Genomic DNA, 223830 nt, shown 5'->3' on the forward strand with positions numbered 1-223830 from the left:
CGAAGGCTAAGTACTCCTTACTGACCGATAGTGAACCAGTACCGTGAGGGAAAGGTGAAAAGCACCCCGACGAGGGGAGTGAAACAGTTCCTGAAACCGAACGCCTACAAGCAGTCGGAGGCTCCTTGCGAGCTGACGGCGTACCTTTTGTATAATGGGTCATCGACTTGGTCTCACGAGCAAGCTTAAGCCGTTAGGTGTAGGCGCAGCGAAAGCGAGTCTTAATAGGGCGTTGAGTTCGTGGGATCAGACCCGAAACCGAGTGATCTAGGCATGTCCAGGATGAAGGTAAGGTAACACTTACTGGAGGTCCGAACCCACACCTGTTGAAAAAGGTCGGGATGAGGTGTGCCTAGGGGTGAAAGGCCAATCAAACTCGGAGATAGCTGGTTCTCCGCGAAATCTATTTAGGTAGAGCGTCGAGCGAATACCACGGGGGGTAGAGCACTGAATGGGTAATGGGGGCCCACAGCCTTACTGATCCTAATCAAACTCCGAATACCCGTGAGTACTACTCGGCAGACACACAGTGGATGCTAACGTCCATTGTGGAGAGGGAAACAACCCTGACCTCCAGCTAAGGCCCCTAATTCATGGCTAAGTGGGAAAGCAGGTGGGACGACCAAAACAACCAGGAGGTTGGCTTAGAAGCAGCCATCCTTTAAAGATAGCGTAACAGCTCACTGGTCTAAATAAGTTGTCCTGCGGCGAAGATGTATCGGGGCTCAAGCCATGAGCCGAAGCTGAGGATGCACATAGTGCATGGTAGCGGAGCGTAGTGTGACTAAACCAATCTCTCTTCATCACCTTCGGGTGGTTCGGAGAGAAGGGTTTTTCTGTGAAGCCGGGGCGTGAGCCATCCGGTGGAGAGATCACTAGTGAGAATGATGACATGAGTAGCGACAAACAGGGTGAGAGACCCTGTCGCCGAAAGTCCAAGGGTTCCTGCTTAAAGTTAATCTGAGCAGGGTAAGCCGACCCCTAAGGCGAGGCCGAAAGGCGTAGTCGATGGGAACCAGGTTAATATTCCTGGGCCAGCCAGTAGTGACGGTTCGTGAAGATTGTTCACCCTTATCGGATTGGGTGGGCCGTTAATCGGATCCTGGAAATAGCTCTGGCATAAGATCGTACCCTAAACCGACACAGGTGGACTGGTAGAGAATACCAAGGCGCTTGAGAGAACGATGTTGAAGGAACTCGGCAAAATACCTCCGTAAGTTCGCGAGAAGGAGGCCCAGTTTCTACGCAAGTATTGACTGGGGGCACAAACCAGGGGGTGGCGACTGTTTACTAAAAACACAGGGCTCTGCGAAGTCGCAAGACGACGTATAGGGTCTGACGCCTGCCCGGTGCCTGAAGGTTAAAAGGAGGAGTGCAAGCTCCGAATTGAAGCCCAGGTAAACGGCGGCCGTAACTATAACGGTCCTAAGGTAGCGAAATTCCTTGTCGGGTAAGTTCCGACCTGCACGAATGGCGTAACGACTTCCCCGCTGTCTCCAACATCGACTCAGCGAAATTGAATTGCCTGTCAAGATGCAGGCTTCCCGCGGTTAGACGGAAAGACCCCGTGCACCTTTACTACAGCTTCAGACTGGTAACAGGACTGGGATGTGCAGGATAGGTGGTAGGCTTTGAAGCAGGAACGCTAGTTTCTGTGGAGCCATCCTTGAGATACCACCCTTCGCATTCTTGTTATCTAACCGCGGTCCGTTATCCGGATCCGGGACCCTCTGTGGCGGGTAGTTTGACTGGGGCGGTCGCCTCCTAAAGAGTAACGGAGGCGCGCGAAGGTTGGCTCAGAGCGGTCGGAAATCGCTCGTTGAGTGCAATGGCAGAAGCCAGCCTGACTGCGAGACTGACAAGTCGAGCAGAGTCGAAAGACGGCCATAGTGATCCGGTGGTCCCGAGTGGAAGGGCCATCGCTCAACGGATAAAAGGTACGCCGGGGATAACAGGCTGATGGTGCCCAAGAGTCCATATCGACGGCACCGTTTGGCACCTCGATGTCGGCTCATCTCATCCTGGGGCTGGAGCAGGTCCCAAGGGTACGGCTGTTCGCCGTTTAAAGAGGTACGTGAGCTGGGTTTAGAACGTCGTGAGACAGTTCGGTCCCTATCTGCCGTGGGTGTAGGATACTTGAGAGGAGTTGCCCCTAGTACGAGAGGACCGGGGTGAACGATCCACTGGTGTACCAGTTGTTCCGCCAGGAGCAGTGCTGGGTAGCTATGATCGGAAAGGATAACCGCTGAAGGCATCTAAGCGGGAAGCCCCCCTCAAAACAAGGTATCCCTGAGAACCGAGGTAGACCACCTCGTCGATAGGCCAGAGATGTAAGCGTGGTAACACGCTCAGTTGACTGGTACTAATTGTTCGATAGGCTTGATTTGATCCAGTGAAAGGCAGTTTTGCCCGAACCGGACACCAAGCATCACCAACACCATACAGTGTTAAAATCTGGATATTGCTCGCGCATCTTTGATGCGCAGGACTGATCGTTTGTTTCTTTCTTGGTTTGGTGGTCATAGCACGAGCAAAACACCCGGCTCCATTCCGAACCCGGCCGTTAAGTGCCGTTGCGCCGATGGTACTGCATCTTAAGGTGTGGGAGAGTAGGTCACCGCCAAACCTAGTAAGAAACAAACATATCTCTCTAACGATGATCACCAGTTCCTAGATCAAATGAAGCACCCCACGGGGTGTTTTTTGCGTTTCATGGCTTGGACGCGGCGCTGGCATGAGCGCCGTGCAAACGGATGCGTCCCCAACCGCGCTTATCGACGCCGCTTCCCCCCCCAAAAGTCCCCCCGAAAACACCTGTACCTCCAGGCATTCCCACCTCCTGCGCAGAAAGATTGCAATTCTGTGACACACCCCCTTGCGACTCGGGGGGAGGGGTTATACCTCACCCCTATTGGCGCGGGATGGAGCAGCCCGGTAGCTCGTCAGGCTCATAACCTGAAGGTCGTAGGTTCAAATCCTACTCCCGCAACCAATAACACCGATCGCAAGACGCAGTTCAAAGCCTCCCCTCGGGGAGGCTTTTGCTTTTGTGCTCTCCGGCCCCCCATCCCAAACCCTTGAACGCCGAAGGTCGCGCTCTCGGCGCGCCGCTTGCACTGACAGGTTTAATCGTGCACGCTTTAAACAGTGGTTTTTATTGGTGCAATTTGATCAAACGGTTTGAAGGCCTTTCCCAGACGGCCCTGCAAGGCCGTCGACAAGAAGCGTAATTCTGTAGTTTTCCCTGATCACGCGCCGCTTATTTCATTCGGGTTTTCGTCCTCGAAAACTCGGCTGAGCGTTTATTGATACCGGCTATTGGAGAATGCATCGCTCCAAAAATACGAATTTGCGAGAAAGGCATCCCCCATGCACAACAAGTTCACGATCGTCGCATCTCTGCTGCCCGGTCATCAGGCGGCGGTGCAGGAGATCCTGAAGCCGTTTGGCACGGTTTGCCCCGACACCGAGAACGACAGTTTTGGCTTTGCGCAAATCACGACGCTTCACTTCGCCAGCCTCTGCGTTTTCGACGACATCGAAGAAGGGTGGTCGCTGCTGTTCGAGCACAACATCGACGGCCCGATTGAGGCGCATATCGATAACCTCCTGTCGGTGGCCGAGGCGTTGGATGGCGGGGCGTTTCTGCTCGGGCTCTACGGCCATTGCGCGGGGTTCAAGACCCAAACACTGCCAGGCCTGCGGGCGTATCTGCTGGAGCGGGTGATCAAGCCACAAGCCGGGTTCATTTCAGCGGTCGGGATGAGCCGCGATCAGATCCGCCTTGATGCGCGTGTCTATCAGGTTGTCGATGAAGCCCTCGGCGCCGCAGGTCAACCTTTGCCACCGGCCGAGGCGCAGACGCAGGTTCTGGCGGCCCTTGATGCAGATCCGTCCCTCCAGGATTGGCGCACGTTCGAGGATCCGGGCACCAAGCTTGCTCTGTTGCCCAAGATCTGGGCCGTCCTGTGCCTGATCGTCAGCGCCATCGGGTTCCTGATCCTCGCCGTCGTCAACTTGCCGCGCGAACGCGCCGCCGACGAAAACCGGGCCCGCCCCGATCCTGACCTGGAGCTATCGTTCGCCCGGAACGAGGATCTGATCCCGACCAACCACATGCTCAGCGTCGTCTACGTCCACACCGACTTTGGGCGCCAACTGGCCAAACGCGCCGCGTTCGGGTTGCTTGGCAATCTCGTCACGCTGTTTTTTCGCAAGGGCTTCCTGGGTGAGATCAACACAATCCATTTCGCCCATTGGTCGTTTTGCAGCAAAAGCCGCAGGTTGATTTTCGTCAGTAACTACGACGGCAGTTGGCGCAGTTATCTGGACGATTTCACGTTGAAAGCCAGCAACGGGTTGAATTTGGCCTGGGCGCATTCTGTCGGCTATCCCAAGACCTGGGCGATGCTGGCCGGGGGCGCCTCCAACGGTCCGCAATTCATCGATTACGCCCGCCGGTCCATGTTTCCCACACTGGTCTGGTATTCCGCCTACCCCGCGGTCAGCGTCACCAACATTGACCGGAACCGGCAATTGCGCGCCGCGCTGATCAAGGCGCAGGGCGGCAGCACAGATACATCCTGGTTGGAGCTTGTTTGAACATGGCAGAGACTGATCTTACCGCCAGCCCGGACATTCAGGGCATCTTTTTCCGAGGCTACGTGAAGCTGGACAAGGCCGCCTACGGCTTTTTCCGCGTCACCGACCGCGCCGCGTTTCAGCGCTGGCTGGGGCAGATGTTGTCCGAGGACAAGATCACGACCGCCAAGGACCGCCAGCCCGCCGAGGGCGTGCACAACCGCATGAACATCGCCTTCACCGCCGAAGGGATGCAGGCGCTTTTGCAGGCGGGGTATATTCCCGACAGCTACGATCATGCCTTCGCGGCGGGCATCACCAGCCCCCAGCGCAATCGCATCCTGGGCGATGTGGACAGCAATGACCCCAAGCACTGGGACTGGGGCGGGCGCGAAGCCGTCCACGGCGTGCTCATGTCGTTTGCTCCCACGACCGAGACCGCAAAGGACTGCCTGCTCGCGGCCCTCTGCGCCGACAACGGCGCGGATTGCACCCACACGACCTATGGCCACCTGGAGCCCGACCAGCGCGAACCCTTCGGGTTCAAGGACGGCGTCTCGCAACCCGTGATTGACGGAACGAAACGGGCCGAGGCCCTGAAAAAGAGCAACCCCAAGGAAGCCAAGGTCAGCATCGTGCCCGCGGGTGAGTTGTTGATGGGCTATAAGGATGGCACCGACACCCTACCGCGCACGCCGGCCACCAGTGCCGGGCTTGACCCCGACGGCTTGCTCGACCCGCATCCAGAGTGGCACGACCGGCGCGACCTGGGGAAGAACGGCACCTATCTGGTTTTCCGCCAGCTTCAGCAGCACACCAAGGAATTCTGGGACTACGTCGAGGGTGCCGCCACCGGTGAGGGCGACGATACGCCCAAGAAGCTGGCCGAAAAGATGATCGGGCGTGGGATTGATGGCGAAGGCCTGGCGCCGGGCAAGCATGACACCTACGAGACCAACAACGATTTTGATTTCACCGATGACCGCGACGGGCATCATTGCCCCATCGGCAGCCACGTGCGGCGCGGCAATAACCGGGCGGTGAACATCCAGAGTGCGACGAAATCGCTCGACGTGACACTGCGCCACCGGATCTTGCGCCGCGCGCGCATCTTCAAGGACGAGGATGGCGCGACGGGCCTGCAGTTCATCTGCTTCAACGCCTCGATCGAGCGGCAGTTCGAGTTCGTGCAATCCGCCTGGTGCAACAACTCGTTCTTCCAGGGCCTGCAGAGAGAGGTTGACCCGATCATCGGCACGCCCCGCGCGGCCCGTTTGGGCGTCGAGAAGGTGGATCGTTTCACCATCCAACGCTCTCCCTACCGGCGGGTGTTGGAGAATCTGCCACAATTCGTGACCGTGCGCGGCGGCGGGTATTTTTTCATGCCGGGCATGCAGGCGCTGCGGTTCATGGCGCAAACCTGTCAGGCAGAAGCCACGCTACAAAGCGATTTCGTAACTTTGGCAAGCGACGCGGCACCTGGCGCGTGATGCGCCAAACCCCACATTCGGGCCCCGTTCCCGGTAATTCATTTCTGTCTACGACACTTGGAAAGGCTCCCTTATGACATCTGCATTCAATGACACGCCCGTGCCCGGCTGGGTGGGCGGTTTCGCGCAATCCAATCCGGCCTTTGCCTATCCCAGCCCGGACCTCTCCAGCCTGCCTTTGCTCGACAATCTGGACAACATTGACAAGCTTGACCGGCAGCAGGATGTGCTCTGGCCCGAGTTCAGCTGGCTCACCATTCCCGGCGACGAAAGCTCTCGCTGCTTCCAGATGTTTGCGCCTGATATCTCGCGCCTTGGCTACACGAACGAGGGCCGCGTCTACTCCATCATCTGCCCGCAGCAAGGCACCGCGTCGCCGACCTTTGGCGCGATCAATGTGGAGGTGACAGTCACCGGCCAGCGCGGGTGGGTCGATGAAGAGACAAAATCCATCGCCGCCGAGCTGACCGTTGAAGGCAAGATCTGGTTCAGCCCCGGGGCGGATCAAAACGGCCTCGTGCGCCTCGCGTGGGAGCTTTTTGCAAATAGCGAGCATCCGTTCCCGTCCTCAAAAGAGAACGCGATCCGGGTCCGCACCCATTTGCCGGGCGACCCCAATCAGCCGGTTTTCCCGCTGCGCGACGGCGCGTCGCCCCTGTTCCAAAGCCCCAAGTTCGCCACCCATGCGGATCAGGCCTGGTCCATGGGCCATATCGACGTCGAGATCGGCGAAGTTCACAAGGTCGGCGATGAGATGGTCGACGATTTCAACGCCATGATCCTGGAGGTCTTCAACCTGGCCAAGGGCAACATCCTGGCGGATGGGACCATCCTGTCGTGGAATGTCTGGTTCACGGCACCGGAACATGTGAACCGCGCCGAATGGCGCAACCACGCCGAGGTCTGGCGCCACTCCATCGATGCGGATCACGGAAGCCCCGATGGCCCCGGCACCGATCCGGTCTATTTCGACGGCTCGCCCCTCAACATCGTGCAGGGGCAGATCGACCACGAGATTGCGCTGATCAAGGCGTGGTTGAAAAAGCACCTGTTCGACTGATCGCGGCCCTAGCCACGGCGGCCTCTGCGTTGATCCAACACGACGTGGAGGCCGAGCGAGACGACGGCACAGGCGACAACCGGGGCCAGCACCAGTCGCGGCTCGGTGAACAGAAAGATGCGATATTCATAGATCATCGCGCCCCATTCCGGGCGGCCGGTGTCGGCGGACAATCCGATGAACCCAAGCGAGGCAACCACGATCACGGCGCGCCCGGCGTCGGCGCCCGCCAATGCGCCGATGGCGGGCCAGGCGTTGGGCAGCATGTGGCGGCGGACGGCAGATGAAAGCGTCACGCCCAGGGCCTCGCTCGCCTGCCAATAGGCCTCGCCCCGGATGCGGTCAAAAAGGGCCGCAATGGTCAGCGCATAGGGCGCCCAGGACGTGACCAGCAGAGCCATGGCCACCGTCCAGATGCTTGCGCCGAACGCGGCAGACAGAACCAGAGCCGTCACAAGGGTAGGCAGCGCCAGGGCGGTTTCGGCCAACCAACTCAAGGCGTACCTTGTGTTGGTAGGACCCAGGGCGATCAGCCCGCCCGCCAGCACGCCCAGGCCGATCCCCCCTGCCAGGACAATCGCGATGGCCACGAGCGAGGGTACCGCGCCCCAGATGACGCGTGTCGCAAGGTTCCGGCCCAGATGATCGGTGCCAAGCGGATGCGCGGTTGAGGGGCCCGCAAGGCGATTGGTCAAGTCGACGGCGTGGGGATCGCCGGGGCCACCCATCAGCGCGAAAAGGGTCCCGATGGCAATTGCCACAAGGGCGGCGATGACAAAGACGCGGCTCATGTCAGGCGGGGGTCCAGGCCGTGGCGCAGCAGCCGGGCGGCCTGCAACACCAGCGCCACCCAAAGCGCGACCAGCGCGATGTAGGGCTGCAAGACGGCGTAATCGCGGTGGTTCACGGCCTGCACCACCCGTTCCGAGAGGCCGGGCACGCCAAAGACGATCTCGGCCACCGCCGTGCCCCCCACGATCCAGGCCAATTCCGGTGCCAGTCCGGCGCAAAGCGTCAAGGCGCCTGCCGCGCGTCCGTGGTGCCACAAGGCACCGGTGGTGGAGTGTCCTTTGGCCAGCGCGGTGCGGAAGTAGGGGCTTTCCTTGACGTCCATGAACCCCGCGCGTGTCAGCCGCGCGATGGATCCCAGAGAGAAAGCGGCAACCAGCAGCATCGGCAGAAGCACACGCTCCACCGGGCCGCCGCCAAAGGCGCTGATCCAGCGCAGCTGCACCCCGAACACCCAAAGCATGACCAGCCCGACGGCAAAGGCGGGCAAGGCCTGGCCCGCAATGGCAAGCCCGCGTGAGGCCATGTCGGCCCATCCCCCCGGGGTCAAAGCGGCGCCGAACCCCAAGGCGTAGCCGCCCAGGATGGCCAGCGTCATGCCGCCAAAGCCGATGGCGGCGGAATAGGGCAGGCGCGCCGCGAAATCCTCTGCCACGGGACGCCCGGTCTCAAACGACACGCCCCAATCGAACAGCATGAAGCCTGAAAGCCAGCGGGCGAATTGCGAGATGAGCGAGCCGTCGAGGCCCCACTGCGCGCGGTACTCGGCCACGATACCGGGACCCGAGCGGATGTTGACGTGGTCAAGGAAGATCTCGACCGGGTCGCCGGGCATCAGGCGCAGCAGGAAAAAGGCGGCGGCGACGACAGCCAACCATGACAGCACAAGCCGCAGACAGGTTTGTGCCGCCGCCGGTGTCATTCTGCTGCGACGAGGTCGGGTCGGATCACGTAGTAGTCCGAGCCCCAGGGCTCATACCCGGCCAGGGCGGGCGACAGGCCGACGTGCCATTCAGGCGTGACCAGGAAGGACACCGGCGCGCCCTCGGCGATTATCTCCTGGGCTTGCAGCGCCAGGTCGATGCGGGCCTGGGGACCACCCTCGGCGCGCAGGTCGGCAATCAGCGAGTCATAGTCGGGGTTCGACCATCCGGCATAGTTTCGGGCCGCGTCCGTCTCGAAGAACAGCGACAAGAACAGGCCCGGATCACCCGCAGGAGCCGTATGTTGTGCCCAAAGGAACAGGTCATAGGCGCCGCTGCCCGCCACGTCGCCGGGGCTTTCGGTGATTTGCGTGGTGACGGTGATGCCCAGATCGGCCAGAGCCGCGCGGATGATCGGCTGGAAAGTCACTAGATCGGGGCGCTGGGGGTAGGCGTAAAGCACCAGCTCCAGCGCCGTGCCATCGCGCATACGCCTGCCGCCCTCTCCCAGAGTCCAGCCTGCGTCATCCAGAAGGGCAGCAGCGGCAGCAGGGTCGTAGGGCAGGGCACCTGTAGCGGCGAAGGGATAGCTTCCCGCGAAAGCCCCGGTGGCGGGCACGCCGGCCTGGGCGCCCGTGACCAGGTCATCGCGGCTGATCGCCATGTCGATGGCCTGGCGCACACGGGCATCCGATAGCGCGGGCGTGCGCGTGTTCATCCACATCATGTATTGGTAGGCGACGGGGAAAGAGACGGTGTCGCCCTCGGCCGCGTCCAGCATCGGCAGGGTTTCCACCGGCAGGTTGAAGGCCATGTCCAATTCGCCCGACGCGAAGGCCAGCGCCAGGGACTGGCCATCGGCGATGCGGCGCAGGGTGATGTTGGGGCGATCTTCCGCGCCTGCGTAGAAGGCGTTGGGGACCATCTCGATGGAGCCGCCGGATTCAAAGCTTTCGACCGCAAAGGGGCCGGTGAACACCACCGTGTCGCCCTCCAAACGGTAGACCGGGAAGGCCCATTCCGCGAGGATCGAGGGCAGGATCGTGGTGGGCTGCTCGGTTTCGACGTTCAGCGTGGTGTCGTCGACCACCGTGAAGACCAGCCGCCCCGCCGTCGCGCGGGCCGAGGGGTTGGCCTCACCCGTGCGGTTCAGCGCCTCGGCCACGGCGGCTGCCGTCACGGGGGTGCCGTCCGAGAAGAAGCGATCCGCGGCCAGCTCTATCGTCCAGGTGCCATCGTCGTTGGCGCGGGCCGAGGCCGCGAGGTTCGGCACGACCTCGCCCTCGCGCGAGACTGTGAACAATTGCTCGCCGATGCCGTGGCTGACCACGGCCCACCCGTTAGAGCCCTCGGACGGGTCGAGGCCCGAGGCGAGGAACGTCTGGCCAATGGTGATGTCCTGGGCGGGGGCGGCCAGTGGCATAAGCGCCAGAAGTGCTGTTGCGGCCAGGGCCTTGGGCAAAAAGGTTGGGGTCATTGCGGTTCAGTCTCCAGTATTGGGGTGTGTGTCGTGTCCAGCGATTCGACAAGGTCGCCGCTGAAACAATGGGGTGGAATGCGGCCAAGGATGCCGGCCTGTAGAACTTCGGGTCGGGCGGGGCGGGGCAGAAAGCCCGTGTCGGTGCGCGCGTAGGCTGCGGCAACCTCCAGAACCTCGGCGGCGTGCCGCTTTGGGTCGAGATCACCGAAAAGGTAGGTAAACCGCGCCGCACCCGACAGCGCGATGGCGCAGGGGCGTTTGCATTGGCTCATGCAGTTCACGCCGCGCAGTCGCACGCCAAGCCGTGCCGCATCTCTGGCGCAGAAACCAGCCGCAACGGCGCGCGCCAATCGCCGCCCACCGCGCTGATCCAGATCGGTATCCCGCGTCTCGCGCCCGTCGCGGCAGCGCAGGCAAATTGAAAGGGTTACGTCCGTCTTCGCCACCGTCCCCATCCCTCCGAAAGACGGAGGCAGGTCGGCCCAGACGGCGCAAGCGCCGCACGAATGCGGAAAGGATTAGTCGCCCGTTTGGCGTCACGCATAGGTCCACTCCCACCAGACACCCCGCCTGGTTGATCGTTGTCTCTCAGCAGGCAGGTCTCCTGACTCGCGGGGTAAACTGACGCCGACCTTCCCAACCGCCGATGCGGTCAGTGGCATATTTGGCGTCAACAATCCGCTTACAGTTGCGGGGGCAGTCAAGGCATTGGGTGGATCACCCGCACCTCGTTCCCTCTTAGCGCCACCGGGAAGTGGCGACCGTGCTGACGCGGAAACCAAACGCATTCACACCGGCAATGTCAATCGCCAGCGACACGCGCGCTGTCACTTTTGTCGGACGGCTCGGCAGCCCGCATCCCCGCCCGGGGCGTAGCGCGCGTGCATCACCTGGGCCGCAACCGGGGCCGGATCGCCCGTTGAAGGCCCAATCGCCGCCGCCGGTCTTGATTAGCGCGCCCCGGACGCCGCATACTTGGGGCGAGCAGAAGAACAAAACAGCATGGGCACCCCTATGGGCATCACGGCACAGTCGCATTCCTGCCCTGAAAGGCAGGACCCGCCCTGGGATTCCGGGCGCGGGGTCCCTGCCGCGCCAAGCCCCCTGCACAACAAAAAACACAGTGAGTAGCGTGATATGACAAACCCATCGGGCGTTCTAATGGTCGCCATCATGAAGGACGAAGCGCCCTATATCCTGGAATGGGTTGCCCACCACAAAGCCCTGGGTGTCGAGGATTTCATCGTCTTCTCCGCCGATTGCGACGACGGCACCGACCACATGCTGGAGCGTCTTGACCGTCTGGGCTACCTGCGCCACGCGCCGAACCCAAAGCGCATCTTCCGTCAGATCCCGTCGTGGCAGGTGGGCGCGCTGCGCTATGCCACGAAGTTCGCGCGCTATGAAGACGCCCAGTGGATCATCACGGTCGATGCCGATGAATTCGTGGACGTCACGGTCGGGCGGCACCGGCTGAAGGATCTGTTTGAAGCCACGGAGCCGTTTGATCTGATGAGCTTCACGGTCCTCGGCCACAACTCCAACCGGGTGCGCGGGATCGGGGACGGCAAGGTGCAGGGCGTGTTCACGCGCCCGGGCGCTGAGTTCTCAGCCTTCGACAACGACGCGCCGCCCAAGGTCGCCTCGGTCAAGACGCTGATGCGCGCGCCGCAACCCACGGCCATGTTCCGCAACCACAGGCCCAAGTTCAAGGACTTCCCCAGCACCAACCAAAGGTGGGTGGACGGCAGCGGGCGCGAGATGTCGGACCATTTCACCAACAACAAGGTCAATTCCTTGGAGTGTAACGGCAGCTTGGATCTGGGGCGGGTCAACCATTACTCCATCCGCTCGATGGACAGCTTCCTGGTGAAGGTGAACCGGGGCAATCCGTTGACCGGCGGATCGGGCCTGAAGCTGGATCAGAAGGCGATCAACGTCTTCACCGACTATTGGACGCGGCGCAACGTGGGCCTGGATAACACCCCGATCAAGCATCACGTCCCCTATGGCTACAAAGCCCTGCACAAAACGCTGATGGACGATCCGATCCTGTCGGACCTTCACGAGGGGGCGATATCGATTCATAAGCAGACGGTGGAGCTTGTGTTGAACTCCGACAGCGGTCGAATTATCGCCGAGGCCATGGGATACTTCGAGACCGAAGCGGCAGAATAAAAGCAGAATAAAAAACGAGCGAGGCGAGACAGGATGAAAGTTGTAATTCTTTGCGGCGGCTACGGCACCCGCATCCGCGGCGTTGCCGACGATGTCCCCAAGCCGATGGTCGAAATCGGCGGGCGTCCGATGCTGTGGCACATCATGAAATACTTCGCCAGCTACGGGCATACCGACTTTGTGCTCTGCACGGGTTACAAGAGCTACGTGATCAAGGATTACTTTCTCAACTACGACCATCAGTTCAGCAATATCTCCCTGACGATCGGCGATGGTCAGGCCCCGAAAATCGACTACCTCCATGATGAGGCCGGGTGGAACCTGCAGATCATCGACACAGGCACCGAGACGATGACCGGCGGGCGCATCGCGCGGATCAAGCAGTTCGTCGCGGGGGAGGAGAGCTTCTTTCTGACCTACGGCGATGGCCTCAGCGATGTGGACCTCGACAGCCTGCGCGATTTCCACGCCAGCCATGGCAAGGCCCTGACCGTCACCGGCGTGTCGCCTCCGGGCCGCTTCGGCGAAATCGTCTCGACCGAGGGGGGCCGCGTGACGGGCTTTAATGAGAAGCCGCAGGTCAGCGGCGGGCGCATCTCGGGCGGGTTCTTTGTCGCCTCGCAGGCGATGTTCGACCACCTCAGCGGCGAAGACGACGAAGTGTTCGAGGATCAGCCGATGGATCGTCTGGTGCAGGCCGAAGAGCTGGTGATGTACGATCACGCGGGCTTCTGGCAGTGCATGGACACCTACCGCGACTGGAAGCTGATGCAGGGTCTGATCGATAGCGACAAGGCCGCGTGGAAACGATGGTGACGCCTCTGGAAAGTGCGTTTGCGGGCAAGCGGGTTCTGCTGACGGGGGACACCGGGTTCAAGGGCGCCTGGCTGGCCCTTTGGCTGCAACGCATGGGGGCCGAGGTCCATGGCCTCGCCCTGCCCGAAACCGGCCCCGAGACGCTGTTCGCCCGGCTGGGCCTGCGCGATATCATTCAACACACTGACGGTGACATCCGCGACGCAGCCGCCGTCGACGCGGCCTTTGAACAGGCCCGCCCCGAGGTGGTGCTGCACCTGGCCGCGCAAGCGCTGGTGCGCCAAAGCTACCGCGACCCGGTCGAAAGCTTCTCGACCAATGTCATGGGCTCGATCAACGTCTGGGAGGCCACGCGCCGCCATGCGGAAACGTTGCGCGCGTTGATCAGCGTGTCGTCCGACAAATGCTACCAGAATAACGAATGGGTCTGGGGCTACCGCGAGACTGACCGCTTGGGCGGCAAGGACCCCTACAGCGCCTCCAAGGCGGCCATGGAAGTGGCGTTCGAGGCCTGGGTTCAGTCGTTCTTCTCGGAAATCCCGACGCTCGGCTATGCCTCGGTCCGGGCGGGCAATGTGATTGGCGGCGGCGATTACTCGGAAGATCGCATCACGCCGGATATCGTGCGCGCCCTCTCCGCCGGGCAGCCGGTGCCCATGCGCAACCCCAATGCCACAAGGCCCTGGCAGCATGTGCTGGAGCCGCTGGGCGGCTACCTGACCCTCGCAGCCAAGCTGTTGGACGACCCGCTGACCTGTCGCGGGGCGTGGAACTTCGGCCCCGATGTCTCCGCCAACCAATCGGTTGCGGCCTTCGTCGAGACGGCCATCGAGGCCTGGGGCAGCGGCACCGCCGAAGCCCGCCCCGACCCCAACGCCCCGCGCGAGGCGGGGCTTTTGTCGCTCAACTCCGACAAGGCCTACAAGTTGCTGGGCTGGCACACCGCCTGGGATTTTGAAAGCAGCGTGACCAACACAATCGATTGGTATCGCGCGGTGGAAGGCGGCGGCGACGCCACCCAGATCACCGCCGCCCAGATCGAGCAATACGAGAAGGACCAGAAATGGCGAGTATGATTGAAGGCGTGAAGATCGAGCCGCGCCGCCAGATTGTGGATGAGCGTGGCAAGATCATGCATATGCTCAAATCCACGGACGACGTGTTCCAGGATTTCGGCGAGATCTATTTTTCGGTCGTCAATCCCGGCGTCATCAAGGCCTGGCACATCCACAAGAAGATGATCCTGAACTACGCGGTGCCCTACGGGGCGATCAAGTTTGTCCTTTACGATGACCGCGACGACAGCCCGACCAAAGGCGTGCTGCAAGAGGTCTTCCTTGGCCCCGACAGCTACAACCTTGTTACCGTGCCGCCGATGGTCTGGAACGGGTTCAAAGGCATCAGCTCGACGCCCGCCATCGTTGCGAATTGCTCCTCGATCCCCCATGACCCGGACGAGATCATGCGCTGCGATCCGTTTGACAATGACATCGGCTACGACTGGGCCTTGAAGCACCAATGACCCGCGTCCTCGTCACCGGCGGCACCGGCTATGTCGGCGCCCGCCTCGCCGCTTATCTTGCGGGCGAGGGGGCAGAGGTTGTCGTCTCGACCCGCCAGCCGGTTCATGCGCTGCCCTATCTGCCGGGGGCCGCAGTGGCGCAGGTCGATTTCAGCGACAAGGCCAGCCTGCGCGCTGCCATGGAAGGCGTGGATATTGTCTATCACCTCGCCGGCGCCAATGAGATCGTGGCAGGCCAAGACCCGCAGCGCGCGGTGACGGACACGATCACCGCCTCCCTCAATGCGCTGGATGCCGCCGTGGACGCCGAGGTGAGGCGGTTCGTGAACTTCTCTACCGCCCATATCTACGGCCCGCTTGTGGGGCGGATCACGGAAGCCAGCCCCACCAAGCCCACGCATCCCTATGCCATCACCAATCTGGCGGTCGAACATTTCGTCCAGCGCTGTGACGCCATGGGCAGGATCGAGGCGGTGAATATCCGCCTCTCCAACGCTGTCGGCGCGCCCCTGCACGCTCACGTTGACCGCTGGACGCTGGTCGCCACGGACCTCTGCCGTATGGCGGTCGAACGGGGTGAGCTGCGGCTGCAGTCGGACGGCACGCAGGCGCGCGATTTCGTGCCCCTTTCAGACGTCGTGCGTATCGCCGCCGCGCTGGGGCAAAGGCCGCGCGCGGACCTGGGCGAGGGGGCGTTCAACCTCGGCAACGGCCGGACCGAGACCGTCGGCACCATCGCGCAGATGATCCAGGCGGCCTACCAGGCCCGCACCGGCCAGGACATCGCCATTCACTACGGCCCAGCGCCCGCAACGGTAAGCAACGCCGCGCCGCTGGAGTTCAGCATCGACAGGCTGCGGGCGCTGGATCTGGTGCCGGAAACCTCGCTTGAGGCCGAACTGGCCCAGACGCTCGACGCCTGTTTCACCTTCTTCGGGTCAGACTAAGCCGCGCGGGCGCTTGTGATCCTGGCGCGCGGGCGGCTACGCTTGGGGGCGACGGATAACAAAGGCCAAACCCATGACGCGCTTTTTCTCGGACAAGACCCGGCCCGTTCATATGGGCCGCTACCCGTCCGAGCGGTTGGCCCGAACCGCGCAAGCGCCGGATCTGGCCCAGGTGCCCGCCGCGCCGCACCTCTCTTTCGCCCGCCGCGACGCGCCCCATTCGATCCTGAACGCCATGCGCGAACATCAGGCGATGCTCGACGCGATCCGCGATGGCCTGGTGAACCGCGCCTTGGCCGAGACCCCGAAGGACCCGCAGGAGCGGGCCGATCACCTCAAAGCCTTCGGGTATTTCCAGGACGCCGCGCTGGTGGGCGTCTGCAAACTGCCCGATGCGGCCTTGCTGGAAACGCCCCATGTCAACCCGGACGTCGAACGCCTCGCCCATGACCTGAAGACCCGCCAGACCAAGACCCTGGCGGCGGGCATCGACTTGATCATGTCGGACCTCAAGGAAAGCATGGAGGCGCCGCCGACGGGCATCGACGGGCACACCCATGCGCTCGTATTCTTGTATGAGAACCCGCGCATGCCGCGCGCGGATGAACCCGGCGCGGGCTGGATCGCGGACGCCCAGGCCCACCGCGCCGGGCTTCTGGCGGCAGAGGCGGCGGTGATCCTGGCCAATTACCTGCGCGTTCTGGGCCACGATGCGCGTGGCCATACGGTCTCCAGCGCTGACGTGGACCTTAACAAGCTGGCCGTCGCGGCGGGGCTGGCCACGGTGGAAGACGGCGCGCTCCACCATCCCTACATCGGTACGCGGTTCGGGTTGTCAGCGGTCACCACGACGTTCGAGATTGCGCCGGACCTGCCCCTCGTCCCGCTGGACCAACAACCGAAATCGGCCTTCGGTCTGGGCTGGAAGCTGGGCACCGCCTCGGCCAAGAACGCGCTCAACGCGGAACCCTACGCCAAGCGCCGTTTCGTTGACGGCGCCCATCCGTTCGAAACGCTGACCCGCGTTGACACGCCCACCACCTACATCGACGAGCCGAATGTCGCCCGCGTCCCCAAACGCACCGACATGTTCGCGCGCGCGCAATTCGGCGACATGGGCAAGAAGATGCAAGAGGGCGCGAAGGGCGGGCACTACGTGCGCAAAGCCGCTCCGTCCTCGGCCCAACGCCGCGCCTTGGGGGCGTTCGTGTTGCTGCAAGATGGTGAAGCTGCTCCCGAGAAGATCCGGATCGACCCGCAAGAGGCGGCAGACCTGATCAAGGCCACCAGCTATTGGCTCGGCGCCGATGCCGTCGGCATCTCGCGCTGCCCTGACTGGGCGTGGTACAGCCATGACGCGCGCGGCGATGTCATTGATCCACCCCACGACCAAGCCATCAACATGATCATCGATCAGGGCTATGAGACGATGGAGGGGTCATCAGGCGACGACTGGATCGCCGTGGCACAATCGATGCGCGCCTACCTGCGGTTTTCGCTGATCGGCGGGGTCATCGCCAAGCAGATCCGCAACCTCGGCTACAAGGCCAAGGCGCACACCGTGATGGACGGCGAGGTCTTGCAGCCGCCGCTTCTGCTGCTCAGCGGCCTCGGAGAGGTCTCCCGGATCGGTGAAGTCATCCTCAACCCCTTCCTCGGCCCCCGCCTCAAGTCCGGCACCGTCACGACGGACCTGCCGCTGGCCCACGACAAACCCATCGATTTTGGCCTGCAGCGTTTCTGCGAAAGCTGCAACAAATGTGCCCGCGAATGCCCCTCGGGCGCGATCACCGCCGGGCCGAAGCTGATGTTCAACGGCTACGAGATCTGGAAAAGCGACAGCCAGAAATGCGCCACCTACCGCGTCACGACACCGGGTGGGGCGATGTGCGGGCGTTGCATGAAGACCTGCCCCTGGAACCTCGAAGGTCTGTTCAAAGAGCGCCCCTTCCGCTGGGCCGCGATGAACGTGCCGCAACTGGCGCCCGCCCTGGCGAAGCTGGATGACGTGGTGGAAAACGGCACGCTGAACCCGGTCAAGAAGTGGTGGTGGGATCTGGAGGTTTGCGACGACGGCGCCTATCGCCCGACGCAGCAGCCGGTCAACAAACGCGCGCTGCAAAAGGACCTCGACCTGAAGTACGAGGACCAGACGCTCGCCGTCTACCCCGCCCCCCTCGCGCCGCATCCCTACCCCTATCCCTTCCCGATGGACCGAGAGGCCGGCATCGCCGCCTATCAGGCGATGGTCACGGCAGACGAATACAAGGCCCTGCTGGAACGTGACGAGACCGGGCATCTGCACATCTACACGGCGGAGGGCGAAAGCCCGGTGATCCAGGTCGAAATCACCCGCGCCGAGGGCAGCGCAAAGGGGATCAGCGTCTACGAGTTCCAGCCCGTGGACGGCGGCCTGCTGCCGGAATGGCAAGCGGGCGCGCATCTGGATATCGTCGTAGCGCCCGAGTTCCTGCGCCAATACTCCATGTCCGGTGACCCGGCGGACCGCTCGAAATATCAGATCTCGGTTCTGCTAGAAGAAGAGGGGCGCGGCGGCTCCAAGCTGTTGCAGCGGATCTTCAACAAGGGGCGGCGGGTGTTCATTTCGCGGCCGATCAACCACTTCCCGCTCGACCCCACGGCGACCCACAGCCTGCTGATGGGCGGCGGCATCGGGATCACCCCGATGATCGCCATGGCCCATGAGCTGCACGCCCAAAACCGCCCCTTCACCATGCACTACTCTGGCCGGTCCCGCGCGACGATGGCGCTTCTCGATGAGATCGCGAGCTTCCCCTGGGCTGACCGCGTGCAATTGCACATCACCGATGAGGGCACGCGCGCCGATCTGGCGCCGATCATGGCCGGCTACCGCGACGGCTGGCACGTCTACACCTGCGGCGCAGATCGCTACATGGCCGCCGTGATGGAGGCCGCAGAGGCCGCAGGCTTCCCCGAGGCCGCGCGGCATCTGGAGTATTTCTCGGTCCCCGAGGTGCCGGACTACGTGAACCATCCGTTCACCCTGAAACTGGCGACCTCCGGCAAGGAAATACACATTCCCGCCGACAAATCCGCCACCGACGTGCTGGCCGAGAATGACATCCACGTCGACGTCAAATGCTCTGACGGGATCTGCGGCGTGTGCAAATGCACGCTGGTCTCGGGCGCGGTGGAACACCGGGATTTCGTGCTGTCGAAGGCGCAGCGGGAAACCGGCGTGATCCTGTGCCAATCCCGCGCCGCCGAGAAAGACGGCGTGATTGAGGTGGACCTTTGAGGTGCGGCGTGTAAGCAAGCCTAACAAGATTGACCGTATCGCGCCGCCCGACTGAAAGCCCCCCTTGACCATTCGCCTCCTCCGCACCCTCGTCGCCGTGGCCGACGCTAAGACGTTTTCCGCCGCAGCCGAGGTGGTGCATGTGACCCATGCCGCCGTCAGCCAGCAGATGCAGACGCTGGAGGCAGACCTTGGCGTCACGCTCTTCAATCGCAGCACCCGCACGCCGGAACTCACGCCCATCGCCCATCAGATCGTCGCCAAAGCCCGCGTGTTGCTGGCCGATTACGACGGCCTCGTCGCCTCCGTCCTCGATGAAGATGGCCTGAGCGGAGATCTGCGCCTCGGCGCGCTCGGCACCACGCTGACCGGCCTCACCCCCCAGGCGATGGCGATCCTGAAGGATCGCTTTCCCGGCATCGGCCTGCACATTCGCCCCGGCCTGACCGGAGAGCTTTTGGCCGACATCGAGCGGGGCACGCTCGACGCGGCCATCGTCACAAAACCCCACCTCTTGCCGCCGCGCATCCAGTTCCGCCCCCTCGCGCAGGAACCGCTGCAACTCATCGCGCCCCAGGATGAGCCAAGCGATGATCCCTTCGCGCTGCTGCGCACCCGGCCCTTCATTCGCTTCAACCGCAACGCCGTTCTGGGTACGCTGATCGAGAACTGGATCCTCGCCAAGCGAGTGCAGGTGTCGGAGGCGATGGAACTCAACAGTGCCGAGGCGATCTCAAGCATGGTCCAGGCGGGCCTTGGGGTCTCCATCGTGCCCGATCTTGCGGTCAAACCGCAGGACGGCGTGCGGGTCAAACGGCTTGCGCTGGGCCGCGATGCCCCGGCGCGCATCCTTGGCCTTGCCTGCCACAAGGATCAGGTCAAACCGCGCGTCATCGACGCCGTGTTTGACGCGCTCATCAGCGTCATCCCCCCGGCCCATCGGGCGATCTCGTGACGCCGGAACTGATCACTTTCCTGCTGTTGGGTGCTGTCGCGGGTGGTTTCATCAACGGCCTCTCGGGCACGGGCACGGCGCTTTTCGCACTGGGGTTCTACCTGGTTGTCCTGGACCCGGTGACAGCCGTGGCCATCGTGTCGCTGATGTCAGTGCTGGCCGGAGTGCAGGGCGTCTGGGTCGTGCGCAGCGCCATCTTCGACAACCCCAAACGCCTGCTGCGGTTCGTCATCCCCGGCCTTGTCGGGGTGCCCCTCGGCGTGTGGCTGCTCGCGGGCCTCGACGCGACGGTCCTGCGCTACGGCGTCGCCACGCTGCTGATCGTCTACGGCGCCTATTTCACTTTCCGCGCCGCCCTTCCGGCGTTCGAGCGTCCGACCCCGGTGCTCGACAGTTGCGTCGGCGGGCTGGGCGGGATCCTCGGCGGCGCCGCGGGGATGTCCGGCGCTTTGCCGTCCATCTGGATGTCCCTGCGCCCCTGGACAAAGTTCGAGACACGTGCCGTCCTGCAGCCCTTCAACATGACGATGCTTCTGACCACGGTCGGCCTGCTTTTCGCCCAGGGCGCCTATGATGCCGAGGCCCGTTGGGCGCTTCTCGTCACCATCCCCGCCGGGTTGCTGGCCGCTCAGATCGGCATCGCGGTGTTCAAACGCCTCAGCAACACCGGCTTTCGCCGCCTCTTGATCGCGTTGAACCTGATCATGGGGCTCGGGATCCTGATCTCGGAACTGAACTAGGTCACCTCACCCTGAGGCGGAAGCCTCAAATGACCTCACCCTGAGGCGGACGCCTCAAATCACCTCATCCGTGCGGTCGTCACTCTCGCCATACCGCTTCAGCGTCGCAGGCCGCGTCCCCTCATACACCCGCGCCACATTCTCCGCGATCTTGGCATTCTCCCGCTCAAACAGGCAGTCGCCGTTGAGGTCCGAGGCGACGATGAACGGCCCCATCTTGTTGCACTTCAACACCCACATCGCCTGGGCGAGGCCAAGCTCCTCATTCCAGTGCACGGCCTCGACGTTTTCGACACCCCGCCCGAGCAGCGCGCCCGTGCCGTAACCCACGGTCGAAAGATACACCGCCCCATTAGGCACGAAGTACTCCTTGTAATCCTTCGACGTCATCCCCCCCTTGCCGACAATAAGCTTCGCCCCGGTCTTGGCCATCCACTCCGGCAACCACTTGGCAAAGCGAAACGACGCGGTGGCGGTCACCGCCCCCATATCAAACGACCCGTCCGGGTTAATCCGCGCGGCGGGCGAGCAATGGAAGTTGGCCGCCGACTGCGCAGGCAGTTCCATCGGGATATTCGCGCGCTCTTCCAACGAACGCATGTAGACGCCCTCCCGCGCCGTATACATCAGGCCGCTCAGGTAGACGACGTCCCCCAGCCGCAGCTTGGCGATGTCGTCGTGGGAGGGCGTCGTGGAGAGGATGATTTCACGGGGGCTCATGAGATACCTCTCAGTTTACGATACAGGCCGTGAGAATGGTCTGGGTCAAACGGCAGGGAAAAGCGCTTGCCGTTGAAGGTGTGGGTGCAACACGAACAATTCGGCCGCATGTCGTGTTCCGTCAGTTGCGGCGCAACGCGTTGCAGGCGGTTATCTGCATCGATCCAAAGGCCGGAATAGTAGCTACTTTCACCGATGCGAACGACATCCCGCGCGTCGGATGGTTGCAACGCCACAAGCCAGTAAACTGGATCTTCGCGGTCGAGACGAGACACAGCTTCAGAATGGACCATGTCCCAGTCTTCGCCGACTTTCGAAAGAAGGAACCGAAACAGCGGCGTGTAGTCTAACCCGTGGTGATGCTTTGGGCCCATCCCGGCGGTCAAAACATCCGACGCTTTCTCATCCTTGGTGTTTCGTTGCCAGCGATACTCGCCACCGTGCCCACAGGGTGCGAACCGCGCCGTTCTGTTGACCCGCCGGTAGAGCGGCTTCTTTTCGAACCGTCTTTGCGCCATTACTCCGCCGCCTTCCTCGCAGGCTCCCATTCCACCGTCTCACGGCGCTGGTAGTCGGTGAACCAGTCCGGGTCGGTGCGATGCTCCACCCGCCCATCCGCATGGATTCGCGCCACCGCACGCCGCGACGACAGGCAGAAGGCATGCACGGACATCGGCATACCGCCGGTGTGGCAGTACCCCACCTCGATGTTGCAATCGATCACCATGTTCTTGCCAACAAACCCCATGGCCCCCATGCCGATGGAGTTGCCGAGCTCCTTGAACTCATCCTCCATCTCCGCAATCCGTGGGTCCGAATTCCGAGAGCCCACGACCCGCAGCGTCGAGGCCCGCTTACCCAACGTCATGCAAATATCCTTCGAGCCCCCCAACCCGATCCCAATGATCGCAGGCTGACACGCCAGCCCCCGCTTGCCGAACGCCATCAGGCTATCGAGGTAGAACCGCTTGATCCCCTGTATCCCGTCGCTCGGGAACAGCATCCGGTAATCGGTCCCAAACAGCCCTCCCTTATGGACGGTGATCAAATCGATCCATTCGCCCCCAGGCTCAAACCCATACTCAATCTCCGGCGCGCCGATGCCAACGTTATTGTCATGGTCCGTCCGCCACAAAGGATGTACCCGGTTCGGCCTCAGCGGCACTCCGTTCGTTGCATTCGCCGTCGCCCGCCGCAACGCCGCCTCCAGCGCGATCATCCCCCCTTCAACACTTGCCTCATTGCCCATCTTCACAAACCACCGCGGCACGCCGGTGTCGCCACACATCGCGCGACGGTCCTCCTTGGCGGCCTCGTAATTGTCGAGCATCGCCTTGAGCACGAACGACGACAGATCCCCATCCTCCGTCCGCGCAGCCTCCTGCAATCCGTCTAGGTAATCCTGCGGGATCTCGATGGCGGCCTTGTCCATCAAGCCCTCCGCCACCTCTTGGATAAGCGCGATCGGTATCATTCTGCTGCTCCTTCATCTTGCCCAAAAAACTCCGGGGAGCGCGAGGGGCAGCGCCCCTCGCATTGGGCGACCGGGCCTGCCGTCAGGCAGGGCAGGGCGCACTCCCTCCGGCTCACTGCGCCGCCACCAGGGTCTCGGGCGCATCCTCTGGTAACACCGTCTCGCCGGGCCGCACGATGGTGAACTGCACCGGCTCCCGAGTGACGTTCACGCCATCCCCGTCGCGCACGGCCACGGTAAACTCACTATCCTCCATCGCGCCGGGCTCCGGGAAATCCTCCCTGAAATGCGCCCCGCGAGAGTTCTCTCGCGCCAAGCCCGCCTTCGCAATCACCTCCGAGATGTCACACAGCGACCGCAGGTTCAGCCAGTCATGCCACGTCAGGTTGAACGCCAGATTCGACCCATCCACACCCACGTCCATCAGCGCGTCCGACACCTCCGCGATGCCCGCAAGCCCGCGCTTCATCCCGGCCTCCGTCCGCATCACGCCGACCTCTTCCCACATCAGATCCTGCAACTGCTTGCGCAGAGGCAGCACCAGATCGGGCTTTTTTGCCAGCGGGTACACGGCCCGCTCAAACTCGGCCGCCAGCACATCCTCATCGGGCTCGCGCAGGGCCATGCCGCCCACATCGCGCCCCATCGTGTCGCCCGCGATCCCGCCATAGACCGTCGAGTTCGCCACGCCATTCCCGCCCAAGCGGTTCGACCCATGGGCGCCGCCCGCGTCCTCGCCGGCCACATAAAGCCCCTCCATCGCCGTGCGCGTGTCCACGTCGACGACCACGCCGCCCATGAAATAATGCGCCGTCGGCACGACCTCCACCTTGCCGGCGGCCAGGTCAAACCCGCTGTCGGCGCAGCGCTGAACCATGCCTTTGAACTTCTTCCGCACAAAATCCGGCCCAAGGTGGCTCATCGAGATGAACACACCCTCCTGCTCCGGGTTATTGTTCTTGCGCATCTCCGCGTAGATCCCGCGCGAGACGACGTCGCGCGTCGCGCGCTCCCCCTTTCCGTCATAGTCAAACATGAACCGCGCGCCGGAATGGCTGATCAACTGCCCGCCCGCCCCGCGCAAACCCTCCTCCAAGACTGTGCCGGTCATCCGCGTGTGATCGCCCGCCAGAAGCCCCGTGGGGTGGAACTGCACCATCTCCATATCGCGCAAGGAAAGCCCCGCGCGCAGGGCCATGGCGAGGCCGTCCATCGTCTTGTCACCGCTGGGCGTGTGGTACTTGTACATCGTCGGCCCGCCGCCGGTGCCCATCATCACGGTCTTGGCGCGGACCAGGCGAAAGCGCCCGGTCCGCATGTCGATCATCAAAACGCCCGCCAAGGCGCTGCCGTCTTTCGTCGGGATCAACCCCACGGCGCGGTGCTCTTGCAGTTTCTCGACGCCGCTCGCCAGGACCTTCTCCATCAGACGGTTGATGATCTCGATCCCCGTCAGGTCGCCCTTGTGCACCGTCCGATCCGCCGTCTGCCCCGCAAACGCCTTCTGGTGCAGGCTCCCATCCTTGTTGCGGTCAAAGAAGCACCCGACCTCATTCTCCAACTCACGAATGCGCACGACGGCCTGCTCACAGAGCCGCCAGGCCATGTCCTGATTGGGCAACCACTTGCCCCCGTTGATCGTATCCATGAAGTGCCGCTCAACCGTGTCACCGCCGCCCAAAGCCACGTTGTAGCCCCCTTGCACCATCCGCGTGCAGCCGCATTTGCCGATCAGGCCTTTCACGGCAATGGTGATCTTGGTCCCCTCCGGCGCCGTCTGCTGCGCGTGCAACGCGGCAAACAACCCCGCGCCCCCGGTGCCGAGGATCAGGATATCGGTGTCGTGGCGTTCAATATCGGAAATGCGCATCAGATCGCCTGCATGAAAAAGAGGGTTGCGATAAGGAACGAGGCCGCCGTGGCCCCGGCGGCCAGCGTCTTCTGCGACCCGCTCCAGGGCAGCCATTCCATCGCCATCAGGCGCAGACCGCCGAACATATGGACGGCGAGCAGGAACACGAGGCCGAACTCCGCCAGCTTCACCACGCTGATCTCGGTGATCGCGATGAAGCCATCGAAGCGTGCTGGCTCGGTCATCGCCATGGCGAGGATCCAGAAGTGAAGCGGCAGGAACAGCGCCAGCAGCAGGCCCGAGATCCGGTGCAGGATATAGGCCAGCCACAGGGGATGGGCGCGGTTTGCGTAGGCTTTCATGGCGCGCCTCCGAAGGTCACGGCCCAAACGGCGCGGGCACCCAGGGCAAAGAGGCCCAGGCCGATGATCCACATCACAGCCTCCAACGCCACGCCCCGCAGCCCGCCCCACTCGTGCAGGATCGTGCGCAGCCCGATGGCGCCGTGGATGGCGACGGCCACCGTGAAGGTGCCGTAGAACAGGAACCACAGGACAGAGCCCTGGGTCCGCCCCAGAATTTCCGCTGCCGACAACCCGCCCTGGATCGCGTAGATCATCACCGCGATGTGGCCGATCACGAACGGCGCCATCAACAGCGCCGTGATCCGTTGCAGCATGTAAAGGCGCAGTGTCAGCATCAGCGCGTCCCCCGCCACCAGGACTTCGCGGTTTCCCGCTTCAGCCCCGCGATGGCGTTCATCGGGTCCAGATCGTTGGGGCAATAGGCCGTGCAGGACCCCATCGAATGGCAATTGTGGCACCCGCCCGAGCCGCTGACCGCATCCAGAATTGCCGCGCGCCCCTCGTCCTTGCTGTCGTTCAGCAGGGTCCAGGCCCGCTGCAACGCGGCGGGGCCGAGGTAGTCCGTGTTGCCCGCCACCGTGTCGCAGGCGGCATAACAGACCGAGCAGTTGATGCACTCGATCCCCGCATTCGCCTCCACCCGCGCGGCGCTGTCCTCGTCCACCGGCGCGATGGGGTCATCGCGGGTCAGGGCGCCATGGTGGACGCCTTCTGCCGCAACCCATTTGTCGAAGAACGGGTCCATGTCGACCGCCAGGTCCTTGATCACCGGCAGGTTGCGCAGCGGGGCGATGGTGACCTCGTTGCCGTCCAGCACCTTGCTAATATGGGTCCGGCAGGTCCAGCGCGGTACGCCGTTGACCATCATCGCGCAGGACCCGCACATGCCCACGCGGCAGGCGAAGCGGTAGCTGAGCGTCGGGTCCGCGTTCTGCTGCACCCAGGACACGACGTCGAGCACCGTCTGGCTGTCGTAGGCCGGGACCTCGAACACATCCGGGCCCGCGTCCCGCTCGATCGTCACTTTCAGAACGTCCTTGGTCATCGCTCGCCGGTGCTTCCCATGTCGGTTGGCTTCCCATTCCTGCTGGCTTCGTGGCAAGGTATATCAGACAGCGCAGCTTTATAAATGCGATAAATTCTTTATCTATTTGTAAGGTATGCTAACGAAAAGGATGGCCCCATGTCGCAAGACGCCCTCTCTGCCCGGTACAGCGATGCGCCTGAGATCGTTGCGGATGATCTGCTGACGTCGATGGCAGCGCGCGGGTCTTGCCGGGCGTTCCAGGACCGGCCCGTGGACGACGGGCTTCTGCAAACCCTTTGCGCCGTGGCGCTGGCCTCTCCGACCAAGAGCGATCTGCAGCAGCGCGACATCATTCTGCTGAAATCGCCCGAGATCCGGGCCGAGCTGTCGCGCCTTGTCGGCGGGCAGGCCTGGGTCGCCGATGCCCCGATGCTCGCCGTTTTCTGCGGCAACAACCGCCGCCAGCGGATGTTGCACGACTGGCGGGGCGTCCCTTTCGCCAACGACCATCTCGATGCGCTGGTCAACGCCACCGCCGATGCCGCCATCGCCCTGGGCGCGTTCGTGACGGCGGCCGAAGCCCTGGGCCTGGGCTGCTGCCCGATCAGCGCCGTCCGCAATGAGGCGCGCGCCGTCGCGGACCTGTTGCATCTGCCCAATCACGTCTTCCCCTTCGCAGGCCTCGCCATCGGCTACCCGTTGTCGCCCCCGCCAATCACCCCGCGCCTGCCGCTGAGAACAACAGTCCACACCGACCGCTACGTCGAAGAGGACCTGCGCGGCACGGTCGAGGCCTACGACAAGACCCGCGCCTACGCGACGCAGCGCTTCCCCGACATCTTCGGACACTCCGACAGCTACGGCTGGTCCGAGGACAAAATCCGCCAATACAGCCAACCGGAGCGGGCAGATTTCGGCGCCTACATCCGCGCCATCGGCTTTGATCTGACGTGAAGCCCGCACGCTTTGGAGAAGCTCTTTGCCCGGCTGCAAGCCGGGCAGCCCCCGACCGCCCCCCCGGGCGGGGGCTGCCCTACGTAACTAGGGAGCCAACGCTGCAGACTTGCGTCTCCCGCGACTACCCCAAGAAATCCGTAATCACCGCCGTCCCCGGCGACGTCGGCCCGCCCATCGCGCGCAGCTCGGCGCTGGCGTCGGACAACCCAACTTCCCGCGCGACCATCGGCGAAATATCCACATCGCCCCGCTCGATCATCCCCAACAGCGACGGGTACTTCCACGACGGCATCCCCCGCGTCCCGTAGAACGCCAATTGCTTGGCGTAGATCGCGCGCATGTTCACCGTCATCATGCCGTCGCCCGAAGGCATCCCCACATGCACATGCCGCCCCAGGGTCGCCAGACACTCCACCGACGCATTCGTCGTCGCCGCAATCCCCAGCGCCTCGACCGAGACCTGGGCACCGCCGCCGGTGATCTCCCGAATGGCCTCGGCCGCATCGACCCTCATAGCGTTCACCGTCGCATCGGCGCCGTGGGCCACCGCATGCTCCAGCTTCTCGTCGACGATATCGACCACCACAACCCGCGCGCCCAACATCTTGGCCAAAAGCAGCACCGAAAGCCCGATCCCGCCCGTCCCATGCACCGCCACCCACTCGCCCGCGCGCACATCTGCGCGGTCGGTCAACGCGTGCCAGGCCGTCGTCACCCGACAGCCCAGTCCCGCCGCCAAGGCGGGCGACAGGCTGTCCGGCAGAGGCACCAGGTTGTGGTCAAAAGGCACCGCCACATATTGCGCATAGGCTCCCGGCGCGCCGAAACCCGGCACGATCTGATCCGCGCAGGTGTTGGACGCGCCCGTCTGGCAGGCGGGGCAGGCGCCGCAACCCAGGATGAACGGCGCAATCAACCGATCCCCGACGCGGTGGCGCGCCTGCGCCCCGGCTTCCACCACCGTGCCGCAATACTCGTGCCCCATGATGGAGCCGCCCACCACCTTCGGATGCCCGCCGACCCAGCCGTGATAATCAGACCGGCACACACCACAGGCCGCCACCTCCAGCACCACGCCATTGTCGGGGCAGTCCGGGTCCGGCACCTCCTCCAGGGACAGATCCGCGTTGAATTCCCTGACAACCGCTGCCCGCATCAGGCCTCTCCCCTCAATCCGCCGATCTTCTCTTTCGCGATGTGACGCGCCACGAACAGCGCCATGATGGCCCCCGTCGCCGCCGCCGTGGACGTGCCGAACCACACGCCGATCACCGGCATCCCAAAGAAGCCCACATAGAGCCAGACGAAGAACGCCACCCCGAAGGCCTGGCGGTAAAGGCTGATCCACAGCGACCAGATTGGGCGCTTGGCCGCTTGCAGGAACGACGTGATGGAGAAGTGCAACAGATAGACGTAAAGCATGAAGGACCCGACCCGCAGATAGTCCCGCGCCACGTCGATGACCGCTGCATCCTCGGTGAAGATGCGCACGAAGTAGGGCGCGCCGACCCACAGGATCGGTCCCGCGATCAGGGCCACGACCGCGCCCGCCTTCCAGCAATAGAAGATCACCTCGCGCACCCGGTCAGGGTTCCCCGCGCCCAGGTTCTGCGCGGCAATGGGCAGAAGCGCGCTGGACATGCCGATGAGCGGCAGGATCACCAGTTGCTCCAACCGGATACCGATGCCGAAACCCGCCACGGCAGGCTCGCCAAAATCCTTCAGCGCGAACTGCACCACGACGCCGGCCATGATCATGATCAGGAAGGCAAAGCCGGAGGGGATCACCTGTTCGGTGATCTCTTTCCAGCGCGGCAGATCGGGGGCGAAATGGCGCGGTTCCGTCGCCTCCATCGTGTCGAGGCGGGTGACCTGCCGGATCAGGTAGATCATCACGCCGGTCTGGCTGATGAACGTCGATACAGCGAGGCCCGCGAAGCCGAAGCCGCCCCAGACGCCCGGGATGCCGAACATCAAAACCGGGTTGAGGCAAAGGTTGGCAAAAAACGCCACCACCAGCGCGCGGCGCATGGATTTGCCGTCGCCATGGGCTTGCAGGATACCGTTGGCGCCTGCGGCCACGATGAAGCCGGGCAGGGCGAGGGTCAGCAGGCGGTAGTAGGTGATTGCGGTGTTTTGGTAGTCTGCGTCGGCCGAGACGAAGCGGATCAGCGGCGGGCCATAGAACTGCCCGGCAATCGCCAGCAAAACGGCCCCCAGAAACCCGTAGCTGATCCCCTGCGCGCAGTAACGCCGCGCCAGCCGTCGGTCGCCCTCGCCCATCGCGTTGCCGACCAGCGCGCCCATCGCCGCCCCAAGTCCGACGCCCAAAGCCATGCTCAGCGCCAGGATCTGGAACCCCAGCGACAAGCCCGCCTGCGCCGCCGTGCTCGCGAGGCCCGCGAAGTACACATCCACAACGTTGTAAAGCGTGTTGAACAGCATCCCCACGGCGGCGGGGACGGCCAGCGCCCAGAAGTGCTTCGGAATGGGACCTTTCGTCAGGTCCTGATCAATAACAGCGGCCATTCAGGTCTCGGCGTAGTAGCCGACGACATCGCCGTCGGTGGTGACGCCAAGCCCGTTGAGCAGGCGATTGACGTAACAGAAATAGCCGACGATCTGGTTGATCTCCAGGATCTCGCCGTCGGTCCACCCGGCGCGTTTCAGCGCCTCCACATCCGCCTTCTCCATCTGGCCGGGCGTCGCCGTCAGCTTGCGCGCGTGGATCAGCGCCTCCAGGTGCTTGCCCTCAAAGGCCTCGGACAGATTGCCCTTCAACGCGGCCTCAATCGCATCGGCCCGCGCGTCGTCACCAATCAGATAGCGGGCGTTGGCCCAGTGGTTGGCGTAGGAATAGGGGCAATCGTTCAGCACCGACACCTGCGAGGCGATGACCTCTTGGAACCACTCGGGGATCGTGTTGCCGTCGTCATGCAGGCAGGCCCGATACAGCGTGACATGGCCGTCCATCGTGGAGGGGCGCAGCGAATGCACGCGCATCACGTTGTCCACCGTCCCATGCGGCGTGCGCGCGCGGTCCAGCGCCGCTTTCAGGCGCGCATCCGCGTCTTCATCGGAAATCATCTTGATCCATGCCGACATGGCTTAGCCCCCGCAACGATTGATAAAATCGCCCCCCGGACAGGCGCAGAAAGCCTGCGTTCCAATCCTTGGGCGAAACTGGTTGCGCGGACAACAACACTACTCGCGAAGGAAATAAACCCTAGATTGTTCGGCTCAAAGGTCCCACGCTGGGGTGACGACCGGGGGTGCAGGCGCAATGAATGACCAGCCAGCTATCATCGAGGCCACGCACCTCGATAAGTTCTACGGCGATTTCCACGCGCTCAAGGACATCGATCTGACTGTCCATCAGGGCGAGAAGATGGTGGTCTGCGGCCCCTCGGGCTCGGGCAAATCCACCCTGATCCGCTGTTTCAACGGGTTGGAGTTCCACAACTCCGGCACCCTGGTGATCGACGGGATCGAGGTGCATGAGAACGCCAAAGAGATCCGCCAGCTGCGCCAGGACGTCGGCATGGTGTTCCAGCAGTTCAACCTGTTCCCGCATCTCACAGCGCTGGAGAACTTGACCATCGGCCCGATGAAAGTCCGTGGCCTCTCGCAAGCCGACGCCGAGGCCACCGCGCGCAAGTATCTCGACCGCGTGCACATCCCCGAGCAGGCCGAGAAATACCCCTCCGCGCTCTCGGGCGGGCAACAGCAACGTGTCGCCATCGCCCGTTCCTTGTGCATGGAGACCAAGATCATGCTCTTTGATGAGCCGACCTCGGCGCTCGATCCCGAGATGATCAACGAAGTCTTGGATGTCATGGCCGAGCTGGTGGACACTGGCATGACCATGGTTGTTGTCACCCACGAGATGGGCTTTGCCCGCAAAGTCGCCGATACCATGGTGTTTATGGAGGAAGGCCGCATCATCGAGGTCTCCCCGCCCGAGCAGTTCTTCACCAACCCCAAGTCCGAGCGCTGCCGCCTGTTCCTAGATCAGATCCTGGCCCACTAAGGTGACGGCCATCGACCATAGCGTCCCCCGGGGCGCGGCCCTCCCGCAACCCAGCGCCGTGCAACGCATCTTCGGCTCCGTCGCCATGTCGGTGGCGATCTACCTGGGTGTCATGGCGGCCATCGTCTATGGCAGCTACGCCGGCGCCCAGAACATGGGCTACAACTGGCAATGGTCCCGCGTGCCGCAGTTCCTGTGGGAATTCACCGACGACGGCTTTCAACTGGGCGAGATCTTCGCGGGCCTCTGGGTCACCATCCACCTCTCGGCCATCGCCTTCGCGCTGGCCACCGTGCTGGGCCTCCTGATCGCGCTCCTCCGCCTCTCGGACCTCGTGATCGGCTCCGCCGTCGCCGTGGCCTTCCTGGAGTTCAACCGCAACATCCCGCTGCTGGTCCTGCTCTACCTGTTCTACTACGTCCTCGGTCCCATCTTCGGCTTCGACCGCTACTGGGCCTCGGTCCTGACCCTCGCCGTCTTCCACTCCGTCCTGATCTCGGAAATCCTGCGCGCGGGCATCAACGCGGTCGCCACCGGCCAATGGGAAGCCGCGAAATCCATCGGCATGACCAAGGGCCAGACCTACCGCTACATCATCCTGCCCCAATCCGTGCGCTTCATGCTGCCGCCGATGTTCGGCGAGGTCGTCCACCTGATCAAATCTTCGGCCATCGTCTCGGTCATCGCCGTGGCAGAGCTGACCACGATTGGCCGCAACATCATCTCGGACACGTTCCTCAGCTTCGAGATCTGGTTCACCGTGGCCCTGGTCTACATGGCCGTCACCCTCGCCCTTTCCATCTGCGTATCGTTCGTCGAACGGCGCTACGCGCAAGATTAACCAACAAGTTTAACCAAGAAGACTGCAACAAGGAGAAGATTTATGACCCTATCCCGTAGATTATTCGGCGCCGCCCTGGGCGCCGCAGCCGCGATGACGGCCCTGCCCGCAACGGCCCAAACCGGCCAGGCCCTGGCCGCCGAAAGCGTGCTGACGACGATCCAAGAAGAAGGCGTGATCCGCGTCGGCCTGTCGATCTTCACGCCCTGGTCCATGCGCGACGTGAATGGTGAGCTGATCGGATTTGAACTCGACGTCGCCCGCGCCCTTGCCGAAGACATGGGCGTTGAGGTTGAATTCGTGCCCACCGCCTGGGACGGCATCATCCCCGCCCTTCTGGCGGGCAATTTCGATGTCATCATCTCGGGCATGTCGATCACGCCGCAGCGCAACCTGACGGTGAACTTCACCGATCCCTACGCCTCCTCCGGCATGGCCATCCTCGCCAATATCGAGATGACCGAAGGCATGGATATGGCCGATTACAACTCGCCCGACATCACCTTCGCCGCCCGTCGCGGGGCCACGCCCGCCACGGTGATCGCCGAGATGTTCCCCGAGGCCGAGCTGCTGCTCTTCGACGAAGACGGCGCTTCCACCCAAGAGGTGCTGAACGGCAACGCCCACGCCACCATGTCCTCCCAGCCCACGCCGGACCGTGAAACGCGCCTCAACCCCGAGACGCTCTACGTGCCCTTTGATGAGCTGATCAACCCCACAGGCGAAGCCTTCGCCCTGCGCAAAGGCGACCCGGACGCGCTCAACTTCTTCAACAACTGGATCGCCGCGCGCACGCGGTCGGGCTGGCTGGAAGAGCGTCACGACTACTGGTTCGTCGGCAACGAATGGGCAGACCAGGTTCCTGAATAATTGACCATTGGGAGGGCTCTCGGGCCCTCCCCCACCGGTGCCGCCTGAATGACCAAGTTCCTCAAACGCCTCCGCTGGCCGGACTACCTGATCGTCGCGCTCATCGTGGCGTTCTTCGGGTACATCGCCTATGCCATCGAAGGCTCGTTGAACTACAACTGGCGCTGGCACCTGATCCCCAATTACATCGTCGGCTGGCATACGAGCCGCGAGGAATGGTTCGCCAACCTCCTCCTCCAAGGCCTCGCCGCCACGATCCGCATCTCCATCTACGCCAGCATCCTGGCGCTGATCCTCGGCACGATCCTGGGTATCGCGCGCTGCTCGGCCAACCTCACCGTGCGCATGTTGGCCCGCACGTACCTAGAGCTGCTCCGCAACATCCCGCCCGTCGTGGTGGTATTCATCTTCTTCTTTTTCCTCAGCCAACAGCTGATCGATTTCCTCAACCTAGAGCGATGGGCGAGGGGCATCGCCCGACAAGACGACATCTGGCTGTGGGAGTTCTTCTTCGGCGACATGCGCCGCTTCCCGTCGCTCATCTCGGGCGTCATCGTGCTCGCCCTGTTCGAGAGCGCGTTCGTGGGCGAAATCGTCCGCGCCGGCATCCAATCCGTCCCCAAAGGCCAACGGGAGGCCGCGAAATCCATCGGCATGAGCCGCTGGCAGGAAACCCGCTACATCGTCCTGCCCCAAGCCTTCCGCAAGATCATGCCGCCGATGGCCAACCAGTTCATCACGCTGATCAAGGACAGCTCCATCATCTCGCTGATCTCGGTGCAGGAGCTAACGTACAAAACCGTCGAACTCGTCGCCTCCACGAGGATGATTTTCGAGGCCTGGCTCACCACGGCGGCCTTCTATTTCATCATCTGCTTCGGCCTAAGCCGCCTGTTTGCACGGTTGGAGAAGGGGCGAAAACGCTAGTCAAACGCCCCGCCCGGCCCCGGGCCGGGCATCGCCCGACCTCCCCCCGGAGGGCGATTTTGCAACGTTACAAGCAGAAAGATTGTCAGCGGCCTTGGCACTCGCTCCGAACCAAACCTCCGGCTCAAACGCCCTCCAGGTCGGGCGATGCCCTCCGCGCTATCCGTCCGGCTCCCACCCAAAGGCATCCTCCACGCCCACGCCAAACACGCGGGCAATGCGGAAGGCGCGCTCCAGGCTGGGGGAGTAGTGGCCCTGTTCGATCGCGATGATCGTCTGGCGGCTGACCCCGATGGCCTTCGCCAGGTCGGCCTGGCTCATCGCGCCGTGGGCCTCTCGCAACGCGCTGACCCGGTTGGTGATCGGTGGCCGCGCCTTCATCTAGACGACGGCCCGCCGATGGAGCGCCAAAACGAAAAGCAGTTTGACCAGTTCTGTCACGGTCACCACCGCCAGCAACCCGTTGACGAATTGCATCGGGCTAAGCGGCGCAAAGGCGAACCAGGCCAGGATCAGGAGGCCAATGTAGATCGTCATCACACCCGCCGCTTCCGACAGGCGCTCGATCTTCTCCTCCCGCTCATCGGGCAGCAGCGGGGCTTGCAGTTTTGTCTGCAGGGTCAGCGCCGTCGCAAACAACACCGCGATGGTCACACCGATAATCAGGCCGAGGCGGATAAACATCTCCGCCTGGTTGCTCGGCGCTGTGCCAAAGAGGCCGAACACGGTGCCGAAGTGCCAGGCCATGGCGATGAGAAATCCGATGGTGACGGCGTTCGACGTCTTCAGATAGGCGGTCATGGGAAGGCTCCTGAGGCTGGGTAACTTGGGCTACAGGTAGTTAAAGATTTTTGACATGTCAAATATTTTTAACATGTGCGGGGTAAGCGCCGGAGGCACAGCCGCACCCTCCCAGCCCGCTCCTGCACGTTAAACACACTCTGTGGTGGGGTCGCCGAGCCCTCTTGGGAGCGTAGTCTCACGCGTCTTGAGGGGTGCCAGGTGAAAGGATTAACAAAAGGTTAAGAATTCTTCGTTTATCACATTAAAACAACGGGATAACCCCTGTGCTCAAGCTTGAGCATCCCGCATCTGGCGCGGCATCAGACGAACACCTGCACCATCCCGCCCTCGACCCGCGCCGGATAGGTCAGCATGTTTCGCACCGCAGGCGCCCCCACCGCGCGGCCCGTGCGGACGTCGAACGCGCCCTGATGCAGGGGGCATTCGATCATATGGCCGTGGAAGTATCCGTCACACAAATCCGCCCCGCCGTGATTACAAAGCGCCGCCGAGACGTAGATCCCGCTCGGCGTGTCATAGACGGCCAAAAGCCGCGCGCCCAAGGATACGCGGGTCACCCATTTGTCTTCCAGCGCAGCCCGCTCGATCAGGTCGACCCAGGCCTTCTCACGCGGCATTATTGGCCCGGATCTGCCGCCAGATCTCACGATGCGCGCCGATGTAGCCATCTGGCTCCACGTGGATGTGGTCCTTTAAGACATCATGCAGACGCGGCAGCGCGTGGAATGGGACGGAGGCCACGTAGTGATGCTCGGCGTGGTAGTTCATGTTCCAGCACAGAAACCGCATCGGCGCGCTGACCAGATTAGTCCGCGTGTTGTCGCTCATCTGCGCCACGGTCGGGCGGCCGACGTGTTCAGTCATGCGGATGAAGCGCATGACGGGCTCGCCCAGGATCAGCGGGATGAACCAGCACCACACGAGGCCCCACCAGCCCGTCACAGCCATCCCCGCGATCACCAGCGCGTAGAGCCCCAGCATCAGCCGCGCGTCGCGGGCGACGGCGGCGTGTTCTTCTTTCGGGATGAAGCCGCGCTCGGCCTCGGACAACCCTCCGCTCGCATGGCGGAAGACCTCGGTGAACTTGGTTTTCCAATAGGGCAGGGCGGTCAGATACAGGAAGTATTCGCCAAAATTGCGCGGCAGCGGGATCTGCTCCGGATCCTCCCCCGTCACCTGCGTGTAGGTATGGTGATCGCAATGCTCATAGCGAAAGAACCGGTGCGGCAGCAGGATCGTGTAGCCGCAGATCTGCCCCACCAAATCGTTCAGCCAGCGCGTGCGAAACACCGTGTAATGCACGCATTCGTGCTGGAGCGAGAAGTGATGCACCAGGATCACGCCTTGGATGAACATCGCGGGCCAGATCAGCCACGAATCCCACGCCAGCGCGATCAACGTCGTGGAGCAGGCCAGCATCCCAAGCCATATCGCGATCCGCCGCAGCCCCGGCCCATCGCTGCGCTGCATGAAGTCCTTGAGCTGCGCGCGGGTCAGTTTGCCCTCGGCCAGGGCTTGGGTCAGGGGGGTGATGATCGCTTGCGCCATGGGGTTTCGCCTGTCTGTGCTCGCTGCGAACTATAGGCCCACACCCATGGCGTTCAAGGCGGGCACGCCCACGCCAATCGCCCGATCCGGGCGCGCGACCATGGCGGCGATGTCGGGGTAGGCGGCCAGGATGTCCGCGCCGCCGGGCAGCAGATCCGCATGGAACGTGCCGTCCTGCCAGACCGGTACGCCGTCGAGCGTGATCGTCGGGTCGATGACGTTCCAGCTGATCTCTCCCGGTGCCTCCGCGCCGCAGGTATGGAAATGCGCGATGCGCGGGTTTCCGAAGGCGGTGCCACCCCAGCGTTCGGGGTGGTCGGCCATCTCCCAAGGGAAGCCGCACCCGGGGTGGATGCCCGCGTGCCAGGAATGCACCGCGTTGCGATCCAGCCCGTATCGCTTGGCCACCCGGTCATAGTGGGCGTCGGCCTGGGCCACGTCGCGCGCGGCCCCCTCAAACCCGGTCAACCGCCCGTCTTTCAGATGCGCAAACAGCGGCCCGTCAAGGTCGATGTGATAAGGCGCATAGTAGCGCGAGCCGGTGCCGGTCAGGAACCCGGCCATCGCGACGCGGCCACTGAAACCGCCCGCAGGGATCGGCGCAAAGACCGACAGGGGGAATCGCGTAACGCTGGTCTCAACCCCGTCCATCTGGGGCATGCCGCGCACGTCGGTGCCGTTCGGGCAGGTCAGACGCACCTCGTGCGCACGGGTCAGGGCCTGATCCACGGCCTCTTTGATCGCCTTCATGCCCCGGTGATCGCCGGTCCCGAAACCCGATCCCAATTGCTCGATGGTCGCAGCAAAACAGGTGATGATGGTCTTGCCAGCAGGCATCTCGCAGAACCGCAGCTGGTCCCCCAGGCGGGCGAAAAACACCACGATATCGGCAAGTTGCATCTGTTCCAGCAAGGCTTTGGTCAGCCGCGGCGCCTCGGGCTCAAAACCCACGTCCACGCGGCGCACGTGCAGGCCCAATTCTCTCGCCTCTTGGGCCACGCAATCCACCACCGCAGCGTCGAAATATCCAAGCGAGGCGGGCTCGACCGCGAGCAGAAGGCTCTGGCCGACCCGAGCTTTCGCGCAGGTATGAAGCAAATTGCGAGCGCCAGCGGCAGGCGACATGGGCGGGGTCCTTTGGCAGAGAGGCCACGGTTTCAACCTATGGGGGAGTTTTCTATCGTTCCATTTGAAATGATTAATGATCTCTATTAGTTTGGCTTATATGATTTTGAACCTCCCCTATGCTTCCCTGCGCGCGTTCGAGGCCGTGGTCCGCCTGGGCAGCTTCTCGGCGGCAGCCGGTGAGTTGGGCGTCAGCCAAAGCGCCGTCAGCCAGCACGTGAAGTCGCTGGAGGAATGGCTGGGGCAAGACCTTCTGGTGCGCGGCGCGCGCGCGTCCAAGGCGACCCAGCACGGCGCGCTTCTGGCGCGCGAAATTGATCGCGGCCTCGGCGGGATATCCGAGGTGTGTACCCAGATCCGCACCGCTACCCATACTGACACAACGGTCGTGATTTCCTGCCTTCCGGGTTTTGCGTTCACCTGGCTTTTCCCACGGCTTCTGCGCTTCGATCTGGCCCATCCTGACCTGTCGATTTCCATCGCCACCGACACCGGTGGCCGCCCGTTCAACCCCGCTGACGCGGATATCGGCATCCGCTATGGCCACGGCGAATTTCCCAACCTGGCCGTCGATCACCTAATGTCTGAGCGGTTGTTCCCCGTCTGCGCGCCGCAGATTGCCGCGACCCTCACGGACGTGGCGTCGCTGGCAGATCACACGCTGCTGCAGGACGAGGTCCTGAACTACGGGTCGGCCAATCCGTCGTGGGAATATTGGGCCACGGCCTGCGGCGTCCACCTGCCATCCCAGGCGCGCACGCGCCGGTTTGGGCAGTCCAATCTGGTGCTGCAAGCCGCGATTGAGGGGTTGGGCGTGGCCCTGGGGCGCGAGCCGCTGGTCCTGGACGCGCTGCACGACGGTCGCCTGGTGCGACCCTTCACCGAGATCACCAAATCGCCGCTCTCGTACTGGGTGGTGCGGCGCAAACAGGCCGACGACAGCCCCAAAGTGCAGGAGTTTCTCAAGTGGATTAAAAAAGAGGCGGAATCCCAGCTCGAAATTCCGGATCCGCTCAATAAGTTCGCCTAATGTGAAGCATTAACGATATCGGATGGATTGCCGGGCGAAGGGCGCGCATATTCAACCCAAACGAAAGGGCTGCCCATGTTCCTGAGAAATTGCTGGTACGTCGCCGCATGGAGCCATGACATCGACCGCACCCTGCGGGCCGAGACGTTCCTGGGCGAAAACATCGTCCTTTACCGCAAGCAAGACGGCACGCCTGTCGCGCTGGAAGATGCCTGTCCGCACCGTAAACTGCCGCTCTCGGACGGGGCGCTGAAAGGCGATACCGTGGAATGCGGCTACCATGGCCTGACCTTCGACGGCAAAGGCAGCTGCGTTGCCGCGCCCACCCAAGCCGACGCGATCCCAAAGCGCGCGGGCGTCAAATCCTACCCCGTCGTTGACCGCTACCGTTTCACCTGGATCTGGATGGGCGATCCCGAAAAGGCCGACCCGGACCTGATTTTCAACATTCCCAATTTCGAGGATCCCACCTGGGGCAAGACCGATGGCGGCGTCTTGGATATCGACTGCAACTACCTTTGGGTCGTGGACAATCTGTTGGACCCGTCCCACGTCGCCTGGGTCCATGTGACCAGCTTTGCGGGCGGCGGCACCGACGGCGCGCCCTTGCAGGTGGAGAAAACCGATGAAGGCGTCCAGGTTACCCGCTGGATTTTTGGAGAGCCGCCCTCGCCCTACTACGAGAAGCTGCTGGCGTTCCAAGGCCCCTGCGACCGCCTGCAACACTATGAGATGACGCGCCCGGCCATGGCGACGAACATGTCGATCTACACGCCGCCCGGCACCGGCGGCTACGGCAGCACGCCAGTGGCGGACACGTTCATCAACATCTCCTACAACTTCATGACCCCGATCACCGAGGATAAGACCCGCTATTTCTGGTTCCAACACCGCAATTCCGAGCCCGACAATACTGAGATGTCCGAGACGATGAACGCCGGCGCCGTGATGGCGTTCCACGAGGACAAGGTGATCCTGGAGAAGGTCCACCAAGGCATGAAACATGCGGTGACCCCGCATATCGACCTGGGGCTTGATGCCGGGGCGAAGACGTTTCGTCTTGGGCTGCATAAGGCCATCGAGGCGGAGGGGGCCTGACGGCTCTGGCTATAGTATAGGCTGTGGGGCGGGGCCGCGCCCGTTGGCCTTAGGTCGTTCACGAAAGTCTCAAAAATCAAGCAAACGCTCTGCCAGAAGGCTCAATACCTCTTGGCTGCGCAATCCACCCCATCTGGCCCTATAGAATCCGCTTGACGCAAAGAAACACAGACGCCTAGCTTCCGCACGCGGAGCCGGGGTTCCGTGGAATGAATGGGCGGGGCGACCAAACGCTGAATCTGTATACATGTGGACACAGCGCCGCGACCGCAGAAACAACAAGACTATCCCGACAGGAGAGACCCAATGAAAAAGACAATCGCATCGTTGCTTGCGGGCACCGCAATGCTGGCCTCTGGCCAGGCGGCGCTCGCCGATGGCCACATCGAAGAAATCACCGTCGCCTACTTCCTGGAATGGCCGATGCCGTTCCAGTTCGCCAAGGTCAACGGCATGTATGAAGAGGCCATGGGCGTCTCGATCAACTGGGTCGCCTTCGACACCGGTGTTGCCATGTCCGCCGCCATGGCGTCCGGCGACGTACACCTGTCCGTCAGCCAGGGCCTGCCGCCCTTCATCGTCGCAACTTCCGCCGGTCAGGATCTGGAGCTGCTCGACGTGGCCGTGTCCTACGCCGACAACGACAACTGCGTTGTCGCTGAGGCCCTGGAAATCGACGCCTCCAACGCCGGTGACCTCGCAGGTCTGACCGTTGGCGTGCCGCTCGGCACCGCCGCGCACTACGGCTTCCTGGCGCAGATGAACCACTTCGGTGTGGACGTCGCCTCCATGAACGTCGTCGACATGGCGCCGCCCGATGGCGCGGCTGCCTTCGCCCAGGGCGAGCTGGACATGGTTTGCGGCTGGGGTGGCGCACTGCGCCGCATGCTGGAGAACGGCAACGTTCTGCTGACCGGCGCAGAAAAGACCGAGCTTGGCATCCTGGTGTTCGACGTCACTTCTGCGCCCGCGTCCTTCGTGGCCGAGAACCCTGAACTGGTCGAGCAATTCCTCGCCGTAACCGCCGAGGCAAACGCCATGTGGGCTGCCGGTGACATGCGCGACGAGATGCTGGAAGTCATCGCCAACGACGCTGGTATGGATCTGGACGCCACCGCTCAGACCATCGACACCTTCGTCTTCCCCTCCGCGGAAGAGCAGCTGTCTGAAGCATGGCTCGGCGGCAACGTGGGTGAGTTCATGTCCGGTGTGGCCACCGTCTTCGCGGACGCAGGCTCCATCGACGGCACGCTGGATGACTACAGCGCGCTGGTGAACATCGCCCCGCTGCAGGCAGCCGCCCAGTAAGCGATCCTCTGTGAACATTGGCCCGCCGCGTTTGTAACTACGCGGCGGGCCTTCTCATTTCCGCCGGGCCCAAAAGCGGCCCCCATGCGCCGGAGTACGCCCGCCCATGACGGACCTTCTGATCAACAATATATCCATGCGCTTCGAGCTGCCCGACGGCGGCGCGGTGCAAGCGTTGGAAGACGTCTCGCTCAACCTCAAACAAGGGGAGCTGATGTCCGTTCTTGGCCCGTCGGGCTGCGGCAAGACCACTCTCTTGAACATCGTGGCGGGCTTTCTCGCCCCCACCGAAGGCGGCATCGAGATCAACGGCCATGAAGTCACCGGCCCCGCACCCGAGCGTGGCATGGTGTTCCAGAAAGGCGCGCTGTTCGAATGGATGTCAGTGCGCAAGAACGTCAACTTCGGCCCGCGCATGAAGAACATGCCGGCCGCCGAAGCCGCCGAGATCACCGACCATTTGCTGGATGCGGTGGGTTTGCAGGAATTCAAGGACAAGGCGATTTATGAGCTGTCGGGCGGTATGCAGCAGCGTGTGGCGCTGGCCCGGTGCCTCGCCAATGACCCCGACGTCATCTTGATGGACGAACCGCTTGGCGCGTTGGACGCGCTGACGCGCGAAAAGATGCAAGGTCTGGTCCTGAAGCTTTGGAAAGAGACGGGCAAAACCATCATCCTGATCACCCACTCGGTGGAAGAGGCGCTGCTTCTGGGCCAGCGATTGGTCGTGATGGCGCCGCGTCCCGGGCGCATCCACTCTGAATATCACTTGCCGTTTGCCGAAGAAGGCGTGGGCAAGGACCTGCGCGAGGTGAAGCTCCACCCCGAGTTCAACCCCAAGCGCGAAGAAATCCTCTCTCTCATCTGGGAGATGGAAGAAGAAATTATGGGCCGGAAGGAGGGCTGATCGATGATCGTTTTGGTATTCTACATCGCACTCTTCGTGGGCTGCTTTTTTGTCGTGAAGCTTGTCCGGTCCCGCATGGATGCGGCCAAGGACTTCCGCTCCCTCAAGACCGTGACCTTCGGCGACGAAAGCGCCGTGGTGCCGGACCGGATTGCCTCTGTGCTGTCGGTCCTGTGTCTGTTCTTCATCTGGGGCGCGTTCACCAACTCGTCCCTGGTGCCGCTTCATGTGCCCGGGCCCTATTCCGGCGACGCGCAATTCACCTATTCGGCGCGCAATGCTGCCGGTGATGTGGATGACGCCACCGTCTTCATCCGCGTCTACGGCCGCGACGAGGAAGAGGGCGATCCACCCGAGATCGAGCCCGGTGACGGCTTTGCCCTGAACGATGCAGGCGCCACCGGTGCCTGGGGGTCCGTGCTGGTGCGCATCTCGCGCAACGATCCCGGCGCGGAAGAGGACGGGTTTGAGGTCTTCGCCGTGAACGGTGAAGAAATCGCGCCCAACGTCGCCACAGCGGTGGAGGGCGGCACCGTCACTCTCACGCCGCGCGGGTCGTTCAACTATGCCCCGAGCGGCGGCTTGCAGATGCAGCCCATCTGGCTTCCCGCGCCCGAGGCGATTGTGACGCGCCTGGTCGAGATCTGGAACGACGGCTACCAGAACTCCACCCTGCTGGAACACCTTTGGGCGTCGCTTTACCGCGTGTTGGGGGGCTTCTTCTTCGGCGCCCTCGTCGGTATCCCGCTGGGTTACGCCATGGGTCTGTCGGGCTGGTTCCGGGGGTGGTTTGACCCCATCGTGGAATTCATGCGCCCGGTGCCGCCGTTGGCGCTGATCCCGCTGGTGATCATCTGGTTCGGCATCTTCGAGACGGGCAAGATCGTGCTCCTTTTCCTTGCCGCGCTCTGGATCATGACCATCGCGGCCAGGGCCGGTGTGGCGGGGGTGAACATCTCGAAAATCCACGCGGCCTATTCTCTGGGGGCGTCCAAGGCGCAGATCCTCAGGCACGTCATTGTGCCCAACTCCCTGCCCGAGATCTTCACGGGCGCGCGGGTTGCGATGGGCGTGTGCTGGGGCACAGTTGTGGCCGCCGAACTTGTGGCGGCGACCCAGGGCGCGGGCATGATGATCATCGCCGCGTCGCGCTTCCAGCTGACGGACATCGTGATCCTCGGCATCATCCTGATCGGCATCATCGGCTTCGGCATCGATATCCTGATGCGGATGGCCGAGAACTGGCTGGTGCCTTGGAAGGGGAAGAGCTAACCGCGCTTGCCCTCTCCGAAGGGCGGTAGCGCATAAAACCCGTCCTAGATTAGCCCAAAGGGCGCTAGGACGTTAATAAAACCTCTGGCGTTGGCCCCCATCGGGCCAGCGCTTTTTTTCGGTCACGCCAGATGCGCGTCTGTGCGGTCGGCGCGGAACACGAAGCAATCGGTGCCCCAATCATAGGGCCCTTCGGTCGGCGCGGGCTTTGCGACTTCGGGCACGTGCGTCAGGTCAATCGGCGCGAAAATCGTTTGCAGGGCTTTCGGGTCAGTAATCGTTGTCATCTTGGGCCTCCTAAGCATTTGAGTCGGTCGGTTTGCACGACCTTGACCCTGTTATTGCCCTCGCCGGTGGCGCAAAGCGGCGCTAAGGCGTGACCAAAGTGTGAATGGATTTGCAAAGAATGCGACTTTCCGAGAAGAGTTTGTTAAATTGCGACGGACCGTCCGGGGTGCCGATCTCGCCTTTGAACAGACCGCCTGCCAGGCCTTTCCCATGACCCAGCCGCCGTTTCACCTGCCGCATTTCCTGCCCTATCTGCTGAACCAGGCGGCAGAGGCCGCGAGCCGCGAGTTTCAGGATTATTACCGTGCGCAATACGGGATGCTGCGCACCGAATGGCGGGTGCTGTTTCATCTGGGCTGTTATGGCGACCTCTCGGCCAAGCAGATTTGCGAAAAGGCCCTGATCCACAAAACCAAGGTCAGCCGCGCCGTGGCCGCGCTGGAGGGCAAACGCTATCTGACCCGTGACCCCAGCCCAGAGGATCGCCGGATCGAGGTGCTGTCGCTGACTGCTTCCGGCGTGGCCGTCTTCAAGGACCTCAGCCGCGCGGCGGAGGGGTTTGAGGGCAAGCTGCAGGACGGCCTCACCACCTCCGAGATTGCCGCACTGCGCCGCGCGCTTCTGACCCTCTCGAACCTGCCGTCGTAACCCGGCGCGATTCGCGTTTGGGTAGGATCCGCGGAAAATCCGGGTTTGGCCGCCTGAGGGGCAAAACCAAATTGATATACCATTGATATACCCTGGACCGCTTCAGATGGCCGCAAATCGTGTCAGATGGAACAATTGCTCTATCCCTCCGCGCTGCGGTCAAAGACCGTGATTTCACCGATGCGATAACCTGTGGACGACAGGCGCAGATGTCTTCTATCGTCCTGCAAAAGACCAAGAACAAACGAACCACATAAAGATCCGATGGGAGGATTCTAATGACCAAACTGCAAACCCTGCGGCTGACCTGTGCTGCGACCGCTCTGATGGCCGCTGGCACTGCTTCGGCTGATGAAGTCAGCTTCCTGTGCTACCAGAACGGCAATGAATGTGACGTTCTCGCCGCGATTGCCGCCGATTGGGAGGCCGAGACGGGCCACACCCTGGCTATGGAAGTCGTGGGCTATGAGATCGTGCGCGATCAGCTGGAAAACCAGCTGCAGACCGACGCCGCCCCAGACGTGGCTCGCGTCACGAACCTCGGTGGTCTGAACCAGTATTACCTGGACCTCGCGCCTTACGTGGACGCCGACTACATGGAAGCCGCCTACGGCGCCGTCCTGCCCTGGTACCGTGCGCCGGGTGGCGAGGACATGGGCATCTACGGCTGGCCGACCGAGCTGACCGTGACGGGCCCCTACATCAACGTCACCATGTTTGACGACGCGGGCGTCGACATCCCCGGCGATGGCGCGACCTGGGACGAGTGGATGGTTGCCCTGGGCGAAGTCCAGGAAACCCTCGGCATGGACGCGGCCTTCGCGATGGACCGCACCGCCCACCGTTGGGCCGGCCCCGCGTTCTCCTACGGCGCTGCGTTCTTTGACGACGCAGGCTCCCCGATCCTCGTGGACGAGGGCTTCGCCAATTACGCCGAGACCTTTGTGGGTTGGCACGAATCCGGCCTGATGCCCGCCGATGGCTGGCCCGCAGGCACCGGCACCGCCTACCGCAACGCGGCACCGCTGTTCCTGTCTGGCTCCGTGGCCATGCACATGTCCGGCTCCTGGATGATCGGCAACTACGCCGAGAACATCACGGACTTCGAATGGCGTGCTGTTCCCGCGCCCTGCGGCCCCGGCGGCTGTGGCGCAATGCCCGGCGGCGCTGGCATCGTGGCGTTTGAGTCGACCGAGGTGCCCGAGGCAGCAGCCAGCCTGATCGCTCACTTCGCGGCCGAGGAAAACACCGCCCGTTTCGCGGCAGAGACCTCCTCCATCACCGCCCACGCAGGCCTCCAGGCCTCCGGTGTGGACTACGGCGATGCGGATCCGGCTGTGGCTCAGGCGCTGTCGACCTTCGCAGCCTCTATCGGCACAGCGGCAGAGACGACGCCCCAGGCCTTCACCTTCCAGGGCTACGCCCAGAACTTTGTGATCTACGGCGTCGTGCCGGACTACATCACGCAGGTGATCACGGGTGAGTCCACGCTGGAAGACGCGCTGGCTGCCATCGACGCGGACGTTGCGGCGCAAATCGCGGAGTAAGGGAACGGGCGCGGGGCCAGGACCATGTGGACGGCGATTGAAAACGCCTTCGCGGGCTCGTCCTGGCCGCTCGCTTTCCTTGTATACCTCGTGGTTGGGGCGGTCGTTGCCCGCCCCACCGGCCCCCTCAGCTCTCGCGCCATGGCCGTCCTCGGCTGGCCGATCGAGCTGGCCCAGAAGATGCGCGGCCACGGGCCTCTGCCGTACCTCTTCCTTTTGCCCAACCTTCTGGTTTTCGGCATCTTCACCTTCGCGCCCCTCTTCATCAACGTGGGCTTCAGTGTCACCGAAGGCCAATCCATCAACTTCGCCGACCGCCCCTTTGCGGGCACCGACAACTGGCAGCGCCTGCTGGCCGAAACGCAAATCGACACCGGCGCGCCGAACCTGGAAGACGACCAATTCTACCGCGCGGTCATGGACACGAGCGTCTTCGTCATCTTCCAAGTCCCGATCATGGTGCTGTTTTCGCTGATCACCGCCCTCGTCCTGAACCGCGACATCGTGGCCCGCGGCCTTTGGCGCTCCATCTTCTTCTATCCCGTCATGCTGTCCCCCGTTGTCGTGGGCTTCCTCTGGACCCTGATCCTGAAACGCCAAGGGGTGCTGTCGATCACGCTCATGCAATGGGGCTGGATCGATGAGCCGATCCAATGGCTGGTGGACCCGGCCTGGACGATGTTCTGGTCCGTCTTCGTCTTCACCTGGGCGCATCTGGGCTTCTACATGCTGATCCTTCTGGCGGGCCTGCAAGCGATCCCGTCCGACCTCTACGAGGCGGCCGAAATGGACGGCGCCTCACCCTGGCGCGTGCTGCGTAAGATCACTCTGCCGCTGCTAATGCCGACGCTGCTCGTCGTCACCGTCCTATCGCTGATCAAGGCGTTCCAGGCCTTTGAGGAGCTCTACGCCATGCAAGTCGGCTGGATCTCCATCGTCGCCTACATCTTCGAGACGGCGGGCCTGCGCGGCAATCCCACGCCCAACGGCCTTGGCATCGCGGCGACCGCCTCGCTGATCATCGCTGGCGCGCTGGCGATCTTCTCGATCATCCAGATCTTCCTCAGCGGAAGGAACGCCCGATGAGCGCCGTTTGGGATTTCCTTTCGCGCACCCAGGGGCGCGGCAAGCTGACTTGGACCGACTGGCTCTCCTACGCCTACCTGATCTTCGGCTTCCTCATCATCCTGGTCCCCGTCGTCTGGCTTGGCCTGAACTCCGTCAAATCCCAGTTCCAGATTGAATCCCAAGACCTCTCGCTTCTCCCCGGCGACTTCGACCGCGTGGCCCGCGCCACCGTCAACGGCCCCGACGGGCGCGAGATCTCCATCATCGCCGACCTGCCGCTCTGGGTCCTCAACTGGTCCGACCTGACCGAGGCTGAGCAGCAAGGCCGCGACGTCGGCGCCTTCCTTGCCCAATACGAGGGCAACGCCCTCTACGCCCTCCGCTCCCATCTGGGCCAAGTCAGCGCAGCTGCGAGGAGGCTCATAGCCGAGGAGGGGCTGCCCGAGTGGCTCAATCGCTACGCCGCCCTGACGCCCTCTGCCCGCGAGGCCTTCGACCTCGATGCCGTCGCCGCTACACTTGACGAAGACCAACAGCGCCTGCTGCTCGAATACCTCGGCGTCGACCCTTATCAGCCCAACCGCATCGTCACCCAGGTCCTCGTCACCGCACCCCACCCCGACACCGGCGAGGTCATGGAATGGGCCATCCCCAACCCCAATGCGTCGTCGGATTTCTTCCCGGGCCGCGCCGTCGCGGGCGACGCCTCCCAAGTTGTCCGCCTGCCCGCGGACTCCGTCACGGCGAACCGCACCATTTCGCCGGCCTGGGGCAATTATTCCGAGCCGCTGACCGGCACCGCCTACGGCGTCAATGTGGACTTCGCGACCTGCATCACCAACTCCGTCCTCGTGACCGTCATCGCGACCCTGATGACCCTGCTGATCAACTCCATGGCCGCCTTCGCGCTTTCGAAGTACACCTTCAAGGGGCAGACGCTGTTCCTCGTCGTCATCCTCGCGACCCTGATGGTCCCTGCCACGATCACGCTCGTCGGCGTCTTCAAGGCGATCAACGCGACGGGCCTCTCGGGATCCATCTGGGGCGTCATCATTCCCGGCGCCGCCACACCCGCAGGCGTCTTCCTGCTGCGCCAATACATGCTGACGATCCCCGATGAACTGCTAGAGGCCGCCCGCATGGACTCCGCCTCCGAATGGAAAGTCTACTGGCGCATCGTCCTGCCCCTGGCACTCCCCGCCATCGCGGCCCTCGGCATTCTGTCGGTCATCTGGCGCTGGAATGACCTGATCATTCCGATGGTCGCCATCGCCACGAACACCGAGGCCTACACGATCCAACTCTGCCTGCTGGAGTTCCGGGGCGAGCACATCAGCCAGGAGCATTACCGCCTCGCGATGACCGTGGTCAGCCTGATCCCCACGACGCTCGTCTTCGTGTTCCTCCAGAAATACATCACCACCGGCATCGCCAACACAGGGATGAAGTAACCCCATGGCTCTTCTTGAACTCCGCAATGTGAAAAAGGCCTACGGCCCGGTCGAGGTCATCCACGGCATCGACATCACCGTGAAATCCGGCGAGTTCTGCGTGTTCGTCGGCCCATCGGGCTGTGGCAAGTCCACCCTTTTGCGGATGATCGCCGGGTTGGAGCAGATCAGTGGCGGCGAAATCGCGATTGATAATGAGGTCTTGAACGACGTCCCCGCCTCCAAGCGCGGCCTCGCGATGGTGTTCCAAAGCTACGCGCTCTATCCGCACATGTCGGTGCGCAATAACCTGTCGTTCGGTCTGGAAAACATCAACATGGACCGGGCCGAGATCGACAGCCGCGTGAATGAGGCCGCGCGGATGCTGCAGATCGACGACTACCTCGACCGCCGCCCCGGCCAGCTGTCCGGCGGTCAACGCCAGCGCGTCGCCATCGGCCGCGCCGTCGTCCGCGAGCCGCGTGTGTTTCTGTTCGACGAGCCGCTGTCGAACCTCGATGCCGAGCTGCGGGTGGCCACCCGCGGCGAGATCTCTGAACTGCACCAACGCCTCGGCAACACCATGGTCTATGTCACCCACGACCAGGTTGAAGCCATGACCATGGCCGACAAAATCGCCGTGCTGCGCGCGGGTCGTTTGGAGCAATTCGGCCCCCCGCTGGAGCTCTTCAACGCCCCCGCCAACCGCTTCGTGGCGGGCTTCATCGGCTCGCCCAAGATGAATTTCATCAAAGGCACGATGGGGGAGAACGGGGCCTTCGTGTCTGAGGGTGGCGCAGAGGTCGCGCTGAACGCCAGCCGCTTCAACACCCGCCCTGGCCAGGCCGTGGAACTGGGCGTGCGCCCCGGCCACACGAACCCCGCAGAGGGCGACGGCGTGCCGTTGCAGGTCCGCGCGGTGGAGCAGCTGGGGACCGAGACCTTCGTCTACGGCGCCGTCGCGGGCTCCGATGATTTCGCGATGCAACTGCCGGGCCAAGTCAACATTCAGGCCAAGACCACGCTGCAGGTGGCCATCGACGCCTCTGCCGCGCATCTTTTTGACATTGAGACCGGGCTCAGCTGCGCCAAATCCTAACGCTTGACTCTTTCTGTGGAACGTTCCAAATATGCAGAAATAGGAACGTTCCAATTGGGGTGGCTGATGCGTTGGGGATTGATCGGGGCGAGTACCATCGCAAGCGAGCACATGATCGGCGCGATCCGCGCGTCGGGCGGGGAAACCGCGACGGTGCTCAGCTCCAGCGCTGACCGTGCCGCCAGCTACGCGGCAGAGCATGGGATCGCCAAGGGGGTCACGGATCTGGACGCCGCCATGGACGGCGTGGATGCGGTCTACATCTCCACCACGAACGAAAAGCATCTGCCGCAGGCGATGGCCGCCATCGCGGCGGGCAAGCACGTGTTGTGCGAAAAGCCGCTCGCCATGAATGTCAGTGACGCCGTCGCCATGGTCAACGCGGCCCGCGACAAGGGTGTCACGTTCGGCACCAACCACCATTTGCGCAACGCCGGATCCCACCTCGCGATCCGAGAGTTGATCACCACGGGCCGCATCGGCACCGTCCTGTCGGTCCGTGTTTTCCACGCCGTTCATCTGCCGCCGCACCTGCAGGGCTGGCGTATCGACAACCCGGGCGCGGGCGGCGGGGTCATCCCCGATATCACCGTCCATGACGCCGATACCGTCCGCTTCCATCTGGGCGAGGACCCCGTGGATGTCGTGGCGATGAAGTCCGCCAGCGGCATGGGGCAGGGGGTGGAAGACAGCGCCATGTCCGTCTGGTCCATGCCCTCCGGCGCGATGGTCCATACCCACGAAAGCTTCACCCACGCCTTTGCGGGCACGGGGATCGAGGTGCATGGCACCGAGGGCTCCATCATCGCGCGGGGCGTCATGACGCAGGCACCGGTGGGCGAGGTGACGTTGCGGTTCGACGGCGGAGAACAGGCGGTCGAATACAGCACCCACGGCCTCTACGACCGGGCGGTGGATCTTTTCGCAAAGGCCTGCGCCGGGGACGGCGCGCCTGCTGCCGATGGTGTGGATGGCGTGAAATCCCTGGCCGTGGCCGCCGCCGTGGCGCAAGCCGCCGAGACCGGCCAACGCACCGCCGTTAATTACGGTGGGGTCTGAGATGTCGAAAATCGTCACCGGGGCCGAGGCGGCGGCTCAGATCAAGGATGGGGCGGTTGTCACCGTTTCCTCCAGCAGCGCCCTCGGCTGCCCCGACGCTGTCTTGCAGGCGATTGGCGCGCGCTTTGACGACGAAAACCACCCACGCAACCTCACCACCATCCACCCCATCGCGGCGGGCGACATGTATGGCGTCAAGGGCGTGGACCACATCGCCAAGGACGGGCTTCTGTCGCGCATCATCGGCGGCTCTTACCCCTCCGGCCCCTCGTCCCTGCCGATGCCCGCGATCTGGCGGATGGTCGTCGACGACCGCGTGGCGGCCTACAACGTCCCCTCCGGCATCCTCTTCGACATGCACCGCGACGTGGCCGCGCGCCGCCCCGGGGTGCTGACCCAAGTGGGGCTGGAGACCTTCGTGGATCCCATCCGCGAGGGCTGCGCGATGAACGCGCTGGCCGCGAAAACGCCCATCGTCCAGCGCACCGAATTTGCGGGGGACACCTGGCTCCACTTCCCCAACATCGTGCCCGACGTCGCCATCATCCGCGCCACGACCGCGGATGAAAACGGCAACCTGACCTATGAGCACGAGGGCGCGACCCTTGGCGGCCTCGACCAGGCGATTGCCACGCGCAACCACGGCGGGCTGGTGATTGCGCAGGTGAAACGGGTCACGGCGGCAGGGTCGCTGCGGCCCCACGACGTCCATGTCCCGGGCCACCTCGTGGACTTCATCGTCGTGGCCCCTGACCAAAAGCAAACCACCGAAACCCCCTATGATCCCGCGATTTCCGGCGAGGTCATGCGGCCCTGGGACAGCTTCGCGCTCGCTGAACAAGGGGTGGAAAAGGTCATCGCCCGCCGCGCCGCGCAAGAGCTGAAGCGCGGCATGACGGCAAATCTGGGCTTCGGGATCTCGGCCATGGTCCCGCGCATTCTGCTAGAAGAAGGCGCCCATGATGCCGTGACCTGGGCGATTGAACAGGGCGCCGTCGGCGGCATGCCCCTGACCGGTTTTGCCTTCGGCTGCGCGTCGAATGCCGATGCCTTCGTGCCCTCGCCTCAGCAGTTCGCCTACTTCCAGGGCGGCGGGTTCGACGTGTCCTTCCTGTCGTTCATGGAGGTCGACGTCGACGGCAACGTGAACGTCTCAAAGCTCGGCAAGAAGCCCTACCTGACCGCAGGCTGCGGCGGGTTCGTGGACATCACGGCACACGCCAAGAAAATCGTCTTCAGCGGCTTCTTCGAGGCCGGCGCGCAGTTCGAGATCACGGACGGCGGCCTCCAAATCACCAAACCCGGCAAGTTCACCAAGATGGTCGATGCCGTCGAACACGTCACCTTCGCAGGCCGCCGCGCGCGGGCGCGGGGCGCGGACGTTCTCTACATCACCGAACGCTGCGTGATGCGCCTTGGGGACCAAGGCCTTGTCGCGACCGAGATCATGCCGGGCATCGACCCGGAACAGGACATTGTCGCGGCAAGCGAGGGCCGGGTCAGCGTTGCGCAGGACGCCACCACCATGTCGCTCAGCCTGCTGCGCGACGCACCGATGGGGCTGGCGATATGAGTGCCGTTCACCTCGCCATAGACGGTGCCATCGCGCGGATTTCCCTGGAAAATCCCGCCAAGCTGAACGCGCTGACGGTCGAAATGCTGCGGCAGTTGGAAGACGCCTGCGCCACGCTGGAGCGGGACCCGCTGGTCCGTGTCGTCCTGATCACCGCCGAGGGGCAGCGCGCTTTTTGCGCGGGGGCCGATATCAGCGGATGGGGTGACCTTTCGCCTACCGATTTCGCGCGGCTTTGGGTGCGCGAAGGCCACCGCATCTATGACCGGCTGGCGCGCCTCTCCAAGCCCACAATCGCCGTGCTTCAGGCCCATGCCTTCGGCGGCGGCTTGGAACTGGCGGCCTGCGCGGACCTTCGGATCATGGCGCCCGACGCCACGCTGGCGCTGCCAGAGGCCAAGGTCGGCATCGTCCCCGGTTGGGGCGGCAACACGCGCCTTTTGCGGCTGCTGCCCGAACCGGTCGTCAAGGAAATGGCGCTGTTCGGGCGGCGCGTGTCGGCCGCAAGGGCGCAGGCCCTGGGGTTCGCGGAGGTCTCTGAGGCACCTCTCGCCACCGCAGTCGCCATCGCGAAAGACATGATCGCCGCCTCCCCCCGCGCCCATGAGATTGCGAAATACCAGATTCACGCCGCCGTCGGCGAAGACCGCAACGCAATGATCGAGGCTTTGGGCGGCGGCATGGCCGGCGCGACTGAGGACAAGGCAGAGGGCGTTTCCGCCTTCGCCGAAAAACGCTCACCCGATTTCCGAGGGACCTGAATGATGACCGAGATGACGATTATCCCCTCTGCCGGGGCGGCGATCCCGGCGCCGTTCATCGGGCGACATCTGATCGCAGGCACGTGGTGCGACAGCGCCGACGGCGCCACTTCAGACCGCCATTCTCCGGCCCACGGCAGCCACGTCAGCACCTCGGCCAAGGGCAGCAAGGCCGAGGCGGAGGCCGCCATTGCTGCCGCCCGCGCGGCCTTTGATGCGGGCGATTGGGCGTTTTCCAGCGGGGCATCGCGCGCGGCGATCCTGTTGAAAGTGGCCGATCTGATCGAGCGGGATCTGGACCGGATCGCGCTTCTCGAAACGCTCGAATCCGGCAAGCCGATCAGCCAGGCCAAGGCGGAAATCGGCGGCGCGGCCGATCTTTGGCGCTACGCTGCAAGCCTCGCGCGGATGGTGCATGGGGACAGCCATAACGCCCTGGGCACGGACATGCTGGGGGTCGTTTTGAAAGAGCCCATCGGCGTTGTGTCAATGATCACCCCGTGGAATTTCCCTTTCCTGATCGTGTCGCAGAAACTGCCCTTCGCCCTGGCCGCAGGCTGCACGGCGGTGATCAAACCGTCGGAGCTGACGCCGTCGACCACCTGTATCCTGGGGGAGTTGCTGATCGAGGCAGGTCTACCCAAGGGCGTCGCAAACATTGTTCTTGGCTTTGGCGATCCGGTGGGAGAGGTTCTGTCGACGGATGCCCGCGTTGACATGGTGTCCTTCACCGGCTCCACCGGTGTCGGCAAGCGGATCAGCGCGGCGGCAAGCAGGACGCTCAAGAAGATCAGTCTGGAGTTGGGGGGCAAGAACCCGCAGGTGATTTTCCCCGATGCGGACCTGGATCAAGCCGCCGACGCGATCACCTTCGGCGTCTACTTCAACGCGGGCGAGTGCTGTAATTCCGGCTCGCGCATCATCGTCCATGAGGATGTGGCCGAGGAACTCACAGCCAAGGTTGTGGCTATGTCGCGTCGCGTCCCCTTTGGTGATCCGCTCGACCCAAGCACCCAAGTGGGCGCGATCATCTCGCCTGAGCACATGGCGAAGATCGACGGCTATGTGCAGGACGCCGTGGCCGACGGTGCCCATGTCGCCATCGGCGGCGCGGCCCTGCAAGTGGACGGTGTGGGCCCGCAGTTCTACCAGCCCACGGTCGTCACGCACCTGCGCGAAGACATGGCCATCGCCCGCGATGAGGTCTTTGGCCCGGTCCTGGCGGTCTTGACCTTCAAGACCCTCGATGAGGCGCTAAGCCTTTGTAACAACGCCGCTTACGGGCTTTCGGCGGGGGTCTGGTCCAAGGACATGTCTACCTGCCTCAGGTTCGCGCGGCGGGTGCAGGCGGGCACGGTCTGGACCAACACCTGGATGGACGGTTTCCCGGAAATGCCGTTCGGCGGCGTGAAGGAAAGCGGGCAGGGGCGGGAGTTGGGGCGCTACGGCCTGGAGGAATTTCTGGAAGTGAAAACCGTGCAGATGCGCATCGGTGACACCCGTCAGCCCTGGGTCGCGCCCGACGGCGCGCTCTCGAAAGACTTCTCCGCATGAGCCAACTGCTCGAAATCCGGCGCCAGAAGATGGGTGAGGCCCTCTGGCGGCTCTCCGGTCATACGGCGGAGCAGCATCTCGGCCATCTTGTGCCCGGTTTCGCGCAGATCCTCGTAGACAGTGTCGATGCGGGGCCTGATGTTGTCGAAAATCGGCGAGGCGCGTTTGGCGAAGATATCCGCATCCTGGCCCAGAACGGCGCCGCTGTCGGCCAGGGCCGACAGGGTGACGAGCGCCGTAACCTCGCCGACGCAGACGTAGCCATCGGGCGGCGTCTTGGACCTGCGGCTTTCTCGGGTGGCTTTGGCGATGTCGGCGGAGGAGCTGTCGAGCGTCACGCCGCTGACGATCTCGTACTCCACGCCCGCCTCGCGCACGGCGCTGAGGAAGCCGTAGCGCAGGTGCTGGGTAAAGGTGAAACGGTCCTCCGGCAGGATCAACGACAACCGCTTGCGCCCCTTGGCCACAAGGCGCTGCACGGCGGTGCGCGCGAAAGCCTCGTTGTCGAAATCGACGAAGGGGTGGGGCGTGGTGAACTCGGTCCGGCCATGGCTGACGAAGGGAAAATCGGCCTCCAACAGCAGGCGCACGCGGGGGTCGAACGCCTCCGTGCGGGTGAAAAGGATGCCGTCGGCCAGATGGTTGCGCAGGATGTTGCGCACGGGCTCCAGCCGGTCCTCGCCCACGTGGTCGGGGACCACGTTGACGGAGTAGCCGGTGCCGCGCAAAGCCTCGGTCATGCCGGACAGGAATTCGTGGGTGAAGCCCAGGAATTCATGCTCCGTGTTCAGCAAAAGGGTCACGACCTGGGTGCGCCCGGTGCGCAGGCGCCGCGCCGCGCGGTCCGGCACATAGCCCGCCGCTTCGGCGGCCTGGGCCACCGTCGCGCGGGTCTTGGCAGCGATTCGCGGGTCATCCGCCAGGGCGCGACTGATCGTGGCCACGGAGAAGCCCGTTGCCACCGCAAGCGAGCGCAGCGTCGGCTTTTCGCCGCTTGTGGGATGGCCAAGATCAGAGCTCATGGAGGTAGATCGCCTTTGGGTTGCGTTGCGCAGTATATTGCGCAGGATTTCAAACGTTTCAATAGCGCGTTTGAGGCCCCTTCGCATTCTGCGCCGCAGCGAAACCCCGCAAAACATGCCGCTGTGCGGCGAAACTTGCAGATGAAAGGGACAATTTCTGGTTGACTTAGACCGGATTTATAACGTTTTAATTCACGCAGCCCCGGTAAGGGGAGTGGTCAATTGGGAGGAATACGAATGACCTTGATGAAAAAATTCACAACGGGCGCAGCTGTGCTGGCCCTGTCCACGACGGCGATCACGTCCGTTGCGTCCGCACAGGACGTGGAGGTTCTGCACTGGTGGACCTCGGGCGGTGAAGCTGCCGCTCTGAACGTTCTGCGCGAAGACCTTGCAGGCGGTGGCATCGGCTGGACCGACATGCCCGTCGCCGGTGGCGGCGGCTCGGACGCGATGACCGTCCTGCGCGCCCGCGTCACCGCAGGCGACCCGCCCACTGCCGTGCAAATGCTCGGCTTCTCGATCCAGGACTGGGCCGCGGAAGGCGCGCTGGCAGACCTGAACGCACTGGCAGAAGAGCAGAACTGGAACGACGTCGTGCCAGAGGCGCTGCAGCGTTTCTCCACCTATGAAGGCAACTGGGTTGCTGCGCCGGTTAACGTCCACTCCACCAACTGGGTCTGGGCCAACACCGCGCTGATGGAAGAGCTTGGGATCGAGCAGCCCGGCACCTGGGAAGAGTTCGTCGCCGCGATGCAGACCGCAGCGGACGCGGGCTACACGCCGTTGGCCCACGGCGGTCAGGCCTGGCAGGACGCCACGGTGTTCGATTCGATGGTGATGGGCGTGGGTGGACCTGAGTTCTATCAGGCCTCCATGGTTGATCTGGATGCAGATGCGCTTGGCAGTGACATGATGGTTGAAGCGTTCGAGCGGATGGCCACCCTGCGCGGCTTCGTGGACGACAACTTCTCGGGCCGTGACTGGAACCTGGCCTCGGCCATGGTGATCAACGGCGAAGCGCTGTTCCAGATCATGGGTGACTGGGCGAAGGGCGAATTCGTCAACGCGGGCCTGACCGCTGGCGAAGAGTTCCAGTGCTTCCGCGTGCCGGGCACCGAAGGCACCGTGACGTTCAACTCGGACCAGTTCGCGATGTTCGGCGTCGACGACGAAGGCGATCAGGCGTCCCAGCTGGCCATGGCCTCTGCCGTGATGTCGCCTGAGTTCCAGATCGCGTTCAACGTGGTCAAAGGTTCTGCTCCTGCGCGGACAGACATCGACGCATCGGCGTTTGATGCTTGCGGTCAGGCCGCAATGGCGGATCTGGCGGCAGCGGGCGAATCCGGCGGCCTGTTCGGGTCCATGGCCCACGGCCACGCCAACCCGCCGTCTGTCCAGAACGCGATGTACGACGTGATCACCGCGCACTTCAACGGTGAGTTTGACGCTGCAACCGCAGCCGAAGAGATGGTCACTGCTGTCGAGTTGGCGCAGTAATCATCCCCTCCTCGGGCCGGTCCCGGCGCTTCGCGCGCCGGGGCCATCCCTCCTCGCAGCTGACTGGCTGCAAGTTTCACTGATCTCGAAGGAGAGGCCCCATGGCCGCCACCGATCCCATGCTTGGGGGTGCGGATTTCCGAACGCGCCTTCAGAATTGGCTTCCAAAGCTTGTCCTCGCCCCATCCTTCGCGGTGATGGTGATCTTCGTTTACGGCTTCATCGCCTTCACCATCTACCTCAGCTTCACCGGCTCGCGCATGTTGCCGAGCTTCGACCTGGTGGGCTGGCAGAATTACGAGCGTTTGTTCCGCGTGCGACAGTGGGACACGGCGATTGTGAACCTCGGGATCTTCGCGGGCCTCTATATCGTGATTTCAACGATCATTGGCCTGCTTCTGGCGATTTTCCTGGATCAGAAGATCCGCGGCGAGGGCTTCCTGCGCCCGATCTTCCTCTACCCCATGGCGCTGTCGTTCATCGTGACGGGCACGGCCTGGAAATGGATCCTCGACCCGGCCATCGGGCTGGAGATCACGATGCAGCGCTGGGGGTGGGAGAGTTTTCAGTTTGATTGGATCAAGGACTCCGACATGGCGATCTACACCATCGTCATCGCCGCCGTCTGGCAATCCTCGGGCTTTGTGATGGCCATGTTCCTCGCGGGTCTGCGCGGGATCGATAACGAGATCCTGAAAGCCGCCCAGATGGATGGCGCATCGAATTTCCAGATGTACCGCCGGATCATCCTGCCGCAACTGCGCCCTGCGTTCCTGTCGGCCTTCGTGATCCTGTCGCACCTCGCCATCAAGTCCTACGACCTTGTCGTGGCCATGACCGACGGCGGCCCCGGCACCTCCACCTGGCTGCCCGCGCTTTTCATGTATGAATACACATTCACGCGGAACCAGATGGGCATCGGCGCGGCCTCTGCCGTGATCATGCTGATGACGATTGCCGCGATCATGGTGCCCTACCTCTATGCCGAACTGCGGGAGAAGAACTGATGTCTGTTGCGTCGTCTGACACCGCGATCCGTTCGTCCAACTGGACGCGGACGTTCATCTACCTCTTCCTGCTGCTCTTCGCGCTGTTCTATCTGATGCCGCTGTTCATCATGGTGGTGAACTCGCTGAAGCCGCTCAATGAGATCACCTCAGGCGGCATGATCGCGCTGCCCCAGGATTGGACGATAGAGCCCTGGCTCAGCGCCTGGGCCACGGCCCAGATCGGGGTGGAGCCGACGGGCCTGAGGCCCTACTTCATCAACTCCATCGCCATGGCGGTGCCTGCGGTGGCGATTTCGACCATCGCGGGGGCCTTGAATGGCTACGTGCTGACGAAATGGCACTTCCGGGGGGCGACCTGGATCTTCGGGCTGTTGCTCTTTTCGTGCTTCATTCCATTCCAGATCGTCCTGATCCCGATGGCGCGGATCCTGGGTATCCTGAACATCTCTGGCACGACCTACGGGCTGATCCTGGTCCACGTGGTCTATGGCATCGGCTTCTCCACGCTCTATTTCCGCAACTACTACGCCGCCTTCCCGACAGAGCTTGTGCGCGCCGCCCAAATCGACGGGGCAGGGTTCTTCCAGATCTTCTGGCGCATCATGCTGCCGTCCTCTGGGCCCATCATCGCCGTCTGCTGCATCTGGCAGTTCACCAACATCTGGAATGACTTCCTTTTCGGGGCCTCCTTCGCCAGCGGCGATGCCGCTCCGATGACCGTGGCGCTCAATAACCTGGTGAACTCATCCACGGGTGAGCGCCCCTACAACGTCCACTTCGCCGGCGCCATCATGGCCGCCGGTCCCACACTTCTCGTCTACATCGTGGCCGGTCGATACTTCGTCCGTGGCCTGATGGCTGGGAGTGTGAAGGGATGATCGCCGCACCGAACAGAGGACGGTCCCCGACCGCGGGTGGGGGTGAAGCCCCCGCGTCGCACCAAAGGGGCGCGCTTCCAGCGCGACGGGGCGGTCGGGGGCTGTCCGGGCCGCAAGCGCCCCGGAAGATGATGAACACAACCTTTGCCACGCACATTCAAACTCAGGAGGGGCACTGACCCATGGGTTTCCTAGACATCAACAACGTCACCAAATCCTACGGCGCGGTGGAGGTCCTGCATAAGGTCGACATCCAGGTCCAGGAGGGCGAGTTTCTCGTCCTCGTGGGTCCCTCGGGCTGCGGCAAGTCCACGCTCCTGAATATGATCGCGGGGCTTGAAGGCATCTCGTCGGGTGAGATCGCCATCAAGGACCGTGTCGTCAACGACGTCACGCCCTCCAAGCGCAACATCGCCATGGTGTTCCAGTCCTACGCCCTCTACCCCAACATGACCGTGGGTCAGAACATCACCTTCGGGCTGGAAATGCAGGGCACGCCGAAAGCGGAACGCGACGCGGCCATGGATGACGTGGCCAAGCTTCTGCAGATCGAGAACCTGCTGGACCGCAAGCCCGGCCAGCTCTCCGGCGGCCAGCGCCAGCGCGTCGCCATGGGCCGGGCGCTGGTGCGCGACCCTGACGTGTTCCTGTTTGATGAGCCACTGTCGAACCTCGACGCAAAGCTGCGCGTCGACATGCGGACAGAGATCAAGAAGCTGCACCAAAAGCTCGGCACCACCATCGTCTATGTGACCCACGATCAGATCGAAGCGATGACGCTGAGCACCCGGATTGCCGTCATGTATGACGGCTACGTTCAGCAACTCGGCACCCCGAAAGAGATCTACGACGACCCCGCCAACCTGTTTGTGGCGACCTTCATGGGCTCTCCCGCGATGAACGTGCTGAACGCCAAGCTGGTGGAGCAAAACGGGGCCATTCACGCGACGTTCAGCGGCGCCGAAGGCGGCGAAGTTGCCCTGCGGATCGAGGACGCGCCCGAGGCCTACCGCGCCTACTTGGGCAAACCCGTCATGCTCGGCATCCGCCCGGAGGCGATCACCGATCCCGAAGGGGCCGACCGCAACGCGCGCAACATCCAGACGATGACCAACACCGTCTCCGTCACAGAGCCCGCAGGCGCGGATACCTTCGTATCCACGACGTTGTCGGGCAAGGATTGCATCGCGCGGATGCGCGCAGACGCCGATGTGCGCGCGGGCCAACCCTTTGAGTTTGCGGTGAATATGGACAAGGCGGTTCTGTTTGATCCGCAGACAGAAGACCGTATCGCCTGACATGAGACCGAGCGTCCCGGCGCTCGGGCCTATTTTCCCCTTGGAATTGGAACGTTCCAGAAGTATTGAAATGGAACTATGGACGACGCGGATATCATAATCGTCGGCTCCGGCATGGGGGGTGCGACGCTGGCCGCCGGGCTCGCAGGCTCGGGCCTGCGCGTGCTGATCCTGGAGCGTGGCCAGCTCTTGCACGACAGCGCTGAGGCGCGGGACCCGGTGGCGATCTTCCGCGATGGTCATTTCCGCCCGTCCGAGACCTGGCTGACCCCCGACGGCGACCGTTTCAACCCCGGCAATTACGCCTACGTCGGCGGCAATTCCAAGTTCTATGGCGCCGTCATGCTGCGCTATCGGGAGGCTGATTTTGACGCCATTCAGCACCTGGGGGGCCGCACGCCCGGATGGCCGTTTGCCTACAACACCCTCGCCCCCTACTACACCCGCGCGGAGGCGCTGTTTCAGGTGGGGGGCCGTGCCGGGATGGACCCCACCGATCCGCCTCAGCACGACTATCCCTTCCCCCCCGTCCCGCACGAGGCCGACATTGCCGACCTCGCCGTGCGCCTGACGAAGGCAGGTCTTCACCCTTCGCCCTTGCCCCTTGCGGTCGATCTGGACCGATGGTTAAGCCGCGCGCAGACGCCGTGGGATGCCTTTCCAGACACCAACGGCGGCAAGCTGGACGCGGAAAGTGCCGCCCTTGTGACGGCCCTGGCCGACCCCAACATCGCCCTGCGCACGGGCGTCGAGGTCCGAAAAATCGAGACTGACGACACCCGCGTCACCGGCCTTCTGACCTCCGCCGGGCGTCTCACCGCCCCGCGCATCGTGCTGGCGGCGGGCGCGGTTCACACGGCAGCGTTGCTCCTGCGCTCCGCCACGGAACAGCACCCAAACGGCCTCGCCAACCGCTCCGATCAGGTGGGCCGCAACTTCATGAACCACAACGCCAGCGCCGTGCTGGCGCTCAGCCCCCGGCGCAACCGCAGCGTCTACCAAAAGACGCTGCAGATAAACGATTGGTATCTCACGGGCGGCCCCGGCGGCGCGCCCCTGGGCAATGTGCAGCTTCTGGGCCGCGTTTCCGCGCCGATCCTTTCGGCGCAAACGGGCCTGCCGATGCCGCTGGCCAAAACCATCGCAAACCGCGCCATCGACTTCTACGCCATGTCCGAGGATCTGCCAGACCCCGATAGCCGCGTCACCCTGCGCGGCGACGACATCGTGCTGGACTGGAAGCGCTCCAATTGGGAGGCGCATCTGGCGCTGGTCTCGAAGCTGAAAGCCACCCTGAAACGCGCAGGCTTCCCGATCACGCTCGCCAAGGCCTTTGACCGCCGCACGCCGTCGCACCAATGCGGCACCGCGCGCCTCGGCGATGATCCCGCGACCTCCGTCTGCACCCCGTTTGGGCAGACGCACGATCACCCGAACCTCTACATTTGCGACGCGTCCCTGCTGCCGACCTCGGCGGCAGTGAACCCCTCGCTGACCATCGCGGCTTTGGCGTTGCGCCAAGCCGATTACCTGAAGGACACAGCATGCGCGCACTGATTACCGGCGGCCAACAGGGCATTGGCCTGGGCATCGCCACGGCGCTTCACCGGGCCGGGTGGGAGATTGCAGTGGCGTCCGAACAGCCCTCTGCCGATGTCCCGTTTGAGGCCAGTTATCACCAGCACGACGTGCGCGACATTGACGCCATTCCCGCGCTTCTCGACGCCGTGGGGCCAATCACGACGCTCGTCTCCAACGCCGGTGTCGGCGCGATGACACGCGGTGATGTCCTTGATATGACACCGGAAAGCTTCGACCGCTGCCTGTCCGTCAACACACGCGGCGGGGTGTTTTTGGCCCAGGCGGTCGCCAAGCGAATGCTGGATCTTCCCCAAGATCCCTACCGGTCGCTCACCTTCATCACCTCCGTCAACGCCTCCGTCCTCAGCCCCAATCGCGTCGAATATTGCATCTCCAAAACCGCCACGGCCATGGCGGCAAAGGCCTTTGCCGAGCGTCTGGCTCCCCACAACATCGGCGTCTTCGACATCCGCCCCGGCATCATCCAATCGCCCATGACCGCGCCCGTGGCCGACCGCTACGACACGACCATCCCCGACACCGTGCCTGCCGGCCGCTGGGGCACGCCCGCTGACATCGCCGACGTCGTCGTCCCCCTCGCGCGCGGCGATTTCGCCTTTGCGACGGGGGCGCAGATCCCGGTCGACGGCGGCCTGTCGATCCAGACCTTTTGAGGCATGACCATGGCTGAGGGTTACGATTTCATCATCATCGGCGGCGGCTCCGCAGGGTCCGTCATCGCCGCGCGCCTGTCTGAGAACCCGGACGTGCGGGTCTGCGTGCTGGAGGCGGGGGGATCGGACCGCCACCCCTTCTTCCACCTCCCCGCAGGCTTCGCGAAGATGACCAAGGGCATCGGCTCCTGGGGCTGGTCCACGACCCCACAAAAGCACATGCAAAACAAGGTCTTCACCTATACCCAAGCCAAGGTGATCGGCGGCGGTTCGGCGATCAACGCACAGATCTACACGCGCGGCCACCCGCTCGATTACGACGAATGGCGCCAACTCGGCTGCGACGGGTGGAGCTATGAGGACGTCCTCCCCTACTTCCGAAAATCCGAGGGCAACGACACCTATTCAGGCCGCTACCACGGCCAGGACGGCCCCCTCGGCGTCTCCAAACCCGCCGCGCCGCTCCCGATCTGCGAGGCGTACTTCGAGGCCGCCAAAGCCCTCGGCATCCCCTTCAACGAAGACGTCACCGGAGAGGTCCAAGAGGGCGCCGCCTACTACCAACTCACCCAGAAAAACGCCCGCCGCTCCTCCGCCGCGATGGCCTTCCTGCACCCCAACCGGTCCCGCAAGAACCTCACCGTGAAGCTGCGCGCCAACGTCCGCCGGATCATCGTCGAGAACGGCACCGCGACGGGTGTCGAGATGCTCGACGGCACCCGCCTGCATGCGACCCGCGAAGTCATTCTGACCTCCGGCGCCATCGGCTCCCCGCGCCTCCTGCAACTCTCCGGCATCGGCCCCGCAGATCATCTACAAGAACTTGGGCTAAACGTCGTTCTCGACCAGCCCCAAGTCGGCAGCAACCTGCAAGACCACCTCGACCTCTACTGCATCGCCGAGGTCTCCGGCCCCCACACCTACGACCGTTTCGCCAAGCCCCACCTCTCCGTCCTCGCGGGCCTGCAATACCTGCTGACAAAGAAGGGCCCCGTCGCGAGCAGCCTCTTCGAGACCGGCGGTTTCTGGTACGCCGACCCCGACGCCCGCTCCCCCGACCTGCAGTTCCACCTCGGCCTCGGCACGGGTATCGAGGCCGGTGTCGCCTCCATGCCCCAAGGCGGTGTGACCCTGAACTCCTGCTACCTGCGCCCCCGGTCCCGCGGGACCGTGCGCCTCGCCTCCGCCGACCCCGCCAAGGCCCCCCTCATCGACCCCAACTATTGCGCCGACCCCCGCGACCGAGAGATGTCCATCCGCGGCCTCAAGCTGACCCAACAGATCCTCGGCCAAGACGCGCTCGCCCACATGATCAAGGCCGAACGCCTCCCCGGCCCCGACGTGCGCACCGATGACGACTACTTCAACTTCATCTGCCAGCACTCCAAAACCTCCCACCATTGCGCGGGCACCTGCGCCATGGGGCCGAGCGAAACCGCCGTCGTCACCCCGCGCTTGAAGTTCAACGGGATTGAGAACCTCCGCGTCGCGGACGCCTCCATCATGCCGCGCGTCGTCTCCTCCAACACCAACGCACCCACGATCATGATCGGTGAAAAAGCCGCCGACATGATCCGCCAAGATCACGGACTCTGAACCCATGAAACTGCCCACCTATGCCGGAACGCTCGAAGACTACACGTTAACCGGATCACCCCTCGTGCCGCGCACCCCCAAGGTCCCGCTCACCCGCACCGCCTTCGCCGCCGCCCATGTCATCAGTGATCCCTTGGCAGAGCGGGACCCCTGGCAGGGACGCCCTGCGGTGGATTGGGACGCCACGCTGAAGTTCCGGGAAGGGCTTTGGCATCAAGGCCTTCACCTCGCCGAGGCGATGGACACGGCGCAGCGTGGCATGGGCGTAGACTGGCCCACGGCGCGCGAGCTGATCGAACGTACAATGCGCGCGGCGAAGGCGCACCCCGCCAAGCCCCGCGTCGCGTGTGGCGCCGGGACCGATCACGTTCCCGTAGAAGAATTAACCACCCTCGACTCCGTCCGCGACGCCTACCTCCACCAGATGGAGGCGATCGAGGCCGCAGGCGGTCAACTCATCCTCATGGCCACCCGCGCGCTTCCGGCGCTGAAAGCCACCCCTGACGACTACGCCCGCCTCTATGACGACCTCATCACCCAGGCGCAGCAGCCCGTGATCCTCCACTGGCTCGGCGACATGTTCGACCCCTCCCTCAAGGGCTACTGGGGCAGTGACGAAATCGAAGAAACCAACAAAACCGTCCACGACCTGATCGCCCGCAATGTATCTAGAATCGACGGAATAAAGATTTCCCTTCTAAATCAATCCCATGAGGAGGCCTTCCGCGCCAACCTTCCCGCCAATGTCCGCCTCTACACCGGTGACGACTTCAACTACGCGCCCCTCATCGAGGGCACTAAAACCCACCATTCCCACGCCCTCCTTGGCATCTTCGCCGCCATCGCGCCCGCCGCGTCCCAGGCCCTCGAAGCCCTCGCGCAGAACGACGCACAAACCTATCACGCGCTTCTGGCCCCAACCGTCCCGCTCAGCCGCGAGATCTTCAAGGCCCCCACCCAGTTCTACAAAACCGGCATCGCCTTCCTGTCGTGGCTCAACGGCTCGCAAACCCACTTCATCATGCCCGGTGGCTTCCAATCCTCTCGCGATATCAGTCACTTGGCGGAAGTCTTCCGCCTCGCTGACCAGGCTCGCCTCCTAACAGACCCGGACCGCGCCACCCACAAAATGCGCAACCTTCTGGCCCTCCACGGCATCGAAGGGTAAGCCTGACCCATGAGCCGCCGCCCCACCATTCTGGACGTCGCCGCCCGCGCGGGCGTGTCGAAATCGACCGTCTCTTTGGTGCTGCAAAACTCCAAGCAGGTGAAGGATGAAACGCGCCAGGCCGTGCGCGCCGCGATGGCCGAAATCGGCTATGTCTACAACCGCGCGGCGGCGCAGATGCGCAGCCAATCGGCGGGCCTTGTGGGGCTTGTCATCAACGATCTGCGCAACCCGTTCTTCACCGAATTCGCCACCGTCCTGCAGATGACGCTGGCCTCCAAAGGCTACGCCACCGTCATCGCCAACAGCGACGAAGACCCTGATTTGCAAGAGAAACTTATCGGCTCGATGATCGAACACGGCGTCTCGGCCCTCGTCATTTCGCCGGCCTATGACGACGCGGGCGATGCCTTTGACCAGATCGAACGCGCGGGCATCCCGGCGATGCAGGTCCTGCGCAAAACGGACCCGCGCACGGGCCTCTTTCCCTTCGCCTCCTTCGACTATGCCGCAGGCTCCGCCAAGGCCACGCGGCACCTGATGAACCAGGGCGCAAAACGCATCGCCTTTGTCGGCGGCATGGAAGGCCGCGCCATCACCGAGGAACGCAAATCCGGCTACCTGGCCGAGATCAAGCGCGCCGGGGCGGAGCCGTTTACGCTCCACGGCAGATCCTCGCGCGCGTTCGGGTTTGAGGCCGCGAAAGAGCTGCCTTTGGATGTGGATGCAGCCATATGTTTCAATGACTTAGTGGCGCTCGGCATGCTGTCCGGCTTTGCGCGGGAGGGCGTCACGTTGGGCCGTGATTTCCGCCTCGTGGGCTTTGACGATATCGAGGAATGCGCGCAGGTTTGGCCACAGGTCTCGTCGGTGGCCTGCGATATCGAAGGCTTTGCCAAGGGCGTCGCGGACGGGTTGTTGGCCTGGATGCAGGACGGAGAGACACCTCCGCCCGAACACCGCGCGCCCGTAAACCTTGTTGCCCGCACATCGAGCACCGGAAGAACCCTATGAAACCAAATGATTTTTTGCGCAGCCTTTTCGACAGCGCGGTGCGCGTTGCCGACCCCATGCAGTCCCTCGCGCCCTATTTGCCACCCAAACCGGAGGGCCGCGTCGTGGTGATCGGCGCGGGCAAAGCCAGCGCGCGGATGGCCGAGGCCGTGGAGGCCGAATGGGGCCCCTGCGAGGGGCTGGTGATCACCCGCTACGGCTATGGGCGGCCCTGCCAAGGCATTGAAATTGTGGAGGCTTCTCACCCCGTGCCCGACGCGGCGGGGGAGGCGGCGACTAAGCGTTTGGTCGCCTTGTTGGGTACATTGACCGCGGACGATTTCGTTCTCGCGCTGATCTCCGGCGGCGGTTCGGCGCTCTTGTGCGCCCCGGTGGAGGGAATAGCCTTACAGGAAAAACAACAGCTTACCGCCGACCTTTTGGCCTCTGGCGCGCCGATTGGGACGATCAACGGCATCCGGAAAGAGATTTCTGCCGTCAAGGGCGGGCGCTTGGCTGCGGCGGCCTATCCGGCGGAAATGCTGTCGCTGATGATCTCGGACGTGCCGGGCGATAACCCCGGCGATATCGCCAGCGGGCCGACGGTTGGGCATGAGGGGAGTGCGGCCAGTGCGTTGAAAGAATTGGAAAAATGGGGCGTTATGCCCGCGCCCTCCATCGCCCGTTACCTGCAAGACGGCGGCGATCCGGTGCTGCCCGACGACCCGCGCCTGGCAAAGACCAAGAACGTGATCTATGCGGCGCCATCCCAGTCGTTGAAGGAAGCGGCGGAACTGGCCCGGGCCGACGGATATATAACTGAAATGCTTGGAGATTCCATCGAAGGTGAGGCTCGCGATGTGGCCGCCGAACACGCGGCCATTGCGGCCTCGGCCCCGCCCGGTACCGTCATCCTGTCGGGCGGGGAGCTGACCGTCACGCGCCGGGGCGACGGCGTGGGCGGGCCGAACGCAGAATATGCATTGGCCTTGGCTATCGCTTTGGATGGAAAGCATAATATTTACGCGCTTGCTTGCGACACCGACGGCGTGGACGGCGCGGCAGAGGTGGCGGGCGCGGTGATCGGGCCGGAAACGCTGGCCAAAGCCCGCGCGCTGGGGATCGATCCGCAAGAGGCGCTAGACCGCAACGACGCGCACAGCTTTTTTGCCGCCATCGGCGATCAGGTCGTGACCGGGCCGACCCTGACTAACGTGAACGACTTTCGCGCCATTCTGATCCTTTAGGGTATATCAATGGTATATCAATTTCCAAAACGGCCCCCGCACAAAAGGACGCCCCTTCGATGATACATCACATGGTTATGCTGGAGCCCGACGGCCCCGCTGCGATGCCCGCGATTGAGCAGGCGATGGCGATCCTGGAAGGCCTCGCGCCCGAACTGCCGGGCCTTCTCGCCTTCAGCCACGGCCCCAACCGCGATTTTGAGCGGAAGTCCCAGCGCTATCCCTACGGGTTCCTGTGCACCTTTGCCGATCAAGCGGCGTTGGAGGCCTACGCCGCCAATGCGACCCATCAGAAGGCGGGCGGCATGCTGGTCGCCTCGTGCAAGAATGGCGCGGACGGGATCTTTGTCGTCGACCTGGAGGTCTGAGGCTGGCGCGGCGGGGCGATTGCGGGCAAAGTGACGCCCGAGCAGCAGATGCGGAAAACCGCCATGAGTGACCAATCCCTCGCGATCTTCTATGTGGCCGACGGCTACCGGCTGGAGAAGCAATCCTGGCTTCTCGCGGCCTCGGTCGCGCAGGCGCACGCGGGCGACGCGCGGGTCAAGCAATACGCCTATGCCACGCCCGAGAACTGCGCCGAGATCCGCGATATCACCCACGCGATATTCGAGGTTTGCGATGTCGAACTGCGGCCCCTGGCCGATCCGCCGAAGTGGAAAAGCCCCTATCCCCACGGCAACAAGATCATCGCGGCCTGCGACGATCGCGGCGCCACGCATTCCGTGTTTCTCGACACCGACATGGCCTGCACGAAGTCCCTGGCCGAGTTCATGGACCTCGCCCCCGACACCTGCGCCGCCGCCCCCGAAGGCCGCCCGACCTGGGGCGGCAAGAACGCGCGCTGGACGCGGGCCTATGCGCATTTCGGCATGGAGGTGCCCCAGGAACGGGTGAAGCTCCTGCGCGGCGCGAAGTTGCACTACGTGCCCTATTTCAACGCGGGCTTCATCGCCTTTCCGGAGGCCAAGCACGAGGATGGCCGCCGGTTTGGCGAACACTGGCTGGACACGGCGGTGGATTTTGACCGTAATTGCTCCATCGCCAACAAGCGCCCCTGGCTTGATCAGATCACCCTGCCACTGACGATGAAACGCTTCGGCTACAAGGTCCGGGTGCTGAGCGAGCTGCACAACTACTCGCTGTCACACCGGATGGATTACAGCCAGACGCCGGACGCCACGATCCTGCATTACCACCGGATGCGGTTCCTCTATCAGTCGCCGCAATGGCCCGCCCTGCGCGACAATCTCATCGACAAGATGCCAAGCGCCCACCGGGATGAGCTGGACGCCCATATCACGGATATCGAGACGTCCCTCGATCAGGACGACGCCAGCAAAACCTCGACCTGAGCGCGCACAGGCATCGACGCCGCCGTCCCCTCTTTCGTCACGCACAAAGCGGCGGTCGCGGTGGCAAAACGTAAAGCGGCCCCGATCTCCCCGCCCTCTGACAGGATCGTGGCCAAGCCGCCGTTGAACGCATCGCCCGCGCCGGTCGTATCCACCACCGGGCCCGCCGTCATCGCCGGGATGTGCTGGCTGTGCGTGCCGTCCCAAAACAGCGAGCCGGCCTCGCCCATGGTCACGATCACGCCCTTGCGTACGCCCGTCGCCATCAGTGCTTTGGCGGCGGCCAGCGCCTCTTTCACCGAGCCCACAGGCAGGCCCGACAAAGCCTCTGCCTCATGCTCGTTGGGTGTGATGTAGTCACACAGCGCCAGCATCCCCTCGGGCAATTCCGCCGCCGGGGCCGGGTTCAGGATCGTCGTCACACCGCGCGCCTGCGCCAACTCCAGAAACAGCACCGCCGCCGCCATCGGCTGTTCCAACTGCGTCAGGGCCACCTTCGCCCCGTAAATCGCGTCCTGTTGCGCCATCACGTCGTCATGGCTCAACTTGCCGGAGGCTCCAGGCGCGATGACAATCGCGTTGGCGCCCGAGGCTTCGTCAATGAAGATCCCGGCCGAGCCCGTCGGCACCTCTGCATCCTCCACCACCAACGCCTGCACGCCCGCCGCAGCCCACACGTCACGCCCCATCTGCCCAAAGGTGTCCTTCCCGATCCGGCTGATCAGCGCCACATCGCCCCCGGTCTTGGCGGCTGCCACCGCCTGGTTCGATCCCTTGCCGCCGGGGCCCAACTGAAAACCGGTGCCGATCAACGTCTCCCCCACCGCAGGCATGCGCGGCGCGCGGTAGGCGGCATCGGCGACAAAGACGCCCAGAACCACGATATCGGCCATGTGTTTCCCCCCTTGGACTTGGCCCCTCAGCGAAGCATGATGCGCGCGATCAATGCAAGGGAAGGGCGCGCGATGAAGTATGTAAGATGGGGGGAGGCGGGCGCCGAGAAGCCCGGCGTTCTGGATGCGGACGGCAACGTGCGAGATCTGTCCGAGCTCGTGGCCGATATCGACGGCGCCACCCTCGCCGCAATGCCAGAACTTGCGCCGGAAGCGCTGCCGCTGGCCGGTGACGCGCGGCTGGGGCCTTGCGTCGGCAACGTCGGCAAGCTGGTCTGCGTCGGCCTCAACTACGCCGACCACGCGGCGGAAGGCGGCTGGGATGTCCCGACGGAGCCTGTTTTGTTCATGAAGGCCACCACCTCAATCTCGGGCCCCCATGATCCGGTGATCCTGCCGCCCGGCAGCGAGAAGACCGATTGGGAGGTGGAGCTGGCTTTTGTCATCGGCACCCGCGCCAAGAACGTGGACGCAGGGCAGGGGGCACGCCATATCGCGGGCTATTTCATCCTCAACGACATTTCCGAACGGGCCTGGCAGCAGGAGATGGGCGGCCAATGGACCAAGGGCAAATCCCACGACACCTTCGCGCCCATGGGGCCATTCGTGGTGACGCCGGATGAGCTGGGCGACCCCGCAGGCCGCGCCATCTGGCTCGACGTTGACGGCCAAAGAATGCAGGACGGCACCACCGACACGATGATCTTCAAGCCGGATTTCATCGTCGAATACATCAGCCGTTTCATGACGCTGGAGCCCGGCGACGTGATCACCACCGGCACGCCCCCCGGCGTCGGCATGGGCAAAAGCCCGCAGGTGTTTCTGCGCGCGGGGCAAGAGATGCGGCTGGGCATCGACGGCCTGGGGGAACAGCGCCTGCCGGTGAAAGCTTCGTGATGCGCAACACTGCCGGGCTAAAACATGGGGTATCGCCTTGTTGCCGCCGCCCCCGCCGCCTACATCGCATGGGATGAAACGTTTTATCCCCTTCCTGAACTCTGATCCGAAAGTGGCCGTGATCCGCCTGCAGGGCGCGATTGCGGCGAGCGCACGCACGGGCATCAACGACGCGGCTTTCGCGCCGGTGATCGAGAAGGCCTTTTCCAAGGGCAAGCCGGTTGCGGTGGCGCTTGAAATCAACTCGCCCGGCGGCTCTCCGGTGCAATCGGCCCTGGTGGCGGCGCGCATCCGGCGGTTGGCCGAGGAAAAGAAGATCCCCGTCCATGCTTTTGTTGAAGATGTTGCGGCCTCGGGTGGCTATTGGCTGGCCTGCGCGGGCGATGACATCTGGGTCGATCCCAGCTCGATCATCGGCTCCATCGGCGTGATCTCCCAGACGTTCGGCTTTGTAGAGGCGCTGAAGAAGCTGGGTGTGGAACGGCGCGTTTATACGGCGGGCAAGAACAAGAGCATCCTTGACCCGTTCCAGCCCGAGAAAGAGGCCGACGTGACCCGGCTGCAGGACTTGCAGACCGACGTTCACAAGACCTTTGTCGATCACGTCAAATCCAGCCGCGGCGACCGCTTGCAGGACGACCCGGACATGTTTACTGGCGCCTTCTGGGTCGGCACCCGCGGGGTCGAGCTGGGCTTGGCGGACGGCATCGGCCATGTGGTGCCGAAGATGAAGGAGCTTTACGGCGATAAGGTGAAACTTGTCCCTTATGGTCCCAAGAAGCCCCTGATCCCGCGCCTTGGGGCGCAGGTCCTGGCGGAACTGGATCAGGGCGTCGAGGAACGCGCTCTCTATGCCCGGTATGGGCTGTCGTGATGCTCAAAATCGTCTCTCTCTTCCTGATCGGCATGGCCGTGCTGGCGATGTTCGGCAAGTTGCACTGGATTGGCGTCAAACGCCTGGGCCGCAACCGGGACAAGGGCTCCCTGCCACGGCCCCGCACCTGTCCTGACTGCGGCCGCATGAACCTGCGCGGTGGCAAGTGCCGGGTGTGCCGAGAGGGCGGGAATGATTGAAGAGTTTGGGTTTGTCGTCCTCGGGCTGGTGATCCTGCTGCTGGCCGGTGACGTTCTGGTCAAGGGCGCGGTGAACCTCGCGCTGCGGCTGGGCATTCCGGCGCTGATCGTGTCGCTGACGGTCGTGGCCTTCGGCACCTCGGCGCCCGAGTTGCTGATCTCGATCCAGTCGATCCTCGACGGCGTGCCGGGCCTGGCGCTGGGTAACGTCGTGGGCTCGAACACGGCCAACATCCTGTTGGTGCTGGGCGTGCCCGCCCTGATGGCAGGCCTTGCCGCGACAAGTGACACACGGCGCGAATACACGATGATGATGGCCGGCAGCGTCCTGTTCATCGTGTTGTGTTTCCTCGGTCCCCTGACCTGGTGGCACGGCGCGGTCCTTCTGGCAGGCCTTGCGTTCGTGCTGGGCGACGCGGTCCGCAAAGCCCACGCCCACCGCAAAGCCAACAACGGCACGACCGAGCTGGACGCGCTGGAAGAGGCCGACCCCGACATGCCGTGGTGGAAGATCGGCGTCTACCTGGCCTTGGGCCTGGTCGGCCTTCCCCTGGGCGCCAGCCTGTTGATCGACAGCGCCACGGCGATCGCCACGGAATACGGCATCTCCGACGCCGTGATCGGCCTGACCCTCGTGGCCGTGGGCACCTCCCTGCCGGAACTCGCCACCACGGTCATGGCCGCGATCCGGCGGCAGGCGGATGTGGCGATTGGCAACGTCATCGGGTCGAACGTGTTCAACCTTCTGGCGATCATCGGCATCGCCGTTTTCGTGGGCCCGATCCCCGTCGACGCGGAAATCCTGCGGTTCGACCTGTGGGTGATGCTGGCCGCCTCCGCCGTCCTGGCCCCCTTCGTGTTTTTCCGCTGGGGCATGGGCCGGATCGTCGGTCTGGCTTTCACTGCGCTCTACGTGGCCTATATCGTAGTCCTCTTGGCGTAGGGAGCAGGCGACATGACAGCATTGGTAACAGGCGCAGCCAAACGGTTGGGCCGCGCGATGGCGCTGGAACTGGCCGCCCAGGGCCACGACGTGGCGATCCACTACAACGGCAGCGCCGACGCTGCCGAGGCCACAGCAGACGAGGCGCGCGCCTTGGGCGTCAAGGCCGTCACCCTGCAAGCCGACCTGCTGGACGAAGACGCCGTGCAAGCCCTGATGCCCCGCGTCATTGACGCCCTTGGCCAGGCCACGGTGCTGGTCAACAGCGCCTCGGTCTTTGACTACGACAACCTCGAAAGCGCCACCCGCGCCACCTGGGACGCGCACATGATGTCCAACCTGCGCGCGCCCTTCGTGCTGACCCAGGCGCTCGCCGCGCAACTGCCCGAGCCTGAGGTCGACGCGGGCGGTGAGCCCGTCGCGCGCGGCCTTGTGGTCAATATGGTCGACCAGCGCGTCCGGAAACTGACGCCCGAGTTCATGACCTACACGATTGCCAAGATGGGCCTCTGGGCCTTCACCCAAACCGCCGCCCAGGCCCTGGCGCCGCGCTGCCGGGTCAACGCAATCGGCCCCGGCCCCACGATGCAGGGCGCCCGCCAGACGGCAGAACACTTCGCCGCACAGCGCGCTGCAACAGTTTTGCGACGCGGCGCCGGCCCGGAAGAGATTGTGGAGGCGCTGCGATACTTTTTGTCGGCAAAAGCGGTCACGGGGCAACTTATTTGCGTCGATGGCGGCCAACACCTGGCCTGGGAAACGCCGGATGTTCTGGGCGTAGAGTGATTGCGGCGGCCCATGTTCTCCACTGTCGCCGAAAGTGGGGTAACCTTCATGAAGATTCAGTTAACCAGATCGTTTCAAATATTAACGTCATGTTTTAATGGTTTAAAAACAATGGCTTGTATAAATGCCTAAAAAATAGGCAATTCGTAGAACCCTGCCGAATACAAAGGAAAAATCGGGATGCCAAAGAGTTCTCCGCAGGGTTATCCACAGAAGCGGTGGAAAGCTAAGGGCTTGATCTGGGCACCTGCGCATTGCAGCAAGCAAGAGAATCACAAAACTGTCATAATTGATGAAAAATGAGACCGATCACCCCGTGACCGAGGCCCCGTCCAAGCCGGGCCATGAGATCATCGCAGATTATGTCCGCACGCTCGACATGAGCCCGGGCGTCTACCGCATGCTCGATAGCCAAAGCCGCGTGCTCTACGTCGGCAAGGCCCGCGCGCTCAAGCGCCGGGTCGCTAACTACGCCAAACCCTCGGGCCATTCGGCGCGCATCGCGCGGATGATCCGCGACACCGCCTCGATGATGTTCCTGACCACGCGCACGGAAACCGAAGCGCTGTTGCTGGAACAGAACCTGATCAAGCAGCTCAAGCCCAAGTTCAACGTGCTGCTGCGCGACGATAAGAGCTTCCCCAATATCCTGGTCAGCGATGAACACGCCTTTCCCCAGATCAAGAAGCACCGGGGCGCGAAGAAGGAAAAGGGCAGCTATTTCGGCCCCTTCGCCAGCGCCGGTGCCGTCAACCGCACGCTCAACCAGCTGCAAAAGGTCTTCCTTTTGCGCAATTGCACCGATGCGGTGTTTGAAACCCGCACGCGGCCCTGTCTGCTCTATCAGATCAAGCGCTGCTCTGGCCCCTGTGTCGGGCACATCTCGGAAGAGGATTACGCCACCTCCGTCAAAGACGCCGTGCGCTTCCTGAAGGGCGACAGCACCGATCTGCAACGCCAATTGGCCGACGGCATGGCCGAGGCATCTGAGGCGATGGAGTTTGAGCGCGCCGCAGCCCTGCGCGACCGCATCCGCGCGCTCACCAACGTGCAATCGGCCCAGGGCATCAACCCCCAGGGCGTGAAGGAAGCCGACGTCATCGCGCTGCATATGGAGGGCGGGCAGGCCTGCGTGCAGGTCTTCTTCATTCGCGCCAACCAAAACTGGGGCAACCGCGATTTCTACCCCCGCGTCGGGCCGGACATCGAAGAACCCGAGGTGCTGGAGGCCTTTCTCGGCCAATTCTACGACCAGAAGGAACCGCCCCGGCAGCTCCTCCTTTCCCATCCGGTTGAGTCGATGGACCTGATGGCCGACGCGCTCTCCGGCAAGCGCGGCGCCAAGGTCGAAATCCTCGTCCCCCAGCGCGGCGAAAAGGCGGAGCTTGTCGACGGCGCGCGCCGCAATGCCCGCGAAAGCCTGGGCCGCCGCATGGCCGAGAACCAGGCCCAGGGCAAGCTGCTCGACGGTCTGGCCGAGGCCTTTGGTCTCGATGGCCCGCCGAAGCGGGTGGAGGTCTACGACAACTCCCACATCCAGGGCGCCCACGCTGTCGGCGCGATGATCGTTGCCGGGCCAGAGGGCTACCTGAAATCCCAGTACCGCAAGTTCAACATCAAGGGCGACAGCCTGACCCCCGGCGATGATTTCGGGATGATGAAAGAGGTGCTGACACGGCGCTTTTCGCGCCTGTTGAAGGAAGACCCGGACCGAGAGACAGAGGCCTGGCCAGACCTGCTGTTGATCGACGGCGGCGCGGGGCAGGTCTCGGCGGTGAAAGAGATCATGGATGATCTGGGCGTGGAAGATGTGCCCTATGTTGGCGTTGCCAAGGGTATCGACCGCGATCAGGGCAAGGAAGAATTCTACCGACCCGGAAAGCAGGTCTTCGCGTTGCAGCGCAATGACCCGGTGCTCTATTTCGTGCAGCGGATGCGCGACGAGGCGCACCGTTTCGCCATCGGCGCGCACCGGGCGAAACGCTCCAAGGCGGTGTCGGTCACGCCTTTGGATGACGTCCCGGGCGTCGGCGCCGCCCGCAAGCGCGCACTCCTGGCGCATTTCGGCTCCGCCAAGGCCGTGGCCCGCGCCAACCTGTCGGATCTGACGGCGGTGGACGGCGTCAGCGAAGGGCTTGCCCAGAAGATCTACGATTTCTTCCACGACAACGCCTGACCCGGCTGAACGGGGTTTTCGCGGGTTAACCGGGTTAACAAAAGGTTAACTAGAATTGCTTATCCGTGGAATATCAGACGTTTAACCCATGTGCTCAAGCTTGAGCACCCCTGCGCAGTCCCAAGCCCTCTGGCAAGTGCCCCACAAGATCGCTAGGTGTTTCCCATGCAGTGGAACGTCCCCAATATCCTCACCCTCGTGCGCCTGATCGCGGCGCCCATGGTGGGCTTCGTGTTCCTCCTTCTGCCCCGCCCTTTCGCCGATTGGATCGCGCTTTTTCTCTTCATGGGCGCCTCGATGACCGACTATCTGGACGGCCTTCTGGCGCGCAAATGGGGCCAGGAAAGCCGTTTCGGCGCGATGCTCGATCCTATCGCCGACAAGGCCATGGTGGTGATCGCGCTGGCGGTCCTTCTGGTCATCATGAGCCTCGATCACGGCTGGTCCGCGCTGATCCTTGTGCCGGTCATCATCATCCTCTTCCGAGAGATCTTCGTCTCCGGCCTGCGCGAATTTCTGGGTGCCCAGGCGGGCACGCTCCAGGTCACCAAACTGGCGAAGTGGAAGACGACCCTGCAGATGATCGCCATCGGCCTGCTGTTCTGCTGGGGCCTTTTCACACACTATTTCTGGGCGCTCACCTTCGGCATGGACGGCCCCCTGATCGAAGGCATCCTCGCAGGCGACATCCCCGACGAGTTCGGCCTCATCTGGATCGAGTTCGGCTTCTTCTGGAGTGGCGTGGCAGGCCAGGCGCTGCTCTGGCTCGCCGCCGTTTTGACAGCCATCACGGGCCTGGATTATTACATGAAGGCACGCCCCTTCCTGCAGGAGGACCCCTGATGGACCTGCGCTATTTCGCCTGGCTGCGCGAGCGGATCGGGACCGGCCATGAAGTCGTGGAGACGCAAGCCGCCACCGTGGCCGAGTTGATCGAAGAGCTGAAGACGCGCTCGGACGCCCACGCCTTCGCCCTGTCAGACCTGAAGTCCGTGCGCGCCGCAGTTGACCAGCAGCTGGTCCCCTTCGACGCGCCGCTGGAAGGCGCCCGCGAAGTGGCGCTGTTCCCGCCGATGACCGGGGGCTAAGCGCCATGGCCGTCCACATCATGGCCGAGCCATTCGATCAAGGGGCCGCGCTCAATGCCTTCACGCAAAGCGTCTCCGGCGCCGGCGCCGTTGTCAGCTTCACCGGGATCACGCGCGATGTGGCCGAGGGCGACATGGTCGCCATGGAGATCGAGCATTATCCGGGCATGACCGAGACTGCGCTGAGCGACATCCGCAAGGAGGCGATGGACCGCTTCAAGCTGGCCGATGCCCTGGTCATCCACCGCCACGGGCGCCTGGCGCCGGGCGACGTGATCATGATGGTCGCCACGGCCTCCAAGCACCGCGCCGATGCCTTCCAGGGGGCGGAGTTCCTGATGGATTACCTGAAATCGCGCGCCCCGTTCTGGAAGCGAGAGGTCACCGCGCGCGGCGCTGATTGGGTTGCGGCCAAGGACGACGATGAGGCGGCTTTGGATCGCTGGTAAGGCCCAGATCCCCGCCCTACGTCAACGAGGCCGAGGACGTGCGCAGCACGGAGGAGGCCCCCCGGCGACGCCGAAGGCGGCGCAAACCCTCAAAAAAAGGCATCGACGCCGCAGGCGGCGCAATGCCTTACCTCAGCCGCTTTGATTGACCGTTTCGATGTAGTTGCGCAGTTCCTCGGATTCCGTGCGGGCCTCGCGCAGGCCCTCCATGGCGGCGCGTAGCTCTGCCTCGGTCTGGCTGAGCTGATTGGTCAGTTCGCCCTCGCGCTGCTGCAGGTAGGCAATCGCCTGATCCCGGGTTTCCTCGGCGTCGTGCAAGGCGCGCGCAAGGTTCTCCATCTCGCCCAGGTCCGCCGAGGAGACCTGGTTGAACCGCGTCACCAGCCAATGGGCCAGCCAGCCGAGGGCAAAGGCCACGAAAAGGATGATGGCGATGGCGATGATGAATTCCAGGCGGTTCATGGGGCCTCAGGCTTTCTGTCTAGTTCGTATCGGGGCGCGGCAGGGGTCGGATCTCGAACGGCCAATCGGCGATGGCGCCCTGGGCCAGGATGCCCGCCCGGGTGCGGGGCTGGTCGTCGGCATCCGCCGCGACGCCCACCACTTCGGCGGTCGCCAGGAGGCGGAAGGCGATGCGGCGGTTTTGTTCGCGGCCCTCTTCGGTCTCATTGTCGGCGATGGGTTGGCTTTCGCCGTAGCCCTGGGCCGTCAGGTTCGTGACCAGCACGCCGCGCGCCAGAAGCCCGTTCAAGACCGCATCGGCGCGGGCCTGGCTGAGGTTCAGGTTCATGCTTTCGCCGCCCTGGGCATCGGTATGGCCGCCGATCTCCATCCGGACGTGGAGGCAATCGGGGAGGACCTCGGCGATCTGGTCCAGCACCTCTCCCGCGGTCTGGTTGATTTCGGTCGAGCCGGGGTCGAAGGTGATCTTGGTCTCTTCCTGGATATCGCGGATCCGCGCCTCGCATTGCTCGGGCGTGGGTTGTGAGGCGACGGGATCGAGCGCCTCGTCATATCGGACATCCATCTGGAAGTTCGCGCCCGGCCCCAGATCTTCCGAGATCTGGCGGGTCAGCTCGGAGATCATCTCGCTGTCGCCGGTGCGCCCCGACAGACGCAGGGTGTCAGGCTCTACCGTCAGGGTGCCGTCTTCCAGCTGCGAAAGGGCGGTGAGGCCCGCCATGACGCGCACCGACCAGCCCTGGGGCAGGTCCGCGACCTCGCGGGTGGCGATATCCGTGGCCTCCGCCCCGAAGGTGGCGGTCGCAAAGGCCTGGACCGAGGCGCCGATGGCCCCGCCCGGCAGACGCCCGCGCAGGCGCACGCCGTCGTCCGAATCCAGCGTGGCCGTGAACCGGGCGGGCCCGGTGCTTTCGAGGGCCTCTGGCTCTGGCAGAACGGCCTGGAGCGAGAAGACGTCGGGCAGATTGGCGTCCAACTCCCCAACCACGGTGTCGAACAGTTCCTGCGCGGTGCCCTGGGCGGCGATCAGGGTCACATCGGCGTCGGAAAAGGTGACGCTGCCGCTGCCCAATTCGGTCAGGGCCGCGAGAGAGGTGGCGACAGCTGTGCCCCAGGACGGCGAGGGCACACCGAGACCGATGGTGCAGGGCATATTGCCCGTCGTTCCGGCGGCACGTCCGGCCGCGACGATCTGGTCGTGGGCCGCGGGCGTGTCGGCGGTGCAGGTCTCAAACCGGGCGCCGGTGTCGTCGCGCACAAAGCGCAGGGTGAAGGGCGTGATGACGGGGCGCGGGGCCGAGATGTCGAGGACAATCTCGATGCCTGTCGGTTGATCCTGCTGCAGGCGCGCGATGAATTCGGCGCGCTCTTCCCGGGTTTCGCCCACCGCTTCGACCTCGACCCGGTCGGCCAGCACGGTCACTTTGGACCGGGGCAGGGTTTCCAGGGCGCGCAGCCCGTAGGCCAGAGCGGCGTCCCAGTGCTCGGGTGGGTTGAGGTCGGCCATCTCGACCATATTCACCACCTCCGCCGAGCCGGCGATGTCGGCGATGGCCTCGGCCACGGCAAAGGCCTCGTCCCCCTGGGGGCCCGGGATCAGGCCAATCAGCTGGATGCCATCGCCATTGCGCAGCATGTCGAGCGAAAAGCGCGGCGCGACGGAAGCATCGACAGCGGCCACGTCCAACCGGTTGATCACCCGGTCCGCATCGACGATGGCGCTGGCGCGGGTCTGGGCGCGAAAGCGCGAGGCCTCATCTGGGGCGGTGCCGTCCAGGAACACCTGCAGGCCGTTGGCCGAAACCTCGACCCATTCGATCCCGTCGGCCTGCAGAGAGGTGAGGATATCCTCGGTCGAGCGCCGCTCGATCGTCAGGGCGGCGACGATGGCCGTCGCGACAGCCAGGCCGCCCGCCACGGTGAAACAGACAGGGCCGACCAGGGCGGATATGCGGTCTTTGTTTATCATGGGCGTTGGGGTGCGATCCCTGCTCGGGCCTATATATGGTAGTGCAGTAACCCGTCCGGCAGGGGCTTTCAATCAAACGAGTGCGGCAACGGCAAAAAACAGCGTAGGGATCAGGCCTGCATCGCGGTTCGAGCGGAACAGCTTCATGCAGACCTCTGGATTGTCGATGTCCAGCTGGATCAGCTGCCAGGACAGGTGCCAGCCCATCGCCCAGACCCCGAGGATGCCGATGACCAGCGCCAGCGGGTTTTGCAGCGGCAAAAGCGCCACGATGACGCCCGCCCCGACGAGGCAGACGGTCGCCATGAGGAAGATGCGCAGCCACCATTTGGTGTGCGCGCCAAAGAGCCGGGCGGTGGATTTGATGCCAATGAGCGCGTCATCCTCGCGGTCTTGGTGCGCGTAGATGGTGTCGTAAAAGAGCGTCCAGGAGATGCCGCCGAGGTAGAGAAGGACAGGCGCAAGGGACAGGCTGCCGGTATGGGCGGTCCAGGCCAGCAGAGCGCCCCAGTTGAAGGCGAGGCCGAGGAAAACCTGGGGCCACCAGGTAAAGCGTTTGGCGAAGGGATAAAGGCAGACCAGCGCGCAGGAGGCCACGCCGAGGGCGATGGCCGTCCAGTTGAAGGTGAGCAGGATCAGGAGCGCGAGAAGCGCTTGGACGACCATCCAGATCACAGCCCCCTTCACGCTGACCTGGCCTGAGGGAATAGGACGAGAGGCCGTGCGGGCGACCGCGCCGTCCAGGTCGCGGTCGGTGATGTCGTTCCAGGTACACCCCGCGCCGCGCATCAGGAACGCGCCGAGGGCGCAGCCCCCGAAGATCCAGACATCGAAGAGCGTGGCCGTGGCGGGCGCGCTGGCCACGGCAAGCATCAGGCCCCACCAGCAAGGCAGAAGAAGAAGCCAAGTGCCGATGGGCCGGTCGGCGCGGCTGAGCCGCAGGTAGGGGCGGGTCGCTTTCGGGGCGAGCGTGTCGACCCAATTGCCTTTCACCGCGTCTGCGACTTGCCCCTCGCTCTGCGCGCTCATACGTATCGTCCCATGAATAGCCGTCCCAAGATCCGCCTCTATGTAGATCACCCCTTGGGGGCGGCGCAAAGCGTTCCCGTGTCGCGGGACCATGCGAACTACCTTTTCAACGTGATGCGATTGGGCGTGGGCGCGGAAGTGGCGTTGTTCAACGGTGTGGACGGCGAGTGGCGGGCCGAGGTGGCGGCCAAGGGCAAACGCGGCGGCGTGTTGGTCTGCGCCGAGCAGACGGCACCGTTGCAAATGCCGCCGGACGTGTGGCTCCTGTTCGCGCCGATCAAGAAGGCGCGCACGGATTTCATCGTGGAAAAGGCAGCGGAACTGGGTGTGGCGCGGATCTGTCCGGTGCGCACGGAACGCACGAATGCCGAGCGGATCCGGCAGGATAAGTTGCAGGCCCATGCGATGGAAGCGGCGGAGCAATGTGGGGGGACGTATGTGCCGCAGGTCGATGAGATCGCGGCTCTGGAGAAGGTTCTGGACGGCTGGGATACGGGCCGCGCGCTGGTGTTTGCCGATGAGGCACTGGCGGATGATCCCTCCTCGCTATCGCCCCGTTCGGGGCGAACGCTCCTCGCAGGTGCCTCTGCGCCTGCGGCGATACTGATTGGGCCGGAGGGGGGCTTTTCAGAGGCGGAGCGGACGCGGTTGCATGCGATGGAGAACGTTCATGTGCTGTCCCTGGGGCCGCGCATCCTGCGGGCGGACACGGCGGCGGTCGCGGCCCTGACGCTGTGGCAGGAACATGTGGGGGATTGGGGATGAGTTTCTTCCGACCCGAGGCCAAGGCCGCGTTGGCGCGTTGGCGAGAGGTCATCATTGCGGGTGTCATCATGGCCCTCGGCCTGTGGATCGCGCTGCGGCCGGGGGGCATGATCGTGACCGGGTTTGGCTATGTGCTGATCGGGCTGGGCGCTGTCGCGATGGTGCCTGCCGTGCGACGCGCGCGGTTTGTCACCGGGGGCGACGGCCCGGGGGTGGTGCAGATCGACGAGGGGCGGATCCTGTTCATGGGGCCTGAGACCGGCGGCGCAATGGCGCTGGATGATCTGAGCGTACTGTCGGTTAGGCGGTCACGCGACGGCAGCAGCGCCTGGGTGTTGGCGGATGCGACGCAGCTTCTGGTGATCCCCGTCGATGCGGCAGGGGCGGATGCGCTTTTTGACGCCTTTGCCGCCCTGCCTGGCCTGCACATTGACCGGGTGATTGCGGCTGTGCAAAGCCGCACACATGGCTCGCAGCGGTTGTGGGCGCGCAACGCGCCGGTGGCCTTGACACGGTAGGCCCCACGGGCGACGCCTTGGGCCGCAGGAGTGAGCCGCCCCCTGGGGGCGGGATGTCAGGAGACGAGCCCATGTCCATCCCCCAATCCGGTGGCGGCCCCATCGAGCACTACAGCCAGTTGGCCGAATATCTGTCGGACGGCTGCAAGCCCAAGGCCGACTGGCGCATCGGCACCGAGCATGAGAAGTTCGGATTTTGTCGCGATACGCTGCAGCCGATCCCTTACGAGGGTGAGCGCTCGGTCAAGGCGGTGCTGGAGGGGCTGCGCGATCGGTTCAACTGGGCGCCGGTCATGGAAGGCGGCAATATCATCGGGTTGGAGAAGGACGGGGCGAATGTCAGCCTGGAGCCGGGCGGGCAATTGGAGCTGTCCGGCGCGCCGTTGGAGACGGTGCACCAGACCTGTGATGAGGTGAACGACCACCTGCGCCAGGTGCGCGAGGTCGCCGATATGATTGGCGTTGACTTCATAGGGCTGGGGGCCGCGCCGATCTGGCGGCACGAGGATATGCCGCTGATGCCCAAGGGCCGCTACAAGCTGATGGATGGCTATATGCAGAAGGTCGGCACCATGGGGCGGACCATGATGCGGCGGACTTGTACGGTGCAGGTGAACCTGGATTTCGAGAGCGAGGCGGACATGGTGCAGAAGATGCGCGTGGCGGTTGCCTTGCAGCCTGTGGCCACGGCGCTGTTTGCGAACTCGCCGTTTTTGGATGGCAACCCGAATGGGCATAAGTCGTGGCGCTCGCGGGTTTGGCGCGATCTTGACCCGGCACGCACGGGGACGGTGCCCTTCATATTTGAGGACGGTTTCGGGTTTGACGCCTGGGTGGAATACGCCCTGGATGTGCCGATGTATTTCGTCTACCGCGATGGGGCCTATGTGGATGCCCTGGGCCAGTCGTTCCGTGATTTCCTGAAGGGCGAATTGCCCGCATTGCCCGGCGAGAAACCGACGTTAAGCGATTGGGCGGACCATCTGACGACCCTTTTCCCCGAGGCGCGGGTGAAGAAGTTCATCGAGATGCGCGGCGCCGATGGGGGGCCGTGGCGCAGGCTCTGCGCGTTGCCCGCGTTCTGGGTCGGGCTGACCTATGACCAGAGCGCGTTGGATGCGGCCTGGGACCTGTGCAAGGGCTTTGACGCGGCGACCCGGGAAGAGATGCGGGTGCAAGCCTCGGTCAAGGGATTGGCGGCGGAAGTGGGTGGTGTGAAAATGCATGACCTTGCGCGCGAGGCTCTGGCCATTTCCGAGGCGGGATTGGCCGCGCGAGCGATGCCGGGCGCCGGGGGGCTGGTGCCCGATGAGACGCATTTCCTGAACGCCCTGAAGGATTCGGTGGAGACGGGCCAAGTGCCCGCAGATGAATTGCTGGAGAAGTACTCGGGCGAATGGGCGGGGGATTTGACCCGCATCTACGCCGAGTATTCGTATTAGTTTTTCTATGCGCTACCGCCCTTCGGGCTACTTGAGCGCGGCTGGCTCAGGCGTTCTGAATCGAGGGCAGGACGTGGCGCTTGTAGTAGTCTTTGGCGGCGGCCCGGCGGGCTATCTCGGCGCGGTCGCGCTCTTCCCCTGAAAGCTCTCCGGCGAAGGCGGGATGGGCGGGGGAGGGGCGTTTGCGGTCCGGCGCGCTGTCGGGCCCGAAGCGGTTGTTGCCGTGGGTGCCGGGCAAGCACATCAGGACCAGGAACCAGATCACGCCGATCAGCGGCACGAGCTGGATGAAGTACCACGCGCCCGAGCGGTTGGTGTCGTGGAGCCTGCGGATGGTAACGGCCAGGCCGGGCAGCCAGAACAGGATCAGGTTCGCGGCGAAGTAATACCCAGCATAGTATTGGATCTGTTCAGAGACTTCGAAGTTGGCAGCGCCGCCTGTCTTCGGCGTGCTCATCTGGCTCAAGATCTCGGGGTTGGAGAAGGCGTAAAACCCGATTGCAGCGCCCATGGCGGCACCCGCGAAGATCGTCCAGAGCATGAACCACCAGTATTCTGCCCGCCGCGCGCGACCAGAAAAATTCAGCATATTGCTGTAGCAATGCGTGATCGCTTTTCCCAAACCCATACCCGTCGCCCTCATCAATCTAAGATCTTGTGTTGACGGCAATGTCTCGTCGAATTGTGCCGATGATGGGGCATCCGTGGGACGATCTTTTGGGAATTTGAGGAAAATGCAAAACGGCCCGCCGGTTAGGGCGGGCCGTGGAGCGTGGTTCTGGTGCCTTGGATCAGGCGGTGGTGGGCGCGTCGTAGGGATCCTGACCCCAGGCATTGGGCCCGACCGTGCCGCGCTGCACGAACCAGTAGATGTAGAGGATGATACCGATCAGCGGGATCAGAACGATCAGGATCCACCAGCCCGAGCGGCCCGTGTCGTGCATCCGGCGAATGGAAACCGCGATGCCGGGAATGATCAGCGCGAGGAACACGACGATCGTGAGGATCGGCAAGCCGATGGCGCCATCAACGATCGAGGCGACCACGTTGCAGATGATGCTGAATAGATAAAACCACCAATACTCGGACCGCCGCGCGCGGCCTTGGAAGTTGGCATAATTGTTGAAGACGTGCTTCACGGCCGTCATGAAATCCATTGGAATTGTCCTTTCAGGGTCCGAACTTTATCGTGTGACGAGGGCGTTTTTCGCTGGCGCAATACCGCCATACCCCTCGCTCCTCCGCACAATCGCGTGAGGTCTTTGCAAAATCAATGGTATTAACGCTCTGGTAAGGAAACCCGTAAGTCTCAGGTTTTCTTGCCGATCCGGGGCTCTTCACCCTTCAGGATGCGGGCGATGTTCTCGTGGTGGCGGATGAAAATCAGCACCGCCAGCGCCGCGCAGAACACGACGACGGTGGGCTGGCCCAACATAAACGCCGCCACCGGGCTGAGCGCTGCCGCGACCAATGCCGCCAGCGATGACATCCGAAAAAGCGCCGCCGTCACTGCCCAACAGGCGCAAGCCGCCAGCCCGATGGGCCAGACCAGCGCGATCAGCGTGCCCAGGAACGTGGCCATGCCCTTGCCGCCCTTGAAGCCCAGGAAGATCGGAAAGCAATGGCCCAGAAACGCCGCGAACCCCGCCAGCTGCGCGGCGTCTTCGCCCAAAACCAAGCGGGCCACCACAACTGCAATCGCGCCCTTCCCGGCATCGAGGACCAAGGTCAGGAAGGCCGCCAGCCTGTTGCCGGTGCGCAAAACATTTGTGGCCCCGATGTTGCCCGAGCCGATGGCGCGCAAATCCCCCAAGCCAAACGCGCGGGCCATGACGATCCCGAAGGGGACCGACCCCAGAGAATATGCGAGGAGGGCTGTAAGCCCGAGGAGGGGCAGGCTTGTGGTGACGTCGGGGATCATAACGCAGCCTCGAATACTGTCGCACCGCCGACCCAGGTATGCAGCACCCGGCCCTGCATCCGGGCTGCGTCAAACGGTGTGTTCTTGGACTTCGATTGCAGCGTTGCCCGGTCCAGTTGGAACGGCCTGTCGGGGTCAAACAGGATCAGGTCTGCGGGCGCGCCCGCGCTAAGCCGCCCGGAAGGCTGGCCAAAGCGGCGCGCGGGGTTGAGCGACATGGCCCGAAACAGCTCGGGCAGCGTCAACTGGCCTGAGTGGACCAGCCGCATCGCGGCGGGCAGCAGTGTCTCCAAGCCGACCGCGCCCGAGGCGGCGGCCTCGAACGGCAGGCGCTTGCTTTCCTCGTCCTGGGGCGTGTGCATGGAGCAGATGATATCGATGGTCCCGTCGCGCACGGCCTCGACCATCGCCTGGCGGTCATCTTCGCTGCGCAGGGGCGGCTTGAGTTTGAAAAACGTTCGGTAGTCGGCAACGTCGAATTCATTGAGCGTCAGGTGGTGGATCGACACGCCCGCCGTCACATCCAGCACCTGTCTGGCGCGCGCCAGTGCGGGCAGGGCGGCGGCGGTCGAGATCTGGTCGGCGTGGTAGGCCACGCCCGTCATTTCCACCAACGCAAGGTCCCGCTCCAACCCCATCCGCTCGGCCATCGGCGTCACGGCTGGCAGGCCCCGGAGGGAGGCGAATTTGCCCGAGGTCACGGCGGCCCCGTCTGACAGGATCGGCTCCTGCGGGTGGCCCACGATCAAGGCACCGAGCGAGCGTGCATAGGTCATACAGCGCGACAGGACCTTGGTGTTGGATGTCACGGCGTCGCCATCCGAGAACGCTACGGCGCCGGCATCGCGCAGAAACCCGATCTCGACCATCTCGCGGCCTTCCCGCGCGCGGGTCAGCGCGGCCATGGGGGCGACGCGCACGGCGGAATGATCGCGCCCGCGACGGGTGACGAAATCCAGCACTTCAGGGGTGTCGATGGGCGTCGTGGTGTCGGGGCGCGTGACCATCGTCGTGACACCGCCCGCCGCTGCGGCAAGGCCTGCGGTACGGAAGCTTTCCTTGTGACGCTCGCCGGGCTCGCCCACCTTCACGCCCACATCGACGATGCCGGGCGCAAGGCAGAACCTACCGCAGTCAAGCCCGCCGGGCCGTGCGCCATCCCCCACCTCTGCAATCATGCCCTCCGCCACCCGGAGCCAGCCGAGCATCTCAGTCCCGGCCTCTGGGTCGATCAGGCGGGCGTTGGTCAGAAGCATGTCAGTCATGACCTGTCCCTGTCGGTCCCGTCGCCGAAAATCAAGGCCTCCTTTGCGGCCTCGATCTGCGCGATGGTCTGATCCGGCGCGGCCTGGTTCTTGATCAGGTGCTTGTCCCCGGCCTGGGTGATGATCTGCACCATGCCCATCACGGAGAGCACTTCAGAGATCTGGCCCAGCTCGATATCACGCTCACCGGGACCGAGCAGGCGCTGGTTGGTCAGGTCCCAGCGCTGCTTCAACTCGTCCGAGGCAAGGTAGAAGGCCCGCACCGCGATGGCAAAAAGGCCGCCAACCGCCCCGGTCCAGACATGGGGGTTGCCGATGATCCACAGCACGCCCATGCCCACGGCCATCGCAATCGCGGCCATCCAAGCGTTGGTGCGCCAATAGGTGGCGCGGTCGGGGTGGAACTCTGTCACGACATGCTCGCGGCTGCGCAGCGGGGCCGTGGGGGTGTTGGCGGCATGGCCTTGGGTGGGATCCATCACGACCACCCGATGAACACAATCAGGGCTGCCAGGATTGCCATGCCGATCAGCGCGTAAAGCGCGATGGGCGGGCCGACCTCGTGCTGCCGAGGCGCAGGATTGGGCATCGGCGTGGTCTTGGCCTTGGGCAGGCTGGCGGAATTGTCCGCCTGAGCGAGGGGGAGAGACGCGATCAGCGTCGCTTCAGCGCCGGGGTTGGGGGGCGCGGGCAGGGCTTTGTCGGGCACCAACAGGACAGCACCGTCAAGCGCATCAAGCCGCGTGACCGTGGCGCTCGGGATGTCATTTTCCGGCGCGAAGGCGAGGTTGACATAGTCGCTCAACGCCATGTCGCTGAGGTCCTTGATCGCAAACAGCTCAATCTCGTCGGTGTCGAGCGAGGCGACGCCGAGCCAGTCGGCCAGCGGTGGCAAATCCGGCGCCTCCCCGTTCTGGCGGGTGAGGTGGGTGTGCGAGATGTCCACGGTCTCGTTCAGGGCAAAGATCTGGAGGTTGGTCATGCCGCCGCCCGCCGTTCGCGCAGATTCTCCGCCAGCAGTTCCATCGCCGCCATGCGCACGGCGACGCCCATCTCCACCTGTTCCTGGATCACGCTGCGGTTGATGTCGTCTGCCAGAAGCCCGTCAATCTCGACCCCGCGGTTCATCGGGCCCGGGTGCATGATGATGGCGTCGTCTTTGGCGTGGCTAAGCTTGGCGGCGTCGAGCCCGAAGCGGTGATAGTATTCGCGCTCGGATGGGATGAAGGCGCCGTCCATGCGTTCTTTTTGCAGGCGAAGCATCATCACGACGTCGCAGCCTGAAAGCCCCTCGGCCATATCCTCATAGACCTCGACACCCCAATCGCTGACGCCTGCGGGCATCAGGGTCGGCGGGCCGATCAGGCGGATGCGGTTCTCCATTTTGCCCAGAAGCAGGATGTTCGAGCGCGCTACGCGGGAATGGGCGATGTCGCCACAGATCGCGATGTTCAACCGATGTAGGCGGCCCTTGGCGCGACGGATGGTCAGCGCATCCAAAAGCGCCTGGGTCGGGTGTTCATGCTTGCCGTCACCCGCGTTCAGCACGGCGCAATTGACCTTGTCGGCCAGCAGTTTCACGGCGCCGGAGTGGGGGTGGCGCACGACAAGAAGGTCTGGGTGCATGGCATTCAGCGTCAGCGCGGTGTCGATGAGGGTTTCGCCCTTCTTCACCGAGGACGTCTGCATCGCCATGTTCATCACGTCCGCGCCCAGGCGTTTGCCCGCAATCTCAAAACTCGCCTGGGTCCGCGTCGAGTTCTCGAAGAACATGTTGATCTGGGTGAGGCCCTGCAGGGGGCTGCCATGATCACGAGAGCCGCGCTCGGCCTCGGCGTGGATATCGGCGCGGTCCAGCAGGGTGGTGATTTCAAGCTGAGAAAGCTCTTCAATGCCCAGAAGGTGCTGTTTTGAGAAAGTCATGACCGGTGCCCCATGGTTTGCCCGCTTATAGGGTGCGACCGACAGGGGCGGCAAGCGTCAGGCCTTGGTGATTGTCGCGGTGATCTGCGAAGCATCGCGCATGCGGTGGCGGTATTTGTAAAGGTAGCGCCCGACGCGGACCATGTAGCCAGTCAGCAGACCGCTATCGACGATGATCCGGTCGCTCCAGATCGCGCCGCTGTCCGTCGGTGTGACACTCAGCGTATGGTCCCATTGACGGATCGCGCGCCCTTGCTCGCGGCTTTGCATCAGGCGCGCCACGGGGTCGAGGCGTTCGACATGGATCTGGTAGTGGGGGTTATGCATCCAGCCCCAGACCGTCACGTAGGTTTGATAGCTTTCGCCTTCGGCAAACGCGCCACCCGGCAGGCCCTTGTAGGTGGCCAGGCCCCTGGTGGCATCGATCATGGCGGCGATGTCGATGGCCTCGGCAAAGACCGTGTCTGCATCACGCGGGTAGTGGGCCGAGACGGTGAGGATGCGGGCGGTTTGCATGGGGACGGCATGGCAGGGCAGGGCCTGGCGGGCAAGCACTGGCGGGGGCGGCGTTGAACGGGCCTTTCGGGCGTTGCTGAATCGGCCTACCTTAAAAGACATGTCAGAGGATTTGGGATATTGGGACGCGCTGGCCGCATTGGAGTGGCAGGTAGAGTTGGGCGCGGACGAGGCGGTGCTGGACGCGCCGCTGGACCGCTTCGATCTGCCCGCCCCGGTGGCGATGCCGAAACCCACGCCAGCTGCCTCGCCCAAAGCCGCGCCCACAGCCGCGCCCGTGCGCGCGGCGATGCCAGACGTCGACACGGTGGCGATTGCCCGGCAGTTGGCCGAGGGCGCAGCCTCGCTAGAGGCGCTTCGGACGGCGATGGCGGGTTTTGAGCACTGTGACCTGAAACGCGGGGCGCGGAACTTCGTGTTCTGCGATGGCGCGCCCACAGCCCGGGTGATGATCGTGGGTGAAGCGCCGGGGCGTGAAGAAGACAGCACCGGCAAGCCGTTTGTGGGCCGCGCCGGTCAGCTTCTGGACAAGATGTTCGGGGCCATCGGCTTGGACCGCGACGCGGAGGGCGCGGGGGGCCTTTACATCACCAACATGCTGCCCTGGCGCCCGCCTCAGAACCGCGATCCGAAACCGGAAGAGCTGGCGATGATGAAGCCGTTTGTGCAGCGCCATATCGCGTTGGCGGACCCGGATGTGCTGGTGCTGATGGGCAACCACGCCTGCGCGGGGTTGCTGGGACGGCGCGGGATCACCCGGATGCGGGGTACCTGGGAAGAGGTAGGCGGTAAGCCCGCCATGCCGATGTGCCACCCGGCCTATTTGCTGCGCAACCCGGCGGCGAAGCGAGAGGCCTGGGCAGACCTTCTGGCGATCAAGGCGCGGTTGGCGTGACAGGCAAAGGATCAGTTGGATGAGCCGAATTGACGAGACCCGGGATTTCATCCCCTGTCGCATCGCCGTGCTCGCCGTCAGCGACACGCGGACGCTGGCCGAGGATACTTCGGGCGACGTGTTGCAGCAGCGCTTGACCGACGCGGGCCATCGCCTCGCGGCGCGGCACATTCTGCGCGATGACCGCGCTGCTATTGCCGCGCAGTTGCGCGCCTGGTGTGCAGATCCTGAGATTGACGTGATCCTGACGACCGGCGGCACCGGGCTCACGGGGCGTGATGTGACCGTGGAGGCGCACCGCGACGTCTATGAGAAAGAGATTGAGGCGTTTGGGACCGTCTTCACCCATGTCTCCATGGCGAAAATCGGCACCTCGGCGGTGCAATCGCGCGCGACGGGGGGCGTCGCGGATGGGACCTATCTGTTCGCGCTGCCCGGCAGCAGCGGGGCCTGCAAGGACGCCTGGGACGAAATCCTGTCCAAACAGCTCGATTATCGCCACCGCCCCTGCAACTTCGTGGAAATCATGCCGCGATTGGACGAGCATAAGCGACGGAAATAACGGGGCCGTGCGTGAACCTTTACGTCGGCGCACGCGCCGCTACATAGTGACCCATACCCACCTTACCCCAGGGACACCCCATGCGGTTCTTAGGACGCGCTTTGATCGGCCTTTTTCTGACGGCCTGTACCGTCGGCCTGTTAGCCTTTGCAGGCTACATTACCTATGGCTCGCTTCAAACGCGCTGGGAAGATGAAGGGCGGCCGCCGCCGTCCCGCGAACGGATCTTTGCCGCTGAAGTGGCCCCTTTGGTCTTTGGGGAAGAAACGCCGGTTCTGACGGCATTCGGAGAGATCCGGTCGCGCCGCACGCTTGAATTGCGCGCGCCCGCCGAGGGCACCGTGATCGAGCTGGCAGAGGGGTTTGAGGACGGCGGGGCGGTCACCGCAGGCCAGCTTTTGCTGCGCATTGACCCGGCAGAGGCGCAATCGGCCCGCGACACCGCCGCCGCTGACCTGCGCGACGCCGAGAATGAGCTGGCAGAGGCCACGCGCGCGTTGGAGCTGGCCGAAGAAGAAGTGACCGCCGCACGGATGCAGGCCGAGATCCGCAGCCGCGCCCTGGTGCGTGCGCGCGATCTGCTGGAGCGGGGCGTCGGCTCGACCGCTGCGGTGGAGACGGCGGAACTGGCGGAGGCCACGGCGAACCAGCAGATCCTGTCGCAACGCCGCGCCCTTGCGCAGGCAGAGGCGCGCGTGGACAGCGCGGGCACGGCCCTGGACCGTCGCCGCATTGCCCTGGCCGAGGCCGAGCGGCGTTTGGCGCAGACAGAGTTGCGCGCAGAGTTCAGTGGCGTGCTGACCGACGTGGATGCCGCTTCGGGCCGATTGGTGAACCGCAATGAACGTCTTGCCTCTTTGATTGACGCTGAGGCTTTGGAAGTGGCCTTCCGCATCTCGACCGCGCAGTACATTCGCCTGCTCGATGAAGACGGCACGCTGCCGCAGCGATCCGTGCGAGTGATCCTCGATGTCTTCGGCCTCGACGTGCAGGCCGACGCCACGCTGACCCGCGAAAGCGGCGCGGTGGAAGAGGGGCAATCGGGCCGCCTGTTGTTTGCCCGCCTTGATGAGACGCGAGGGCTGCGTGTGGGCGATTTCGTACGGGTGGAAGTGGATGAGCCGACGCTGCCGTTCGTGGCGCGCTTGCCCTCGGCGGCGTTGGGCTCGGACGGTCAGATCCTGTTGCTGGGCGAAGAGAACGTGCTGGAAGCCGTCGACGTGGAACTGATGAGCCGCCAAGGCGACGACGTGCTTGTGCGCGGACGGGGCCTTCAGGACCGCGACGTCGTGTTGGCGCGGACACCGGTGTTGGGCGACGGCATCCGCGTCAACCCGATCCGACCGGAGGCGGCCGATGCGCCGTCCGAGCCCGAAACAATCGCCCTTGATCCCGACCGCCGTGCCCGGCTGATCACCTTCGTGGAGGGCAACGGCTTCATCCCCGCCGATGTGCGCGAGCGGATGCTGCGCCAATTGAGCGAAGAGGAAGTGCCGACGCGCATGGTCAACCGCCTTGAAGCGCGGATGGGCAGCTAGATGCGCGAGCTCTCCCCTTCGGCTGGCGGCATCCTGAGCTATTTCACCCGGCACCGCACGGCGGCGAACCTGCTTTTGGTGGTGATGATCGTCACCGGTCTGGCCGCCTTCCCACAGATGCGCGCGCAGTTCTTCCCCGACGTCGTATCCGACGACATCACTGTCGTGATGACCTGGGAGGGCGCGGGGGCCGAGGACGTGGACACCGCAATCGTCGCGGTGCTGGAACCCGCGCTGCTTCTTGTGCCGGGCGTCGCGGCCTCCGAGGCATCGAGCCGTGAGGGCCGCGCGTCGATCACGTTGGAATTCGACCCCGGCTGGGACATGTCGCGCGCTGCCGATGAGGTGCAGCAAGCCTTGGATGCGGTGACGGACTTGCCCGATGAGGCCGAAGAAGGCTCTGTCAGGCGGGGCAACTGGTTCGACCGGGTCACGGATGTGGTGATCACCGGCCCCGTGGCAACGGAACAGATTGGGCGTTTTGCCGACGAATTCGTGTCCCGCCTGTTTGAGGCAGGCGTGACCAACACCACGATCCGAGGCATCGCCGCGCCCGAGACGGTGGTGATCGTGCCGTCCGCTAACTTGATCCGCTACGACATTTCGATGGCGGAAATCTCGGGCGTCATCGCAGATGCCGCGGATACCGCGCCTGCGGGTGATGTGGATGCCGCCAATGCGCGGATCCGAACGGGAAGCGAATCGCGCACCGCCGAGGAGATCGCGAACCTGACCCTGCGGATCAACGCCGACGGCTCGGTCCTATCGGTGGGCGACGTGGCGTTGATTGAGGTCAACGGCATCGACCGGGAGCGCGCGTATTTCGTGGGTGACGACCCGGCGATCGTGATCCGCGTGGACCGCTCGGAGGACGGCGACGCCCTGGCGATCCAGGAAGATGTGGAGCGGGTGGCCGCCGCACTGCAGGCCACGCTTCCCGCAGGCACGCAGATTGACCTGATCAACACGCGGGCCGAGGCGATTTCGGGCCGTCTGAACATCCTTCTGGACAACGCGCTGTTGGGCCTTGGCCTGGTGGTGGCGCTGTTGTTCCTGTTCCTCAACGCGCGCACGGCGTTCTGGGTGGCGATGGGTATTCCCGTCGCCATGACGGCGGCCATTGCGCTGATGTTCGTGGCGGGCATCACGATCAACATGATCTCGCTTTTCGCGTTGATCATCACGCTTGGCATCGTGGTGGATGACGCCATTGTCGTGGGCGAACACGCCGATTACCGCGCGCGGCATCTGGGCGAGCCGCCCGTGGTGGCCGCAGAGAACGCCGCAAAACGCATGGCCGCGCCGGTGTTCTCGGCCACCATCACGACGGTACTGGCCTTCGCGGGCCTCGTGGCGGTGGGCGGCACTTTCGGCAATTTGATCGCTGACATCCCCTTCACGGTGATCGTGGTGCTTCTCGCGTCACTGGTGGAATGTTTCCTGATCCTGCCCAATCACATGGCCCACGCCTTGGCCCATTCCGCGAAAACCCATTGGTACGATATGCCGTCGCGGGTGGTGAACCTGGGCTTCGATTGGGTCAACCGCACGCTCTTCCGTCCGCTGATGCGCTTTGTGGTCTGGGCGCGCTATCCGGTGGTCGCCTTGGTGATTGTCATCCTTTCGACCCAGACGGCGCAGTTCATCCGGGGCGACGTCGTTTTCCGCTTCTTCAATGCGCCCGAAACCGGCTCGGTCACCGGGAACTTCGCAATGGTCGACGGGGCCACGCGCGAGGACAGCTTGCGCCAGATGGCGGAATTGCAGCGCGCGGCGGAGGCCGTGGGTGCGGAGTTTGAGGCCGAGCATGGTGTGAACCCGCTGGCCTATGTCTTGGCGGAGGTCGGCGGCAACTCCGGCCGTCCCCTTGGCGGGTCCGAGAACAAGGATCCGGACCTTCTGGGCGCGCTGTCCATCGAGTTGATCAGCGCCGACCTGCGCCCCTATTCCAGCTTTGCCTTCGCCGCCGCCCTGCAAGACGAGGTCCGGCAACTGCCCCTGGCAGAAACCCTCAGCTTCCGGGGCTGGCGCGGCGGGCCGGGGGGCGACGCCATTGACGTGCAGATCTTTGGGGCCACGACGGACGTTCTGAAATCCGCGTCCGAGGCGTTGCAGACGGCGCTGTCAGTCTACCCCGAGGTGTCGGGCCTGGATGATTCCATGGCCTACGACCGTGAGGAGCTATCGCTGGAGCTGACGCCGCAGGGCGAGGCGCTCGGCTTCCAGATCGCGGATCTGGGCCGCACCCTGCGCGACCGTTTGGGCGGGATCGAGGCCGCGACATTCCCCGATGGGCCGCGCACCGCATCAATCCGTGTGGAATTGCCCGAGGGGGAGCTGACCGCAGATTTCCTCGACCGCACGCTGCTACGCTCGGACAGTGGCCAATACGTGCCGCTGGCCGATATCGTCACCGTCACCTCGCGGCAGGGCTTTTCCACCATCCAGCGCGAAAACGGCGTGCGCCTGATCTCGGTCTCGGGGGATCTGTCCGAAGATGATCCGGCCCGCGCCGAGGCGGTGATCACCGAGCTGCGCGAGGTTATCATCCCGCGGATCGAAGAGAACTTCGGTGTCGCCACGCGCCTTTCGGGCCTGGCGGAGGAAGAGGACGCCTTCCTGACCGACGCTTTCACCGGCTTCGTGCTGTGCCTGATCGGGATCTACCTGGTGCTGGCCTGGATCTTCGCGTCCTGGGCGCGGCCCATGGTGGTGATGGCGATCATCCCGTTCGGCCTTGTGGGCACGATCTTTGGCCACGTGGCCTGGGACGTGCCGCTCAGCATGTTCACGGTGGTGGGCCTGATCGGCATGACCGGGATCATCATCAACGATTCCATCGTTCTGGTCACAACGGTCGACGAATACGCCGAAACGCGCGGGCTGGTCCCTGCGATCATCGATGGGGCATGTGACCGGTTGCGACCGGTCCTGCTGACGACGCTGACGACCGTGTTGGGCCTGATGCCGCTTCTTTACGAGACATCCCAAGACGCCCAGTTCCTGAAGCCCACGGTCATCACGCTGGTCTATGGCCTGGGCTTCGGCATGATCATCGTGCTGCTGGTGGTCCCCGCGCTTCTGGCGATGGGCCAAGACTTCGGCCAGCAGATACGAGGCTTCCGCCGTGCGCTACGCCCCACTGGCCAAAGCCGCGGCTTCACGGCGGGCATTGGCGCGCTGACGTTGGCCAGTGCGGCGACGTTTGCGGCCACACTCGGGTCCTTCATTCTACAGGGCACGATGTGGGGACCGTTTGCGCCCTTCGGGGACACTGCAGCTATGGCGCTGGCGGCATTTGTTGCGGGTACAGCTGCGATATGTGTCATCGGCCTGATTGTGGGCGTCATTGCCAACGCGCTGGCCAGCCCGCGCAAACCGGCAACGCCTGCGGAGTGAGGCCGCGGTAGGGTCAGGTATTGGAACGGTAGGTTGAGGGATTGTTCGTTACGTCGAGCAATCGACCGCTCACCCGGTGCAGCGGCTCAGCTCGATGGCCATGCGGCTGCCGATCACGGTGATCCTAAGATCGCCGCGGTTCATCGCAAAGGGGCCATGGTCGGCGGGTACGACATCGGCCACGCCGGTGATCCATCCGCCCTCGCGTTGGGCGGTGGCCTCCGACACCCAGATCATTGGATCGCGATGTTCCACCACCAGCGCCTCATCGTTGCCGGTGTCGGGCACCTGGGCGCGAACGGTCACGCGCAGGCCATCGGCAATGGGTTCAACCGCGCAGGTTACGGCACCGGCACCCGCCTCAGCCGCCGTGTAGGGACGATCCGAGAGGGCGGCGGCAATCGCGCCATCGCGCGTGGGTTGGTCGGGTAGGATCCCCGCAAGATCGACCGAGATCGGCATGCAGACATCCAGACAGACGCCAAGATCCAGACGCCCGGCAATATGCGCGGTCCCATTGGCATTCAGGGCGAATTCTACTGGCAAAATGACGTCGCCGTCGTATCCGATGGCCCGCAGCCCATTGGTGAAGAACACGCTAGGGCGCGGCCAATGGATTGCCATGTCCGTCACGCCATCGGCTTGGGTCAGGCGCAAAACCGTCGGCACGCCGCCGTCACCGGGCGCACGCCAATAGGTCTTCCAACCGGGAGCCAAACGGATGCGAATTGCGGCCATGTGGCTGTCGCCGTCCAGGCGGTATCCGGGCATCAGACTCACCTCTGCCACCTCATCGACCGAGAGGTACTGGGCCGAAGCGGGGAAAGCGGTCAGCACGCCAAGGGCGGCCACGCGGAGGAGACGAGATAGATAAGACATGGCATTTGACCTAAGAAGTTGCAGACGAAATGAAAAGTCACGTTCCCGCGAACCCTGCGTCTCGAAGGACGATTGATTGATTCCTGCAACAGGCCCATGTTGCCCCTATGGCGATGCCCGACCTGTCCCACGATCTGACCGGAAAACTGCTGATTGCGATGCCTGGGATGGAAGATCCCCGGTTTGCGGGCGCGGTCATTTTCTTGTGTGTGCATTCTCCGGGCCAGGCCATGGGCCTGATTGTCAACAAGCCGATGGAAGAGGTCACGTTTTCGGAACTGATGGAGCAACTCGATATTCCCAAACGGGGTGCCACGCCGCCGGTGCCGGTGTGCTTCGGCGGCCCGGTGGAGATGCGGCGCGGCTTCGTGCTGCATTCCCCCGACTACGCCCCGCGCGGGGAAGAAGCCCTGCGCATCGATCCCCATTTCGCGATGACGGGCACGTTGGACATCCTGCAGGACATCGCGGGCGGCGAGGGCCCGGATCGTTCTTTGCTGGCGTTGGGATATGCCGGATGGGGGGAGGGCCAGTTGGAGGCCGAGATCGCCCGTAACGATTGGCTGACCGCAGACGCCACGCCCGACCTGGTGTTTGATCCAAGGATGGACCGGAAATGGGACGCGGCGGTTCAAAGCCTCGGCATCAACCCTTTGATGTTGTCATCAGAGGCAGGCCACGCCTAGCGCGCGGCCCGGCGCAATCTGTCGTTGATCGCCCTTCCCAAGCCCACTTCTGGAACGTCGGCCACACGGATCACCTCCGCGCCCCGCGCGATAGCCTCAGCGTCGGCGGCGTGGAGCGTTGCGAAGAGCCGCACCGCGGCCTCGGTGAGGTCTCCGCGCTCGGAGAGTGAAAAGTCCCCCGCCGTATCCCCGAACCCGATGGTAATCTCGCCCGGGTTTGCCGCGCCTCCCAGAACCAGCTGCGTGCGGGGCGCATAGTGGCGTTCCATCTGTCCCGGGGCCTCCACGCGGCCCGGCGTTAGGTCGGCCACGACCGGGCTTGCGACAGCCTCTACCGCCTCCCGCGACACGCCACCTTCGCGGAGCAACCGCACGCCTTGCGCCGAAGGGGCCAGGATCGTCGATTCAAGCCCCACGCCGCAGGCACCGCCATCCAGAATCGCGTCCACCGCCGCCCCCAAGCCAGCCGCAACATGCCGCGCCAGGGTCGGGCTGATCTGCCCCGAGGGGTTCGCGGAGGGCGCGGCGACGGGCCCGCCGAAGGCATCCAACACGGCCCGCGCCAGCGGGTGGGCGGGGACGCGCACCGCCACAGTCTCCAGCCCGCCAGAGACCAGATCGGCCACGCGCCCGCGTGAGGGCAACACCAGCGTCATCGGCCCCGGCCAGAACGCAGCAGCGAGGGCGCGGGCGGTGTCATCAAAGACCACCAAGTCCTCTGCCGCTTCCAAAGACAGCACGTGGACGATCAACGGATTGAATGTAGGCCGGCCCTTGGCCTCGAAGATCCGCGCCACAGCAGGGCCATTCATTGCATCGGCGGCGAGGCCGTAGACCGTCTCCGTCGGTAGGGCCAAGAGGCCGCCGCCACGCAAAACCTCGGCGGCGCGGGCGATACCTGCGACATCGTCTTGCAACATTTCCGGTCTACTCGGTGACATCTTGTGACGTAACGTTGAAGTTGCTGAACCATTTGCCGGGGCCGCAAGATGCGCCTCAACACGATCACGGCCCTAGCGCGAAAAACCCCTGCGCGCAAACGGGCTAGCCTTGGGAGAGACCTCCATGCCCTACCGCGCCCCCGTTGCCGACATCACCTTCTGCCTCGATCATGTCGTGGGCTTCGACCGCGTGCAGGCGGCCCCGATCTTTGAGGAGGCTACAACCGACGTCGTCCAAGCGATCCTGACCGAGGCGGGGCGCATCTGTGAAGAGGTGCTGGCCCCGCTCAACCGTGCGGGCGACACGCAGCCTGCGGTTTTGGAGAACGGCGTCGTGCGGTCCTCACCGGGGTTTGCAGATGGCTACAAGGCCATCGCTGAAGCTGGCTTCACCTCCATCGCAGCTGATCCTGAATACGGCGGCATGGGCCTGCCCCTGACCGTGACCTCGGCCGTGAACGAGATGATCGGCGGCGCGTGCCTGGCCATCGAGTTGAACCCGCTGATGACCCAGGGCCAGATCGAAGCGCTGGAGCATCACGCCTCAGACGCGATCAAGGACCTGTACCTGCCCAAGCTGACCTCGGGCGAGTGGTGCGGCACTATGAACCTGACGGAGCCGCAGGCAGGATCAGATGTGGGGGCGCTGATCACCAAGGCAGAGCCCAACGGGGACGGGACCTACGCCATTAGCGGCCAGAAGATCTACATCTCCTGGGGCGATCACGACATGGCCGAGAACATCGTCCACCTTGTGCTGGCCCGCCTGCCCGATGCACCCAGGGGCACGAAAGGGATCAGCCTGTTCCTGGTGCCCAAGAAGATCCCCGATGCGCAGGGAAACCCCGGCGTGGCCAATACCCTCAGCGTGGTCAGCCTGGAGCACAAGCTGGGTCTGCACGGATCGCCCACCTGCGTGATGCAGTATGATGGCGCGCAGGGCTGGCTGATTGGCGAAGAGAACAAGGGCATGGCCGCGATGTTCACCATGATGAACAACGCGCGGTTGGGCGTGGCGGTGCAGGGCCTGTCGGTGGCCGAGGCTGCGTATCAACATGCTTTGGCCTTCGCGCTGGAGCGCAAGCAGGGACGCTCGCCCCTTGAAGACGGGACGGGGGCGATCATCGACCATGCCGACGTGCGCCGGATGCTGATGGACATGAAGGCCGAGATCTTCGCGGTCCGCGCCATGACTCTGGACCTTGCGGTGTCCCTGGATCTGGCAAAAGCGGGTGACAAGGTGGCCGAGGCCCGCGCCGCCTTCCTGACGCCGATTGCCAAGGCCTATGGCACGGAAGTCGGCATCAAGGTCGCCAACATCGGCATTCAGGTCCACGGCGGTATGGGCGTGATCGAAGAGACCGGCGCCGCCCAGTTCGCCCGCGATGTCCGTGTCAGCGCGATCTACGAGGGCACGAATGGCATCCAGGCGATGGACCTTGTGGGCCGAAAGCTGATGGATGGCGGGGAGGCGGCGTTTTCACTGCTGGACGAGGTGGCGACCCTGGATGATCCCGTGCTGTCTCCGATGGTTCAAGCGCTGCGCAAGACGACCGAGGATGTCTTGGCGCTCGACATGAACGAGCGTTTCGGCGGCGCGGTGCCCTACCTGATGGCCTTCGCCCGCGTGCTGGGGGCGCAGTATCACCTCAAGGCGGCGGCATCCGGTGGAAAGACCCGGGCGAGCCTTGCACACTTCTACACCACCCGCCTGCTGCCTGAGGCGCAGGCGATGATGGCGCAGGCACGGTGCGGCTCGGGCGGGCTTTACGACCTTTCCCCTGACGATCTGGCGGCGTAGGTCGCCCCCATGAACGCCCCGATGACACAGCCGATCCGCACCCCGTTCCCTGAAGCACCTGCTGAGGGGGAGGCGATTGAGGTGGCCGAAGGGGTGCTTTGGCTGCGCATCCCGCTGCCCATGGTGCTGAACCACGTCAACGTCTACGCGCTGCGCGACAAGGACGGGTGGACATTGATCGACACGGGCGTGAATTCTCGGCGCACGATTGCGTTGTGGGAGAAGATCCTGGCCAGGCCCTTGGGCGGCGTGCCGGTGACACGGCTGATCGTCACGCACCACCACCCGGACCACGTGGGCCTTGCGGGCTGGTTCCAGGGGCAGGGGGCTGAGCTACTTATGACGCGGACCGCCTGGCTATTTGCGCGGATGTTGACGCTGGATGAGCAGGATCAGGCGACCGATGCGCAGGTGCAGTTCTGGATCGATGCCGGCATGGACGCCGAGGTTCTGGCGACCCGCCGCACGGAGCGGCCGTTCAACTTTGCCGACATCGTCTATCCGATGCCCCTGGGGTTCACCCGCCTGCATGAGGGCGCGACCATCGAAATGGGCGGGCGCACCTGGGACATTCGGTTCGGCCATGGCCACGCGCCGGACCATGCAACGTTCTGGAGCCGGGACGGTGAAATGGTGATCGGCGGCGATCAACTGCTGGCCACGATCTCTCCCAATATCGGCGTCTACGCCACCGAGCCCGGCGCCGATCCCCTGGACGATTGGATGGCGGCTTGCGAAGCACTTCAGCCCCACGCGCGGGAGACGCAGTTGGTTTTGCCGGGGCACAAACTGCCTTTCACGGGCCTGCCTGCGCGGATGGATCAGTTGATCGACAATCACCATGGCGCGCTTAAGCACCTGCGCGCGCACATCGCCAAAGGCCCCTGCAGCGCGGCCGAATGCTTTCCGCCGCTTTTCAAACGCACGATCGACGGGGGCACCTATGGTCTCGCGCTGGTGGAGGCGGTCGCGCATCTCAACCACCTGCATCAGTTGGGGGAGGTGACGCGGGCGCGACGCTCGGACGGGGCCTGGGCATATAGCCTCGCCTAGTCACGCAGTTGTGTGCCCGCGCGGCCCAATGCCGCGATTAGGATGCCCCAGGTGCAGACGGGGCTGACACGGTGGGCGTTCTGCGGTAATTCGGGCGCAACACGAACCAACAGACTTGATCCGGGGATTTGAGATATGGCCGACCAAGACGACTACAAACACGGCGAGATGGACATCAGCGCGCAGGAAAAGGCGTTTGATGGCTTCATGAGCATGTCGACCAGAGTGGCGATCATCTGCATCGTGATCGTCATCGGTCTGGCGCTGTTCGCCACATGAACCGGCTCTTTCGTCTTGCAGCCGCGGCCATTGCGGCGCTGAGCCTTGCGGGCTGTGTCGGCGAATCCATCTGGGATTCTGACGAGGCCGTGGCCCGCGCCACCTATGTGCCGCCGGGCCCTGCGACGGTGACGGTGATCACCTCGACCAACACGCGGATGGATTCGGGCGCGCATACGGGCCTGTTGATCGACGGCGCGCAGCGTCTGCTGTTTGACCCGGCAGGTAGCTGGTTCAACCCGGGCATCCCGGAGCGCAACGATGTGCTCTTTGGCATGACGCCTGAGTATCTGGACCTGTACCTCGCGTTCCAGTCGAACGGTGTGTTCGAAGTGACGATGCAAACCGTCGAGGTGTCGCCCGCCGTGGCACAGCAGCTCAGCCAGGTGGTGCAAAGCTATGGCGCGGTGTCGCCGTCCCAATGCACCCGCTCGATCAGCACCATCCTGAGCAACACGCCGGGGTTCGAGGCCGTAAGCCCGACATGGTTCCCGACGGCACTGCTCAACGATATGGCAAACGTGCCCGGTGTTCAGACCCGGATCGTGGAGGGCACCTTGGGCGATCAGGAAGACCTGACCGAACGTCCGGTGCTGGAGCAGATCGCCGCCCAAGGGCAGTAAACCGACCCCAAGGGACGAAAAAGCAAAACCCCCGCAGGTGCGACCTTCGGGGGTTTTCCAATTCTTGAGCGATTCGCATGTGCGATCGAAGTTGGCGCCGTTGGGGGCGGAGAGGTGCTTAGAGCATCCCTTCGCGCTGCAACTTTTTGCGCGCCAGCTTGCGGGCACGGCGGATGGCTTCCGCCTTCTCGCGTGCGCGCTTCTCCGAGGGTTTTTCGTAATGCTGCTTGAGCTTCATCTCACGAAAGACGCCTTCGCGCTGAAGTTTCTTCTTCAGAGCACGGAGCGCTTGATCGACATTGTTGTCGCGAACACTGACCTGCATGTGGTGTCACCACCTTTCTAAGTTAGATTTGCAAGGAACTGCAGGAAGTGGCGCTATAGCAATTGGCCCCTATCTTGTCTAGCGCCCCTCGATATTCTAGCGACGGTGTGAAGGAGACAGCCGATGACCGATATGAGTGATGCGATCCTGGATGCCGCGCGGATGCATGTTCCGTTTGACGGCTGGTCAGAGGCAAGTTTCGCGGCATCGGTGAGCGATGCGGGCGTGGGGATGGCCGAGGCGCGGGCGCTGTTTCCGCGCGGCGCGGTTGATCTGGCGGTGGCGTTCCACCGGCGCGGGGACCGCGCCCTGGCAGAGGCCTTGGCCGCCACGGACCTGGGCGCGATGCGGTTCCGCGAGCGTGTGGCCCATGCGGTGAAGATCCGGCTGGATCTGGTGGAAGACGATAAAGAGGCTGTGCGCCGGGGGGCGACACTCTTCGCCTTGCCGCCCTATGCAGCGGATGGGGCGAAGCTGGTCTGGGAAACGGCAGACGTGATTTGGACCGGGCTGGGGGATACCTCTCGGGACCTCAATTGGTACACAAAGCGCGCGACCCTGGCGGGGGTCTACTCGGCGACGGTGCTGTACTGGTTGGGCGATCAATCGGAAGGCCACGGGGCGAGTTGGGCGTTTCTGGACCGCCGGATTGGCGACGTGATGAAGATTGAAGACGTGAAGGCACGGGTGCGCCGCAACGCATTGCTGAAGCCCTTTGCCGCGGGCCTCGACCGCTTCGCGGCCTCGGTGCGGGCGCCGCGCGGGGCGGGACAAGAGGATTTGCCCGGGCGCTGGACGCCTCCGGCGTAGCGGCCCGCGCCCTTCGGGCTTGGGCCGGGGCAGGCTCGGCCTTCGGCCTCGCCTGCGGTCGCACCTTCGGTGCGTTTTATGGGGTGGCGCACCTTCGGTGCGGTTCCTGCTTGTCATCTTCGGTGTTTCAGAATGATCTAGCCGCAACAGCGGAGGATACGACATGGAAGACACGATGCGCGCAGTGGAGATCTCCTCACCCGGTGGGCCGGAGGTTCTGCGCCCCTGTAGCCGTCCCGTGCCCGTGCCGGGGGCCGAGCAGATCGCGATCACCGTGGATCATGCGGGCGTCAACCGCCCCGATGCGCTGCAGCGGGCAGGCAGCTATGCGCCGCCCCCCGGCGCGTCGGACTTGCCGGGGTTGGAGGCGTCGGGCGTCGTAGCTGCTGTGGGGCCGGGCGTTACGCGGTGGACTGTTGGGGACAAGGTATGTGCGTTGCTGCCGGGGGGCGGTTACGCGGAAAATGTCGTGACGCACCAGGACCACGCGTTGCCCCTTCCCAAAGGCCTTACAATGGCAGAGGCTGCCGCCTTGCCGGAAACCTTCTTCACCGTTTGGAGCAACGTGTTCATGCGCGCGGGCCTCAAGGCCGGGCAGCGGTTCCTTGTTCACGGCGGGTCGAGCGGCATTGGCACGACGGCGATCCAACTGGCGAAAGCCATGGGCGCGCGGGTGTTTGCGACAGCCGGTTCAGATGAGAAATGCACGGCCTGTGTGGCGTTGGGCGCGGAAAAGGCGATCAACTACCGCGAGGAAGACTTCGTGGCGTCGATGAAAGCCGAGGGCGGGGCGGACGTGATCCTGGACATGGTCGGCGGGGACTATCTGCCGCGCAATGTGAAGGCGCTGGCGGATGACGGGCATCTGCAACAGATCGCCTTCCTGCAAGGGCCCAAGATCGAGCTGAACTTTGCGCAACTGATGGTGCGGCGTTTGACGATCTCGGGCTCGACCCTGCGGCCGCAATCGGACGCGGCGAAGGCGGCGATTGCACAGGAATTGCGGGAGAAGGTTTGGCCCCTGCTCGATGCCGGGCGGATTGCACCGGTGATGGACCAGACCTTTGCTCTGGATGATGCGGCCCAGGCACACGCGCGGATGGAGAGCAGCGCGCATATCGGGAAGATTGTCCTGAAAGTACGCTAACGCGCCGGAAGCGCTGCAAGGGTTCAGCTTTTGCCGAACACTTGCCATCCCGCCATGTAGCGCGTTGCGCCTGTGACGATGCAGATCGCGGCAAAGGCCCAGGCGATCACGGGAAAGGCTTGGGGGAAAAGACAGAAGGCGGCAAAGACCGCAATGGTCTCGGCGCCTTCGGCCAGACCTCCGAGGTAGTAGATGCCCTTTGTCGGATAGTCCTCGGCCTGCAGTCCGCGCCGTTCCGCGATGATGGAGAAGGCGAGGAAAGACGTGCCCGTCAGCACGAAACTGGCGATCAGAACGGCGCCCGGCAGGCCGTTGGATGTCGGATCAGCGAAGATGAAGCCGATGGGAAAGACCGCGTAGAAGACGAAATCAAGGGCGATATCCAGAAACGCGCCGCGATCTGTCGGAGTGGTGAGGCGTGCAACGGCGCCATCCAAGCCGTCGGCCAGGCGGTTCAGGGCGAGCCCGACCAGGGCCAACCAGTAGAGGCCCAAAGCCGCCGCGAGCGCTGCCAGAAGACCCACGGCGCATCCAATCAGCGTGATCTGATCCGCTCGCACACCGCGGGCCGCCAGCCAGCGGGCAGGGGGCAACATCAGGGCGCGTTGCAGGGGAAGAAGGCGGGCATCGATCATGGACGGCGGTGTGGCGCGAAGCACCGGCGTCGTCAACACACAGAGACGTTAACCCGCGCGGCGGCGCCAAAGGGCCACCGCCGCAGCGCAGGGGATCAGGGCCACGACGCCCAAGGCCGTCAGGGTACCGCCCGGCCCCAGGACCGGGATCAAGCTGATGCCAATGAGCGGCGCGAGGGCTGAGGTGGCAAGGATCGGCAGCGCCAAACGGGCCATGGTCGCGGTGTAATCCTCGGCGCCGAAAAGCGCCAAGGGCACGGTGCCGCGGGCAATGGTCCAAAGGCCAGTGCCCGCGCCGTAGATGATCAAACAGGCGCTCGCCGGCAGACCCAGGGCAAGGCCCAGAACACCGCCTGCCACGCAGAGCGTCGCCACGATCATCGTCAATTGCGGGGGATGGCGCTGGCGGCCCAACATCTCCAGCACGCGGGCACCGACCTGCGCGGGACCGATAAGCGCACCGAGGCCAACGGCGGCGGCCAGACCATAGCCGCTGGCGATGAGCAGCGGGACCAAATGAACCGACAGGCTCACGAAGATGAACACCAGACAGACCCCGGCCACGGCCATCAACCGCAGCCTTGCGTCCTGCCATCCGATCGCGCGCCGAGCCGGGGCTGACGTGGCCACAGGCGCGCTGGCGGGCGGCAGGCCGAAACGGCACAGTGGGAAGGTCACAAGAAGGTGGACAACCCCGTAGACGGCGCAAGCCCCGCGCCAGCCGAAGGCCTCGACCAGCAGGGCAGAGAGGGGCCAGCAGATCGTGGCGCTGAACCCGGCGACAAGGGTCAACGTGGTGATGGCCCCCCGTGCGTCGCTGCCAAAGATGCGCCCGAGGGTGGAAAAGGCAGCCTCGTAAAGCGTGGCCGCCATGGCGCAGCCGATGACAACCCAGGCTGACAGATAGAACGGCAGGTTGGGGGCCCAGGCGATCCCGAAAAGCCCAAGGCTCAGCACCACCACGCCCCAGGACATCACCCAACGCCCGCCCCGTGCCGTGATCATGCGCCCGACGGCACCCGCCGCGAGGCCGGAGGTCAGAAGCGCAATGGAGATGCCGAGGGTGACGGAAAAACCGCTCCAACCCGTGTCGTTGGTGATTGGGTCGGCGAGGATGGCCAGCAGGTAGAAGGAGGTGCCCCACGTCAGGATCTGCACAACCCCGAGGATGGGGACCACCCGCCAATGGACCTGGTCACCGGTCAATCGGCCGGCCCATCGGGGACTAATGCGTCGTTCATCAGATCATCGAGGAACAGGGAAATCAGCTGCAACCGCCCCGACACCTCGGCCTTGCGATAGACGGAGGCCGCCTGCGCCTTGGCGGTGCCTTGGGCAGTCTGGCGCAGCTCGGCAATTTCAGCAATCGCGTAGCCCTTGATGGCCAAAAGCGCGACATCACGCTCGGCGGAGGTCAGGTTCCATTCGGTGAACTTCGCCTCGATCACGGCCTGAAAGGCGCCGGAGGCAATCTGTAGCTGCTCGGTCATGCGGGCCTGATGGCTGAGCGCGCGGCGCAGCTCGGACGCGGTGAAGGCGAGGCCAAGGAACAGGACCACGGTCACGATGGTCTCGACCAGGTCGCTGTCGGTCAGCAGGTTTACTGCCGTGGGGCGGATCCAATCCAGCGCAATGTCATAGAGGAAATAGGCGCAACACAGCGCCTGGATGCTGAACAAGCCCCAAAGGATGACGGAACGGGGTAGCATGGTGTGTCCTCTCATGGAATCTGCCGGCCGCAGAAGAGCGGCCGACAGAGGGGATGGCGATCAGGCGTCGTCGCTGTCGTCGCCATCCGCATCGTCGTCGTCATCCTCTTCGTCTTCCAGCTCGATCTCGGCGATCTGGCCGGTCTCCAGATCAACCTCGATCTCGAACAGCACGCCGTCCAGCATCGCGTAGACCTCCAGCTCATCGCCTTCGGTCTCCACCTCCTGAATGGTGTAGCCGTCCGCCTCCAGGAACGCGAGGATTTGTGCCTCATCCGTCCCGGCCACATCGCCAACGCCGATCTGGGCGAAAGCAATGGTGGGGCACAGCAGGGCGGCGAGGATGACGGGCTTGTTGAACATAGTCATGGGGTAGGTCCTTGTCTTGGGTACAGCGCCGAGACAGGATGTCTGCGGCTTGCCCTCATCTGGTCAGAACCGGGACTGATCGATATTGGCCAAGCGGCCAGATTTCACGGCATAGGCCGGAGGTTTATGGGGCCCTTTTGGCTTAATCCGTCAATTCCCCAACCAATTCTACGAGGCCGCCCAGGTTTGGCAGCTCGTGATAGCGCGGGTGCCCATCCGGAGTTTCCGCGTGCTCCAACGCCCATGTCTGGCCGTGGGGCACGTAAACGGCATGGGCCCCCACATCAAGCGCGGGGCGGATATCGGATTTCATCGAATTGCCGACCATCATGGCGTGCTTTGGCCCCATGCCGTGGACAGAAAACGCATGGTCATAGGTGCCGGGATGCTTCTCGGACACGATCTCGACCGCTGAAAACAAATCCCCCAAACCGCTGGCTGCGAGCTTCTGTTCCTGGTGCAAAAGATCACCCTTGGTGATCAGCACCAGGGGGTAGCGATCCGAAAGCGTGGCGAGGGTTTCCTCCACATGGGGCAGCAGGTGGATGGGGTGGCGCAGCATGTCCTGGCCCATATCCAGGATCTCGCCAATCACCCGACCATCAACGCGCCCATCGGTGACCGCCACCGCGGTTTCGATCATCGACAGCATGAAGCCTTTGATCCCGAAACCATAATGCCCGATGTTCTTAGTCTCGAACTCCAGCAAACGGTCGCGCAACTGCGGGCCTTCCGCGAAATCTGCCAGCAATTCTGCGAATTTATCCTCGGTCAGTCGAAAGAACGACTCGTTCTGCCACAGCGTGTCATCGGCATCGAATCCGATCACGCTTAACCCTTCGCTCATTTGACCCTCTTTTCGGAATCGATTGCAGTCTTATATAGTGCGGCCTAAGCAACGCGCTGAGTGACCGGGACTTGAGTTGATGACAACACCTTGGAAGATGATGGCAGAAGACCCCAACGACGTCGATGGCGGCGACGGAGATGTCTCGCTGGCGACTAAGACCAAGACAAAGACCCAGCGCCCACCGATGTATAAGGTCATGCTGCTGAACGACGACTACACGCCGATGGAATTCGTGGTCCATGTGCTGGAGCGGTTCTTCGGCATCACCCATTCCCAGGCGGTCGAGATCATGCTGGTCGTTCACAAGAAGGGCCTTGCGGTCGTGGGCGTATTCAGCCACGAGATCGCCGAAACAAAGGTCGCGCAGGTGATGGACTTCGCGCGCCGCAACCAGCATCCGCTGCAATGCACGATGGAGAAGGAGGAGTAGCCCTCCTCCCTCGCTTCCGAAAGCAAACCGATGACCCCCGATCGATGGACCCTCGCGATTGATAGTGGCGAGCTCGAACTGCCCGATGGCGCCGTTCTGGTGATGCACGCTCGTGCGGACAGCGACTTCGCGGCGTTGGGCGAGGTGACCTGCGTGCAGGGCTTTGCGCCCGATCACGACAGGTTGGCCGCGCGCGGCGTGCCCGTGGTCGTTGAGACCGAGGGCAGCTTTGCCCATGCCTTGGTGCAGATCACCAAGTCCCGCGCCGGGACATTGTCGGCGATTGCCGAAGCGTTGGGGCATATTCCACCGGGTGGCATCCTGATGGTCGACGGTCAGAAGGAAGAGGGGATCGAGGCGATCGTGAAACAGCTGCGCCTGTTGTTCGAGGTCGATCACGTCTTCTCCAAATCCCACGGCAAGCTGACCTGGCTTCGCCGCCCCGATGTCATCCCGCCCCAGGTCGTCGATTGGATCGCCGCGCCGGAAGAGGGCGAGCATGGGTATATGACCGTGCCCGGTGGGTTCAGTGTCGAAGGGCCGGACCGGGGATCTGAAATCCTTGTGGCGCTTGTGCCCGCGCTGAAGGGTCGGGTTGCGGACTTTGGCGCCGGTTGGGGCTATATCGCCGGTGAAATGCTGGCCGAGCAGGATACGATCGAAACGTTTGACCTGGTTGAGGCCGATCACGCCATGCTGGAGGCCGCGCAGCACAACATCGACGATCCGCGCGCCAGCTTCCATTGGGCCGACGTCACGCGGTTCGCGCCAGAGGCGCCCTATGACTTCATCGTCTGCAACCCGCCGTTTCATACCGGCCGCAAGGCAGACCCCAACCTGGGCCGCGCCTTTATTCAGGCCGCCGCCCGCCACCTCACCCCGCGGGGGCGCTTTTTCATGGTGGCCAACCGCCATTTGCCTTATGAAGAGACCCTCAAAGCCTGCTTCGGGACCGGCTCCATGCTGGGTGAACTTGAAGGCTACAAAATCTACGAGGCGGCCAAGCCCCTCGGCAAACCCAAGCGCTAAGGCGCGACCCCCTTACATCAAAGGATGATCCAGATGGGCCTTTCCATCCAAGGTAAGACAGCCATTGTCACCGGCGCCGCCAACGGCGTTGGTCTTGCGATTGCACGTCACTTCATCGACTGCGGGGCGAATGTGATGTTCGCCGACCGCGACAAGACCCGCCTGAAGGACGAATGCGGCGAGACCGAGGGCAGCGAAGAGAAGATCCGCTTTTTCTCTGGCGATCTGCGCGAGCGCCTGACGGTCGAGAACCTGATCTCGGCCACCATCGATGCCTATGACCGCGTCGATATTCTGGTGAACGCGTCGCGGCAGGTGCAAACGACCGACGCGCTGGATTCGACCGACAAATCTGTCGAGGACATGCTGAACCAGAACCTGTTCCCCTCGCTGCGGCTGAGCCAGGCGGTGGCCAAACGCATGATGGCACAAGCGGAAGAGGGCGGTCAGGACGAGGGGCCGATTGGCTCCATCGTCAACATCTCGTCCATCGCGGCCCGGCGGACGCATCCCGATCTGATGGGCTATTCCATCGCCACGGCAGCTTTGGATCAGGCCACGCGCAGCCTTGCGTTGGCGCTGGCCGAGCATCGCATCCGTGTGAACGGCGTGGCGTTCGGGTCGGTGATGTCTGCAAGCCTCAAGGACTCGCTGAACGAAACGGACGGTCTGCGTCAGGAAATTCGCGAATGCACGCCCATGGGCCGCATTGCCTCGGCCCGGGAAGTGACGGCGGCGGTGCAATTCCTGGCCTCAGACGGCGCGGGTTTCGTGACCGGTGAGGTCATCACCGTCGATGGCGGACGCACGTTGTTGGATGCGGTGACGACGGCGGCACACTAGCAAGCGTCCTTACCCCGCGAAGAAGTCACAGGCGTCACCCATGTTAACAGGCGCGTCCTGGGTCCATCCATGGGCCACGGGCGCGCCGTCGGAGGCTGAAACCTCAAGGTATTCCCAACCGCCGCGCATGCGCTGATGCGCCAGCGAAAAGCCTTGCCCGGGTTCCAGCATGCCAAGCACGGTCGTGCTGTTCGACATGCCGGCGTGCAGCGCAATAGCGAGGCCATTGTAGCCCCCGCACCCATGCTCGCTATCACCGCGCACTGGCACATTCAGCAATTCCATCAATCGGGCACGGAAGGGCAGGGCACCCTCGTCGAGCCGCTCGGCGTTGGTGTCGACGCGGCACTCCGCCCAAACCTCCATCTCACGGGCCATCCGAACGATCTCTGCGTCCAGCGGGTTCAGGCGAATGTCACCTGGCACACAGTCTGAATTGTCGAAGACGGCTTGCCCGAGTGGGGTCTGAAAGCACTGTCCCGCCTGGTCCATGACCGTGTTGCGGCTCAGCCAAAGCTCCTGGCAGAAGGCAGAGTTCTGGGCGGCAGCGGGGCTGGCCGCAAGGACCAGCGCGAGGATGAGAAACAGACGGTGCATGGCCCCCAGCGTAGCAGATCAAACGGCCGAAGATAGCCCGCCTTGCGCGCTAACGGCGCTCCACCACCAGATCGCGGAACCAATACCGCCGCCCGTCCGATGTCATCAACCGCCGTCCATGGAACCGCGCGGTGACGATGCCCTGGGCCTGGGTGCTTTCAGTGAAATCGCGACGCCACGCGCCGAGGCGTTTGCCATGCCAGGTGATTGCTTGGAACTGCTCCCCATCGGGCGTGGTCAAGACGCAGGCATTTTCAACGACGCCGCCGTCTTCTGCGCGGCGCGCCTCAACATTGCTGAACAACTTCTGGAAGATCGCCTTCGGATCGGCCCCATCGGGGACCTGATAGAACGCCGTCTGCCGGTCACTGGCGTACCAAATTCCGGGCAGACGAGGCTCCATCATCGCGGGTCAGCTTTCCTTATCGTCCTCGTCGTCCTCCCCCCCACCTGCGGGCAGGTTGAAGAAGGTGTCGGCGTCCGGCGTTTCCTCGGGCTTGTCGTCCTCTTCGGTGGGCGACAGCGTGAAGGTCTCCAGCCCCGCAATGGCGGCGGGCACGGCGGGTTCCGGATCCATCCCGAGCGAGGTCTGGGTCGAGACCAGCTTGCGCCGCTCATCATCGGACATCGCGCCGCCTTCTGCCAGCTTTTTGGCGTTGGCCTTCTGGACGGCGGCGTCCAGCTCGGACTGTTTGCAGAGGCCGAGGGCCACCGGGTCAATCGGCTGGATGTTGTTGATGTTCCAATGCGTCCGCTCGCGGATCGCCTGGATCGTGGGCTTGGTGGTGCCCACAAGCTTGGAGACCTGGCCGTCGGTCAATTCCGGGTGGAACTTCACCAGCCACAGGATCGAGGCCGGGCGGTCCTGGCGCTTGGACAGCGGCGTGTAGCGCGGCCCGCGGCGCTTCTCCTCGCCCACGGCGGCGGAATAGAATTTCAGCTGCAGCTTGTGGTTGGGGTTGGCTGTGGCCTTGTCGATCTCTTCCTGGGTCAACTGGTTGTTGACGATGGGATCAAAGCCCTTCACGCCAGCGGCCACATCGCCGTCGGCGATGCCTTGCACTTCCAGCTCGTGCAGGCCGCAGAAATCGCCGATCTGCTTGAAGCTGAGCGTGGTGTTGTCGACCAGCCAAACGGCGGTGGCTTTCGTCATGATCGGTTTGTTCATCTCATGTCCTTCCGGGTGCATCTGAACACGGGGAACAGGGCCGGTGGAAGCGGCTGCAGGGCGGGGCCTTGCGGTTCCTCGATTTCAGGAAAATCTATGCGTACATAGGCGGGAACGGGCTGCGAGGAAACCCTCAAGTCGCTACGCCATAGGAAAATTGGGAATCCGAATGAAACGATGGATATTGGCGCTTATTTGCGCCGCAGTCATGGCACAGGCTGATGGAGAGCCCGCGGGCCAGTTCGACTACTACGTGATGGCGCTGAGCTGGACACCAACCTGGTGCGTGCTAGAGGGCGATGACCGAGAGTCGCCCCAATGCGCTGCGGACCAGGGATTCGGCTTTACGTTGCACGGGCTCTGGCCACAGTTCGAGACCGGCTGGCCTGCCTATTGCCCCACCGTGATGCGCGCGCCCTCGCGCGGGATGACGGGGGAGATGGCTGATATCATGGGTACATCCGGCCTCGCGTGGCACCAATGGCGCAAGCACGGCGTGTGCTCCGGGTTGGAAGCTCGGGATTACTACGCGTTGTCGCGTCTGGCCTACGCCTCCGTCGAGCGCCCCGATCTGCTACGGCGCCTCGATACGGAAGTCCGCGTGCCAGCGTCGGTGATTGAAGAGGCATTCCTGGAGGTGAACCCGCAGCTACAGCCCGACATGCTTACCGTCACCTGCCGCGCCAACCGTATCCAAGAAGTGCGGATTTGCCTGACCCGAGACTTGGAGCCGCGCACCTGTGGCGCTGACGTCATTCGTGATTGTTCCTCGCCGGACGCCCTGTTCTCGCCGATGCGCTAAGGGTCGGATGACGGAGGGGGGCTGTCTGCCCCCCACGCGCCTTTTTCAAAGAAAAAGTCGCTCCCCCCGAGAGTTTTCCTGGCAAGATGAAGGGGGAGGGCGCGTTCACCTATTGTTAAGCAGAATCGAGGACGGTTGCTGCGTGCCGATAGATGGAGACTGACGCGGCATGCAAGGTGAAAGCCTCCGTCCGACAAAGAAGCAGGCCACGTTTGAGCCCCGGTTATCGGATGGAGGTGGCCACGCCGCTTGGACACCGCGTCTCTTTCATCTTGCCAAGCAAACTCAAATCCAACCGATGTCTCTCGCGCGACGATATTCTAGATGCCCAAGCATCTGCACCAAGCGCCAAACAAAAAATGTAATGCAGCTTTGCTGCGCAATTTGGTTACGTCACAACGCTTTCCGCGCGCGCAACGCGGCGGAAATTGTCCCGTCGTCGAGGTAATCCAACTCGCCGCCAATCGGCACGCCCTGGGCCAAGGACGAAAGCTGCACGCCTGTGCCAGCCAACTCGTCCGATATGTAATGGGCCGTCGTTTGGCCATCCACCGTGGCGTTCAGGGCCAGGATCACTTCCGTGATCCCCTCATCGGTCATGCGTGCGCGCAATTTCGGGATGCGCAGATCTTCGGGGCCAATGTCATCCAGCGCGGACAATGTTCCGCCCAAGACGTGATAACGACCCTTGAAGGCCTGCCCCCGCTCCATCGCCCAAAGATCCGCGACGTCTTCCACGACACACAGCTCTCCTGTCGCGCGGCGCACGTCCAGGCAGATCTCGCACAGGTCTCCGGTGCCGATGTTGCCGCAGTTCACGCATTCCCGCGCCGTTTCGGCGACCCGCGCCATGGTCTCGGCCAGAGGGCGCATCAACGCGCCGCGTTTCTTGATCAGCGTCAGCACCGCCCGTCGCGCAGACCTGGGGCCCAGGCCCGGAAGGCGGGCCATGATGCCGATCAGCTCTTCGATATCTTTGGAGGCGTCCGACAAGCCGTTAGCCAGACGCCTAGAACGGCATCTTCATGCCCGCAGGCAGGCCAAGATCTTCGGTCATTTTCTGCATTTCTTCATTGTGTTTGTCCTGGGCCTTGGACTGCGCGTCCTTGATCGCCGCCAGGATCAGGTCTTCGACCACTTCCTTTTCGTCGGGATTGAAGATCGACGGATCGATATCGAGCGCCGTCAACTCGCCCTTGGCGGTCGCCGTGGCTTTCACCAGGCCCGCGCCGGATTCGCCCTGCACGGTGATCGAGTTCAGGCCCTCTTGGACCTCTGCCATCTTGCCCTGCAGTTCCTGCGCCTGCTTCATCATCTTGGCCATATCGCCAATGCCGCCCAAACCCTTCAACATCTCGACTTCTCCTATCTGGTTGCCGCTACAGATACGCGCGGCCCGGGTGGCCTACAAGGCCGGGCCGGACTTCATTCATCTTCAAACGGATCCCAATCGTCCGCTTCTTCGGGGATCTCTTCCAGCGCCGTGGCGGCGGCCTCCTGTTCCAGGTCCGCGTGGCTTCGGATTTCTGCGATCCGGGCCTGGGGGAAGCGAGCCAGTACCGCTTGCATCAAGGGGTGTTTGGTAACCTCGGCCTCTGCCGCCTGCGCGGCGGCCTGTTCCTGTTCCTGGATTGTTGCCGCCCCGCCGCTTGACGCAACCGAGATCCCCCAGCGCGCGCCCGTCGCCGTGTGCAGCATACGCCCGAGCCGTTGGATCAGGTCACGGGGCGCGGCGTCGGTCACCTCGACCTCCAACCGACCGGGTGCGTAGGACACCAGGCGCAGGCCGGTTTTCACCTCGATTAACAACTTGATATCGCGGGTGGATTCGATCAGCGCCACAACCGACTCGAACGTTGGGTAGACCGACAGGTCTGGCCCGGCCTGAGGGGCCAGCGCCGCCTGGGGACCACCGCCCCCTAGAACCGGGCCGGAGGCCCGCGCCGTGGGCCCCGCGCCGACAGGCGTTTGGCCGCCGGAGGGGGCGTTGCTGCCGCCCGAAGGGCGCGGCGTCTCGGCCAGCTTCTTCACCAGATCGCCTGGCGTTGGCAGGTCCGCCACATGGGTCAGGCGGATTACCGCCATCTCAGCCGCCATCATCGCGTTGGGCGCCATGGCGACCTCTTCCAGCGCTTTCAGCAGCATCTGCCACATCCGTGTCAGGACCCGCATCGGCAGGCTGGATGCGAGCGCCAGCCCGCGCGTCCGCTCGTCCGGAGAGACCGTAGGATCCTCTGCGGCTTCCGGCGTGATCGAGATCACCGAAAGCCAATGGGTGATCTCCGCCAGATCGCGCAGCACCGCGACCGGGTCCGCGCCATCGGCATATTGCGCGCCCAACTCGTCCAGCGCTTTCGCCGCGTCGCCCTTCATGATCGCTTCAAAAAGGTCCAGCACCCGGCCACGATCCGCCAAGCCCAACATCGCGCGCACCTGGTCGGCTGTCGTCTCGCCCGCGCCATGGGCAATCGCCTGGTCCAGCAAGCTCATCGCGTCGCGGACCGAGCCTTCTGCCGCGCGGGTGATCAAGGCCAGCGCGTCTTCGGCAATCTCGGCGCTTTCCAACCCGGCGATGCGCTGCAGATGTGCGATCATCACCTCAGGCTCGATCCGGCGCAGGTCAAAGCGCTGGCAGCGGGACAGCACCGTCACGGGCACCTTGCGGATTTCGGTCGTCGCGAACAGGAATTTCACATGGGCGGGCGGCTCTTCCAGCGTCTTCAGAAGCGCGTTGAACGCGCTCGTCGACAGCATGTGAACTTCGTCGATGATAAAGATCTTGTAGCGCGCCTGGGCGGCGCGGTAGCTGACCGTCTCGATGATCGCGTCACGGATATTCTGGACGCCGGTATTTGAGGCCGCGTCCATCTCCATCACGTCGACATGGCGGCCCTCCGCGATTGCCACGCAGTTCTGACATGTACCGCAAGGGTCAGTTGTGGGGCCGCCCTGACCATCCGCGCCGATGCAGTTCAACCCCTTGGCGATGATCCGTGCCGTCGTCGTTTTGCCTGTCCCGCGAATGCCGGTCAGCATGAAGGCTTGCGCGATACGGTCGGCATCGAACGCGTTTTTCAGCGTGCGCACCATCGCCTCTTGCCCGATCAGATCGGCAAAGGTCGCGGGGCGATATTTCCGCGCGAGGACTTGGTAGCCTTTATCGGGGGTCTCGGTCATGGGGCCTCACTGCTTCTTCCGCGTCAAACTAGGCCCCCGCCCGCGCGGCGTCCACTGGATTACAGGCTCCAGAGGATCGCCCCGGTCAGCAGCGTCGCGACGGAGAGGATGCTGGCGAGGGCGGTAAATGAGCGGGTGGGCTGTGCTTCGGCATCGCGCTGGGTCAAGCGGGTGTAGGTCTTGTGGGCCTGTCTGCGGGCGGCCCAGAAGATGACGATGGCAGCAATCAGAAACAGTGTTGCCACCAACTTGGCCGCCCAGGTCGGCTCAAAATCTCCGAACACGGCCTTCAGCCCGATGGCCACCCCGACGGCGCCCATGCCAGTGCCCATCCAAGACGAAAACGTCCGCTCGTTGGCCAGGATCGTGCGATCCTCCGCCCAATTGGTGCGGGTCTTGGCCAGTTCAGTCGGATCGTCTTCGGCGTCAGCATCCATGGGCAAACCGTAGTGAGAAATCCGACCGTGTCGAGCGCCAAGCAGAAATACCTGCAGGCTTCATTGCACTTGCAACTATTCAGCCTATCTCTTACCATCCAAGTGCTGCTAGGGGCAGCATCCAGATCCGCGGAAAGCCGTCATCGGCCCCCCTTATGAGCACACGACAGACACGATTTCGGTGTCTCTCAGCCCTTCCAAGCGGATCGTTGGGCATGTTTGAGGGATCCGATATGATGACAATCGACCAACTCCGCCGTGATGCCACGGTGCTCAAGAGGGCGTACTTAGGGCAAGATCCCGACGCTCTCTTGCGCGTGGCGGCCCACCGGCCCCGGGCCGAAGGCATGGCCTTGAGACACGCCGACTTCCTCCATGTGATTGCGCGAGAGCGGGGGTTTGCCTCCTGGCCGCACCTGAAGGCCTCGGTCGAAACCCAGGGCATGGACCGCGCCGAGCGGCAGCAGCGGTTGGGGCAGGCGTGCAAGCAGGGGCAGAACCACGTGATCCAGCAGATGCTGGACGCGGACCCGAGCCTGCCGAATGGCAACCTCGCGCTGGCGCTGTTGCTGTACGATCATGCCACTGTGGCGGGGATGATCGAAGCCGACCGGCGTCGTGCCACCCAGCCCTGTCCTATGGTGCCACCTCTGACCGTCTTGGCACAATCCAAGGCGATCCACCTGTTTCCAGAGCGGGAGGCCGACATGCTGGCCATCGCCAATCTGCTCCTGTCCCACGGCGCGGACCCAAACCACGGGGTGCCGGAGGCGGAGGGCCATGCACTCTCGACCCTCTATTTCGCGCTCGGGCATGCAGGCAACATGGCACTGTCGGAATGGCTGCTGGATCACGGTGCGGATCCCAACGACGGCGAGTCGCTCTACCACGCGACCGAGCTTGGCCATCACGGGGGGTTGCGGCTTCTACTGGCGCATGGGGCCGATCCAAAGGGCACCAACGCGCTTTTGCGGGCGATGGATTTCCATGATGTGGAGGCCGTGCAGATGCTGCTGGATGCTGGCGCGCAGGCGGATGATTTCAATGCCGAGGAAGTCGGGGGAGAGGTCCCCTGGACCGTGCCCGCCCTGCATCAGGCGGCGCGGCGCATGTCCCCGCCGGAAATGGTGACGCTGTTGTTGGACAACGGGGCCGATCCGCAGCGGATCTACGACGGTGTCACACCCTACGCCTACGCGCGCATCTTCGGGAACACGTCTTTGGCGCAGCAGTTGGAGGTGGCGGGTCACGCCACGCCTCTGACGGAAACGGAGGCGCTTCTGGCCGAGGTCGCCGATGGCGCGGTGCCGGAAGGGCGCTACGTCGACCCCGCCAAGATGCCGCCCGCCGCCCGCAACATCATCCGGGAGGTCTTGCATCTGCCGGGCAAGCTGCCCCACGTGCAGCGCTTGGCGGCGGTGGGAGTGGAATACGACCGCCCCGATGCGGCTGGTGTAACCCCGGTGCAGGCTGCCGGGTGGTCGGGCCTGCCCGAGGTGATGGAGACGCTTCTGCGCCTGATGCCGGACCTTGGGCATATCAACGACTACGGCGGCAATTTGTTCTCCACCATTCTCCACGGGTCCGAGAACAACCCCGAGCGGGAGGGCAAGGATTACATTGCCTGCCTGAGGCTGGCGCTGGAGCACGGCGTGGCATTGCCCCGCGCCGCCCCGGACCGCGTCGGTGATCCCGAGATCGCCGCGTTCCTGAGGGAATGGGCCGAAGCCAAGCCGGGGCAGGTGGTGGCGGCTGGTCCCATCTGACTTGCCCCGAACGCCCATCGCGGTATCAAGAGGGCGCGCCTGGACGGGGCGCGCCCGTGCCCACAGGAGAGTGCCGTGGACGACAGCTACGAAGACAGGCTTGCCCGCGCCATGGCAGAGTTGGACGCCTCGTCCATCAGCAGCCTGAACTATGCGCCGCCGCTGTTCCGGATTGCCCGAAGGTTGGGCCTGCGCCCGCGCCCGCCCCATTACATGAGCTTTCGCCGCGCAGTTTTGCTGCTCGGTCCCGCTTTCGGCGGGCTCTGGGGCGCGATGATGTGGCTATTGCAATGGCAGGACGCGGAGGTGCCCACAGCAGTTGTGCTGACCGCCTCCCTCCTGGCGGGCGCGCTCTTTGGTTTAGCGATGGCAGGCTACTACCGTTGGGCGGGGAGCCAAGCGGGCCTGTCGAAATGGGAAGACCTGTAGCGCGCCCTTACGCGGCGCTGACGTCGCCGAATGCGGCTTTCATCAACTCGCGCGTGTAGCTGGACCGGGGGTTGGCGAAAACATCCGCCGATGGCCCGGCCTCCACCACATCGCCCTGTTTCATCACGATCACCTGGTGGCTCAACGCGCGCACGACACGCAGGTCGTGCGAGATGAACAGATAGGCCAGTTGGTGGTCCTTCTGCAGACGCCGCAGCAGGTCGACGATCTGGACCTGAACGGTCATGTCCAGCGCCGATGTCGGCTCGTCCAGCACCACCAGTTTGGGGCGCAGGATCATCGCGCGGGCGATGGCGATGCGCTGGCGCTGCCCGCCTGAGAACTCGTGCGGGTAGCGGTGCATCATCGCGGGGTCGAGGCCCACCTCTTCAAGGATTTCCCCCACGCGCCGTCTGCGGCCCGTCTTGTTGACGTTCTGAACGGTAAGCCCCTCGGCCACGATCTGCTCGATCGTCATGCGCGGGCTGAGGGATCCAAACGGGTCTTGGAACACAATCTGAATGTCCCGGCGCAAGGCCCGTAACTCAGCCGTGCCCAGGGTCGGGATATGCTGATCCATGAAGTCAATCGGCCCCTCGGACCGGATCAACCGCATGATCGCCAGCGCCAGCGTGGTCTTGCCGGATCCGCTTTCACCCACGATGCCAAGCGTCTCGCCCTTGCGCACGGAAATCGTCGCCTCGTTCACGGCTTTGATGTGCCCCACGGTGCGGCGCAAAAGCCCGCGCGTGATCGGGAACCAGATGCGCAGTTTGTCGGTTGAGAGGATCTCTTGCGCATCGGCGGGCACTGGATCGGGCGTACCCGAGGGCTCGGCACCCAGAAGCTTGCGGGTGTAGGGATGGGCGGGGTTGTCGAAAATCTCTTTCGTCGGTCCCTGCTCCACGATTTCGCCGCCCTGCATGACGCAGACGCGGTCCGCGATGCGGCGCACGATGCCCAGATCGTGGGTGATGAACAGAAGGCTCATGCCTTCGCGGCGCTTCAGGTCTGCCAACAGCTCAAGGATCTGTGCCTGAATGGTCACGTCGAGCGCTGTCGTCGGCTCATCCGCGATCAGCAGCTCTGGCCCGTTCGCCAGCGCCATGGCGATCATCACCCTCTGACGCTGCCCGCCCGACAACTGGTGCGGATAGGCGCCCAGGCGGCTTTCAGGGTCACGGATGCCGACTTTGGTCAGCAGCTGAACGATCCGATCCCGCGCCGCTTGCCCGCGCAGGCCCTGGTGCAGCGTCAGGCTTTCGGTGATCTGCTTTTCCAGCGTGTGAAGCGGGTTGAGCGAGGTCATCGGCTCTTGAAAAATGAAGCTGATATCGTTGCCGCGGACCCGGCGCAGGTCCGCCTCGGACGCGCCGATCATCTGTTTGCCGTTATAGGTGATAGACCCCGTAAGCTGCGCGGACGACGGCAGCAGGTCCACGGATGACAGGGCGGTCACGGACTTGCCCGAACCGCTTTCGCCAACCAATGCGACCGTCTCGCCCCTGTCGACATGGAACGACACGCCGCGCACAGCGTGGACGGTGTGGCCGTCTTGGGCGAAGTCGACCGACAGGTTTTTGACATCCAGAACTTTGCTCATGAAAACGTCTTTCTGGGATCAAAGGCATCGCGGATGCCCTCGAAAATGAAGACCAGCAGCGACAGCATGATGGCGAAGGTCAAAAAGACCGTGAAGCCGAGCCAGGGTGCCTGCAGGTTGTTCTTTGATTGCAGCGTCATCTCACCCAGGGAGGCGAGGTTTGACGGAAGGCCGAACCCCAGAAAATCGAGCGCTGCAAGGCCGCCAATGGTGCCCGTCACGATGAAGGGCAGGAAGGTAAGCGTGGCGACCATCGCATTGGGCAGGACGTGGCGATACATGATGGTGAAGTTGCCAACCCCAAGGGCGCGGGCGGCACGGACGTATTCGAAGTTGCGCGCGCGCAGAAACTCTGCCCGGACCACGCCGGTCAGGCCCATCCACCCGAAGAACACGAACAATCCAATCAGAAGAAGCGGTGTCATCGGGATAATCGCGGCGACAATGATGATGACGTAAAGGCTAGGCGTGGCGTTCCAAATCTCGATGATGCGCTGCCAGATAAGGTCCACCCAGCCGCCGAAATAGCCCTGAAGCCCGCCCATGAAAATGCCGATTACAGAGGTGATGAGTGTCACAATGAACGCCAAGGAGACCGACGTTCGAAAGCCATAGATCACCCGCGCCAGCACGTCGCGCGAGGTGTCGTCCGTGCCCAGTAGGTTGGTTCCTGCCAATGGCTCGGGCAGCAGGCCGAAGCTGTAGGACCATTCGTCCCTTTCGGCACCCTCGGGCAGTTCGAACACGGGCGGGGCGTCAGGATCGACCAGGGACGTGTAGTAGCCGTTGATCACATTGGGCGGCGCAGGCGCCACGCCAGGACGGTCCACGATGGACGCAAAGTCGTGTGGGATCAGCGGCCAATGAAGCGCGCCTTGCTGAACGGGGGTCCCGGCAAACTGGCCCGTGGCCTGGACCTCATCGACCAAGCCTTCCGGGTCATCCCAGCAGTCTTCCAGACCGCCCGAGATGATCAGGCACTGAACTTCGATATCGCGGTAGACGGCTTCGGTGCGGAAATCGCCGCCGAAGGCCGTTTCGGGGTAGAAGTTGAAGATCGGATAGTAGCGCTCACCCTGGTAGGTGACCATCAGGGGGCGGTCGTTGGCGATGACCGGCGCCAGCAAGCTGAGGCCGTAGAGAATCGCGAAAATCCACAGAGACCACAGCGCGCGGCGGTTGGCCTTGAAGTTGCGCCAGCGGCGACGGTTGAGCGGCGAGAGCCACCCTTTGGGCGGCGCGCCCGCGTCAAAACGCGGGGTGTCGTCGTCATCGAGCAGGGGGTCAGGTGCGGCTGCCATCTACCCCTCCCGCGTTTCAAAATCGATGCGCGGGTCGATCCACACGTACATCAGATCCGACAGGATCCCCACGGTAAGCCCGACCAGGCCAAAGACGTAGAGCGTGCCGAACATCACCGGATAATCTCGCGACACGACCGCTTCAAACCCCAATCGTCCCAGGCCATCGAGCGAGAAGATAGTCTCGATAATCAGGGACCCGCCAAAGAAGACCCCCACGAAGACCGCCGGGAAACCCGCGATCACGATCAGCATGGCGTTGCGGAAGACATGACCATACATCACCCGCCGTTCCGGCAGGCCCTTGGCCTTGGCAGTCATCACGTATTGCTTCTTGATCTCGTCAAGAAAGCTGTTCTTCGTCAGCAGCGTCAGTGTCGCGAAAGCCGCGATGGTGTTGGCAACAACCGGCAACGTGATGTGCCAGAAGTAATCGCCGATCTGCTGGATCAGGGTAAAATCCTCGAACCCGTCCGAGGTGAGGCCCCGCAGCGGGAACCATTGCAGATACCGCCCCCCTGCAAACAGGACCAACAACATGATCGCGAAAAGGAACCCCGGGATCGCGTAAGCCACAATGATGAGGCCAGACGTGACGCTGTCGAAGGTAGAGCCGTCACGCACCGCTTTGCGGATGCCGAGCGGGATGGAGATGATGTAGGCGATCAGCGTCGACCAAAGGCCAAGCGTGATCGAGACGGGCAGTTTTTCCTGCACCAGTTCCAGCACCCCGATGGAGCGGAAGTAGCTTTCGCCGAAATCGAAGCGCAGGTAATCCCACATCATCAGGCCGAACCGCTCCAGCATGGGGATGTCTTCGGCGAAGCATTCCTCGGCATCCAGATCCGGCACGCCTTCAAAGGCCGGGTCGCAGACGATGCGGGCGAAGTTGAACTCGACCTGCAGGCTTTCCAGGAACTGCGGGGGCAGGCCGCGCGCCCCTTGCGAAGTGTTGTCGAGTTCCGTGTCCGCGCCGATCGCCTCTGACCCACCGCCGGAAATGCCTGCAAAGACATCTCCGTCGCCTTCCAGCTGTGCGATGACCTGATCAATCGGGCCGCCGGGCACAAACTGGATGAGGGCGAAGTTGACGATCATTACCCCAAGAAGCGTCGGGATAATCAGCAACAAACGTCTGAGGATATAGGATCCCATGGTCGTTTAGAACGCACCCTGTTCGCGCAGCGCGGCTTCGGCGTCTGGGTCGATCCACCAGAAATCGAGGAAGCCGAGGGAATAGGGCGGAAGCTCTTCGGGGTAGCGGTACATATCGTAATAGGCGACCCAATGGTTCGGGTTGTGCCACTGGCCGACACGGATCACCCGGTCGCGCAGCACCCGGTCCAGCGCGGTGACGGCGACGTCCAGCTCTTCCCGGGTCTCGGAATTGACGACGACTTCGATCAACTCGTCGATGGCCTCATCGGCAAGGCCCGGTTGATTGAACAGGCTCTCATCCGCGCCGATCGAGCCAAAGTATTGCCGCAGGCCCGATCCGGGCTCATACCCCATCGGGAAGTGGCCGGTGACCATGTCGAAATCCGCGTCACGTTCGCGCTGCTGCAACTGCGCATTGTCCACGCGGTTGAGTGAGGCGTTCACGCCAATTGCGCGGAGGTTCTCAACGTAAGGGTTGATGATGCGGTCAAAGAGCGGCGAGGAATTGAGGAATTCGACGTCCAGCGTGTTACCCGCCGCGTCGCGCAGCATGCCGTCCTCACCGGGGGTCCAACCGGCCTCTTCCAACAGCGCCGTAGCGCGGCGCGATTGGCGGCGGTCCAGCGTGCGGTCCGGGTTTGACGCGGGCACGGAATAGGCTTCCTGCGTGAACACCGTTTCGGGCAAGCGGTCGCGGAGCGGTTCCAGCAGGGCCAGTTCGGCCTCCGACGGCATGCCCTCGGCTTCCATCCAGGTGTTTTCCCAGAAGCTCTCGATCTGCGAATAGAGGCCGTAGAACAGCGTCTGGTTGGTCCATTCGAAGTTGAACATATGCGCGATGGCGCTGCGCACGCGTACGTCCTGGAACTGGGGGCGGCGCAGGTTGATCATGAAGGACTGACCGGGCGCGATGGTGCCGTCAGGCAGCTCTTCCCGGATCGCGAGGCCTGCTTCCAGGGCTGGGAAATCATAGTTGTTGGCCCAGGCCTGGCTGCTGCTTTCCTGGCGGAAGGTATAATTGCCGGCGGTAAAGCCCTCGAACGCGGCAAGGGCATCGCCGTAGTATTCGATGCGGATGCTGTCGTAGTTGTTGCGGCCCTGGTTGATCCAGAGGTCATCGCCCCAATAGCCCGGATTGCGGGTGTAGATGACGCGCTGGCCGGGCTCGACTTCGCCCAACACATAAGCACCGGAACCAACGAGCGGCTCGAGCCGGCTGTCTTCAAACGGGATGTCGGCGGCGATGTGGCTGGCTTCCGAGAAGATCGGCAGGCCACCGGCCGACTGAATGCGGCCGCGCAGTGGCGCTTCGGGGTTGAAATCGAACCGGACAGAGCGGTCATCCACGATCTCGGCAGAGGCGATGGTCAGCGGGATAGAGGCGCGGAACGAGGGCAGGCCTTCGGTGCGCATGATTTCATAGGAAAAGAAAACGTCCTGCGCCGTCATGGGGGTGCCGTCCGAAAAGGTCACGCCCTCGCGCAGGGTGAAAATGACGTAAGACCTGTCTTCGGGGTAGGTGAAGCTTTCACACAACAAACAATAGGCAGAGCCGATTTCATCGGCAGTGGCTTCCAGCATCGACTCGAAGAAGATGTTGGACAAAACCGCAGGGCGCCCGACGCGGGTATAGGGGTGCATGCTGTCGAACGAGCCCGACGACCAGGAAAAGGACATCTCTCCGCCACGCGGTGCATCGGGGTTCACGTAGTTCAGATGCGGGCTTTCGGGGCTGTAGGCGAGCTCACCGAAGGTCGAAATGCCGTAGGTGGTGATCAACGCGTCGTCCTGGGCTTTCGCGCCAAGGGCGGTCAGGCCCAGGATCAAGGCGGCACCGGCAAGGGGCAACGCGGCCGACGCCCAGGGGCTGCGGGTTTCCTCTCGGGCCTTCACAGCAACTTTCGGGGCATCTCTTCGGGCGTTACGGTTCTGCATCTGCACCTCCCACTGGGCGTCTTGTTGATTGGACGCATCATCTGCGTCGCACTCCCAATATTATGGGTCGTGCGAGGTTAGAGACCAGTCCCCCCTGGGTTCAAGTTGAGATTTCGTGATCAAGAGGTGAAGTCCCGCTTTTCCACCTGCTAATGAAGGCCAAACGCAGAACGCCGCCCGGAAGGGGCGGCGCATGCGAAGTGTTTCTGCTGATCAACCGGCGCTTATTGCGTGGCCAGGTAGGCGATCAGGTTGGCGCGATCCTCGATATCGTCCATGCCGCCGTAGCTCATGGAGGTGCCGGGCGCATACTCGCGCGGGTTGGCGATGAAGTCCGAGATGTTTTCGGGCGTCCAGGCGCCTTCCAGGGCGAGAAGACCGTCGGAGTAATCGAACCCGTCCGCCGAATGCTTGGGGCGGTCCACGATACCCGCAAGGTAGGGACCCACACCGTTCTGGCCCGCATTCAAAGCGTGACAGGCAGAGCACTGACGCCACAGACGCTCGCCTTCGCCCGCATCGGCAACGGCATAGACCTCTGCGAACGGAACCTCGGGCTCGGGCTCGGCTGCCGGGGCATCGTCATCGGGAAGGGCGACGCGGTAGCCGCTGACGTGATCTTCGGAGTGGTTGTCGATGTTATAGAGGCCCTCGGCGGCCCAACCGCCCAGAAGTAACACCAGAAGGGCTGCGCAAATCGCGCCGCCTGCTTTCGTAATCGTCATCGTGTCGAACATGTGGGCTCCACGGGAATGTCGGCATTTCCGCGTATCTATTGTGTTCCGTCTGCCTATGGCAAGGTGTAGGGAGCGCGACGAAACGACCTTTTTGCTATGGATTTGCCTATGACAGCCCGTATCGCCTTTCAGGGAGAGCCCGGCGCCTATTCCCATCAGGCCTGCTTTGATGCCCGCCCGGGTCTGGAAGCTTTGCCCTGTGCCAGCTTCGAGGATGTGATCGAGGCGGTCCGTTCCGGGGCCGCGAGCCAGGCGATAGTCCCGGTCGAGAATTCTACCTATGGGCGTGTCGCGGACATTCACCGGCTGCTGCCAGAGTCCGGCCTGCACATCGTGGATGAGGCCTTCGTGCGGGTTCACATCAACCTTCTGGGCGTGCCCGGGGCAAGCCTTCGGGATGTCAAAGAAGCCCATAGCCACCTTGTTTTGCTCCCCCAATGCAGCAAGTTCCTGGCAGAGCACGGGATCAAGGGCCGTGTCAGCAGCGACAACGCGCGGGCTGCGCGAGATGTGGCACGCTGGGGCGATGCGACGAAGGCGGCGCTGGCCTCGGAACTGGCCGGAGAGATCTATGGCCTTGACGTGCTGGCCCGCCATATCGAGGACCACGACCGCAACACCACCCGCTTCCTGGTGATGGCGCCCGAGGCCGACATGACCCGGCGCGCGGACCGGATGATGACCACCTTCGTGTTCCGCGTGCGCAACATTCCCGCCGCGCTTTACAAGGCGATGGGCGGCTTCGCGACCAATGGCGTGAACATGACCAAGCTCGAATCATACATGGTCGACGGGTCCTTCACTGCGACGCAATTCTACTCGGACATCGAAGGCCACCCGGACGACGCCAACGTGCAACTCGCGATGGAAGAACTGGGGTATTTCACCGATTACCTGAAGATCCTGGGGACCTATCCGACGGACTCGGCGCGCGATTGATCGCGGGCCTAAAGCGTCATCGCGAAGGCTTGGAATCCGTCCTTCCCGCGCGTGTCCAGGGGCTTTAGACCAAGCGTTTTCAATCGCGAGGATTGAAAGAGCGCCCCCGGCCCGGTCTCAAACACCACCTCGGTGTCGCCCAAAGGCATCAGCGAAAACGTCGGCTCCACCACCGGGCGCACGGCGCCTGCGCTGTCGCTGATGTAACGCGCCACCGCGTCCCGGACGGAGAATTGCGCGACAATCGCTTCTTCGGCCTCCTGCGCTGCGCGCATGTGCCCGCCCCCGGCAGACCGGTAGGAATTGGTGATCACGGCGACCTCATCCTCAGCCTTCAGCGGCGTGCCGTCGGCGAGGGTCAGGTTGCGGATGCGGGCAGGCGTGTCGCGGATCTCGTCGCCTTCTGCGTTGGTGCGGGCGGGTCGCGAGACGTCGATCTGGTAGCGCAGACCTGCCAGCCGGTCGAAGTTGTAGGGCGCGAAGTTGTGGTCGATCAGACGTTGTGGCCCCTCGGCGTCGGGGTGGATCTGATGGAAGAGGGAGGCCGAACGTTCCAGCCAGTCCATGACGCCCTGCCCGGTGATCCGCAAAACGCTGAGCATGTTGGGATAAAGGTACAGATCCGCGGCGTGGCGCAGCCTCAAAGGGCCCGGCGGCACATCGGTGTAGCTGCGCGGGCCGGACCTGCCACCTGCCTTGAACGGCGCGACAGCGGATAGGATCGGCAGGCCCTTCAGGCTTGGTTCTTCAGCAATGAGCGGGCGCGCGGCGTCCCATTGCGCCTCGGCGATCAGCTGCGTGGCAGCGCAGGGTGCCAGGACCGAGAAGTAGGTCTCCAACGGCACAGCGCTTTCGCCCAAGGGGCGCGCGACATAGCTTCGGGTGGCTGCATGTTCGCGCGCGATGTCGCGGCGCAACTTCGGGTAGTCGCTCAGCATCCGCCGCACCGGGATCGCGCCCAGGGCGCGCCGCTGGGTGGTCGCGAAATTCGCGGCAAGGCGCTGGCGCACGTGCCACGGCCCGTCTGCGGCCTCTCGCCCGACCACCAGGTCAATGCACCCCAGGTGCGACCCGAAGGCGCCGGGCTGCACCAACGCGGTGCCCGATGTCGTCACCTCGGCCCGGATCTTGTGGGTATGCCCCGCAATCACCCCATCGACGCCGGGGATCTGCGTCACTTGCAGCGCCACATTCTCCGCACCCGGCCCCGCGCCCAGGGCACCGTACCCCGAATGCGCCAGGACGAGGACGACGTCCGCCCCCTTAGCGCGAAGGGCCGCGACCTCGGTGGTGAGCGCCGGGATGATATCACCAAACGTGGCCTGCCCCTGCAGATGCGGCTTGTTCCATTGCGCCACCTGCGGCGGCACAGCGCCGGTGATGCCGATCCGCAGGGTCTGCACCGCGCTCGTGTTGTCGCTGACCTCTCGGGTCAGCAGGCACCTTGGCAGCACAAGGGGCGTGCCATCGGTGCCTTGTGCATTGGCCGAGACCACAGGGAACGTGGCCCCGCTGAGGGAGGCACGAAGGTGGCGCAGGCCAAAGTCAAAGTCATGATTGCCAAGCGTCGCCGCGTCGAAGCCCAGGGCATTCATTGCCGCGATCATCGGATGCAGGCGCCCGGCGGGCACGATCTCGGCGACGGCGGCGTCAGCCAGGGGCGCGCCCTGCAACGTATCGCCATTGTCGAGCAGCAAAACATTCGGCGACGTCTCGCGGGCCGAGGCGATCATTTCGCCCAATTGCGCGAGACCCACCGTGCTGTCGCGTTTGTCAGTGAAGTAGTCAAACGGCAGCAAATGCGCGTGCAAATCCGTTGTGGCGAGCACCCTAAGATGCACCGTCACGCCCGCCGCTGTCCCCTGCGCGGTTGCAATTTTCTCTGGGAGGGTCATTTTCGCCCTTGCCTCGTGTTTCGTCTGAGGGTGGGGCGGTCCGCGTCAAAGTCGAAGCGCAACGAAGCAACTGCGACCAAAAAGACATGGCGATGGTTCCAATGTTGCCCCATTGCCATAGCCTTTGCGGGTGACGTTAACGGAAGGATTCCCATGCGGGTGAGTGAAGATGTGACTTTCGGGACCTCTGGTCTCGATCGGGCGGCTGTGTTGCGCCTGAACCCCGAGCGCCTGCGCGCGGCGCTCAAGGCGGGCGCGCCGGTGTTGCCCGTATGGCGCGGCAAGATCATGGTCGAGGGCACGCCCGAGGCGGGCGATATCACGCTGGCCTATCGCACCATGGCGGACCCCGTGCTGTCGAAGGCAGATGAGACGCCCGTGATGATCGGACTGCACGAGGATGGCGAAACGCCCGTCTTCGCCCTCGATATCTCGGCCTGGACCCCGAAAACGGTGGATGAGGCGGCGGTGAATGCCTTCCTTGACCCCTCCGTTCAAGTGCACCCGGCCGAGCGCTTGTCAGGCGCGGGCTTTCGCGAGTTGCGCGCCACGATGACCCACCTCAACCGCCGCGAGGCCGAGATTTCGGCCACCGCGCGGGCCATCCTGACCTGGCATTCGACGCATCAGTTCTGCGCCAAATGCGGCGCGAAAAGTGCCATGTCCCAGGCGGGATGGCAGCGAGATTGTGCCACATGCGACGGCAAACATTTCCCGCGCACCGACCCGGTGGTGATTATGCTGATCACCCATGGCGACAGCGTGCTGGTCGGACGCTCGCCCGGCTGGCCCGAGGGGATGTATTCGCTGCTGGCCGGTTTCGTGGAACCCGGCGAGACCATTGAGGCTGCGGTGCGGCGCGAAGTGTTCGAGGAATCCGGCATCAGCGTGGGCCGGGTCGACTATCTTGCGAGCCAACCCTGGCCCTTCCCCGCGTCGCTGATGTTTGGATGCATGGGCGAGGCGCTCAGCACCGAGATCGAGATTGACCCCGTCGAGATCGAAGATGCCAAATGGGTCACCCGCAGCCAGATGCTGGAGGTCTTCGCGGGCAATGACCCGACCATGCTGCCCGCCCGAAAAGGCGCGATTGCGCATTTTCTGCTGCACCATTGGTTGGCAGATACGCTCGATTAACAGGTTCCAAGGGGTTTTGGGGTAATGCAGGCTTGACGCAACGGGTCAGGCGCGGGCAGATCATGGATAACCAAGAAAAATGGAACGGGCATGAAATTCAAGGTCTCTGAAGACGTAGACGCGCCGGCGGATATCACCTGGGCGCGGTTCACCGATTTCTCGGGTATCGAAGCGGAAGTCACGGGACGTGGCGCAGACCTATCGCGCGTCGGCAACTGGGTAGAGGCGGCCGAGGGCTGCGGCTGGCGCGGCTCGGTCAAGGTCCGGGGCCGGGTGCGGCCGGTTACTTCCGAGATCAGCGCGTTGAACGCGCCTGAGCGATGCGAGATCACAACTGTGATCGGCGGCATGGAAGCGATCTACGAGATGACCTTCCTGGCCCTGCGCGATGATATGACCCGCGTGCAGGTCGTGATGGACCTCTCGGCCAACACGCTGTCGGCGCGGCTTGCTTTGCAGACCCTGAAGCTGGCGCGCGGACGCGTGATGCAACGGTTGCAGGGGCTGCTCGCCCGGCAAGGGAACCTCGCCGAAGACGATTTCCGACGCTCGAAGGCGTAGCGCGGCCAAAGCCTTGCAAGGCTTTGAAAAGGCTTTTGGAAAAGCCTTGCACCGCGCTGGTCTGGGGGCGCGCATTCCCGTCTGATGAGGCGCTTACGGCTGCGGTGTCCCAGCCCGTCGGGCGCCGCGTTTGATGCCCAACTGACGCTCGCGCCAGATGATGGCGATGCCCGCAATCACGATCAGGGCCGCCCCCGTCAGCATGGTGCGGGTCGGCACTTCCGAGAACACGAAGTATCCCACGCCAATCGCCAGCAGCATCGACGTATACTCGAACGGCGCGATCAACGACGCGTCGGCGTGGCGGTAGGACGATGTCAGTAGGATCTGCCCCACACCGCCGGCCAGTCCCGCCGAGACCAGGGTCACGAATTGCCAGGGCGACGGCCAGACCCAACCCCAGGGCAGGGTCAGCAAGGACAAGCAGGACGCGGTGACCGAGAACCAGAAAACAATCGCCGCCGTGCGCTCGGTCTGTACCAGTTTGCGCACGAAGACCTGGGCCAAGGCGGCGCAGACCGCTCCCATCAGGACCAGCACCGCGCCCAATGCCTGTGCGGAATCTGCCGTTTCGGGGTCCACCATCAGCCGAGGCGACAGCACGATCAGAACACCACCCAACCCCAGCGCCACCATGGAAAGGCGGAACAGCCGGACATCTTCGCCCAGGAACATCGCCGCAAAGATCACCACAAGGATCGGGGCGGCGTAGCCAATCGCCGTGACCTCAGGCAGTGGCAGCAAGCCCAGGCCCGCAAACCCCAGGCCCATGGCCGTGGTCCCCACCAGCCCGCGCCAAAGATGACCCATGGGGTTTTTGGTTTCCAACCCATGGGCCAGGTCGTGTTGCATCACCAGCCAGGCCAGGATTACCGGGATCGCAAAGAACGACCGGAAGAACACCGCCTGACCCGGGGGGATCGCGTCGGCTGAAGACTTGATCAGCGACGCCATGGTCACGAATACACAGACCGAGGCGATCTTCAGCGCGATGCCGCGCAGCGGGTTTTGCGGGGTGTCCATGGCTCAGGGTTACGCCTGTGCCATGGGGCTCGCAAGAGCGCAGCGCAGAATGGTTTTCGGCGCTCTAGGGTCGCGCCACGATGCCCGCATCCGTTAACGCGCGGCGGTTCTTGGCATGGCGCTGCACCAGCCGCGCAGCGCGTCTGCCCTTCACGAGCGTACGCGCGGGCGGCATGACGCCCGCCGGATCGCCCAATTGATCCTGCGACAGGTCCATCAGCACGCAGATCTCTTCCAGCGCGGCGGCGGGGACAGAGGCGAGAACCTGCGGGCCAAGAAACAGGCTCTCGGTCCGCACGGCATTGGCCAGGACAACTTCGTGGCGGGCCAGCATAACATGGTAATAGGTGACGTCACTTTCGGGCACATCAAGCGTGACCCCCGCAAGCGGCAGCAGAGCCTTGGCGGGGATCAAGACTTCAGGGGTGCCGAACATGCGCCGCGCGATGGCGCCGCGTACCGAGACGCGATGAAGTTGCGACACCCGCAGGTCTCGGTTTGGCACGCCCGCGCCCAAGGCATCTTTGGCGATCAGCACCGGGGCCAAGTTCGGCGCAGCGGCAATCTCGGACGGGGTCCAGGTTTTGGCGAACATCCAGGTTATGGGCTCGGGCCCATTGTCAGCGGTCAGGACAAGATCACCGACGGCTAGCGCCTCAACCGGCTTTTCGCCGTTGGGCGTCGCCAGGTGCGTGCCGTCTGCGAAACAAATGTTCGTGGTGCCCGGTGTAGGCGCGCCATCGACGAAGGTATCCGCCCCGTCGCCGTCACGCTGCAAAGACTGCCCATCGGTGTCGGAGCCAAAATCCTCGCCCGCGCCGATCTTGGTCGCGGTTGCGCTGAAACCACTGTAGCCCCCCAATCCCTGCGTTGGGTCATCCTGCGCGTCGCCGTTGAAAGTGGCCTGGATATAGGCGTCATTAGTGGGATCGTAGAGAATGACATTGTCGCCGCCGTTGTTAATCAACGGTGATCCGCGACCTGCGTCGAAGAATAGGTCGTTCGGTCCGCCCGTGGGCAAGGCGCCGCCCGTCTGGACGCCGGACATGACCATCGCGTGGGCGCCGGGTTGCAGGATCGTGCCCGATGGAAACGTGAACCATCTGCCCACGCCCGCGTCCCACAATTGCAGGCCCGAGATATCGATCGCACTGGTGGAATCGTTGAATAGCTCGACGTATTCATCCGTCGAGGCGGCGGTGCCATTGCCGTCTGTATCGAAATTGATCGTGCCATTGGGATCAACGAGGATCTCGTTGATCACGATGCCACCCAGCAGCATATCGGCCACGGCCTCGGGTCCTTCTCCTCGTACGTCCGGTTAACATAGGCGCGGAATGTGGCGCGAATATGGGGAAAGTCTTTGTAGGCGGGTCATCGGCGCCTATCGGCCCGCAGCACCGCGCCAACAGCGTCTTGCGATTTTCCCGGGATGCCCCTATCTAGCAGGGTGAGGGGTTGGCGCGGGCAAGCACTTCGCCAACCCGGTCAGATCCGGAAGGAAGCAGCCGTAACGATTCCCGCTTGGGTCGTTGTCCAACTCCTCACCACCCTGCCTCCCGTTGCGGAGGTGATGTGAAACCCTGAAACCGGAGGTCCCATGCCGATTGCATCCATCCCCTCCGGGCCCCGTGTCTGACAGCACATACGTGTCTGATGTCAGACCGCGCCCGATGAATTGACCGCGCAGCTGCATGCTGTGCGACGTGTCATGACTTTTCGGGATTTCATACAATGACCACTTCTACACTTGCTGAGCTCGGCTGGACCGGACGGCATATCGCGCAACTCACAGATGAGGATGCGGCGGCGACGCCCGCGCGCGTCAACAAGGTCTCTCGCACGCGCATTACGGCGCTTTCCGCCGAGGGGCCCCTGCGCCTTGTGACCAAAGGGGACGAGAGCACCGGCGACTACGTCACCGGCGACTGGGTGCTGGCCGATGTGGGCCAAGGCACCGTCCTGCGCCGGCTAGAGCGTGACACGCTGCTGTCGCGTCGGGCCGCCGGAACCGGGATGGAGACGCAGCTGATCGCCGCCAATGTCGACACGCTGGGTATCGTCACCTCGTGCAACGCCGACTTCAATGTCGCGCGGCTGGAGCGTTATCTGGCCATGGCGGCGTCAGCGGGATGCCTGCCGCTGATTATCCTGACAAAGGCCGATATGGCCGAGGACCCGCGCGACTATGAGAAACGGGCCGAGGCTTTGTCGCCGCTGGCAAGTGCGCTGGCCATGAACGCCAAGGCAGACGACGCGGCAGAGCTGCTGAAGCCCTGGTCCAAGAACGGGCAGACCTTTGCGCTCGTGGGCTCCTCCGGGGTCGGCAAGACCACGCTCGCCAACGCGCTGACCGGCGCGGCAGAGGCCACGGCGGGCATCCGCGAGGATGACGCCAAGGGCCGCCACACGACCACATCACGCGGGTTGGCCAAGACGATCTTTGGCGGCTGGCTGATCGACACGCCTGGGATGCGGGCGTTGCGGCTCAACGATGCGTCCGAGGGGATCGGCGCCGTTTTCGCCGATATCGAGGCGCTGGCCGAGACCTGCAAGTTCCGCGATTGCGCCCACGCGTCCGAGCCCGGCTGCGCCGTGCAGGCGGCGGTTGCGGCGGGCGATTTGGACGCCGACCGCGTAAGGCGGTTTGCCAAACTGGTGCGGGAAGACGCGATCAACCAGGAAGCCATCCACGAACGCCGCGCGCGGGAAAAGGACTTCAAGAAGATGGTGAAAACCGCGATGAGTGCCTCGCGCCACAAGCGGGGGAAGTAACCTTGTGCCGCCGCCCTGGAAGGGCGCGCGGTATCAAGTGTCTTCCGGGTTTTCCTTGGCGGGCTTTGTGTAGCTGTCCAGATCCCGCGCGATCACGCGGGCCAGGGCCTTGGCGTGGCGCGGGATGGTGATGCCCGTTGCCGTGGAAAGGACCTGGCCCGGAAAGTGCCGAAGGACTTGATCCTGCAGGGCGGTGATCAGCGACTGCGGGCCAAACCCCTCGGCGATCAGTCGTTCCGCGTCGATCCCGAAATCGCACAGGATCATCTCGATCATGCGCGCCCTCAGGGCGTCCACGGCGTTGATCCGGTGCCCGCCCGACGTCGCCATGCCACCGGCATGGACGGACCTGAGATAGCCGGTCGTGCTGGGGGCGTTCTGGGCATAGCCCTGGGGCAGTCGCGAAATGGCAGAGGCGCCAAGCCCCAACAGCACCCCACCGGTGTCATCGGTGTATCCCTCGAACGACCGCCTGAGGTCGCCAGACTTTGCCGCCTTGGCCAAACGGTCCGAGGGCAGGGCGAAATGGTCGATCCCCACGGGCGCGTATCCATCCCACGTCAGGATCTGGCGCGCCGTATCAAAGAGCTGAAGTTGCTTTTCCGGCGTCGGCACGTCGGCGGTCGGGATCAGCGATTGGCGCCGCGCGATCGAGGGTACGTGGGCGTAGGGCTGCACGGCGATCCGGTCCGGCGCGAAGGACAGCATCATCTGGGTGGTCAGCGTAAGACGAGATCGGGTTTGGCGGGGCAGACCGTAGAGGACGCCCATGCTCAAACTGCGCAGGCCGCGCGCGCGCAGCCCGTCGATCGCCGCTTTTGTCGCCTCGAAGCTCTGTTCGCGCCCTATGATCTTCTGGATGTCCGGATCGAAATCCTGCACGCCGATGGAGGCCGTCGTCATTCCCACGGCGGCCAGCGCGTCCATTCGGGCGTCATCGATTTCATTGGGGTCAATCTCGACCGTGAATTCGGGCGGGGCATCATTCGCGCCGCTGAGCGGGATCACTTCAATCAGCGCGCTTGCAAGGCGCGAGATGTCTGCGGGGGAGAGTATTGTTGGGGTTCCGCCGCCGAAGTAGATGCGCTTGGCATGGATGCCCTGCGGCAAAATCGCGCGCAAATTGCCGATTTCTTGGATCAAAGCATCGACATAGGCCGCCACCGGCGCGCCGCCGGGCGCCCCTTGGGTTCGCGCCGAGCAGAACCAGCATAAACGTTGGCAAAAAGGGATATGCAGATAGACCGAGATGCCCGTGTCAGCCGGGAGTTGCGACAGCCATGCGCGGAAATCCCTTGATCGCACGTTATTCGCGAACCGCGGGGCAGGCGGGTAAGAGGTATACCTCGGCAAATTAGCATCGAGGAGTCCGAAACGCCGCAGTTGAGAATACTGATCCATATGGTAGCCTATGCACATGACCGGACCCGCCACCTTGATATGGATCAAGCGGCGACATCGGTGGTTCACTCACGCGGGGGCCACGCCATGAACGACAGACCAGTTTCCTTCAAGGCCAGCGGCGATTGCGCCGACTGCCCTATTCGCCACAATGCCGTTTGCGCCCATTGCGATACGGATGAGCTGGCGAAGCTTGAATCAATCAAGACCTATCGGACGTATTCCGCTGGCGAGATGATCGTCTGGGCGGGCGACGAAATGGATTTCGTGGCCTCTGTCGTGTCCGGCGTCGCGACGCTGACGCAGACGATGGAAGACGGGCGCCGCCAGATGGTTGGCTTGCTGCTGGGCTCTGACTTTATTGGCAGGCCCAATCGCTCGACGGTGTCCTATGATGTGACGGCGACGACGGATGTGACGCTGTGTTGTTTCCGCCGCAAGCCGTTCCAGGATGTGATCGCCAACACGCCCCACGTCAGCCAGCGGCTGCTGGAGATGACGTTGGACGAATTGGACGCCGCGCGTGAATGGATGCTGATCCTGGGTCGCAAGACCGCGCGTGAGAAAATCGCCAGTTTCCTCGCGATCCTGGCGCGTCGCAATGCCGGGGGAACCGAGTTCGGGCCGGGCGTTGACATGCAGTTCGAACTGCCCCTCACCCGCGAGGCGATGTCCGAGTATCTGGGCCTCACCCTAGAGACGGTCAGCCGCCAGATGTCGGGCCTGAAACGCGACGGGGTGATCTTGCTGGAAGGCAAGCGGCAGGTCGTGGTGCCGGACTTTGATGCCCTTCTGATCGAGACCGGCGATGACGCCGATGGCGGAATGCTGGCCTGACTTATTCCCCATCAGGACGCCCCTGATCCCGCGATTTCACGCAGGGTCTGAGGGTGCTCAAGCTTGAGCACCTATCTAAACATCTGAATTCAAACGCTTTTCAGAATCTGCGCAAAAGCACCGCTATCTCGGGGTCTTCTTGACCCAGATCAAGGTGCGCATCCCCACAATCCGCGATCAAGACCCGGATGGAACAGCTGTGGCGACTCGCATTGGGACTTCCCGACCGCAGCGCCATGGCACGAAAGAAGGGGACGATCGATGCTTGATTACGTGAAGCTTGCGATCCTTGGGCTGATCGCGGTCCTGGCGGCAATTGCCGCGAACTACGGACTGGACTTGGCCTACAAGGTCCATGCGATCTTGATCATGCTGGTGGCTGCTGGCCTTTTCGTGTGGCAACTGCGCCGCTTGGGAGAGGAAATAGTACCGGCACCTGTTGGGGAATACATGGATGGCCCGGTGAAGGCGGCGGCGATTGCCACCGTGTTCTGGGGCGTCACGGGATTTCTGGTGGGGGTGTTCATCGCCTTCCAGCTGGCGTTCCCGGTGCTCAACTTCGACTGGGCGCAACCCTACCTCAACTTCGGGCGTCTCCGGCCCCTCCACACCTCTGCGGTGATTTTCGCATTTGGCGGTAACGCCCTGCTCGCGGCCACCTTCTACATCGGCCAGCGCACCTGTGCGGTGCGCCAATGGGGTGGCAACCTGAGCTGGTTCGTCTTCTGGGGCTATCAATTGTTCATCGTCCTGGCAGCCACGGGCTACCTTCTGGGATCGACCCAGGGCCAGGAATACGCGGAGCCCGAGTGGTATGTTGACCTGTGGCTGACCATCGTTTGGGTCGCGTTCCTTGCCACCTATATGGGCACCATCCTGACCCGGAAAGAGCCGCATATCTACGTGGCCAATTGGTTCCTGCTGTCGTTCATCGTCACCGTCGCGATGCTGCACCTTGTCAACAACATGCAGGTGCCGGTTTCGATTTTCGGATCCTCCTCGGTCACCGTGATGTCGGGCGTGCAGAACGCCATGACGCAATGGTGGTACGGCCACAACGCCGTGGGCTTCTTCCTGACCGCGGGCTTCCTGGGCATGATGTACTACTTCGTGCCCAAGCAGGCCGGTCGCCCGGTCTATTCCTACAAGCTGTCGATCATCCACTTCTGGGCGCTGATCTTCTTGTACATCTGGGCGGGTCCGCACCACTTGCACTACACCGCGCTGCCGGATTGGGCTTCGACCCTTGGCATGGTGTTCTCGATCGTGCTGTGGATGCCCTCCTGGGGTGGCATGATCAACGGTCTGATGACCCTGCAAGGGGCTTGGGACAAGCTGCGCACCGACCCGATCCTGCGGATGATGGTCACGAGCCTGGCGTTCTACGGCATGTCGACCTTCGAGGGCCCGATGATGTCGATCCGCGCGGTCAACTCGCTGAGCCACTACACCGACTGGACCATTGGCCACGTGCACTCTGGCGCGTTGGGGTGGAACGGGATGATCACCTTCGGGATGCTCTACTACCTGTTCCCGAAGCTGTGGAACCGCAAGACGCTTTACAGCGTGCGCGCCGTCAGCTGGCACTTCTGGCTCGCGACCGTGGGTATCGTTCTTTACGCGTCGTCGATGTGGGTCACCGGCATCATGGAAGGCCTGATGTGGCGTGAAGTGGATGCGCAGGGTTTCCTCGTGAACTCCTTCGCCGACACCGTGGAAGCCAAATTCCCGATGTATGTGGTCCGTGGTTTGGGTGGGGTGATGTTCCTGTCCGGGGCGCTGATCATGGCCTGGAACCTGTGGATGACTGTCAGAAGCGGTGAGGCTGTGGCCGACACCAATTCCGCAGTCCCAGCTGAATAAGGAGGTCTGACCCATGGGAATTCTAGACCAACACAAGAAGATCGAGACCAATGCGACGCTGCTTCTGGCGCTGAGCTTTGTGGTCGTCACCGTCGGAGGCGTGGTGGAGATTGCGCCCCTGTTCTACCTGGAAAACACCATCGAGGATGTGGACGGCGTGCGCCCCTATTCCCCGCTGGAGTTGGCAGGGCGCGAGATCTATGTCCGGGAGGGGTGCTACAACTGCCATTCCCAGATGATCCGCCCGATGCGTGATGAGGTAGAGCGGTATGGTCACTACTCCTTGGCCGCCGAAAGCCGCTATGACCATCCGTTTCAGTGGGGGTCCAAGCGGACGGGGCCGGACTTGGCAAGGGTTGGCGGGCGCTATTCCGATGAGTGGCATTACGATCACCTGATCGACCCGCAATCGGTGGTGCCGGAAAGCATCATGCCCCCCTATGCCTTCCTGGCCGATGTGGATCTGGATGGCGAGCGGATCGGGGACCTGATGTCCACCCACCGGATCGTGGGCGTGCCGTACACCGACGAGATGATCGAGAATGCGCGGCTGGATTTCATCGAGCAGGCCACGGATTTCGGCGACAGCGGCGTGACCGACAGATACCCCGGCGCGCAGCAGCGCGATTTCGACGGCAACCCGGACGTGACCGAGATGGATGCGTTGATTGCCTATCTGCAAGTGCTTGGCACGATGGTCGATTTCTCGACCTTCACGCCGGACGAAAGCCGCTAGGGGAGGGGGAAGATATGTTTGATTACACCGTCCTGCGCGAGCTTTCAGGCAGCATCGGCACCGTGTTTCTGGTGCTCAGCTTTCTGGGCTTTGTCCTTTATGCTTTTCGGCCCGGGTCCCGCGCTGTCCATGAAGACACCGCCGATATCCCGTTCCGGCATGATGATCGGCCCGCATCCGATCACGACATCTCTGCGGCCCAGACGAAGGAGGCCCAATAATGAGCGATAAACTCACCCAATCCGACCGCGAGGCGGCTGCCAACCTGCAAGAGGGCGATCCTGATACCACTGGCCATTCGTGGGACGGGATCCAAGAGTTCAACAATCCGCTGCCGCGCTGGTGGCTGTGGTGCCTTTACATCACCATCGTTTGGGGCGTGGTCTACACCATCGCCTATCCGGCCTGGCCGATGATTTCGGGTGCTACGCCCGGTTTTCTGGGCTATTCGACCCGCGCCGAAGTGGCCGAGGATATCGAGCGTTTCGATGCCCTCAACGCCGATCTGCGCACCCAGTTGAACGAGGTGGAGCTGGCGGAGGTGACGCAGGATGAGATGCCGGACCTCTACAACTACGCGATCCAGTCGGGCAGCTCGACCTTCGCGACCTGGTGTTCGCAGTGTCACGGGCGCGGTGCGGCGGGCGTGCAGGCGGCGGGGTATCCGAACCTTCTGGATGACGACTGGCTTTGGGGCGGTTCGGTGGAAGACATCCAGTTGACCATCGCCCACGGCATCCGCAACGAGGATGACCCCGACGCGCGCTGGTCCGAGATGACGGCATTTGACGATCTGCTGAGCGATGAGGAAGTCGCTCAGGTGGTGAATTACGTGCTGGATATCTCCGCGCAAGAGGCCGACGCGACGCTCGCGGCGGCGGGCGAGACCGTCTACCTCGACAATTGCGCGGCCTGTCACGGGGACGAAGGGCTGGGCGACCGGTTTTTGGGCGCACCGAACCTGACGGACCGCATCTGGCTTTATGGCGGCACGCCGGAGGCCATCGAGGAAACCGTGCGCTACTCCCGCTTTGGGGTGATGCCGCCCTGGTCCGGTCGCCTGAGCGAGGCCGAGGTGCGCGCCACCGCGATCTATGTGCACAGCCTGGGCGGTGGCGAGTAGCCCCGGCCCAAGCAAAACCGAACGGCGGCGCTTTCGGGTGCCCCGTTCAAGATCAAGGGTTTGAGCGGGCGACAAGCATGCGCCCGCCCCGGCCGACCCAGACGACCTGCGGTTTCCATCTCCGCAGGTTCAAGCCAGCTCCCCGTCCTGTTCGCGCTTTATCGGGGGGCTGGTTCTTCTTTTCTGCCCCCTCCGGCATTCAGCCCGCCGCAACAATCGCGGCGCCCGAGACTTGATCCACGTCAAGGCCGGGGAAATCGCCGGTGCCTATACCTGAGGGGCGAACAGAAAACGATTCTCAGGACACATCATCCATGTCATCTACTGACGTCCCGCCAAAGCTTTATGCGGCGCAGGAGCCGATCTTCCCGAAGAAGGTCACAGGCACCTTCCGTAACCTCAAATGGGTGATCATGATTGTCACCCTCGGGATCTACTACATCACGCCCTGGATCCGCTGGGACCGCGGCCCCAACCTGCCCGATCAGGCCGTCCTTGTGGATATGGCGGGCCGCCGCTTCTTCTTTTTCTGGATCGAGATCTGGCCCCACGAATTCTACTTCGTCGCGGGCTTGCTGATCATGGCGGGCCTCGGCCTGTTTCTATTCACCTCGGCGCTCGGCCGCGTCTGGTGCGGCTACACCTGCCCGCAGACCGTCTGGACTGACCTTTTCTACACCGTCGAGCGTTGGATTGAGGGCGACCGCAACGCCCGTCTGCGTCTGTGGAAATCAAAATGGGACGGGCGCAAATGGCGCCTGCGCATCACCAAATGGATCGTCTGGTTGCTGATCGCGGTGGCCACCGGCGGCGCCTGGGTCTTCTACTTTGCTGACGCGCCGACGCTGCTTGTGGACCTGGTCACCGGCCAGGCCGCCTTCGTGGCCTATGCCACCGTTGGTCTGCTGACGGCCACCACCTTCCTTTTCGGCGGCTTCGCGCGTGAGCAGATTTGCATCTACGCCTGCCCCTGGCCCCGCATCCAGGGCGCGATGATGGATGAGCATTCGATCACCGTCGCCTACCGTGACTGGCGCGGAGAGCCGCGCGGCAAGGGCAAGAACCGCCGTGTCGCCGCCGAAAAGGCCATCGCGGAATCTCGGCTCGCCGGCCCCCTGATCACCGGGCAGGAGCCGGGCGCCACCTCCACCGCAGAGCCCGAGGTGACCGTTCTGGGCGATTGCATCGACTGCAACGCCTGCGTGAACGTCTGCCCCATGGGCATCGACATCCGGGATGGCCAGCAGATGGAATGCATCACCTGTGCGCTGTGCATCGATGCCTGCGATGAGATCATGGACCGGATCGGCGCGGAGCGGGGGCTGATCGATTACCTCGCGCTGACCGATGAAGACCATGAGCGCGCGGGCAACAAGAAGATCCCGATCATGCGCCACATCCTGCGCCCGCGCACGTTGATCTATACCGCCCTTTGGTCCGCGATCGGCATCGGCCTTGTGGTCGCGCTGTTCGTCCGGTCCGAGATCGACGTGACCGTCGCCGCCGTGCGCAACCCGCAGTTCGTGACCCTGTCCGATGGGTCGATCCGCAACACCTATGATGTGCGCATTCGCAACATGTCCGGGGATGACGCGGTGTTCCGCATCGGCCTGACCTCGGAAGAGATCCTACGCGTGGACCTCGAAGGCAGCCAGGACCTGATGGTTGAGGTGCCTGCCGATGAGACACTCCTACAACGGGTCTATGTGATCGCGCGCGCCGATGATCCCGCCGCCTCGGCGGAACGGACGGACCTGCGTTTCTGGGTCGAGGAATTCGAATCCAACGAACGCGCCTTTCAATCGCAAACCTTTTTCGGACAGGCTGCCCAATGACCTCTGACACTCAAACCCCGCGCAAGCTGAACGGATACCATATCCTGGGCATCTTCGGTGGCTGCTTCGCCGTCATCGTCAGTGTGAACCTGTTCATGGCATTCCAGGCGGTGTCGACCTTCCCGGGCCTGGAGGTGTCGTCCAGCTATGCCGACAGCCAGACCTTCGATGTCCGCCGCCATGCCCAGGAGGCGCTGGGGTGGGAGGCGTCGGTGGAAGCGACACGCACCGAATTGACCCTGACGCTTGTGGATGAGGCCGGGCGGCCCGTCTATCCGGCGGAGCTGTCGGCCCTTCTGACAAGGCCCACGACAAGGGCCAATGATCAGATGCTGGAGCTGACGCGCGGGCCCAACGGCACCTTGGTGGCCCCCGCCGATCTTGACGTGGGCCGTTGGCGTTTGCGGATGATCGGCGTGTCGCGCGATGGCACGGATTATCGCCACAACATCACCTTCACGATCCCGGCGCGATGACCGCCTACGCCGACCCTGCGCGCCCCTCGGCGTGCCCGGCCTGTGATGCGGCACCCCTGGCCGAGCAGATCGCCGGGCCTGCGCCCACCGAGGCGCGGCTGATGCTGGCCGTGCCCGGCATCCATTGCGCGGGCTGTATTTCTGGGGTGGAGCGTGTGTTGCACGCGTTGCCCGGCGTGCGCGATGCGCGGGTGAACCTGACGCTACGCCGCGTGGCGGTGGAGGCAGATCTTGATGTTGACGTCGATACGTTGACCGCTGCGCTGACAGAGGCGGGGTTTGAGGCCCATGAGCTTGATCCCGGCGTCCTTGCCGCGACCGAGGTGGACGCGCGCGGGCGCGCGTTGCTGATGCGTCTGGCGGTGGCCGTCTTCGCGATGATGAATGTGATGCTGCTGTCTGTCGCCGTCTGGTCCGGGGCCGAGGGCGTGACCCGTGACATGATGCATTGGATCAGCGGCGCGATCGCGATCCCGGCGGTGATTTTCTGCGGTCAGCCGTTCTATGCCTCGGCCTTTGCGGCGCTGAAGGCGGGGCGGTTGAACATGGACGTGCCGATCACGCTGGCGATTGTGTTGGCGGTGGGCACCTCGCTTTACGAGACGATGCTGTCGGGCGAACACGCTTATTTTGACGCGGCCATTGCGCTTTGTGCGTTCCTTCTGGCGGGCCGCTATCTGGATCACCGGACGCGGGCGAACGCGCGCTCTGCCGCGCAGGAATTGGCGGCGCTGGAAGTGCCGCGCGCGTTGCGGTTGAACGGGGGCGTGACCGAGACGGTGGGCGTGGCTGACCTGCGCCCCGGCGATCTGGTGCGCGTGCTGCCGGGCGGGCGGATCCCGGTGGATGGCCGTGTGGCGGAGGGCGCGACGGAGTTGGACCGATCGGTGATGACCGGCGAAACACTGCCCGCCGCCGCCGGACCCGGCGATCCAGTCCATGCCGGAGAGGCGAATTTGACCGGCCCGATCACGGTGGAAGTGATGGCGGCAGGACGCGACACGGATCTGGCGCGGATCACCGATTTGATCGCCGTGGCCGAGGCCGGGCGCAACAATTACACGTCGCTGGCCGATGCGGCGGCCAAGCTGTATGCGCCGGGGGTTCACATCATCTCGGCCCTCGCGGCGGTGGGCTGGTTTGTCGCCACCTGGGACCTGCGGGTGGCGCTGAACATCGCGGCGGCGGTGCTGATCATCACTTGCCCCTGCGCTTTGGGTTTGGCGGTGCCTGCGGTGACGACGGCGGCCTCGGCCCGGTTGTTTCGCAAGGGGTTGCTGATCAAGAGCGGGACGGCGTTAGAACGGCTGGCCGAGGTCGACACGGTGGTTTTCGACAAGACCGGCACGCTGACCGATGGCGCGCCCGAGCCCCTGGGGCTCGACCAGTTGGACGCGGAGACGGGCCGGATTGCGCTGGCCCTTTCGCAGGGCTCCGCGCATCCGTTGGCAGCAGCCGTGGCGCGCGGATTGGCGGCGCAAGGGGTGCGGCCTGCGCCGGTGGAGAACATCGTGGAGAGGCCGGGTTTTGGCGTTGAAGGCCTGTGGGGCGGAACGCCCGTTCGCCTGGGCCGTGCGGCTTGGGTTGGCGGAGGCGAGGCGGTGGGGACGACCGCCACCTACCTGCGGATCGGCGACGGGCCGGCGGTGGCCATCACCTTCACCGACACCTTGCGCGACGGCGCGGAAGAGCTGATCGCGGGCCTGAAGGCACAGGGCAAGCGGGTGATCTTGCTGTCCGGCGATGTCGAGGCCGCGGTGACACGCTTTGCGGGGCGTATCGGCATCGACGAGGTTGTGGCCGAGGCGCGCCCGGCTGAAAAGGCTGAGGCGATTGCAGGGCTGGGCGCGGAGGGGTGCCACGTGTTGATGGTGGGCGACGGGATGAACGACACGGCGGCGCTGACGGCGGCCGATGTCTCGATCTCTCCGGCCTCGGCGCTGGAGGCGGCGCGGGCGGCCTCGGACATGGTGTTGACGGGGCGCAGCCTGGCCCCGATCCTGGACGCCATGGCAACGGCCACCTCGGCGCGGGCCCGAATCAAGGAGAATTTCACCATCGCTTCCGTCTACAACCTCCTTGCGGTGCCCTTGGCGGTGGCGGGCCTGTGCTCGCCGCTGATCGCGGCATTGGCGATGTCCAGCTCGTCGCTCACGGTCTCGCTCAACGCGTTGCGGCTGCGCTGATGGATGTGCTGGGTATCCTGATCCCGGTGAGCCTGTTTCTGGGGGCTGTGGGGCTGGCGGCGTTCTGGTGGTTGTTGAAGAAGGGCCAGTTCGATGACCCGGAGGGCGACGCGCAACGGATTTTGCGCGATGACTATGACGACAAGCCGAAGTAGGGACGGGTGAGACGCTGGTCTACGGTCTTTTGCTTTGCAAAAGCCGTAAACGGCGCCCCTCCCGCCGTCCCGTAGGGTGAACATGGAAACGGCGGCCTGATGGGGCCGCCGTTTTGGTTTTGGGTCTTTATGCGGGTGTCAGGGCCCGAAAGTTTCGCAGGGGACGTCGCGGGCTGACAATCTGGCGCAAGCGCGGCTGGCCTGATCCTCGGTCATGCCGGCAAACCGCGCGTCATAGCCTCGGCTGCCGTTCACCACACGCCTGAGCGCGGTGTCAAAGGTGCCCAACTCGGCCAGGGCTGTGCGCAAGAGCAACCGCTCTGCCGCGTGGTGGGACACCTGCGGCCCCAGGGAGACGCCGTAGAGTCGGGACCCGGTGGAGGAGGCCCGTGTCACCAGTTCGGGCTCGGGCGGTGGGATCGGCGCGGGCTCGGGCTCCAGCGCAGCTTGCGGCTCGGGCCGGGGGGCGGGCCTGTCGTCGGGCGCGCCGACGGCGCTCAAGGCGGCTTCCACCGCTGCGGCCACGTCAGCGCCGGGTTCCAGCGCTTCGCCGACGGCCTCGTTGATCGCCGCCAAAACCGTCGCGTCCACGCCGCCGCTTGGGCGCGTCACCGGGCGCATCGACCGCTCTGGCGCGCGCTGTCCCCGGGGGGTGGAGGTCTGGCCCGTGGGGCCGCCGTTATCGGCGTATGTCGGCAAGGCGGGCGTTCGCAGCGCCACTGAACTTGGCGCGCGCTCGAACCCCATATCCAGCAGCTCCATCACCCGCTGGTTGCGCCAGGCCGAGCTTCGGCCGCCAAACACCGTTGCGATGATCCGCTCTTCCCCGCGCTGGGCGGAGGCCACGAGGTTGAACCCTGCCGCCCTTGTGTAGCCTGTCTTGATGCCATCGGCCCCGCGATAGGTCGTCAGCACGACACGGTTGGTGTTGCGCACCGTGGCAATGCCCGCATCTGCGGTGACGCGCGAGAACAGGTTGTAGTACTGCGGATAATCATAGACGAGCCGTCGACCCAGCATGGTCATGTCGCGGGCGGTCGAAAGATGCCCTTCTTCCGTCAGCCCGTGGGCGTTGCGAAAGGTCGTGCGGGTCATGCCCAAAGCCCGCGCGGTGCGGGTCATGCGGCGGGCAAAGGCGGCCTCGGAGCCAGAAATCGCCTCACCAATCGCGGTGGCGGCGTCATTGCCAGAGCGCACGGCGGCGGCGCGGATCAGGTAGCGCAGGCGGATCGTGGAGCCCGCGCGCAGGCCCAGGCGCGAGGGCGGCTCATTCGCGGCATTGGCCGAAATCGTCACTTCCGTATCGAGGGTGATCTCGCCCAGGCGGATCGCCTCGAACGCGATGTAGATCGTCATCATCTTTGTGAGCGAGGCGGGATGCAGGCGGGTGTCGGCATTGCGCGAATGCAGCACCTCACCATTGCGGGCGTCCATCACCATCGCGGCGTAGGGGGCGGCCTGAACATGGCCAGAGACCATGACACCAAACACCACACACACACCCAAAAGGGCGGCATAAAAATTCCGTACGAACATGAGCTGCTCTATCTGCCTCTGGTGCCGTCTGATGCGGCGATTAACTTCGTTTGTAGGATAAGTTTTTCCAAAAATCCATGCTCACGTGCGGAAAATGCCAATAGATGCAGGGAATTGGCAGATGTGGTCCTTCAGGCAACACTCACGCCAAGATGTGGCGCGGCGCGGATGCCTGATCGTGTGGCGGAGGTGGATTTGCTCTGCTAATAGGGGCGCCAAGTGTTGCAAAAGGATCGCCCCGAAGATGACCGATTTGACCCCTGATCACAAAACTCGGGCCGCCGCGTGGTTTCGCAGCTTGCGCGACGACATTGTCGCGGCGTTTGAGCAGGTGGAGCAGACCCAGGGCGGCGATGCGGGCCCGGGCACGTTCGAAGTCAGCGAGACCAAGCGCACGTCCGAGGATGGCTCGGACGCGGGCGGCGGTTTGATGTCCGTCATGCGCGGCGGGCGGGTTTTCGAGAAGGTCGGCGTCAATGTCTCGGAGGTTTACGGCGAGCTGGGCGAGCGCGCCCAGAAGGCCATGGCCGCGCGCGGGGTGCCGGGGATGGCGGATGATCCGCGGTTCTGGGCGTCGGGCATCAGCCTGGTGGCGCATATGCAGAACCCGCGGGTGCCCGCGGTTCATATGAACACGCGGATGTTCTGGACGCCCGGGGCCTGGTGGTTTGGCGGCGGGTCTGACCTGAACCCGGCGATTGAATACGACGAGGATACGGCGTTTTTTCACCAGACCCTGAAGGAGCACTGCGACCCCCATGGGGCAGACCTTTATGATCGTTACAAAAAATGGGCGGATGAGTATTTCTATGTCCCCCATCGCAACCGCGCGCGGGGTGTCGGCGGCATCTTCTACGATGACCACAACACCGGCGATTGGGAGGCGGATTTTGCCTTTACCCAGGACGTGGGACGGGCCTTCCTGCCCGCGTTTCTGGGCTGCGTGGAGCGTCGCCGCCATGAGGCCTTCACCGAGGAAGATCGCGAAAAGCAGTTGGTCCACCGGGGGCTCTACGCCGAATACAACCTCGTCTATGACCGGGGCACCAAGTTTGGCCTGGAAACGGGCCATGACGCCAACGCGGTGCTGATGTCTCTGCCGCCCATCGCCAAGTGGACCTAGCGGGGTGGACCTGGATCCGGCCCACCTCGACGTCCTGGTGCCGAACTTCAAGAAGCGCCTGAGCGGGGTGACGGCGACGATCGTGCGGCTGGTGCCATTGCAGGCGCAGGAGATGGCGCTGGCGGCGGTGTCGCCCGAATTGCCGGACCACGTGCCGCAGATCCGGCTTGGCCAGTTGATCACCATGCCGCGCAAGGGCCCGCAGGGCGCGCGCGTCTGGCACGCGCGGCGCAATACAGAGATGTTGGCGGGTCTGGCGTTGAAGCACCTGTTGCGCAAGCGGTTGAAGCTGGTCTTCACCTCGGCGTCGCAGCGCAAGCACACGGGCTACACCAGGTGGCTGATCGGGCAGATGGACCACGTTATTGCGACGTCCCAGAAGACGGCGAGCTATCTGGAGCGGCCCGCCGACGTGATCCTTCACGGCATCGACGCCGACAGCTTTACGCCTGCGCCGGACAAGGCGGCGTTGCGGGCGAAGCTCAACCTGCCGGATGCTGTTCTGGTGGGTTGCTACGGGCGTATCCGCGCCCAGAAAGGCACCGGCGATTTCGTTGATGCGATGATCCCGGTGCTGCAAGGCAACCCGGAGGTTCACGGCCTCATCATGGGGCGCGCGACGTCTGAGCACGCCGATTACCTCAAGGCGCTGCGGACCCAGATCTCGGGCGCTGGCCTGACCGACCGCCTGCATATCCTGCCCGAGGTTCCGGTTCATGAGATCGCTGATTACTACCGCGTGCTCGACCTGTTCGTTGCCCCGCAACGGTGGGAGGGCTTCGGCCTCACCCCGCTTGAGGCCATGGCCTGCGGTGTGCCGTGCGTCGCGACCACAGTCGGCGCCTTCCCGGAGCTGATCACCGCGCAAGCCGGCACCCTGATTGCGCCGGAAGATACGCCCGCCATGGCGGAAGCCATCGCCCGCTACACAGCCGACGCCGCCCTGCGCGCGGCGCAAGGGCAAGCCGCCCGCGCCCATGTGGAGGCCAACTTTCGCATCACCCAGGAGGCGGAGGCGATCATGGCGATCTACCGCCGCCTCCTCTCGGCGCCCTGAGGCCCCTTTCGCAACACGCTCAATCCGGCTAAACGACACGCGTTCCCACGACAGGTGATCCCATGGCCGACCCCCTCCGAAATCTGCGCCGCGCCTGGCATCTGACCCTCGGCACCGGCCACTACAGCCACTTCGGCGTGCGCCTGAAGACCGGGGCGTCTGACCTGCCCAAATCGGTGCGGGGCCATATTTTCAAGGGCGGGTATGAGGATGTGGAGGCCGAACTGGCCCTGAAGATCGTCAAGCCCGGCGACCGCGTACTGGAAGTGGGCACCGGTATCGGGTTTGTCTCCATCCTCTGTGCCAAGCTGGCCGGCGAGGGGCGCGTGACCTCGTTCGAGGCCAACCCCGTGCTGGAGCCGATGATCCGCGCCAATTACGCCGAGAACGACCTGACCCCGGATCTGCGGATGCAGGCCGTCACCGTCGATGGCACCCCGATCCGCTTCTTCGCCGACCCGGGCATCCTGTCGTCGTCGTTGATCAACCGCGACTTGCCCGGCGATGAGATCACCGTGGAAAGCGCGCCGATTGCGCGGGTGATGGAAGAAGTGGCCCCCGATGTCATCGTGATGGACGTGGAAGGTGCGGAGGTTGAACTGCTGACCGCCGCCAACCTGACCGGCGTGCGCGCCCTGATCATCGAGGTTCATCCCCATATCGTGGGCGCCGACAAGATCGCCGCGATGGATATTGTTCTGGCGGAAAAAGGCCTGCATCCGACCGAGCAACGCCACAAGACGGTGCTCTATCAGCGCAAAGCGCCATGACGTCTGTCTGGCCCTCTTACGTCATCAACCTGGCCGACAACACGGCCCGGATGGAGAACGCGCGAGCGCAATTGGACGCGGCCGGGCTGCCGTTCCGCCGTATTGACGCGGTCAACGGGTGGCAGCTTCCGTCCGACGAAATTGCCCGTGTCTACGACGCGGAGGCCAACGCCAAACGCGCCCGCCACGACCTCGTCCCGGCGGAGATCGGTTGCTACCTGTCCCACATCGACGCCTGGCGCGCGATTGCGTCCGGCGACGCCGCCGGAGGGTTCATTTTCGAGGATGATTTTGAGGCCGACACCAGCCTGGCCGCGACTTTACAAGCGCTCACCCAGGACGGCGGCAGCGATTGGGACATGGTGAAACTTTTCACCTTTTCTCCCGATGCCAAGCAGCTGTCCGAGCGTCCGCTGACCGATACGATCCGCCTTACGATCCCCTACCGCGTGCCCACCTGCCTGATCGGATACGGCCTGACAAAACAGGCCGCGCAGCGCCTTGCCGACCAGGCCTTGCCGTTCTTCCGCCCCGTCGATGAGGACCAGAAATACGTCTGGGAAACCGGCCTGCGCGTCGCGCTGACCCTGCCTGCGCCAATCAAGGTGGGTGACCAGCAGGCCGTGACCGGGACCATCGGCAATGCCCGCCGGGACGCAAGCCAGGGCGGGCTCAAGCGGCTATGGCGGGGATTGCGCACGCAGCTTGCCTATCAGGCCAAGCTTCGATGGCACCGCGCGCGGGGGGCGAAATGAACGCCCCCAAGGTCCTCCATATTCATTTCGGCAAAGATGGCGGGGCCGAGCGGTTCTTTGTGAACCTCGCCAAGGCCTTCGACAAGCGGGGGGTCGAGCAGCGTTTCGCGATCCGCCCCGGCCGTGTGTGGGAGGGGGAGATTGCCCCCCTTGGCCCCGTCATTCGCGACAATTACCGATATCTCTCGCTGAGCCGGTTCTGGCTGGAATGGAAGCTGCGCCAGACCTGCCGCACCTGGCAGCCGGACGCGATCCTCGCCTGGATGCCCCGCGCTGCGCGTGCGATCCCGGACTATGCGCCTGCCGTGAAGATGACGCGGCTGGGGGACTACCCTAAACACCTTGATCATTTTCATCGCTGCGACGCGCTGGTTGCCAATACGCCCGATATTATCAAGCATTGCCAGGGCCTTGGCTGGGCCAAGCCCGGCCTTGTCATCAGCAATTTCGCCCGCCCGGTGACGCCCGTGCCGGTGGCCCGCGCGGCCCATGATACGCCTGAGGATGCCTTCCTGATCGCCGCTGCCGGGCGCTTTGTGCACCGCAAGGGCCTTGACCTTGCGATCCGTGCCGCCGCGCGGATCGATGGCGCTTACCTTTGGCTGATCGGCGACGGCAAGGAACGCCCCGCGCTGGAGGCTTTCGCCAAAGAGGCGGGGGTCGCGGATCGCACCCGGTTCATCGGCTGGGTGGAAGAACCCGTCCACCATCTGGCGGCAGCCGACGCCGTGGCCTTTCCGTCCCGGCATGAACCGCTTGGCAATGTCATCCTCGATGCATGGCAAGCGGGCGTCCCGGTCGTCAGCACCCGCGCCGAGGGGCCGGACTGGTTCCTGCGCCCCGGGGTCGATGGGATCATGGTGGAGATTGATGATCTTGACGGGCTGGCGGCGGGCCTTCAGTCCCTGAAGGACGACCCCGCTTTGCGCGTGCGCTTTGCGGCGGCAGGCACGGCGCGGCTGGCAGAAATGTTCAGTGAAGACGCCGTCGTGGACGCCTATCTAGCGGCGTTCCGGGGAGAGTTGGGGTGAAGGCGCTGGTGATAAACCTCGCGTCCGAGACCACGCGGATGGCCTTCATGGCGGATCAACTGACCGCCCTTGGGATCGGTTTTGTGCGGCTGGAGGCCACCACACCGAAAACCCTGAGCCCACCCGCAAGTAGCCCTTACTGGACCCTTTGGGAACGTCCGATGCGGATCACTGAAATGGCCGCGATGGCGTCGCATCGCGCCGCATGGGGCCGGGTGGTGGACGCTGATGCCCCGATGTTGATCCTGGAAGACGACGCGGTTTTGCACGCCGATACGCCTGCCTTCTTGCAGAAGATTGCGGCGTTGCCTGAGGCCGATCATGTCACCCTGGAAACCCGTGGCCGGGCCAAGCTGATTGCGCGCGGCGCTCATGCCGCCGCCCCGATGCACCGCCTTTGGCAGGACCGCTCCGGCGCGGCAGCCTACGTGCTGCGCCCGTCGGGCGCGCGCAAACTGCTGGCCAATGTGGCGCAAGCGCCGGGCCTTGCCGATGGGATCATTTGTGCGGCCTATGATGTAATGTCCTGGCAAGCCGTCCCCGCCCTTGCCGTGCAGTTGGACCAATGCGCGGCCTATGGTCTTACTCCGCCGATCCAGACAGAAAGCACGATTGATCAGGAGGCGCGCCCGAACGCGCCGAAATCGCCCGCGCAGACCCACCGCCGCATCCGCGCGCAGGTGTGTATGGGCATTCGGCAACTGATACGAAGACCGGGGGCGCAAAGGCTGTTCGTGCCCTATGGAACGCGTTAGCGGCTGGCAGCCGGGGTCAGTTGCGGATCGCGTCCAGTAGAACGTGGACGTTCTCGGGGTCCGCCTCTGGCGTGATGCCGTGGCCGAGGTTAAAGATATGCGGCCCGCCCTTGAGCGCATCACGGATGCGCTTGGCCTCGGACCGCAACGCGTCGCCGCCGGTGATCATCAGTTTGGGGTCGAGGTTGCCTTGCACGCAGCCGTCCACCTGCAGGTTCTCTGCCGCCCATGTCGCGTCGACCGAGGTATCGATGGCCAGGCAATCGGCGCCGACTGCTTTGGAAAAGCCCACGTATTTCTCACCGGCTTCGCGGGGGAAGGCGATGATCGGCAGGTCCGGGTGGCGCGATTTCAGCTCGGCGATGATGCGCTTTGCGGGGGCGAGGGCGTATGTGTCAAAGGCCTCTCCCTTGAGCGACCCGGCCCAGGAATCGAAGATCTTCACAACCTCCGCGCCCGCTTTCACCTGCATATCCAGGTATTCGATCGTGGCCGCCGTGATCAGGTCCATCAGCGCGTCAAACGTCGCCGGGTCGCCCTCGCGCAGCTTGTGGGCGGGGGCCTGGTCGGGCGTGCCGCGCCCGGCGATCATGTAGGTCGCCACGGTCCAGGGTGCGCCCGCAAAGCCGATGAGCGTCGTTTCCTTAGGCAATTGTTCGGAAAGGATTTTCACGGTGTCGTATATCGGGTTCAGCGTCTCGTGGATGTCGTCCACGGTCTTCATCCGCGCCATGCCAGAGGCGTCGGTGATGGTGGACAGGCGCGGGCCTTCGCCGGTCACGAACCACAGATCGGCGCCAAGCGCCTCGGGGATCAGCAGGATGTCGGCAAACAGGATCGCGGCGTCAAAGCCGTAGCGGCGAATCGGTTGCAGCGTGACTTCCGCTGCCAATTCAGGGTTGTAGCACAGCGACAGGAAGTCACCCGCCTGGGCGCGGGTGGCGCGATACTCAGGCAAATAACGCCCCGCTTGGCGCATCAGCCAGACCGGGGGGACATCCATGGCCTCGCCCGCGAGCGAGCGGAGCAGTTTTTTCTTGTCGGCCATGGTAGATATCCTCAGGGTCGTAAGGGTGGTCAGATTACTCGCCTTATGAGTGTCACACGCAACAGCGTTGTCAACCCAAGTTGACACATCTAAAGAGGGTCTCAACCCAGGTTGACACAGCTAAAGAGGGTCCATGACGACGAACTTACCAACCCCCGACGCCCCCCTCCGCATCGGCACCCGAGGCTCGCCCCTTGCCCTGGCCCAGGCCCGCGAGACCCGCGCGCGCCTGATGGAAGCCTTTGAGCTTCCCGAAGAAGCCTTTGAAATCGTTGTGATTAAGACGACGGGGGATGACCGGTCCCTGATTGATGCAGATGTGGCATTGAAGGAGCTTGGCGGCAAGGGACTGTTCACCAAAGAGATCGAAGAGGACATGTTGAGCGCCTCCATCGACATCGCGGTGCACTCGATGAAGGACATGCCGACGGTGCAACCGGACGGCTTGATGCTGGATTGCTACCTGCCGCGCGAGGATGTGCGTGATGCGTTTGTCTCCGTGAACCATGACAGCCTCCAGGCGCTGCCTGAAGGGGCGATTGTGGGCTCGTCCTCCCTGCGGCGCCGGGCGCAGCTGTTTGCCCGCAGGCCCGACCTGAACGTGGTGGAGTTCCGGGGCAATGTGCAGACGCGGATGAAGAAGCTGGGCGACAACGTGGCCGACGCGACGTTCCTGGCGATGGCGGGTCTGCGCAGGCTGGGGATGGACGAAGTGGTGAAGTCGGCGATTGAGGTCGAGGATATGCTGCCCGCCGTGGCCCAGGGGGCGATTGGGATCGAACGCAGGATCAGCGACACCCGCGCCGCAGACATGTTGGCGGCGATCCACAATACGGAAACAGGTCAACGGCTTGCGGCGGAGCGCTCGTTCCTGAAGGGCCTCGACGGGTCTTGTCAGACCCCCATCGCGGCACTGGCGGAACTGGACGGCGGGACGTTGCGCTTGCGCGGCGAGATTCTGCGCCCCGACGGGTCCGAGGTGCTGACCGACGACCGAACGGCGCCCATCGAGGATGGGGCCGCGCTTGGCGCTGACATGGCGCGCGACCTGCGCGCGCGCGCAGGTGCCGGGTTCTTCGACTGGCATTGATGTGCCAAGCGGCGGGCCGGGCGCAAACCCTTGCAAGGGTTTGGGCAAAGCCTTGCAAGGCTTTGGTTGCGCCCGTTGCGGGGCGCGCGCGCCCATGGCAATGTCGCGCAAAACGGCGGCAGAGCAGGCGACCCGATGGACATTGAACAAACCGGTCTTGAGGGCCTTTTGGTGATCACCCCGAAACGCTTTGGCGACGCGCGGGGGTTCTTTGCTGAAACCTACAGCGCCACCAAGCTCGCGGAGCAGGGCATCACGACGACCTTCGTGCAGGACAACCACTCGCTGTCCGCCGAGGTGGGCACGATCCGCGGCCTGCATTTCCAGGCCCCGCCGCACGCCCAGGACAAGCTGGTACGCTGTGGGCGCGGACGGCTCTTTGACGTGGCCGTCGATATCCGCAAAGGCTCCCCCACCTACGGGCAGTGGTTCGGGATCGAGTTGACGTTCGAGAATGGCAAGCAACTTCTGGTGCCGGCGGGCTTCGCCCACGGTTTTGTCACCCGAGAGCCGGGCACGGAAATCATCTACAAATGCAGTGATTTCTATGCGCCCGAGACCGAGGGCGCGGTGATCTGGAATGACCCGGAGATCGGGATCGACTGGGGCCTGAGTGACGCGCCGATCCTGTCGGACAAGGACGCCATCGCGCCCGCGCTCAGGGACCTCGACAGCCCATTCATCTACGAGGCCGCGCCATGAAGATCCTGGTTACCGGCGGCGCGGGTTTCATTGGCTCAGCCGTCGTGCGGCTGGCCGTGGCGCGCGGGCACGAGGTGATCAACCTTGACGCGTTGACCTATGCGGCCTGTCTGGAGAACGTCGCGCCGGTTGCCGCATCCAACCTCTATACTTTTGAGAAGGCGGACATTTGTGACCGGGAGGCCGTCGATAGTATCCTCGCCCGCCACGCCCCGGATGCGATCCTGCACCTCGCCGCTGAATCCCACGTGGATCGCTCCATCGACGGGCCGGGCGCCTTCATCCAGACCAATGTCACGGGCACCTACACCCTGCTCGAAGCCGCCCGCGCCCATTGGGAGGCGCGCGGAAAGCCCGACACGTTCCGTTTCCACCACGTCTCCACCGATGAGGTGTTCGGCACCCTGGGGGACACGGGCCTTTTCACCGAAGACAGCCCCTACGCGCCGAATTCACCCTATTCCGCCTCCAAGGCCGCCTCGGACCACCTGGTGCGCGCCTGGGCCGAGACCTACGGATTGCCCGTCCTGCTGACCAATTGCTCCAACAATTACGGGCCGTATCACTTCCCTGAAAAGCTGATCCCCGTGGTGATCCTGAAGGCGCTGGCGGGTGACCCGATCCCGGTTTACGGCGACGGGCGGAACATCCGCGATTGGCTTTATGTGGAGGATCACGCCGACGCGCTGCTGTGTGTGTTGGAGAAGGGTGAAGTGGGCCGCAGCTACAACATTGGCGGCCATAATGAGCGGACGAACATCGACTTGGTGCGCACGATTTGCGGGTTGCTGGACGCGCGGCGTCCTGAAAATGCGCCCCACGCGGAGTTGATTACCTTCGTCACCGACCGCCCCGGCCATGACATGCGCTACGCGATTGATGCCAGCCGGATCGAGGCAGAGCTTGGCTGGACCCCTTCCGTCACCGTTGAAGAGGGCCTGGCCAAGACGGTCGATTGGTTCCTTGCCAATGAGGATTGGTGGCGGGCCCTTCAGGCGCGCGACGGGGTGGGCGCGCGGCTGGGGACCAAGGCATGAGCCTGCCGGCGTTTGGCCAGACGGGCCAAGTGGCGCGGGAACTGGCGCGGCTTGGGGTGCAGACGCTGGGCCGGGCAGAGGCTGATCTGACCGACCCGCAGGCCTGCGCCGACATCATTGCCGCAAGCGATGCGACGGCTGTCATCAACGCCGCCGCCTATACCGCCGTCGACCGCGCGGAGACGGAGGAAGCTTTGGCGGATGCCGTCAATGCGAAAGCCCCCGCGGCCATGGCAAAAGCCTGCGCGGCCAAGGGGATACCGCTTGTCCATATCTCCACCGATTATGTGTTTGACGGGGCAGGGCAGGCGCCATTTGCGCCGGATCACCCGACCGCGCCGCTGGGCGCCTACGGGCGCACGAAGCTGGCGGGCGAAGACGCCGTGCGGGCCTCTGGTGCCGCCCACGCCATCCTGCGCACCTCCTGGGTTTTCTCGGCATTCGGGGCGAATTTCGTCAAGACGATGCTGCGTTTGGGCGCGGAGCGGGATGCCCTGCGCGTCGTCGCAGACCAGGTCGGCGGCCCGACCTCGGCGCGCGCCATCGCGGGCGCCTGCGTGGCGATGGCCGAGGCCTTGCAGCGTGACCCGTCGAAGTCGGGCACCTACCACTTCTCGGGCGCGCCGGATGTGTCCTGGGCGGGATTCGCCCGCGCGATCTTTGCCGAGGCGGATCTTCGCGTCGACGTCACGGACATCCCCTCGTCCGATTACCCCACCCCCGCCGCGCGGCCCTTGAATTCGCGGCTCGATTGCACGGCTACCGCATCCACCTTCGGCATCGACCGCCCCGATTGGCGCACCGACTTGCGCGATGTGCTCGCCGATCTGCGAGAATCGTAAACGCGTTCAGGCATTCTTAACCAACTTGGCGCACTACGGACGAAGGGGGTCTGCCACATTGGCAAGACGACCCAAACACGCTACCCGTGGCGCGAGTTCACGAGACGGAGACGCTAAGAATGGCGCGCAAAGGGATTATTCTGGCAGGCGGCTCTGGCACGCGGCTCTACCCGGTGACAGTCGGCGTCTCGAAACAGCTGCTGCCGATCTACGATAAGCCGATGATCTACTATCCGCTCTCGGTCCTTATGCTGGCGGGTATCCGAGAGATTGCTGTGATCACCACGCCCCAGGATCAGGCGCAATTCCAGCGCACCTTGGGCGATGGCAGCCAATGGGGCCTCAGCCTGACCTATATCGAGCAACCCAGCCCCGACGGACTGGCGCAGGCATACCTTTTGGCGAAAGACTTCCTCGATGGCGCGCCCTCGGCGATGGTTCTGGGCGACAACATCTTCTTCGGCCACGGTCTGCCTGAAGCGCTCGCCGCCGCTGACGCGCGTGACACCGGCGGCACCGTTTTTGGCTACCGCGTCACAGACCCTGAGCGTTACGGCGTGGTCGATTTCGCCCCCGACGGCAGCGTCACCTCGATCATCGAAAAGCCCAAGGTGCCGCCCTCGAACTACGCGGTGACGGGCCTTTATTTCCTGGATGGCACCGCGCCCGAGCGCGCCGCTGGCGTTGCCCCTTCCGAAAGGGGCGAGTTGGAGATCACCAGCCTGCTGGAAAGCTACCTGAACGAAGGCTCCCTGACGGTGGAGCGCATGGGGCGCGGCTATGCCTGGCTCGACACCGGCACCCACGAAAGCCTGTTGGATGCGGGCAACTTCGTGCGCACGCTCACCCAGCGGCAGGGCCTGCAAGTGGGCTCGCCGGATGAGATCGCCTTTGCCGCCGGGTGGATCGATACGGAGGGTCTGGCCAAACGCGCGGACCTGTTCAGCAAGACCCAATACGGCCGCTACCTCGCGACCACCGCGAAAGGATAGTCCCTCGGTGCTGCGTCGTCTTCAAGCGCTCTATCTGCGGTACGCGGCGGTCCATGAGGACCGCTTGCGCGGCGTGGCCTTGGGGCCCTTTGGGCGCCGCATCGGACAGGTGGAACAGGTCGTGCGCCGGGATGATCGGATCGAGATCACGGGCTGGGCCGATGCGCGCCAGCTCCGCGTAAGCTGGCCCGGTGGTGAAATCGTGATCACCCCCGACATCTATCGCGGTGACGTTGCCGCGCGCGCGGGCATTGCCCCGGATTCCGGGTTTGAGGGGGCCGTCCCCGCCAGTGCCCGCCCCCTGACCCTGCATGTGGAGGGCGCGCAGGGCACCTTTGCGGTGCCCCTCTCGCACCCCGCAGACCCAGCCCCCGCCTCGGCCCATCGTCGCCTGCGCCGCAAGTTCCTGCGCGATTTCGCCCGTGCCGCGCCGGTCGTGCTGCGCTACCTCCGCGCGCCGTCGCCGCTGACCAAGACCGCCGTCAAACGCGCCCTGGGGCTTGAGGTTGCCGCCCGCGGCCATTTGATCGACCCCACCTGGTTCGCCCCGCGCACCGCCCCTCCGACGTCCCCCCTGGACATCACCATCGTTCTGCCGATCTACAACGCCTTGCCGTACCTCAAGCAATGCCTGGCGCGGGTTGAGGCGCATACCGATCTGCCCTGGCACCTGATCGCCATCGACGATGACTCCACCGACCCGGACCTCGCCCCCTGGCTGACCGATTGGGCCGCGGCACGGCCGGATCAGGTCACGCATCTACCGCAGGACCGGAACCTCGGCTTCATCGGGGCGGTTAACGTCGGCCTGGAAGCCGCCGAGGCGCGCGGGGGGGACGGGCCGGTTGTGCTTCTCAACACCGACGCCATGGTGCCTGCGGGATGGGCCAGTCGGCTGACCGCGCCGCTCAGCGACCCGGCCATTGCGTCGGTCACGCCGATGTCGAACGCGGCAGAGGTCCTGTCGGTCCCTGCCATGGGCCCGGGGATGGCGCTGGGCGAGGGCGACGTTGACGCGATCGATGCTGTTGCGGGCACTTTGGGCGGGCAGGCCTGCCCCGATGTGCCCACGGGCGTGGGCTTCTGCATGGCCATCGCGCGCCCCTGGCTGGCCAAGGTCCCGCGCCTTGATCCGGCGTTTGGGCGCGGCTACGGCGAAGAAGTCGATTGGAGCCAGAAGGCCAAGGCGCTGGGCGCGCGCCACCTCTGCCAGCCGCGCCTTTTCGTGGAACATGTCGGCGGGCAGAGCTTTGGGTCCGACGAAAAGCAGCGTCAGATGCGCGAGTCCAATGCCCTGATCTCAAAGCGCTATCCGGTGTTCGACGCCAATGTGCAGCGCTTCATCGCCGAGGATCCACTGGCCACCCCGCGCCTGGCGCTGGGGGTCGTGCTGGCCGCCCGGCGTACTGGACGCCTGCCGGTTTACCTGGCCCATACCCTGGGCGGCGGCGCCGAGATTGCCCTGCAGATGGAGATCGCGACGCAGGGTGCTGCGGTGATCCTGCGCGTGGGCGGCCCGCGCCGGTGGCAGGTCGACGTGCAAGTGGATGGGCAGGTCACCGCCGGTCAAACCGATGACCTCTTCAGCGTGGTGCAGCTTCTGGCGCCCGTGCCCGCCCTGGACCTGATCTATTCCTGTGGCGTCGGCGACCCGGATCCTGTCGCGCTGCCCGAAATCCTTCGGGCCCTGCGCCGCGACGGCGCGGATGACACCATCGCCCTGCGCCTGCACGATTATTATCCTGTCTCGCCGTCCTACACGTTGCTCGAACAAGGTGAGTTCTACGGCACGCCTGATGCGGACAACTCGGACCCGTCGCACATGGCAACCCGGCCTGACGGCACCACGGTCTCGTTAAAGGAATGGCGCGCGGCCTGGGGCACTCTCATCGCGGCCGCAAGTGAAGTGACGGCGTTCTCCCAATCCTCAGCCGCGCTTTTCACCCAGGCCTACCCGGACGCGCCCGTTTGCGTGTGCCCCCACCAACTGCCAACCCCGGTGCGCGCGGCGCTTCCAACCCATGCCGGCTGCATTGGCATTCTGGGCAACATCAACCACCAGAAGGGCGCGTGGGTGCTGCGCGAGATCGCCTTGAAATACCCCGATCAATCCTTCGTCCTGATCGGCAATGCCGACAGCACCATCCCCTTGCCGCGCAACGTCACGCTTCACGGGGCGTATCTGCGAGAAGAGATCGCAGATCTCGCGGAGCGGTTTGGGGTGATGGGATGGCTGGTGCCCGCGATCTGGCCCGAGACGTTTTCCTTCACCACCCATGAGGCGCTGGAGACCGGGCTTCCCGTCGCGGGCTTCGCGCTTGGCGCGCAGGGCGATGCGCTGGACGCCGCGCCCAACGGCATCACCGTGCCCCTTGCGCCCAAGGACACCTGCAGCACCCGCCTGATCGAGGCGTTGCACGGGCGTCTGGCCCTGAAGGAAGCCGCCGAATGACCCCGCCGATGCCGCCGCTCGCCTCTGACAAGATGCCGCTCTTCATCGTCGGCTCCATGCGGTCCGGCAGCACCTTCTTGCGCGACATGCTGCGGCGCGTGCCGAATTTCATCTGCCCGGAAGAGACGCATTTCCTGCGGTGGGCTGCACCATTTCGCACTGGCGACGGCATGGTCCCCCACATCCACAACACCCTGCTGGCCAGGCACCGAGAGATCGACGGCGTGGATCAGGACACCTACGATCTGCTGCTCGACAACTGCGTGTCGAAGGGCAATCTACAACGGCGCTATATCAGTGCCTTTGCCGCAGCCAAAGGCGTGTCTGAGCCGTTTCGCTGGTTCGACAAGACGCCCCAGAACATCTACGGGCTGCCGACGATCCTGGCCGAGTTTCCCCGCGCCCGCGTCCTGCATCTGGTGCGTAACCCGTTGAACGTCGTGGCCAGCCTGCAGCTGGGCCACCAGGTCTCGGTGCCCGACATCGAGGGGGCGATCAACTGCTGGACCGAGGCCGTCTTGACCTGGGACGCGATGGCGCGGTGCGCCCCGCGCCGCATGTTGGAAGTGCGTTACGAGGATATTCTGGCGGACGTGCCGGGCACGTTGGCGTCCATCATGGACTTCGCCCAGGTCGATTGCCCCAAGGGCCTGTGGAAGCCCACGGACGCGCACCGCGAAAAGGACAAATGGAAGACGGTCCTGTCCTTCGAAGACGCCATGCGCGTGGCGCGCAGGTGCGACAGGCTGGCGTCGCGCCGGGGCTACGATTTGTTGGCGCAGGTGGACACGCCGCCGCGCGGCTAGGGTGAAATTCACGTAACCCGTAAAGCAGCGCACCCCCCAAACGCTGCCTAAAATCAAGGATTTCAATGCGTTAAAGGGTGCGCGGTTATAAGTGTCTGCTCAGCGCAGACGCTGCTCGGTCTTGGCGTCAAAGAAGTAAGCGTCGGCGACATCGAAGGCGATGCCCGTCGGCGTGCCCGAGGGCGGGGCGACCTGATCATGGGCCTCCACCACGATCTTCGCGCCGTCGGGTGCCGAGACATAGTGGTAGCTGACGCCTCCCAACCGCTCGGACAGGTCGACCGTATGGGTGGTGCCCTCGGCCAATGTCACCTTGTTGGGGCGCACGCCCACAGTGACGGGGCCGTCCCCGACCATGGAAAGCGGCGCCTTGAACTCGGCGCCACCTAATGCGGGCACGCTGATCAGCCCGCCGGCGCAGTGGCCATCGAAGAAGTTCATCGCGGGCGAGCCGATGAAGCCCGCAACGAACTTGTTGTCGGGGTCGTTATAGAGATCCAGCGGCGCGCCGACCTGCTCGATATAGCCCGCGCGCAGCACCACGATCTTGTCGGCCAACGTCATCGCTTCCACCTGGTCGTGGGTCACGTAGATCATCGTCGCGCCGATCTCCTTGTGCAGGCGCGCGATTTCCACCCGCATCTCCACCCGCAATTCGGCGTCTAGGTTTGACAGCGGCTCGTCGAACAGGAACACGTCCGGGCCACGCACAATCGCGCGGCCAATGGCGACCCGCTGGCGCTGGCCACCGGACAGAGCCTTGGGCTTGCGGGCCAGGTAATCGTCCAGCTTCAGGATGCGCGAGGCCTCGTTCACCTTGGTGGTGATCTCGTCCTTTGGGAAACCGTTCATCTTCAGGCCGAAGCCCATGTTTTCGGCCACGGTCATGTGGGGATACAAAGCGTAGGTCTGAAACACCATCGCTACGCCGCGTTCAGCCGGATCAGCGCGGGTCACGTCGCGCCCGCCGATGGTCATCGTGCCCTCGGTGGTTTCCTCCAGGCCCGCGACCATGCGCAGAAGCGTGGACTTGCCGCAGCCCGAGGGGCCGACGAACACGCAGAACTCTCCGTCCTCGATCTCCAGGTCGATCCCATGGATGACCTGGGTCTTCCCGTAGCGTTTGATGACGTCTGTAAGTTGCAGGCCCGACATGTGCCGCGTCCTCCCCGTGTGGTTATTCTGCTGCATCGGGGAAGCGCCAGTCCTGGGCCTCCCCTGCAATGGATGAAACCGCCGCGTGGATGCGCGGCAGATGGGCGTCGAGCCCTTCAAGACTGGTGCGCTCGGTCGATGACGTCACCGAGACGGCGCCAAGGACACGGCCCGCGCGGGTCAGAATCGGGACCGAGACGCAGATGATCCCCGGCTCGTGCTCTTCGCGGTCATAGGCGTGGCCCCGCGCGGCGATGGCGCGCAGTTCCGCGCGCAGGTCATCGGCGTTGGCATAGGTATGCGGCGTGAACACGTGGTAGCTTTGTTGGCGCAGGACCGGCTCCAACTGATCCTCGGGCAGGAAGGCGATCATCGCCTTGCCCACGCCGGTGCAATAGCACGGCGCGACCTTTCCGGCCTGGGAATACATCTGCAGCGGATCGCGGGCGTTGATCTTGTCGACGTAAAGCACGCTGCTGCCGTCGAGTTGCGCCAGGTGGATCGTCTCGCCCACCTCTGCCGACAGCGCCTCCAGGTAGGGCCGCGCGACGGGGGCGAGGGACGTCGTCTGCCACGCCGCATGGGCCAGGCGCACAAGGCGCAGGCCGGGGGCATAGGTCTGGCGGTCGGGGTCATAGACCAGCATCGACTGTTTGGTCAGCACCTGCACCAAGCGGTAGAGCGTCGCCTTGGGGTAGGGGCTCTCAGACAACAGCTCACCGAATCGCACGGGCCGCCCAAAAGCGGCCACGGCATCAAGCACCGACAAGGCCTTGCCCACCGTCCCATCCGAGGTGTCCGTCACCGCGCCTACCACGTCTTTCCTCCCTTATTGCGCTGGATGACGTCCTCCACGTCGTCCAGTCCGCGTCAGCGATTTGAACAGGCTCGCCGCGCTTTGCTGTTGACAAGACTAGGCAGGTTCGGACTAAGATTTCAATATAAGAAACCGAGTTTCACATAGTGGAACCAGATTTTTATGAGATCCTAGGGAGGACACCATGCGATCCATTTACAAGACCGGTGCCGCGGCACTGGCAGCAGCGACCATGCTTTCTGGCGTTGCCTATGCAGACGGCCACTCCGTTTCCGGCCCCCTGCGCATCTTCTCGGACATGTCGAACCCGGCACCGCGCGCGGTCATGGAAGGCATGGTCGAGCGCTTCGTCGAAGCCAACCCAGAGGTTGAGGTCGAGCTGGTCATCACCGACCGCGAAGCCTGGAAAACCCAGATCCGCAACGTTCTGCAGTCCGGCACCGCCGACATCGTGAACTGGTACGCCGGTAACCGCATGGCCCCCTACGTAGACGCGGGCCTGTTCATGGACATCTCTGACCTGTGGGAAGAGGGCGGCCTGACCGAAAGCCTCGCCTCCACGCAAGGGTCCATGACCATGGACGACGGCATCTGGGGCGTTCCCTACACGTACTACCAGTGGGGCGTGTACTACCGCGAAGACATCTTCGCAGAGCTGGGCCTGGAAGCGCCCACGACCTGGGAAGAGGAACTGGCGAATTGCCAGGCGATCATCGATTCCGGTCGCTCGTGCTACACCATCGGCACGCAGTTCCTGTGGACCGCCGGCGGCTGGTTCGACTACCTCAACATGCGCACCAACGGCTATGACTTCCACATGGCGCTGACGGCTGGCGAAGTTGAGTGGACCGATCCTCGCGTCCGCGCCACGTTTGAGAACTGGCAGACCCTGATCGACATGGGCGCCTTCATCGACGACCACCAGTCCTACTCCTGGCAGGAGGCGCTGCCCTTCATGGTCAACGGTGAAGCCACCGCATACCTGATGGGTAACTTCGCCGTGGCACCGCTGCGCGAAGCAGGCCTCTCGGACGATCAGCTGGGCTTCTACCAGTTCCCGCAGATCGACGCCTCCATCGCGCCGGGCGAAGACGCCCCGACCGACACCTTCCACATCGCGGCCAACGCCGAGAACGTGGAAGCGGCCGAAGCGTTCCTGCTGTTCGTGGCCTCCGCTGAAAACCAGACGCTGATCAACAACGGCGACAACCTGGGTCAGCTGCCCGTGAACTCCGGTTCCGCAGTCGATGATGACGAGTTCCTGAACGCAGGCTTCGACATGCTGTCGAACAATGCAGGCGGTGGCATCGCGCAGTTCTTCGACCGTGACGCACCTGCTGAAATGGCGCAGGTCGCCATGCAGGGCTTCCAGCAGTTCATGGTTGATCCCTCCACGCTCGACCAGGTTCTGCAGATCCTGGAAGGCGCGCGTCAGCGGATCTACTAAGACCGACGCAAACAAAAAAAGGGTGCGCAATAAATGCGCACCCTACGTGACCCTCGTAGGGTGCGCATTTATTGCGCACCGCTACGCCGCACGGCCGACGAGCGCGTCGGTCGCCGGACAGGCCGATTGTACCGCTCAGCGCAGAGGACGGGCACCATGACCACACTCGCAACAGACGTCCCCGTTTCCGCTCCGCCACCGCGCGCGAAGATCAGCCAGCAGGCGATTGCGCCCTGGCTGTTCCTTTTGCCCGCGTTCCTGTTCTTCGCGACCTATGTGCTCTACCCGATCATCCAGTCGTTCTACATCTCGCTTTACGAGTGGAACGGCCTCTACTCTCCCGAATACCGAGGCATCAACGGCTTCACCGATCTGCAATGTCTGGAGCTTGGCAACCGCGCGGGCCGTGAAGACAATTGTGAGCTGACCGGCAACACCGTCTGGAACGCCGAATACGTCGGGATGGAGAACTACCGTAACCTCTACAACGACCCATTCTTCTGGACCTCGCTTCAGAACAACGTGATCTGGCTGCTGCTCTATTTCCTCGCCATTCCCGGCGGCCTGATGATCTCGCTGTTCCTGAATCAGAAGGTCTTCGGGATGCGGCTTTACAAGTCGCTGTTCTTCTTCCCCTTCGTGCTGTCCCAAGTCGTCGTGGGCCTGGTGTTTTCCTGGTTCATGTTGCCCGGCGCGGATGAGGGCTTGCTGAACGTCATATTGGGCTGGTTCAACCTCGGCCCCGTGAACATCCTCGGCAACAACTCGACGGCCACCTATGGCATCATCGCCGCGGGCCTCTGGCCGCAGACGGCCTATTGCATGATCCTCTACCTCACGGGCCTGAACGCCGTGGACCCCGAACAGATCGAGGCCGCGCGCCTGGATGGGGCCAAGGGGCCGAAGATGCTCTGGTACGTGGTGCTGCCACAGCTTTGGCCGGCGACGTTCATCGCCATCGTCGTCACGGTCATCGGCGCTTTGCGGTCGTTCGACCTGATCACCATCATGACCAACGGTGGCCCGGGCTTCTACAACACCTCCGTGCTGGCGTTCTACATGTACGATGTGGCGCTATCCGAGTTCGGCTTCCGCATGGGCTATGGCTCGGCCATCGCCGTCATCCTGTTCCTGATCATGATGGTCTATATCGCCGGCTTCCTCTGGAAGATGTGGCGGGACGAGAAGGTATAATCCCATGTTTCCACGTCCCATTGAGCATTATTCGCAGCCCACCCGCATCGCCTATCAGGTCGCTCTGCCGATCATGCTGCTAATCTGGCTGATCCCGCTTCTGGCGGTCATGTTCTTCTCGATCAAGAACGGCGATGACTTCACCCAGGGCAACTACTGGGGCATGTCCGAGGGCGGGCTTCAGGGCTTCACCAACTACTGGATGGTCTTCGCGGAATCCGATATGCCGCGCTATCTGTGGAACTCGGTCGTGATCACCGTGCCCACGATGATCGGCGCCGTGGCGCTGTCGTGCATGACGGGCTTTGCGCTGGGCGTCTACCGCTTCAAGGGCAACCTCTTGATCTTCTTCATGTTCGTCGCGGGCAACTTCGTGCCGTTCCAGATCCTCATGGTGCCCGTGCGCGACCTCACCGACCAGATGGGCCTTTATGACACACGCGGCGGCTTGATCCTGTTCCACATCGCGTTCCAGACAGGCTTCTGCACCCTCTTCATGCGCAACTTCATCCGGGCGCTCCCGCGTGAGCTGATCGAAGCGGCGCGCGTGGAAGGCGTCAGCGAATACCGCATCTTCTGGTACGTCGTCCTGCCCCTCATGCGGCCCGCCATCGCGGCGCTCTGCGTGCTGATCTTCACCTTCATCTGGAACGACTTCTTCTGGGCCGTGGTCCTGACGCAAAGCCCCGAAAGCCAGCCCGTCACCGCCGGCATCACCGCGTTCAACGCGCAGTTCCGCGCCATGTATCATATGATGAGCGCGGGCAGCATCGTCGCCGCGATCCCGCCCGTGGCGATGTTCTTCCTGATGCAAAAGCACTTCATCGCAGGGCTGACCCTGGGCGCCGTGAAGTAATGGACGGCACAATGACCACCCGCGTCCGTACCTGGCGGCTGGATGATGACGGGCGCCAGACCATGGTTCTGGCCGCCACCGGCGACCGCCTGCCGCAAGTTGTCTATTGGGGCGCGCCGCTGCCGCTCGATGAGGACCTCAGCACGCTGCAAGCGGGCCATGCGCTGGATGTGACCGGCGGCATGCTGGACGAGAACCCGGACCTCTCGCTATCGCCCGAGGCCGTGCGCACCTTCCCGGGCCAACCGGGCCTGATCCTGCGCGACGGTGACGGCACGCCGCTGCTGCCCAAGTTCTGTTATAGCTGCGAGGAACGTGGTGAGGAGGGGCTGGCGCTGACCTATGCGGATGACGCGAACGGTCTGACCCTCACCTTCACCTTCCAGGCCGATCCTTCCACCCGCATTATCACCGCCAAGACCCGGCTTGATGCCACGCGGCCCGTGCACCTGCACTGGCTCGCCGCCCCCGTCCTGCCCGCCCCGCAACAGTCCGACGAGATGATCGACTTTTCAGGCCGCTGGTGTGGCGAGTTCCAACCCAACCGCACCGCCTGGTCGCCGGGTATGCGCTACCGCGAGAACCGGACCGGGCGCACGGGGCACGAGCATTTCCCCGGCCTCCTCGTGCCGCTCAAGGGTTGCACCAACACCCAAGGAGAGGCCTACGGCTTCCACTACGGCTGGTCCGGCGGCCACAAGATGATCGCCGAGGAACTCCCCGATGGTCGCCGTCAGATCCAGTTCGGCCACGCCGCGCGGATGGAAACCCAGGCCGCCACCTCGTTCCAGTCCGCGACGCTCTACGTCACCTATTCACACTCCGGCCTGAACGGCTGCGCCGTCAGCTTCCAGCGCCACCTGCGCGACCGGATCGTCACCTGGCCCGACAAAGACCGCCTCCGCCCGGTGCATTACAATTGCTGGGAAGCGGTCTATTTCGACCATACGCTGCCCGTGCTGAAAGACATCGCCGACCGCGCCGCTGACCTTGGCGCAGAACGCTTTGTGCTTGATGACGGTTGGTTCGGCCAACGGGACGATGACACGCGCAGCCTTAGCGACTGGGAAGTCGACGTCCGCAAATACCCCGATGGCCTCGGGCCCCTGATCGACCATGTCCATGCCCTCGGCATGACCTTCGGTATCTGGTTCGAGCCCGAGATGATCAACCCCGACAGCGACATCCACCGCAAGAACCCCCATTGGGCGCTGGGCTCGGAAGATCAGACCCTCGGTCGCCAGCAAAAGGCGCTGAACATGGGTCTGCCCGAGGTGCGCGATTTCATCTACGACCGCATGGCCGCCGTCCTCTCGGCCCACCCGATCGACTATATCAAATGGGACCACAACCGCGTGCTGCCGATGCCCGACGCGGACCAGACCCGCGGCTCCTACGCGCTGATCGACCGCCTGCGCGCCGACTTCCCCCATGTGGAAATCGAATCCTGCGCCTCGGGCGGCGGGCGCATCGATTTCGGCATCCTCCAGCGCACCCAACGGGTCTGGCTGTCCGACAGCAACGATGCGTTGGAACGCCTCCGCATCCAGCACGATGCCGCGCTGTTTCTGCCCGTCGCTGTCACCGGCTCCCACGTCGGGCCGCGCCGCTGCCACACCTCGGGGCGCATCTTCGATATCTCCTTCCGCGCCTGGGTCGCCGCGCAGCGTCATATGGGGTTCGAGATGGACCCGCGTGAGTTGGATGACCATGAGGCCGCCGTCCTCAGGGAAGTCACAAGCTGGTGGAAGTACAACCGCGACTGGATGCTGAAAGCCGACATCCTGCGCCTGGATGCGGCGGATCCTGCCGTGATCGCCGAACAGCAGATGTCGCGCCATGGCGACAAGTTCGTGGTGTTCGCAGGCAAGGCCGCCACCTCTGACCAGATCGCGCCCCGGCCCCTCCGCCTGACCGCGCTGGATGAGGCCGCCCGCTACAAGATCACCCTGATGAACCGGGGCACCGCGCCCGCGCTGTCGCGGGGAATGCCCGCGCTCAAGGATGGCCCCATCGAGGTCTCGGGCGCCTGGCTGATGCACCACGGGCTGACCTTGCCTTGGAACTACCCCGATACCATGTGGGTGCTGGAGGGCGAACGCCTATGACAGATGTCGCAACTTACCCCGACCTCAACGGCGCCTCGGTGTTCATCACCGGCGGCGGTTCCGGCATCGGCGCCTCGCTGACCGAAGGCTTTCTGCGCCAGGGCGCGAAGGTGGCCTTCGTCCAACGCTCGGATGCCACGCCCTTCGCGGATGAAATGGCCGAGGCGACCGGCAATCGTCCCTTGGCGCTGATTTGCGACATCACCGACACCGCGCGGCTCAAGGCCTGCGTGGCCGAGGCTTCTGCGGCCCATGGCCCCGTCACCGTGCTGGTCAACAACGCCGCCAACGATCAGCGCCACAAGACGCTGGATGTGGACGAAGCGTTTTGGGACTGGTCCCAAAGCATCAACCTCAAGGCCTATTTCTTCGGCTGCCAGGCGGTGATCGAAGGGATGCAGAATGCAGGCGGCGGCTCGATCATCAACATGTCGTCGATCAGCTACATGATGGGCAACGCGGGCTATCCCGCCTATACAACAGCCAACGGCGGCATCACCGCCATGACCCGTTCGCTCGCGCGCGAATTCGGCCCGGACCGCATCCGTGTCAACGCCCTGGCCCCGGGCTGGGTGCTGACCGACAAACAGCTGGAGCTTTGGGCCTCGCCCGAAGATCTGGATGCGCATATGGAAAAGATGTGCCTCAAGGAACATCTCAAGCCCGAAGATATCGTCGGCGGAACGCTGTTTCTGGCCTCTCGGGCGTCCAAGGCGATGACCGGGCAAACCATCGCGATTGACGGCGGCGTGGTGACAACCGGATGAACCAGGGGATGAACAGCAACACCACATATGCCGATTGGATTGCCGTTGATTGGGGCACCACGCATCTGCGGGCCTGGGCGATGGTCGGTGACACCATGCGCTCGGAAGCCACCAGCGCCGACGGCATGGGCACGCTGGATCGGGACGGGTTCGAGCCCGCGCTTTTGCGCCTGATCGAGCCGTGGTTGGGCCAAGGTGCTGTGTCCGTGGTCGCCTGCGGCATGGTCGGTGCGCGCCAGGGCTGGCACGAGGCGCCTTACGTGGCTGTCCCCGCCAAGCCCTGTGATCTTGCGCCCGTGCCGGTGCCCACCCGCGACGCGCGTCTGAACATGAAGATCATCCCCGGCCTCAAACAGGCCGAGCCCGCCGACGTCATGCGCGGCGAAGAAACCCAGATCGCGGGGTTCCTCGCGGCCAATCCGACGTTCGACGGTGTCCTCTGCCTTCCCGGCACCCACGCCAAATGGGCGCGCATCTCTGCGGAGGAAGTCGTCAGTTTCCAGACCTGCATGACCGGAGAGTTGTTCCAGCTGCTGTCCGAAAAGTCCGTCCTGCGCCATTCCATCGCGGAGCATGGCAGCGATCCCGACGCCTTTGCCGAGGCCGTCTCGGACACCATCTCGCGGCCCGAGAAACTGTCTCAGCGCCTGTTCTCACTGCGCGCGCAGAACGTGCTGAACGGCCAGGACATCACCACCTCCCGTGCCAAGCTCTCGGGCTATCTCATCGGGGCAGAGCTGGCGGCGACCAAGCCCTATTGGTTGGGCCAGGACGTGGCGCTGGCGGGCAGCCCCGCGCTGATCGCCGCCTACGCCGACGCGCTGGAAACCCAGGGCGTCACCGCCCGCACATTCGACGCCGCGCCCCTGACCCGAGCGGGCCTGACACGCGTCCACCAATCCCTGACGGAGACCGCCTAGATGTCCCGCCCCCTGATCGCCATCCTGCGCGGCATCTCGCCGTCTGAAGCTGTTCCCATGGCCGAGGCGCTGATCGCCGCGGGGATCAGCCGCATCGAAGTGCCCCTGAACTCGCCCGACCCGCTCGACAGCATCGGCGCCATGGTTGCCGCCTGCGGCGACCGCGCCTTGATCGGCGCGGGCACGGTGCTGAGCGTCGCGGATGTCCAGGACGTCGCGGGCGTCGGCGGCAAGCTGATCGTCTCGCCCAACGCCGATACAGAGGTGATCTCAGCGACCAAGCGCCTGGGATTGCAGAGCTTTCCCGGTGTGATGACCCCCACGGAATGCTTTGCGGCGCTCGGCGCCGGGGCCGACGGGCTGAAGGTATTCCCCGCGTCCCTCCTCGGCCCTGCGGGCCTCCTCGCAGTGCGCGCGATCCTGCCGCCGGGCACCTCCGTTTATGCCGTGGGCGGCGCAGGCCCCGAGAATTTCGCCGAATGGATCGCCGCCAGCGCGGACGGCTTCGGCATCGGCTCCGCCCTCTACAAACCGGGCCTCAGCGTGCCCGACGTCGCCGCCCGCGCCCGCGCCATGGTCGAGGCCTATGACACCGCCACCAAAGGCCCGCTTGTATGAGCGTCGACGTGTTCGACGACCGCCCCTGCGCCCTCGGCGAAGGGCCCCTCTGGCACCCGACCCGCGCGCAGCTTTTCTGGTTCGACATTCTCGGCAAACGCATTCTGACCCGCACGGGTGACGGCCCGCAGGAATGGCAATTCGACCGCTGCGTTTCCGCCGCCGGATGGGTGGACGACGACCGCCTGCTGATCGCCTCGGACCAGGATCTGTCACTTTTTTACCTGCGCGACGGCACCTCGGAATACGTGGCTTCGCTGGAGGCCGAAACCCCGGTCACTCGCTCCAACGATGGCCGCGCCGACCCGCAAGGCGGCTTCTGGATCGGCACCATGGGCCACAACGCCGAACCCGGGGCAGGGGCGCTCTACCGCTACTACCGGGGTGAGCTGCGCAAGATCCGCGCCAATGTCACCATCCCCAACGCCACCTGCTTCACCCCTGATGGCCAGCACGCCTATTTCGCGGACACGGCCAAACGCCTCGTCTGGCGCTACACTCTGGATGCCGAGGGTTGGCCCGAAGGCAAAGCCGAGGTCTACCTCGACCACACCGCCACCGGCCTCAACCCCGACGGCGCCGTCGTCGACGCAAACGGCAACTTCTGGTGCGCCGAATGGGGCGCCTCGCGCGTGGCTTGCTATGACCCATCGGGCGCTCTTATAGAAGAAGTCACGCTCCGCGTCCCACAACCCACCTGCCCGGCGCTGGCGGACGGCTATCTCTACATCACCACCGCCCTGCAAGGCCTGCCCGACGCCGCCAAAGACGACGCGCCGCTCTCGGGCCAAACCCTCCGCATCGCCACAAGTGCAGTCGGCCAGCCCGAGCACCAAGTCGTCCTATGAAACGCACGCTCGGAACCTGCTACTACCCCGAGCATTGGCCCGAGGAGATCTGGGCCGAGGATGCCGCCCGCATGGCCTCCCTTGGCCTCACCTGGATCCGCATCGGCGAATTCGCCTGGTCCCGCCTGGAACCTTCCCCCGGAAACCTCCAATTCGACTGGTTAGAGCGCGCCATCGACACGCTCCATGCCGCGGGCCTCAAGGTCGTCCTCGGCACCCCCACCGCCACGCCGCCCCGCTGGATGCTGCGCAAACTCCCGGACATGCTGGCGGTCGACGAGCAAGGAAACCCCCGCAAGTTCGGCTCCCGCCGCCACTATTGCTTCTCCCACGACGGCTACCGCGAGGAATCCACGCGCATCACCCACCTCCTAGCCGAACGCTTCGGCCACAAGGTCGAGGCCTGGCAAACCGACAATGAATACGGCTGCCACGACACCGTCATCAGCTACTCGCCAGCCGCCACAAAAGCCTTCCGCGACTGGCTCGCCCAGAAATACCAATCGACCGACGCGCTCAACCGCGCCTGGGGCAACATCTTCTGGTCCATGGACTACGACAGCTTCGACGACATCGACCTCCCCAACCTCACGGTCACCGAGCCCAACCCCGCCCACGCCCTGGACTTCCGCCGCTTCTCCTCCGACCAGGTGGCCCGTTTCAACGGTGCCCAGGTCGCCGCGATCCGCGCGCACTCCGACGCCCCCATCAGCCACAACTACATGGGCCGTATCGTCGAATTCGACCACTTCACCACCGGCCGCCAAATGGAAATCGCCACCTGGGACAGCTACCCCCTGGGCTTCCTCGAAGACCGCCTAGAAGACGGGCCCGAGCACAAACGCCGCTACGCCCGCCAGGGCGACCCGGACTTCCAGGCCTTCCACCACGACCTCTACCGCGCAGTCGGAAAAGACGGCAGATGGTGGGTCATGGAACAACAACCCGGCCCCGTAAACTGGGCCCCCCACAACCCCGCGCCGCTGCCCGGCATGGTCCGCTTCTGGACGTGGGAGGCCTTTGCCCACGGCGCCGAATGCGTCGCCTACTTCCGCTGGCGCCAAGCCCCTTTCGCCCAGGAACAATACCACGCAGGCCTCCTACGCCCCGACAGCGCAGAGGCCGAGGGCTTCACGGAAGCCGCCCAAGTTGCCAACGAAATCAAACAGATGCCGCAGGTCGAACAAAGCCAAGCCCCCGTGGCCCTCGTCTTTGACTACGCCTCCGCCTGGGGCTGGCAGGTCCAGCCGCAAGGCGCGGGCTGCGACTACTTCCGCCTGGTGTTCGAAGTCTACCGAGGCCTCCGCAAACTGGGCCTCTCCGTCGACATCCTCCCGCCCGACACCGCCGACCTCACCGGCTACAGACTCGTCCTCGCCCCCGGCGTCCTCACCCTGTCAAACGCCCTCAAACAAGCCATCGCCAAGACCGGCGCCCAGGTCATCCTCGGCCCCCGCACCAACGCCAAAACCCGTGCGCTCTCCATCCCGGTCCCGCTTCCCCCCGCGATCGACACCCTCAAAGCCACCGTCTCGCGCGTCGAGACCCTCCGCCCCGACATGCCCATCGCCGCCCGAAACGGCGGCCACATAAAACTCTGGTTCGAACACCTGGACACCACCGAGAACACCCCCGAGAGCACCGCAACCGGCGCACCAATCCTGATCCAAAAGGCCAACCTCGCCTACCTCGCAGGCTGGCCCGACGAGACGCTCCTGGAACGCATTCTCACACGCGCGGCCACCGCCGCTGGCCTTAAGCCCGAACCGCTCCCCCAAGACATCCGCCTCCGCGACACGGGCACCACACGCTTCACTTTCAACTACGGCCCGGATCCCGTCACCTACAACGGCGAAACCATCCCACCCGCAGGCGTCATCTGGCGCTGAGGCCCCTCATTCCCCGTTCTTGAAATATCCTGGGGGGGTTGGGGGGCTAGCCCCCCAATTATAGACGTTGGTTTGGGGGGCTAGCCCCCCAATTGGTCGCCGTAGCGAAGCCAGGGCGAAATACCCGAAACCCCTCACGCCAAAGGCGTGGCCGCGAAACGCTAAATCCCGTCAATACAGACGTATTTCGTCTCCACGTAATCCTCCAACCCCTGGGACCCGCCCTCTTTCCCAAGGCCAGACTCCTTGACCCCGCCAAAGGGCGCTTCAACGGTCGTGATCAGGCCCGAGTTGATCCCGATCATCCCGTATTTCAGCCCCTCGTTCAGGCGGAACGCGCGGCCCAGGTCCGCCGTGTAGGCATAGCTCGCCAGGCCGAACACCGTGTCATTGGCCATGGCGATGACCTCTTCCTCGGTGTCGAACTTGAACACCGGCGCCAGCGGCCCGAAGATCTCGTCCTGGGCAAAGGCCATGTCCTGCGTCGCTCCGGTCACCACGGTCGGCTCGTAGAAGGACCCGCCCAAGGCGTGCGCCTTGCCGCCACAGGCGATCCCGGCCCCTTTGCCGACCGCGTCGTCCAGCAGCTCCTGCACCTTGGCCACGGCGTCGCCGTCGATCAACGGGCCCTGCACCACGCCGTCCTTGCGGCCGTCGCCGACTTTCATGGCTTCCGTTTCGGCCACCAGCTTTTCGACAAAGGCATCGTGGATGCCCGCCTGCACATAGATCCGGTTGGCACAGACGCAGGTCTGGCCCGAGTTGCGGAACTTGGACACCATCGCGCCCTCCACGGCCTTCTCCAGATCCGCGTCGTCAAAGACGATGAACGGAGCGTTGCCGCCCAATTCCATCGAGACTTTCTTCACCGTATCCGCGCTCTGCCGGATCAACTCCTTGCCCACCTCGGTGGAGCCCGTGAACGTCACCTTCCGCACGACCGGAGACTCCATCATCGCGCCCGCAATCTTCCGCGCGCTGCCCGTCAACACGTTCACCACGCCCTTGGGATACCCCACCTCCTCGGCCAACGCCGCCCAGGCCAAACCGCTATACGGCGTCGCCGTCGCGGGCTTGGCCACCACCGGGCAGCCCGCCGCCAGCGCCGGTCCGACCTTGCGCGCCAGCATGGACGAAGGGAAGTTCCACGGCGTGATCATGCCCACGACGCCCACCGGATGCTTGGTCACCAGAATGCGCCGCCCGTTCACGCCCGCAGGCACAATCTCACCCTTCGCGCGGCGCGCTTCCTCGGCAAACCAGCGCACATATTGCGCGCCGATGGCGATCTCGCCCTTGGCCTCGGCCAGGGGTTTGCCCATCTCGACGGTCAGCAATTCTCCCAACGCGTCCTGGTTGTCCATCAACGCGTCATGCAGCTTCCACAACAGCCCCACACGCTCCATCAGCGACATGGCGGCAAAGCCCGTGAACGCGGCCTCGGCAGCGTCAATCGCGCGCTGGGTCTCGACGTCGCCGCAGTTCGGCACGGTCCCGATGACCTCACCGGTGGCGGGGTTCGTCACCTCGATGGTCTCGCCGCTGTCCGCCCCAACCCACGCGCCGTCAACAAACGCCGCTTCCTTCATCCAAGCTTGCCAATCAGCCATTTTGAACCCTCAAGTTTGATCCCCCATCACCCGTGCCACATCCAGCATCCGGCAGGAGAACCCCCATTCATTGTCGTACCACCCAAAGACCCGCAACATGCCGCCCTTGGAGCGTTTGATCTCCGGCCCCGCCACGATCAGCGATTCAGGCCGGGCCCGCAGGTCACTGCTGACCAACGGCTTGTCGGTATACCCAATGACACCGCCCGCCTGTTCGCGCAAGAAGGCCTCCGCCTCTGCCGCACTGGGCATCTCTCGGGTCATTACCGCCAGATCCACGCAGGACACACTCGCCGCCGGGACCCTTACCGCCGATCCCGTCACCCGCCCCGCCAGTTCCGGCAGCACAATGTCCAGCAACGGCTCGGCCGAGGTTGTCGTAGGCACCATGCTCAATGCCGCCGCCCTCGACCGCGCCGGGTCGCGCATCGGCATGTCCACCGTTGGCTGAGATCCTGTATAACAATGCACCGTCGTCATCAGGGCGCTGTCCAGCCCCCACGTCTCATCAATCAGCCGCACCAACGGCGCAATGGCATTCGTCGTACACGACGCATTCGACACAATCCGGTGCGCGGGCAACAACGCCTCGTCATTCGCCCCCAACACCACCGTCAGATCCGGCTCCGGCGCGGGACCCGAGATCAACACACGCCCCGCCCCCGCCGCCAAAGCCGCCTCCGCCACCTCGCGCGACCCGCGCCCGGTGCATTCCATCAGAATATCGACCCCGGCCAGATCCAACGCCCCGGTGTCCCTCTCCTGGCTCAACCTGATCCGCCGCCCGTCCACGACCAGGTCGCCCCCCGCCACCGATACCTCCCCGGGGAACGCCCCGAATACACTATCGAATTCAAACAGATAGGCACAGGTCTGCGCGTCTGCGATGTCGTTGACCGCCACGATCTCCACCTTGGGCCAGTGCGGCCCCAGCCCCCCGCCCCCCAACACCCAGGCCCGCAAGACGGATCTCCCGATCCGCCCAAAGCCGTTTATCGCCACTCGGATCGTCATGCGCATGTCCCCTCGGGCAAAGTGATGCACGCGGCCCCGGATCGGCGCAAGCCGTGGCATCATGGGTTTTCATGATTGGCCCCAGCAGGCATTGTGATGCCACCCGACACACGAGGATCCCATGGCCGCTTTGACCCCACCCGTTTGCGATTTCGACTGGCCCGCGCCGGATTTCGCCCTGCCTGCCACGGACGGGCAGACCTACACCCTCGCGGACATCACCGGGCCCAGGGGCACCCTCATCATGTTCATCTGCAACCACTGCCCCTTCGTGCTGGCCATCCTCGACCGCATCCTGCGCGACGCGTCCGAGCTGCAGGGCCTGGGCGTCGGCGTCGCCGCAATCTGCTCCAACGATCCAATCGCCTACCCCGAGGATAATTTCGCCAACATGACCCGCATGGCCCAGACCCGCGGCTTCCCCTTCCCCTATCTCCACGACGCCGACCAATCCGCAGCCCGCGCCTACAACGCCGTCTGCACCCCCGACTTCTTCGGCTTCAACGCGCACAGCGGGCTGCAATACCGAGGCCGCCTCGACGCCTCCCGCATGTCCCCCGCCCCCAAGGACGCCCCCCGAGAACTCTTCGCTGCCATGGCAAGGGTCGCCGAAACAGGGCAGGGCCCAACCGAGCAAATCCCCTCCATCGGCTGCTCGATCAAATGGACGTCGTGAGAGGTTCGAGGGGCGGGAGGCTTGCGGGAAACGGGACGCGGTAGGAAAGGGCAGGTTTAGGCCCCTAGTGACTGATGCTGCGCAAGCGATGTTCGTGGCATCAAACCTCGGCCACAAAGTCTTCAGTGACGACAGACTGCTTGCTGTACCAGAAAGCCCATTAATCGTTTTTGATCACTGACAACGCTAGGGACAGCGCGTCCTTGAGCCCAGACGTATCGTCCATGGTGGCACGTTGGGTGAGCGTCAGGCCGATCTGCTCCATCAAGTACCGCGCGATGAGGGGGGTGGGTTGCACGCTGTTCCAGGCGCCCGCCGCCTGCTGACCCTTGAGATAGGCGTCAAAGCCATGAACGGCGGCGGCGTCGATCTCCTCCACCCGCGCGAGGGTTTTGGGTCCAAGGCGGTGTTTGCCCGCGCGCATTTTGTAGAACAGACAGCCAGTCTCCAGTCGTGTGTCCGTGACGGCAAAGTCGATCAAAGCATCAAGCGTGGGGGCGAGGGGCTGATTTGCCTGCAAGATAGCGAACAGATCACCCAGCACCCGCTCCGCGTAACGATCAAGCGCCGCGAGGGTCAGCCCGTCCTCATTGCCAAACGCGCGATAGAGCGACGGCTTTGAGATACCCGCCATCTGGCAGATAGCATTTACCGACACATCGGCGGGGTCCGTGCGCTGATAGGCCGTCACGGCAACGTCCAGAACCGCGTCCTCACTCATCGTTCGAGGACGACCACGGGTCGGTTTATCAGGGTCATTCTTCATTTTTGTACCGGTCGGTATTTTAATGTTGACTTTAGTTTGTAAATTTTTGTACCACTAGGTAACAAAACAAACAAGCGCGCTGGTAGGGTTCTTCTATCTAGGGGCGCAAGACGTTGATCCAGAACGGAAGATTGCCGAATGTCGACTACTTTGATCTCCACCATTGGCCTGTTGCTATGCCTCGCGCCTGCCATTGTGCACTTCCCAGAATTATCCCGACCGCTCTGGGCGCGGTGGGTGGTGAACTGGGTTCTGCCGTTCTTCGGCCCAGGCTTGCCGCGCCCGTCAAACGCACTGACGGCCAGTGACCAGACCGCTATGCTGGACGCCGCGTTGGACAAGCTGCCTACGGAAAAAAGCCATCTAGGCCAAGACTACGTGTTCGTGATGCTGTTCGAGCAACGCCAAGGCGCGCTGGCGTTTATTGCCGTGGCCGTTGGCGTGATCTACGGATTGACGTTGCCCTTGGCCGATCGCCACGCTCTGCACCTCGTCTTTGGGGTTATGGCGGCGTTGTTTGTGCTGGTGAACGCTAATCACGCCGGCGTGCCCCTGCTCGGCCACCACCCGAAGATCTCTCGCAACGGACGCCATGTAGGCCTTGCGTTCGCTCCATTCTGGGCTGTGGCCACGGTGTTGAACGCCATAGCGTTTGTTGCGGCGAATGCCGTGGCGACCTGAACGTTACGACCGTAGCCAAGACCAACCATGAAGGACCTGATGATGACGCGTAATTTAAGAACAATCGCACTAGCCGCAGCTATCTTGGCGGGCCCTGCCATGGCGGACAACATCGACACGGTACGAGCGTTTTACAGCGACATCCTGAGCAACCCGGCGGAGACGACGTCAGAGCGCTTCTACGAGCTGTTTTCGTCTGACCTGGTCTCGATCCAGACACCACCGGGTGGTGAGGGGGCGCAAGGTATGCTCAATACAATCGCCTTCCTGGGCCAAGTTGTGCCGGACCTGGAATGGGAGCCACATGACATCATTGACCTTGGCGACGGGCGATTTGTTGTACGCAGCCTGTTCCGAGGCACACCCGTCGGCCCCTTCTTCGGCGTGGATCCAGCTACCGGAAGGAGCTTTGAGGCTATGTCCATCGATATCCTAACGGTGACGGACGGGCGCATCGCACTCAGTTATCATCTGGAGGACTGGACCGGGGCGATCGCTCAGCTCACAACCGAGTAGGAGCAGAGTTGCGAAAAGCATAGAAGGCTTTGGGGCAGTCTCACGTGGGGGGCTGCACCAACCACGTTTAATCGAAGGTAAAGACTGGCAATTTGCGTTGCGCGTCGCAAAGGCCGCTTTGTCCGGCAAAGTCGACCTTTGCAACCCAAACCCAAGGGACAGTTTGCACCCTCGCAGCGCCGTAACCGTTCGTCATCCGCCACAGGATGAGTGCTTCCCAAAACCCTCTCAAACCCTTAACAAAAGGTTAAGCGCAAACCCAATATCTCATATAATCAACGTCTTAACCTAGGTGCTCAAGCTTGAGCACCCCTGCAAAGGCCCTACCGTCCGACCCGCCCGGCCCCGTCCGGGAGCGGCAGCCCGGCCTGCTCCTCCGCCACCCGAGCCAGCGCCCGCGAGACCTCCTCGCTAGGCAAGCACGTCTTCCGGGTTTCCAGGTCCACATGCAGCAGGAAGCTCTCCACCGTCGCCGCCGCCACGCCGTCGCCGCGGGTCAGTGTGTGGAACAGGTGCAGCTTTTTTCCCTCCCCAGAGATCAGCCGCGTTTCCGCCCGCAAGCGGTCGCCCGCGTGGACCTCATCTAGATAGCGGACGTGGTTCTCGACGGTAAAATAGCTCAATCCCCGCGCGACATAATCCGCGTCCGCGCCGACCATTTCCATGAACCGATCCGTCGCCTTGGAACCCGCTTCCAGATAGTGGGTCTCGTTCATGTGGCCGTTGTAGTCGGTCCACCCCTGCGGCACCTGCCGATCCTGCGTGACCGGCATCGCGGCCTTCGGTAGCGCCGCCTCATGGCGCGCCACGACACCGCCCGCGCCGCTGCCCGAGTGCTTCAGCGCCCGCATGATCCCCACGAGGTTGTCGTCCCGCAGACGCTCCAACTCGCGGATACTGAGGTGGCCTGATTGCGCGTCCGATTGCCCCGCGATCAGGTCGACCAGCTCGTCCGTGAACTCCGGCACATCCATCAGCTTGGTCCAGGGCCAGCTCAGGCACGGCCCGAACTGCGCCATGAAGTGCTTCATGCCCGCTTCGCCACCGGCCACTCGGTAGGTCTCGAACAGGCCCATCTGTGCCCACCGCAGGCCAAAGCCCATGCGGATCGCCTCGTCGATTTCTTCCGTTGTGGCGATGCCGTCCTTGACCAGCCAAAGGGCCTCGCGCCAGACGGCTTCCAGGAAACGGTCGGCGATATGGGCGTCGATCTCCTTGCGGACGTGGAGGGGGTACATGCCGACGCTCTGCAAGATCCCGGCTGCCTTTGCACAGTGATCTGCGTCGCCGACCAGCTCGATCAGGGGCAGCAGATAGACCGGGTTGAACGGATGCGCCACGATGACACGGGCGCCCTTTTCGGTCAGCTCGGAGGGTTTGAACCCTGAGGTGGACGACCCGATCACTGCGCGGTCCGGCGCCAGCGCCGTCAGTTGGGCGTGGACCTTGTGCTTGATGTCGAGCCGTTCCGGCACGCTTTCCTGCACCCAGTCCGCGCCGTCGCAGGCCTCCGCCAGATCATCGGTGAACCGTAACTGCCCCTCGGTGGGCAAAGCGGTGTCATAGAGCCCAGGCAAAGCGCGCCGGGCGTTGGCCATGACCTCGCCGATCTTGCGCTCGGCTTCCGGGTCCGGGTCGTAGATCGCCACGTCCCACCCGTTCAGAAGGAACCGCGCGGCCCATCCGCCGCCGATCACACCGCCGCCGATAATCGCTGCTTTCATGGGGTGACGCTCCGTTGCAATTGGCTCAGGTCATAGCCGTTGAAATCCAGGACTTCCCGAGCCGCTGCCAGCCTGTCGGCGGGGATCTCCGGGTCGCGGTTCAGGATCCAGCCGACGCGGCCATTGGGCGCGCCGACGACGGCTGTGCGGTAGCCCTCATCGACCCACAAAACCCAATAGGGCGCGGCGACGGGGACGCCTTGAAGGCGCACGGACAAGCGCCCAAGCCCCTCATCCGTGGCCGTGCCGGTGATCATCTCGGTCGGCACGGCATTCGCGTCCAGGCAGGTGTTGCGCACCGTCAGAACGCCGGGCGTTTCCGAGGCTCCGTATTCGGCGATGGCGCCGGGGCAATCGGCCTGGAACGGGTTCGGATAGCGTGCAACCTCGTACCACCGCCCAACATAGCGCGAAGCGTCGAAGTTGGCAGACGAGGCAATCGTGACGCTGTCATCGCGGTAGGACGGCCCGAGAACAGCCCCGCAAGAGGCAGCTGCGAGGAGGGGGAGCGCTGCAAGCAGCGCTTTCCCGAGGAGGGCGCGGCCCCTCATCTGGGCGCTTGCTTGGTGAGGCCGAGGCTCTCGCGAACCTCCGCCGGGCCGATGATCTTTGCGCCCATCCCCTCGATGATGCCGCGCGCGCGCTCCACCAGTTGCGCATTGGTCGCGAGCACGCCCTTGTCCAGCCACAGGTTATCCTCCAACCCCACGCGCACATTGCCGCCTGCCAGCACCGACGCCGCCACATAGGCCATCTGGTTGCGCCCCAGTGCGAAGGCGGAAAACGTCCAGTCGTCGGGCACATTGTTCACCATCGCCATGAAGGTGTTCAAATCGTCTGGCGCCCCCCAGGGCACGCCCATGCAGAGTTGCACGAGGGCCGGGCTGTCGAGGACGCCTTCCTTCACCAATTCCTTGGCGAACCACAGGTGGCCGGTGTCAAAGGCCTCGATCTCGGGCTTCACGCCCAGATCCGTCATCATGCGTCCCATGGCCCGCAGCATGCCGGGGGTGTTGGTCATCACGTAGTCGGCCTCGGCGAAGTTCATGGTGCCGCAGTCGAGGGTACAGATCTCGGGCAGGCACTCGGCAATATGGGCCACACGCTCGGTCGCGCCGACCATGTCGGTGCCCTCGCGGGTGGGCAGCGGTGCCTCGGTGGAGCCAAAGACGATGTCTCCGCCCATGCCAGCGGTGAGGTTCAGGACGACGTCAATGTCGGCGTCGCGAATGCGGTCGGTGACCTCGCGGTAGTAGGCGAGATCGCGGGACGGCGTGCCGGTTTCGGGATCGCGGACATGGCAGTGGACGACAGCCGCGCCTGCCTTTGCTGCGTCAATCGCGCTTTCGGCGATCTGCTGGGGCGAGCGCGGCACGTGGGGGCTGCGGTCCTGGGTGGAGCCCGAGCCCGTGACGGCGCAGGTGATGAAGACGTCTTTGTTCATGGTTAGCGGCATGGGCTTCTCCTGTTGGACGGGGGTGACGCGCGCCTGCGATTTTTTGCCAGGCAAAAAACGCAAGCGACGCCCCACCCGCCGTCCCGTAGTGGGCTATTTCCCCCGCCAGACGGGGTCGCGTTTCTCGGCGAAGGCGCGGGCGCCTTCCAGTTGATCTTCCGAGCGGTAGAGCCTTTCCACCGTCTCGAACTGACTTTTGGTGATCTTGTTGAGCGCGTCCTGGAACTTCATATCCTCGGCCTCGCGCACGACCTCCTTGATCGCGGCGTAGACGAGCGGCGGGCCGCTGGCCAAAAGGTCCGCCATCTCGCGCGCCTGCGCCATCAGCTCTGCCGCCGGGATGACCCGGTTGATCATCCCCCAGCGCGCTGCATCGTCGGCATCCAGCCAACGCCCGGTGAACAGCATCTCCATCGCGATGTGGTAGGGAATGCGCTTGGGCAGCTTGATGGAAGCGGCATCGGCCACGGTGCCGGAGCGGATTTCGGGCAGCGCAAAGCTCGCGTGATCCGCCGCGAGAATGATGTCCGCCGACAGCGCTAGCTCCAGCCCGCCGCCACAGCAAATCCCGTTTACCGCCGCGATCACCGGTTTGTTGAGGCCGCGCAGTTCTTGCAGGCCGCCGAAGCCGCCCACGCCATAGTCGCCATCCACCGCATCGCCGTCGGCGGCGGCTTTCAGGTCCCAGCCGGGGCAGAAGAACTTCTCGCCAGCGCCGGTGATGATCGCCACGCGCAACTCGGGATCATCGCGGAAATCGGTGAAGACCTCGCCCATGATGCGGCTCGTGGCGAGGTCAATCGCATTGGCCTTGCCCCGGTCCAACGTGACTTCCAGCACATAGCCCCGTCGGGTGGTCTTGATTGGCATATCGGTCATGGTGTCTCCCTTAAACGGATGAGGGCGTCGGCGGCCACGGCGCGGGTGGGGGTGCACAAAAGCGGGTTGATCTCGACCTCGAAGATGTCGCGGGCGTGGGCCACGACATAGTCCTGCACGGCCAGGACGGTGCTGGCAATCGCCTCGATGTTCGCGGGCGGCGCGCCGCGGTATCCCGCAAGGCGCGGCGCGAGGCGCAGGCGGGCCAAGGCTTGTGCGATGTCATCGGCTGTGCAGGGCAAAAGGAGGTGCGTTGTGTCATCCAGGATCTCGGTCAGGGTTCCGCCTGCACCGAGGGTCAGCACGAAGCCATGGGCGGGGTCCCGGACCACGCCGATCAGCAGTTCGATGGCGGGCCCCGCGATCATTTCTTCTACAAGAAATTCCTGCGCGGGCATTTCGCGGGCCGATTCCTCGACCTCCTCGGGGCGAAGGTTCAACCGCACCGCGCCGACTTCGGTTTTGTGGGAGACGCTGACACCCTTCAGCGCGAGCAGCCCGCCGATGGTGGCAGCGGCCACGCCAGCCTCGGCCGGGGAAGCCGCGAGTTGCGCGGCGGGAATGGCCACCCCGTGCGCGTGCAGGCGTTGCTTTGCATCAGCCTCGGAAATGATATGGGTCGGCCCTTCGGGGCCCGGCAAAAGCACCGGGTCCGCCGCGACAGGCCGTCCGACGTGTGCCGCCACTTCAACGGCCTCCAACGCATCCGAGAGGCCACAAAGCGGGGCGATCCCCCGGGCCATGATCTTTTGCGCGACGCCCTCGGGCATGGTGTCCGGCAAGCTGGAGAGGATGGCGATCGGGCGGCCTGTCGCAGCCTGCGCATCCGAGACGGCCTCAATCACCAGATCCCAGTCCGGCGCCGGGCATCGGTCCGGGCGGGGGAAGTCGAGCACCACGCATCCCAATGCCAATGTCTCATCCATCATCGCCGAAAAACACGCGGCCATTGCAGCGCGGTCGGCCCAGATATAGGTATGGTAATCCAAGGGGTTGGCCAACGCCACCTTGGGGCCAAGCGCGGCGCGCAGATCATTCTTCTGACGCGCGGACAGATCGGGAAAGCTCACGTCATGGGCCAGCGCTGTGTCGGCCATCAGGCAGGCCTCGCCGCCAGAACACGACATCGACCCAATGCGATTGGACGCCAAGGGCCCCGTAACGTGCAGCAACTTCAACGCCTCCAGCAGCGCGGAAAGCCCGCTGACCTGCCCGATGCCCAGGCGCGCCAGAAGCGCACGTGCCCCCGCATCGCTGCCCGCAAGCGAGGCCGTGTGCGACACGGTGGCGGCCTGGGCTTGGTCCGAGGCGCCCACTTTCAAGGCCACAATCGGCTTGCCCAAAGGGCGTGCCCGCTTGGCCAGCGCCTCGATCCCGCGGATGTCCTGGATCCCCTCAATATGCAGACCAAGGGCCGTGACACGCGGGTCCTCCAACAGCGCCATCCCGATCTGCGCCAGGTCGGTCCGCGCCTGATTGCCTGCCGTCACGACATAGGCAATGGGCAGGCCTCGGGTCTGCATGGTCAGGTTGATTGCAATGTTGGAGGATTGCGTCACCAGCGCCACGCCGCTTTCGACCGGGACCATGCCGTGGTGGTCCGGCCAAAGCGCCACGCTGTCGAGCCCATTAACCAAACCGTAGCAATTGGGCCCCAGGATCGGCATGTCGCCTGCCGCTTCCAACAAGGCCGCCTGCACATCAGCCCCGTCCGACAGCTCTTCAACAGCCTCCCCAAACCCAGAGGCGAAGCAGATCGCGCCGCCCGCGCCGCGCTCGGACAAGGCGCGGATCACCTCAACCGTCGCAAGCCGGTTCACCCCAACAAACGCGGCATCCGGCGCTGCGGGCAGGGCTGCCACGGACGAAAAAGCAGGCGCACTGCCGACCTCCGCACGCGACGGATGCACCGCCCAGATGTCACCGGAATATCCAATCTTGTGACACTCGCGGATCACACTCTCGCACCACGCGCCGCCACCGACGACGGCGATACTCCGGGGCCGCAAAAGCCTGTCCAATGCCCCTCCCTCAGTCATCTGCGCTCTCTTCATCTTGCCCGTACAACTCCGGGGGGTCCGGGGGGCAGAGCCCCCCGGCTGGTCGGCGCGCGAAGCGCGGCGAAACACCTCTCCATCCCGAGGCACGCCATTCCTAGGCCCCCAACGGCCGGAACAAATCCCGACTGATGATATGGCGCTGGATCTCACTTGTGCCGTCCCAGATCCGCTCGACCCTCGCGTCACGCCAAAACCGCTCGATCGGGAAGTCATCCATCAACCCCATGCCACCGAAGATCTGTAGCGTCGTGTCGGTGACGCGGGCGAGCATTTCGGTCGCGTAGAGCTTGGCCGAGGCGATCTCGCGGTTCGCGGGCAGGCCTTCGTCCAGCCGCCATGCGCCCGCGAGCGTCAGGTGATCTGCCGCGTCGATCTCGGTAATCATGTCGGCGATCTGAAAGCTGACGCCCTGGAACTTGGCGATCTGCTGGCCGAATTGCTTGCGTTGCGCGGCGTAGTCGACGGCGTAGTCAAAGCACCGCCGTGCACGCCCGACGGAGAAAGCGGCGACGGTCAGGCGCGTGGCGTAGAGCCATTCGTTCATCACCGCAAATCCGCCGTCGACCTCGCCCAGAACCTGCGCATTGGGCAGGCGGCAATCGTCGAAATTGAGGATGCAATTCTTGTAGCCCTTGTGGCTGACAGAGTTATAGCCGTCGCGCACTTCAAACCCGGGATGCCCGCGATCCACCAGGAAGCAGGTGATCCGCTTCTTCGGCCCCCTCGGGGTCTCGTCCACGCCGGTGGCGACGAAGACGATGAAGAAATCCGCGTGTTCGGCGCCCGAGATGAAGTGTTTGGAGCCGTTCACGACCCAATCCCCTCCGTCTCGCACAGCGGTGCATTTCATCCCGCGCACATCTGATCCCGCGTCGGGCTCGGTCATGGCGAGCGCGTCCATCCGCTCGCCTTGCACGGCGGGCATCAGGTAGCGCTCGATCTGATCGCCCTCGCAGGCCATCAGGATGTTCTGGGGGCGTCCAAAGAAGTGGGTCAGCGCCATGGAGCCGCGTCCCAACTCGCGCTCGACCAGCGTGAAATCCATGTGGTTCAGGCCCGCGCCGCCGACGCTTTCGGGGAAGTTGCAGGCATAGAACCCAAGGTCGATGACCTTTTGTTTGATCTCTTGACCAAGCTCCAGCGGAACCTGACCGGTGCGCTCGACCTCTGCCTCAAACGGATAGATCTCGTTTTCCACAAAACTGCGGACGGTCGAGACAATCATTTCTTGCTCGTCGCTCAGGCCGAAGTGCATGGGCATCTCCTTATCTATTGGAAAGATCGTTAGGCCTCGTGCCGGGCATGATCTTGCTGTATGCGTGAAGACCATGCCGGATACGTATTCGATGTTGCTGTTTGATGGGTTTTCGAACCTGTGCCTCGCCAACGCGGTGGAGCCGTTGCGCGCGGCCAATACGTTGGCGCGTAGGACACTTTATGACTGGCGGTTCCTGTCCCTGGGCGATGCGCTCGTGCCCTCCTCGAGCGGGTTGCCTGTTCAGGCAATCCCGCTCTCCTCGCAGCGGTCTGGGGCCTGGCTGATGGTGATGCCCAGTTACGGGTTTGAGGCGCTGGCCACGCCCGCCACGGCCCGCGCCTTGCGCGCGGCGGCCCCGCGGTTTGAGGCGCTCGCGGGCCTCGATACGGGCGCCTATTTGCTGGCCTATGCAGGGCTTTTGGAGGGGCGAAAAGCGACGTGCCATTGGGACACGCTCGCGCAGGCGGCGGAGGCTTTCCCGGAAGTCAATTTCACCGAGGATCGGTTCATTATCGAGGGCGACCGCGCGTCGTGCGGGGGGGCCACGACGACGCTGGAATTGATGCTGGAGTTGATTGAGCAGCGCCATGGGGCGGCCCTGTCGTTGGAGGTTGCCGCGCTGTTCATGTTCGGCGAGCGGGCGCCGGATTTGGACCCGAACCGTTTGATCCCGACGCACCGGACGGTGAAGGCCGCCGCCGCCGTGATGCGGCGCCATGTGGAGGAGCCCTTGACCATCGACGCCCTCGCCGCACAGCTCAACCTGACCCGGCGCGCGTTGGAGCTGGCCTTTCAGGCCCATGCCAAGAGGTCCCCCGGGGCGGTCTATCGCTCGATCCGGCTGGCGGAAGCGCGGCGCCGATTGGAGCAAACCCGCGATAGTGTCGCCGAGGTGGCCTTGCGCTCGGGCTACCGCGATGCCACGGCTATGGCGCGCGCGTTCAAGGCAGAGTTCGGGGTGACCCCTTCTGCGGCACGGGCGGCCAGACTATCGGAGGGGACATGATGAAGACCGTTGGCGAAGTGCTGATCACGTTGCTGGAACGACGCGGCGTGGACACGATTTTTGGCATCCCCGGGGTTCATACGGTCGAGATGTACCGTGGCCTCGATGGCTCGGGCATCCGCCACATCACGCCCAGGCACGAGCAAAGCGCGGGCTTCATGGCCGATGGATATGCGCGGGCATCCGGCAAGCCGGGCGTGTGTCTTCTGATTACCGGGCCGGGGGTGACCAACGCGATCACTCCGATGGCCCAGGCGCGGGCGGATAGCATTCCGATGCTGGTGATCTCGGGCGTGAACCGGGCTGCGACGTTCGGGCAGGAGGAGGGGTTCCTCCATGAATTGCCGGATCAACAGGCGATGATGGCGCAGGTGGCGTTGCTGTCGCAGACGCTGCACCGCGCCGAAGATCTGGAGCGGGTCGTCGACCGGGCTTGGACGGCGATGACCGAAGCGCGCCCCGGCCCGGTCCATATCGAGGTACCGTTGGATGTGATGAAGCAACGGATTGAGGTGCCGGAAGCCCGCGCGCTGGTCGATACGCGCCGTGCGCCTGATCCGTCGGTGATCGCGGTTGCCAAGGAACGATTGGCCGGGGCTGAACGACCGCTGATCCTGGCAGGGGGCGGGGCCGTTGGGGCGGCGGGTGCGATCCAGACCCTGGCGGAGGCGCTGGATGCGCCGGTCGTCACAACGACCAACGGGCGGGGGATCCTCGGCGGCCACCCGCTGCGCGTGCCCGCCAGCCCGACGTTGCCTGCCGTGCGGGCAATGATGGCCGACGCTGATGTGGTTCTGGCGATCGGCACCCAGTTCGGGCGCACGGATTACGACATGTATGAGGACGGCGCGGCGCCTGCGCTTTCCCATCTGATCCGCATCGATTGCGACGGGGTGCAGATCACGCGGGGGCGGTTGCCGGACACGGCCATCGTGGCGGATGCAAACCTTGCAGTGACGGCGCTGAGCGACGGATTTCTGCCGCGCAGCGGCCAGGGGGCAAGCCGTGCAGGTGCTGCGCGGACGGCCGGTTTTAGCAGCCTCGACGCCCCATACCAATCCCACCTCGCGATCATCGAGATGATCGCCGAAACCATTCCCGGCGCGCGTATCGTTGGCGACAGCACGCAGGTCGTCTATGCGGGCAACATGTATGCGGACATCGCGGCCCCCCGTGGGTGGTTCAATGCGGCCACGGGGTATGGCGCCTTAGGCTACGGCCCGTCCGCCGCCATCGGTGCGGCGCTAGGCGACGGCGCGCCCGTGGTTTGCATCACCGGTGACGGCGGGCTGCAGTTCTGTCTGTCGGAATTGGGAACGGCAATGGATGAGAAGACGCCCGTCATCTTCCTGGTCTGGAACAACAGCGGCTACCAGGAGATTGAACGCTATATGGTCGACAACCAGATCAAGCCCGAGGGTGTCAAGCCATCCGCGCCGGATTTCACAGCCGTCGCCAAGGCCTACGGGATGCCTGCCGAGCGGGTGGAGGGGACGGAGGGCCTGGCCCCCGCCCTGGCACGTGCCAAGGCGGCGGGCAGTGCGTATCTCATCGATATGATCGTGCCGTAGGGTGGGTGAAACCCACCTTCAGCGCAGCGGTGGGTTTCACCCACCCTACGCCTTCAGTTCCCGGCGCTGTCCACACCGGCCCCGGCGCCGCCAGCCGCGCGTTCGGCCAGCAGTTTATCCAGCCAGTCGGGGTCCATTTCGGGCACCGAGGATAGCAGTAGCTCCGTGTAAGGATCGTGGGGCGGTTGGAACATCTCGTCCTTTGGCCCTTGCTCCACAACGATGCCCTCCTTCATCACCACAACCTCATCGGCGATTGATTTCACGGTTGCCAGATCGTGGGTGATGAACATGTAGGCGAGGTTGAATTCGCCTTGCAGCTTGTCGAGCAGTCGCAAGATCCCCTCGGCCACCAGCTGGTCCAGCGCGCTCGTCACCTCGTCACAGATGATGAACTGCGGCTCCGCCGCCAAGGCCCGCGCGATGCCGATCCGTTGTTTCTGGCCACCGGACAGCTCGGACGGCAGACGGTCGATGTAGTTGTCGGGCTCCAACTCGATCAGATCCAGCAGGTTACGGACCCGCTCTTCCAGGGCTTTGCCTTGCAGGCCCAGATACATCTGGGCCGGGCGGCCGATCAACTCGCGCAGCTTCTGCTTGGGGTTCAGGGCCGTGTCGGCCATCTGGTAGATCATCTGCGCCTGGCGCAGCTGGTCCTTGGTGCGTTTGCGGTAGTCGGGCGGCAGGGCGCTGCCGTTGAACAGGATCTCGCCCTGACGGGGCGGCAACAGCCCGGTGATCACCCGCGCCGTTGTGGATTTGCCCGACCCGGATTCGCCCACAACCGCGACGGTGCGCTTGGCGTGGATGTCGAAGTTCACGTTTTTCAACACATCCAGCGTGCCGTAGCCCGCTGTCACGCCTTTGACCGACACCACGGGGGTCTCGCCGGGGGTCACCGATGCCTGGGTTGCGCGGGCAAAGCTGCGCACCGCCCAGAGCGATTTGGTGTAATCCTCCGTCGGTGCGGACAGCATGGTGCGGGTGTCGGCCTCTTCCACCTCTTCGCCTTTCAGGAGCACTTTGATCTTGTCAGCCATCTGCGCCACGACGGCGAGGTCGTGGGTGATGTAGATGGCGGCTGTGTTGAACTGCTCCACGATATCGCGAATGGCCGACAGCACCTCGATCTGCGTGGTCACGTCAAGCGCCGTGGTGGGCTCATCGAAAATGATCAGGTCCGGGCGGCAGGCCATGGCCATGGCTGTCATCGCGCGCTGCAATTGCCCGCCCGAGACCTGGTGGGGATAGCGAAAGCCGATGGTCCCCGGCTCGGGCAGCTGCATTTTCTCATACAGCTCCGTGGCGTCGCTTGCCGCCTCGGATCGCGCCATCACACCGTGCTCCACCGGGCCTTCGGTGTATTGGTCGATCAGCTTGTGGGCGGGGTTGAAACTCGCCGCCGCCGATTGCGCCACATAGGCGATGCGCTTGCCGCGCAGGCCCCGACGTTCCTGCTCGGACGTGGTGCGCAGATTGATCCCGTCGAACAGGATCTCACCGCCGGAAATCCGGCAGCCGTCCCGCGCGAAACCCATCGCGGCCAATCCAATCGTGGATTTACCCGCCCCGGATTCGCCGATCAGGCCCAGGACCTCGCCCTTATGCAGGGTCAGGTCCACGCCCTTCACGATCTCCAGCCATTCCTCATCGGCGCGGCCTTCGATGCGCAGGTCTTTCATCGTCAATAGTACGTCTGACATGGGCTTATTCCTTCAAACCAGAGGCGCGGTGCAGCTGCCAGTCGACCACGAAGTTGACGCTCACCGTTAGAAGCGCGATGGCGCCAGCGGGAAGCAGCGGCGTGATGTCCCCGAAGGTGATCAACGTCGCGTTGTCCTTCACCATGGAGCCCCAGTCCGCCGTCGGCGGCTGCATCCCCAGGCCCAGGAACGACAGGGCTGAGATCATCAGGAACACGAAGCAGAACCGCAGGCCGAACTCGGCCACCAGCGGCGCCATGGCGTTGGGCAGGATCTCGCGAGAGATCAGGCGCCACAGCCCTTCGCCGCGCAATTTCGCAGCCTCCACGTAATCCATCACCACGATGTTCATCGCCACGGACCGCGCCAAACGGTAGACCCGTGTGCTGTCGATCAGGGCGATCACGATGATCATGTTGAAGATCGAGGTGCCCACGATGGTCAGCAGCAGCAGGGCGAAGATCAGCGCCGGGATGGCCATCAACACGTCCACGGTGCGCGACAGGATCTGGTCCAGCCAACCGCCAACGATGGCCGCCAGAAGGCCCAGGACCGACCCGATGATGAACGCCAAGGCGGTCGTCACAAACGCAATGCCCACGGTGTTTCGCGCCGCATAGATCAGGCGAGACAGCATATCGCGGCCCAGGTTGTCAGTGCCCAAGCGGTTCACTTCGCTCCAGGCCTCATATTCGCGCCCGACCACCTCGGTCTCTGAGAACGGGGCGATCCAATGGGCGAAAACAGCGACGAGGATGTAGATGAGGATCATCAGCATCCCGAAGCTGGCCGTCATCGGCGCGGTGCGCAGTTCCTTTGCGATGCCCCGGGGCATCACCAGAACCAGTGCTTGTTTGAACAGCCATCCCGCCGCCATGGCGGCGATGATGGCGATGGCGAGCCAGAAGAGTCCGGTAAGAAATCCCATGATCAGCCCCCCTCAGCGACGGTGCACAAGGCGGGGGTTGGACAAGGTCGCCAACACATCCGCGGTGAGGTTCAGCAGCACGTAGGCTGCGGCGAAGACAAGGGCGATGCCTTGCACGACCGGCATGTCGCGGGCCGACACGCTGTCGACCATCAACTGGCCGAGGCCGGGGTAGACGAAGACCACCTCCACCACGACCACACCGGTGATCAGATAGGCGAGGTTCAGGGCCACCACGTTGATGATCGGGGCCAAGGCATTGGGCAACGCGTGTTTCACGACGACCCGCATCGGCGACATGCCTTTCAGGCGCGCCATCTCGATATAGGGGCTTGCCAGCAGGTTGATGATCGCGGCCCGCGTCATCCGCATCATGTGGGCGGTGACCACGAGGGTCAGGGTCAGGGCCGGCAGGAAGGTGCGGTAGAGGAAGTCACCCAACCCTTCGACGCCGCGCATGTTGGAGATCGACGGGAACGGCCCGCCCGCGCCTGCCAGATAAAAGATCAGGATGTAGGCGACAAAGAATTCAGGGAAGCTGATCGACGTCAGCGCCGAGGCATTGGCGAAGCGGTCGAAGAACGAATTCCGGAACAGCGCCGCGAGGATCCCCAGAACCAGCGACAGCGGCACGGCGATGGCGGCGGCATAGGCGGCCAGCGACAGCGTGTAGCCCAGGCGCCGCCCGATCAGCTCGGACACCGATTGCCCGTTGGCCAGGCTCTCGCCCAAATCGCCCTGCAACACATCCGTCAGCCAACTGATGTAGCGCGTGACCATCGGGTCGTTCAGGCCCAACTGCTCGCGCAGGGCGGCGACGGTCTCAGGGGTGGCGGATTGGCCAAGGATCTCTTGCGCGAAGTCGCCGGGCAGAAGCTCGGTGCCGAGGAAGATGATCAGTGACACGACGAACAGCGTGACGAAGCCAAGGGCCAGGCGCTGCAAGATCATGGTCCAGATATGTGACATGGGGGTCCTTTAGGCCGGGGCTGGCCGGGTCGTTTGCTACCGTTTCCAAGCGCGCCGCGTTGGGCGGCGCCTGGAACAAAAATCCCCCGGTCAGTTGCCTGACCGGGGGCTGTTTCAGATCAGGCTGCGAACCACCAGCGTTCGCCGATCCTGTGGCCATCGTTGCGCCAGTTCGACGCGACCTGTTCGGGCCGGGCGAGGGCATCGGAGTAGGCGCCGACGTAGTTGGCGAACATCGGAATGATGATCCCGCCTTCGTCGGAGACGATTTCCTGCATCTCGAAGTACATGCCGCGACGCAGCTCTTCGTCCAGTTCCGAGCGCGCCTGCAGGAGCAGCTCGTTGAAGCGCTCGTTGTCCCAGAACGTCTCGTTCCACGGCACGCCCCGCTCGTAGGCGGTGGAGAACATGAGGTCCTCGGTCGGGCGACCGCCCCAATAGGTGCCCGCGAAGGGCTTCTGCATCCAGACGTTGGACCAGTAGCCGTCGTTGGGCTCCCGCACCACGTTGAGGTTGATGCCGGCGGCGGCAGCGGTCTCCGAGAACAACACGCCTGCGTCCATCGCGCCCGCGAAGGCGGCGTCGGCCAGGTGGATGTCCACGTCGAGGCTTTCCATGCCAGCTTCCGCCAGGTGGAAGCGCGCGCGATCGGGATCGTACTCTTTCTGCTCCAGCTCGGTATTGAAGAAGCGCTGACCGGACCCGATCGGGTGGTCGTTGCCCAAGCTGCCGTAGCCGTTGAGGATCGTGTCCACCAACTGGGTGCGGTCGATCGCGTACTTCAGCGCCAGACGCACGTTGACGTCGTCAAAGGGCGCGGCCCGCGTGTCCATCGGCAGGCCGTAGTGCTGGGTGCCGGTGACAGACAGGATCTCGATGCCCGGCGCGCGCTCCAGCAGGTGGACGGTGTTCAGGTCGGCGGTGTCGATATAGTCGACCTCGCCCGAGATCAGCGCGTTCTGACGCGCGGCGTCGTCGAAGATGACGATCTGCTCGATGGCGTCGAAGTGGGGCAGACCCTCTTTCCAGTAGCCCTCGTGACGCGCGTAGGAGGCGCCGACGCCGAATTCGATCTCGACAATGCGGAACGGGCCACAGCCGTCCTGGGTGTTGGGGTCGATGGTGCCATCAGCCTGGGCGGGCAGGATCGGCAGGTGATAGTCGGACATCACGAAGGGGAAGTCCGCGTTGCCGGAGGCCAGCGTGAACACGACGTTCATGCCATCGACCGCCATATCGGTGATCGCCGAAACGATGGGCGCAGCGGCCGAGGTGCTGTCTTCGCCCCGGTGGTGGTTGATGGAGGCCACGACATCTTCTGCGGTGAGGATGTGACCGGAGTGGAACTCGACGCCCGAGCGGATCGTGAAGGTCCAGGTCGCGGCATCGGCCGAGGCTTCCCAGCTTTCCGCCAGTTCCGGCACGAGAGAGCCGTCGGCGGCGATCTCGGTCAGGTAGTTGTTGCGCGTATGCGCCTGGAAAATCATGAAGTCCGCTTCCCAGGAGCCCGGGTCAAGCGCGTCGGTGGTCGAGCCGTGGGCCATGCCCACCCGCAGCGTTCCGCCCTGCACGGGCTGCGCGCGGAGCGGCGTGCCCCAAGGCGTGATCAGCGCGGCGGTGCCGACGGCAGCCGTGCCTTGCAGCATGGTTCGGCGGCTCATTCCGCCCATATCGGTCAGTCGTTTCATGTATCTCTCCACTGTTGTCTTGCTGGCCGGTTTGCCCGGCCATCTTCAATTTGTCAGGCTATTCTGCCCGCAATCCTCAGAGTTTCAACTGTTAGTTGCAACGGCCAAGATTCAAATGTCAGTAGGCCAGGGTTTCAGGCGCGTCGAAAAACGGGTCCCATGGGGCCTAACCTGACCCCATCGCGCAGGTGCTTGAAGGGGGCTTGGGTCAGGTCACTGGAAAGCGCGCCGGGCACCCGCGTGGTCAAGACGGCCTGCGCCATGGGCGCGAAGGCTTCGCGGAAATGGACGGTGCTTTTGATCGCGACGATACGCGCGGTTTCCGGGTCCACGCCAAGCGCGCGGAAGTAGCCCCGGTCGAGGCATTGGTTGCGCACCGAGCTGACGACGATCCGGACATCTGCGTTTGTTTCCATCACCTTAAGCAAGGCCGAGGGGCCGATCTGCGCCTCTCCGCCGCCGTACATCGCCCCTTCATACACAACGCGCCCGTCCGATAGGGCATCGACCTGGAAGCAGGCCTCATATGGCCTGTCACCCGCACAGCCTGAGCGCCCGCCAAGGGGCATCGCGATGGTGGCACCAAGGCCTGCCCTGTGGGCAGCCTGCGCCACGTCGGGGTCGTGCATCACCCCCAGAAGGGCCCCTTGCGCGCCGCCCTCGACCAAGGCCCGCAAAAGGCCCGTGGTGTCTGATGATCCGCCGCCGCCGGGGTTATCCTCCACGTCGGCGATGATCACGGGTGCGTCTTCAGGCAATGCCATCGCCGCGCGCACCACCTGATCCGGCGGCGGCGGGGTGCCAATGAAATCGGGTTCTGCTGTGATCGTCGCGTCCAGCACCGTTGCGACGGCCTGGTCTGCCGCCGCCTGCGTGTCGGCGTAGGCGAGGATCGACGGGCAGGTGTGGCGGGTGTCGCCGCCGGTGAACCCGGCGGCAAGTTCTGCGCCTGCGGCTTCGGCCAGCGCGTAAAGCGGCCCCATCGGCGCCATGTCGGTGCATTGGGCGTGTAGCGGGATCAGGTAGGGCACCTGCGCAAAGGCCTTGCAGGGCCGGGCGCCCTGGATTTGGGCCTTCAGCATCGGCAAACACCGCGCGCCGGTGTCGGCCATATCCAGATGCGGATAAGTGCGGAAAAGCGCAATGGAAGTGGCATGGGCAACCATCGTGGCAGAGATATTGGCGTGCAGATCAAGGCTGATCGTAATCGGAAGGTCCGGGCCGAGCGCCGCGCGCAGCAAAGTCAGCAACGCGCCTTCGCCGTCGTCATGGCGCTCAGTAATCATCGCGCCGTGCAGATCAAGGTAGAGCCCGTCGAGTGGCCCCGCAGCCTTGAGGCCGTCGAGGATCCACCCGGCGATGGTGTCGAAGGCGGCGTCGGTGACGGGGCCGGACGGCTCTGCCGAGGCCCAGAGGATGGGGATGATCTCGACACTTGGATCGGCCTCGGCGGCTTGAACAAACCCCGCGATGGGCAGGTTGATGCCCCGGGTGCGGTGGATCACATCAGGCCCGCGCGACAGGCCGGGCCAGCTGTCGTCCATCTCGAAATCCGCCAGCGTCGCGGGGGTCGGCGAAAAGCTGTTGGTTTCATGCTGAAACCCGGCGACGGCGATGCGGGGTCGTTTCGGGGCAGACATGGGCGGGCTACATGTGATCGCGGGCGATGGTCTGAGTCCAATCGCGCGTGAAGACGGTCTCGCCGTCCTGGGTTGCCTCGATCCGGGCGTTGATGATCCAGTCCGTGGCCGTGGCGCGCAACTGGCCCGTGGCGATCACACGGCAGAGGTGGCCCCCATGGGTGCGCTCGTTCGTACAGACCTCGACCGCACGGTAGCTGAGCGGGTCGCCCCGCGTGATCGTGTAATCCGAGCGCCGGATATCGCGCCAGGCGATGCCGTAATCCGGATGCGTGGTGGTGCCGCTGTCGCTTTCGACGGTGACGTCGGTCCGGCCACTGGCGCGGTCGCGGGTGCATCGCCGAAAAATGGAGGCGGGGGTGGACGGGAAGGCGGGGCGTGTATCAGCGCCTGCCTGTGGTAGGGTGATTTCAGTGTAAGGCGCGGAGGGCAGTTGCAGCGCGGCGTACTCAAGCGACAGGGTTGCGGTGACATCCGTGGGCGGGGGCAGGATCATCGGGTAGTAGGCGGTGGAGATTGCCAGGCGCAGGCGGTGACCGGGCCGCAGGCGGTAGGCGGTCGCGTCCAGCGTCACGCGCCCCTCTTCCACCCTGCCGGGTGTCATCGCAGCCGGGCTCTCCGAGCCCATGCGGTGAGACAGGTTCAGCACGCCAAGGCTGATGCGGTGGGCCGTGCCGTCGGGATGAACATCGACCAGGCGCGCGATCAGATTGCCCTGGGGCGCATCCAGCGCAATAGGGATTGTCAGCGTCGGGCGTCCGATGATGTCCATGGGGGCGTCCAGGGGCTCGGTCTCAAAGCACACCGACAGGCCGTCGTCGGCGCGCTGATCATCGGGCAGGTCGGTGTCGGCGCCCTGGGTGAAGAACTCGCCGCCGTCCACGCCACAGTCGAGCGGCGTGCTGACCGTGACCTCTCCGCCGCCCTCCGCGCCCAGTTGGCCCGGCGATAGGCGCAGGAGGGTTTCGGTCGCCTCTCCTTGGGTGATTTCGATCCAGCGCCCCGGCTCTCGGATGCGGGTCTGATCGGGGCGGACGGCTTCGGACAGGTACAGGCGGTGGGCGGGCAGAGCCTCGGCGCCCGTGTCGCGGCCTTGCAGGTATTGGCCCCACCACCGCGCGGCTTCGGCGATGAAATCAAGGCGCGGTTCCGGCACCGCGAAATGGGGATAGAGATGCACCCAGGGCCCGCTGATCGCGCGTGCCTTGTCGCCAAGGCCCTCCCGCGCGTCCCAGGGCGTGTTGCGGTAGCCGTCGGCCCATCCGGCGATCACGAGGGCGGGGGCTTGCACAGCGCTGAAATCTTCGCAGATCGAGCCGTGTTTCCAGAAGGCATCACGGCGCTGGTGCGCCATCCAGGGGAACATCAGGGCGGGCAGATGTTCCAACCGGTCCAGCCACTGTGCCCGCCAGCCGTCCCCCACAACGGATGCATCTGGGGGCATCGCCGCGCGGCCCAACATCTGCGTCGCCCAGTAGAGGTTGGCGGACAGATGCGTGCCGCCCTTGAAGTGGATGTCATCGGCAAAGCGGTCCACGGTGGAGGCGATGGAGATCACCGCCTTCAAGGCGGGCGGCTTGCGGGCCGCCAATTGCAACGCGTTGAACCCGCCCCAGGAGATGCCCATCATCCCCACGTTGCCGTTGCACCAGGGTTGCGCCGCGATCCAGGCGATGACGGCCTCGCCATCGCTCAGTTCCTGTTCGGAGTATTCGTCGTCGAAATGCCCCTCGGAATCGCCGGTGCCCCGGATATCGACCCGCACGCCAGCAAGGCCAAGCTTTGCGAAGGCCGGGTAGACGGAAGCGTCGCGCAGCGACGTCCCGTCACGGCGGCGGTAGGGAAGGTATTCGAGCACTGCACCCGCGGGCGGGCCGTCCGGAAGCCAGAGCCTTGCGGCCAGCCGGACGCCATCAGGCATCGGGATCCAGACGGTGGGGACATCTTCAAACGCGGTTTCCATATGCCATCCGCGCTGGAATTGTGGTTCGGGTCAAGGGCGTTGTGCCGGGTGCATCGGGGTGTTTCTCCGGCGGGTTCAAAACTTCGGTCCGACTGAAGCCTGCGCTCTGCTTTACCCAAGTCTACCGCCCGAACGTCACCCGAAAACGGGCGCCTTTCTCGGAAGGCTCCAAAGCGATTTCACCCCCCGTGGCTTCAATGGCCGAACGGACGATGTTGAGGCCCATGCCCGTGCCGCCATCATCGCGGCGGGTGGTGAAGAACGGCTCGAACACGCGGGCGCGGTTGCCCTCACTAATGCCGCAGCCGTCATCCGCGATGGTCATACCGGCCGCGTCGACGGTGATCTTGACCGCGCGCGCGCCATGGTCGGCGGCATTCTCCAGCAGGTGGGTCAGCACCATGCTCAGGATATCCCCGGGGATCGGGGCTGTGGCGTTTTCGGGGGTCACGGTCACGGCCAGGCCGTCGACCTCGGGCCGCACCTGGTCCACCACGCAGGCGCCCCGCAATGGCGCCGCCCCCACGGCGCTGTAGTCACGCATGCGCGCCAGCAGGTCCTCGATCCGTTCTGCGTCACGCAGGATGTTGTCGAGGAACCGCGCGCGGGTCTCGGGGGGCATGTCGTCCTGCATCAACTCAGCCGCGCCTTTGATGGAGGTCAGCGGGGACTTCATCTCATGGCTCACATGGGCCGTATAGGTCGTCAGCGTGTCACGACTTTGGTGCAGACGCTCGGTCAGGGCCTGGAAGCTGCGGGCGAGCGTCTCAACCTCCCGCGTGCCGTAGTGCTCCAGCGGTTCCCATTTGGAGGCGCTGTCCATGGCGTCCGTGCGACGAATAAGCGCCCGCAGCGGTTGCGAGACGAAACGCCAGAAGACGAAACCGATCAGACCGGTCGACAGAAGCACAAAGGCGGCTGCCTGGACCAGGTTCCAGCGCTCGCCATAAAGAAACCGGAAGATGTGGTTTGGCGTTCGGCTGAGGTAAACGACGCCGATGATGTCCTCGCCGACCATGGCAGGCATCGCCACAAAGATCCGAACGCGAGAGCCTTGGGAAAGCGTGTAAAGCGCCCGCTCGCCGGTTTCGCGCACGCGGGTGCGGGCGACGGAGGCGACCTCTCCGTTCAAGGCCAGGGCCACCTCATTGACGTGACCAAGATAGGCGCCGCCCTCGGCACTGCCGCCAATGACGGTGCCATGGCGGTCGAGGAAGCGGTAGCCTGCCAGGGTTTGCTCCTGCGCACGCAGGGCCATGCGCGAAAGCTGCGGGCCAATCTCGGCATAAACAGGTCCGACGGCCTGCGTCGCCGCTAACGCATCTGGGCGCGGCGACAGGATCGCCTGGGGGTTCATGGTGACAGAGGGGAACAACGGCTGGAACGAGCGTTCGGCCGGCAGCACCGTGGGCGTGTCCGGCAGATCGGCGGCCTCGCGGTACAGCTGCTCGTAAGCGGCGGTCAGCACGGCGGCCTGCATCAGCAGGCTCTCTTCGGTCTGTTGCACCAGTTGGTTGGCATAGAAGCGAAACAGGAACAGACCGGCGATGGGCAGGCACAGCACGAGGCCAAGGACCACCAGGATCACCGCCCAAAGGCCGGGCCGCCATTTGCGCCCTACGTCGCGCATGGACCCATCCTTAGGCCGACGCCGTGGATCGTGACAATCGCCTCGTCCAGGCCTGCGTCCTTCAGTTTGGCGCGAAGGTTGCGAATATGGCTATCAATCGTGCGGTCCGAGACGTGGATGTTGCTGCCATAGACCTCATCCACCAGTTGCGCGCGCGACACGACATGATCGGGCCGCCGCATCAGCGCGGCCAGCAGCGCGAATTCGGAGGTCGTCAGCGCGATGTCAGTCTCGCCAATCCGGCAAAGGTGCCGGTCGACATCCACGCTTAGCGCGCCCCGCGACAGCGGGCCGGTCTCGGGTACCACTCGGGCCGCGCGCTTCAGGATCGCCTTGATCCGCGCCACAAGCTCCCGCGGGCTGAAGGGTTTGGTGACATAATCATCGCCGCCGATCTCCATCCCCAGCACGCGGTCGATCTCATCATCGCGGGCGGTCAGGAACAGGATCGGTACGTCCGAGGTCTTGCGCAGCTCTTTGCAGACCTCCAGCCCGTCCCGCTCGGGCAGCCCGATGTCCAGGACCACCAGGTCGAACGCGCCGGATTGCGCTTTGGCCAGGCCCTCCGCCCCGTCCGCCGCGAAGGCGGGGGCGAACCCTGCCGCCTCGACCGCGAAGCCGATCACGTCTTTGATGTTGGGATCGTCATCGACGATCAGAATTCTTGGCGGCATCGGTGGGGCCTCACAGATCGTGGTAAGCTTCTAAGTAACGTTGCAGGCGCCAGCGGCGAAAGCCCCATTCCTGCCAGTGTTCAATCGGCTCGAACCGGATGGCGGGGTAGTTGCCCCGCCCACAGGCGGTTTGGTCGGTAATCTGGCCGTAGTCCATCATCGCCGGGATCACCTGTTCACCCAGGCCGCACAGATAGGCAAGGTCCAGTGCATCGGGCGCCGCGTTGGCCATGTTGTAGTCGGTGATTAAGTAGCTGAAGTTGATGAAGCAGCACAGGTAAAGCGTGCCCGTCAGGGTGATCAGGTTGGCCTTGAGGAGCCAGCTGAACGGGCGATCCTGCACCATCTGGACGATGATCAGCACCAGGCCCACGAAGATCAGCGCCATCCAGATGAAAGCCGCAACGCGCAAGTGGGTAAGGCTGTAGGCCTCCACATAAAGGCCCAGGCGCACGGCGGCGGTCACGACTAGAAACAGCGTCTGCCCCAGCCAAAGATACATGAGCGTGCGCAGGACCGTGTTGCCAGCGACCATGCGATGCGTCGCCATGGCGAAGACCCCCGACAGAAGCGCGGTGACCAAAAGCGGATAGGCACCGCGATGGGCGTAGCCCGCGTAGGTCATCCCCTCGGGGAGCGTTACGCCACCGGTCAGCACGCCTATATCTGATGCGGTTTGCAGCGCGAACATCACATTGAATAGGATCAGCGAGGTGCGAACAGAGGCCGGGTTGATCAGGCCCGTGGAGGGCAGCGTGAAGGAAGGCGGCACGTGATCCCCCGCCCCAAGGCGCGCTTGGAAATGGAGGAGGGGCCATACGAGGCAGGCGGCAACGATCCAGAAGAACGGACGCGTCAGATGCTCGGGCGAAAGGGGCGCGATTGCGGCCAAGCGGCCGATAGATTGCTCGATCAACGGATTGGCGACCGCGAACAGGATCAGGAACAGCACCCCGATGCCCACCGGCAAGGCGGTTGCACGGAAAACGGCGGGGAAGTCCACATCAGTCCCTGCGCGCCGCAGGTCCGAGGCAACGTCGAGAGGGAAGGCGAAGGGCTGAATGACAACGGCGTCGACCACCGTCGTCAGGGCTTGGCTGGCCTTGGGCGAGGTGCCAAGGACCACCCAGATCAGAAGCGCCGCCAATCCCGCAGCGCAGAACATGAGCGACAACGGCTGCACGATCTCAATTACCGGGGCCACGCAGGCGGCCATGAATGCAATGGCCAAAGCGGCCTCGCGCCCGGTGACACCGCCCGGCTTCAGGGCGACCATGCCGGCGGCCAGGGCCAGAGCGTAAAGCGCGACGGATACGCCAAGGTCGCGATCCCAGAACACCTGATCGGCAAGCGCGATCATCAGGGCCAGGGCAGCCAGCGCCTTGGGGGGCAGGCGGGTGCCGTCCAATGGTGGAGTTGCCCCGCCCGAGGCCGCGCCGCCCTCATCAGCATCGATGAACCACCAGGCGTCTTTTTCCAGCCGTGCGGGAACCCCGCGAATAACCAATTGCTCACCCATGAAACCTCTCCTTGTCGTGGTGCGTCTGTTGTTGACGCCAGATCTGGCAGGGGCGTTTGCAGGCGGGCGGTCCTAGTCGTGCAGGTGGAAAGGGCGTTTTGTGCAGGGCTTGTGCAGGGGGCCGTGTTTACATCTGGCATACTAGTCTTCAATATGCTCCTGGAGAGATTGGAAATCCCCCACGATGACGACTGCCCCGACACCTAAGGCGATCTATGCCGTGGCTTGGCCGCTGACGCTCAAGGCGCTGATGCTGCACGGCATCGTGGTGATCGACGCCTACCTGATCTCGTCTCTGGGGGAGGAGGCGCTGGCCGCCATCGGGCTGGCGGGCGCTTTGGCTGGGCTGCTTTTGGGCATCCTCTTCGCCTTTTCAAACGCCACCCAGATCCGCATCGCGCAGTCGTTCGGAGCCTCGGGGGACCTCGGCCTGAAAACGGCGTTCTTTTGCGGGTTGATCATCAACCTGGTGTCGGTCTCCCTCGGGGTACTTGGCGTGGTGATCTTTGGGCAATGGATCATCGACAGCTTCGCCCAGACCGAGGCGATTGCGCGCCAGGCGATAGAGTATCTCAACGTCTTCCTGCTGGTCATCTTCGCCGAGGCCATCGGTCAATGCCTGGGCAGCCACTTCAACGGCTGCGGCAAGACGCGGGTCACGTTCTACAGCTATCTTCTGGCCTTGCCGGTCAACATCATTGCCAGCGTCGTGCTCATCCACGGCCTTTACGGCGCGCCCGAGTTGGGCGTCGCGGGTGCTGCATATGGCAGTGCGCTCGCCTCGCTGACCCGCGCGGTCTTTCTGGGCGTCCAGTTCCACCGCCAGAACCGTCTTTTCCGGGGCGTGCCGGGCTGGTCCCGCGGCAGTCTGTCCTTTGCCCTGAAACGCCACCTGATCTTCTCCTGGCCCATTGCGGCGACGTTCCTCAGCATGACCGTCGGCACCCAGGTCTGCGTGCTCATCTACGCACGGATGAGCGTGAACGACTTCGCCGCCCTCACCCTGATCACACCCTGGGTACAGGTCGCGGGCACTTTCGGGATGTGTTGGGCACAGGCGACCGGCATCATCGTCGCGCAACTGCTGGGGGCGGGCGCGAAAGAGCAGACCTTGGACATCTTCCTCAGCGGCGCGTGGCGGATGGCGTTCGTGGCGGCGGGTGTCGTCTCGGTCATCTACCTGGCGATCTGCCTCGCGTCGCCCTGGATTTACAGCGGGTTGGAGGCAGAGACCCGCGCCACCCTGTGGTGGTTCCTGCCGACGCTGCTGCTATTGCCCTTCCCCAAAGGCTCCAACGCGATCTGCGGCCATACGCTGCGCGCGTCCGGCGACACGCTTTACGTGATGAACATTTTCCTGACGGGCCAATGGGCGTTCAAAGTGCCCGTGACAGCGCTATTCGTGCTGGTTCTGGAATGGCCGGTCGCAGTGGTCTTCGCGCTGGTCTTTATGGAAGAACTCGTCAAATTCCCGCTGTTCCACCGCCGCCTCTGGCGCGGGGATTGGAAACGCGCTGACGTCGCCGGTGCCTAACTCTCGAAGTAGTCGGGGTTGTCTTTGAAGATCGTCTCGATCGTGGCGTCCAGCCGTGAGAGGTGGAACATGCCGACTTCCACGGCCCCCTCCGCATCGCCCGCCTTGATCTTCTCGGCGATGGCGCGGTGATCTTCCAGCAAGTCTTCCATCCGGTCGTCTTTCGACAGGCTGAGCATGCAGAGCCGGTCCACATTGGCCTTCTCGAACGAGATCACCTCGAACGCGAAATCGACCTTTGCGATCCGGCACAACGTCTCGTGGAACTCATAGTCCAGTTTGCCGAAATCCTCATACCGGCCGCCGGGCACCACATGGGCTTGCTGCGCCAGGCAGGCGTCCAGAAGGGCGCTATCGGCGGGCGTTGCTTCACGGGCGGCACGGCGCAGAACCTCGGCCTCCACGCTGGCACGGACAAACCGGGACTTGGTGATTTCCTTCAACGAGAAGCGCTTTACCTCGGTCGCTTTCTGCGGCTGGATCAGCAGCAGATCGAGGTTCGCCAAGCGGCTGAACGCATCGCGGACGGGTTGGCGCGACACGCCGAATTGCGCAGCAATCTCGGCCTCTGAAATCTTGTCGCCGGGCAGCAGTTCCAACGTGGCGATGGCGTTGTGCAAGTGCTCGAACACGACGTCGACGCTGGTTCGGCGGTCTCTGGTGCGTGCAACACTTGGCATTTGGTCGTCCTCCGTTTGGGAAGGGAATAAGGGGCTAGAAGCCGATTGGCCAGTCTTCAGTCAGCCGCGCGGTGTCGGCCTGTCGCTTGTGCCTACCATCTGGGCACTTTGCGAACGTAGTCCGGGATGTATTTGAGCATTTCGTCCGTGTCGTCGCGGTCTTGCACCATGGCTTTGTTATATAAATCATGAAGCTCGGCCACCGCCTCATGGTCCAACTCGACACCCAGACCGGGTCCGTCCGGCACCTGCAACGTCCCGTCCTTGAACGTGGGCCGCCCGCCCTTGATGATCTCTTTCGTCGACCAGGGATAATGGGTGTCGCAGTCATAGGTCAGGTTCGGCGTGGCCGCCGCCACGTGGCACATCGCGGCCAGCGATATCCCGAGGTGAGAGTTCGAATGCATCGAAACACCCAGGTTGGCCGCGCGGCAGATCTCGCCCAGATGCACGGCCCCCGTCGCGCCGCGCCAATAGTGATGGTCTGACAGCACAATCTGCACGGCGTCTTTCTTCACGGCCTCGATGATCTGTTCGAACTCCACCACCACAAGGTTTGTGGCGAGCGGCATATCGGTCTGCGCCGACAGCGCCGCCATCGCGTCCATGCCGCGCACGGGGTCTTCCAGGTACTCCAGAACGCCACCTGCGGTGCCGCCAAGCTGGTCGATCACTTTCAACGTGGTCTCGATCGTCCAACCGCCCATGGGGTCGATCCGCAAGCCGTCATGGGGGAAGGCTTCGCGCAGCTTCAAAAGCGTCTCGACCTCCAGGTCCGGGTGCAGAACGCCGCCCTTCAGTTTCCAGGATTTGAAACCGTATTCCGCGGCAAAATCCTTGGCTTGGGCCACCAGCGTATCGGGCGTCATCACCTCGCCCATGATATCGGGGCCAAAGGTCAGATCCTGCTTGGCAAACTTATAGAAGAGGTAGCCGCCGAAAGGGATTGTCTTGCGCACGGCCCCGCCGAGCAAATCGTACAGCGGTCTCCCTACCTCCTTGCCGCGAATGTCCAGAAGCGCGATCTCGAACGCGGAGTAGACGACATCGATCACCTTGTGATCGGCCAAGGCGGTGGGGGCATTCACCCCGCCACTATTGGGCAGGGCCTCTTCCACGCGGCGGCGCAACTCTCGCAGGTTATAGGGGTCAAGCCCCTCCAGCGTGGGCGCCACGGTTTGCAGGCCGGTAAGCGTGCGTTTCGCGCCGTAGGCCTCTCCCAAACCCACAAGCCCGGTGTCCGTCTTCACCTCGATCACGGCGCGCAGGAACACCGAAGGATGCACCCCTTTGGTGTTCGCCAACGGGACGTCGGGGATGGCGATGGGTGTGACAATGACTTCGGCAATCTTCATGGGGCGTCCCTTTGGATGGGTCACCCTAGGCCGCATGAAATCAAAAAATCAATACTAGTATTCTAGATTGGAGCAACTAGTATACCACTTGAAAACGGCGAATCATTCGCACAGCGCGAAGGGTCGCAGTCCATGGCATCGGGAGGGGTCATGTCCGGCGTAGTACTGAACAACATCGTCAAGGCGTATGGCGCCGTTCAAGTCGTCCATGGGATCGATCTGGAAGTACAGGAAAAGGAATTCGTTGTGCTCGTCGGCCCGTCGGGGTGCGGCAAATCCACAACGCTGCGCATGATCGCGGGCCTCGAAGAAATCTCGGACGGAGAGCTGACCATTGACGAGCGTTTCGTCAACCGCGTCGCCCCGAAGGATCGCGATGTGGCGATGGTGTTCCAGAACTACGCGCTTTATCCGCACCTGAACGTGGCCGATAACATCGCCTTCGGCCTGCGCATCCGCAAGGAAAGCAAGCAGGTCATCGAGGATTCCATCGCGGAAGTCGCGGGCATCCTGGGCTTGCAGGATTATCTGCAGCGCCGTCCCGCCGACCTTTCGGGCGGCCAGCGCCAGCGGGTCGCCATGGGGCGCGCCATCGTGCGCCGCCCCAAGGTTTTCCTCTTTGATGAGCCGCTTTCCAATCTTGATGCCAAGCTTCGCACCCAGATGCGGGCCGAGATCAAGCGCCTGCACAAGCGCCTTGGCGTGACCAGCATCTATGTGACCCATGACCAGGTAGAGGCGATGACCTTGGCCGACAGGATCGTGGTGATGAACGACGGCCGGATCGAGCAGATCGGCACCCCGATGGAGCTGTTCCTCAACCCCGCCAATTCCTTCGTGGCGGGTTTTCTGGGCGCGCCGCCGATGAACCAGATCAAGGCCACGATTGCCGAGGGCGACACCGGGCCCGTGGCGGAATTCGGGGACCAGAAGATCGCGCTGGCGCCGTTGCCGGGGCTGCAAAACGCCGTGGGCCGCGAGGTTATCGTCGGGATCCGGCCCGAATACGCCCAGATCGTGACCGAGCCCACGCCGGGCGCCGTCATGGGCGAATTGGACCTGGTAGAGACGTTGGGTTCGGAGGCTTTGTTGCATCTGACTGTCGCCGGAAAACCCTTCGTGATCCGTACCGAGACTTTGGGCAATATTGAGAAACTCAATGATGTCAAAGGCTTCACTGCCTGCTCAAGCTTGAGCAAGGTGTTTGACGCCAACACAGGCCTGGCCCTCTCCGGCCAGACACGCATCGAATGAGCACGCCGGGCACCAACGTCGGCGGTCCCGCCAAAACGGAAGAGACCGTGATCCTGGCCAAGCAGGCGCTGCACAGGACCCGCCCCTCGCGGATCCAGCGCGTCGGCGATCATCTGCGGCGCGAATGGCAGCTCTATGTCATGCTGATCCCGACGATCATCTGGCTGCTCGTGTTCCTCTACAAGCCGATGTACGGCCTGCAGATCGCCTTCAAGGATTACTCGGTGTTCCGTGGCGTCGCCGCCAGCCCCTGGGTCGGGTTCGAACATTTCGAGACGCTGTTCAACAACGATCAGTTCATCCGCGCCCTGCGCAACACGGTCTATATCAGCTTCCTCAGCCTGATCTTTGGCTTCCCGATGCCGATCCTTCTGGCCCTGATGTTCAACGAGATCCTGCGGGAATGGTTCAAGAAGACCGCGCAGACCATTGTCTACCTGCCCCACTTCATCTCTTCCGTGATCATCGCGGGCATCGTGATCACCGCATTCTCCCCCTCGGCGGGGATCGTGAACACGGTGATCGAATGGTTCGGGGGCGAGTCCGTTTATTTCCTGACAAGGCCCGAATGGTTCAGGCCCATCTTCGTCGGCACAACGATCTGGCAAGAGGCCGGGTTCCAGTCCATCGTCTACCTCGCGGCCATCGCGGGCGTCTCACCCACGCTCTACGAATCCGCGGTGGTAGACGGTGCCTCGCGCTGGCAGATGATGTGGAAGATCACCATCCCGTCGATCCTGCCCACGATCATCATCATGCTGATCATCCGCATCGGCAATATGCTGGAGGTCTCTTTCGAGATGATCATCCTGCTCTATCAGCCCGCCACTTACGAGACGGCGGATGTGGTCAACACCTTCATCTATCGCCAGGGCCTGCAGGGCGGCCAATACGACCTTGCCGCCGCCGCAGGCCTGTTCAACGCGGTCGTGGCCTTCGTCCTTGTGATGAGCGCCAACGCAATTTCCAAGCGCTACTCGCGCACGTCTCTGTGGTGAGGAGGTTGAACGTGTCCTTCAAAAACGACTTCCCTAACCTTGCCGAACGCGTTCGTATCGAACGCTGCCTCGTCAAGACCGGCAAGACGATGATCCTTTTGAAGAAGGACACGTTCTAATGGCCAACATGAACCTCTATTCCCGTGGCGACAAAATGTTCGTCATCCTCAACATGTTCCTGATCACGATCTTCACGATCTCGGCGCTCTATCCGTTCATCTACATCGCGTCGCTTTCCATGAGTTCAGGGTTCGAGGCGCGCGCGGGCAACGTCGTGCTGACGCCCGTGGGCTTCACGCTGGACGCCTATGCGCAGGTCCTGTCGGAACGCATGTTCTGGGTCAGCTACGGCAACACCTTCATCTACACCATCGGCGGCACGCTGATGAGCCTCGCGTTCATCATCCCCGGCGCCTACGCGCTGTCGCGCCGCCAGCTCTATGGCCGCCGCTTCTGGAACCTGATGGTGGCGTTCACCATGTGGTTCCACGCGGGCATGATCCCGTTTTTCCTGAACATGCGCGATCTGGGCCTTTTGGATAGCTACTTCGGCATCATCATCGGTTTCGCGGTGAACGGCTTCAACATCATCCTGCTGCGCAACTTCTTTGAAGGCATCCCCGAGTCCTTTGAAGAGGCTGCGCGCATGGACGGGGCCAATGAATTCCAGGTGCTCTGGAAGGTCTACATGCCGCTTTCCAAACCGGCCATCGCCACGGTTGCGCTGTTCTGCATCGTGTCGCGCTGGAACGGCTTTTTCTGGGCCATGGTGCTGTTGCAGGACGAGGACAAGATCCCCCTGCAAGTCTATCTGCGCCACGTGATACTGGAGCTGAGCGATGACGAGGAATTCTCGACCACGCTTTTGAACTCCACCTATTCGTTCGAGACAGTCAGTGCCGCGATCATTGTCTGCTCGATCATCCCCATCCTGCTCATCTACCCGTTCCTGCAGAAGTATTTCAGCAAGGGCATCATGTTGGGCGGCGTCAAAGAGTGACCAAACGACCGCATAAAGGGAGGAACACTATGCGTAAAATGACATTGGCCTCGGCCATTCTGGCATCGACCGCGCTGACCGCGCCCGTCTTTGCCGACGGACATCTGATGATCGTGGACGAGCCACTTGAGCTGACGATCCACATGCACTGGCCCCGCGCCCAGGGCTACGGTGTGGGCGGCGAGACATCCGAGATTTATCCGGTGGAACTGGAAGCCCGCCGCCTGACCGGTATCTCGCTGACCGACGCGACCGTAGGCGCGAACTCCACCGACGCTGGCGAGGCGATGAACCTGCTTCTGGCGTCCGGCGATCTGCCCGACATCGTCGGCGGTCACCTGATCCGCCAGCCCGTCAATGAGTTCGGCCCCCAGGGTGCTTTCGTGCCGCTCAACGATCTGATCGCCGAGCATGCGCCGAACATCCAGGCCTATTTCGACAGCCATCCAGAGGTCTTCAACTCGATCCAGGCCTACGACGGCAACATCTACTACATCCCCTATCTGCCCGACGGTCAGTTCGGCCGCGCCTATTTCATTCGCCAGGATTGGCTGGATACGCTGGGTCTGGAGCAGCCGCAGAACGTCGAAGAGCTCTATGAGACGCTCGTCGCCTTCCGCGACGGTGATCCGAACGGCAACGGCGAAGCGGATGAGATCCCCTTCTTCGCCCGCAACTGGGAAGAGACCATTCGCCTCGTGACCCTGTGGGACGCGCGCTCGTCCGGCTCGGACACCTACCACGACTTCTACATCACGCCCGAAGGCACGCTGTCCCACCCCTATGCCGAAGACGCCTACCGCGTTGGCTTGGGGAACGTGGCCCAGTGGTACGAGGAAGGGCTGATCGACCCAGAGGTTTTCACGCGCGGCTCGTCCTCGCGCGATTACCTGCTGTCCGAGAACCTCGGCGGCTTCACCCACGATTGGTTCGCCTCGACCTCTGGCTACAACGCCGCGCTGGCTGACGAGATCCCGGGCTTCAACTTCATCCCGTTCCTGCCGCCAGAATCCGCCGGTGGCGTGCGTATGGAAGAGCATCGCCGCATCCCGGTGAAGCCGGATGGTTGGGCGATCAGCTACTCCAACGAGCATGTGGTCGAGACGATCCAATACTTCGACTTCTGGTTCACCGAAGAGGGCCGTCTTCTGTCGAATTTCGGCGTCGAGGGTCAGACCTGGAACATGATCGACGGGGAGCCGGTGTTCACCGACGAGGTTCTGAATGCCGACCAGGCCGTGAACTCTCAGATGTATCTGCAAGGCGCGCAGATCCAGCGCGGCTACTGGCAGGACTACCGCTATGAGTGGCAGTGGACGGCAGAGGCCGCCCGCGAGGGCATCGAGCTTTATGCCGCTAACGATCTGCTGGTCGATCAGTTCCTGGGCGTTGCCTTCACCGAGGACGAGCAGGCCGTTTATGACCGTTACTGGCCGTCCATCCGGACCTACATGCTGGAGCGTCAGCAGGCGTGGGTTCTGGGCTCGGGCGACATCGATGAGGACTGGGATGCCTACATCGAGACGCTGAACGACATGGGCTATCAGGAGGTGATCGAAGTGATCAACTCCGCCTACGCCCGCCAGTACGGCTAAGCCGTTCCAAACCATCGGCGTGTGGCCCTTTCCCGGGCCGCACGCCCTTTCGAGACCCGAGCTGAAAGACGACAGATGTCCGGCCAAACCGCCAAGACCATGATACCGATGCTGGATGAGCCGAAAACGGGTCGTCTGACCATCCAGTACGCCCCCGATGCGGACAGCAAGATCGTGGAGAACCCGCCGCGGTTCACCTGGCTTCCCGTCATCGAAGACGAGGCGCTTTTCGTGCTGCGCCTCAGCACGGACCCTGCCTATCCGGCCGCTGCCACGCAGGTTTTCGCGGGCATCCCATTGAATTTCTTCACCCCGGACGTGGCGCTAGAGGCCGGCGATTACCATTGGTCCTACGCCGTCTGTGACGCGTCCGGTGCGCCCATCACCGCCTGGAGCAGTTCTCGGACCTTCACCATCACCGAAGACCTGCCGCAGACGCCGCTGCCCTCGCGCGCCGATCGGTTCGCCAAGACAACCCGCGCGCACCCGCGCCTGTGGATGACGCCGGACCGTTTGGACGCTTTCCGCAAGGACGTCGCCAAAGACCCCACCACCCACACCTGGGACATCTTCTATGAGAAGTCCGTGACCCCATGGATGGACCGAGAGGTCATGGCCGAGCCCGCAGGCTACCCTGGCCACAAGCGCACCGCGCCCATTTGGCGGCAGACCTATATTGATTGCCAAGAGTTGCTCTACGCCATTCGCCACCTCGCCCTGGGGGGGCAGGTGACGAACGATCAAGCGATGCTCGACCGCGCCAAGGAATGGCTGCTGGAGGCCGCGTCCTGGAACCCCACCGGCACGACGTCCCGCGCCTATACCGACGAATGGGCGTTCCGCGTGAACCTCGCGCTGGCATGGGGCTACGACTGGCTGTTCGACCAGATGACGGAGGAGGAACAGGGACGCGTCCGCGAGGCCCTCCTGGCCCGCACGCGCGAGACCGCCGACCACATCATCAAGAACGCCAACATCCAGCTCTTCCCCTTCGACAGCCACGCCGTGCGCGCCGTCTCGGCCGTGCTGATCCCGGCCTGCATCGCCCTTCTGGACGACGCGCCGGAGGCGGAGGATTGGCTGCACTATTCCGTCGAGTTCCTGTCCACCGTCTACTCCCCCTGGGGCGACAGCGACGGCGGATGGGCGGAAGGCCCGCATTACTGGATGACCGGGATGGCCTACCTGATCGATGCGGCGAACCTTCTGAAAGGCTACTCCGGCATCGACCTCTACCAACGCCCCTTCTTCCAGCGCACGGGCGACTTCCCGCTCTACACCAAGTCCCCCGACACCAAGCGCGCGACCTTTGGCGACGACAGCACCATGGGCGATTTGCCTTCGGTCAAGATCGGCTACAACCTGCGTCAGTTCGCAGGCGTGACGGGCAACGGCGCGTACCAATGGTATTACGACGAGATCAAACGCACGAACCCGGGCACCGAGATGGCGTTCTACAACTGGGGTTGGTGGGACTTCAATTTTGACGAGCTCGCATACCGCACCGACTTCCCGGTGATCGAGGCCGTGCCGCCCGCCGACGATGACCAGCTACGTTGGTTCCAGGGCATCGGGTGGGCCGCGATCCAGCACCGGATGCAGGACTCGGACAACCATATTCAATTCGTGATGAAGTCCTCTCCCTTCGGGGCGATCAGCCACAGCCACGGCGACCAGAACGCCTTTTGTCTGGCGGGCTTTGGCGAGGATCTCGCAATCCAATCCGGGCACTACGTGGCGTTCAATTCCACCATGCACCAAGCGTGGCGGCGTCAGACGGTGTCCAAGAACGGCATCCTGATCAACGGCAAGGGCCAATACGCGGGCAAGGACAAGGTTATGGCCATGGCATCCGCGGGCCAGATCAACGTGGCCGAGGCGCGCGAGGATCATATCTTCATCCAGGGCGACGCGACCGCTGCCTACCGGACGATGACGCCCGAGGTCACCTCGGTCACCCGCGACGTCTATTTCGTGCGCAACCAGTACTTCGTCATCGTCGACAACATCGACGCCACGGGCGCGGTGGAAATCGACTGGCTGCTCCACACCAATGCGCCGATGACCCTGGGCGAAAGCACCTTCCGGTACGCGGGCGAACGCGCCGGGTTCTACGGCAAGTTCCTGTGGTCCGAAGCAGGCCAGCCAACGCTCACCCAGAACACCGGCTTTCCAGGCGTCGACCCGTCCGAATACGACGGGCTGCCTGTCAGCACCTGCCTGACGGCGCGCTTCCCCAAGGCCACCCGCCACCGCATCGCGACACTTTTGGTGCCTTACCCCAACAGTGCCCCGCGACGGGTGTTCAGCTTCCTGGACGACCAGGGATACGACTGCGACCTCTATTTCACCGATGCCGACGACCAAAGCTTCAAGGTGATTGTTCCAAAAACATTCGATGTTGGCGCCTAGCCAACTCTCAAACAACAAAGGGAAAGCCCCATGAAACTTGGCGGAAAAACAGCGATTATCACAGGCGGTGGGCGCGATATTGGGCGGGCATGTGCTGTTCGATTGGCCGCAGAAGGCGCGAATGTGGTGATCAACTACTTCGCCAGCTCGACCGGCGCGGATGAGACGGTGGCCGAGATCATGGCAGCCGGTGGCAAGGCTGTGGCCGTGCAAGGCGATTTGACCACGCAAGCGGGTGTGGACGCGCTTGTTGGCAAAGCGGTCGAGGAATTCGGCGGCGTCGACGTGTTGGTCAACAACTCCGGTGGTCTGGTCGCACGCAAGACATTCGCGGAGATGACGCTGGAGCATTGGAATGAAGTGATGACGCTCAACGTCACCAGCACCTTCCTGATGATCAAGGCCGTGGGTCCGCATATGGGCAAGGGCACGATCGTGAACATCGCCAGCCAAGCGGCGCGCGACGGCGGGGGCCCCGGCTCGGTGCCCTATGCGTCCTCAAAGGGCGCGGTGATGACGATGACGCGCGGCTTGGCGAAAGAGCTGGGGCCAGACGTGCGCGTCAACGGCCTCTGCCCCGGCATGGTCGACACGGATTTTCACAACATCCACACGCCTGATGCGGGCCGTCGCGCGTTCGAGGCGAACGCGCCGGTCAAACGCCAAGGCGTGCCGATGGATGTGGCCAATCTGGTGCTCTTCCTGGCCTGTGATGACAGCGCGTTCATGACCGGCACCAACATCGACATCAACGGCGGTATGTTGTTCAGCTAGGCCAATGGGGGAGGGCGTCAGGCCCTCCCGTCACCCCGCATCAATGTGTCCGGTAAAGCCCGACACCGTGACGCCAATGCACATCCTTATAGACCAGCGTACCGGTCATGGAGGGCGTGTAGGCCGACAGCCGCGCCATCTGGAACGCCCGTTCGGGTATGCGCAAGGAAGGCCGCCGGATGCCCAGGGGCTCGGCGGCCTCAAACCCCCGCGAGCCATAATAGTGGTGGCTTCCTTCCAGGATCACGAACGGCACGCCCTGGGCATCAGCCGCTGCTAGCGCGGCCGCGATCAAAGCCGTGCCAATGCCAAGCCGTTGATGGGGCGGGTCCACGGCGAGCGGTGACAGGACCATGACGTCAATCAACCGCTCCGCCCCGTCCAGCCACGCGTGCGACAGCATCACATGCCCGACGGGCGGGTGGTCGCCATAAGCGGCGACAAGGGAAAGGGTGGGCAGCGGCGCCTTTGCCTGGCGGAGGTCCTGGACCAGCGCTGGCAAGTCCGCGCTTTCAAACGCGGCTTCGTTTAGGGTGTGGACAGCGTCGTGATCGTCTGGCGCTTCGGGCCGGATGTGCAGGGACATGTCAGACATCCGCGGCCTGCCGCGCCCAGGTCATCCGCACGTCTGGGGTCTTCTCCACATTGCGGCTGCCGTCCGTTCGCTCCGCCTCAACAAACCCGTGCCCGGCATAGAACGCGCGCGCGGCGTGGTTCTGCTCGAACACCCATAGCTGGAGGTGACGCGCGCCGTCTTTGGCCCAGGCGATGAAGGCCGATCCCAAACCCTGCCCTTGGTGATCGGGATGAATGTAGAGCTGTTCGAGCCATCCTTCGTGGACGCCACAGAACCCTGCTACGGCGCCGTCAACCTCGGCCACTGCGAAGGTCTGCTCCACCACGACCCTGGTGAAGAACTTGGTATCACCGTCGAGAGAATGCAGCACCGGTAGCCACGGCATCGCCGTTGATGACGAGATACGGTTGACGATTGCAATGGCGGGGGCGTCGTGGACGGTTGCGGGCCTTATCATGCCGCTGACCCTAGCGAGCCAGCCACCCGCCGTCGACGTTCAACACCGCCCCGTGAATGTAGTTCGCGGCGGGTGAGGCGAGGAAAACCGCCGTCTCGGCGATGTCATCGGCCCGGCCCCAGCGACCTGCCGGGATGCGGTCCAGGATCGCTTTGTTGCGGTCCGGGTCGGCGCGCAGGGCCTCGGTATTGTTGGTCTCGATATATCCGGGCGCGATGGCATTAACGTTGATGCCCTTGGCCGCCCATTCGTTGCACATGATCTTCGTGAGGCCCGCGATGCCGTGCTTTGACGCGGTGTAACTCGGCACCCGGATGCCGCCCTGGAACGACAATAGCGAGGCGACGTTGACGATTTTGCCGGCACCTCGCGGCAGGGCAGCCTTGGCGAAAGCCTGGCAGGTGAAAAACGCGGCCTTCAGGTTGACGTCCATGACGTCATCCCAATCAGACTCGGTGAAGTCCACGATATCGTCGCGCCGGATGATGCCCGCGTTATTCACCAGAATGTCCACCTGACGTTCCGCGAAGACATCCCTTGCGGCCATCGGGTCAGTGAAATCCAACGAAAGCGCCTCGGCGCTGGCGATCTGGCCCACCGTCTCGTCACAAGAAGACCGCCCGGCGCAGATCACATGGGCGCCAGCCCGGCCCATGGCGACGGCAATCGCCTGGCCAATCCCGGTGTTGGCCCCGGTGACGAGCGCCGTCTGACCGTCCAGAGAAAACGGGTTCATCGCAAGCTGTCCATGGCGACCATATCCATATCGGCGAAGTCGACGTTGTCGCCCGCCATCGCCCAACAAAACGTATAGGCAGAGGTGCCCGCGCCGCAGTGGATCGACCAGGGCGGCGAAATCACCGCCTCTTCATTGGCCATGACAAGGTGGCGGGTTTCCTCGGGCTTGCCCATGAAATGGAAAACCCGCGCGTCTTCGGGCAGTTCAAAATACAGGTAGGCTTCCATCCTGCGATCGTGCAGGTGCGCGGGCATGGTGTTCCAGAGAGAGCCCGGTTGGAATTGCGTGTAGCCCATCAGCAGTTGACACGTCTCGCAGACCTCGGGGTGGAGGAACTGGATGATGACCCGCTCATTCGCCGTCTCGCGCGATCCCAATTCAACTCGGCGCGCATCGGATAGCTTGATCAGCTTGGTGGGGCAGGTGCGGTGCGCGGGCGACGAAGTGATGTAGAAGCGTCCCGCGCCCGAGAAAGTCACGGCCCCCGCGCCCATGCCGACGTACAGCAGCTCTCCGCGTTCCAGCGTGTGGGTGTCGCCGCCGACGGACACCTGTCCGGTATCGCCGATGTTCAGGATCCCCATCTCACGGCGATCCAGGAAGCTCGGCGTGCCGGTTTCGGCCATGTGATCCAGCGTCAACGTGTCCGCGCCCGGCACAGCTGACCCGAGAATCAGCCGATCATAATGGGTGTAGACCAGGTTGATCTCTCCCTCCCCAAACAGCCCATCCTTGTGGAAATGGCTGCGCAACCCGTCGGTATCGAGCGTCTTGGCATGGGTGGGATCAATCGCGTAGCGCGTTTCGGTCTTCAAGGTCATAGGGCTCGTCTTTCAAAGAGGGGGCGTTACAAAAAATCGTCGCGGCGCGGGGTGAAGCAATCCACCAGGCGGCCGGGCTCCAGGCACACGCAGCCATGCACGGCGTTGGAGGGGATCACGAAGCTGTCCCCCGGGCCGACTTCCATCGGCTCTCCATCCAGCGTGAAGCGAAAGCGACCGCTTTCGACGAACGTCGATTGGACGTGGACGTGGTTGTGCAACGCGCCCTCGGCCCCTTCGGCGCCAAAGGTAAAGGCCACGACCATCAGGTCGGGATGGTCTGCAAGCACCTGACGGGTGACGTTTTCACCGGCCTCCACGATGGGAAATTCGGTCATGGTTTCGCTCTTTCACTCAACACTTTTCCTATCTGGTATGATAGTATACCAGTTTGAGTAAGGGAAGCAGATTGTGCATCCGTTTGGGTTTCACCCAGGCGATTGTTCAGTTGCCGGGGCGCGGTTTGACCCCGATAGTCGGACCGAGCGGTGCAGGGGCAAAGGGGATAAGGAATGCGGGAAACGTGGCGTTGGTTCGGGCCGCTTGATGCGCTGACCCTGCCCGAGATCGCCCAAACGGGTGCCGCCGGGATCGTCACGGCGCTGCATGAGGTTCCTTACGGCGAGATCTGGAGCGCAGAGGCCATTGCGGACCGCAATGCTCAGATCAAGGCATCGGGCTTTACCTGGGATGTCGTTGAAAGCCTGCCGATCCACGAGGCGATCAAACGCGGCGATGGGGACCTCAGCGGCCTGTTCGCCAATTACCGCCAGTCCATGGCCAACCTTGTGGCCAATGGCGTGCGCACGATCTGTTACAATTTTATGCCCCTCCTGGACTGGACCCGCACCGACCTTGCCCATCCCCTGCCGCGTGGCGGCACCTGCCTGAGGTTCGAAGCAGCCAAGATGGCCGCGTTCGAGGTCTATATGGTCCAGCGTGATGGCGCAGAAGAGGCCTATGGTGCAGAGGTGCTTTCCGCCGCCCGTGTCTGGTTCGACGACGCCAGTGAGGCGCAGCAAGCCGAGCTGCTGAAGGCCGTCATGTCCGGCCTGCCCGGCGCCTACGACCGCTATGACATCATCGAGTTGCGCAGTGCCCTCAAGGCCTACGACGGCCTTACCCACGCTGACCTGCGTGCCAACCTCAAGCGGTTCCTGGAAGAAATCATCCCCACCGCTCAAGATCTTGGCATGGCGATGTGCATCCACCCCGACGACCCACCCCGCGATATCCTTGGGCTGCCGCGCATCATGTCGAACGCCAAGGACATCGCCTGGATGCTGGACGCCGTTGACGCGCCGGAAAACGGGCTGACCCTTTGCACCGGTTCCCTCGGCGCCAATCCGGCCAATGATTTGCCCGACATCGCCCGCCGCTTCGGGGACCGCATTCACTTCGCCCATCTGCGCAATGTCGCCAAAGACCCCGATGGCTCCTTTCAAGAGGCGGCGCATCTGGAAGGCGACACCGATATGGTCGCCGTCATTGATGAGTTGCTGGAGGCGGAAAGCCGACGCGGCACCGCGATTCCCTTTCGCCCCGACCACGGCCATGACCTACTGGATGACGTCGGCCGCGAAACCCACCCGGGCTACCCGCTGATCGGGCGACTGCGGGGTTTGTCTGAACTGCGCGGCGTCATCGCGGCCCTCACCTGATCCCCCCCTTAAACAAAGGTTCCAACATGCCCACTCCTAAACCTGTCGCCGGGGCCACGCTTGCCCCCATGTCTTTTCCGCAAGCCGGGGGCGGAACGCTCACCGTGGGCGGCACCCGCACGAATTGGACCCTTCTGACGGTCTATCGCGGCAAGCACTGCCCGCGCTGCAAGAAATACCTCAACATCCTCGATGGCATGCGCGCCCAATGGCAGGACGCCGGGTTCGACATTGCGGTGGTCTCGGCCGATACGGAAGAGAAGGCGCTGGCGGATCAGGCAGAGTTTGGCTGGGGGTTTGACCTGGGTTACGGCCTGACCGAGGCGCAGATGGAGACCCTTGGCCTGTTCGTGACCGAGCCGCTGTCTGGCGCCGAAACGGATCGCCGTTTCGCAGAGCCGGGCACCTTTGTGATCCGCCCCGACGGCAGCATTTTGTTGATCGCCATCTCCAACGGACCGTCCGCGCGGCCCGAGTTGAGCGAGTTGCTCGATGGCATGATCTTCACCAAAAACAACGACCGTCCGCCGCGCGGCACGGTTTGAAGTTGGATTGACTCACGCTCGCCATAGCTATACTAGTATTCTAGTCCGCAGGAGGGAGGTCTGAACGACCAGAAGCTGCGGTGCGATCAAAACGATCTGGGAGGATCATATGTCACGGACTTTCACACTCAGCAGCACCGTCCTCGCGGGCTGCCTCGCGGTTGCGGCATCGACGGCTTCGGCCCAGGACCTGCGCGGCTGGAACATCCACGTCGAGGATTACCCCGTCTCCATCGCGATGGAATCCTTCATGGAGGAAGTGACCGAGGCCACCGGCGGCGCCGTCACGGGGACGATCTTCCACAACGGCGTTCTGGGCAGCCAGCCCGACGCGATTGAACAGGTCCGCCTCGGCGCGCTCGACTTCGGTGTTTTCTCGCTGGGTCAGATGGGTACGTCTGTGCCTGAGACCAACGTCGTCTCGTTGCCGTTCATCTTTGGCTCCATCCCTGAGATGTATGAGCTGATGGACGGCGAAGTGGGTGACGCGATCAGCGCGGGCATGCAGGAACGCGGTATCATCGCACTGGGTTGGTACGACGCGGGCGCGCGCTCGTTCTACAACTCCATCCGTCCGATCAACACGCCTGCCGATGTGGAAGGCCTGAAGATCCGCGTGATGAACAACAACCTGTTCGTCATGATGGTCGAAGCGATGGAGGGCAACGCGACGCCCATGGCTTTCGCCGAGGTCTACCAGTCGATCCAGACCGGTGTTGTGGACGGGGCCGAGAACAACCCGCCCTCCTACGAGAGCACCAGCCACTTCGAGGTTGCGCAGTATTACTCGCTGACCGAGCACCTGATCATCCCCGAATGCCTCTGCATGAGCCTGCGCGCCTGGGAGGCCCTGTCGCCCGAGCATCAGGAAATCGTCATGGCCGCAGGGCGCGCCAGCGCCGAGTTGCAGCGCGAGCTGTGGCAGGCCCGTGAAGCGGCCTCCATGGAGATCGTGGAAGCCGGCGGCACCATCGTGAACATGATCGCCGACAAGGGCCCGTTCCAAGAGGCCATGGCCCCGGTCTACGAGCAGTTCCTGGCTGACAATCCGGACATGGCGGACTTGGTCAACCTGATCCGCGGCACCGAATAAGACGGTCGCATAAGATCACTTTGGTGGTCCGCGTTGCATTGTGATGCGGGCCACTGCACGATCCACTACTCACGCCAATCGCAGGACCACCATGAGCGATCAGTTACCCCCAAGCGGTTGGGTTGAAACCATGCTCGACTGGGTCGGCAAGATCTGTTCGCTCATCGCGTCCCTTGCCGTTGTCGTTCTCGTCATCACCTTCGGCTGGCTGGTCTTTGGCCGCTATATCCTGAACGAGACCCCCACCTGGGTCGAACAACTGGCGCTTCTGCTGATCTGCTACATCGTGTTTCTGGGCGCGGTTTCGGGCATGAAGGACGAGACTCATCTGGGCGTCACCCTGTTTCGCGACATGCTGCCCACGGGATTGCAAAAGATCATCATCATTTTCATCGACGTCCTGCTGGCCGCCTTCGGCTTTGTGATGCTCCTTGCGGGTATCGAGCTGGTGCAATTTGGCTGGGACAGCCTGCTGCCGATGCTCGATATTCCCGAAAGCTTTCGCACCCTCGCCATCACCCTATGCGGCGCGCTGATCTTCGGGATCTGCGCCATCCGCGCGGTCCTGCGCACAATCTCATTCTCGCGGTGGCAGCCGATGCCTGACACCCCCGATATCACGGAGACCTGAGATGGGCCTCATCATCCTCATGTGTGTCTTCTTTCTGCTGGTGGTCATGGGCATGCCGGTGGCCTTCGCCATGGGCATTGCCGCCGCTTCTGCCTTCTGGTTCGAAGGCTTCCCGATGCTGATCACCTTTCAACGGGCCACAGCAGGCGTCTCCGTCTTTTCGCTCCTGGCGATCCCGTTCTTCATTCTGGCAGGCGAGGTGATGTTGAGGGGCGGCATCGCCGTGCGGCTGGTCAAACTCGCCTCTGCCCTGGTGGGCCACCTGAAGGGTGGTTTGGCCATGGTGAACATCTTTTCCTCGATGCTCTTTGGCGGCATCTCGGGCTCTGCCGTGGCCGACATCTCGGCCCTCGGCTCGCTTCTGGTGCCGGTGATGAAGGAACGCGGCTACCGCCCTGATTTTGCGGTCAATGTCACCGTCACCTCTTCCATCGCGGGCATCGTGATCCCGCCAAGCCACAACATGATCATTTATGCGGTCGCCGCGGGTGGCGGCATCTCTGTCTCGGGCCTGTTCCTCGCGGGCGTGATCCCCGGCATTCTGATGTGCATCAGCTTGGCCGTGGCGGCCTACGTGCTGTCGATCAAACACAATTACCCGTCCGAGCCGTTCCCCGGCTGGGGCGAGGTTGGGCGCACGGCGGCCTCTGCGATCCCGGGGTTCTTCACCGCCGTCATCATCGTCGGCGGCACGCTATCGGGCGTCTTCACGGTGACCGAGTCCGGGGCGTTCGGGGCGATCTATGCGCTTTTGTTGACCACGATCTTCTACCGCAGCCTCAGCTGGCAGGCGTTCCTGCAAGCGATCTCGGGGACCGTGCGGACGACGTCCATGGTGATGATCCTGATCGCGTTCGCCAGCTCCTTCGCCTATCTGCTGGCGCTCTACCGCGTGCCGGAAACGCTCTCGAACGGGTTGGTCACGATTTCCGACAACCCGATCATCATCCTTTTGATGATCAACGTCATCCTGTTGATCCTGGGCATGATCATGGACATGGCCGCACTGATCTTGATCTGCACGCCGATCTTCCTGCCCATCGCACAAGGGCTTGGCATGGACCCGACGCAGTTCGGGATCATGATGTTGATGAACCTCGGCCTGGGCCTCTGCACGCCACCGGTGGGGACATGCCTGTTCGTCGGATGTGCGGTCGGCAAGATCAAGATCGAGCAGGCGTTGAAGTCGATCTGGCCGTTCTATCTGGCGATTCTTGGCGCCTTGATCCTTGTGACCTACGTGCCTGCCGTTTCGCTGTGGCTGCCGTCGGTGATGCGCTAAGCCGTTACATCACCGCGCCGATTTGCCAGGGGACAAATTCGTTGTCCCCAAGGCCCAGGCCCTCGCTTTTCGTGGCCTGGCCCGAGGCTGTTGCGATGATCAGTTCCAGGATCTCGGCCCCTTTGCCTGCCAGCGGAACGCCCGCGCTGATCACATCCCCGCAGTTCAGGTCCATGTCTTCCGGCATCGCCGCAAAAAGGCGGTCGTTCGTCGCCAGTTTCAAGGTCGGCGCGGGCTTTGACCCGAAGGCCGAGCCGCCGTCCGGTGGTGAATACGACAACCTGCGCCCCGCCCGCGATCTGCCCGGTGACGGAGACGGGATCATAGCCGGGCGTGTCCATGAAGATCAGCCCCGGCGCGTTGGGAATGGCGCCGTAATCCACCACCTCATTAAGCGGGGTCGCGCCACCCTTGGCGACGGCGCCCAATGATTTCTCCAGGATCGTCGTCAGCCCACCGGCCTTGTTGCCAGGCGTCGGGTTGTTGTCCATCGAGCCGCCGTTCATCGCGGTATATTCCTCCCACCAGCGCAAGCGGGCGGTCAATGCGGCCCCGACCTCGGCGCTCGCGGCGCGTTGCAGCAGCAATCGTTCCGCCCCGTAGATCTCGGGCGTTTCAGACAGGATCACCCGCCCGCCGTGGCCCACCAGCAGGTCGCTTGCCACGCCCAAGGCGGGGTTCGCCGTGATCCCCGACAGCCCGTCCGAGCCGCCGCATTGCAGCGCTACGCCCAGCTTTGACAGGGGTTGAGCACTGCGCCTGGCCGCGTCGATCTCTGGCAGCAGGGCCTCTACTTTCGCGACGATCTGCGCAATTGTCGCCCGCGTCCCGCCGCTGTCCTGAATGGTCAGGCCGTGGAACCGCTCCTGCCCATCCGCGCTGAACATCTGCTTCATGCGCGCGATCTGCATGACCTCGCAGCCCAGACCCACAAAGATCGCCGTGCCGACGTTGGGGTGGGTGGCGTGGCCCCAAAGGACCCTCTGCAAATTCTCCCACCCCGGTCCGCTCGCGGCCATGCCGCAGCCGGTGCCATGGGCGAAGGCAACGATCCCGTCCACGTTGGGATAGGCGTCCAACATGCCTGACCGTGTAACTTGATCCGCCGCCTGCCGGATGACGCTGGCCGAACAGTTCACCGTCGCGAGCAGCGCCACCATATTGCGCGTGCCGACCTGTCCGTCAGCGCGCAGGTAGCCCGCGAAAGTGCGTGGTTGCACGTCAGGTATGGCGGCCTTTGCGGCGCTTAGTTGATCGCCGATCTTCCCCGCATTGCCATGGACGCCGAATGCAAGGTTGTGGCTATGGACATGGGCGCCCGCCGGAATGTCTTCGGACGCGAAGCCGATCATCTGGCCGAACTTGGTGACCACGGATCCCTTGGTGATGGCATGACGGGCGATCTTGTGACCGGACGGAACGGAGGCATCTAAGGGATCGCCAATCCCAAGGGGCGTGTCCCCCGCCTGTGCCTGCGCGGTCAGGATCGCGACGTCATCATCCTCGTGCAGAACCAGCGGGCGACCCATCACGCGTGCCCCTTCACAAACGCCCGCACCGTCGCCTGCGCACCGTGTTGTTCAAGCGCTGAAAAGGCCGTCGCCACGGCGGCCCGGAAATCAGCGTTCTCTGCAAGGTCCACCGGGAAGATCTCGGGAATGGCCAGCAGATCGGCGACGGTCTTCGCCGCCTTAAGCCGCTCGGCCATCGGATCGCGCACGTCAATGGGCGCACCACTTTCATCCACGCCACCAACGTACCGCATCCATCCCGCCACCGCGAGGCAGAGCCCCCGCGGCACCCGCCCAAGCGCCAGGTTATCCGCAATCGTTCCCAAAAGCCGTTGCGGCAGCTTCTGGCTGCCATCCATCGCGATCTGCCAGGTCCGATGTCGGATCGCAGGGTCGCGATAGCGCTGCATCAGCATCGCGCAATACGCCTGCAAATCTTCGCCCTCCGGTTGCGGCACGGTGGGCGTGATCTCATCACGCCAAAGCACCTGGCACAGGCGGGCGAAATCCGGGTTGGCGACGGTGTCGGCGATGGTCTCATATCCCGCCAGATAGCCCAGGTATGCCAGTGTCGAATGGGTGCCGTTCAGACACCGCAGTTTCATCAACTCATGCGTCTCGACGTTTTGCACAAGCTGCGCACCCGCAGCTTCCCACGCAGGGCGGCCGTTGGTAAAATCATCTTCGATCACCCATTGCCGGAAGCGTTCGTGGAAGACGGCGGCGGGATCTTGGTAGCCGGTGACCTCGGCCAGTGCTGCAAGATCCGCCTCGGTCGTGGCCGGGGTGATCCGGTCCACCATTGTGGAGGGGAAGGCGACATTCGCCGCGATCCATTCCGCGATGTCGGGTGAAATGCGGCGCGCGAAATCAAGGGTCACGGCCCTGGTGATTTTGCCGTTCGACGGCAGGTTGTCACACGACAGCACGGTGAAAGGCGGCGTGCCGGATTGGCGTCGGAGCTCTAGCCCGGCGACGATGAAACCAATGGCGGAGGCGGGGAAATTCGGATCGGCAAGATCATGGGCAACGTCAGGATGGCTGATATCGAGGCCGCCGGTTGCCGGGTCAAACCCATATCCCTTTTCGGTGATCGTGAGCGAGACGATACGGATCGCGGGATCGGCCAGAAGGTCGACGATCGCCGCAGGATCCTCTGGCGCAACAAGCACGTCCGAAACGGCCGAAATGACCTGTGGCTCCATCCCGTCCGGCGTCAGCGTAACGGACGTGTACGCCACGCCCTGTGGCCCCAGTTGATCGCGCGCCGTGGGGCTTTTGAGCGAGACCGCAACGATCCCCCAATCGCCTCCCGACGCTCGGATCGCTTCATCGGTGTAAGGCGCCAGATGTGCCCGAAAGAAGGCGCCGGGGCCGAAATGGACGATGCCGGGGGCGGGCGCGGGGCTCTGGCGGGTCAGGCGCGGCAGGTTCACAGGCGATACGCGTCTTTGACGAGGCGGTAGGTCAGATCGTGGGCCACCTCAAAAGCTTCAGTTTCTCGCAGCCGCCCCGTGCCCACCAGCTCGGCCAGATAAGCGCAGTCGGTGCGCCGAGCCACGTCGTGGCGCGCGGGGATCGAGCAAAACGCGCGCGTGTCGTCGTTGAAGCCCACGGTGTTGTAGAACCCGCAGGTCTCAGTCGTCGTTTCGCGGAAGCGTTTGATGCCCTCATAGCTATCGAAAAACCACCACGGCGGGCCGAGGCGCAGGGCCGGGTAGGCACCCGCCAGCGGTGCCAGCTCGCGGCCATAAGATGTTTCATCGAGCGTAAAAAGAATGATCGTCAGGTCAGGCTCCATCCCCACCGCGTCCAGAAGCGGTTTCAACGCGCCCACATAATCCGTGCGCCCCGGGATATCGAACCCCTTGTCGCGTCCATGAAGGGCGAAGACCGGCGCGGAATGATTGCGCCGCGAGCCAGGGTGGATCTGCATCGTCAGCCCGTCGTCCAGGCTCATCCGCGCCATCTCGGTCAGCATCTGGCCCCGGAACGCGTCGGCCTCATCGCCCGTGCAGGCCCCGGCCAGGGCCTTCTGAAACAGCGCCTGCGCCTCGCTGCGCGGCAAATCCTCGGTCCGGGCCGTCGGGTGTCCGTGGTCGGTGGCCGTGGCGCCGAAGGTCTTGAAGTAGGCCCGCCGAGCACGGTGGGCCTTGAGGTAGCCGTCCCATGTCGTGGTGTCCTCGCCGGTGACCGCGCCAAGCTGGGCGACGTTGGCGGCGAAACCCTCAAATTCCGGATCAACGACGGCGTCGGGGCGATAGGTTGTCACGATGCGCCCGGACCAGCCGCTGTCGCGGATCATCGCGTGCCAGGCCAGATCGTCCAGCGCGCCCTCCGTGGTGGCCAGCACTTCGATGTTGAAGTGGTCAAACAGCGCCCGGGGGCGGAAGGCGGGCTCGGCCAGTCGCGCCTCGATATGGTCGTAGCAGGCGTCGGCGGTGGTTTCCGTCAAAGGGGTATCCAGCCCGAACACATGTTCGAACGCATGGTCCAGCCACATCGCCGTGGGCGTGCCGCGGAACAGATGCATGTTGCGCGCCAGCAGGCGCCAGATCGCGCGGGGGTCCGCCTCGGACGGCCCGCCATCTGTGCGCGGAATGCCAAGGTCCGTCATCGCGATGCCCTGGCTCACCAGCATCCGGAACACGTAGTGGTCCGGGACCACAAACAATTCCGCCGGGTTGGGAAAGCGCGCGTTTTCCGCGAACCAGCGTGGGTCGCAATGGCCATGGGGGCTGATTATCGGAAGATCCTTGACGCTGTCATAGAGGTCGCGGGCCAGCGCCCTTAAGCTGACATCAACGGGGAACAATCGGTCGGGGTGGGTCAGGGCCATGTCAGGCAGTGCTCCTCCTGTCAGGTCTGCGTCTCAACTGATATGCTAGTCGGCTAATCCGGTCAAAGCGTATCCGCGCACATGCGGTGCTTTGGGTTGCTGTCCGTGCCTGTGCCTAACATGCAGTGCTTCGGCGCCAAACTAGCGTTTTGATTGGGGGCGGAACTGTGCTCCGATGAAAGCGCAGGAGGATGCTATGCCAAACAAGACCGTTTCCCCTCAGGCCGCTGCGGCGCTGCTCAGCGACGCGGATGTCGTCACGACCTCGGGCTTTGTGGGCATCGGGGTGC

General features: G+C 63.8%; 213 protein-coding genes, 1 tRNA gene, 2 rRNA genes, 1 other RNA gene and 1 riboswitch (2 of these 218 only partly in view). Of the genes, 128 read left to right on the plus strand and 89 right to left on the minus strand.

Features of this window, described 5'->3' with window-relative positions; genetic code table 11:
• From AC6I9R_RS03655 to AC6I9R_RS03680, 6 genes are all read left to right on the plus strand, one after another.
• Positions 1–2387: ribosomal RNA gene (locus AC6I9R_RS03655) — 23S ribosomal RNA — on the plus strand (it extends 442 nt beyond the left edge of the window).
• 124 nt (positions 2388–2511) lie between these two features.
• A 5S ribosomal RNA gene (gene rrf / locus AC6I9R_RS03660) occupies positions 2512–2626 on the plus strand.
• Between the two features lie 289 nt (positions 2627–2915).
• Positions 2916–2992, plus strand: a tRNA-Met gene (locus AC6I9R_RS03665).
• Between the two features lie 377 nt (positions 2993–3369).
• Positions 3370–4602 (plus strand): hypothetical protein, encoded by a 1233-nt coding sequence (locus AC6I9R_RS03670; protein WP_461427467.1) that lies wholly within the window; start codon positions 3370–3372, stop codon positions 4600–4602.
• Positions 4603–4604: 2 nt separating this feature from the next.
• Positions 4605–6071 carry a Dyp-type peroxidase gene (locus AC6I9R_RS03675; RefSeq protein ID WP_461427468.1) on the plus strand — a complete coding sequence of 489 codons (1467 nt, stop codon included), beginning with the start codon at positions 4605–4607 and terminating at the stop codon, positions 6069–6071.
• Between the two features lie 73 nt (positions 6072–6144).
• Positions 6145–7131: a hypothetical protein gene (locus AC6I9R_RS03680; RefSeq protein WP_461427469.1), complete on the plus strand. Its 987-nt coding sequence runs from the start codon at positions 6145–6147 to the stop codon at positions 7129–7131.
• Between the two features lie 8 nt (positions 7132–7139).
• On the opposite strand, the gene AC6I9R_RS03685 is transcribed toward AC6I9R_RS03680, so the two are convergent.
• From AC6I9R_RS03685 to AC6I9R_RS03700, 4 genes are read right to left on the minus strand one after another with little or no spacing between them, the layout of a single operon-like run.
• On the minus strand, positions 7140–7922 hold the full coding sequence (locus AC6I9R_RS03685) for an ABC transporter permease (protein ID WP_461427470.1): 783 nt from the start codon (positions 7920–7922) through the stop codon (positions 7140–7142).
• Positions 7919–8806: an ABC transporter permease gene (locus AC6I9R_RS03690; protein WP_461427471.1), complete on the minus strand. Its 888-nt coding sequence runs from the start codon at positions 8804–8806 to the stop codon at positions 7919–7921. Before AC6I9R_RS03690 ends, AC6I9R_RS03685 begins: the two co-directional genes overlap by 4 nt.
• 32 nt (positions 8807–8838) lie before the next feature.
• Positions 8839–10320 carry an ABC transporter substrate-binding protein gene (locus AC6I9R_RS03695; protein WP_461427472.1) on the minus strand — a complete coding sequence of 494 codons (1482 nt, stop codon included), beginning with the start codon at positions 10318–10320 and terminating at the stop codon, positions 8839–8841.
• Positions 10317–10769 carry a DUF1636 family protein gene (locus AC6I9R_RS03700; protein ID WP_461427473.1) on the minus strand — a complete coding sequence of 151 codons (453 nt, stop codon included), beginning with the start codon at positions 10767–10769 and terminating at the stop codon, positions 10317–10319. Before AC6I9R_RS03700 ends, AC6I9R_RS03695 begins: the two co-directional genes overlap by 4 nt.
• A gap of 131 nt (positions 10770–10900) precedes the next feature.
• A riboswitch (cobalamin riboswitch) is annotated at positions 10901–11105 on the minus strand.
• A 391-nt stretch (positions 11106–11496) separates the two neighbouring features.
• Here AC6I9R_RS03700 and AC6I9R_RS03705 point away from each other — a divergent pair.
• The 8 genes from AC6I9R_RS03705 (at position 11497) to AC6I9R_RS03740 (ending at position 20761) form a co-directional block, all read left to right on the plus strand.
• Positions 11497–12501 carry a glycosyltransferase family 2 protein gene (locus AC6I9R_RS03705; protein ID WP_461427474.1) on the plus strand — a complete coding sequence of 335 codons (1005 nt, stop codon included), beginning with the start codon at positions 11497–11499 and terminating at the stop codon, positions 12499–12501.
• 33 nt (positions 12502–12534) lie between these two features.
• Positions 12535–13317, plus strand: coding sequence for a glucose-1-phosphate cytidylyltransferase (locus AC6I9R_RS03710; RefSeq protein ID WP_461427475.1), 783 nt, complete (start codon positions 12535–12537; stop codon positions 13315–13317).
• Entirely contained in the window at positions 13311–14393 is a 1083-nt protein-coding gene (gene rfbG / locus AC6I9R_RS03715) for a CDP-glucose 4,6-dehydratase (RefSeq protein WP_461427476.1), read from the plus strand. Before AC6I9R_RS03710 ends, rfbG begins: the two co-directional genes overlap by 7 nt.
• Entirely contained in the window at positions 14381–14839 is a 459-nt protein-coding gene (locus AC6I9R_RS03720) for a dTDP-4-dehydrorhamnose 3,5-epimerase family protein (RefSeq protein ID WP_461427477.1), read from the plus strand. The genes rfbG and AC6I9R_RS03720 overlap by 13 nt, the downstream gene beginning before the upstream one ends.
• The gene (locus AC6I9R_RS03725; RefSeq protein ID WP_461427478.1) at positions 14836–15786 is read left to right on the plus strand and encodes an NAD-dependent epimerase/dehydratase family protein; all 951 of its coding nucleotides are present in this window, start codon (positions 14836–14838) and stop codon (positions 15784–15786) included. Before AC6I9R_RS03720 ends, AC6I9R_RS03725 begins: the two co-directional genes overlap by 4 nt.
• 73 nt (positions 15787–15859) lie before the next feature.
• Positions 15860–19066: a reductive dehalogenase gene (locus AC6I9R_RS03730; RefSeq protein ID WP_461427479.1), complete on the plus strand. Its 3207-nt coding sequence runs from the start codon at positions 15860–15862 to the stop codon at positions 19064–19066.
• A 64-nt stretch (positions 19067–19130) separates the two neighbouring features.
• Entirely contained in the window at positions 19131–20021 is an 891-nt protein-coding gene (locus tag AC6I9R_RS03735) for a LysR family transcriptional regulator (protein WP_461427480.1), read from the plus strand.
• On the plus strand, positions 20018–20761 hold the full coding sequence (locus AC6I9R_RS03740) for a sulfite exporter TauE/SafE family protein (protein ID WP_461427481.1): 744 nt from the start codon (positions 20018–20020) through the stop codon (positions 20759–20761). Before AC6I9R_RS03735 ends, AC6I9R_RS03740 begins: the two co-directional genes overlap by 4 nt.
• 54 nt (positions 20762–20815) lie before the next feature.
• Here AC6I9R_RS03740 and AC6I9R_RS03745 read toward each other — a convergent pair whose 3' ends face one another.
• From AC6I9R_RS03745 to AC6I9R_RS03775, 7 genes are all read right to left on the minus strand, one after another.
• On the minus strand, positions 20816–21481 hold the full coding sequence (locus tag AC6I9R_RS03745) for a fumarate hydratase C-terminal domain-containing protein (RefSeq protein WP_461427482.1): 666 nt from the start codon (positions 21479–21481) through the stop codon (positions 20816–20818).
• Positions 21478–21999 carry a hypothetical protein gene (locus AC6I9R_RS03750; RefSeq protein ID WP_461427483.1) on the minus strand — a complete coding sequence of 174 codons (522 nt, stop codon included), beginning with the start codon at positions 21997–21999 and terminating at the stop codon, positions 21478–21480. The genes AC6I9R_RS03745 and AC6I9R_RS03750 overlap by 4 nt, the downstream gene beginning before the upstream one ends.
• Entirely contained in the window at positions 21999–22955 is a 957-nt protein-coding gene (locus AC6I9R_RS03755; protein WP_461427484.1) for a fumarate hydratase, read from the minus strand. The genes AC6I9R_RS03750 and AC6I9R_RS03755 overlap by 1 nt, the downstream gene beginning before the upstream one ends.
• Positions 22956–23067: 112 nt before the next feature.
• Positions 23068–24825: an L-aspartate oxidase gene (locus AC6I9R_RS03760; RefSeq protein ID WP_461427485.1), complete on the minus strand. Its 1758-nt coding sequence runs from the start codon at positions 24823–24825 to the stop codon at positions 23068–23070.
• The gene (gene sdhC, locus AC6I9R_RS03765) at positions 24825–25169 is read right to left on the minus strand and encodes a succinate dehydrogenase, cytochrome b556 subunit (RefSeq protein WP_461427486.1); all 345 of its coding nucleotides are present in this window, start codon (positions 25167–25169) and stop codon (positions 24825–24827) included. The genes AC6I9R_RS03760 and sdhC overlap by 1 nt, the downstream gene beginning before the upstream one ends.
• Positions 25166–25507 carry a succinate dehydrogenase/fumarate reductase transmembrane subunit gene (locus AC6I9R_RS03770; RefSeq protein ID WP_461427487.1) on the minus strand — a complete coding sequence of 114 codons (342 nt, stop codon included), beginning with the start codon at positions 25505–25507 and terminating at the stop codon, positions 25166–25168. The genes sdhC and AC6I9R_RS03770 overlap by 4 nt, the downstream gene beginning before the upstream one ends.
• A complete protein-coding gene (locus AC6I9R_RS03775; RefSeq protein WP_461427488.1) occupies positions 25507–26217 on the minus strand; it encodes a succinate dehydrogenase/fumarate reductase iron-sulfur subunit in 711 nt (236 codons plus the stop codon). The genes AC6I9R_RS03770 and AC6I9R_RS03775 overlap by 1 nt, the downstream gene beginning before the upstream one ends.
• Before the next feature lie 138 nt (positions 26218–26355).
• Here AC6I9R_RS03775 and AC6I9R_RS03780 point away from each other — a divergent pair, with 138 nt between their 5' ends.
• A complete protein-coding gene (locus AC6I9R_RS03780) occupies positions 26356–27153 on the plus strand; it encodes a nitroreductase family protein (RefSeq protein WP_461427489.1) in 798 nt (265 codons plus the stop codon).
• Between the two features lie 124 nt (positions 27154–27277).
• Here AC6I9R_RS03780 and AC6I9R_RS03785 read toward each other — a convergent pair whose 3' ends face one another.
• The 3 genes from AC6I9R_RS03785 to AC6I9R_RS03795 are packed head-to-tail and all read right to left on the minus strand — an operon-like array spanning position 27278 to position 30261.
• Complete coding sequence (locus tag AC6I9R_RS03785) at positions 27278–28312, minus strand: zinc-dependent alcohol dehydrogenase family protein (protein WP_461427490.1); 1035 nt, start codon at positions 28310–28312, stop codon at positions 27278–27280.
• Positions 28312–29685: an MATE family efflux transporter gene (locus AC6I9R_RS03790; RefSeq protein WP_461427491.1), complete on the minus strand. Its 1374-nt coding sequence runs from the start codon at positions 29683–29685 to the stop codon at positions 28312–28314. Before AC6I9R_RS03790 ends, AC6I9R_RS03785 begins: the two co-directional genes overlap by 1 nt.
• On the minus strand, positions 29686–30261 hold the full coding sequence (locus tag AC6I9R_RS03795) for a carboxymuconolactone decarboxylase family protein (RefSeq protein WP_461427492.1): 576 nt from the start codon (positions 30259–30261) through the stop codon (positions 29686–29688).
• 178 nt (positions 30262–30439) lie between these two features.
• Between AC6I9R_RS03795 and AC6I9R_RS03800 the strand changes: the two genes are divergently transcribed.
• Genes AC6I9R_RS03800 through AC6I9R_RS03815 form a run of 4 tightly spaced genes read left to right on the plus strand, consistent with a single transcriptional unit; the run spans position 30440 to position 33824 of the window.
• Entirely contained in the window at positions 30440–31186 is a 747-nt protein-coding gene (locus AC6I9R_RS03800) for an amino acid ABC transporter ATP-binding protein (protein ID WP_461427493.1), read from the plus strand.
• A gap of 1 nt (position 31187) precedes the next feature.
• On the plus strand, positions 31188–32027 hold the full coding sequence (locus tag AC6I9R_RS03805) for an amino acid ABC transporter permease (RefSeq protein WP_461427494.1): 840 nt from the start codon (positions 31188–31190) through the stop codon (positions 32025–32027).
• Positions 32028–32069: 42 nt separating this feature from the next.
• Positions 32070–32897 carry a transporter substrate-binding domain-containing protein gene (locus AC6I9R_RS03810; RefSeq protein WP_461427495.1) on the plus strand — a complete coding sequence of 276 codons (828 nt, stop codon included), beginning with the start codon at positions 32070–32072 and terminating at the stop codon, positions 32895–32897.
• Positions 32898–32945: 48 nt separating this feature from the next.
• Positions 32946–33824 (plus strand): amino acid ABC transporter permease, encoded by an 879-nt coding sequence (locus tag AC6I9R_RS03815; protein ID WP_461427496.1) that lies wholly within the window; start codon positions 32946–32948, stop codon positions 33822–33824.
• A gap of 159 nt (positions 33825–33983) precedes the next feature.
• Here AC6I9R_RS03815 and AC6I9R_RS03820 read toward each other — a convergent pair whose 3' ends face one another.
• The 5 genes from AC6I9R_RS03820 to AC6I9R_RS03840 all read right to left on the minus strand — a co-directional run bounded on the left by AC6I9R_RS03820 (position 33984) and on the right by AC6I9R_RS03840 (position 37301).
• Positions 33984–34205: a helix-turn-helix transcriptional regulator gene (locus AC6I9R_RS03820; RefSeq protein ID WP_461427497.1), complete on the minus strand. Its 222-nt coding sequence runs from the start codon at positions 34203–34205 to the stop codon at positions 33984–33986.
• Positions 34206–34625: a hypothetical protein gene (locus AC6I9R_RS03825; protein WP_461427498.1), complete on the minus strand. Its 420-nt coding sequence runs from the start codon at positions 34623–34625 to the stop codon at positions 34206–34208.
• Between the two features lie 302 nt (positions 34626–34927).
• Positions 34928–35245, minus strand: a complete 318-nt coding sequence (locus AC6I9R_RS03830; protein WP_461427499.1) for a non-heme iron oxygenase ferredoxin subunit — start codon at positions 35243–35245, stop codon at positions 34928–34930.
• Positions 35235–36176, minus strand: a complete 942-nt coding sequence (locus AC6I9R_RS03835; RefSeq protein ID WP_461427500.1) for a fatty acid desaturase family protein — start codon at positions 36174–36176, stop codon at positions 35235–35237. Before AC6I9R_RS03835 ends, AC6I9R_RS03830 begins: the two co-directional genes overlap by 11 nt.
• A gap of 30 nt (positions 36177–36206) precedes the next feature.
• Complete coding sequence (locus AC6I9R_RS03840) at positions 36207–37301, minus strand: hypothetical protein (RefSeq protein ID WP_461427501.1); 1095 nt, start codon at positions 37299–37301, stop codon at positions 36207–36209.
• A gap of 100 nt (positions 37302–37401) precedes the next feature.
• Here AC6I9R_RS03840 and AC6I9R_RS03845 point away from each other — a divergent pair, with 100 nt between their 5' ends.
• The 5 genes from AC6I9R_RS03845 to AC6I9R_RS03865 all read left to right on the plus strand — a co-directional run bounded on the left by AC6I9R_RS03845 (position 37402) and on the right by AC6I9R_RS03865 (position 42916).
• The gene (locus AC6I9R_RS03845) at positions 37402–38331 is read left to right on the plus strand and encodes a LysR substrate-binding domain-containing protein (protein ID WP_461427502.1); all 930 of its coding nucleotides are present in this window, start codon (positions 37402–37404) and stop codon (positions 38329–38331) included.
• A gap of 75 nt (positions 38332–38406) precedes the next feature.
• On the plus strand, positions 38407–39429 hold the full coding sequence (locus AC6I9R_RS03850) for an aromatic ring-hydroxylating dioxygenase subunit alpha (RefSeq protein WP_461427503.1): 1023 nt from the start codon (positions 38407–38409) through the stop codon (positions 39427–39429).
• Positions 39430–39735: 306 nt separating this feature from the next.
• Complete coding sequence (locus tag AC6I9R_RS03855) at positions 39736–40737, plus strand: taurine ABC transporter substrate-binding protein (protein ID WP_461427504.1); 1002 nt, start codon at positions 39736–39738, stop codon at positions 40735–40737.
• Between the two features lie 106 nt (positions 40738–40843).
• A complete protein-coding gene (locus AC6I9R_RS03860; protein ID WP_461427505.1) occupies positions 40844–41644 on the plus strand; it encodes a taurine ABC transporter ATP-binding protein in 801 nt (266 codons plus the stop codon).
• A gap of 3 nt (positions 41645–41647) precedes the next feature.
• Positions 41648–42916 carry an ABC transporter permease gene (locus tag AC6I9R_RS03865; protein ID WP_461427506.1) on the plus strand — a complete coding sequence of 423 codons (1269 nt, stop codon included), beginning with the start codon at positions 41648–41650 and terminating at the stop codon, positions 42914–42916.
• 122 nt (positions 42917–43038) lie between these two features.
• Here AC6I9R_RS03865 and AC6I9R_RS03870 read toward each other — a convergent pair whose 3' ends face one another.
• Positions 43039–43203, minus strand: a complete 165-nt coding sequence (locus AC6I9R_RS03870) for a hypothetical protein (protein WP_461427507.1) — start codon at positions 43201–43203, stop codon at positions 43039–43041.
• A 211-nt stretch (positions 43204–43414) separates the two neighbouring features.
• On the opposite strand from AC6I9R_RS03870, the gene AC6I9R_RS03875 reads away from it, so the two are divergent.
• The 9 genes from AC6I9R_RS03875 to AC6I9R_RS03915 all read left to right on the plus strand — a co-directional run bounded on the left by AC6I9R_RS03875 (position 43415) and on the right by AC6I9R_RS03915 (position 53943).
• A complete protein-coding gene (locus tag AC6I9R_RS03875; protein ID WP_461427508.1) occupies positions 43415–43852 on the plus strand; it encodes a MarR family winged helix-turn-helix transcriptional regulator in 438 nt (145 codons plus the stop codon).
• Positions 43853–44130: 278 nt separating this feature from the next.
• Complete coding sequence (locus tag AC6I9R_RS03880) at positions 44131–45399, plus strand: ABC transporter substrate-binding protein (RefSeq protein WP_461427509.1); 1269 nt, start codon at positions 44131–44133, stop codon at positions 45397–45399.
• 24 nt (positions 45400–45423) lie between these two features.
• Positions 45424–46485 carry a carbohydrate ABC transporter permease gene (locus tag AC6I9R_RS03885; protein ID WP_461427510.1) on the plus strand — a complete coding sequence of 354 codons (1062 nt, stop codon included), beginning with the start codon at positions 45424–45426 and terminating at the stop codon, positions 46483–46485.
• Entirely contained in the window at positions 46482–47918 is a 1437-nt protein-coding gene (locus AC6I9R_RS03890) for a carbohydrate ABC transporter permease (RefSeq protein WP_461427511.1), read from the plus strand. The genes AC6I9R_RS03885 and AC6I9R_RS03890 overlap by 4 nt, the downstream gene beginning before the upstream one ends.
• 4 nt (positions 47919–47922) lie before the next feature.
• Positions 47923–48996: an ABC transporter ATP-binding protein gene (locus AC6I9R_RS03895; protein ID WP_461427512.1), complete on the plus strand. Its 1074-nt coding sequence runs from the start codon at positions 47923–47925 to the stop codon at positions 48994–48996.
• A gap of 66 nt (positions 48997–49062) precedes the next feature.
• Complete coding sequence (locus AC6I9R_RS03900) at positions 49063–50055, plus strand: Gfo/Idh/MocA family protein (RefSeq protein ID WP_461427513.1); 993 nt, start codon at positions 49063–49065, stop codon at positions 50053–50055.
• Between the two features lies 1 nt (position 50056).
• Positions 50057–51628, plus strand: coding sequence for an acyl CoA:acetate/3-ketoacid CoA transferase (locus tag AC6I9R_RS03905; RefSeq protein WP_461427514.1), 1572 nt, complete (start codon positions 50057–50059; stop codon positions 51626–51628).
• On the plus strand, positions 51625–52389 hold the full coding sequence (locus AC6I9R_RS03910; RefSeq protein ID WP_461427515.1) for an enoyl-CoA hydratase/isomerase family protein: 765 nt from the start codon (positions 51625–51627) through the stop codon (positions 52387–52389). Before AC6I9R_RS03905 ends, AC6I9R_RS03910 begins: the two co-directional genes overlap by 4 nt.
• Positions 52390–53943: an aldehyde dehydrogenase family protein gene (locus AC6I9R_RS03915; RefSeq protein ID WP_497863060.1), complete on the plus strand. Its 1554-nt coding sequence runs from the start codon at positions 52390–52392 to the stop codon at positions 53941–53943. It abuts the gene before it with no gap.
• Here AC6I9R_RS03915 and AC6I9R_RS03920 read toward each other — a convergent pair.
• On the minus strand, positions 53892–54965 hold the full coding sequence (locus AC6I9R_RS03920) for a LacI family transcriptional regulator (RefSeq protein ID WP_461427517.1): 1074 nt from the start codon (positions 54963–54965) through the stop codon (positions 53892–53894). The genes AC6I9R_RS03915 and AC6I9R_RS03920 overlap by 52 nt on opposite strands.
• 246 nt (positions 54966–55211) lie before the next feature.
• Here AC6I9R_RS03920 and AC6I9R_RS03925 point away from each other — a divergent pair, with 246 nt between their 5' ends.
• From AC6I9R_RS03925 to AC6I9R_RS03980, 12 genes are all read left to right on the plus strand, one after another.
• Positions 55212–56465, plus strand: coding sequence for an ABC transporter substrate-binding protein (locus AC6I9R_RS03925; protein ID WP_461427819.1), 1254 nt, complete (start codon positions 55212–55214; stop codon positions 56463–56465).
• 101 nt (positions 56466–56566) lie between these two features.
• Positions 56567–57472, plus strand: a complete 906-nt coding sequence (locus tag AC6I9R_RS03930) for a carbohydrate ABC transporter permease (protein ID WP_461427518.1) — start codon at positions 56567–56569, stop codon at positions 57470–57472.
• Positions 57472–58353: a carbohydrate ABC transporter permease gene (locus AC6I9R_RS03935; protein ID WP_461427519.1), complete on the plus strand. Its 882-nt coding sequence runs from the start codon at positions 57472–57474 to the stop codon at positions 58351–58353. The genes AC6I9R_RS03930 and AC6I9R_RS03935 overlap by 1 nt, the downstream gene beginning before the upstream one ends.
• Before the next feature lie 182 nt (positions 58354–58535).
• Positions 58536–59651: an ABC transporter ATP-binding protein gene (locus tag AC6I9R_RS03940; protein ID WP_461427520.1), complete on the plus strand. Its 1116-nt coding sequence runs from the start codon at positions 58536–58538 to the stop codon at positions 59649–59651.
• A 78-nt stretch (positions 59652–59729) separates the two neighbouring features.
• Positions 59730–61208 (plus strand): GMC oxidoreductase, encoded by a 1479-nt coding sequence (locus AC6I9R_RS03945; RefSeq protein WP_461427521.1) that lies wholly within the window; start codon positions 59730–59732, stop codon positions 61206–61208.
• Positions 61196–61906: a 3-ketoacyl-ACP reductase gene (locus tag AC6I9R_RS03950; RefSeq protein ID WP_461427522.1), complete on the plus strand. Its 711-nt coding sequence runs from the start codon at positions 61196–61198 to the stop codon at positions 61904–61906. The genes AC6I9R_RS03945 and AC6I9R_RS03950 overlap by 13 nt, the downstream gene beginning before the upstream one ends.
• A 9-nt stretch (positions 61907–61915) precedes the next feature.
• Entirely contained in the window at positions 61916–63502 is a 1587-nt protein-coding gene (locus AC6I9R_RS03955; RefSeq protein ID WP_461427523.1) for a GMC family oxidoreductase, read from the plus strand.
• A gap of 4 nt (positions 63503–63506) precedes the next feature.
• Positions 63507–64670 (plus strand): dihydrodipicolinate synthase family protein, encoded by a 1164-nt coding sequence (locus tag AC6I9R_RS03960; protein ID WP_461427524.1) that lies wholly within the window; start codon positions 63507–63509, stop codon positions 64668–64670.
• A gap of 9 nt (positions 64671–64679) precedes the next feature.
• On the plus strand, positions 64680–65684 hold the full coding sequence (locus AC6I9R_RS03965; protein WP_461427525.1) for a LacI family DNA-binding transcriptional regulator: 1005 nt from the start codon (positions 64680–64682) through the stop codon (positions 65682–65684).
• On the plus strand, positions 65681–66910 hold the full coding sequence (locus AC6I9R_RS03970; protein ID WP_461427526.1) for a glycerate kinase type-2 family protein: 1230 nt from the start codon (positions 65681–65683) through the stop codon (positions 66908–66910). The genes AC6I9R_RS03965 and AC6I9R_RS03970 overlap by 4 nt, the downstream gene beginning before the upstream one ends.
• A 59-nt stretch (positions 66911–66969) precedes the next feature.
• Positions 66970–67278: a Dabb family protein gene (locus AC6I9R_RS03975; protein ID WP_461427527.1), complete on the plus strand. Its 309-nt coding sequence runs from the start codon at positions 66970–66972 to the stop codon at positions 67276–67278.
• 63 nt (positions 67279–67341) lie between these two features.
• The gene (locus AC6I9R_RS03980; protein WP_461427528.1) at positions 67342–68265 is read left to right on the plus strand and encodes a GT-B fold glycosyltransferase domain-containing protein; all 924 of its coding nucleotides are present in this window, start codon (positions 67342–67344) and stop codon (positions 68263–68265) included.
• On the opposite strand, the gene AC6I9R_RS03985 is transcribed toward AC6I9R_RS03980, so the two are convergent.
• Positions 68235–69158: a ribokinase gene (locus AC6I9R_RS03985; RefSeq protein ID WP_461427529.1), complete on the minus strand. Its 924-nt coding sequence runs from the start codon at positions 69156–69158 to the stop codon at positions 68235–68237. The two genes, AC6I9R_RS03980 and AC6I9R_RS03985, sit on opposite strands and share 31 nt — an antisense overlap.
• A gap of 72 nt (positions 69159–69230) precedes the next feature.
• Between AC6I9R_RS03985 and AC6I9R_RS03990 the strand changes: the two genes are divergently transcribed.
• The 9 genes from AC6I9R_RS03990 to AC6I9R_RS04030 all read left to right on the plus strand — a co-directional run bounded on the left by AC6I9R_RS03990 (position 69231) and on the right by AC6I9R_RS04030 (position 76571).
• On the plus strand, positions 69231–70055 hold the full coding sequence (locus AC6I9R_RS03990; RefSeq protein ID WP_461427530.1) for a fumarylacetoacetate hydrolase family protein: 825 nt from the start codon (positions 69231–69233) through the stop codon (positions 70053–70055).
• Between the two features lie 73 nt (positions 70056–70128).
• Entirely contained in the window at positions 70129–70929 is an 801-nt protein-coding gene (locus AC6I9R_RS03995) for a S49 family peptidase (protein WP_461427531.1), read from the plus strand.
• Positions 70929–71129: a hypothetical protein gene (locus AC6I9R_RS04000; RefSeq protein ID WP_461427532.1), complete on the plus strand. Its 201-nt coding sequence runs from the start codon at positions 70929–70931 to the stop codon at positions 71127–71129. The genes AC6I9R_RS03995 and AC6I9R_RS04000 overlap by 1 nt, the downstream gene beginning before the upstream one ends.
• The gene (locus tag AC6I9R_RS04005) at positions 71122–72072 is read left to right on the plus strand and encodes a calcium/sodium antiporter (RefSeq protein WP_461427533.1); all 951 of its coding nucleotides are present in this window, start codon (positions 71122–71124) and stop codon (positions 72070–72072) included. Before AC6I9R_RS04000 ends, AC6I9R_RS04005 begins: the two co-directional genes overlap by 8 nt.
• A gap of 12 nt (positions 72073–72084) precedes the next feature.
• Positions 72085–72858, plus strand: a complete 774-nt coding sequence (locus tag AC6I9R_RS04010) for an SDR family oxidoreductase (RefSeq protein ID WP_461427534.1) — start codon at positions 72085–72087, stop codon at positions 72856–72858.
• A gap of 292 nt (positions 72859–73150) precedes the next feature.
• Positions 73151–75034: an excinuclease ABC subunit UvrC gene (gene uvrC / locus AC6I9R_RS04015; RefSeq protein WP_461427535.1), complete on the plus strand. Its 1884-nt coding sequence runs from the start codon at positions 73151–73153 to the stop codon at positions 75032–75034.
• A 165-nt stretch (positions 75035–75199) separates the two neighbouring features.
• The gene (gene pgsA / locus AC6I9R_RS04020) at positions 75200–75877 is read left to right on the plus strand and encodes a CDP-diacylglycerol--glycerol-3-phosphate 3-phosphatidyltransferase (RefSeq protein WP_461427536.1); all 678 of its coding nucleotides are present in this window, start codon (positions 75200–75202) and stop codon (positions 75875–75877) included.
• Entirely contained in the window at positions 75877–76122 is a 246-nt protein-coding gene (gene moaD, locus AC6I9R_RS04025) for a molybdopterin converting factor subunit 1 (RefSeq protein ID WP_461427537.1), read from the plus strand. Before pgsA ends, moaD begins: the two co-directional genes overlap by 1 nt.
• A gap of 5 nt (positions 76123–76127) precedes the next feature.
• Complete coding sequence (locus AC6I9R_RS04030) at positions 76128–76571, plus strand: molybdenum cofactor biosynthesis protein MoaE (protein WP_461427538.1); 444 nt, start codon at positions 76128–76130, stop codon at positions 76569–76571.
• Positions 76572–76703: 132 nt separating this feature from the next.
• On the opposite strand, the gene AC6I9R_RS04035 is transcribed toward AC6I9R_RS04030, so the two are convergent.
• The 3 genes from AC6I9R_RS04035 to ubiA all read right to left on the minus strand — a co-directional run bounded on the left by AC6I9R_RS04035 (position 76704) and on the right by ubiA (position 80031).
• Complete coding sequence (locus AC6I9R_RS04035; protein WP_461427539.1) at positions 76704–77033, minus strand: hypothetical protein; 330 nt, start codon at positions 77031–77033, stop codon at positions 76704–76706.
• A 19-nt stretch (positions 77034–77052) separates the two neighbouring features.
• Complete coding sequence (locus tag AC6I9R_RS04040; protein WP_461427540.1) at positions 77053–79002, minus strand: OmpA family protein; 1950 nt, start codon at positions 79000–79002, stop codon at positions 77053–77055.
• Between the two features lie 72 nt (positions 79003–79074).
• Positions 79075–80031: a 4-hydroxybenzoate octaprenyltransferase gene (ubiA, locus tag AC6I9R_RS04045; RefSeq protein WP_461427541.1), complete on the minus strand. Its 957-nt coding sequence runs from the start codon at positions 80029–80031 to the stop codon at positions 79075–79077.
• Between the two features lie 12 nt (positions 80032–80043).
• Here ubiA and AC6I9R_RS04050 point away from each other — a divergent pair, with 12 nt between their 5' ends.
• From AC6I9R_RS04050 to AC6I9R_RS04060, 3 genes are all read left to right on the plus strand, one after another.
• Positions 80044–80796 carry a 16S rRNA (uracil(1498)-N(3))-methyltransferase gene (locus AC6I9R_RS04050; RefSeq protein ID WP_461427542.1) on the plus strand — a complete coding sequence of 251 codons (753 nt, stop codon included), beginning with the start codon at positions 80044–80046 and terminating at the stop codon, positions 80794–80796.
• Positions 80793–81314 carry a hypothetical protein gene (locus AC6I9R_RS04055; RefSeq protein WP_461427543.1) on the plus strand — a complete coding sequence of 174 codons (522 nt, stop codon included), beginning with the start codon at positions 80793–80795 and terminating at the stop codon, positions 81312–81314. Before AC6I9R_RS04050 ends, AC6I9R_RS04055 begins: the two co-directional genes overlap by 4 nt.
• Positions 81315–81385: 71 nt before the next feature.
• Positions 81386–82756, plus strand: a complete 1371-nt coding sequence (locus tag AC6I9R_RS04060; RefSeq protein WP_461427544.1) for a glutamate--cysteine ligase — start codon at positions 81386–81388, stop codon at positions 82754–82756.
• A 46-nt stretch (positions 82757–82802) separates the two neighbouring features.
• On the opposite strand, the gene AC6I9R_RS04065 is transcribed toward AC6I9R_RS04060, so the two are convergent.
• The 8 genes from AC6I9R_RS04065 to AC6I9R_RS04100 all read right to left on the minus strand — a co-directional run bounded on the left by AC6I9R_RS04065 (position 82803) and on the right by AC6I9R_RS04100 (position 88381).
• Entirely contained in the window at positions 82803–83345 is a 543-nt protein-coding gene (locus tag AC6I9R_RS04065; RefSeq protein WP_461427545.1) for a DUF805 domain-containing protein, read from the minus strand.
• Positions 83346–83547: 202 nt separating this feature from the next.
• On the minus strand, positions 83548–83913 hold the full coding sequence (locus tag AC6I9R_RS04070; RefSeq protein WP_461427546.1) for a DUF805 domain-containing protein: 366 nt from the start codon (positions 83911–83913) through the stop codon (positions 83548–83550).
• Positions 83914–84065: 152 nt separating this feature from the next.
• A complete protein-coding gene (gene plsY, locus AC6I9R_RS04075) occupies positions 84066–84677 on the minus strand; it encodes a glycerol-3-phosphate 1-O-acyltransferase PlsY (RefSeq protein WP_461427547.1) in 612 nt (203 codons plus the stop codon).
• A complete protein-coding gene (gene pyrC, locus AC6I9R_RS04080) occupies positions 84674–85942 on the minus strand; it encodes a dihydroorotase (RefSeq protein ID WP_461427548.1) in 1269 nt (422 codons plus the stop codon). The genes plsY and pyrC overlap by 4 nt, the downstream gene beginning before the upstream one ends.
• On the minus strand, positions 85939–86421 hold the full coding sequence (locus tag AC6I9R_RS04085) for a hypothetical protein (protein ID WP_461427549.1): 483 nt from the start codon (positions 86419–86421) through the stop codon (positions 85939–85941). The genes pyrC and AC6I9R_RS04085 overlap by 4 nt, the downstream gene beginning before the upstream one ends.
• Positions 86421–86924, minus strand: coding sequence for a hypothetical protein (locus AC6I9R_RS04090; protein WP_461427550.1), 504 nt, complete (start codon positions 86922–86924; stop codon positions 86421–86423). The genes AC6I9R_RS04085 and AC6I9R_RS04090 overlap by 1 nt, the downstream gene beginning before the upstream one ends.
• Complete coding sequence (locus tag AC6I9R_RS04095) at positions 86921–87865, minus strand: aspartate carbamoyltransferase catalytic subunit (RefSeq protein WP_461427551.1); 945 nt, start codon at positions 87863–87865, stop codon at positions 86921–86923. The genes AC6I9R_RS04090 and AC6I9R_RS04095 overlap by 4 nt, the downstream gene beginning before the upstream one ends.
• Positions 87866–87922: 57 nt before the next feature.
• The gene (locus tag AC6I9R_RS04100; protein WP_461427552.1) at positions 87923–88381 is read right to left on the minus strand and encodes a hypothetical protein; all 459 of its coding nucleotides are present in this window, start codon (positions 88379–88381) and stop codon (positions 87923–87925) included.
• A 100-nt stretch (positions 88382–88481) separates the two neighbouring features.
• Here AC6I9R_RS04100 and AC6I9R_RS04105 point away from each other — a divergent pair, with 100 nt between their 5' ends.
• From AC6I9R_RS04105 to AC6I9R_RS04120, 4 genes are all read left to right on the plus strand, one after another.
• Complete coding sequence (locus AC6I9R_RS04105) at positions 88482–89276, plus strand: uracil-DNA glycosylase (protein WP_461427553.1); 795 nt, start codon at positions 88482–88484, stop codon at positions 89274–89276.
• A gap of 19 nt (positions 89277–89295) precedes the next feature.
• Positions 89296–89838 carry a molybdenum cofactor biosynthesis protein B gene (gene moaB / locus AC6I9R_RS04110; protein WP_461427554.1) on the plus strand — a complete coding sequence of 181 codons (543 nt, stop codon included), beginning with the start codon at positions 89296–89298 and terminating at the stop codon, positions 89836–89838.
• An 80-nt stretch (positions 89839–89918) separates the two neighbouring features.
• A complete protein-coding gene (locus AC6I9R_RS04115; RefSeq protein WP_461427555.1) occupies positions 89919–91376 on the plus strand; it encodes an efflux RND transporter periplasmic adaptor subunit in 1458 nt (485 codons plus the stop codon).
• Positions 91377–94775 carry an efflux RND transporter permease subunit gene (locus tag AC6I9R_RS04120; RefSeq protein WP_461427556.1) on the plus strand — a complete coding sequence of 1133 codons (3399 nt, stop codon included), beginning with the start codon at positions 91377–91379 and terminating at the stop codon, positions 94773–94775. It begins immediately after the preceding gene.
• Between the two features lie 69 nt (positions 94776–94844).
• Here the strand turns inward: AC6I9R_RS04120 and AC6I9R_RS04125 are convergent, their stop codons facing one another.
• Positions 94845–95654 carry a protein-disulfide reductase DsbD domain-containing protein gene (locus tag AC6I9R_RS04125; protein WP_461427557.1) on the minus strand — a complete coding sequence of 270 codons (810 nt, stop codon included), beginning with the start codon at positions 95652–95654 and terminating at the stop codon, positions 94845–94847.
• A gap of 107 nt (positions 95655–95761) precedes the next feature.
• On the opposite strand from AC6I9R_RS04125, the gene AC6I9R_RS04130 reads away from it, so the two are divergent.
• Entirely contained in the window at positions 95762–96340 is a 579-nt protein-coding gene (locus AC6I9R_RS04130; protein ID WP_461427558.1) for a YqgE/AlgH family protein, read from the plus strand.
• Here the strand turns inward: AC6I9R_RS04130 and AC6I9R_RS04135 are convergent.
• Entirely contained in the window at positions 96337–97260 is a 924-nt protein-coding gene (locus tag AC6I9R_RS04135) for an L-threonylcarbamoyladenylate synthase (protein ID WP_461427559.1), read from the minus strand. The two genes, AC6I9R_RS04130 and AC6I9R_RS04135, sit on opposite strands and share 4 nt — an antisense overlap.
• A gap of 145 nt (positions 97261–97405) precedes the next feature.
• Here AC6I9R_RS04135 and AC6I9R_RS04140 point away from each other — a divergent pair, with 145 nt between their 5' ends.
• The 4 genes from AC6I9R_RS04140 to AC6I9R_RS04155 all read left to right on the plus strand — a co-directional run bounded on the left by AC6I9R_RS04140 (position 97406) and on the right by AC6I9R_RS04155 (position 101037).
• Positions 97406–99082 (plus strand): acyl-CoA dehydrogenase, encoded by a 1677-nt coding sequence (locus AC6I9R_RS04140; protein ID WP_461427560.1) that lies wholly within the window; start codon positions 97406–97408, stop codon positions 99080–99082.
• 21 nt (positions 99083–99103) lie between these two features.
• Entirely contained in the window at positions 99104–100135 is a 1032-nt protein-coding gene (locus AC6I9R_RS04145; RefSeq protein ID WP_461427561.1) for an MBL fold metallo-hydrolase, read from the plus strand.
• A 135-nt stretch (positions 100136–100270) separates the two neighbouring features.
• Entirely contained in the window at positions 100271–100414 is a 144-nt protein-coding gene (locus tag AC6I9R_RS04150) for an aa3-type cytochrome c oxidase subunit IV (RefSeq protein ID WP_461427562.1), read from the plus strand.
• The gene (locus AC6I9R_RS04155) at positions 100411–101037 is read left to right on the plus strand and encodes a hypothetical protein (protein WP_461427563.1); all 627 of its coding nucleotides are present in this window, start codon (positions 100411–100413) and stop codon (positions 101035–101037) included. The genes AC6I9R_RS04150 and AC6I9R_RS04155 overlap by 4 nt, the downstream gene beginning before the upstream one ends.
• 118 nt (positions 101038–101155) lie before the next feature.
• On the opposite strand, the gene rpsU is transcribed toward AC6I9R_RS04155, so the two are convergent.
• Positions 101156–101362 carry a 30S ribosomal protein S21 gene (gene rpsU / locus AC6I9R_RS04160; protein WP_011457005.1) on the minus strand — a complete coding sequence of 69 codons (207 nt, stop codon included), beginning with the start codon at positions 101360–101362 and terminating at the stop codon, positions 101156–101158.
• Between the two features lie 123 nt (positions 101363–101485).
• Here rpsU and AC6I9R_RS04165 point away from each other — a divergent pair, with 123 nt between their 5' ends.
• A complete protein-coding gene (locus tag AC6I9R_RS04165) occupies positions 101486–102172 on the plus strand; it encodes a COQ9 family protein (RefSeq protein ID WP_461427564.1) in 687 nt (228 codons plus the stop codon).
• Positions 102173–102335: 163 nt separating this feature from the next.
• Positions 102336–103319: an NAD(P)H-quinone oxidoreductase gene (locus tag AC6I9R_RS04170; RefSeq protein WP_461427565.1), complete on the plus strand. Its 984-nt coding sequence runs from the start codon at positions 102336–102338 to the stop codon at positions 103317–103319.
• A gap of 23 nt (positions 103320–103342) precedes the next feature.
• Here the strand turns inward: AC6I9R_RS04170 and AC6I9R_RS04175 are convergent, their stop codons facing one another.
• The 5 genes from AC6I9R_RS04175 to AC6I9R_RS04195 form a co-directional block, all read right to left on the minus strand.
• Positions 103343–103954: a CDP-alcohol phosphatidyltransferase family protein gene (locus AC6I9R_RS04175; protein ID WP_461427566.1), complete on the minus strand. Its 612-nt coding sequence runs from the start codon at positions 103952–103954 to the stop codon at positions 103343–103345.
• A 48-nt stretch (positions 103955–104002) separates the two neighbouring features.
• Positions 104003–105160 (minus strand): MFS transporter, encoded by a 1158-nt coding sequence (locus AC6I9R_RS04180; protein ID WP_461427567.1) that lies wholly within the window; start codon positions 105158–105160, stop codon positions 104003–104005.
• Positions 105157–105663, minus strand: coding sequence for a helix-turn-helix transcriptional regulator (locus AC6I9R_RS04185; protein ID WP_461427568.1), 507 nt, complete (start codon positions 105661–105663; stop codon positions 105157–105159). Before AC6I9R_RS04185 ends, AC6I9R_RS04180 begins: the two co-directional genes overlap by 4 nt.
• A gap of 60 nt (positions 105664–105723) precedes the next feature.
• Positions 105724–106032 carry a PepSY domain-containing protein gene (locus AC6I9R_RS04190; RefSeq protein WP_461427569.1) on the minus strand — a complete coding sequence of 103 codons (309 nt, stop codon included), beginning with the start codon at positions 106030–106032 and terminating at the stop codon, positions 105724–105726.
• Positions 106033–106174: 142 nt separating this feature from the next.
• Positions 106175–106879, minus strand: a complete 705-nt coding sequence (locus AC6I9R_RS04195) for an HAD family hydrolase (RefSeq protein ID WP_461427570.1) — start codon at positions 106877–106879, stop codon at positions 106175–106177.
• 97 nt (positions 106880–106976) lie between these two features.
• Here AC6I9R_RS04195 and clpS point away from each other — a divergent pair, with 97 nt between their 5' ends.
• The 3 genes from clpS to AC6I9R_RS04210 are packed head-to-tail and all read left to right on the plus strand — an operon-like array spanning position 106977 to position 109184.
• A complete protein-coding gene (gene clpS / locus AC6I9R_RS04200; protein WP_461427820.1) occupies positions 106977–107312 on the plus strand; it encodes an ATP-dependent Clp protease adapter ClpS in 336 nt (111 codons plus the stop codon).
• Between the two features lie 30 nt (positions 107313–107342).
• Entirely contained in the window at positions 107343–108341 is a 999-nt protein-coding gene (locus tag AC6I9R_RS04205) for a class I SAM-dependent methyltransferase (protein WP_461427571.1), read from the plus strand.
• Positions 108342–108374: 33 nt separating this feature from the next.
• Positions 108375–109184, plus strand: a complete 810-nt coding sequence (locus AC6I9R_RS04210) for an SDR family NAD(P)-dependent oxidoreductase (RefSeq protein ID WP_461427572.1) — start codon at positions 108375–108377, stop codon at positions 109182–109184.
• Between the two features lie 9 nt (positions 109185–109193).
• Here AC6I9R_RS04210 and AC6I9R_RS04215 read toward each other — a convergent pair whose 3' ends face one another.
• The 3 genes from AC6I9R_RS04215 to AC6I9R_RS04225 are packed head-to-tail and all read right to left on the minus strand — an operon-like array spanning position 109194 to position 110949.
• Positions 109194–109781, minus strand: coding sequence for a DUF4453 domain-containing protein (locus AC6I9R_RS04215; RefSeq protein ID WP_461427573.1), 588 nt, complete (start codon positions 109779–109781; stop codon positions 109194–109196).
• 49 nt (positions 109782–109830) lie between these two features.
• The gene (locus AC6I9R_RS04220) at positions 109831–110187 is read right to left on the minus strand and encodes a hypothetical protein (protein ID WP_461427574.1); all 357 of its coding nucleotides are present in this window, start codon (positions 110185–110187) and stop codon (positions 109831–109833) included.
• A gap of 6 nt (positions 110188–110193) precedes the next feature.
• Entirely contained in the window at positions 110194–110949 is a 756-nt protein-coding gene (locus tag AC6I9R_RS04225; RefSeq protein WP_461427575.1) for a DUF1013 domain-containing protein, read from the minus strand.
• Positions 110950–111118: 169 nt separating this feature from the next.
• Here AC6I9R_RS04225 and AC6I9R_RS04230 point away from each other — a divergent pair, with 169 nt between their 5' ends.
• Positions 111119–111751, plus strand: a complete 633-nt coding sequence (locus AC6I9R_RS04230) for a ribonuclease T2 family protein (RefSeq protein ID WP_461427576.1) — start codon at positions 111119–111121, stop codon at positions 111749–111751.
• Positions 111752–112144: 393 nt separating this feature from the next.
• Here the strand turns inward: AC6I9R_RS04230 and recR are convergent, their stop codons facing one another.
• From recR to AC6I9R_RS04250, 4 genes are all read right to left on the minus strand, one after another.
• Complete coding sequence (gene recR, locus AC6I9R_RS04235; RefSeq protein WP_461427577.1) at positions 112145–112744, minus strand: recombination mediator RecR; 600 nt, start codon at positions 112742–112744, stop codon at positions 112145–112147.
• Positions 112745–112760: 16 nt separating this feature from the next.
• Entirely contained in the window at positions 112761–113105 is a 345-nt protein-coding gene (locus tag AC6I9R_RS04240) for a YbaB/EbfC family nucleoid-associated protein (protein ID WP_461427578.1), read from the minus strand.
• Positions 113106–113176: 71 nt separating this feature from the next.
• Complete coding sequence (locus AC6I9R_RS04245; RefSeq protein ID WP_461427579.1) at positions 113177–114928, minus strand: DNA polymerase III subunit gamma/tau; 1752 nt, start codon at positions 114926–114928, stop codon at positions 113177–113179.
• Positions 114929–114987: 59 nt separating this feature from the next.
• Positions 114988–115365, minus strand: a complete 378-nt coding sequence (locus AC6I9R_RS04250; RefSeq protein ID WP_461427580.1) for a YidH family protein — start codon at positions 115363–115365, stop codon at positions 114988–114990.
• A 215-nt stretch (positions 115366–115580) separates the two neighbouring features.
• Here AC6I9R_RS04250 and AC6I9R_RS04255 point away from each other — a divergent pair, with 215 nt between their 5' ends.
• Together AC6I9R_RS04255 and AC6I9R_RS04260 are read left to right on the plus strand one after the other, a co-directional pair.
• On the plus strand, positions 115581–117131 hold the full coding sequence (locus AC6I9R_RS04255; RefSeq protein ID WP_461427581.1) for an ankyrin repeat domain-containing protein: 1551 nt from the start codon (positions 115581–115583) through the stop codon (positions 117129–117131).
• Positions 117132–117206: 75 nt separating this feature from the next.
• Entirely contained in the window at positions 117207–117560 is a 354-nt protein-coding gene (locus tag AC6I9R_RS04260; protein WP_461427582.1) for a DUF6404 family protein, read from the plus strand.
• 7 nt (positions 117561–117567) lie between these two features.
• Here the strand turns inward: AC6I9R_RS04260 and AC6I9R_RS04265 are convergent, their stop codons facing one another.
• The 5 genes from AC6I9R_RS04265 to AC6I9R_RS04285 form a co-directional block, all read right to left on the minus strand.
• Positions 117568–119163 (minus strand): ABC transporter ATP-binding protein, encoded by a 1596-nt coding sequence (locus tag AC6I9R_RS04265; RefSeq protein ID WP_461427583.1) that lies wholly within the window; start codon positions 119161–119163, stop codon positions 117568–117570.
• Entirely contained in the window at positions 119160–120464 is a 1305-nt protein-coding gene (locus AC6I9R_RS04270; RefSeq protein ID WP_461427584.1) for an ABC transporter permease, read from the minus strand. Before AC6I9R_RS04270 ends, AC6I9R_RS04265 begins: the two co-directional genes overlap by 4 nt.
• On the minus strand, positions 120465–121619 hold the full coding sequence (locus AC6I9R_RS04275) for a microcin C ABC transporter permease YejB (RefSeq protein WP_461427585.1): 1155 nt from the start codon (positions 121617–121619) through the stop codon (positions 120465–120467).
• 6 nt (positions 121620–121625) lie between these two features.
• A complete protein-coding gene (locus AC6I9R_RS04280) occupies positions 121626–123557 on the minus strand; it encodes an extracellular solute-binding protein (RefSeq protein WP_461427586.1) in 1932 nt (643 codons plus the stop codon).
• 224 nt (positions 123558–123781) lie between these two features.
• Positions 123782–124294, minus strand: coding sequence for a c-type cytochrome (locus tag AC6I9R_RS04285; protein ID WP_461427587.1), 513 nt, complete (start codon positions 124292–124294; stop codon positions 123782–123784).
• Between the two features lie 108 nt (positions 124295–124402).
• Between AC6I9R_RS04285 and AC6I9R_RS04290 the strand changes: the two genes are divergently transcribed.
• Positions 124403–125233: a prephenate dehydratase gene (locus AC6I9R_RS04290; RefSeq protein WP_461427588.1), complete on the plus strand. Its 831-nt coding sequence runs from the start codon at positions 124403–124405 to the stop codon at positions 125231–125233.
• Positions 125234–125241: 8 nt separating this feature from the next.
• Here AC6I9R_RS04290 and AC6I9R_RS04295 read toward each other — a convergent pair whose 3' ends face one another.
• On the minus strand, positions 125242–127128 hold the full coding sequence (locus tag AC6I9R_RS04295) for a bifunctional 2',3'-cyclic-nucleotide 2'-phosphodiesterase/3'-nucleotidase (protein ID WP_461427589.1): 1887 nt from the start codon (positions 127126–127128) through the stop codon (positions 125242–125244).
• Positions 127129–127281: 153 nt separating this feature from the next.
• Here AC6I9R_RS04295 and nudC point away from each other — a divergent pair, with 153 nt between their 5' ends.
• Both nudC and AC6I9R_RS04305 read left to right on the plus strand, forming a co-directional pair.
• Positions 127282–128265, plus strand: coding sequence for an NAD(+) diphosphatase (nudC, locus tag AC6I9R_RS04300; protein WP_461427590.1), 984 nt, complete (start codon positions 127282–127284; stop codon positions 128263–128265).
• 90 nt (positions 128266–128355) lie between these two features.
• Positions 128356–128826, plus strand: a complete 471-nt coding sequence (locus tag AC6I9R_RS04305) for an SRPBCC family protein (RefSeq protein ID WP_461427591.1) — start codon at positions 128356–128358, stop codon at positions 128824–128826.
• Between the two features lie 93 nt (positions 128827–128919).
• On the opposite strand, the gene AC6I9R_RS04310 is transcribed toward AC6I9R_RS04305, so the two are convergent.
• Together AC6I9R_RS04310 and AC6I9R_RS04315 are read right to left on the minus strand one after the other, a co-directional pair.
• Positions 128920–129849, minus strand: a complete 930-nt coding sequence (locus tag AC6I9R_RS04310) for a DMT family transporter (RefSeq protein ID WP_461427592.1) — start codon at positions 129847–129849, stop codon at positions 128920–128922.
• A gap of 64 nt (positions 129850–129913) precedes the next feature.
• On the minus strand, positions 129914–131131 hold the full coding sequence (locus AC6I9R_RS04315; protein ID WP_461427821.1) for a Hint domain-containing protein: 1218 nt from the start codon (positions 131129–131131) through the stop codon (positions 129914–129916).
• A 170-nt stretch (positions 131132–131301) separates the two neighbouring features.
• Between AC6I9R_RS04315 and ffs the strand changes: the two genes are divergently transcribed.
• Together ffs and rsgA are read left to right on the plus strand one after the other, a co-directional pair.
• An RNA gene (gene ffs, locus AC6I9R_RS04320) (signal recognition particle sRNA small type) lies at positions 131302–131398 on the plus strand.
• Positions 131399–131583: 185 nt separating this feature from the next.
• Entirely contained in the window at positions 131584–132624 is a 1041-nt protein-coding gene (gene rsgA, locus AC6I9R_RS04325) for a ribosome small subunit-dependent GTPase A (protein WP_461427593.1), read from the plus strand.
• 33 nt (positions 132625–132657) lie between these two features.
• Here the strand turns inward: rsgA and AC6I9R_RS04330 are convergent, their stop codons facing one another.
• Entirely contained in the window at positions 132658–133929 is a 1272-nt protein-coding gene (locus AC6I9R_RS04330) for a radical SAM protein (RefSeq protein WP_461427594.1), read from the minus strand.
• A gap of 183 nt (positions 133930–134112) precedes the next feature.
• Between AC6I9R_RS04330 and fnrL the strand changes: the two genes are divergently transcribed.
• The 9 genes from fnrL (at position 134113) to ccoS (ending at position 143236) form a co-directional block, all read left to right on the plus strand.
• Positions 134113–134862: a transcriptional regulator FnrL gene (gene fnrL / locus AC6I9R_RS04335; protein WP_461427595.1), complete on the plus strand. Its 750-nt coding sequence runs from the start codon at positions 134113–134115 to the stop codon at positions 134860–134862.
• A 261-nt stretch (positions 134863–135123) separates the two neighbouring features.
• Positions 135124–136725 (plus strand): cytochrome-c oxidase, cbb3-type subunit I, encoded by a 1602-nt coding sequence (gene ccoN / locus AC6I9R_RS04340; protein WP_461427596.1) that lies wholly within the window; start codon positions 135124–135126, stop codon positions 136723–136725.
• 13 nt (positions 136726–136738) lie between these two features.
• Positions 136739–137461 (plus strand): cytochrome-c oxidase, cbb3-type subunit II, encoded by a 723-nt coding sequence (gene ccoO / locus AC6I9R_RS04345; RefSeq protein WP_461427597.1) that lies wholly within the window; start codon positions 136739–136741, stop codon positions 137459–137461.
• Between the two features lie 14 nt (positions 137462–137475).
• Entirely contained in the window at positions 137476–137682 is a 207-nt protein-coding gene (locus tag AC6I9R_RS04350; protein WP_461427598.1) for a cbb3-type cytochrome oxidase subunit 3, read from the plus strand.
• Entirely contained in the window at positions 137682–138584 is a 903-nt protein-coding gene (gene ccoP, locus AC6I9R_RS04355; RefSeq protein WP_461427599.1) for a cytochrome-c oxidase, cbb3-type subunit III, read from the plus strand. The genes AC6I9R_RS04350 and ccoP overlap by 1 nt, the downstream gene beginning before the upstream one ends.
• A 314-nt stretch (positions 138585–138898) precedes the next feature.
• Entirely contained in the window at positions 138899–140419 is a 1521-nt protein-coding gene (locus AC6I9R_RS04360; protein WP_461427600.1) for a 4Fe-4S dicluster domain-containing protein, read from the plus strand.
• The gene (locus AC6I9R_RS04365) at positions 140416–140895 is read left to right on the plus strand and encodes a FixH family protein (RefSeq protein WP_461427601.1); all 480 of its coding nucleotides are present in this window, start codon (positions 140416–140418) and stop codon (positions 140893–140895) included. The genes AC6I9R_RS04360 and AC6I9R_RS04365 overlap by 4 nt, the downstream gene beginning before the upstream one ends.
• On the plus strand, positions 140892–143081 hold the full coding sequence (locus AC6I9R_RS04370; protein ID WP_461427602.1) for a heavy metal translocating P-type ATPase: 2190 nt from the start codon (positions 140892–140894) through the stop codon (positions 143079–143081). Before AC6I9R_RS04365 ends, AC6I9R_RS04370 begins: the two co-directional genes overlap by 4 nt.
• Positions 143081–143236, plus strand: a complete 156-nt coding sequence (gene ccoS, locus AC6I9R_RS04375) for a cbb3-type cytochrome oxidase assembly protein CcoS (protein WP_461427603.1) — start codon at positions 143081–143083, stop codon at positions 143234–143236. The genes AC6I9R_RS04370 and ccoS overlap by 1 nt, the downstream gene beginning before the upstream one ends.
• Positions 143237–143374: 138 nt before the next feature.
• On the opposite strand, the gene AC6I9R_RS04380 is transcribed toward ccoS, so the two are convergent.
• Positions 143375–144772, minus strand: a complete 1398-nt coding sequence (locus AC6I9R_RS04380; RefSeq protein ID WP_461427604.1) for a D-alanyl-D-alanine carboxypeptidase family protein — start codon at positions 144770–144772, stop codon at positions 143375–143377.
• Between the two features lie 244 nt (positions 144773–145016).
• Here AC6I9R_RS04380 and hemF point away from each other — a divergent pair, with 244 nt between their 5' ends.
• From hemF to AC6I9R_RS04410, 6 genes are all read left to right on the plus strand, one after another.
• The gene (hemF, locus tag AC6I9R_RS04385) at positions 145017–145895 is read left to right on the plus strand and encodes an oxygen-dependent coproporphyrinogen oxidase (RefSeq protein ID WP_461427605.1); all 879 of its coding nucleotides are present in this window, start codon (positions 145017–145019) and stop codon (positions 145893–145895) included.
• 4 nt (positions 145896–145899) lie between these two features.
• Positions 145900–146952 carry a glycosyltransferase family 4 protein gene (locus tag AC6I9R_RS04390; RefSeq protein WP_461427606.1) on the plus strand — a complete coding sequence of 351 codons (1053 nt, stop codon included), beginning with the start codon at positions 145900–145902 and terminating at the stop codon, positions 146950–146952.
• A gap of 62 nt (positions 146953–147014) precedes the next feature.
• Complete coding sequence (locus AC6I9R_RS04395; RefSeq protein ID WP_461427607.1) at positions 147015–147722, plus strand: FkbM family methyltransferase; 708 nt, start codon at positions 147015–147017, stop codon at positions 147720–147722.
• On the plus strand, positions 147719–148477 hold the full coding sequence (locus AC6I9R_RS04400) for a glycosyltransferase family 25 protein (RefSeq protein WP_461427608.1): 759 nt from the start codon (positions 147719–147721) through the stop codon (positions 148475–148477). The genes AC6I9R_RS04395 and AC6I9R_RS04400 overlap by 4 nt, the downstream gene beginning before the upstream one ends.
• Positions 148450–149508: a glycosyltransferase gene (locus tag AC6I9R_RS04405; RefSeq protein WP_461427609.1), complete on the plus strand. Its 1059-nt coding sequence runs from the start codon at positions 148450–148452 to the stop codon at positions 149506–149508. Before AC6I9R_RS04400 ends, AC6I9R_RS04405 begins: the two co-directional genes overlap by 28 nt.
• Entirely contained in the window at positions 149505–150263 is a 759-nt protein-coding gene (locus tag AC6I9R_RS04410; protein ID WP_461427610.1) for a glycosyltransferase family 25 protein, read from the plus strand. The genes AC6I9R_RS04405 and AC6I9R_RS04410 overlap by 4 nt, the downstream gene beginning before the upstream one ends.
• A gap of 16 nt (positions 150264–150279) precedes the next feature.
• On the opposite strand, the gene hemE is transcribed toward AC6I9R_RS04410, so the two are convergent.
• Entirely contained in the window at positions 150280–151311 is a 1032-nt protein-coding gene (gene hemE, locus AC6I9R_RS04415; protein WP_461427611.1) for a uroporphyrinogen decarboxylase, read from the minus strand.
• Positions 151312–151444: 133 nt separating this feature from the next.
• Between hemE and hemC the strand changes: the two genes are divergently transcribed.
• The 7 genes from hemC to AC6I9R_RS04450 all read left to right on the plus strand — a co-directional run bounded on the left by hemC (position 151445) and on the right by AC6I9R_RS04450 (position 159232).
• A complete protein-coding gene (hemC, locus tag AC6I9R_RS04420) occupies positions 151445–152401 on the plus strand; it encodes a hydroxymethylbilane synthase (protein ID WP_461427612.1) in 957 nt (318 codons plus the stop codon).
• A gap of 135 nt (positions 152402–152536) precedes the next feature.
• A complete protein-coding gene (gene rfbC / locus AC6I9R_RS04425) occupies positions 152537–153103 on the plus strand; it encodes a dTDP-4-dehydrorhamnose 3,5-epimerase (protein ID WP_461427613.1) in 567 nt (188 codons plus the stop codon).
• The gene (rfbB, locus tag AC6I9R_RS04430) at positions 153100–154140 is read left to right on the plus strand and encodes a dTDP-glucose 4,6-dehydratase (RefSeq protein ID WP_461427614.1); all 1041 of its coding nucleotides are present in this window, start codon (positions 153100–153102) and stop codon (positions 154138–154140) included. Before rfbC ends, rfbB begins: the two co-directional genes overlap by 4 nt.
• A complete protein-coding gene (gene rfbD, locus AC6I9R_RS04435; RefSeq protein WP_461427615.1) occupies positions 154137–154982 on the plus strand; it encodes a dTDP-4-dehydrorhamnose reductase in 846 nt (281 codons plus the stop codon). The genes rfbB and rfbD overlap by 4 nt, the downstream gene beginning before the upstream one ends.
• Positions 154983–155101: 119 nt before the next feature.
• Positions 155102–155974, plus strand: a complete 873-nt coding sequence (rfbA, locus tag AC6I9R_RS04440; protein WP_461427616.1) for a glucose-1-phosphate thymidylyltransferase RfbA — start codon at positions 155102–155104, stop codon at positions 155972–155974.
• Positions 155975–155981: 7 nt separating this feature from the next.
• Positions 155982–158426: a glycosyltransferase gene (locus AC6I9R_RS04445; protein ID WP_461427617.1), complete on the plus strand. Its 2445-nt coding sequence runs from the start codon at positions 155982–155984 to the stop codon at positions 158424–158426.
• A complete protein-coding gene (locus AC6I9R_RS04450; RefSeq protein WP_461427618.1) occupies positions 158423–159232 on the plus strand; it encodes a sulfotransferase family protein in 810 nt (269 codons plus the stop codon). Before AC6I9R_RS04445 ends, AC6I9R_RS04450 begins: the two co-directional genes overlap by 4 nt.
• A gap of 99 nt (positions 159233–159331) precedes the next feature.
• Here AC6I9R_RS04450 and AC6I9R_RS04455 read toward each other — a convergent pair whose 3' ends face one another.
• Together AC6I9R_RS04455 and AC6I9R_RS04460 are read right to left on the minus strand one after the other, a co-directional pair.
• Positions 159332–160387 (minus strand): ABC transporter ATP-binding protein, encoded by a 1056-nt coding sequence (locus tag AC6I9R_RS04455; protein WP_461427619.1) that lies wholly within the window; start codon positions 160385–160387, stop codon positions 159332–159334.
• 22 nt (positions 160388–160409) lie between these two features.
• A complete protein-coding gene (locus tag AC6I9R_RS04460; RefSeq protein WP_461427620.1) occupies positions 160410–161204 on the minus strand; it encodes an IclR family transcriptional regulator in 795 nt (264 codons plus the stop codon).
• Positions 161205–161388: 184 nt separating this feature from the next.
• Here AC6I9R_RS04460 and AC6I9R_RS04465 point away from each other — a divergent pair, with 184 nt between their 5' ends.
• The 9 genes from AC6I9R_RS04465 (at position 161389) to AC6I9R_RS04505 (ending at position 171851) form a co-directional block, all read left to right on the plus strand.
• Positions 161389–162651, plus strand: a complete 1263-nt coding sequence (locus tag AC6I9R_RS04465; protein ID WP_461427621.1) for an ABC transporter substrate-binding protein — start codon at positions 161389–161391, stop codon at positions 162649–162651.
• Positions 162652–162807: 156 nt separating this feature from the next.
• Positions 162808–163845, plus strand: coding sequence for a carbohydrate ABC transporter permease (locus AC6I9R_RS04470; RefSeq protein WP_461427622.1), 1038 nt, complete (start codon positions 162808–162810; stop codon positions 163843–163845).
• Positions 163846–163849: 4 nt separating this feature from the next.
• Entirely contained in the window at positions 163850–164701 is an 852-nt protein-coding gene (locus tag AC6I9R_RS04475; protein WP_461427623.1) for a carbohydrate ABC transporter permease, read from the plus strand.
• Complete coding sequence (locus tag AC6I9R_RS04480; protein WP_497863061.1) at positions 164701–166809, plus strand: alpha-galactosidase; 2109 nt, start codon at positions 164701–164703, stop codon at positions 166807–166809. Before AC6I9R_RS04475 ends, AC6I9R_RS04480 begins: the two co-directional genes overlap by 1 nt.
• Entirely contained in the window at positions 166806–167576 is a 771-nt protein-coding gene (locus tag AC6I9R_RS04485) for an SDR family NAD(P)-dependent oxidoreductase (RefSeq protein WP_461427625.1), read from the plus strand. Before AC6I9R_RS04480 ends, AC6I9R_RS04485 begins: the two co-directional genes overlap by 4 nt.
• 8 nt (positions 167577–167584) lie before the next feature.
• Positions 167585–168496: a 2-dehydro-3-deoxygalactonokinase gene (locus tag AC6I9R_RS04490; protein ID WP_461427626.1), complete on the plus strand. Its 912-nt coding sequence runs from the start codon at positions 167585–167587 to the stop codon at positions 168494–168496.
• Positions 168497–169114, plus strand: coding sequence for a 2-dehydro-3-deoxy-6-phosphogalactonate aldolase (locus AC6I9R_RS04495; protein ID WP_461427627.1), 618 nt, complete (start codon positions 168497–168499; stop codon positions 169112–169114).
• The gene (locus tag AC6I9R_RS04500; RefSeq protein ID WP_461427628.1) at positions 169111–169962 is read left to right on the plus strand and encodes an SMP-30/gluconolactonase/LRE family protein; all 852 of its coding nucleotides are present in this window, start codon (positions 169111–169113) and stop codon (positions 169960–169962) included. The genes AC6I9R_RS04495 and AC6I9R_RS04500 overlap by 4 nt, the downstream gene beginning before the upstream one ends.
• A complete protein-coding gene (locus AC6I9R_RS04505; protein WP_461427629.1) occupies positions 169959–171851 on the plus strand; it encodes a beta-galactosidase in 1893 nt (630 codons plus the stop codon). The genes AC6I9R_RS04500 and AC6I9R_RS04505 overlap by 4 nt, the downstream gene beginning before the upstream one ends.
• Positions 171852–172012: 161 nt before the next feature.
• Here AC6I9R_RS04505 and AC6I9R_RS04510 read toward each other — a convergent pair whose 3' ends face one another.
• Positions 172013–173461, minus strand: coding sequence for an NAD-dependent succinate-semialdehyde dehydrogenase (locus AC6I9R_RS04510; protein WP_461427630.1), 1449 nt, complete (start codon positions 173459–173461; stop codon positions 172013–172015).
• 9 nt (positions 173462–173470) lie between these two features.
• Complete coding sequence (locus tag AC6I9R_RS04515) at positions 173471–174475, minus strand: type I glyceraldehyde-3-phosphate dehydrogenase (protein WP_461427822.1); 1005 nt, start codon at positions 174473–174475, stop codon at positions 173471–173473.
• Between the two features lie 121 nt (positions 174476–174596).
• Between AC6I9R_RS04515 and AC6I9R_RS04520 the strand changes: the two genes are divergently transcribed.
• Complete coding sequence (locus tag AC6I9R_RS04520; RefSeq protein ID WP_461427631.1) at positions 174597–175151, plus strand: thioredoxin family protein; 555 nt, start codon at positions 174597–174599, stop codon at positions 175149–175151.
• A 160-nt stretch (positions 175152–175311) separates the two neighbouring features.
• Here AC6I9R_RS04520 and AC6I9R_RS04525 read toward each other — a convergent pair whose 3' ends face one another.
• Positions 175312–175872, minus strand: coding sequence for a TetR/AcrR family transcriptional regulator (locus tag AC6I9R_RS04525; protein WP_461427632.1), 561 nt, complete (start codon positions 175870–175872; stop codon positions 175312–175314).
• Positions 175873–176055: 183 nt separating this feature from the next.
• Between AC6I9R_RS04525 and AC6I9R_RS04530 the strand changes: the two genes are divergently transcribed.
• Positions 176056–176598 carry a hypothetical protein gene (locus AC6I9R_RS04530; protein WP_461427633.1) on the plus strand — a complete coding sequence of 181 codons (543 nt, stop codon included), beginning with the start codon at positions 176056–176058 and terminating at the stop codon, positions 176596–176598.
• 27 nt (positions 176599–176625) lie between these two features.
• Entirely contained in the window at positions 176626–177114 is a 489-nt protein-coding gene (locus AC6I9R_RS04535; protein WP_497863062.1) for an ester cyclase, read from the plus strand.
• 323 nt (positions 177115–177437) lie between these two features.
• On the opposite strand, the gene AC6I9R_RS04540 is transcribed toward AC6I9R_RS04535, so the two are convergent.
• The 6 genes from AC6I9R_RS04540 to AC6I9R_RS04565 all read right to left on the minus strand — a co-directional run bounded on the left by AC6I9R_RS04540 (position 177438) and on the right by AC6I9R_RS04565 (position 184488).
• On the minus strand, positions 177438–178838 hold the full coding sequence (locus AC6I9R_RS04540) for a carnitine 3-dehydrogenase (protein WP_461427635.1): 1401 nt from the start codon (positions 178836–178838) through the stop codon (positions 177438–177440).
• Complete coding sequence (locus AC6I9R_RS04545) at positions 178835–179389, minus strand: lipocalin family protein (RefSeq protein WP_461427636.1); 555 nt, start codon at positions 179387–179389, stop codon at positions 178835–178837. Before AC6I9R_RS04545 ends, AC6I9R_RS04540 begins: the two co-directional genes overlap by 4 nt.
• Positions 179386–180294 (minus strand): 3-dehydrocarnitine:acetyl-CoA trimethylamine transferase BcoG, encoded by a 909-nt coding sequence (gene bcoG, locus AC6I9R_RS04550; RefSeq protein ID WP_461427637.1) that lies wholly within the window; start codon positions 180292–180294, stop codon positions 179386–179388. The genes AC6I9R_RS04545 and bcoG overlap by 4 nt, the downstream gene beginning before the upstream one ends.
• 93 nt (positions 180295–180387) lie before the next feature.
• Positions 180388–181173: a carnitinyl-CoA dehydratase gene (locus AC6I9R_RS04555; RefSeq protein ID WP_461427638.1), complete on the minus strand. Its 786-nt coding sequence runs from the start codon at positions 181171–181173 to the stop codon at positions 180388–180390.
• On the minus strand, positions 181170–183212 hold the full coding sequence (locus tag AC6I9R_RS04560; RefSeq protein WP_461427639.1) for an acetate--CoA ligase family protein: 2043 nt from the start codon (positions 183210–183212) through the stop codon (positions 181170–181172). Before AC6I9R_RS04560 ends, AC6I9R_RS04555 begins: the two co-directional genes overlap by 4 nt.
• A 115-nt stretch (positions 183213–183327) precedes the next feature.
• Positions 183328–184488 (minus strand): acyl-CoA dehydrogenase family protein, encoded by a 1161-nt coding sequence (locus AC6I9R_RS04565; protein WP_461427640.1) that lies wholly within the window; start codon positions 184486–184488, stop codon positions 183328–183330.
• 73 nt (positions 184489–184561) lie between these two features.
• On the opposite strand from AC6I9R_RS04565, the gene AC6I9R_RS04570 reads away from it, so the two are divergent.
• Both AC6I9R_RS04570 and AC6I9R_RS04575 read left to right on the plus strand, forming a co-directional pair.
• Positions 184562–185497, plus strand: a complete 936-nt coding sequence (locus tag AC6I9R_RS04570) for a GlxA family transcriptional regulator (protein WP_461427641.1) — start codon at positions 184562–184564, stop codon at positions 185495–185497.
• The gene (locus AC6I9R_RS04575; RefSeq protein WP_461427642.1) at positions 185494–187068 is read left to right on the plus strand and encodes a 5-guanidino-2-oxopentanoate decarboxylase; all 1575 of its coding nucleotides are present in this window, start codon (positions 185494–185496) and stop codon (positions 187066–187068) included. Before AC6I9R_RS04570 ends, AC6I9R_RS04575 begins: the two co-directional genes overlap by 4 nt.
• Positions 187069–187121: 53 nt before the next feature.
• Here AC6I9R_RS04575 and AC6I9R_RS04580 read toward each other — a convergent pair whose 3' ends face one another.
• The 9 genes from AC6I9R_RS04580 to AC6I9R_RS04620 form a co-directional block, all read right to left on the minus strand.
• Positions 187122–188771 (minus strand): ABC transporter ATP-binding protein, encoded by a 1650-nt coding sequence (locus tag AC6I9R_RS04580; RefSeq protein ID WP_461427643.1) that lies wholly within the window; start codon positions 188769–188771, stop codon positions 187122–187124.
• A gap of 4 nt (positions 188772–188775) precedes the next feature.
• On the minus strand, positions 188776–189699 hold the full coding sequence (locus AC6I9R_RS04585) for an ABC transporter permease (RefSeq protein WP_461427644.1): 924 nt from the start codon (positions 189697–189699) through the stop codon (positions 188776–188778).
• A 12-nt stretch (positions 189700–189711) separates the two neighbouring features.
• The gene (locus AC6I9R_RS04590; protein WP_461427645.1) at positions 189712–190668 is read right to left on the minus strand and encodes an ABC transporter permease; all 957 of its coding nucleotides are present in this window, start codon (positions 190666–190668) and stop codon (positions 189712–189714) included.
• A 119-nt stretch (positions 190669–190787) separates the two neighbouring features.
• Positions 190788–192356, minus strand: coding sequence for an ABC transporter substrate-binding protein (locus AC6I9R_RS04595; protein ID WP_461427646.1), 1569 nt, complete (start codon positions 192354–192356; stop codon positions 190788–190790).
• A 134-nt stretch (positions 192357–192490) separates the two neighbouring features.
• Positions 192491–193996, minus strand: coding sequence for a M81 family metallopeptidase (locus AC6I9R_RS04600; RefSeq protein ID WP_461427647.1), 1506 nt, complete (start codon positions 193994–193996; stop codon positions 192491–192493).
• A gap of 7 nt (positions 193997–194003) precedes the next feature.
• On the minus strand, positions 194004–195959 hold the full coding sequence (locus tag AC6I9R_RS04605; protein ID WP_461427648.1) for a CocE/NonD family hydrolase: 1956 nt from the start codon (positions 195957–195959) through the stop codon (positions 194004–194006).
• Positions 195960–196080: 121 nt separating this feature from the next.
• Positions 196081–197589 carry an ATP-binding protein gene (locus AC6I9R_RS04610; protein ID WP_461427649.1) on the minus strand — a complete coding sequence of 503 codons (1509 nt, stop codon included), beginning with the start codon at positions 197587–197589 and terminating at the stop codon, positions 196081–196083.
• On the minus strand, positions 197577–198263 hold the full coding sequence (locus tag AC6I9R_RS04615; protein ID WP_461427650.1) for a response regulator: 687 nt from the start codon (positions 198261–198263) through the stop codon (positions 197577–197579). The genes AC6I9R_RS04610 and AC6I9R_RS04615 overlap by 13 nt, the downstream gene beginning before the upstream one ends.
• A 10-nt stretch (positions 198264–198273) precedes the next feature.
• The gene (locus tag AC6I9R_RS04620) at positions 198274–199782 is read right to left on the minus strand and encodes a DUF4153 domain-containing protein (RefSeq protein WP_461427651.1); all 1509 of its coding nucleotides are present in this window, start codon (positions 199780–199782) and stop codon (positions 198274–198276) included.
• A 184-nt stretch (positions 199783–199966) separates the two neighbouring features.
• Here AC6I9R_RS04620 and AC6I9R_RS04625 point away from each other — a divergent pair, with 184 nt between their 5' ends.
• Positions 199967–201316 carry an MATE family efflux transporter gene (locus AC6I9R_RS04625; protein ID WP_461427652.1) on the plus strand — a complete coding sequence of 450 codons (1350 nt, stop codon included), beginning with the start codon at positions 199967–199969 and terminating at the stop codon, positions 201314–201316.
• Here AC6I9R_RS04625 and AC6I9R_RS04630 read toward each other — a convergent pair.
• Positions 201313–201996, minus strand: a complete 684-nt coding sequence (locus AC6I9R_RS04630; protein WP_461427653.1) for a GntR family transcriptional regulator — start codon at positions 201994–201996, stop codon at positions 201313–201315. The genes AC6I9R_RS04625 and AC6I9R_RS04630 overlap by 4 nt on opposite strands.
• Before the next feature lie 92 nt (positions 201997–202088).
• The gene (locus AC6I9R_RS04635) at positions 202089–203351 is read right to left on the minus strand and encodes an enolase C-terminal domain-like protein (RefSeq protein ID WP_461427654.1); all 1263 of its coding nucleotides are present in this window, start codon (positions 203349–203351) and stop codon (positions 202089–202091) included.
• A gap of 150 nt (positions 203352–203501) precedes the next feature.
• On the opposite strand from AC6I9R_RS04635, the gene AC6I9R_RS04640 reads away from it, so the two are divergent.
• The 6 genes from AC6I9R_RS04640 to AC6I9R_RS04665 all read left to right on the plus strand — a co-directional run bounded on the left by AC6I9R_RS04640 (position 203502) and on the right by AC6I9R_RS04665 (position 211384).
• Entirely contained in the window at positions 203502–204605 is a 1104-nt protein-coding gene (locus tag AC6I9R_RS04640) for an ABC transporter ATP-binding protein (protein ID WP_461427655.1), read from the plus strand.
• Positions 204602–205603, plus strand: a complete 1002-nt coding sequence (locus AC6I9R_RS04645) for an ABC transporter permease (protein ID WP_461427656.1) — start codon at positions 204602–204604, stop codon at positions 205601–205603. The genes AC6I9R_RS04640 and AC6I9R_RS04645 overlap by 4 nt, the downstream gene beginning before the upstream one ends.
• Before the next feature lie 118 nt (positions 205604–205721).
• Complete coding sequence (locus AC6I9R_RS04650; protein WP_461427657.1) at positions 205722–206603, plus strand: carbohydrate ABC transporter permease; 882 nt, start codon at positions 205722–205724, stop codon at positions 206601–206603.
• 29 nt (positions 206604–206632) lie between these two features.
• On the plus strand, positions 206633–208198 hold the full coding sequence (locus tag AC6I9R_RS04655; protein WP_461427658.1) for a type 2 periplasmic-binding domain-containing protein: 1566 nt from the start codon (positions 206633–206635) through the stop codon (positions 208196–208198).
• A gap of 75 nt (positions 208199–208273) precedes the next feature.
• Positions 208274–210610, plus strand: coding sequence for a DUF4962 domain-containing protein (locus tag AC6I9R_RS04660; RefSeq protein WP_461427659.1), 2337 nt, complete (start codon positions 208274–208276; stop codon positions 210608–210610).
• Between the two features lie 30 nt (positions 210611–210640).
• A complete protein-coding gene (locus AC6I9R_RS04665; RefSeq protein ID WP_461427660.1) occupies positions 210641–211384 on the plus strand; it encodes an SDR family NAD(P)-dependent oxidoreductase in 744 nt (247 codons plus the stop codon).
• A gap of 40 nt (positions 211385–211424) precedes the next feature.
• Here AC6I9R_RS04665 and AC6I9R_RS04670 read toward each other — a convergent pair whose 3' ends face one another.
• The 5 genes from AC6I9R_RS04670 to AC6I9R_RS04690 all read right to left on the minus strand — a co-directional run bounded on the left by AC6I9R_RS04670 (position 211425) and on the right by AC6I9R_RS04690 (position 214316).
• Positions 211425–211979 (minus strand): GNAT family N-acetyltransferase, encoded by a 555-nt coding sequence (locus tag AC6I9R_RS04670; protein ID WP_497863063.1) that lies wholly within the window; start codon positions 211977–211979, stop codon positions 211425–211427.
• Positions 211972–212346 (minus strand): GNAT family N-acetyltransferase, encoded by a 375-nt coding sequence (locus tag AC6I9R_RS04675; RefSeq protein ID WP_497863064.1) that lies wholly within the window; start codon positions 212344–212346, stop codon positions 211972–211974. Before AC6I9R_RS04675 ends, AC6I9R_RS04670 begins: the two co-directional genes overlap by 8 nt.
• Positions 212347–212428: 82 nt before the next feature.
• A complete protein-coding gene (gene kduD / locus AC6I9R_RS04680) occupies positions 212429–213154 on the minus strand; it encodes a 2-dehydro-3-deoxy-D-gluconate 5-dehydrogenase KduD (RefSeq protein WP_461427663.1) in 726 nt (241 codons plus the stop codon).
• Complete coding sequence (gene kduI, locus AC6I9R_RS04685; RefSeq protein ID WP_461427664.1) at positions 213151–213978, minus strand: 5-dehydro-4-deoxy-D-glucuronate isomerase; 828 nt, start codon at positions 213976–213978, stop codon at positions 213151–213153. Before kduI ends, kduD begins: the two co-directional genes overlap by 4 nt.
• 26 nt (positions 213979–214004) lie before the next feature.
• Positions 214005–214316 (minus strand): cupin domain-containing protein, encoded by a 312-nt coding sequence (locus AC6I9R_RS04690; protein ID WP_461427665.1) that lies wholly within the window; start codon positions 214314–214316, stop codon positions 214005–214007.
• Between the two features lie 174 nt (positions 214317–214490).
• On the opposite strand from AC6I9R_RS04690, the gene uxuA reads away from it, so the two are divergent.
• The 5 genes from uxuA (at position 214491) to AC6I9R_RS04715 (ending at position 219190) form a co-directional block, all read left to right on the plus strand.
• Positions 214491–215639, plus strand: coding sequence for a mannonate dehydratase (gene uxuA, locus AC6I9R_RS04695; RefSeq protein WP_461427666.1), 1149 nt, complete (start codon positions 214491–214493; stop codon positions 215637–215639).
• Positions 215640–215707: 68 nt separating this feature from the next.
• On the plus strand, positions 215708–216184 hold the full coding sequence (locus AC6I9R_RS04700) for a redoxin domain-containing protein (RefSeq protein WP_461427667.1): 477 nt from the start codon (positions 215708–215710) through the stop codon (positions 216182–216184).
• A gap of 109 nt (positions 216185–216293) precedes the next feature.
• A complete protein-coding gene (locus AC6I9R_RS04705; protein WP_461427668.1) occupies positions 216294–217277 on the plus strand; it encodes a TRAP transporter substrate-binding protein in 984 nt (327 codons plus the stop codon).
• Between the two features lie 91 nt (positions 217278–217368).
• Positions 217369–217908, plus strand: a complete 540-nt coding sequence (locus AC6I9R_RS04710; RefSeq protein WP_461427669.1) for a TRAP transporter small permease — start codon at positions 217369–217371, stop codon at positions 217906–217908.
• A gap of 1 nt (position 217909) precedes the next feature.
• Entirely contained in the window at positions 217910–219190 is a 1281-nt protein-coding gene (locus tag AC6I9R_RS04715; protein ID WP_461427670.1) for a TRAP transporter large permease, read from the plus strand.
• Here AC6I9R_RS04715 and AC6I9R_RS04720 read toward each other — a convergent pair.
• The 3 genes from AC6I9R_RS04720 to uxaC are packed head-to-tail and all read right to left on the minus strand — an operon-like array spanning position 219187 to position 223540.
• Positions 219187–220719: a UxaA family hydrolase gene (locus tag AC6I9R_RS04720; RefSeq protein ID WP_497863065.1), complete on the minus strand. Its 1533-nt coding sequence runs from the start codon at positions 220717–220719 to the stop codon at positions 219187–219189. The two genes, AC6I9R_RS04715 and AC6I9R_RS04720, sit on opposite strands and share 4 nt — an antisense overlap.
• Positions 220719–222137 (minus strand): mannitol dehydrogenase family protein, encoded by a 1419-nt coding sequence (locus AC6I9R_RS04725; protein WP_461427672.1) that lies wholly within the window; start codon positions 222135–222137, stop codon positions 220719–220721. Before AC6I9R_RS04725 ends, AC6I9R_RS04720 begins: the two co-directional genes overlap by 1 nt.
• Positions 222134–223540, minus strand: a complete 1407-nt coding sequence (gene uxaC, locus AC6I9R_RS04730; protein ID WP_461427673.1) for a glucuronate isomerase — start codon at positions 223538–223540, stop codon at positions 222134–222136. The genes AC6I9R_RS04725 and uxaC overlap by 4 nt, the downstream gene beginning before the upstream one ends.
• Before the next feature lie 196 nt (positions 223541–223736).
• On the opposite strand from uxaC, the gene AC6I9R_RS04735 reads away from it, so the two are divergent.
• Positions 223737–223830, plus strand: partial view of an acyl CoA:acetate/3-ketoacid CoA transferase gene (locus tag AC6I9R_RS04735; protein WP_461427674.1) — the beginning only. Its footprint extends 1841 nt past the window's final position; only the first 94 of its 1935 coding nucleotides appear in the window; it begins with the start codon at positions 223737–223739; its stop codon lies beyond the right edge, outside the window.

The sequence above is a fragment of the Gymnodinialimonas sp. genome, from assembly GCF_059726805.1.

What these genes read in the sequence shown, in the direction of transcription:
- AC6I9R_RS03670 (WP_461427467.1), top strand. Translation starts at nt 3,370, where the DNA reads ATGCACAACAAGTTCACGATCGTCGCATCTCTGCTGCCCGGTCATCAG.
- AC6I9R_RS03675 (WP_461427468.1), top strand. Translation starts at nt 4,605, where the DNA reads ATGGCAGAGACTGATCTTACCGCCAGCCCGGACATTCAGGGCATCTTT.
- AC6I9R_RS03680 (WP_461427469.1), top strand. Translation starts at nt 6,145, where the DNA reads ATGACATCTGCATTCAATGACACGCCCGTGCCCGGCTGGGTGGGCGGT.
- AC6I9R_RS03685 (WP_461427470.1), bottom strand. Translation starts at nt 7,922, where the DNA reads ATGAGCCGCGTCTTTGTCATCGCCGCCCTTGTGGCAATTGCCATCGGG.
- AC6I9R_RS03695 (WP_461427472.1), bottom strand. Translation starts at nt 10,320, where the DNA reads ATGACCCCAACCTTTTTGCCCAAGGCCCTGGCCGCAACAGCACTTCTG.
- AC6I9R_RS03705 (WP_461427474.1), top strand. Translation starts at nt 11,497, where the DNA reads ATGAAGGACGAAGCGCCCTATATCCTGGAATGGGTTGCCCACCACAAA.
- AC6I9R_RS03710 (WP_461427475.1), top strand. Translation starts at nt 12,535, where the DNA reads ATGAAAGTTGTAATTCTTTGCGGCGGCTACGGCACCCGCATCCGCGGC.
- rfbG (WP_461427476.1), top strand. Translation starts at nt 13,311, where the DNA reads ATGGTGACGCCTCTGGAAAGTGCGTTTGCGGGCAAGCGGGTTCTGCTG.
- AC6I9R_RS03720 (WP_461427477.1), top strand. Translation starts at nt 14,381, where the DNA reads ATGGCGAGTATGATTGAAGGCGTGAAGATCGAGCCGCGCCGCCAGATT.
- AC6I9R_RS03725 (WP_461427478.1), top strand. Translation starts at nt 14,836, where the DNA reads ATGACCCGCGTCCTCGTCACCGGCGGCACCGGCTATGTCGGCGCCCGC.
- AC6I9R_RS03730 (WP_461427479.1), top strand. Translation starts at nt 15,860, where the DNA reads ATGACGCGCTTTTTCTCGGACAAGACCCGGCCCGTTCATATGGGCCGC.
- AC6I9R_RS03745 (WP_461427482.1), bottom strand. Translation starts at nt 21,481, where the DNA reads ATGAGCCCCCGTGAAATCATCCTCTCCACGACGCCCTCCCACGACGAC.
- AC6I9R_RS03750 (WP_461427483.1), bottom strand. Translation starts at nt 21,999, where the DNA reads ATGGCGCAAAGACGGTTCGAAAAGAAGCCGCTCTACCGGCGGGTCAAC.
- AC6I9R_RS03755 (WP_461427484.1), bottom strand. Translation starts at nt 22,955, where the DNA reads ATGATACCGATCGCGCTTATCCAAGAGGTGGCGGAGGGCTTGATGGAC.
- AC6I9R_RS03760 (WP_461427485.1), bottom strand. Translation starts at nt 24,825, where the DNA reads ATGCGCATTTCCGATATTGAACGCCACGACACCGATATCCTGATCCTC.
- sdhC (WP_461427486.1), bottom strand. Translation starts at nt 25,169, where the DNA reads ATGAAAGCCTACGCAAACCGCGCCCATCCCCTGTGGCTGGCCTATATC.
- AC6I9R_RS03770 (WP_461427487.1), bottom strand. Translation starts at nt 25,507, where the DNA reads ATGCTGACACTGCGCCTTTACATGCTGCAACGGATCACGGCGCTGTTG.
- AC6I9R_RS03775 (WP_461427488.1), bottom strand. Translation starts at nt 26,217, where the DNA reads ATGACCAAGGACGTTCTGAAAGTGACGATCGAGCGGGACGCGGGCCCG.
- AC6I9R_RS03780 (WP_461427489.1), top strand. Translation starts at nt 26,356, where the DNA reads ATGTCGCAAGACGCCCTCTCTGCCCGGTACAGCGATGCGCCTGAGATC.
- AC6I9R_RS03785 (WP_461427490.1), bottom strand. Translation starts at nt 28,312, where the DNA reads ATGCGGGCAGCGGTTGTCAGGGAATTCAACGCGGATCTGTCCCTGGAG.
- AC6I9R_RS03790 (WP_461427491.1), bottom strand. Translation starts at nt 29,685, where the DNA reads ATGGCCGCTGTTATTGATCAGGACCTGACGAAAGGTCCCATTCCGAAG.
- AC6I9R_RS03795 (WP_461427492.1), bottom strand. Translation starts at nt 30,261, where the DNA reads ATGTCGGCATGGATCAAGATGATTTCCGATGAAGACGCGGATGCGCGC.
- AC6I9R_RS03800 (WP_461427493.1), top strand. Translation starts at nt 30,440, where the DNA reads ATGAATGACCAGCCAGCTATCATCGAGGCCACGCACCTCGATAAGTTC.
- AC6I9R_RS03810 (WP_461427495.1), top strand. Translation starts at nt 32,070, where the DNA reads ATGACCCTATCCCGTAGATTATTCGGCGCCGCCCTGGGCGCCGCAGCC.
- AC6I9R_RS03815 (WP_461427496.1), top strand. Translation starts at nt 32,946, where the DNA reads ATGACCAAGTTCCTCAAACGCCTCCGCTGGCCGGACTACCTGATCGTC.
- AC6I9R_RS03820 (WP_461427497.1), bottom strand. Translation starts at nt 34,205, where the DNA reads ATGAAGGCGCGGCCACCGATCACCAACCGGGTCAGCGCGTTGCGAGAG.
- AC6I9R_RS03825 (WP_461427498.1), bottom strand. Translation starts at nt 34,625, where the DNA reads ATGACCGCCTATCTGAAGACGTCGAACGCCGTCACCATCGGATTTCTC.
- AC6I9R_RS03830 (WP_461427499.1), bottom strand. Translation starts at nt 35,245, where the DNA reads ATGCCGCGTGAGAAGGCCTGGGTCGACCTGATCGAGCGGGCTGCGCTG.
- AC6I9R_RS03835 (WP_461427500.1), bottom strand. Translation starts at nt 36,176, where the DNA reads ATGGCGCAAGCGATCATCACCCCCCTGACCCAAGCCCTGGCCGAGGGC.
- AC6I9R_RS03840 (WP_461427501.1), bottom strand. Translation starts at nt 37,301, where the DNA reads ATGTCGCCTGCCGCTGGCGCTCGCAATTTGCTTCATACCTGCGCGAAA.
- AC6I9R_RS03845 (WP_461427502.1), top strand. Translation starts at nt 37,402, where the DNA reads ATGATTTTGAACCTCCCCTATGCTTCCCTGCGCGCGTTCGAGGCCGTG.
- AC6I9R_RS03850 (WP_461427503.1), top strand. Translation starts at nt 38,407, where the DNA reads ATGTTCCTGAGAAATTGCTGGTACGTCGCCGCATGGAGCCATGACATC.
- AC6I9R_RS03855 (WP_461427504.1), top strand. Translation starts at nt 39,736, where the DNA reads ATGAAAAAGACAATCGCATCGTTGCTTGCGGGCACCGCAATGCTGGCC.
- AC6I9R_RS03860 (WP_461427505.1), top strand. Translation starts at nt 40,844, where the DNA reads ATGACGGACCTTCTGATCAACAATATATCCATGCGCTTCGAGCTGCCC.
- AC6I9R_RS03865 (WP_461427506.1), top strand. Translation starts at nt 41,648, where the DNA reads ATGATCGTTTTGGTATTCTACATCGCACTCTTCGTGGGCTGCTTTTTT.
- AC6I9R_RS03870 (WP_461427507.1), bottom strand. Translation starts at nt 43,203, where the DNA reads ATGACAACGATTACTGACCCGAAAGCCCTGCAAACGATTTTCGCGCCG.
- AC6I9R_RS03875 (WP_461427508.1), top strand. Translation starts at nt 43,415, where the DNA reads ATGACCCAGCCGCCGTTTCACCTGCCGCATTTCCTGCCCTATCTGCTG.
- AC6I9R_RS03880 (WP_461427509.1), top strand. Translation starts at nt 44,131, where the DNA reads ATGACCAAACTGCAAACCCTGCGGCTGACCTGTGCTGCGACCGCTCTG.
- AC6I9R_RS03885 (WP_461427510.1), top strand. Translation starts at nt 45,424, where the DNA reads ATGTGGACGGCGATTGAAAACGCCTTCGCGGGCTCGTCCTGGCCGCTC.
- AC6I9R_RS03890 (WP_461427511.1), top strand. Translation starts at nt 46,482, where the DNA reads ATGAGCGCCGTTTGGGATTTCCTTTCGCGCACCCAGGGGCGCGGCAAG.
- AC6I9R_RS03895 (WP_461427512.1), top strand. Translation starts at nt 47,923, where the DNA reads ATGGCTCTTCTTGAACTCCGCAATGTGAAAAAGGCCTACGGCCCGGTC.
- AC6I9R_RS03900 (WP_461427513.1), top strand. Translation starts at nt 49,063, where the DNA reads ATGCGTTGGGGATTGATCGGGGCGAGTACCATCGCAAGCGAGCACATG.
- AC6I9R_RS03905 (WP_461427514.1), top strand. Translation starts at nt 50,057, where the DNA reads ATGTCGAAAATCGTCACCGGGGCCGAGGCGGCGGCTCAGATCAAGGAT.
- AC6I9R_RS03910 (WP_461427515.1), top strand. Translation starts at nt 51,625, where the DNA reads ATGAGTGCCGTTCACCTCGCCATAGACGGTGCCATCGCGCGGATTTCC.
- AC6I9R_RS03915 (WP_497863060.1), top strand. Translation starts at nt 52,390, where the DNA reads ATGATGACCGAGATGACGATTATCCCCTCTGCCGGGGCGGCGATCCCG.
- AC6I9R_RS03920 (WP_461427517.1), bottom strand. Translation starts at nt 54,965, where the DNA reads ATGAGCTCTGATCTTGGCCATCCCACAAGCGGCGAAAAGCCGACGCTG.
- AC6I9R_RS03925 (WP_461427819.1), top strand. Translation starts at nt 55,212, where the DNA reads ATGAAAAAATTCACAACGGGCGCAGCTGTGCTGGCCCTGTCCACGACG.
- AC6I9R_RS03930 (WP_461427518.1), top strand. Translation starts at nt 56,567, where the DNA reads ATGGCCGCCACCGATCCCATGCTTGGGGGTGCGGATTTCCGAACGCGC.
- AC6I9R_RS03935 (WP_461427519.1), top strand. Translation starts at nt 57,472, where the DNA reads ATGTCTGTTGCGTCGTCTGACACCGCGATCCGTTCGTCCAACTGGACG.
- AC6I9R_RS03940 (WP_461427520.1), top strand. Translation starts at nt 58,536, where the DNA reads ATGGGTTTCCTAGACATCAACAACGTCACCAAATCCTACGGCGCGGTG.
- AC6I9R_RS03945 (WP_461427521.1), top strand. Translation starts at nt 59,730, where the DNA reads ATGGACGACGCGGATATCATAATCGTCGGCTCCGGCATGGGGGGTGCG.
- AC6I9R_RS03950 (WP_461427522.1), top strand. Translation starts at nt 61,196, where the DNA reads ATGCGCGCACTGATTACCGGCGGCCAACAGGGCATTGGCCTGGGCATC.
- AC6I9R_RS03955 (WP_461427523.1), top strand. Translation starts at nt 61,916, where the DNA reads ATGGCTGAGGGTTACGATTTCATCATCATCGGCGGCGGCTCCGCAGGG.
- AC6I9R_RS03960 (WP_461427524.1), top strand. Translation starts at nt 63,507, where the DNA reads ATGAAACTGCCCACCTATGCCGGAACGCTCGAAGACTACACGTTAACC.
- AC6I9R_RS03965 (WP_461427525.1), top strand. Translation starts at nt 64,680, where the DNA reads ATGAGCCGCCGCCCCACCATTCTGGACGTCGCCGCCCGCGCGGGCGTG.
- AC6I9R_RS03970 (WP_461427526.1), top strand. Translation starts at nt 65,681, where the DNA reads ATGAAACCAAATGATTTTTTGCGCAGCCTTTTCGACAGCGCGGTGCGC.
- AC6I9R_RS03975 (WP_461427527.1), top strand. Translation starts at nt 66,970, where the DNA reads ATGATACATCACATGGTTATGCTGGAGCCCGACGGCCCCGCTGCGATG.
- AC6I9R_RS03980 (WP_461427528.1), top strand. Translation starts at nt 67,342, where the DNA reads ATGAGTGACCAATCCCTCGCGATCTTCTATGTGGCCGACGGCTACCGG.
- AC6I9R_RS03985 (WP_461427529.1), bottom strand. Translation starts at nt 69,158, where the DNA reads ATGGCCGATATCGTGGTTCTGGGCGTCTTTGTCGCCGATGCCGCCTAC.
- AC6I9R_RS03990 (WP_461427530.1), top strand. Translation starts at nt 69,231, where the DNA reads ATGAAGTATGTAAGATGGGGGGAGGCGGGCGCCGAGAAGCCCGGCGTT.
- AC6I9R_RS03995 (WP_461427531.1), top strand. Translation starts at nt 70,129, where the DNA reads ATGAAACGTTTTATCCCCTTCCTGAACTCTGATCCGAAAGTGGCCGTG.
- AC6I9R_RS04000 (WP_461427532.1), top strand. Translation starts at nt 70,929, where the DNA reads ATGCTCAAAATCGTCTCTCTCTTCCTGATCGGCATGGCCGTGCTGGCG.
- AC6I9R_RS04005 (WP_461427533.1), top strand. Translation starts at nt 71,122, where the DNA reads ATGATTGAAGAGTTTGGGTTTGTCGTCCTCGGGCTGGTGATCCTGCTG.
- AC6I9R_RS04010 (WP_461427534.1), top strand. Translation starts at nt 72,085, where the DNA reads ATGACAGCATTGGTAACAGGCGCAGCCAAACGGTTGGGCCGCGCGATG.
- uvrC (WP_461427535.1), top strand. Translation starts at nt 73,151, where the DNA reads ATGAAAAATGAGACCGATCACCCCGTGACCGAGGCCCCGTCCAAGCCG.
- pgsA (WP_461427536.1), top strand. Translation starts at nt 75,200, where the DNA reads ATGCAGTGGAACGTCCCCAATATCCTCACCCTCGTGCGCCTGATCGCG.
- moaD (WP_461427537.1), top strand. Translation starts at nt 75,877, where the DNA reads ATGGACCTGCGCTATTTCGCCTGGCTGCGCGAGCGGATCGGGACCGGC.
- AC6I9R_RS04030 (WP_461427538.1), top strand. Translation starts at nt 76,128, where the DNA reads ATGGCCGTCCACATCATGGCCGAGCCATTCGATCAAGGGGCCGCGCTC.
- AC6I9R_RS04035 (WP_461427539.1), bottom strand. Translation starts at nt 77,033, where the DNA reads ATGAACCGCCTGGAATTCATCATCGCCATCGCCATCATCCTTTTCGTG.
- AC6I9R_RS04040 (WP_461427540.1), bottom strand. Translation starts at nt 79,002, where the DNA reads ATGATAAACAAAGACCGCATATCCGCCCTGGTCGGCCCTGTCTGTTTC.
- ubiA (WP_461427541.1), bottom strand. Translation starts at nt 80,031, where the DNA reads ATGAGCGCGCAGAGCGAGGGGCAAGTCGCAGACGCGGTGAAAGGCAAT.
- AC6I9R_RS04050 (WP_461427542.1), top strand. Translation starts at nt 80,044, where the DNA reads ATGAATAGCCGTCCCAAGATCCGCCTCTATGTAGATCACCCCTTGGGG.
- AC6I9R_RS04055 (WP_461427543.1), top strand. Translation starts at nt 80,793, where the DNA reads ATGAGTTTCTTCCGACCCGAGGCCAAGGCCGCGTTGGCGCGTTGGCGA.
- AC6I9R_RS04060 (WP_461427544.1), top strand. Translation starts at nt 81,386, where the DNA reads ATGTCCATCCCCCAATCCGGTGGCGGCCCCATCGAGCACTACAGCCAG.
- AC6I9R_RS04065 (WP_461427545.1), bottom strand. Translation starts at nt 83,345, where the DNA reads ATGCTGAATTTTTCTGGTCGCGCGCGGCGGGCAGAATACTGGTGGTTC.
- AC6I9R_RS04070 (WP_461427546.1), bottom strand. Translation starts at nt 83,913, where the DNA reads ATGGATTTCATGACGGCCGTGAAGCACGTCTTCAACAATTATGCCAAC.
- plsY (WP_461427547.1), bottom strand. Translation starts at nt 84,677, where the DNA reads ATGATCCCCGACGTCACCACAAGCCTGCCCCTCCTCGGGCTTACAGCC.
- pyrC (WP_461427548.1), bottom strand. Translation starts at nt 85,942, where the DNA reads ATGACTGACATGCTTCTGACCAACGCCCGCCTGATCGACCCAGAGGCC.
- AC6I9R_RS04085 (WP_461427549.1), bottom strand. Translation starts at nt 86,421, where the DNA reads ATGGATCCCACCCAAGGCCATGCCGCCAACACCCCCACGGCCCCGCTG.
- AC6I9R_RS04090 (WP_461427550.1), bottom strand. Translation starts at nt 86,924, where the DNA reads ATGACCAACCTCCAGATCTTTGCCCTGAACGAGACCGTGGACATCTCG.
- AC6I9R_RS04095 (WP_461427551.1), bottom strand. Translation starts at nt 87,865, where the DNA reads ATGACTTTCTCAAAACAGCACCTTCTGGGCATTGAAGAGCTTTCTCAG.
- AC6I9R_RS04100 (WP_461427552.1), bottom strand. Translation starts at nt 88,381, where the DNA reads ATGCAAACCGCCCGCATCCTCACCGTCTCGGCCCACTACCCGCGTGAT.
- AC6I9R_RS04105 (WP_461427553.1), top strand. Translation starts at nt 88,482, where the DNA reads ATGTCAGAGGATTTGGGATATTGGGACGCGCTGGCCGCATTGGAGTGG.
- moaB (WP_461427554.1), top strand. Translation starts at nt 89,296, where the DNA reads ATGAGCCGAATTGACGAGACCCGGGATTTCATCCCCTGTCGCATCGCC.
- AC6I9R_RS04115 (WP_461427555.1), top strand. Translation starts at nt 89,919, where the DNA reads ATGCGGTTCTTAGGACGCGCTTTGATCGGCCTTTTTCTGACGGCCTGT.
- AC6I9R_RS04120 (WP_461427556.1), top strand. Translation starts at nt 91,377, where the DNA reads ATGCGCGAGCTCTCCCCTTCGGCTGGCGGCATCCTGAGCTATTTCACC.
- AC6I9R_RS04125 (WP_461427557.1), bottom strand. Translation starts at nt 95,654, where the DNA reads ATGTCTTATCTATCTCGTCTCCTCCGCGTGGCCGCCCTTGGCGTGCTG.
- AC6I9R_RS04130 (WP_461427558.1), top strand. Translation starts at nt 95,762, where the DNA reads ATGGCGATGCCCGACCTGTCCCACGATCTGACCGGAAAACTGCTGATT.
- AC6I9R_RS04135 (WP_461427559.1), bottom strand. Translation starts at nt 97,260, where the DNA reads ATGTTGCAAGACGATGTCGCAGGTATCGCCCGCGCCGCCGAGGTTTTG.
- AC6I9R_RS04140 (WP_461427560.1), top strand. Translation starts at nt 97,406, where the DNA reads ATGCCCTACCGCGCCCCCGTTGCCGACATCACCTTCTGCCTCGATCAT.
- AC6I9R_RS04145 (WP_461427561.1), top strand. Translation starts at nt 99,104, where the DNA reads ATGACACAGCCGATCCGCACCCCGTTCCCTGAAGCACCTGCTGAGGGG.
- AC6I9R_RS04150 (WP_461427562.1), top strand. Translation starts at nt 100,271, where the DNA reads ATGGCCGACCAAGACGACTACAAACACGGCGAGATGGACATCAGCGCG.
- AC6I9R_RS04155 (WP_461427563.1), top strand. Translation starts at nt 100,411, where the DNA reads ATGAACCGGCTCTTTCGTCTTGCAGCCGCGGCCATTGCGGCGCTGAGC.
- rpsU (WP_011457005.1), bottom strand. Translation starts at nt 101,362, where the DNA reads ATGCAGGTCAGTGTTCGCGACAACAATGTCGATCAAGCGCTCCGTGCT.
- AC6I9R_RS04165 (WP_461427564.1), top strand. Translation starts at nt 101,486, where the DNA reads ATGACCGATATGAGTGATGCGATCCTGGATGCCGCGCGGATGCATGTT.
- AC6I9R_RS04170 (WP_461427565.1), top strand. Translation starts at nt 102,336, where the DNA reads ATGGAAGACACGATGCGCGCAGTGGAGATCTCCTCACCCGGTGGGCCG.
- AC6I9R_RS04175 (WP_461427566.1), bottom strand. Translation starts at nt 103,954, where the DNA reads ATGATCGATGCCCGCCTTCTTCCCCTGCAACGCGCCCTGATGTTGCCC.
- AC6I9R_RS04185 (WP_461427568.1), bottom strand. Translation starts at nt 105,663, where the DNA reads ATGCTACCCCGTTCCGTCATCCTTTGGGGCTTGTTCAGCATCCAGGCG.
- AC6I9R_RS04190 (WP_461427569.1), bottom strand. Translation starts at nt 106,032, where the DNA reads ATGACTATGTTCAACAAGCCCGTCATCCTCGCCGCCCTGCTGTGCCCC.
- AC6I9R_RS04195 (WP_461427570.1), bottom strand. Translation starts at nt 106,879, where the DNA reads ATGAGCGAAGGGTTAAGCGTGATCGGATTCGATGCCGATGACACGCTG.
- clpS (WP_461427820.1), top strand. Translation starts at nt 106,977, where the DNA reads ATGATGGCAGAAGACCCCAACGACGTCGATGGCGGCGACGGAGATGTC.
- AC6I9R_RS04205 (WP_461427571.1), top strand. Translation starts at nt 107,343, where the DNA reads ATGACCCCCGATCGATGGACCCTCGCGATTGATAGTGGCGAGCTCGAA.
- AC6I9R_RS04210 (WP_461427572.1), top strand. Translation starts at nt 108,375, where the DNA reads ATGGGCCTTTCCATCCAAGGTAAGACAGCCATTGTCACCGGCGCCGCC.
- AC6I9R_RS04215 (WP_461427573.1), bottom strand. Translation starts at nt 109,781, where the DNA reads ATGCACCGTCTGTTTCTCATCCTCGCGCTGGTCCTTGCGGCCAGCCCC.
- AC6I9R_RS04220 (WP_461427574.1), bottom strand. Translation starts at nt 110,187, where the DNA reads ATGATGGAGCCTCGTCTGCCCGGAATTTGGTACGCCAGTGACCGGCAG.
- AC6I9R_RS04225 (WP_461427575.1), bottom strand. Translation starts at nt 110,949, where the DNA reads ATGAACAAACCGATCATGACGAAAGCCACCGCCGTTTGGCTGGTCGAC.
- AC6I9R_RS04230 (WP_461427576.1), top strand. Translation starts at nt 111,119, where the DNA reads ATGAAACGATGGATATTGGCGCTTATTTGCGCCGCAGTCATGGCACAG.
- AC6I9R_RS04240 (WP_461427578.1), bottom strand. Translation starts at nt 113,105, where the DNA reads ATGTTGAAGGGTTTGGGCGGCATTGGCGATATGGCCAAGATGATGAAG.
- AC6I9R_RS04245 (WP_461427579.1), bottom strand. Translation starts at nt 114,928, where the DNA reads ATGACCGAGACCCCCGATAAAGGCTACCAAGTCCTCGCGCGGAAATAT.
- AC6I9R_RS04250 (WP_461427580.1), bottom strand. Translation starts at nt 115,365, where the DNA reads ATGGATGCTGACGCCGAAGACGATCCGACTGAACTGGCCAAGACCCGC.
- AC6I9R_RS04255 (WP_461427581.1), top strand. Translation starts at nt 115,581, where the DNA reads ATGTTTGAGGGATCCGATATGATGACAATCGACCAACTCCGCCGTGAT.
- AC6I9R_RS04265 (WP_461427583.1), bottom strand. Translation starts at nt 119,163, where the DNA reads ATGAGCAAAGTTCTGGATGTCAAAAACCTGTCGGTCGACTTCGCCCAA.
- AC6I9R_RS04270 (WP_461427584.1), bottom strand. Translation starts at nt 120,464, where the DNA reads ATGGCAGCCGCACCTGACCCCCTGCTCGATGACGACGACACCCCGCGT.
- AC6I9R_RS04275 (WP_461427585.1), bottom strand. Translation starts at nt 121,619, where the DNA reads ATGGGATCCTATATCCTCAGACGTTTGTTGCTGATTATCCCGACGCTT.
- AC6I9R_RS04280 (WP_461427586.1), bottom strand. Translation starts at nt 123,557, where the DNA reads ATGCAGAACCGTAACGCCCGAAGAGATGCCCCGAAAGTTGCTGTGAAG.
- AC6I9R_RS04285 (WP_461427587.1), bottom strand. Translation starts at nt 124,294, where the DNA reads ATGTTCGACACGATGACGATTACGAAAGCAGGCGGCGCGATTTGCGCA.
- AC6I9R_RS04290 (WP_461427588.1), top strand. Translation starts at nt 124,403, where the DNA reads ATGACAGCCCGTATCGCCTTTCAGGGAGAGCCCGGCGCCTATTCCCAT.
- AC6I9R_RS04295 (WP_461427589.1), bottom strand. Translation starts at nt 127,128, where the DNA reads ATGACCCTCCCAGAGAAAATTGCAACCGCGCAGGGGACAGCGGCGGGC.
- nudC (WP_461427590.1), top strand. Translation starts at nt 127,282, where the DNA reads ATGCGGGTGAGTGAAGATGTGACTTTCGGGACCTCTGGTCTCGATCGG.
- AC6I9R_RS04305 (WP_461427591.1), top strand. Translation starts at nt 128,356, where the DNA reads ATGAAATTCAAGGTCTCTGAAGACGTAGACGCGCCGGCGGATATCACC.
- AC6I9R_RS04310 (WP_461427592.1), bottom strand. Translation starts at nt 129,849, where the DNA reads ATGGACACCCCGCAAAACCCGCTGCGCGGCATCGCGCTGAAGATCGCC.
- AC6I9R_RS04315 (WP_461427821.1), bottom strand. Translation starts at nt 131,131, where the DNA reads ATGCTGCTGGGTGGCATCGTGATCAACGAGATCCTCGTTGATCCCAAT.
- rsgA (WP_461427593.1), top strand. Translation starts at nt 131,584, where the DNA reads ATGACCACTTCTACACTTGCTGAGCTCGGCTGGACCGGACGGCATATC.
- fnrL (WP_461427595.1), top strand. Translation starts at nt 134,113, where the DNA reads ATGAACGACAGACCAGTTTCCTTCAAGGCCAGCGGCGATTGCGCCGAC.
- ccoN (WP_461427596.1), top strand. Translation starts at nt 135,124, where the DNA reads ATGCTTGATTACGTGAAGCTTGCGATCCTTGGGCTGATCGCGGTCCTG.
- ccoO (WP_461427597.1), top strand. Translation starts at nt 136,739, where the DNA reads ATGGGAATTCTAGACCAACACAAGAAGATCGAGACCAATGCGACGCTG.
- AC6I9R_RS04350 (WP_461427598.1), top strand. Translation starts at nt 137,476, where the DNA reads ATGTTTGATTACACCGTCCTGCGCGAGCTTTCAGGCAGCATCGGCACC.
- ccoP (WP_461427599.1), top strand. Translation starts at nt 137,682, where the DNA reads ATGAGCGATAAACTCACCCAATCCGACCGCGAGGCGGCTGCCAACCTG.
- AC6I9R_RS04360 (WP_461427600.1), top strand. Translation starts at nt 138,899, where the DNA reads ATGTCATCTACTGACGTCCCGCCAAAGCTTTATGCGGCGCAGGAGCCG.
- AC6I9R_RS04365 (WP_461427601.1), top strand. Translation starts at nt 140,416, where the DNA reads ATGACCTCTGACACTCAAACCCCGCGCAAGCTGAACGGATACCATATC.
- AC6I9R_RS04370 (WP_461427602.1), top strand. Translation starts at nt 140,892, where the DNA reads ATGACCGCCTACGCCGACCCTGCGCGCCCCTCGGCGTGCCCGGCCTGT.
- ccoS (WP_461427603.1), top strand. Translation starts at nt 143,081, where the DNA reads ATGGATGTGCTGGGTATCCTGATCCCGGTGAGCCTGTTTCTGGGGGCT.
- AC6I9R_RS04380 (WP_461427604.1), bottom strand. Translation starts at nt 144,772, where the DNA reads ATGTTCGTACGGAATTTTTATGCCGCCCTTTTGGGTGTGTGTGTGGTG.
- hemF (WP_461427605.1), top strand. Translation starts at nt 145,017, where the DNA reads ATGACCGATTTGACCCCTGATCACAAAACTCGGGCCGCCGCGTGGTTT.
- AC6I9R_RS04395 (WP_461427607.1), top strand. Translation starts at nt 147,015, where the DNA reads ATGGCCGACCCCCTCCGAAATCTGCGCCGCGCCTGGCATCTGACCCTC.
- AC6I9R_RS04400 (WP_461427608.1), top strand. Translation starts at nt 147,719, where the DNA reads ATGACGTCTGTCTGGCCCTCTTACGTCATCAACCTGGCCGACAACACG.
- AC6I9R_RS04405 (WP_461427609.1), top strand. Translation starts at nt 148,450, where the DNA reads ATGGCACCGCGCGCGGGGGGCGAAATGAACGCCCCCAAGGTCCTCCAT.
- hemE (WP_461427611.1), bottom strand. Translation starts at nt 151,311, where the DNA reads ATGGCCGACAAGAAAAAACTGCTCCGCTCGCTCGCGGGCGAGGCCATG.
- hemC (WP_461427612.1), top strand. Translation starts at nt 151,445, where the DNA reads ATGACGACGAACTTACCAACCCCCGACGCCCCCCTCCGCATCGGCACC.
- rfbC (WP_461427613.1), top strand. Translation starts at nt 152,537, where the DNA reads ATGGACATTGAACAAACCGGTCTTGAGGGCCTTTTGGTGATCACCCCG.
- rfbB (WP_461427614.1), top strand. Translation starts at nt 153,100, where the DNA reads ATGAAGATCCTGGTTACCGGCGGCGCGGGTTTCATTGGCTCAGCCGTC.
- rfbD (WP_461427615.1), top strand. Translation starts at nt 154,137, where the DNA reads ATGAGCCTGCCGGCGTTTGGCCAGACGGGCCAAGTGGCGCGGGAACTG.
- rfbA (WP_461427616.1), top strand. Translation starts at nt 155,102, where the DNA reads ATGGCGCGCAAAGGGATTATTCTGGCAGGCGGCTCTGGCACGCGGCTC.
- AC6I9R_RS04450 (WP_461427618.1), top strand. Translation starts at nt 158,423, where the DNA reads ATGACCCCGCCGATGCCGCCGCTCGCCTCTGACAAGATGCCGCTCTTC.
- AC6I9R_RS04455 (WP_461427619.1), bottom strand. Translation starts at nt 160,387, where the DNA reads ATGTCGGGCCTGCAACTTACAGACGTCATCAAACGCTACGGGAAGACC.
- AC6I9R_RS04465 (WP_461427621.1), top strand. Translation starts at nt 161,389, where the DNA reads ATGCGATCCATTTACAAGACCGGTGCCGCGGCACTGGCAGCAGCGACC.
- AC6I9R_RS04470 (WP_461427622.1), top strand. Translation starts at nt 162,808, where the DNA reads ATGACCACACTCGCAACAGACGTCCCCGTTTCCGCTCCGCCACCGCGC.
- AC6I9R_RS04475 (WP_461427623.1), top strand. Translation starts at nt 163,850, where the DNA reads ATGTTTCCACGTCCCATTGAGCATTATTCGCAGCCCACCCGCATCGCC.
- AC6I9R_RS04480 (WP_497863061.1), top strand. Translation starts at nt 164,701, where the DNA reads ATGGACGGCACAATGACCACCCGCGTCCGTACCTGGCGGCTGGATGAT.
- AC6I9R_RS04485 (WP_461427625.1), top strand. Translation starts at nt 166,806, where the DNA reads ATGACAGATGTCGCAACTTACCCCGACCTCAACGGCGCCTCGGTGTTC.
- AC6I9R_RS04490 (WP_461427626.1), top strand. Translation starts at nt 167,585, where the DNA reads ATGAACAGCAACACCACATATGCCGATTGGATTGCCGTTGATTGGGGC.
- AC6I9R_RS04495 (WP_461427627.1), top strand. Translation starts at nt 168,497, where the DNA reads ATGTCCCGCCCCCTGATCGCCATCCTGCGCGGCATCTCGCCGTCTGAA.
- AC6I9R_RS04500 (WP_461427628.1), top strand. Translation starts at nt 169,111, where the DNA reads ATGAGCGTCGACGTGTTCGACGACCGCCCCTGCGCCCTCGGCGAAGGG.
- AC6I9R_RS04505 (WP_461427629.1), top strand. Translation starts at nt 169,959, where the DNA reads ATGAAACGCACGCTCGGAACCTGCTACTACCCCGAGCATTGGCCCGAG.
- AC6I9R_RS04510 (WP_461427630.1), bottom strand. Translation starts at nt 173,461, where the DNA reads ATGGCTGATTGGCAAGCTTGGATGAAGGAAGCGGCGTTTGTTGACGGC.
- AC6I9R_RS04515 (WP_461427822.1), bottom strand. Translation starts at nt 174,475, where the DNA reads ATGACGATCCGAGTGGCGATAAACGGCTTTGGGCGGATCGGGAGATCC.
- AC6I9R_RS04520 (WP_461427631.1), top strand. Translation starts at nt 174,597, where the DNA reads ATGGCCGCTTTGACCCCACCCGTTTGCGATTTCGACTGGCCCGCGCCG.
- AC6I9R_RS04525 (WP_461427632.1), bottom strand. Translation starts at nt 175,872, where the DNA reads ATGAGTGAGGACGCGGTTCTGGACGTTGCCGTGACGGCCTATCAGCGC.
- AC6I9R_RS04530 (WP_461427633.1), top strand. Translation starts at nt 176,056, where the DNA reads ATGTCGACTACTTTGATCTCCACCATTGGCCTGTTGCTATGCCTCGCG.
- AC6I9R_RS04535 (WP_497863062.1), top strand. Translation starts at nt 176,626, where the DNA reads ATGAAGGACCTGATGATGACGCGTAATTTAAGAACAATCGCACTAGCC.
- AC6I9R_RS04540 (WP_461427635.1), bottom strand. Translation starts at nt 178,838, where the DNA reads ATGAAAGCAGCGATTATCGGCGGCGGTGTGATCGGCGGCGGATGGGCC.
- AC6I9R_RS04545 (WP_461427636.1), bottom strand. Translation starts at nt 179,389, where the DNA reads ATGAGGGGCCGCGCCCTCCTCGGGAAAGCGCTGCTTGCAGCGCTCCCC.
- bcoG (WP_461427637.1), bottom strand. Translation starts at nt 180,294, where the DNA reads ATGCCGCTAACCATGAACAAAGACGTCTTCATCACCTGCGCCGTCACG.
- AC6I9R_RS04555 (WP_461427638.1), bottom strand. Translation starts at nt 181,173, where the DNA reads ATGACCGATATGCCAATCAAGACCACCCGACGGGGCTATGTGCTGGAA.
- AC6I9R_RS04560 (WP_461427639.1), bottom strand. Translation starts at nt 183,212, where the DNA reads ATGACTGAGGGAGGGGCATTGGACAGGCTTTTGCGGCCCCGGAGTATC.
- AC6I9R_RS04565 (WP_461427640.1), bottom strand. Translation starts at nt 184,488, where the DNA reads ATGCACTTCGGCCTGAGCGACGAGCAAGAAATGATTGTCTCGACCGTC.
- AC6I9R_RS04570 (WP_461427641.1), top strand. Translation starts at nt 184,562, where the DNA reads ATGCCGGATACGTATTCGATGTTGCTGTTTGATGGGTTTTCGAACCTG.
- AC6I9R_RS04575 (WP_461427642.1), top strand. Translation starts at nt 185,494, where the DNA reads ATGATGAAGACCGTTGGCGAAGTGCTGATCACGTTGCTGGAACGACGC.
- AC6I9R_RS04580 (WP_461427643.1), bottom strand. Translation starts at nt 188,771, where the DNA reads ATGTCAGACGTACTATTGACGATGAAAGACCTGCGCATCGAAGGCCGC.
- AC6I9R_RS04585 (WP_461427644.1), bottom strand. Translation starts at nt 189,699, where the DNA reads ATGGGATTTCTTACCGGACTCTTCTGGCTCGCCATCGCCATCATCGCC.
- AC6I9R_RS04590 (WP_461427645.1), bottom strand. Translation starts at nt 190,668, where the DNA reads ATGTCACATATCTGGACCATGATCTTGCAGCGCCTGGCCCTTGGCTTC.
- AC6I9R_RS04595 (WP_461427646.1), bottom strand. Translation starts at nt 192,356, where the DNA reads ATGAAACGACTGACCGATATGGGCGGAATGAGCCGCCGAACCATGCTG.
- AC6I9R_RS04600 (WP_461427647.1), bottom strand. Translation starts at nt 193,996, where the DNA reads ATGTCTGCCCCGAAACGACCCCGCATCGCCGTCGCCGGGTTTCAGCAT.
- AC6I9R_RS04605 (WP_461427648.1), bottom strand. Translation starts at nt 195,959, where the DNA reads ATGGAAACCGCGTTTGAAGATGTCCCCACCGTCTGGATCCCGATGCCT.
- AC6I9R_RS04610 (WP_461427649.1), bottom strand. Translation starts at nt 197,589, where the DNA reads ATGCGCGACGTAGGGCGCAAATGGCGGCCCGGCCTTTGGGCGGTGATC.
- AC6I9R_RS04615 (WP_461427650.1), bottom strand. Translation starts at nt 198,263, where the DNA reads ATGCCGCCAAGAATTCTGATCGTCGATGACGATCCCAACATCAAAGAC.
- AC6I9R_RS04620 (WP_461427651.1), bottom strand. Translation starts at nt 199,782, where the DNA reads ATGGGTGAGCAATTGGTTATTCGCGGGGTTCCCGCACGGCTGGAAAAA.
- AC6I9R_RS04625 (WP_461427652.1), top strand. Translation starts at nt 199,967, where the DNA reads ATGACGACTGCCCCGACACCTAAGGCGATCTATGCCGTGGCTTGGCCG.
- AC6I9R_RS04630 (WP_461427653.1), bottom strand. Translation starts at nt 201,996, where the DNA reads ATGCCAAGTGTTGCACGCACCAGAGACCGCCGAACCAGCGTCGACGTC.
- AC6I9R_RS04635 (WP_461427654.1), bottom strand. Translation starts at nt 203,351, where the DNA reads ATGAAGATTGCCGAAGTCATTGTCACACCCATCGCCATCCCCGACGTC.
- AC6I9R_RS04640 (WP_461427655.1), top strand. Translation starts at nt 203,502, where the DNA reads ATGTCCGGCGTAGTACTGAACAACATCGTCAAGGCGTATGGCGCCGTT.
- AC6I9R_RS04645 (WP_461427656.1), top strand. Translation starts at nt 204,602, where the DNA reads ATGAGCACGCCGGGCACCAACGTCGGCGGTCCCGCCAAAACGGAAGAG.
- AC6I9R_RS04650 (WP_461427657.1), top strand. Translation starts at nt 205,722, where the DNA reads ATGGCCAACATGAACCTCTATTCCCGTGGCGACAAAATGTTCGTCATC.
- AC6I9R_RS04655 (WP_461427658.1), top strand. Translation starts at nt 206,633, where the DNA reads ATGCGTAAAATGACATTGGCCTCGGCCATTCTGGCATCGACCGCGCTG.
- AC6I9R_RS04660 (WP_461427659.1), top strand. Translation starts at nt 208,274, where the DNA reads ATGTCCGGCCAAACCGCCAAGACCATGATACCGATGCTGGATGAGCCG.
- AC6I9R_RS04665 (WP_461427660.1), top strand. Translation starts at nt 210,641, where the DNA reads ATGAAACTTGGCGGAAAAACAGCGATTATCACAGGCGGTGGGCGCGAT.
- AC6I9R_RS04670 (WP_497863063.1), bottom strand. Translation starts at nt 211,979, where the DNA reads ATGTCTGACATGTCCCTGCACATCCGGCCCGAAGCGCCAGACGATCAC.
- AC6I9R_RS04675 (WP_497863064.1), bottom strand. Translation starts at nt 212,346, where the DNA reads ATGCCGTGGCTACCGGTGCTGCATTCTCTCGACGGTGATACCAAGTTC.
- kduD (WP_461427663.1), bottom strand. Translation starts at nt 213,154, where the DNA reads ATGAACCCGTTTTCTCTGGACGGTCAGACGGCGCTCGTCACCGGGGCC.
- kduI (WP_461427664.1), bottom strand. Translation starts at nt 213,978, where the DNA reads ATGACCTTGAAGACCGAAACGCGCTACGCGATTGATCCCACCCATGCC.
- AC6I9R_RS04690 (WP_461427665.1), bottom strand. Translation starts at nt 214,316, where the DNA reads ATGACCGAATTTCCCATCGTGGAGGCCGGTGAAAACGTCACCCGTCAG.
- uxuA (WP_461427666.1), top strand. Translation starts at nt 214,491, where the DNA reads ATGCGGGAAACGTGGCGTTGGTTCGGGCCGCTTGATGCGCTGACCCTG.
- AC6I9R_RS04700 (WP_461427667.1), top strand. Translation starts at nt 215,708, where the DNA reads ATGTCTTTTCCGCAAGCCGGGGGCGGAACGCTCACCGTGGGCGGCACC.
- AC6I9R_RS04705 (WP_461427668.1), top strand. Translation starts at nt 216,294, where the DNA reads ATGTCACGGACTTTCACACTCAGCAGCACCGTCCTCGCGGGCTGCCTC.
- AC6I9R_RS04710 (WP_461427669.1), top strand. Translation starts at nt 217,369, where the DNA reads ATGAGCGATCAGTTACCCCCAAGCGGTTGGGTTGAAACCATGCTCGAC.
- AC6I9R_RS04715 (WP_461427670.1), top strand. Translation starts at nt 217,910, where the DNA reads ATGGGCCTCATCATCCTCATGTGTGTCTTCTTTCTGCTGGTGGTCATG.
- AC6I9R_RS04720 (WP_497863065.1), bottom strand. Translation starts at nt 220,719, where the DNA reads ATGGGTCGCCCGCTGGTTCTGCACGAGGATGATGACGTCGCGATCCTG.
- uxaC (WP_461427673.1), bottom strand. Translation starts at nt 223,540, where the DNA reads ATGGCCCTGACCCACCCCGACCGATTGTTCCCCGTTGATGTCAGCTTA.